The sequence below is a fragment of the Bacillus sp. J14TS2 genome (assembly GCF_018333015.1).
Taxonomy (GTDB): Bacteria; Bacillota; Bacilli; order Bacillales; family Bacillaceae_C; genus Lederbergia.
This window is the reverse complement of record NZ_BORE01000001.1, coordinates 346,030-576,715: the sequence shown is the minus strand read 5'-3', so window position 1 is coordinate 576,715 and position 230,686 is coordinate 346,030. Positions and strand designations below refer to the sequence as shown.

Sequence of the window (230,686 nt, the reverse complement as noted above, 5' to 3'; positions counted from 1 at the left end):
CGCCATAGGTATATCGTTTGTCAGGATTAATATCCTGATCAATGAAAGTTGCTGTACCTTCTTGATCATAGATGATTCCTACGATATTTTTTGGATTATGATAATCTCCCGTCTTATTACCTTCAAATCGATAGATAACATATTTTTTAGCATCTGTCCGCTTTTTATTATTGATCATTATTTTAACAGAGTTTCCTTGCTTGTCCACATCAACATTTATCGGCTTTTTCGGTTGGTTGCTTCCATTCCAAGGAGTAGCAGGTGTCAAAGCTTTTGCTGTATAGATTTCTTCCTCGACAATATCAAAATAGCCAAGTGGATTTTTTAAAATATCTCTTAATGTAAAATGCATTTGTCCCTTTGCTATCCCATTCGCACGATTATCGATAATTTGCTCTGGAAGTTCGCGTGGATTATCCCAAGCAGTATCAAAATTATTATTGACTTTATAATCGGCCATTCCAATATAGAGATGCACAGGATGGACTTTGGCTTGTGTTTCTACCTGTTTACTCCACCAATCTAATAGAACTGAATAGCTGGCAACAGCTAACTGTCGGGACCAGTAGATTTGCGGAGTGATATAATCAATCGAACCATCTTGAATCCATTGTCGTGAATCAGCAAATAATTGATCGTAATGGGCATTCCCGTTGGTCGCGCTACCTGTCGGGTCATCGGCTTGATTCCGCCAAATCCCAGTTGGAGAAACCCCGAACTGAACCCAAGGTTTGATCGCTTTAATAATTTGATTGATGTCCTCTACAAGCTGACTCACATTATGTCTACGCCAATCTCCAATATCGGCAAAGTCACTCCCATATTCCTCATACGTTTTTTGATCGGGGAAATCTACTCCTGGATAAAAATAATCATCCATATGCACAGCATCCACATCATAGTTTGTCACTAATTCCCTTACCGTATCGATTAAATAAGCTTGAACATCAGGGAGGCCAGGATCTAAATAATATTGCTCGCCATGTTTCACAACCCATTCAGGATTCTGGCTCGCAATATTATCAGTGGCCAAATCTTCCAAACTTTGACTTGCCATTGTTACACGATAAGGATTGATCCATGCGTGTAACTCCATCCCATGTTCATGGGCAATATCTAGCATAATCTGTAAGGGGTCATACCCTGGGTCTGTTCCCTGCTTATTTCCAGTAATATAGCTAGACCAAGGTGCTAGTTTTGAAGGATATAAAGCATCTGAGGTCGGCTTTACTTGAAAAATAACCGTATTAAAATTTTTCTGTTCTAGCGTTTGGATCGTTGATTTTGCCCATGCCGTATACTCTGCCTTTGACATTCCTGGCTTCATATCAATATTGGTTACGGTTGAAATCCAGGAGGCCCGCATCTCTTTCTTTGGAGTCTGATTGGTGGCCTGAACAACGGGATTAAAACTAGTGAACAATAAAACACCTAAAGGAATTCCTACTAACATAAATTTCAAGTACGTCATTTTCTCCCTACCCTTCTGAAATGTTTGCTCATCATAATAGAATGCTTGTCCTATCGAGCCTCTTCTATATCTATGACTCTTGTAAAACAAATAGTAGTATGAATATGATTTTTATAAGGAGTTTCGCAAAGTAGAGAGTCGCTTTGTTTAAGAATGGCTTACTGTGGAGAAAAGAATTCCTGAAAAGATTCTACGCACCCAAAATCAAGTCGAAAAGCGTAAAAATGGTTCGTAGGAGGTTCTACGCGCCCAAAATCAAGTCAAAAAGCAGAAAAAGTGTGCGTAGGAGGTTCTACGCACCTAAAATTAAGTCGAAAAGCGTAAAAATGGTTCGTAGAGGGGTCTACGCACCTAAAATCAAGTCAAAAAGCAGAAAAACGGCTCGTAGGAGGTTCTACGCGCCCAAAATCAAGTCAAAAAGCAGAAAAACGGTTCGTAGGGGGTTCTACGCACCAAAAATCAAGTCAAAAAGCAGAAAAACGGCATGTAGGAGGTTCTACGCACCTAAAATCAAGTCAAAAAGCAGAAAAAGTATACATAGGAAGGTGTGTAACGAATTGTTTACGCTATACTATCCGCTAAACAGGCGCTAGTGCTTTTTTTCTGCAAACAGAGATGGTAATATAAAGGGATGTTCGAATAAGGCTTTTTTTCTATTAAAATAGGATTTACCCTACAGCAAGGAGAATATAGATGAAACGATTTATGATAATGATAGGTGTATTGATTATTGGGGGAACTGGGTTTTTCTTTTTTCAGCAGAATAGCTCAGCAGAAGGCAGAATCTCAACTCCATTTTCAATCGTAGAAAGAAGTGATTTAAGTAAAACACTGCCCGAAGGAATCACACTACCAGAGTTAGCGATCCAAGCAAAGGCCGTGATGTTGCTTGATGCGGATACAGGGCATGTATTATATGAAAAAAATAAGGATCTGGCCTTACCTCCAGCAAGCATGTCGAAAATCATGACAGAACTCCTTGTACTCGAAGCAATTGAGCGTCAGGAAATAAGCTGGGACCAATCTGTTACCCCAAGTGAGTATGTATGGATGATTTCGACATCACCAGGCCTGGCTTCGGTTTCTTTACAAAAAGGGCAAACCTATTCAGTTCGTGAATTATTTGATGCTATGGCCATTCATTCCGCCAATGATGCAGCAATTGCTTTGGCTGAAACGGTAGCGGGAAGTGAAGGGGCATTTGTAAAACTTATGAACGAAAGGGCTGAGCAACTCGGATTGGAACAAAGCCATTTTGTGAATAGTTCAGGCTTAAACAACCGTGACTTAGGGAAATACCGGTCAACAGGAGAAGCGAATGAGGACAATCAGATGTCTGCTCAAGATCTCGCCCGTTTGGCTCAACGCTTGCTTATTAACTATCCAGAAATCCTACAAACAGCAGAAAAGCCTACATTGACCTTTGGCTCAGATTCTTATGGAAATACGAATTTGTTGCTCCCTGGAGGAGGATCTAGTCTTGAGTATGCTGGAGTGGATGGATTAAAAACAGGCTTTACTGATGAAGCGGGTTATTGTTTTATTGGCACAGTGGAAAGAGAGGGTACAAGACTCATCTCAGTTGTAATGGGAACCGATTCATTGACTGCTCGTTTTACGGAAACAACGAAACTGTATGATGCAGCATTTTCTTTAATGGGAATATAAGCATTTTTTTGTACGTGAACAATATGAGACTTTAAAGGGTTTGACAATCTTGCCTATGGCTATTAGACTAGATAAAGATAATCATATACGAATTCCTCGCTAGGTGAGGCTCCTATGTGGAGAAACGCTGCTGCCCAGAAATGTCGAAAGACTCCAATGGGTCAACAGGAACCATCGACTTAAGGTGGTTTTTAATGTAGCTGGATAAATAATCCTATGCCACATAGTGCTAAAGCTCTGCGAAGGAGGTTTATTCACTATAAGTGAACTCAGGCTAAATATGCTGCTTTTTGCGGCGGATTCAGGCACGACGTCGCCTTCACTAGTACGTCCTGTCGCTTCACCTGAGTGATCTGCATCGCGCATGCTAGAATGTTGAACATCCTTCTTTGTAGAGGGGTGTTTTTTTCGTTTTTTGAGAAGTTTTAGCTTTAGGGAAAAAAGCGCTTGTGAGGATTTTGTTTCTAAGATGAAAGGAGGTGGTGGGGATGACTGAGCCCCCCGGGAGTAGGTGCATAAAAAATAAAAACAACATCCCCTCACCTTGGGGAAAGCATCTTTAGAAGGAGGTTCTCAATATGGACCACAGCATTTATGAGCACGAAACAACGGGCACATTAATGAAACAAGGATACGTTGCTTTACAAGAATCCTGTACAGTAGAGCAAGCTATCCTTCATTTAAGAGAACAAGTACAAGGAAAAAGAAATATTCATTATGTCTATATGATTGATGCCGATCAACAGTTAACAGGAGTATTATCGGTACGTGAATTATTAGCCGCAAACAATACAGAAGGGCTTGCGGATATTATGAAAAAGAATCTTGTTTATTTTTCAGCAGATTTGGACCAAGAAGAAGCAGCCAAAGTTTTTCGAGATAAAGATCTTGTTTCGATTCCCGTTGTTAATAAATGGAAACAATTGATGGGGATTATCCATGTAGAAGATATTATTGATGTTATTCATCAGGAGGCAGATGAAGATATTGGGAAGCTTACGGCATCTGGCAAGGAAATTGATTTTCAAACCCGTCCGATCGTAGCAGCTGGTAAAAGGTTACCGTGGCTCATCTTATTATTATTCATTGGACTAATTTCTGGGGGAATCATTGAAAGTTTTGAAGAAACATTAGAAAAAGTGGTCGCCCTTGCCTTTTTCATGCCAATGATTGCGGGAATGACCGGAAATACTGGCACACAATCACTTGCCGTTGTCGTTCGTGGACTTGTATCAGAAAAACTCGATTTGAAAAAGGCTACTAAGCTTTTATGGAGAGAATTACTTGTCGGAATTATTATTGGACTTACTTGCGCGATTATTATTGCGATTGTCGCCTATGTATGGAGAGGAAGCTTGATGCTTGGATTTGTTGTGGGTATCTCGCTCTTGGCTACGCTGATTATCGGGACACTTGCTGGAACGATTATTCCGCTTATCCTTTATAAGTGTAAAGCAGATCCAGCTGTTGCCTCTGGTCCGCTAATTACGACGATTAATGACATTCTATCCTTGCTTATTTACTTTGGCATTGCCACGATGTTTATTACAAGGATTATGTGAAAAGTCTATTCATTTTAGCGGTTTTGCTGTAATTCAAACCTAAAAAAGACATTGGGGTTGGTATTTATGCTTTTCTGGATTTTTATTTTAGGTGTTATCGCCATACCGGTCTATGCATGTACCAAAATGGTTTATAGTTTTTTCCCGAGATCATTCGCTAAGATGAGTGAGAACAAGAAGACTAGAGCCAGGAGAATCGAAGGATTAAGTTTTCTGGGCATCTTTTGCATTTTGGCCTTAGGTCTTTTCTTCGATAGTCACGGTATGCCTGGTGGAGAACCCTTAAAGGTATATGAACAAAATGGCATGTTCTTGAACGGATATGCCTCCCTTTCAGGGCATCATGTCTTTACCTTGTTTATCTTCCTATGTTTGAGCATGATCGCTTATTGGCTGTTAAATACTAAGAAGGTTAATCTTTCTCCTATTTTATATATGATTCAATGTGTTTTGTTACTTATATTGATCTTATTTACGATTGTATATTTGCTGCATACTGGATTTTTATATACAGATCTAATTGATTCACTAGGGATTATTTTGCTGCAAATTGGCTTGGGATCACTTAGTTTCCTCTATATTGCAAAACTGAATGAGTCAATGCAATCTTTCATAATGGTTCAAGCAGAGCAAGGGACTGAACATCCCAATGCTTTTATAGCTTTTCTTTTGCGTGTTACTAATCATTACCAAAAAATCCCTCGAGTATGGGCTCTTTTTCTCTTCCCGGTATTTTTGGTGATTCAACTTGTTTTAGTACTATTGGGACAACGTCCAGATAGTTCTATCCAAGCCTTTTTGGAGACAAGCAGTTTTCGGCTTTCTCAGATCCCGGCTCCCCCTCCGGAGATGGTACCAGGAGATGGCCATTATTTATGTACTGTCTCCGCTACGGGGCATGCAAGCTTGGTGAAGCCCATTCGTATGGGGATTCGTCATGGATCAAGAATAGTAGTGAACCGCCAGTTGTTAATTGCAAATGCATTTGAACATTTGCTAGAGGAATATATTCCAAAAGTCCATAAGCCTATTCGCCGTATGTATGATCATTACGGCTACCCTATTAGTAAACATATCCGGGCAAAATGGTCGGCTGATCTCGTTTATTTGTTGATGAAGCCACTTGAATGGTTTTTCTTAATTATTCTCTATATAGTGGATGTTAAGCCTGAAAATCGCATTCATGTCCAATATAGTGGCGCTCGGGAGCGTATATTTCCCAAAAAATAATGAGGAGTTTTTTTCGTGAATGAACAAGAGTATGATCACTTGCTTGGTGTTGAGACGACGGGCATACAGGATTGGTCTCTTCATTTAGCGCAATATCATCCCTATGAAGCAACACCTTACCAGGCACTTGACACGCTTTTTCGTGAATATGAATCAAGCAGGATGATTCATCTTGTTGATTATGGTTGTGGGAAGGGGCGCCTTTTATTTTATCTCCATCATCGTTTTGGGCTGTCGGGGACGGGGATAGAGGTGAGTAAGAAGCGCTGTGATGAAGCGGAGGCCAATCTAGGTCGTTATCGAGAGAGAACTGAAGGGGCACTTGATCATATTCAATTTACATGTTGCCCCGCGGAGACGTATCAGGTGCACTCCCGGGATCATTGCTTTTACTTTTTTAATCCATTTGCTGTTCATATTTTTAAAAAAGTTGTTGGTCAGATCCTAACGTCAGTGAAACAACATCCGCGTTCTGTTGATCTCATTCTATATTATCCGTCCTTAGATTATCTTGAATTTTTGGAGACTCATACTTCCTTTGAAATGTTGAAAGAAATACAAGTGGTAGATTGGTATGAACAGAATAAGAACGAGCGATTTCTAATTTATCGGATCTAATATTAAAAGAAGAGAAGGGTCTTATCCAGTAAGATTAGGACCTTTTTCTTTTGCTTTTTTAAGAGGAAACTTGGTTGCTTCTACGCATCTGAACTTTCCTTTTAAAAATTCTGGATCTTTACATTTAGCCCCCTTTCCCGCTATGCTAAAATAGGAAGAATCAGATGTAGGAAATAGGTGTTTTTTTGGATATATTTCTCTTTGTAATCATTATTGTATTTGCTTCTATTTTACAAACAAGTACGGGTTTCGGATTTTCCATTTTGGCTACACCATTCTTACTTTTGCTCTATTCTCCTATGGAAGCTATCCAAATTAATTTAATTTTATCGCTTATCATTTCTTGTGCATTAATTAGAAAGATTCGAAAGGATATCGACTTTCAAATTATAAAAAGATTTGTAATCGGCAGTATTGTAGGGCTCCCTGTAGGATTACTTATCTTTTTATTTGTGGATATTCCCCGGCTAAAATTGGGAGTAAGTGTCATTATTTTGCTTTTAACTTTGCTTTTGGTTATGAATCTTCGCATTGCACGGACAAAACCGAGAGATTTTATAGCAGGCGGTTTATCAGGAACGTTAACAACGAGTATTGGCATGCCTGGTCCGCCTCTTTTACTTTATTTCTCGGGAACGGATACAGAGAAGGAAAAATTAAGAGGGACAACCTTAGCTTTTTATCTCTTTATCTATCTCATTAGTTTACTAATTCAGGTGATATTTGTTGGGACAAATCAAACGGTCTGGATTTCGAGTGTTGGAGCTTTACCGCTTGTATTTATAGGCCTGTTTTTTGGGCAAATTTTATACCGTTGGATCAACCAACGCTATTTTCGGATTTTCACCTATATTATTTTGTTATTTACAGGGGTTTATTTGCTTATTGCTCGTTAAGACTTATTACAAAGTTAGGGGAGATTATAAATGAATATTGTAAATTTAACATCTGAGCATTATGATGAAGTCGCTCATTTATCCATGTATGCTTTTCAATATGAACTTTCGGCTGAAGAAATGGAGAAGAAAAATGAAAAAATGGCGAATCAGCATATTCTCGGTATTTTTGAGGGAGGGAAATTAGCATCTAAATTGCAAATTCTTCCGCTTGAGGTGTATCAGCAAGGCAAACAGATTCCGATGGGAGGGATTGCAGGTGTAGCTTCCTATCCTGAATATCGCAGAAAAGGGCATATTCGAGGATTGATGACAGCTGCTTTGGAAGTGATGAAGGAAAAAGGGCAGTTATTATCCTATCTCCATCCTTTTTCGATTGATTTTTACCGGAAATTTGGTTGGGAGATTTTCTCGGATGTGCGTAATCTGACCATAGCAACAGCGGATTTATCTATCCCTGAAAGCCAAGGGAGGATCGCTCGTCTCCCAAAAAAAACCTACCATCCTGATCTGCAGAATGTTTATGAAGCGTATAGTGAACGCTATTCTGGGATGCTTGTTCGTGAGCAAACCTGGTGGCTCGATCACTTACAATCTTGGACTCCAGCTATCCACTATTCATCAAATGGAAAACCGGAAGGATATCTTCTTTATTCCGTCAAGGAAAGTAAAATGAAGGTGGCTGAATTTATTGCTCTTAGTCATGAAGCTAGAAAGGGGTTATGGGCGTTTATTGGCCAGCATGATTCGATGATAGAAAAAGTGGAAATCTCGACCTCCCTTTCTGAGCCATTACCTTATATTATGAAAAATCCACGTGTGCAGATGGAGGTATCTCCTTATTTTATGGCGAGGATTGTTGATGTCGAGCAGTATTTACAGCAGTTTACTTGGTCATCTAAAGATCATACATCACTAACATTAAGGGTAAAGGACCCTGTTGCCCCGTGGAATGACGGTGTCTTTGCATTATCTGCATCTGGAGTAAGGAAGATAGATGGAAGTGATAAGGAAAAGGCGATCGAATTGACAATTAATCAATTATCCGCCCTTATGCTGGGGTATAAAACAGTCACAGAGCTGGTTGAAGTGGAGGCTATACAAGGTAGTCAGACTCAACTTGCACAGCTAGAAACCATGATTCCAAACCAAAGTACTTATTTCCCAGACTTTTTCTAATCATATTCAACGGGGCATTCAACAGGTAAATAGAGCGGCGTTTTGCTGCCCTACCTGTAGTCCTGCAATGTACAGTAAGAGTTCATTCTAATTGACACAGCATAGTCACATTATATAGAACGGTTTCATGTTAATATGGATAATAATATTGAACTTTATAAAGGATGTTCAAAAAGTCTGGTAAAAATGACACTTCGAATTTCTTTGTTGGCTTGCCTCACCGTTGCTCATGTATCAGGATAAGGATCTTCTACTAAAACTGCCCACGTCCTGTGGGCAACATAGAAGTCAGCACATCCTGTGCATGTCCGCAGCTCAAGGCTGCGCCGCATCGAACTTTTGACGTACAGGATGTACTAGTGTCGGTGTTGCTGACAGGACGTCAGCGTAGTCGCCGACTTGGTCCTTTTTATCCTCTTTTTTGAACACGCACTATATAGGTGAAAGTAAAAGGGACGGAGAGTGTCATTTAAGGTGGAATCAATTACAGTTGAACATTTGGTACGAAGGTTTTCGTTAGCTGTTTTAGCGGGAGCGAGTCAACTGAATCGGCCAGTTACAAAGCCAAAAACGCATTGTCCAGGCCTAGAGTTTATCGGGTTTTTTGACTTTTTCCCAATGGAACAAGTACAAATATTAAGTGAAAAAGAAGTAACCTATCTACATAGTCTGACCCAAGAGGAAAGAAAGCTGCGAATTGGCAATGTGGTGAAATATCATCCACCTTGTTTTATCGTGACAGATCAATTGGATGGCTTAAAATATTTAAAGCGCTTTTGTGATCAGGAAGGTATTCCGTTATTGCGTACTCCTGAGAGCGCACCAGAGTTTGTCGCCAAAATAGATAGTTTCTTAACCAAAACGCTTGCGGAAGAAATTGCAATCCATGGTGTTTGCCTTAATGTTTCGGGTATGGGGATTTTATTGCGCGGGAAATCTGGAGTTGGGAAAAGCGAAACGGCACACACGCTGATTGGCAGGGGCCATCGCTTGATTGCAGATGATATAGTCGTGTTGAAAAAGCTAAGCCCGCAGACTCTATTAGGTACTCATAATGAAACGAATCGAGAATTTTTGGCGTTGCGCAGTATTGGTTTATTAAATGTTGTGCGCTTATATGGGCGAAGAGCTTTTCAAGACGAAACAAGAATTTCCTTGGATATAGAATTAACAAAATGGGAAGGTAATGCTTTAAACAATGAGCTAGAAGTCGATCAGAAATTTAAGGAATATATGGGCGTTCGTGTACCCCATGTGGAAATCCAACTTCAGCCTGGTCGAGATGTAGCCGGGTTAATTGAAGCGGCTGCGAATAATTGGTACTTAATGCAACAAGGATATAGTGCAGCAGAAGAATTCATTCAAAGAATTGATCCAGAAACACAAGACACAGGAAAACAATAGCTATGTAATGAAGGCTGACCAAAGTGTCTACTACCGTCAACAAGGAGTAAATAGGCTGAGTCATAATTAAAATGGTAAGCCTCAAAGACGAACCGCGAATTACCTTAGCAGAGGAAATATACGTAGACTCCTGTTGACAAGACGAAGTATATTTCCGTAGCGGGGTAATGCCCCCTAGTAGTTCGCTTTTTTTGTGAAAACACTTTTTGGCCCAGCCTTATTGGATCTCCATTACTCTTTTTTACTATTTTGTTCATCTTCCTCTACATCATTGAGCTCTTCAGAGGCCTCTGTTTGGTATTGCATATTTCTCGGAGGGGTGTTTAGACGGTTTTCCTCTTCCTCTATTATTTCAGAGTCCATAAGTTTATGGAAAAAATATTCAATGATGGTTATGCCTACAGCAGCAATAAAAGACATCATGAATAAATTTGCTCCAGTAGTTAAGGCCATGCTCATCACCCAGATGACAAACAAGGAAAGGCCGAAATCTGCCGCTGTCGCGATACTGTTATTGGTTCTGGGTAAAATGAACAAATCCCCAATTAAATAAGAAACAACCCCTAGTGTTAAGGTAATAAGAAATACATTGCCAAATGACATTCCATAAAACATCCCTAAAATCATATATAAGAGGGCCAAGCTTGCTAAAAATTTAATAGTAATCGCTTTTAAATGGTCCATATAGCCTCAACTCCTTCAGCGTTATCTTTACAAGGGAGTCCCTTTTCTATTCACCAAATTTAAAAACGGTGACGCTCATCTAGTCGCATATATAATCTCTCTTTTAAAAAATAGTGGAAAATAGATCAGAATAAGGCTTAAAATAGTCTAGAGGTTTCGTCTTCGACATTTGGAACAAAATAAGGAGTGAAGGGTTGTTGGTTGAAAAGTCAAAAATACTGGATGACTTTGATCATGGGGATAGAACACGTTATTTAACGAACCATCAATTTGTTTCAAGTTACGGCCTATCCTTAAGTAGGGAGAAAGCTAAATTTGGGCAATATAGTTTAAAGCTTGATTACCATTTTGGCGGCTGGCAATCTGGAAATGGGGCAATGTATATTCGCTTTAAAGAAAGCCTTATAACGGAAAGAAAATCTGAAAAACTTAGCGTATGGGTTTATGGAGATGGCTATTCACCATGGTTACGAGCGACGTTGCTGGATGGGAATGGTGAGCGAAAATGGCTGAATTTAACGAATGGGAATATCGATTGGACGGGCTGGAAATACGTTGATGCGGCGATTGATCCTCAATGGGCTTTCCCATTACGGCTTGAACAAATTTATGCTGTAGAGCTGAATAAGGAACTTCAAGGCCAGAAAGAATATACAGGTTATCTATATTTGGATCATATTCGTTTTGTTTATGACGATTCAGAAGATCTAGTAGGTCCCGAATTCTATGATATTCATCCAAGTTCACCAGTAATTTACAAAGATCGTTTTACTTTTTCAACTAAAGTAGTGGATTTGCAAACGGGGGTAGATCCGAATTCGATCCGAATGAACGTGAATGGCGAACGAGTAGATGCTATTTATGATCGGAATAACCAATACATTGAATACTCGTTTCAAGAAGTCGAGAAGGGCGATTACCATATTCATGTAGAAGCAATGGACTATGCAGGAAATCATTCTCTACCATGTGTGGACCGAACTTATAAAATTGATTTAAGTCCTGATTTAGATCCCCCGATTCTTTCACAAGTTACACCCGTGGGTACAGTGGTGGAAAGAACTGAAACACCACGTATCACTTTTCATTTAAGCGATCAAAAGTCAGGAGTGGATCCAGACTCCATTGAAGTGTTGGTCGATGAGGAAAGGCTAGAAGTTTATTTTGATATGGAGACAGGTTGGGGGTACGGCTTGCCTGTAAATAAATTGGTGAATGGTGAGCATATGCTGCAGATAACGGCAAAAGACTGTGCAGGAAATCATGCCGAACCCCTGTTGCGGAAGTTTCACATTCAAACATTACCAAAACCAAAAGGGAAGCAGGAAGTAGTGGTTATCCCTGATACTCATTCTTTTGATTGTGGGATGAAGGCTTTTCATTTGGCTGCAAGTAGAGAACCTGCCTTTATTATTCACATGGGCGATATCGTGGACCAGGCATCAGAAGCTGAATATCAAAACCTGCCACTCATTTTCGCAAACATGGAGAAGAAGATCTCGGTTTTCATGACACCTGGTAATCATGAAGCATTTCAGGGAAATTTAGATTTATATAGGGAAAAGTTTGGTTCACCAACTTATCATATGGAATATGGAAACACTCTATTTGTGTTTTTACATTCTGCCTTTGATCAAAGTATCACGGTATCGGATTCTACTCAATTTCATTATTTACAAAAATTATTGAATAATAATCAGAAGCCGAATGTGATTATTGTGACTCATGTTCCAACAAGAGATGATTTTGGCACAGCCCATCAAATGGATTCACAAGACGCTAGGAAACTAGAGGGAATGTTAAGCCAATATAAGGAAAAAAGGCCATCAATTTCTATTCTAGTTTTATTCGGACATCTTCATGTGCTTCGGCAATGGACACTTAATGGTGTGGAGTATATGATTACTGGAAACGGGGCTTCGAAGGGATATGTTGGACCTGAACAAGGCAATATTTTAGGACAAGGGCTTTTAACACTTCATAAGGGTACAATGAATTATCGGTTTATTCCCTATGAAGATTAATCGAACGTTAGAGAAGGGAAGTCTTTATTTTCGTGATATATAACTATATATACGAATAATATTTTATATTTTAATTTGTTCATTCGTGTTTTTGGTGTATAATGAAAAAGTCATCAAGGAGGTCATCTAGATGTTTAATACACAGTATGAGGAAATTAAACAAATAGCTGAGAAAATTTTCGATAATCCTGAATTGGGTTATAAAGAATTCAAAACAAAAGAAACAATCGTAAGCTTTTTAAAAAAGATTAATTCTGAGCTAACTTTAGAAGAGTTTAGCACAACAGGATTCCGTACTAGTCTAGGGGAAGGCAAGGAGCTAAAAATTGCTTTTATAGCAGAATTAGATGCCGTCTACGCGCCGACTCACCGAAACGCGGATCCTAATACAGGTGCTGCTCATAATTGTGGTCATTATACGCAAGTAGCAATAGCATTAGCCCTTTATAAGTATTTATATCAGTCAAAGGTTTATGAGGACTTTGATTATCAGCTTGTGTTTGTTTTTGTGCCGGCAGAGGAATATTTGGATCTTCGTTATCGGGACGAGCTTTTGAAAAATGGAACTATCTCTTATTACGGCGGGAAACCGGAAGCGATGCGACTTGGTGTGTTTGATGATATTGATTGTGCGGTTTGTGTTCATGCTATCGGGGGAGAGTTTGATAAAAGAACGATCGATATTAATACGGCTTTAGCAGGTTTCCTCTATAAATATTATGAATTTAAAGGAAAGGCAACCCATGCAGGCTTTGACCCATTCTCTTCGAAAAATGCTTATAGCATGTCAACCCTGTTTAATGTAGCGGTTGGCTTAGCGAGACAGCAGATGAATGAACGAGAAATGGTGCGGATTAATCCGATCGTGATGGAATCGGATATGTCGACAAATGTGATTCCTAATCAAATCGTCGTCGGGACTGATTTACGGGCGCAATCTGTTGATTATATCAAAGAAGCGGCTATAAAATTAGACGATGCAGCAAAGGGAAGTGCGATCGCCCTTCAGGGGGAAGTTGATATCCAAACACAAATGGGTTATCTCCCTTTCAAACAGCATCGTTATCTTTCAGAGTTCGTAAGAGAAACGTTTGAACAAAATGAGAAAATTGATGTTCTCCTTGACAATAATGCAATTAGTGCAGGGGGAGATATTGGTGATTTATCCTTTATGATTCCTTGTATTCAAATCGGTCATAGCGGTTTTACGGGTACGATCCATGGGGATGACTTTATCGATATTGATCAAGAGTTTCTATTTGAAATTTTCCCTGAATTTTTATCCCAAGTTTTTAAGTATATGAATGGGAAAATAGACAAAAATCAGTTATATAGGCGTTCATTTGCCGAATATGAAGCACTAATTCAGACAATTGTAGACTAACAGGGGAGTGGCATCATGAAAAGGAATTTTCTGTTTTTACTGATTTTTGTAATGGTCGTAATTGCGATTGCGGAAGGTATTGGCTTTCAATCTATCCCAATTGGTAAGTTTACTATCGGCTTTTTGCCACTTGTTTTTGCTATTATTATTACCATGATTTTGGGAATTCAAATTTTCAGAAAAGGCATTCTAAAGAAAATATATAGTAAAGAAAATGTGAACTTTGCGAGTAAGTATTTAATTTTTATTATGTTGCCTTTGATGGCAAGGTATGGCGCAGATGTTGCACCAAAATTAAAAGAAATTTTGAGTATCGGCTGGGTATTCCTAATTCAGGAAGTCGGAAATCTGGGTACTGTTGTTTTAGGTCTCCCGATTGCCCTTTTAATTGGTTTGAGAAGAGAGGCGATTGGTGCAACACTTGGAATCGGACGAGAAGGGGAACTTGCTTATATCTCTGAAAAATATACATTGGAATCACCTGAAGGAAGAGGGGTACTTTCTCTTTATATTATTGGTACATTGTTCGGTGCGATCTTCTTTAGTATCTTTGCACCCTTTCTATTAGATGTGGGCTTCCGGGTCGAAGCGCTCGCTATGGCGTCAGGGGTTGGTTCAGGAAGTATGATGACGGCCGCTTCCTCAACATTAGTAGCGCGCATGCCGGAACTAGGGGAGACCATTCGAGCCTATGCCTCTGCTAGTCAACTATTAACAAGTTTCTTAGGAACCTTCACAATGGTGTTTCTAGCTGCCCCACTGCAAAAGTTCATGTATGGACTCTTTATCAGGGGGGATAAATAATGGAGAAATTATCAAATAAATATATAAAGCTTAGTCTTGTCCTTCTGCTTAGTGTTGCATTGATTCTTTTTACTCAAGAAATTAAGCTCCTAAAAGATCCAGAATCGACACCAATCACGATGATGACCATTACCGGATTGGTGGTGCTTTGGGCCTTTTCGATGATTGGTATTCTGATCTCAGACATTATGCAAAAGGTACCTGTAAAAATCATTCGTGACTTCCCAATTCTTGGTTGGGTATCAATCGTTTCCTTAGTTCTATGTTTGGTTTCAGACTTCTTTGTACAAGCAATCGCCGCTGTCGACTTTCTATCCATCACCACACCGATCTTAACCTTTGCAGGGATTTCGGTTGCCGATCGCCTAGTCGACCTGCGAAAAACCTCCTGGAAAGTTGCGATTGTCGCCGTATTTGTTTTCACAGGAACTTATTTAGGCAGCGCCCTACTTGCTCAGTTCGGCTTATTTATATCAGGAAAATAAACCCGGGGCCTGACCCCCGTCGCGTTAATACTTTATCACAGCGGGGGTCAGGCCCTATATAGTTCTGGCCGTCTATCTTCATAGACGGGAATTCGTTCTCTGATTTCATCTACAATTGAAAAATCGACATCAATTACCGCAAGCTCTTCATCTTCTGCTCCTGTCCAAAGTACATTACCCCATGGTTCAATAATCATTGAATGGCCGTTAAATTCATTATTAGGGTCATTTCCTCGCCGGTTGACGGCAATCACAAAACATTGATTTTCAATCGCCCGTGCTTGTAATAACACTTTCCAATGATCGACGCGTTGTTTTGGCCATTGAGCGGGGACGAATAAGACACTGGCGCCAGCAAGAGCATGGGCTCGCAGCCATTCGGGGAAACGAATGTCATAGCAAATCACGCCGCCCGCTTCGATTTCATCTAAGGAAAATCGATTCAAGCTATCTCCAGCATGCAAATATAAATGTTCATCCATTAATTGGAAAAGGTGAGCTTTATCATATTCGCTGACTAATTCACCCCGATTGGAGTAGACATACATCGTATTATAAAAATGCTCATTTTTTTTCGTAGCGACCGATCCGCCAACAATGTGAACGTTTAATTCCTTAGAAAGTTTGGATAGGAGGCTCTTTGTTTGTATTCCATCTTGGTCCGCTAATTCCTCAAGATGAGGCAAATCAAAGCCTGTATTCCAGAATTCAGGCAGGACGACAAGTTCAGCTCCTTGTGCAACGGCTGCTCGAACTAACTTTTCCACTTCAGTAAAATTCCTTTTCGGATCAGAAAAGGCGACATCCAGTTGAATGCATCCAATTTTCATCATACATCACACCCCTAGACAAGTTGACTTAAAGACTATAAGATTTGGCTTAGAATTGCAACTATTTGAGAATATTCAAAAAGTCTGGTAAAAATGACTTATCAACGTTTCTTGTTGTTGAAGGCAGACTTCCCATCGAAATCCAAATGACTCCGATGTTTCAATGGTAAAAAGTGAGTGACGGCGTTAGCAGATCCGCAGCGCTGCTTTTTTGAACACTATTATAAGTATAAGAGGAGGAAACAATGAAACTTTCACGCAAAATGCAAAATCTCCCTAAACAGTTCTTCGCTGCACTTGTGCAAAAGGTAGAAAAAGCCAAGGCAGAGGGAAGGGATATTATTAATTTGGGACAAGGGAACCCGGATCAGCCGACACCTCCCCATATTGTCAAAGCTTTACAAAGATCTGTAGAAGATCCAGTGACTCATAGATATTCGCCTTTTAGAGGGTTAAAGGAATTAAAAGAGGTGGCTGCAGATTTTTATAAGCGAGAACACAATGTGGACATTGATCCTGAGTCAGAAGTGGCCATCCTCTTTGGAGCAAAGAGTGGTTTAGTCGAATTGCCACTAGCTATTTTGGATCCGGGAGATCTGATGTTATTACCTGATCCTGGTTATCCAGATTATCTATCTGGAGTGAAGTTGGCAGATGTTCAATTTGAAACAATACCATTATTAACGGAAAATCAGTTTCTGCCTGATTATGCTGTACTTCCAGATCATCTCAAAGAGCAAGCAAAGCTTCTGTATATCAATTATCCGAATAACCCAACAGGAGCGGTAGCCGACTTAGCCTTTTTTGAAAAAACTGTAGCGTTTGCCAAGGAACACAATATCGCTGTCTCTCACGATTTTGCTTATGGGGCAATTGGCTTTGACGATCAAAAACCAATTAGTTTCTTGCAGGCTGAAGGGGCAAAGGATGTAGGCATTGAAATGTATACCTTATCGAAGACGTACAATATGGCAGGGTGGCGTATCGGCTTTGCGGTTGGAAATGCGGAAATGATTGAGGCGATCAATTTGATTCAAGATCATCTCTTTGTTAGTTTGTTCCCAGCTGTTCAGCATGCGGCAGTGGCCGCTCTATCGGGATCACAAGACTGTGTATCAGAGTTAGTTGCTCTGTATGAAGGCCGCCGTAACGCTCTAATAGAAGAATGCCAGCGTATTGGATGGGACGTAACGGCACCACAAGGTTCCTTTTTTGCCTGGCTCCCTATAGCTGATGGTTATACGAGTGAAGGATTTGCCGACTTATTATTGGAACAAGCCGACGTAGCGGTTGCTCCCGGTAATGGCTTTGGTGCATTCGGTGAAGGATATGTACGTGTTGGTTTACTAGTCGAGGAAGAACGGCTAAGAGAGGCTATTCGCCGAATTGAGGAATTGAATATATTTTAATGGAAAACTCTTTGCCAAGGCAAAGGGTTTTTTACGACTGCCTAGAAATAAGGTAAAAGCAGTGTGATGACTAATAGAAACTTCCTAACGGCTAATAGAGTCTTCGTAACGGCAAATAGCCTGCACATAACGGCTAATAGAGTCTTCGTAACGGCAAATAGCCTGCACATAACGGCTAATAGAGTCTTCGTAACGGCAAATAGCCTGCACATAACGGCTAATAGAGTCTTCGTAACGGCAAATAGCCTGCACATAACGGCTAATAGAGTCTTATAACGGCAAATAGCCTGCACATAACGGCTAATAGAGTCTCGTAACGGCAAATAGCCTGCACATAATGGCTAATAGAGTCTTCGTAACGGCAAATAGCCTGCACATAATGGCTAATAAAGTGCTTCTAACGGCTAATAGGTATTTTTCCAATTCCAAAGGAAGACGAGCAACATCTGCTGACAGTTCCTGAAAAATGAACCATTCAGAGCGCCCACTCCACTCTATAGAGCGGCCAAAAGGGGGATGGACTTGTATTAACGGAAAGGGAAGACGTCGATATTGAAAAAGCCATAATAATATTATGGAATAATAACTAATGAAATGGTTCTTTCTCTATCATTTTTATGTTGTCCTTCATTGTAATATTTCGTTAACAGCTGGTTAAGATCTGATTGAAAGTTCTCAAATTCAGCTTCTCCTAAATTTAATTTGGAGATGGAGAAAGTGGAATGGTCGTTTTTATTTTCAAGCGTTTTGTGATAATTTTGATAGGTGTTTAGTACATACATATAATAATAAGTTATGAAATTGACCTTTTCATCATAAGTAGCTTGATTCCATTCTTCCTCACTTATTTTATAACCCGTTGTTTTTAAGGCATAGAAATTCTCTTCTCCTGAACGTGTTTTCTTTTTTCTCACAATTGTTAATAACCCGTCTTCAAACATACCATTTACTTGTCTATATAACGTTGCCTGGGAAATATCTTCTAATAATTGATTTAATTGCATAATCGATAAACCTTCTTTTTTATCGATTAATTCTAATGCTATTTTAAAACGTGTCTGATTTTTAAATAAACCAAACTCCATATCTTTCACCTCTTTCTTATAATAATAATTGATTTTCAGTAAAATGTACACTATAATTATCATTATCAACAATGATAATTATAGGGAGGTTACCTTTATGAACACAGATATTAGTGTTTTATATGATTTGGATTGGAGTGCTATTTTACCATTAATCATTCCGATTTTGATTTTACACATGTTACTTTTAGCTGTTGCACTAGTTGATTTATATCGTCGAAGAAACATAGTTAATCAGCCAATCATTTGGCTGATCGTCATATTGCTGCTCAATACCGTTGGCCCGATTATTTATCTAATTATTGGAAGGAGAATGTTAAAGAATGATCGCCATTCATAATGTGAATAAATCTTTTAGAGGTAAAAAAATATTAAAGGATATTACTTTTGATATCGAAGAGGGTGAGTGTATTGGATTATTAGGGCCGAATGGCGCGGGTAAAACCACATTGATTAAATGTATTACTGGCATCATCAGGTATACGGACGGTGACATCACCTTTTATGGAAAAGACATTTTAAATTATAAGAACGATATTGGGTACTTGTCACAGAACACAGATTTTAAACAATGGATGACTTGTGAAGAATCTTTGCAATTTTTCGGGAGCTTATCTGGTCTAAGTAAAGCATATCTTGATCAAAGTATCAGTAATGTTCTCACAGAAGTAGGCTTAAAAGGCAAAAATAAATATAAGGTGGAGGAATTATCTGGGGGAATGAAGCAGAGATTAGGGATTGCTCAAGCCATTCTTCACCGTCCAAAGCTTTTAATCTTAGATGAGCCAGTTTCTGCGCTTGACCCAGTTGGTAGAAATGAAATCAAGAACTTAATTAAAAAGCTTAAAGCATACACGACGATTCTAATATCGACTCATATTTTAGATGATGCAAGTGAATTTTGTGATCGCTACATCATCATCAAAAATGGAGAAATCATTGGCAATATAACGAATCATGATGAAACAGTAAATAAGAAACAAGTATATTTCCAAATTAATATAGACGAATCAATAGACTCATCCATGCAACTAAATGAACCATATGTATTGCAAGAAATAAAAGCTGGAGAATTTTTAGTCACGAGTAATGAACCGATCGTTTTCTCTCATCTCATGAAAGAGCTTGATCAACATAATATCCAGATACATTCTCTGGCATATGAAAAAAAGGATGTAGAAAAAATATTTTTAGAGTTGGTGTCAGAAGTATGAGAAATATATCCATTATGTTAAAAGTTGAACTGTTAGAAGCTGTTAGAAATATTAAATTTATCTGGTTAACAATATTTTTTACCATTCTTGGCGTGACACAGCCTTTAATTGATAAATATATGGAGGTTATCCTCAAACAATTTGGAGGTGTCGAGGGAATTATGATCGACCCTAATGCCCCAAAACCTCAGGCCAATGAAGTCTTACTTGCTACTTTTTCAGGACAATTTAATCAAATCGGATTAATCGTGCTGATCATTAGTTTTATGGGTATGATGGCCAATGAAAAAAACAGTGGTGTTCAAGGCTTTATCTTCACAAGACCTGTATCAAGTTTAGAATATATTAGCGCCAAACTTTGTGGGAACTGGTTTATTAGTATGGTATGTATCTCAATTGGTGCATTTGTTTCATATTTTTACACGATTTACCTTTTCGGCTATTATTCTATCGCTAATTTCTTATTATTCCTTGTATTTTATAGCTTATGGATTTTTTTCATCGTAAGCATAGCAGCGTTATTTAGTACGCTCATTAAAAATCCGTTGTTTATTGGTGTGGCAACGATTTTATTATCGATTGTTTTGCTATTGTTAGGGGGCATCAATGAAACATTTTCATTATTCTTGCCAAGCGGTGTACTTACATTAGCGGAAAGTCTGCTTCTCCAAATGGAAAGTCCAAATTTCCTGCTAATTATTGCACCAATCGTTTACATTACTATCAATGTTTATGCAGCTAAACTTTTCATCAACCAGGTATAGGGGGAGTGGGAATGTTATCGATTAAAAACGTCAGCAAAACATATAAAGCTTCTAGTAAAGGGGTGAGAAACTTATCATTAGAATTACATCCAGGAGACATATGTGCATTTATTGGAGCAAATGGTGCTGGAAAAACGACAACGATTAAAGCGATTGTTGGCATACACATGTTTGACAAAGGTGAAATATCATTGTTTGATACAAAGCTAAAAGATAATCCAGAACAGTATAAGGCTATGATAGGCTACTCTCCTGACACACCTGCTTTATATAATAATATGACAGGAAAAGCCTATATTGAATTGATTGCTGCTCTCTATAAAATGGATGAAATTGAGCTAGATAGAAACTTAGCGTACTTACTAAAAGAATTAAAATTCGAAGATGCTGTCCACGAATTGATTTCAAGTTACTCACATGGAATGAAACAAAGGCTGGTTCTTATTTCATTACTTATGCATCATCCGAAACTAATTATCTTAGATGAACCATTTGTCGGACTAGATCCAAATGCAACCGACTTTTTGATAAATGAAATGAAAAGTAGAGCAAAGGAAGGTGTGATTATTTTATATTCTACACATGTCTTGGAAGTAGCTGAAAAGGTTTGTAATAAATTAGTCATCTTGAACAAAGGAGAGGTCATTGTCAATGATACAATGCAAAACATTATCAAACAGGCATCATTGAATGAGATATTTAGGGATGTGACATCAGGTGACTAATCTTAAGTTATTATTTTTATTTCGCTTAAAAAATCAAATGAAGCTTGCTAACTTAAATAGCTCTAACAAAGAAGTGCAAAAACATGCTATTTACACCATTTCGGGTTATATCACAGCATTCTTAATGTTTTTAGGCTACGTACTATTTATTTCCATAGATTTAAATGAAAGTAATAACATACAAGCTTTTTTTGTATTACTATCATCGATGTTGTTTTGGACTTTAGGAATATGGAATAATCTTAGCGGATTTGATGACATTATAGATGGAAAAGACAGTGATTTCATTTTTAGTCTGCCCCTAAAAAGTTGGCAAGCTAGGCTGCTCTCGTTATTTAGCAAGTATGTGATTCACACCATTCTAACCTTTATTGTGTTGGCTTTTGGATATATTTTAACTATTTCCTTTATAAGCCATTATTTCTTAGTCCTGCTTTTGATTGTATTGTTGAGTATCATCATTCCGCTATTAGCAACAAATTTGCCTTTTTTAATCTCATTGTTCGTACGAAACCTTCTAACACTTATTAAGTTTCGTAACAATGTAACAGAATCCGTCATTACTTTAGGACTTTTTGTGACACCGTTCATTTATTTTATATTCAACTCAGAATCAATCGATTACAAAGACTGGTTTATAAATGCGTCTATTTTACAGTATTCACTTGATGAAATAACAGAATTTCATTTCCTGCTGAATCTTATTTTGTTAAGTGTTTTCGCAGTTGTTAGCAGCTTGATCGTAATATTTGTATTAGATTATTTTCATCATTTTCTTAAAAACCAAAAAGGTAAACAGCTAAAGAGAAAGAATAAGAATTCAACCTGGACTGTAAATACACCTATCATTGCGTTTTTGGTGAAGGAATTTAAATTATACTTTTCTTCCCTCACATATGTAAGTAATACGATGTTAACTCCTATTGGCATGGTCGCATTGAATATATGTGTTCTAATTGGTATCATCCCGAATATTCAATCCTATTCTTATGATTTAGTAGGGTATACCATCACAGCACAGCATATATTTACCATGATCATTTTCATATTTCTAATTCTGACAACCACAACCTCTTGTAGTCTTTCATTTGAAGGAAGAAGTATTTGGATAATGTTAGTAGCTCCTATTCGTATCACCACAATCGCATTAGCAAAAATTTTATTAAATATACTTTTATTTTTACCTGGTATAGCGTTAACTGTGATCGTGTTTTATGCAGTATTTAATGTAAGCATGCCGTATTTACTAACGATGATTGTATTCATGTTCACCACATTGCTCCTAATTAGTACTGCTGGCCTTTTAGTCAATTTACGCTTTCCATCCTATACGTGGAGTAATGATATGGAAGTAGTCAAACAAAGTAAAGCAACCATCATTACGGCCATTATAAGTATGCTGACGATCCCGGTGATCATTTCCGCTGTATTTTTAGATCATCCATTTTTAATAGTATTGATCATTATCATAGAGATTGTTGCAATTATGCTAATGTTACTAAAAGTATCAACTAGTAATATGATGTTAAACTAAACCGGCAAGCCCTAGGAATGACATAATAAATAGGCACAACGAATCGGTCGAATTCGTTGTGCCTTGCTTTGATTCTCGTATTTCGATAAATTTCAGGGCGATCCCGGGCGTGTCAGGCACCTTGTCTCCTCAAAATAGCGACTTTATAGGATTGATACAAAACTAGGGCGATGATGGATAAAATGAATCCAGAGATATATGGTAATCCAGTCGCTGTTTTAAAGAGCCAACCGCCTAAGGGGGGGCCTACGATTCGACCGATGGAATCGAAGGAGGATAATAAGCCTGTTGTATTGCCATGACCTGTAGTTGAGGTTTTGGTTAACAGGGCTGATACACTTGGGCGAATGACGCCATTCCCAATTCCAAAGATGGTTAAATAAATAGCGGCGGTTGCAAAGCTATCAATTAGTAAGATCAGTCCGAAGCCAATTGCAGAGATGATGATGCCAAGTTGGATTACGGCTCCTTCCCCATATTTCTTTGTTAATCTCCCTACTAGCCCGCCTTGAACAAGCGCGCCAGCAAATCCCATAATCATAAACAGATAACCAAGTTGAACAGTTCCTAGTCCTGCTCTTTTTGCGGCAAAATAGGCAAACGTCGCTTCAAGGCCAGCCATGGATAAAGACACGAACAATTGCAGAATAAAAAGAATTGAAATCGGACCTTGTAAGGCTTTGAACATTGATTCTTTCTTTCCAGTTCCTGTTCCCCTTTTATCAGCTGGAAGTGATTCCCGCAAGATAAACAAAACAAGGAGGAAGGTAATCAAGGAGGAAATTCCTGAGAGTAAAAAAGGTGTACTCAGGTTAGATTCCGAAAAAATTCCGCCAATCGCAGGGCCAAGAATAAAGCCAAGACCAACAGAGGCCCCCACAACGCCCATTCCTTTTCCACGATCCTCAGGAGATGTTATATCAGCGACATAGGCTGTGACAGTAGGCATATTAGCTGATGAAAGTAATCCGCCGATAATTCTTGCGGCAAACAGCATCCCCAGGCTAGAGGCAGAAGCCATTAAAAAGAAAGAAATGGCAAGTCCAAAAATACCAATCAGCATCACAGGTTTACGACCAATCCGATCAGAGACTCTTCCCCAGATCGGCGAAAATAACAATTGCATTAGAGAATAGACAGCCATTAATAACCCTAATTGTGTAGGGGTAGCCCCCAATTCTTCTGCATAGAAAGGAAGGACAGGGATGATAATTCCAAATCCAACCATGACGAAAAACATAACAGCAAACAGAATAGGCAAAGCTTTCTTCGTTTCCATAATCATGCTCACTCCAAATCTTCATAAATGACTAGCTAGACGAAACTCTATCCAAAATGTTGATAATGTATGTAAAAGAGGGGAAAATCGAATTATTTCTCAATTCCTTTAAAAGTTTACCACTTTGCTTCAGATTATCCTATAAAAAGAAGTAGGGAAGATGTGAAGATTAAATGAACAGTTATTTTAACGAACATTCTCACTCGAAAACATGTATAATATTCGTTAAAATCTATTGACGCTTTTGGGGCTTTTATGCTATTAATAGAGATGTACTAATTTTAATTAAATTATCATCATTTATTGAATGTATATGTTTGGGAATAGGGCCCAAGCGTTTCTACCAGGTAACCGTAAATTACCAGACTACATGTATAAAGATAGAGATAGATCATGGACCATTAGCCAATTGGGATTGATCTAGATACGGGGGAAGTGCCCCATTTCTATCTATAAATGTAGGCGGGCCTGGGTCGATGAGAACCTAGGCTTTTTGCATTCAATGGAGCATGAGTATTGTACTCTGCTTTATGAAAGTCATTAGTGCTTTACTCAAAGGAATAATAGGGGGAATATAAAGAATGCAACGCTATTTTAATTTTAAGGAATTAAATACCAATTATCGGCAAGAGTCTGTTGCTGGTTTAACAACATTCTTGGCAATGGCCTACATTTTATTTGTTAATCCATCTGTGCTAAGTGATGCGGGAATGGACCAAGGGGCAGTTTATGTTGCAACTGCTTTAGCGTCAGCGATTGCCTGCTTAATTATGGGACTATGGGCAAAATATCCTGTGGCCCTTGCGCCGGGTATGGGGATTAATGCCTTCTTTGCTTACACGGTTGTGCTTGGAATGGGGATTCCATGGCAAACGGCTTTAGCTGGAACATTTATTTCCGGTTTGATCTTTTTTATTCTTACCTTAACAAAAATACGTGAAACGATTATTAATGCGATTCCTGAACAGCTTAAGTTAGCTGTTGCTGCAGGAATTGGTTTATTCATTACGTTTATTGGTTTTCAAAATGCTGGCATTGTTGTTGACGCTGATCCTGGGACAACAGTTGTTGCTTTAGGCGATATTACAGCACCAGGTACCTTGTTAACCATTTTTGGGATCGTCATTACAGCATTCTTCATGATCCGCAGATTTAAAGGGGCAATTTTTTATGGTATGATCGTCACAGCTATTGTGGGGGTTATATTTAAACAAATTCCATTACCAGATGGCATCGTTTCTTCGATCCCGCCTTTGACACCAACCTTTGGTGTTATGTTCGGCCATTTAGGTGATTTGTTTACGCCTCATATGCTTGTTGTGATCTTCACTTTATTATTTGTGGATTTCTTTGATACAGCAGGTACATTGATGGCAGTTGCAAGGCAAGCAGGGTTGCTGCAGGATGGGAAACTACCGCGGGCAGGAAAAGCTTTGTCAGCTGACTCCATTGCTACGATGCTTGGGGCAGTGCTCGGTACTTCAACAACAACCTCATTTGTAGAATCGACTTCAGGAGTGGCTGCTGGTGGTCGTACCGGCTTCACATCGATTGTAACTGCAGGATTCTTTATTTTAGCGTTGTTCTTTTCGCCATTACTTAGCGTTGTAACCTCAGAAGTTACGGCACCAGCTCTAATCATTGTAGGTATCCTGATGGCCGCCTCCTTAGCTGAAATTAAGTGGAAAGATTTTGAATTTGCGATTCCAGCGTTTATGACCGTTGTGACGATGCCACTAACTTATAGTATCTCTACTGGAATTGCCCTAGGATTTATTTTTTATCCATTAACAATGGTATTCAAAGGGAAGTATAAAGAGGTTCATCCGATTATGTATGTGTTATTCGTCGTATTCGTTATTTATCTAGGATGGGCAGCTTAATAAAGTAATCGGTACAGACCGTTAGCGGGAATGCGCGTATTATTTGCATTCTCCGCTTTTTATTTTATAAAAATTAAAAAGAAGGTAGCTCTCGGATTTGAACAAAAAGAGAAAGGGGATTTCATCATGAGAAAGAAAATATATGAAGTGAGTCAGCAACTATCAAAAGTAGCCAGAGGCGAAGAGAAAGCAGAACTTGTCATTACTAATGGTGTATTAGTCAATGTGTTTACAGGAGAGCTTTTGGAAAATATGGATGTTTCGGTTATTGAAGGAAGAGTGGCATACATTGGTAAGGCTGATCACACCATTGGTGAAAACACAAAGGTCATCGATGCTAATGGAAAATACTTAGTTCCTGGTTTTATTGATGGCCATATGCATGTGGAAAGTACGATGCTTTCTGTGACGGAATTTGCGAAGGCAGGACTAGCCAAAGGTACAACTTCTATCTTTATGGATCCGCATGAAATCGCCAATGTTTTTGGTACAGAGGGTGTGCGCTTGATGCACGAAGAGGGACAGCAGCTTCCTTTGAAGGTATTTACAACCTTCCCTTCATGCGTGCCCGCTACAACTGATTTCGAAGATGCAGGTGCTTCCTTAAGTGTAGAGGATGTTCACGAAGGAATGCAGTGGGAAAATGTTGCAGGCCTTGGAGAAGTCATGAATTTTCCTGGGGTTGTTTATGGGGATCCACTAATGAGTGGTGAGATTGCCGAAACGATTAAAGCGAATAAAACAGTAACAGGGCATTTTCCTGCAGAAGATCCGAGGATGTTGCAGGCCTACATTGGTTCGGGTGTGGATTCATGTCACGAAACAGTAACAAAAGAGCAAGGATTAGAAAAGTTACGTCTTGGCATGCATTTGATGATTCGAGAGGGATCGGCTTGGCAAGATGTGAAAGAAGTAATCAAGGTTGTTACAGAGGACCACGTGCAAACACATAATATTAGTTTAGTGACAGATGATGTTTATCCTCAAACGCTTGTTGAAAAAGGCCATCTTAACCATGTGGTTCGTCGAGCAATCGAAGAAGGGGTAGACCCTGTTACAGCGATTCAAATGGGAACAATTAACGTAGCTCGTTATTATAATATGGAGCGCGACTTAGGCTCGATTGCACCTGGAAAGGTGGCAGATATTTTAATAATCGAGGATATTCGAGAATTGGAGCCATTTACGGTGATTGCGGATGGAGAAGTGATCTATCAAGATCAGCAAATGGTAAAAGACTTTCCAACCTTTGTCTATCCAGAGCATATTCGGAATTCCATTCATTTGAAAAGCGACCTAACAGCTGGCGATTTTCAATTAACTAGCAAAGGGAATACAGTCCAAACAAAAGTAAATGTAATTAATGTCATTGAAAATAGTGCTCGTACTGAGAAGATGACCACTACATTAGAGGTTAAAAATGGGATAATCCAGCCTGATCTTGAGCAGGATGTTTTGCAATTAGCATGTATTGAACGTCATCATCAAACAGGGCAAATATCACTTGGCTTCGCGCATGGATTTAAGCTGAAAAAGGGAGCTGTTGCTTCAACGGTTGCTCATGATAGTCATAATTTACTGGTTATGGGGACAAATCCTGAGGACATGGCCTTTGCTGCAAATGAGCTAGCCAAAATCGGTGGTGGAATGATCGTAGTGGAAAACGGCAAGGTATTGGCACAAGTACGTATGCCGATAGCTGGCTTAATGTCTGATCAACCATTAGAGACGGTTGTAAAAGAAGTGAAACAGCTAGAAGCAGCTTGGGAGACATTAGGTTGCCCAATTCATGCTCCATTTATGACCTTTTCTCTCATTGCTTTACCCGTCATACCTGATGTCCGAATTTCTAATCGAGGGCTAGTGGATGTTGCTGAATTTAAAATGATCGATGTAGAAATATTGCATTAAAGTAGAGACGCTTATGAGGATACGTTAAAAGGGCGTGCAAAAGGTTAGTACGTTAACCTCTTGCACGCCCTTTGTTTTGGTCGAGGAAATTATAAAATTCCTGGATCATGGATAAATAACTTACGTTGCGGTTTGGCGGCCAGCCACTATTGTTTACTGAATTGCGGTTTCCCACAGAAAACCGGCAACAAGTTGATCAACCGCATCTATTTCATGTAGACCAGAGTGAGTGGCGTTTATGTTTGTCACAACCTTTTCTGTAAAAAGTTTATGAGGAACCATATTTTGACTAGCAAGAGCGCTGTCTAAAGAAACAACACCATCACCAACCAATGGATCCGCCACAACGCCTGCAATAGAGAGCACTCTCAGATCTTCCGGAAGTAACAAGCTATTCTCCATAAGATTTTGCAAAGCTTCAGAATTTGGCTTTAAATCAATTAAGGCATCCCCATAGTTCTCTTCAAAGTAATTTTCTTTATCAATTCCTAGAAAAGGACTTCCGATCGTAACAAGATTTGAGATTTTCGGGTAAAATTCTTGATCACCCGTTGTTTGCACGTAATTTGTTAAAGCAAGCCCACCCATTGAATGACCGACAACATTGATTTCTTCAATATAATAGCGTTCTTTTAGTTGCTTCATGACTTTTTGAAGCCATTTCGTTTGATCGCTTAATTGTGCTCGATTATTCTCAAAAATCACTTGAATAAAAGGATTTTCGACATTTTTGGGGATGGTCCCTTTAATGGAAACTCGACCATTTTTGTGGACAAAGCATACAAGCGCTCTTGACCCCCACTGTTGTTCTTCCATTCTTTCTAACATCGTTGAAAAGGAGCGCTCACTCCCTTTATACCCATGAAGAAAAAGAGTGGGTACAACAGCAGGAGAGGCGGAAACCTGAATTTGTTCATTTATTAATTTTGGACGTGAAATAAAAAGCCCAATTATTAGTACAATAATAAAAAATAGACTGATACCTGAATACTTTTTTTTCATAAAAATTCCCCCTAAAGCCTATATTCCCATTTTACCATATTTTGTAATAAATTTGGTTTAATTGTTAAAAAATATTTAAAAATATTTCATTTTGGTTACAAATGATACAAACTGTCTTAAGAATAAGGATACCCCAAAAAGGTGATAACTGTTGTAGGGAGGTATTGCCAAATGGTTTACGTAGAGGTTGCGATTGCAGTCCTTTTATTGGTTGCATATATTCACTTTCAGCGTGCTAAGCGGAGAAATCGTTATGAATTAGATTTAATAAATCGTCAACTACATTCAAGTGAAGAGGTAAAATGGACATTAGCTATGGGACTTTATTTAAGATTTAGGCTTGAGGAAGAAAACTCTTCTGGAGAAGAGGAACAGGACGAGGAAGCTGCTCCTCATGACACAAAGCAATTTATTAAGGAGGACCCCCTAATATTTGAAGATTTTGTGGCGGATATTTTTGAAAGAGCAAAAGGGGGAGAAACCGATGTCCTCCCATCTAAACAAGATTTTGGGGTTGATTTTAAGCATAAAACGGATGATGGATTATTTCTTGGCCAGGTGAAATGTTGGAAAGAGGATGTTGATTTTGAACCGATTGCTTTGATCCATTCGAATATGGTAAAAAAGCAAGCAGTAGGCGGATATGTCATCACAACCTCTGCCTTTACGGAAGCAGCCAAAGAATATGCTGAACCGTTGGATATTGAATTAATTAATGGAAGTAAGCTAGTCGAGCTTTGGATGGAAGCTTTACAAAGTAATGAAGAGGAAATTAAAAAGGTCCTTCCGGATGTATATCAAACAGAACCAGAGCAATAATCGTTGTTAAGGAGGAGGCGGGGAAAAGTACTTTTACCAAAGAAGGGTGCAAATACCCCCGCTCCGGAAATATACTTCGCGGCACTCACCTTCCCGCAGAAAGTCTTTGTATATTTCCCCGCTAAGGTAATGTATTGTTCGTCCTTAGCGCTCCTTTTCTAATCCTCTTCAGGTGTGTTTAGCTCTACAGTCATAATGATCATGACTGTAGATACTAATAATAAACCTAATATTGTGACAAACATTTTTATCAACTCCTACCATGTGATTTGTCCTTTTGATCCAGGAGGTGAATGATGGATCATATCCGCAAGCGGGAAGGCATAAGCCATCACAATTAATAACACAGCGATGCCAATCCAAAGCCACCAGTTTTCCAAGAATTTCGGTGTATGGGAAGTGTCACTTTCCGCCAAAGGAAATTCAGTCATATCTGCAGGCTTTTGGGCGGTTGGAGCAAAAAATAACAGGTTACACACAATATAAATAAGCAACATAGCAGATAAAAATAATATGGTGCCCCCAATAGCCATTGTCACATGATTCGATAGAATGCCATCAAACCACTGCATGGCTGTTTGGTGACCGTTGTAACCGGCATAGGCTGTTCTTCTAGGCGCGCCAAGGAGTCCGAGAATATGCTGAGCAGTAGACATCAATAACATGCCAACCGCCCAAGAAATAATTTGGATAAAGGCGAGCTTTTGAATAGACTTTGTTAATTTTCGGCCTGTTAAATGGGGGACCAACCAAAATGTTATTCCCATAAAGGTCATAGCGACGGGCGCCCCAACAGTAATATGGAAGTGTCCAACAATCCAAAGCGTATTATGAACAAGCTCATTTAGTTGAAAGCTTGCATTAATAATTCCCCCGGCACCCCCAGGGATAAAGAATAGCATAGCGATAAAGATCGATGTAAAACGCACATCTTTCCATGGTAACTTCGTGAACCATCCGAAAAGCCCAGAGCCCCCCTTCTTCCTTCCCGAGATCTCAAAGGTGGCAAACATTGAAAATGCAGTCATAAGCGATGGAATAATCACCATAAATGTCAAAATAACTTGAAGAAATTTCCAAAAGCTAGAGATTCCCGGCTCTGTTAATTGGTGATGAAATCCAACTGGAAAGGAAAATAGAATAAAAAGTACAAACGCCAAACGAGCTAAGGAATCACTAAATACTTTCGTTCCTACTAATTTTGGTATCACAACATACCAAGCCATATAAGCAGGCAAAAGCCAAAAGTAAACAAGCGGATGTCCAAAATACCAAAACAGTGAGCGACTTAATTCGACATTGATCGTATCGACCCAACCAAAAGCCCATGGGATGTATTGGAACACAACAGTTGCTACAACACCTAGACAAGCAATAATCCAAAGAATAATCGTTGTAATTGTCATAAAAGCAAAAAGTGGACTTACTTCACCCTTGTGGCTTTTTTTCCAGGCAATGTAGTGGCCAACCAATGCAAAACAACTAATCCAAGTTCCAATGACCCAAAGCGCAAGCCCAATATAAAACCAACCACTTGCTTTTAAAGGTGCATAGAATGTATAGAGCACAGAGGCTTTGCCAGAAATAATCAATAGGGTCGCAAGGATTGTGCCAATCGTGGTGACAATAAATCCTATCCATAAAGTGCGACAAACCTTTGGCCCGAAGTTCCCCAATGACTTGCTCATACCAGAAATAAGAAAAGCGAAAATAAAAAAGGTTGTATAGATAAGTGCTAATAATACACCGTGCGCTGTGAGGATTTGATAATAATCGAGCCAAGATGGTAAGTCCAATGCATCATTACGAACAAAAACTTGTAAAAGACCGCAAAATGTTCCAATAATAAAAGCGATATAAGCAACAATAATATTAGAAATGGCCAGTCTTCGATCTTGAATTCCTATCATGGTTCATACACCTCAATCTCTGTCTGCATAAAATGGTGACCCGTGCCGCAATATTCGTTACAGATCACTAAATAGTTTCCAGGTTCGTCAAAAGTATAACTTTTATGTGTAATGCGTCCAGGCACCACCATCATATTGACCTTTGTTTCTTCAATCGTAAAACTATGAACGACATCCTTACTTGTGGATGTAAAAATAATTTCTTTGTTTACAGGAACACGTATCTTCGCGGGGCTATAGCTAAAAGCTTGAGCGACAATCGCGACTTCATACGTATCCTTATCAATCTGCTTCACACCTGGTTCATCAAATGGAGCTGTTTCATCGACTTTTTCAGGATCAATAATGTCCATTCCACCCGCAGGCGTATGTCCGTGTGCAAAAGCAGTGACACCGACAATGCTTAAAAAAACAATAAGTGATACAATCCCAAAAACAAGCCATATTTTCTCATATTTATGCAAATGCATGATCCCACCTACTTTCTTAATATTTTTAAGACGTTCATTTTCAACAAGCTTATGTCTGGAGGCTAGATTTTGGCTTACCTGGAAACATATAACCCATAAACAGCGATCCACATCACACAAATAATAATGCCGACAACAAATACACTTATAAGTGTTCCTTTTAAATTAGGTCCCGAATGACTCTTTTTTTTGTCCATTTCAATACCTCCATCCATGATCGTTTAGTCTAAATGTAGTTGTAATCGCTATATCCAGTCTGTGATAAAAGTCACAACTTCCTGCCGAGAAGAGAGATTTCATGAAATAGACAAAAAAGCCGACAATCAGGATTTGCTGATTGTCGGACTAGAACATAAGGCACCAATGGCCAATAATGATGAACAGTATCTTAATTAAAAAATATTACAAATCTCAATAGGGCAGTTTTCACAATGAATTTCCTGTTTTAAAAATGAAAGATCATAAATCACAATATGCCCATCAACGATTGCCAACTTTTTCTCCTTTTTTAACTCGTTTAACAGCCGATTGACAACTTCACGCGTCATACCGCAAAAGTTAGCAAGTTCTTGATTTGTCAGGGAGAGGTCAATCATAATTCCATCTTTTTGTTCAATTCCATAGCTATTTGTTAAGCGAATAAGCGTAGAATATAGTGCCCCTTTTTTTCCATGTAAAACCAAGTCGCGAAATTTAGATTGATTTTGCTGGTTTTGTATATTCATTAATTTAAGCATTTCAATACTTAAATGAGGCTGAAGAATCAGTTGTTCTTCCAAATCTTTTTTAGAAATTATTTGGATGGTCCCAGTTTCCAGCATCTTTGCATAGACCGTAAAGGGAGCAGGATCACTGAAGAGAGGGAGCTCACAAATGAAATCTTCAGGTTTACAAATTCGAAAGGTAATTTCACGTCCATCTGGAGTAATTTTGCCGATCTGAACTTTGCCTGATTGGATCATAAAAAGAAAGTCAGCTTGATCACCTTCTTGAAAAGCATATTCTCCCTTCATCAATTTCTTTTCTTGGAGGGCGACAGACTGAAGCATATGAAGTAATGACGGAGAGCAAAGTTGTACTGAACTTAACATGGTGAACACCACCTTTGAATATTCGAAGCGAGTCATCCTTTCTTAATTATACACCTAGGATAAGCGATTTTATAGGAGTTTTCGAAAGTAGGAATGGAGAAGGTCACAATTAGCTGCATGATCTAAAGAGATATAAATTGGTCGAAATTCTTGACTAAATGGTTGAAACTTATGAGTAACGGTCAATGGGTTTGGGAGTTTCTCCTGCTAGAAGTGGGGGATTGTACACAAAAAACTCTCTCCCTGCAAAAACAAGGAAGAGAGTGTGAACAGCACTTAAGGAACGATATGGCCAGCTGCTTTATAAAGGTCATACCATTCTTTTCTTGTTAAATCGATTTCTGAACCAGCGCAGGCATCTTTTATCCGTTGAGGTGTAGTTGTTCCGAGTACAACTTGAATATTAGCTGGATGGCGTGTAATCCAAGCAGCTGCAATGGCGGTATTGGTAACACTATATTTTTCAGCTAATTCATCGATTACCTGATTTAATTTCGGAAACTTTTCTAAATCACCTAGAAATGGCCCTGCAAAGAATCCACTTTGGTATGGAGACCATGCTTGGATTGTGATATCTTTTAAACGACAATACTCTAATGTACTGCTATCACGATTGATCGATTGATCTACAGGCATGTTTAAAGCAATGCCAGAATCAATTAATGCAGACTGAGCAACACTAAGCTGCAATTGGTTTACCACTAATTTATGGGATACATAATTTTGAAGTAACTCAATTTGCGCAGGATTGTGGTTCGACACTCCAAAATAGCGTACTTTACCACTATTATGCAATTGGTCAAAGGCGTCTGCTACTTCCTCGGGTTCCATTAAGGGATCAGGGCGATGTAAGAGTAAAAGATCTAAATAATCGGTTTTTAGTCTTTTTAAAATGCCATTGACGGATTCGAGAATATGTTCTTTGGAAAAGTCAAAATAATTATCCTTACTATTAATTCCACACTTGCTTTGCAAAATCATCTTTTCTCTTATACTTGAATTCATTTGGATGGCATCAGCAAATAAAGTCTCACATTCCCCTCCACCATAAATATCCGCGTGGTCAAAGAAATTAATACCTTCCTCCATAGCTGTGCGAATCAAATGTTCAATCTCAGCTTTTGTTCGTTGGTTGATACGCATATTTCCCATCACAATATTGGAAACGTTTAGACTTGTGCTTTTTATTGGAAAGTATTTCAATTCCTTCTCCTCCTCTACTTTTTCCCGCTTTAACGGGTAGTAATATCCCCACTGATTGAAGTTTCCCCTTTTCCATAATCATACAATACCGATTAGGATGCAAGCGGTCAATGTTTATGTTTTTAAATATCGGGTATTATAAAAAATAGCGTTCAAGTATTTGTTCGTATTATGAAGGATATGGTCGAACTTATGAGGAACCTAACTAATGATATCGGCTCAATCCAAGTATTGGAGTATAATAGAGCGATAAGCCGTATTAAGGGAATTGTAGATCATTTCGTAAAACTATATAATAAAAGACGGTACTTCCATTAGATGTATCTTTATTTGCGCCTGCTAAAGATATGAGGATAACTTGAGCTAAAATAAATATCTTTAATATGTGAGGGAAGCAAGATTATGTAAACGTTTAGGATTTTTAGAACGCTATACTCCGTTCGTCCACTTCTATTAATGAAAATCCTTCAAGCCATCCAACGCTCGGGATAATGGGCTGAAATTCTGTTGAATTCCTTAAACAGTAGTAAAAAATCAAAGAAAGAATGGCTTAATAATGCTTGTGATTTATTTCACAATAGATTGTTTGCTTGCAGAAAACCGATATTTCGCCTCTAAGCAGGGATGCAATATAACCATCGTAGAAAAATACTGAAAAATGAGATAATATCACAAAAAGATGATTAATGCAGTTTTTTAAGAGATAAAAAATATTATGGAGGTTTTATGGTATGAAAAGGTTAGTATCAATTTCTATGTTCAGCATTTTGTTACTTGTTTTGGCTGCTTGTGGCAATGGTGGTGGTGACAAAGCGGAAGCAGGGAAGATTGTTGTATCTGGGAAGGAATATACGGAGCAAATCATTATGACTCATATGTATGCTGAATTCCTTAAAGCAAATACTGATTTAGATGTTGAAATAAAAGATGCCCTTGGAGGAGTCTTTGTCATTCAAGAAGCAATGAAAAAAGGCGATCTTGATCTATACGTTGAATATACTGGGACTGGTTATTTAAATGTTTTGGATGAGGAGTATAAGGCAGGCATGAGTCCAGATGAAGTGTATGATGAAACGAAAAAAGGGTATGAAGAAGAATTTAATGCAACCTGGTTAGAACCACTTGGGTTTAATAACACATACGCCTTGGCTGTAAGAGCGGAGTTAGCTGAAGAGTTGGGACTTGAAACCTACTCTGATTTACAGGAACACGCCTCTGAATTAACTTTTGGTTCAGATCCAGAGTTTTTTGAAAGAGGAGATGGCTATGATGCACTGGTGGAAGAGTATGATTTAGAATTTGCGAAGCAAGTTAATATTGATCCCGATTTAATGTATGTGGCAGCGAAAGACGCCGAGATTGATGTCATTACAGCCTTTTCAACAGATGCGAGAATTACTCAATATAATTTAGTGATTTTAGAGGACGATAAGAGTTTCTTCCCGCCTTATTATGCTGCGCCGGTTATTCGCCAAGCAGTGTTGGATGCTAATCCTGATCTAGAAGAGACATTAAATAAATTAGCGGATACCTTGGATGATGAGCGTATGCAGGAACTAAATGGTCAAGTTAATCTAGAGAATAAAGAACCAGAGGATGTAGCTGTTGAGTTTTTAAAAGAAGAAGGACTGATCGATTAATTAAATAGTGTGGAGGTTGGGACAACAGTGTTTTTACTAAAGAAAAAACGAACTACTTGGTGCGTATCTGTGCTTCAAAAATGTACTTTGCTTTAGTTAATATATTATTCGTTTTTAGTTATGTCCCAACCTCTTTTCAAAATGGAGAAAGTTGGAGGATTTTATGATATGAAAAAGTTTGCAGCGATTGCGCTGATCAGTATTTTATTATTTATTTTGACCGCTTGTGGTAATAATGGGGGCGATCAGGCTAAATCTGGAAAGATTGTTGTTACTGGGAAAGAATTTACTGAACAGCTTATTATGACCCATGTAATGGCAGAATATCTTAAGGCCAATACAGACCTAGATGTAGAAGTAAAGGACGCTCTGGGAGGGGTCTTTGTCATCCATGAAGCGATGAAAAAGGGTGAAGTGGACCTATATGTGGAATATACAGGAACTGGTTATTTGAATGTCTTGAATGAAGAATATGAGCCAGGTATGAGTCCGGATCAAATCTATGATGAAACGAAAAAGGGTTATGAGGACGAATTTAATATTACTTGGTTAGATTCACTTGGTTTTAATAATACGTATGCATTAGCCGTACGAGAGGAATTGGCAGAAGAATTAGGGATCAAGACGTTTTCTGATCTAGCGGAACACGCCTCTGGACTATCTTTTGGGGCGGATCCAGAATTCTTTGAAAGAGATGATGGCTATGACGCGTTCGTGGAGGAGTACGGTACTGATTTCGCGAAACAAGTAAATATTGATGCCGATTTAATGTATGAGCCAGCTAGGGATGGCGAAATTGATGTAATTGCCGGCACTTCTACAGATCCAAGGAATAAGCAATATGATTTAATAATCCTAGAAGATGATAAAAACTTTTTCCCGCCTTATTATGCGGCTCCTGTTATTCGCCAAGCGGTTCTGGATGCCAATCCAGGATTAGAAGATACATTAAACGAATTGAGTGATGTTTTAGATGATGAGCGGATGCAGGAATTAAATGTTCAAGTTAATATCGAGAATAAAGAGCCAGAAGATGTAGCTCTTGAATTTTTAGAAGAGGAAGGCTTGATCGATTAATTAAATAGTTCGAGTTAAATACCATATGGAATAGTGAAAATCGGTAGAACAGAAGAGGAGGACTCCTATGATAAAATTTGAAAATGTAAAAAAGCAATATAAAGATGGCTTTGTTGCAATAAAAAATATTAATTTAGAGGTTGAAAAGGGAGAACTAGTTACATTAATTGGACCGAGTGGTTGTGGAAAAACGACTACAATGAGAATGATCAATCGGTTAACGGAGCCTTCTGCAGGTAGAATATTAATTAATGGAGAAGATACAGCGAAAGCAGATCCAGTTGAATTACGCAGAAATATTGGCTACGTGATTCAGCAGATTGGCTTGTTTCCACATATGACAATTGAGCAAAATATCTCCCTTGTGCCGAAGTTGAAAAAGGCAGATGTGGAAAAAACAAAGAAACGAGTCGATGAATTATTAGATCTTGTTGGCTTAGACCCCTCTACCTTTAAAAAGCGCTATCCATCCGAATTAAGTGGTGGACAGCAGCAGAGAATTGGTGTTATTCGGGCTTTAGCAGCGGAACCCGATATCATCTTGATGGATGAGCCATTTAGTGCATTGGATCCGATTAGTCGTGAGCAGCTTCAAGATGATATTATCAATCTTCAAGAAGAAATTAAGAAGACGATTGTCTTCGTAACACATGATATGGATGAAGCAATTAAAATTGCCAATCGAATTGTCATTATGAAAGATGGAGAAGTTGTTCAAGTAGATACTCCGGAGAGAATACTGAGACGTCCAGCCAATGACTTTGTCAAAGGATTTATTGGAGAAGAACGCCTAAACCAAGGAATCACGTTGCCGACAGCAAGCGATATGATGTATACAGAAGTCGTAACAGCTTCACCAAACCGAGGCCTTGCTTCCGCTCTTCATATAATGAGAGAAAAACGTGTAGATAATTTATTTATAACAGATAAAGCGAAACAATTTTACGGGGTTGCGACTCTTGAATCCTTAAAAGAGAATTATCAAAATGAAGATTTAATTGTCTCCGATATTATGAAGCCAAATGTCAGAACATTAACGCCTGATGCGATTCTAACAGACGTAGCAGAAATATTTACCGAGAGTCATTCGAGTGCTATTCCGGTAGTAGATGATGGGAAGTTGGTTGGACTTGTCACAAGATCAAGTATGATTCGTGGTCTAGCTGATATGAACGGAAATGGAGGGAATGACTGATGGAACTAATCGAAACATTTATTAAAAGGAAAGATGCCATCTGGGTCGCCTTTCAAGAACATCTATTTTTGGCTGGGGTTGCGATGATTATTGCCATCGCCATCGCCGTGCCACTCGGCATTGTTTTGACGAGAAATAAAAAGGTGGCTGAGTTTGTGATTGGGATAGCGGCCGTTATTCAAACCGTTCCCAGCTTAGCGTTGCTAGGCTTTATGCTCCCATTATTAGGGATCGGAAAAGTCCCTGCTATTATTGCCCTAACGTTATATGCCCTTCTACCAATCCTCAGAAACACCTATACTGGGATTATCGGTGTTGATAAGTCCCTGGTTGATGCCGGAAAGGGAATGGGAATGACCTCCAGACAGATTTTATTTATGGTAGAGCTGCCTTTGACCTTGCCCATTTTAATGGCAGGGATTCGGACAGCGACAGTATTAACCATTGGTGTGGCTGCCTTAGCGACCTTCATCGGTGCAGGTGGTCTAGGTGATTTAATCATCCGCGGATTGAATGTAATGGATAAAAACCTAATTTTATCCGGAGCCATCCCAGCAGCCATTCTAGCGATTGTCTTTGATTTCCTATTGAAAAAGCTGGAAGACAAGGTAACACCAAAAGGATTAAAATCGTAACAGAGTTGAGCAGGATCTCAGTGAAGAGATCCTGCTTTACTTTTGCCTAAACAGAAAGAGCGCCCTCTCATCAGCTAAGCTATTCGCTCAAGATTTCCTGGAAAACGGGTGTCAGTTTTTCTGCCATGCTTATAAAGCCTAAATCTGTCGCATGGGAGCCATCTACCGTTTTTTCATGAGCATTTTCCCCAAGAATGTCAGTCCCGTCATAAAAATAAAGGTGCTGATCGCCCGCTCTTTGTAAGTCTTGAACAAGTTGTTGCTGGAAAGAACGGCGCTCCAATCGATCTTTTCGTAAGGTGGAGTTCACAATTTCGTGGGCATATGGATATTTAGAGATGACCAAAATAGGAATTTCCGAATGAGCTTCCCGATACAACTGAATAAATCTTGGCAAGGTTTCTTTATATAAGGCAGTGCTCACACAATTTGGCTCATAGTCTAATACAAGGCAGGCAGGATCTTCGATTTCCCGAATAAGCTTGGCCATATTGGCTTCTCCTTTTCCATTCCCTGAGAAACCAAGATTAATAAACTCTCGATTAAACTTTCTACTTAATATATTCGTGTATGCCATACCTGGACGAGAAGCACAACCTCCTTGAAGAATAGATGTTCCATAGAAAATCAATCTCTTCCTGCTTTTATATGCTGGAGGAGATTGGATGGTTGCCCCAGGTTGAAGGCCGATCGATAATTCCTTCACCCCTTGATAAAGTGGAAAATTGAGGGTGATTAGGACTGAATCCTCTTCCTGCCTCTCGAATAAGGTTACTTCATATTGCTCTTGAGTATGATCATATTTTGTCACTCCTGCAAAACGCTGTTCCCCTGGTTCTCCTATATAGCAGTCAAATCCACATTGTCCAGTGGCCGGCATATGAAACATGTTGGCTTTTCCTTGTAACGTAACCTTTACAGCTAACTTTTGAGAATTGGTTCGAAAGCGTAACTGACCCCCTGCGGTACAATTAGCTAAAATATCAACCGCCTCGGTTACTTCATATCTAGGTTGCTTAGGTAGTCTCCGAAATCCTTGCTCCTCCTTAAGCCAAGCGAAACCACTAATTTTAAACGGAGACTGTTTCGGATCATGCCATTGGAGGGAGCCACCATTTATTGAATTGGCTTTCATATGGTTATCTAATTTTTCGACTTGAATTGTTTGTTTATTCCCGCTCATTTGCCACCCTCTCTTCCTCTGAAAATGATGTTATTAAACAGTATTCTGGGTGGATTGGAAAATTCCTGCTTTTCCTATTGAAGGTACAGCGAAAAATAGGGACATTGTTCACACCTATTGGAGTCCCGTAAATTCAAGGTATATTTTGAAAATAGGCACTTTACAAAAAACAGAAAGATGATAGAATGGAGATTAATTCCACGAAAATACACAAAAAAGGAGGAATGTTCCGGTTTTGTTGCAAAATAGTGATAATTACTTGTATATACCTCCCCAGCGCCTAGAGAATGGTATTGCCACACGATGGTGAACTTAACCTTTCAAATGGGCGCTTGTATTTTTCTTATAATGATAATGGATAATAACTGACAGCTGGGAGAGAAATAACTCCTGATGAAGCAGCAAAGGTTCCCCAATTAGGTGCACATGCTGTTGTGGTTAGTTCTGCTATTGCAAGACCACAACTGATTACTCAAGATTTTGCACGAGCAGTTGAAGCTGCAAAAACTGGTTTGTTAAAGTAAGAGAATAAGATCGTAAAAAACATATAGAAAGAGAGATTACCTTGATGAAAACACCCCAAACTATTCACCCAGAAGTCATGATTTCAAGTATCTATCATTCCCTAACAAAATCAGAGCAGAAAGTGGCAGATCTGCTAAAAACACGCATGAATGATTCGGTATATTGGTCTGTGTCCGATTTAGCCGAATACGCGAATGTGGGGGAGACAACCGTCATTCGATTTTGTAGGAAATTGGGATACAAGGGATACCAAGATTTTAAACTCGCAGTTGCCCAAAACAAAGTAGAAACCAATAGCCAGGAATTCGGTGAAATTACGGAATCAGATAGTTTAGAGGTATTAGCTCAAAAGATAACCGCTGAAAATATTGCAACCATCCAGAATACATTGAAAACGATTCAGCAGAGCGAGTTTGAGCAAGCAGGAAAGGAAATTATTCAATCTAATAAGCTCTATCTCTTCGGAGTAGGGGCATCTGGCTTGATGGCCCAACAAGCACAATACCGATTTATGAGAATTGGATTTAATGCAGAATCAGCAACAGACTCCCATATTATCGCCATGAATAGTGCATTGGCAAAAAAAGGAGAGGTGATTATTGGAATCTCCACATCAGGGAGTACAAAGGATCTTGTTGACGCTTTAAAAATTGCTAAAGAGAACGGTGCTTTTATTATTTGTATTACGAAGCATTTCAAATCGCCTATTACAAAATTCGGGGATATCGTATTGCTCACCTCGACAAAGGAAAGTCCATTGCACGGCGGGGCCTTTTCATCTTCAATTTCACAAATGCATGTCTTGGATATATTGACAAGATACATCGAAATACAAGAAAAGGATCGAGCTATAAAGGCTTTAAAGAAAACAGCTAAGGCGGTATCAAATAAATTATATTGATCAGGAATTTTGCCTACTATGACCGTTATATCGACCTTATGGAAATTAGATTTCAAGCTGGAAAGGAGCCCTTTTAATGGCTAAACAAGAATTATCAGCGGATATCGTTATAGTCGGTGGCAGTTTAGGTGGTTGTGCAGCCGCTTTAGCGGCGTGCAAATGGGGATGTAGAGTTATCATGACAGAGGAGACGAAATGGATTGGCGGTCAGCTGACAAACCAAGCTGTACCACCAGATGAACATCGTTGGATTGAACAGTTTGGGTGTACACGTAGTTATCGCAGCTTTCGAGAAAATGTGCGCCAGTATTATCGCCATCATTTTCCGTTAAGTGAAGAGGCAAGAAAAATATCCATTTTGAATCCTGGAAATGCGAGCGTGAGCCGCGTTTCACATGAACCACGGGTAGCGCTAGCTGTTCTAAGGGATATGCTAGCACCCTATCTTCATAGTGGGAAACTGACGATTATGGAAGAAACCAAGATAAAGTCTGCGGAAACAGATGGAGATACTGTGTCGGCAATTGAGGTTGAGAACACTTACACTAGTAAGAACTTTGTACTTACCGCTGATTATTTTTTAGATGCAACAGATATGGGGGATGTTTTACCGTTGGCTGAGGTTGAGTATGTGACAGGTGCTGAATCTCAAAAGGAAACTGGTGAACCCCATGCCTTAGTGGGAGAGGCTGATCCAATGGATATGCAAGCTATTACTCACTGCTTTTCTATCGATTATGTGGAGGGAGAAAATTTCACGATTCCCAAGCCAAAAGCTTATGATTTTTGGGAGCAATATCAGGCTCCGTTTTGGCCGAATAAACAACTTAATTGGACAGGTGTGAGTCCCATTACTTTAGATCCGATTACATATGGATTTTTTAAAGAAGAGAATAAGTTTTCTCTCTGGGAATACAGAAGATTAATTGATCATTCTAATTTTTCGGAAGGTCTGTATGACAGTGATATCTCCCTTATTAATTGGCCGCAAAATGATTATTGGCTAGGTTCGATTATTGATGTAAGTGAGGAAGAAAGGAAAAAGCATATGGAAGGTGCTAAACAACTGAGCCTCTCACTACTATATTGGATGCAAACGGAGGCACCTCGCCCTGATGGGAAACAAGGTTATCCAGGGTTACGTTTACGACCAGATGTAGTGGGAACTGAAGATGGATTGGCGATGTTTCCTTATATACGAGAATCACGAAGAATCAAGGCTGAGTTTACCGTTCTTGAACAGCATGTTAGCACAGCTGTAAGGGATGAAGACGTTGCAGATGTTTTTAAGGATAGTGTCGGAATTGGCAGTTATCGTATCGATCTCCATCCGAGCACAGCACTTCGTTCCTTTATTGATATTTCCAGTCTTCCATTTCAAATCCCACTAGGAAGCCTTATTCCTGTTAGAATCAACAATTTGTTACCGGCCTGTAAGAATTTAGGCGTCACTCATATTACCAATGGATGTTATCGCTTGCATCCCGTTGAGTGGAATATTGGAGAAGTGAGTGGATATTTGGCTGCTTATTGTTTGAAAAATGATCTAATCCCCCGTCAAGTACGAAATGACAAAAAGTTATTAAATGACTTTCAGCTGTTCCTCGTACGTGAGGGGATTGAACTTGAATGGCCAACCATTGGTTCTGTATGACGTTTGATTTGCCACTACTTAAAACATACTAAGCCTCTCACCTCGTACCTATTGACGTGTGGGAGGCTAAAGGGAGAGGGGAAGCTTGCAAAAGGAGGATTTTGAAACAATTTCTAAAAATAAGACCAACTTTCATTTTGACCATGATTATTTTATTAATCCACAGCCATTTGAGTCAATTGTCTTATATCAAATTGGTGATTTAAGTTGCAAAGGGGGATATGTTATTCGAGAGCATAAGCAACTTTGTTATGAAATTAGCTATATTGTTTCTGGAACAGGAGTTTTTACAGTGAATAACAAGAGTTATCCGGTCCGAGAGGGAGATATTATTTTAAATGTACCGGAACAGCTTCATAGTGGCAAAGCGGATGAAATGGATCCATTCCGCTTTTTTTATATGGGATTTGGTTTTTCGAAAGGGATGGATGAAAATGATCCGCTTTTTCTTATTAAAAAGATGTTTGATAAGGAACAACAATCTATAGTACGAGACCATCTTAGTATTGACCTTCCTTTTATTCATATTTTTAAAGAATTGATTAGTTTAGATCAATATTCTACCCATATGATGGGGATGTATTTGCGGCAAATTATCGTCATGATCTATCGGAATTTCCAGAAGAGCTTTTCTATTGATTATGATCCTCATATGATCAGCAATAAGACGGAACAAATTATCTACCGAATGATCAATTATATCGATTCTAATCTCCTCCAAATTGGCGATCTTAAAGAAATTGCAAGTCAGCTACACTATAATTATTCGTATCTTTCCAGAATATTTGCTAAGGAAATAGGGGTAACGATTCAAGAGTATTATAACCGTAAACGATTTGATAAGGCTGTTGAATGGCTGAAAAGTGGAGAGTGGAATGTGACACAGGTAGCAGAAAAACTTCAATATCAATCCATCCATTCATTTAGCAAGGCTTTTCGAAAAAACTTTGGTGTATCTCCAACCGAATACCAAACTTTATTAGGAAGTGCAAAAAAGGAACAATACAACATCAAAAAGGGATAAACCCTCCATGACTGAGCTTTGCTATGATAGAAATACCATACAGCATACAGATAGATGTAAGGATAATATTGTATACAAATAAGGTGGTGCGTAAAGAATTATCTGATTAATTTTTTAATTCAGTTTACTGGTGATACTTGGGTTGTCAGTGATGCCTAGAAAATGTTATGGGGGATGAAGCTGGTGAATACGGAAATAAGGAATTGGTATTTATTAGGAATGATATTTGTTCTTAGTATAATAATGATTTTCGGTTGTTCGTCGGATAAAGGTAGGGAAAAAGTCAATTCAGAAGAAGCACAAGGAGAAAAGATGGGAGATACTGAAAGTGGACTTGATCCATGGACTTATAATGGAGCCCCTGTGACACTAAAAATGATGATTTGGATAGACGATGAGACTTTTAGAATAAGATATAAAGAAAAGATAGAGGAGATATTTCCTGAAATCACTTTAGAACTAATTAGCGGAGGTGATAGTGAGGAACAATTACAGGAACTATTTGCTAAACGGATAATGCCTGATATTCATATTGGAAAACCAAGGGCAGATTTAGTGAAAACGCTTGATTTTTTAGAACCGATTGATGACTATATTGAAAAATCCGGATTTGACTTAGGCATTTTTCAGAAAGGGATCATTGAAAACTTACGTGCAGGTGACCCTACTGGTGAAGGGCATTTATATGGATTACCTGTAGAAAATAATGTTCGAACAATGTTCTATAACAAAGATATCTTTGATTTATTCGGTGAACCTTATCCTGAAGATGGGTTGACTTGGAATGAAGTATTGGAAATAGCGGGTCGGTTAACGCAGGAGAGAAATGGTATTCAATATCGTGGACTAGCGATTGACCCAGGAGCAATGCCTTTTATGCAATTAAGTGTTGGTGGAACAGATGCAGAGACAGGTGAGATTTTATTTGCTAATGATCCAAATACGAAGAAGTTTTTTGACCTGTTAGATAAGTACCGTAATATTCCGAATATCGTTAACACAAATGATACGCTGGATGGATTTCATGATGGTCCACGTAATATTGCTATGAGTATTTTGAACGCTCCTTGGTTTGAATTGTTGACAAGAGAAGAAGGCTTTAATTTTGATATGGTCACTGTCCCGACATGGGAGGAACTTCCTGATATCGCTCCGACGTGGGGAGCATTACCCTTAAATATCACAAAACATAGTGAACATAAGGATGCAGCTTGGTCGGTTGTTGCTTTTTTGGCATCAGAGGAGGGGCAAATACACTTATCAAAAGCAGGAAGTCCTCCTGTTATTGAAAATCAAACTGCATTCGAACAATTTACAGCAAATAGCACAAAGGATTTGGATCAGACATTCAATTCAACGGCACCTTTTACACAAACATTAGCAGAGTTACCACCTTATTCAAGATATGATGAGCCATTTTTCGATTTTATGAACAATAAAGGGGAAGAGTTTTTGACATCTGATCAAGATGTTGTTACATATATTCGTGAAATGGGGGAGGAGTATGCAGGGATTGTGGAAGAGATAAAAGCTCAACAATAGAGTATTAAAAAAGTGAAGTGCTCGTTTTTCACATTTAGTTATGGGGAACTCTAGCTGAATGTATTAGCAAAAGATGGGGGTTTTCAGTAATGAAGAAAATGAAAGTAGCAGTGATTGGCTGTGGAACAATAGCACCAAACCATATAAAGGCTTACGTTGAAAATGAGCGGACAGAAATTAAATATCTTGTAGATATTCGGCTTGAGCGTGCCGAAAGGTTGGCAGAGAGATTCAACGTACCTCATACGGCGGAAAATTTCAGGGACATTCTAAATGATGAGGAAATCGAGGCGATATCGGTTTGCACACCAAATGATACACATGCAGAAATTGCCATCGCGTGCCTGGATGCAGGGAAGCATGTGTTATGTGAAAAACCTGCTGCTATAAACATGGATCAAGTGAATGAAATGAAATCGGCTGCTGACCGAAATAACCTGATTTTGAATATTGGTGTTGTCAACCGTTATAACACGGCGGTCAATAAGATTAAGGATATGATTGATAATAGGGAACTCGGTAAAGTGTATCATGTTTATTGTTCTTTTCGAGCCCATCGCTCTATCCCGGGGCTTGGCGGACCGTTTACAACAAAGGCCAAGTCGGGTGGCGGCGTCTTAATTGATTGGGGGGTACATTATCTTGATTTGATTTTTTATAGTTTAGGCCAACCAGAAATACGTACCGTATCTGGAACTGCCCACAGTGAATTGGCGAAGAATATGAAGGATTACACCTATATCAATATGTGGGCGGGTCCGCCTGATTATAATGGAACCTATAATGTCGACGATTTTGTCACAGGTTTGATACGGACATCTGGACCCACTATCAGTTTAAATGGAGCATGGGCACAAAATATCGGAGAATCAGCAACGTTTGTTGAATTTCTTGGTGATAAGGCCGGTATCAAATGGCAATACGGCGGAGATTTTAGCGTGTATTCTGCCAAAGATGGTGTCTTGTATGAAACGAATCCCTCTTATTCCAAAGCGGATATGTTCTATGAAGAGATTGATGGGTTTATTCAATCGGCTATGAGCAACGTGAAAAGCCGATCAAATATAGACAATGTACTTGTCACCTCAGAAGTGATGGAGGCTTTATATACATCATCAGAAAAAGGGAGAGAGATTTTTTTATGAAAAAGGTTGGCTTTATCGACTTTTATCTTGATGAATGGCATGCGAACAATTATCCAACTTGGATCAGGGAAAATGCGAAAGAAACAGGGCGAGATATAGAAGTTGCGTATGCATGGGCAGCGATGGATCTTGAAGGTGGATTGGATACAGAAAGCTGGTGTGAAAAGCAGCAGGTACAAGCACTAAATTCGATTGAGGAGGTCGTGGCGAAATCGGATTACCTCATTATTCTGTCACCAGATCATCCAGAACACCATGAACAATTGGGACAAATTCCGCTAATGTCCGGAAAGCCTGTTTATATGGATAAAACCTTTTCTCCGGATTTAGAAACAGGGAAGCGGATGTTTGAACTCGCTAGGCAATATGGTACACCTTTATTTTCTAGCTCAGCCTTGCGGTTCTCCACGGAATTATTCGATTATAAAAATACCAAAAAGGAACTAGAATACGTGGCGACTATTGGACCGGGTATTTTTAAAAACTATGCCGTGCATCAATTTGAAATGATTGTTTCATTGCTGGGAATCGGGGCCAAACGTTTGAAAAGCTTGTCAACGAAACATGCCAATTTGCTTCATATTGAATACAAAAATGGTAGACAGGCTTCGCTCTCACAAATGCAACATGCAGATTTTCAAACCCATTTACAATTCGGTGATGGCAAGGGCGTATGGATTTCCCAATGTTCTGATATGTTTCCTAAATTAGTAGATTCCATCCTCACTTTCTTTGAGACAAGGGATTCTCCTGTTACGTCCGAGGAGACATTGGAAGTGATGGCCTTGTTGGATGCTGGAAAAACTGCACTGGGAAAAAGAGATACTTGGATTGGTGTTCAATCGACGGATGAAGAATTTTAGCTTTGGCATACATCATCAAGAGGGGTTGAACTGTCGTGAACCCTCGCATTAGAAAGAATTTAAAAATCGAGTGATGTGAAGAGGTGGGGTCATTACATGAAAATATTTAGGTTTAGAAAAAGTGGGATCGTATTGTTTATCTTCATATTCTTTACAGCGTTTATTACAGCCTGTTCTAATCAATCAGGGACCAATTCCAAAGAAAAAACAGTTAAATCAGATACGTCTGACGTATCTGCAGAGGATAAGGACCCTGTAACAATCAAAATTGCTTATGCCTTTGGAGAAGAATCCTTTCATGACAGGTTTGATCATATTGATAAAAAATTAAAAAATATTGAGATTGAATATGTAGCTTATGAAAATACTTTGGAGTCTCTTCAAGAAATTTATGCCAATAATGTAAAACCTGATATTATTATTCAGTACAATGATATGGCGCCAGTCAAAGAATTAGATGTGATTGAACCGATTGATGATTTAGCTGCTAAACACGGATTAAATATAGATACGCTGCGTCCCTCACTTGTAGCTTATATCCGTTCACTAGATGAAGAGGGGAGAATGATTGGTTTGCCAGATGGTTCTTCACATGTTGCTCTTTATTATAATAAAGAAATATTTGATTTATTTGGAGTAGAATATCCTGACCCAAATAAAAATATGACTTGGGAAGAAGTATTTACAATAGCAAAACAAATGACAGGTGAAAGAAATGGTGTAAGTTATGTCGGCTTTGAGTTTGCTTGGGGTAATACAGCAGCCGCTGCTCAAATGCCGTTAAAGGAGTTTGCGATCAATATGACTGATCCTAAAACAGGGGAGTTTCTATTTGATGAACGACCAGAATTCAGGGAATATTTTAATATGATGGATACCTTCTATAATATTCCTGATATTTATGATCCAGAAACAGAAGGCTCGTGTCTCTTTTGTGAAAAGAGAGCAGCAATGTCGCTTGCTTCCAATTTGTTCCTGAATGAGGGAATGGGTGACCTTGAAACCCAAGAGAATATGGATCTCTTACCAGCGCCTATCTGGCCAGAGGCCCCAAATATAACTCCATATTTAGGGTCATCGCCGATGATCATCGCGAATTACAGTGAACATAAGGATGAGGCCTTTCAAGTTTTATTAGAGTATATTTCTCCAGAAAACCAATTAGAGATGGTGCAAAATGGATCATCAGCCAGTGTGCTTAGTGATCCGGCTATCCTTGAACAATATGCGGCAAATAATCAGTATTATAATAATAAAAATCGGAATGCATGGTTTACAGGGGAACCGGCTCTATATGAAGAGATGCAAAGTAGGTGGGATATTTTCGTCGATATTGGTGGAGCTTTAAAAAAGCTAGCAGAGACTGATATTGATGTAAATACACTTATGCGTGAGCTTGAAGAAGAATCCACTGGAAAGATACAGGAGGCTATGTCACAAAAGTAATTTAGTAATCCCCTTATCTCAAGGTTCTTGAGATAGGGGGATTTCCATTTATATTATCATGTTGTTTAATTTTCCTGACATATTCTATAGGGGATTTTCACAATCAAAATGGCCTATCGTTTTGCGGCTGGGAAATGATACAATAATATTTATGATCTAGAAAAAAACGGAGTTGGTCTTTGGTCAAATTATTGATTTGAAAAGATAGGAAGTGTAATAAATGGTTTATGGAATCGGTCTAGATATTGGTGGTACGAAAGTGGCTGCAGGAATTGTTGGCAGCGAGGGAGAAGTTCTTTTTAAAAAAACAGTCCCGACCCCAGAGATGGGAAAAGAGGAAATCCTCATTTTATTAAAGACAATTATTTTGGAATTAATAGAGTGGGCTGATTCTCACAAAATCAAACTTGATGGAATAGGAATTGGGACGGCTGGACAAGTTCATTTTTATGAAGGAAAGGTGATCTCAGGAACACCGAATATTAAAGATTGGAATGGAGTCAATCTCCGGAAGGACATTGCCGCATATACAGATTTACCTGTGTTTGTAGACAATGATGTAAATGTACTGGCTTTAGCTGAATCCGTTTTCGGTGCAGCAAAAGGTCACAGAGAGGTGATATGCCTTGCCCTTGGTACAGGAATTGGCGGGGGCATTCTCTCAAACGGCGAGCTACTTAGAGGCGTGTGGGGTGGAGGTGCCGAGCTTGGCCATATGTCAATTGATATAAATGGGGAAACCTGTAATTGCGGACTGAAGGGGTGTTTAGAAACATACGCTTCAGGAACATGGATAGGTAAAAGAATGCAGAAGGCCCGGCAAGAGCGGGGGCTCTCTACTGATGTAACAAGTCGTGATGTGTTTACGCTTTATCGACAAAAGGACCCGCTTGCTAAGCAGGTGATTCAGACCATGATTCATGGACTTAGCTATGGCATAGTTAATCTTATTCACTTATTCAATCCTCAAGTAGTCGTATTAGGTGGAGGCGTAATGAATGAGGGACAATGGATCATTGATTTGGTCCAAGAGGAAATCAACACGATGGGAATGCGATCATTGGTAGATAATGTGGAAATTAAAATTTCCGAGCTTGAGAATGAGTCAGGTTTGATTGGTGCTGCCATGCAAGCATGGTTATATAACGAAAAAGCATAATGATTGGGATTATGACCTTGAAAAATCCTTGATTCTCTTTTAACTTTTACTTGACTAATCGTGGGAAAGAGGTTGGGACATAACTAAAAACGCCAAGTTCCAAAAACGAACTATGCACTATCTTTTTTGTCCCATCCTCTTTCAAAGAGCTTGCTACATACCCTTCCCTGCATGATTTTGACGGGAATGGTTTTTATTTTTCACTTTTTTAGAGCCGTTTAAAGGTTCAGGCTGTCCTGAACGATTGGCATTGTCTTTACGTTGACTTTTCGCCATTATGCTTACCTCCAATCGAATTTCATTGAAATCCTAACATTATAATTTCCATATGAGGCTTAAATTATCAAAAATAAGCATTCTCTCTTAAAATTCAGTAAAGAATGATGAAGAGCGTAGAAACGTGTATAATTTAGTCAGCAAATCGTTGCATAAGGGAGGAAGTCATCATGATGAGTTCATTAATAGAAGAAACAAGAGCTGGATTACTTGAAAATATTCATGACGGGTTGATCTGTGGAGTTAGTGATCAATTTGAAACGCTGTATCAAGTGGGCGATATAGAACAATATGTCTACTATCGTTCTGCTGCTAAACCGATTCAGGCTATTCCAGCTTTTATGACAGGTGTGAAGGAAAAATATCAGCTAACAGACGAAGAAGCTACCTTGTTTACAGCATCTCAGCGTGGAGAGTCTTACCATATAGCAGCTTTGGAGTCATTGCTGGGGAAAATACCAGTAGCAGAAAGGGATTTGTATTGTGCAGCATCGCTTGCTCTAAATTCAGAGCCAAGAGATGAAATGATTCGAAATGGACAAGAAAAGAGAAGACTATACCATAATTGTGCTGGGAAACATTTAGGTTTTCTTGCAGTATGTCGAGTGCTCGGTTACCCCCTTGAAGGTTATTGGCAAATGGATCACCCGCTTCAGCAAAAAATTGTGGCCATTCTTTCAAGTCTGGCTGAGATTTCCCAAGACAAAATAAAAACAGGTGTAGACGGCTGTGGTGTTCCAGTCTTTGCTATTCCACTTAAGAACATGGCAATTACATATTTAAAGCTTGCCTGTCCAGATTTAATTGGAGGCAAAGAAATCAGAGATGCCGTGATCCAAATGACGAAATTAATGAATGAAAACCCCGATATTGTCGCTTCTGAGCATTTTGTCTGTTCTGTTTTGTTAAGAGACTCTAATATCGTAGCAAAAGGTGGAGCACAAGGTGTCTACTGTTTTGGTTTAAAAAAGGAAAGAATAGCTTTTTCATTAAAGGTATTAAGTGGTTCAGAAGAAGTATGGCCGAATATTCTGGCCTCCATCTTGGAGCAAATCGGCTACAGAAATAAAAATACAATTGCATCTTTGAAGGCATTACGACCAGCTGTGGTCAAAAATGATGCAGGCGAAGAAGTGGGAAAAGTAGAAACAGTGTTTTCACTGTAAAATAAATGCAGGAGGTAATATTCGTGCAAATTGAAGTGATTGTGCAAAATTTTGTCGATGCAATAAAGGCCGAGGAACTGGCTGTTGACCGACTGGAGCTTGTTTCTGGAATAGAAGAGGGTGGTTTAACTCCAAGTTACGGTGTGGTAAAAAGTGTACTCGATCATGTTTCCATTCCAGTTCAAGTTATGGTTCGTCCTCATGGCTATAGCCATATATATTCGGATAATGAATTAAAAGTGATGCTGGAGGATATAAAGTACTTGTATGATGTGGGGGTAAAGGGAATCGTGATCGGAGCTATTCAACCTGATCATACGCTGAATTTGCCGTTTATTGAGTCTATCATTCATGCACACCCAGACTTAGATATCACTTTTCATCGGGCCTTTGACGAAGTTAACTCATTGACAGAGGCGTATGAAGCATTAGTTCCATATAAAGAACATGTAAAACGGATCTTAACATCTGGCGGAAAGTCTTCGTGTTCGGAAGGGATTAAAGCATTACAATCATTAGTTCAGCTTTCAAAGAAACAAAATGGGCCTGATATTTTATTAGGTGGAGGCCTGCATCCTGATAATATTGAAGAAATACACGCACAAGTTGATGCTTCCCAATTCCACTTTGGCAAGGGTGTAAGAGTGGATGACTCCTTCGTAAACACCTTTGATAGAGAAAAAATGAGCATACTCCACAAGGTATTAAAATAATACCTTTGAGCGGATTTTAATTTTGTTTATGTCTGGGAAATTAAAGCCAGCTTGCTGTTCCCGAAGCCGGAATTCAAAGCAAAAGCAGTTGCAGCGATCAGATGGCTACATCCGAAAATGATGCTACACACTCGAAAAGGCAGAAAATCAATGAGAAAAGGTTCGTAGGGTGTGCTACGCACCCAAAAGAGTAGAAAATCAGTGAGAAAAGGTTCGTAGAGCGGCGCTACGCAAAAAGCAATAAATCAGGTAAAAGGAGTTCGTAGCGCCCCTCTTAATAAAGCCAAAATAGAAAAATCCCTACTCCAGCTAGTAAAATGTCCTTTACAAAGGGCGGATTTACGGATGGATAGGGATTTTTCCGACTGTAATAAAGTGACTCTCCTAGTTCTCGCCATCAATAAGAGAAAGACAATACTTTCCAATATCATAGCCTGTTTTAGCGATTTGATCCCGTAGATGATCTGGTAGTCGAATGGTTTCTTTATGGGTTTCATAGGTGAAATCCCCTTCATAACCAATTTCTCTTAAAACAGGTAAGAGTCGATGCCAATCGACTGTTCCATGAAAGGGAAACAGATGATCATCACCTGCTCCATCATTATCATTGACATGGGTGGCTTTTAAACGTTTCCCAAGAGTTCGAAGTGCCGGTCTTTGATCCTGATAAAGAAAATTAGCATGCCCAAAATCCCAGCAAGCTCCAATGCGAGAATCCTGATAGGCGTCAACTAAAGTGGCTAATTCCCCTGCTTCGCTGCAAAAACGACGTTTTGTTTTTGGTCCTTCAATCATATTTTCATAGGCAATCCCGACATTATGCCTCATTGCAAGTTCTATAGCAAAATCATGCATCTCCATATTTGCCTGAATGTTGGCTTCCACATCAAATGGGGATTTTTCTCGATCCTCTAAAGGATGCAATACTGCCCATTTAACACCAAGAATCGAACTGGCGATAATCGAACGTCTCATCATTTCCTGGTAATGTGCTTGGAAATCCTCTTTATAATTCTTAATATGCCCTTTGATAAACACAGGATGTGACTGGGTAAATTCGACACCTATTTTATCAGCTTCATTTCGTACATCCTCGATGACCTCTTGCCAATTTTCCTTCACTAATTCTGTTCTCCCATTGATTGCTTGGCAAAAGTGGATATCTAACACGTTGAAACCAATATCCACACATCTTTTAAATGAATCCTTATAAGAAGGATAGCTTCCATCAAGTCTGGTTCCAAAAATATGGGTTGTTGTTGATAATCTCATAAATTTATCATCCTACCTTTATTGTAAATATAGTGTTACGCATGATTCTTCCAACGGCAAATTTACTTATAATTTTTTTATCCAGTCGTGGAATAGGTATCCATGTTGGGAACAGAATAAAAACAACTTAGGATGCGCCTTCATTCTACTGCAAACATTGGGAGATGTCTAATGGGTTGGTGGAAAGTAATTCCATTGAAAAATTAAAAAGTGATTGACAGGGAAAGGCTGTATCTATATAATATATTGAAAGCGCAACCAGATTGTGGAGTGTGCAAATCATCTTTTGTTAATATTTCGGGTAGAGAAGAAGAGAACCCTTAAAAAAGTTTAATGGACTCCATTTCAGCATTAAAGTCTATTAAGTTTTTTTAAGGGTTTTTTCTTTTCTTTAATCGTCCTACTGCACTTCTTTCCATACAAACTGATTGTCAGGCCATCTGCAAAATCCATTTAGAACGCCCTGTTTTTCATGGGCTTTCTATCTAGTGGATCAACATTAGCCTTTTTTAAAACCTCAAGGATGAATGAGTGGACCATGTCGGTTTTAAATGAACATTCTCCCTCTTGCATGGCAGGTATTTTAATTTGATTAGGAACACTGACTAGACAATGGGAGGAATAGTATGTCATTTTTACATTATTTATTTGAAGAATACATTCAGGGTCATCAAGAGATGTTTGTGCGTGTTGTAATTAGTGCTGTTCTTGGCTTTTTAATTGGCTTAGATCGATCATTTAAAAGCAAACCTGCTGGGATCAAGACGTATACATATGTCTGTGTAGCTTGCACATTGATTACGATTATTTCTATCCAAAGTGCTGATATGCTAAGTGAACATAATAGTGGGAAAATGATGGATCCGATGCGTTTGGCCGCTCAAATTGTTTCTGGCCTAGGGTTTTTGGGCGCAGGAATGATCTTGAAGGATGGGCTTAAAGTGATTGGACTCACCTCAGCAGCTATGATTTTATTTGCTGGAGGTGTTGGCATAGGAATAGGGGCAGGCTTTTATGCAATTGTCATTTGTGCTGTTGTCGTTTCCTTTTTGATTACAAATGTGGGGCTTTTATTAGAAAAGAATAAACTAGAAAGTCATAAGGAAGGAGAAATTGATATTGAATCATAGTCAAAGAGAGTTAAGTCATATAAGATAAAAATGGAATATTCTCAAATAAGTGCGTGTTCAAAAAGGAGGATAAAAAGGACCGAGTCGGTTAAAAACGCTGACGTCCTGTAGCAACACCGACACTAGTACATCCTGTACGTCGAAAGTTCGAGGCGGCGAAGCTTTGAGCACCGGAATGTACGTCAGTAGGTACATGAGGAGCGGAAAAGCGAGCCAACGAACTTCCACAGGATGTGGTGACTTCGACGTTCGACACAGGATGTGTCGGTACTTAGTCGAAGATCCTTTATCTCGAAGTGTCATGTTTACCGGACTTTTTGAACATCCTCAATAAAGGAGTTTATATTGATGACAAAAATATTTGCACACCGCGGTAGTTCTGGAACACATCCTGAGAATACGATCGCTGCTTTTAAAGAGGCAGTTAGACTTGGAGTCGATGGAATTGAATTGGATATTCAACTTACGAAGGATGATGAATTAGTTGTTATTCATGACTATACATTGGACCGCACTACAAATGGAACAGGAAAAGTTAGAGATTATACAGTCGAAGAAGTGAAAGCATTTGATGCTGGTTCAAAGTTCTCATCTGAATTTACAGGTGAAACCATCCCCACCTTTCGAGAAGTATTGGCGTTACTTCAAGATACTGATATAGAATTAAATATTGAAATTAAGAACCCTGTTAAAGAAGATACGGGAATCGAGAAAAAAATGATCCAAGAACTCGAAGAATATCAGTCTATTCATCGTTCCATTGTCTCCTCCTTTAATCATGATTCTCTAAAAAGAGTCATCTCGATGAACAATGAGCTTGAATGCGCCATTTTATATACGAAAAAGTTCGAAAATCCTTGGGAGTATGCAACGGAAATTGGAGCAAAAGCCCTGCACACGTATCGTCCTGAGACAGAGCGTGAACAGGTCACAGAGGCACAACAAAGGGGATTTCCAGTGAGGGTATTTACTATTAACAAAGAAGAAGATATGTCAAATTTCTTCACAGCAAAAGTGGCCGCTATTTTTACTGATTACCCTGAAAAGGCAATAAAAATATTGAGAGAAGTAGAGAAGAAAGAGTGGAAATACTTATAACGTTATAGCTATTGTAAGGATGGATATTAGCTTCTCATTCTATTTTAAAATAAAATGGGAAGCAGAAATTCCATAAAATTGTAAAAGGGGTCTTGAAATTGTTTTATTTTTACTTTATGATTTAATCAATCAAATTGATTTATATTGTTTGTAAGAGAGTGAAAATGATAGCGGGCTGGAAAAAATGTAAGGAGTGTTAATTTTAAATGGCTAATTATAAACTGTTAGCGCTTGATTTAGATGGAACCGTTTTAACAGATGATAAGAAAATAACGGAAGCAACAAGAAAATGGATTCGAAAAGCAGTGGATGAAGGTGTAACGGTTATCTTTTCAACCGGGCGGGGTATTCAAACTGCTGGAGCCATTTGGGACGATTTAGCCCTTGATGCACCGATGGTTATGGTGAATGGTGCGGAAATATGGAAAGGTCCTGGTCAGTTATGGGAACGCCATTTTATCAGTAGGGATGATATTCGTTGGCTTCATGAACAAGCGATGGGGGCAGGAGCAAAGTTCTGGGGGTATAGTGTAGAAAGCCTTACACATAAAAAAGATTGGACGGATGAAATGTTTGAGAGAGATTGGTTAAAGTTTGGTATGCATCATGCCGATCTTGATGAGATTCAGAAATTAAGAGAATTATTACAAAGTAGAGAGAGCATAGAAATAACACGCTCCGCTCCTATTAATATAGAAATATCGTTAAAGGGAATTTCTAAAGAAACGGGAGTACGAAGAGTTTGCGAACTTCTAGGTATCACGATAGATCAAGTGATGGCTGTTGGAGATAATCTGAATGATCAACGTTTGATTCGCGCAGCAGGCCTGGGGGTTGCCATGGAAAATGGGGATGAAGAGCTAAAGCAAATTGCAGATGTGGTGACGGAGTCGAATGAAGAAGATGGTGTAGCCAAAGCTATTGAGCGTTATTTATTAGGATCATACTCTCCGGTAAAGGCATAACATTTTAGATAATTTAGTACGAAGTGGGGATGAGAAATTGCTCAAGTCAAACAAAACAAATAATACACCAGAGCAGATTAGTGTATTGGAAAGTTCAAGATCTGGAAGTGAAAATGATAATAGTCAAAGAGAAGTGCTGAATGAGTCACCCTGGTGTATACAGAAGGAAGAGACTTTTCAAGTAGCACCTGGTATGACTCATTCTCATCAAATTTTACAAAACAAGAAGTACCAGCAATCTATCCATGTTCTTCAAGTGGATCCACACAATCAGTATATTAATCCAATTGTATTTTCATCTAAAGGAAAAGTTGAATTTTTAGAAACAGTTGGGAATATGCAGCAGGAGCTTATTGAAAAGGGAAAAAATGTCGTGGCAGGGGTAAATGGTGACTTCTTTAGTTGGATAGGAGTGCCAACGGGATTGCAAATGTGCAATGGTGAGATATTTACCTCACCCTCCATGATCAAAGTTTTATTAGCAATTATGACAAATGGGCAAGTTTTATTAAAGGACCAAGTAAGGATGAATGCATATCTCGAGTTTGAATGCGGTTACAAACAGGAAATAGAATCCATTAATCGTGCAAAGTACTTGAAGCATACAAATCATGCTTTTCTCTATAATCATCGGTTCGGTTCTTCAACCCGCACTCCCGAAGGTGTAATGGAACTTGTTATTCAAGTCCCAGATGAACGTATCTTTTCTAATAAACAAATGGTAGGAGTAGTGGAATCCATTCATCAATCTGCTAATACTTCGATAGAAAAGGGAAAACTTGTACTATCTGTGAGTGGATCGGGAGCAGACTGGATCAAAAAGCAGGTGAAAATCGGTGATAAAGTTACAATTGATGTTTCATTGAATCAAGGTCTAAATGAAGCACGTCATGTCATTTCAGGTAACTCCACTTTGGGCTTTGTACTTTTAAAGAATAAGGAAATATCTCAAGAAATACTTGATCCAGAAATTCCACTTAATCGTGATCGACATCCGCGTACCATGCTCGCAATGAAGCAGGAAAGTTTATATATCGTTGTTGTAGATGGTCGGCAACCAGGCCATTCGAGAGGGATCACATTGGCGGAAGGAGCCGAGTATTTGCAAAGTATTGGGATGGAAGCAGCCATTAATATTGATGGAGGTGGCTCAACGACCTGTTATATCAGGCAACCAGGAGATGTGCAACCAACAGTGATCAATCGTCCTTCTGATGGATTTGAAAGAGCAGTAGGGAATGGCTTGTTTTTCGAAACAATCGCACCTGTATCTCCGTTAAATACTTTAGTTGTTAAACCAAAGTCTCCAATCCGAGTGTTGGCAGGGAGTAAAGTCCAAATGGATGTAAAAGGACAAGATCGTTTTTGCAACGCTGTTATGGTTCGCCCATCCACACTCACTTGGTCTGTGGTTGGTGATATTGGATATATGGAAGGAAAGGAGACGTTTAGAGCATATACAACGGAGGGAATTGGCGAGCTTAACGTTCGTTCAGGAGCGGTTTCCCACCAAAGTTCGATTCAAGTAGTGGAAGAAATTACTCGATTAGAAGTAACTCCAACTACAATTGTTGTAGAACCAAGTGGTGAAGTCGAAATAGATGTTTATGGCTTTGACGAAGAAGGCAACAAGGTTTGGGTTTCCCATGATCAAATAGAATGGTTAATGCAAGGAGGAATTGGGGCTGTCTCGGAAACGGGTGTTTTACAAGCTAGCCAAGAAATCAACCAAGGGAAGATCATTGCAAAATATAAAAATTTAGAAGTAAGCATTCAAGTCAGTGTAGGAAAGCCACCAGTCACTTTAGCCAAATTTGATTCGTTGCAAGGACTCACTGTATACGGGGAGAAGGCAGTGGACGATTCTGTTACATTGACGTTAGCACCTAGACCAGAACCAGTTCGTTTTGGAACTTTTTCAGGAAAATTAACCTATGACTTTACAGATATATCGGGTGCTTCGAAAGCAGTAATCCAATTTCTAGATGATGGTGGAGAAAAGGGATTAGAAATTGAGGGAGAACCTTATCGAGTTGGATTATGGGTATATGGCGATTCTAATTGTCATTGGCTACGCTTAGGTATTGCGGATGCAAATGGGGAGAGCCGGTCTTTAAGTTTTACAGAACCAGGTGGTTTGGATTGGACTGGATGGAAATATGTCTATGCTGATATCGGGGAAAATACGGCTTTTCCTATTACAGTTCGCTATGTATTTATTACGGAAACGAATGACGCTAATAAAAATGCGGGCGTGCTCTATTTTGATCATCTAAGAGCCGAGTATGTCAAAGTTGAAGAAGATTTGGAAGGACCTATGTATAGTCATCCTACACCAGCTCCCAATCAAACAGTAAAAGACGATCATCCACTAGTTAGTCTCATCCTTAAGGATGAAGAAAGTGGGGTGGATCCTTCTTCGATTCAGGTATGGATCAATGAGCAACTGGTCGATCATATATATAATCCCGCAACAGGGCAAGTATCTGTCCAGCTTTCTCCTAGCAAAAAAAAGGTTACTCACCAAGTGGTCATTGAGGCGGCGGATATGCATGGAAATCCAATGGTACCAAAGGCTAGTTGGGAATTTGTGAGTACACCTTTACAAAATCTTAACGAAAGCTGAATTAAAAAATCAAATTGATTTATTATAATGAGGTTACATTGAGTTCTGTAAGGGGGTCACTAAGGCAAAAGCACTTAGATATAATTCCAAACTGGAATAAGGGGTGAATGACAATGAAGAGTACTTACATTGATAAACAACAAAATACAGATGTGAAAATAAAAAAGAAATTTAACATACGGAGGAGAATTTTCAATAATTGGGATATTTATCTACTCCTTGTGCCAGTCTTAGCCTATTTTATTATTTTTAAATATATCCCTATGTACGGTGTTCAAATCGGATTTAAGGATTTTATTGCGACAAAAGGTATTACTGGCAGTGAATGGGTAGGCATGAAACACTTCACACGTTTCTTCGATAGTTATTATTTCTGGCGGTTAATCAAAAATACATTGGGCATTGGGTTATATGAATTAGCGGTTGCCTTTCCAATTCCGATTATTCTTGCCTTGATGATTAATGAGGTGCGTCTGAATCGATTCAAAAAGCTTGTGCAAAATGTGACCTACGCTCCTCACTTTTTATCAACCGTTGTGATTGTGGGCATGTTGTTTTTATTTCTAAACCCGCAATATGGAATGGTCAATAATTTATTATCTGCTATTGGTCTAAAACCAATTTCATTTATGACAGAACCTGCTTGGTTTAAGACTGTGTATGTTCTTTCCCATGTGTGGCAGCAAATGGGATGGAGTTCAATCATTTATTTAGCAGCATTGGCGGGTGTGCCTCCAGAATTGCATGAAGCAGCAAGAATGGATGGTGCCAGTCGACTTCAGCGAATTAGACATGTTAATATCCCGGCCATTGTTCCAGTCATTATCATACTTCTTATCCTAAATGTCGGAAATATTATTAGCGTAGGGTTTGAGAAGGTGTTCCTCATGCAAAACGCATTAAATGTAGAGGCTTCCGATGTTATTGCTACACATGTTTATAAAACAGGGATTATGGGTGCGCAGTATAGTTATTCGACCGCGGTTGGCTTGTTTAATTCAATCATTAGTTTTATTTTACTTGTTGTTGTAAATCAAATATCGCGTAAAGTCAGCGAAACAAGTCTGTGGTAAGGGGGGAATGAGAGAATGGAAAAACAATCAATCGGAGACCGCACCTTTGGGATTGTGAACTTTTTATTACTTTGTCTTATCTTAGTGATTGTCATTTATCCGTTAATTTTTGTCCTTAGCGCCTCTATTAGTAACCCAGAATTATTGCTTAAAGGGGAGATTCGCTTATTACCTAAGGAAATTACTTTTGACGGTTATGCCAAGGTGTTCAAAAACAATGATGTTATGCGTGGATATTTAAATACTTTTATTTATACAGGGGTAGGAACGGTTATTAATCTGATGATGACAACCGCTGGAGCATACGCTCTGTCAAGGAAAAACTTATTTGGACGGAATGTGATAACAGCCTTGCTGATCTTCACGATGTTTTTCAGCGGCGGGATGATCCCAACTTATCTAGTCATAAAAGATCTTCATATGTTAAATACAATTTGGGCTATGGTTATTCCTGGTGCTATCTCAGTATATAACTTGATTATTATGAGAACCTTTTTTCAGACAAGCATTCCCAATGAAATTGAAGAAGCCGCTCATATTGATGGGTGTTCGAATCTACAGACGCTGTTTAGAATTGTCTTGCCGCTTTCGACCCCGATTATCGCCGTTATGACGTTGTTTTATGCAGTTACTCATTGGAATTCATTCTTTGATGGTTTGATCTATTTAACAGATCGCAGCAAATTCCCATTGCAACTGATTTTACGGGAAATTCTGATTCAAGAAGATGTCGCAGATATGGATGCCACAATGGTAGAGTCGGTGGTTCAACAAGCGATGTCTGTAGAGGGAATGAAATATGCACTTGTTGTCGTAGCTAATATTCCCGTCTTGATTATGTACCCATTTGTCCAAAAATACTTCGTTAAAGGGGTTATGATTGGCTCGCTTAAGGGCTAAGTACCTTTATATAAAAATTCTAGGAGGGTTATGTCTTGAAGATTAAAAGAGTTTCGATCTTTGCGGTTGGATTGTTGTTGATCTTTTCCTTGTTAGCGGCATGTAGCAACGATTCAGCAGGAAAGGAAGCAGAAAAAGAGAAAGATGAAGAGGCAAAGGCGAATTTTAATGAAGAGGGATTGCCGATTGTAAACGATCCAATTAAGCTTACATTTGTTGCACCTTCATCAGACTCCCCTGATTGGAATGATATTCTGATATACAACAAATATGAAGAAATGACCAACGTAGATATTGAATGGGAAATGATTTCAAATGAGGGCTTGAAAGAAAAAACTAATTTAATGCTTGCTGGTGGCGATTACCCTGATGCTTTTCATAGTGTTGGTTTGTCTACACAGGATTTAATCACATATGGCGGGCAGGGGGTCCTGCTTCCACTCAATGATTTAATTGATAAGTATGCCCCTAATTTTAAGAAAATCTTGGATGAAAACCCGGATGTGAAACGTGGAATCACGATGCCAGATGGAAATATCTACTCGTTTCCAAGACTTTATGACCCCGACTTTCACTCGGTTCTCGCGAACTGGAAATTGTGGATCAATGGAGATTACCTAAAAGCTTTGGGAATGGAAGAGCCAACAACCTTAGACGAATTCTATGAATATCTTAAAGCAGCAAAAGAAGAGGATCCTAATGGGAACGGAGAGGCTGACGAAATTGGCATAAGCGCAAGTGGTGATGGCAACCTTATCAATATATTTAAAGGATCATTTGGATTAGGTAACAAAGGAATAGCACATGAATATGTCGATATCGATCCTGAAACCAATGAGTTAAGATTTATGCCTATTGATGATCGATATAAAGAAACGCTTCAATATTTAAATAAATTATATTCAGAAGGACTTATTATTGAGGATCTATACACGGTCAAATCAGAAGAAACCCATGCACGGGGAGCAGATGGGTTGTTTGCGGCGACCATCACGACAAACCCTGGAACGGGATATGGCCGTGATGAATACATCGGTGCTCTGACACTGGAAGGTCCCTATGGTGATAAGATTCATTCAAATTATGGCTCACCACTTAACAATTTAGGCGGCTTTGTAATAACAGATAAAAATCAATACCCTGAAGAAACGGTGCGTTGGATCGATTATTTTTATAGTGATGAAGGAAGTAAGCTCTTTTTCATGGGGATTGAAGGAGAAACCTATGAAGAAAATGCGGACGGAACAGTTGAGTACACAGATATTATTGAGAAAAATCCCGATGGACTTACTCGAACTGAAGCGATATCTCAGTATTTGACTTGGCGAGCAGGTCCATATCCAGCATTTGTAAAGCAAGATTATTTTGGGGTAGAGACTTCCAACGAGGCAGCTGAAAAGTTTAAAGAAAATCAACCAGAAGAAATCTGGCCACCATTTAACTATACGAATGAAGAAAGTGAAATCATGTCTTCTGTTGGAACGGATATCGAAGATTATGTGACTGAATCCCAAGCTAAATTTATAACAGGGAAAGCTTCATTTGATGAATGGGATAAGTATGTAGAGACAGTGAAAAAGATTGGCTTGGAGCAATATATGGACATTTATCAAGAAGCCTATAATCGCTATCAAGAACAAGCTGAATAATTTTCTAAGAATATTTCGTTAGAGAGGTTATGGGGTTGAGACAAAATTATTTTCACCAAAGAATGAACTACCATGGTGTATATAATGCACTTTGGAAATACACTTCGCTAAGGTAATGCATTGTTCGGCTTTGGAGCTCAGCATTTTAGTTATGTCTCAGCCTCACCTTTATATAAATAATTAGTATATAGGAGGGGTTTATCTTGAAGCTTAAAAAGTTTTCAATCTTTGCGGTTGGATTATTGTTGATCTTTTCCTTGTTAGCAGCTTGTAGCAGCGACTCTGCAGGAGGAGAAAAAGAGAAAGATGATGAAGCAAAAGCTGATAATTTTAACGAAGAAGGCTTTCCGATCGTGAATGATACGATCGAGCTTACATTTGTTGCGCCAGCAGACGCAGCGCCAGACTGGAATGATATCCTTGTGTATAACAAATATGAAGAAATGACGAACATGGATATTAAATGGGAAATGATCTCAAAAGATGGGTTGAAAGAAAAGACCAACTTAATGCTTGCGGGTGGAGACTATCCAGATGCTTTTCATAGTGTTGGTTTGTCTACACAAGATTTAATTACGTACGGAGGACAAGGAGTTCTGATTCCGTTAAATGATTTAATTGATAAGTATGCCCCAAATTTAACGAAAATCTTGGATGAAAACCCTGATATCAAACAAGGAATTACGATGCCGGACGGAAATATTTACTCATTTCCTCGGATATTTGATCCAGAGTTTACCTCTGTTATGGCGGGTTGGAAATTATGGATCAATGAAGACTTCCTAAAAGCATTGGATATGGAAGAGCCGACGACCTTAGATGAATTCTATGAATATCTCAAAGCAGCAAAAGAACAGGACCCTAATGGTAACGGTGAGGCCGATGAAATCGGTCTAAGTGCAAGTGGTGATTCGAATCTAATTAATCACTTTAAAGGTTCATTTGGATTAGGAAATAGAGGGGTAGCACATGAATATGTTGATGTCGATCCAGAAACCGACGAGTTACGATTTATCCCTACTGATGATGGTTACAAAGAAATGCTTCAATATTTGAACAAACTTTATTCAGAAGGCTTGATCATTGAAGACTTATACACAGTTAAATCGGAACAAACAAATGCTCGTGGAACAGATGGTTTATTTGCGGCAACATTGACGACAAATCCAGAATCGGGGTATGGTCGTGACGAATATATTGGTGCAAATACTTTAGAGGGTCCACACGGCGATAAGCTATATTCGAACTATCGTGCTCCGCTTGTTCATTCTGGTGCCTTCTCAATTACAGATAAAAATCAGTATCCAGAAGAAACAGTGCGTTGGTTAGATTATTTTTATGGAGATGAAGGGAGTAAGTTCTATTTCATGGGTATCGAAGGTGAAACCTATGTTGAAAATGAAGATGGTTCTGTAGAATATTCAGATCTTATTAATGAAAACCCGGATGGTCTATCTTATGTAGAAGCGATCTCCAAGTATTTGACCTGGCGCGGTGTTACGTATCCGGGTATTGTAAAGGAAGCATATTTTAAAGGATCAGAAGGTTTGGAGTCCTCTAAAGCTGCAGCTGAGAAGTTTGTCGATGATCAGCCTGAGGAAATTTGGCCACCATTTAACTATACAAATGAAGAAAGTGAAATCATGTCTTCTGTTGGAACAGATCTTGAAGATTTTGTAATTGAAGCTCAAGCTAAATTTATTACCGGAAAAACATCATTTGATGAGTGGGATAAGTATGTCGAAACAGTGAAAAAGGTTGGACTGGAACAATATATGGACATTTATCAACAAGCATATGATCGTTACCAAGAACAAGCTGAGTAAGCTAGCTAAAGGGGGATGGGAGGCAGCTTCCATCCCTGGTTTTGTTACTGAAAGTGGTATCCTACTAATAGTTTAAGGAGATGTCATAGGAATCTTTTAGTGACTGGGTAAAACGGTAAAAATTTGGAGTGTATAGAGATAGAAGGGGATGTGGACAGTGAAAATCGTACAATACAATGTTTTGGATGGTTGTCGAACAGATGAAAGATATGCCATGCTTTTTAACTGGTTGAAGGAGCGAGACTACGATATTGCTGGCTTCAATGAAATGAATGATTGGACGGAAGCAGAATTTCAAAGGGAAATGGAGAAACTGGGGATGCCTTACACGGTACTTTATCGAATGGAATCCAGCCGCTTCTCCATTGGTATAGCTTCTAAATGGCCAATTGAAAACATATATATGACCGATGAAGCGCCGTTCCATCATGGACTTTTACATGTGAAAATCCAAGAGATTCATTTTCTCGTTACTCACCTTTCACCATTTGAATCTACGATTAGAGAGAAGGAAGCAACAGAAATTGCCGATTATATACAATCCATTCATGAGCCTCTTATGCTGATGGGGGATTTAAATACTTTATCACCACTTGATCAGGATTACTATAAAAACAGTGGTAGCAAAGAAAAGATGCTGCAGCGGAAATTTTCAAAACGCCAACATATTATAGATGGAGAGATTAATTATCAACCGATGCAAACTTTACTGGATGCAGGATTACATGACATTGGGAAGGGTGAATCCTTGGACTATTCCTTGCCGACGAAAATTAAAGGAGAGTTACAAGATCCCATTTATGTAAGGATCGACTATATGCTGGCCAATCAGGCGATGTTAAAACTGAATCCGTCATCGACAGTTATCCGGGATGATCAGGGAAATAGGATTTCTGATCATTATCCTGTACAAGGCCAATTCGAGGATGAATAGATTTTGGGTATCGGATTATATGTGGAAATTATGAAGTGAAAAGCCAGCTTAGCAGAAAATGCGAGACTCTTGTGGGAGGTCGGCTAGTGACAGTCACTCCTGTGAATATCGCCGACATTAGAACATCTTGTTCGTAGCAAAGGCCTCTGTGAGACCCCGGCAGTGCATATAAGCACGTGGAGGCTCATTAGCTGCCGCGGCGTGGAGCATATTCCATTTGCGACATGGAAGAATGATTTTTTTCGATGCCCATAGATTTTAAAAGTGAATGGAAAGAAGGAAAAAACGATGAATAAATACATTACGTTCGATCTCGATGAGACCCTCCTGCAAAATCCATTTAGTAAATGGGTTTTCCCTGAGATTGAAAGTATAGTAGCCTCTCATCTCACACTAGAAGCTGGCATATTCCCTGAGATTAGAAAAGAGCATAAAAAGCGATTAGCAGAGAAGCGGGATGCTGCTGCTTATAACTGGGATGATATTTTAGAACAGATTCTCGTTGAGCAAAATATTCCACTGAAAATCAATATCGCTGAATTAGTGGAAAAGCATGCGGAGGATCCCAAGGTATATTTACTAGAAAACAACGCCTTAACAGTTTTGGCTGCATTAAAGAAAAAGGGCTATTCACTGGGAGTGGTAACAAATGGCTATTACAAATACCAGTATCCAGTTATGAAAGCCATTCAGCTGGCTGAACAAATCGATAGAATCATCACACCTTGTAAGGTGGGATGCTCCAAGCCGGCAATCAGTATGGCAAATCCGTTATTAACAGATGGAGAATTAATTGCCCATGTTGGCGATCGCTTAGACCACGATGTTTATTTTGCGAATCAGCTAGGTGCGTTATCCATCTTAATCGATCATCGGATGCCAGATGCGCTAAAGCAACTTACTCCAGAGCAACGAGCGGAACAACAAGACTATCTAACAGGAATTTTTCAGAGAAAGATTTATGAGGAACTTACTCCGAAGGAGCATTATCAGCCCAAATTGATTATTCATTCCATTCATGAACTGCTTGAAATAGAGCTGGAAAGACCAAATCTAACCACAAAGTTGTAATATTATTGTACCAATAATTCTAAAAGGGTGATCCCATGCGAAAAGGATTGAAGCTATTTATAAGTATGTTGCTCTTTACTTCTATCATGATCGGACATCATGCTGTAACGATACACGCGGAAGAAGATACTGAAATTACCACGAAAGCAGAGTACCAAGTTTCCCCTGGTGTGTATCACGAAAGTGTTGAGTTGAAAGACGGGGATTCCGTCAATTCTCTCCATATGATGGAAGTGGATCCGCAAGATTCATTTGTCCATTTCACACCGTACTCATCCAATGGAAACGTCTATGGGTTAGAAACAGTAGGCAATACGATTGATGAAATGCGAGAGCAAGGTGAGCAGGTTGTTGGGGGCGTGAATGGTGACTTCTTTAGCTCTGTTGGGATTCCATCAGGATTACAGATTGTAGACGGGGAAATTTATACATCCCCTCGTAGTATAAAAGCGCTTATTGCTACTTTTCCTGATCAATCTATTAAAATGGAGCATTCTGTTGAAATGACTGCGGAATTAAAGGCAACGAACGGAGAGGTATTGGAGCTGGATATGCTCAATCGTTCTCGAGTGGCCACACATAATGATCGTGCCTTTTTATTCAATGATCGTTTTGGTGAAACTGCGAAAACTCCAGAAGGCGGAGTAGAAGTAGTGGTGGATACGGGAAAAGGGAATGATCGTTTTGTAGCGGGAAAAACACTACAAGGGATTGTGTCGTCTGTTGCGGAAACAGCGGATACACAATTAGAGGAAGGAAAGATTGTTGTATCAGTGGTAGGGACGAAGGCAGATTGGGTCACAAGTCATGTAGCCGTAGGTGATGAGATTCGTATTGATGTAAACTTCACGAAAAATATCAATCAAGCGCAAAATGTTGTCTCAGGAAATTCAACTTTAGGAACGGTTTTATTAGAGGATGGAGAGATTTGGGAAGAATTATTAGAGGATGATAAAAAGAATACAGACAAGCATCCACGTACAATGCTTGCTATCAAAGCTGGAAAGTTATATCTATTTGCAGTTGATGGCAGACAGGAAGGACATTCGGATGGCATGACATTACCAGGTGCCGCTGCGTATTTACAATCACTAGGGATGGAAGACGCGATTAATATTGATGGAGGTGGATCCACCACTTATTATGTTAGACAGCCTGGTGATGAAAAGCCGACATTGCAAAATCGGCCATCCGATGGACCTGAAAGACCTGTTGGTAGTTCCTTATTAGTCATCTCTAAGGCGCCACAACAATCAGAATTGGCAGGTATTCGTTTATCCCCTGCTACTAATCTCAAAATCGTTTCGGGAAGCAAAGTGAGGATAGAAGCGAAAGGGTACGACGAATATAGTAATCCGCTAGCTATAGAGCCTAATTCATTACAGTGGTCTGTTGATAAAGACATCGGAGAAATTGACCGTTCCGGTTTGTTTGTAGCAGGAGAAGGAAAGAAACAAGGACAAATTGTTGTGAGTAAAGATGGCGTTTCCGCCACGAAAGATGTGACGGTCACGGATGAGGTTACGGAGTTAAGGATTTCACCGACTTCTTTTGTCATAGAGCCCGAAAAGTCACAGTCGTTCTCTGTAAATGCGTATGATAAAGCTGGTGAAAAAATAATGATTTCTCCAGATGTACTTGAATGGTCTGTAGAAGGAGACATTGGAGAGATCACGGAAGAGGGAGTATTGCAAACCGGCAACAATGTAACAACTGGGAAAGTTGTGGCAACATATCAAGATATCCGTGTCGAGACGGCTGTTGAAGTAGGCCCGTCCCCGATCATAGAGGATTTTGAAGATGAATCTCATATTCGTTCGAATGAAGTACGGACCGTCCCTGGTTCAGTCAATATGACGCTTGTTTCAGATCCTGAATATGTATTGTATGGAGAGAAAGCAGCACAATTAACCTATGATTTTACGGGAACAGAAGGCACATCTGCCGCATATATTCAATTTTTAGATGATGAAGGCGAACTTGGCCAAGAGGTGAGGGGAGAGCCGACACGATTCGGAGTTTGGGTGTATGGAGATCAACAATATCATCATCTGCGATTGGGAATTACAGATGGAAATGGTCAGGATGCCTTGTGGAATATGACAACCGTTGGCGGAGTGAACTGGACAGGCTGGAAATATGTCTATGCAACTGTTCCAGAGGGAACCGTATTCCCGCTGAAAGTACGCTACTTTGCTTTAGAAGAAAAGAATCAAAATAATAAAACAGCAGGACTGCTTTACTTCGATCAATTTGAAGCGATTTATACGGATTCTGAGCAAAAGCCCGATATCGAGTTATTATTGCAAGATATGATGCAATCGGGTGATATTCAACACCCGCTGGGGAAACAATTAACTAATAAATTAAGACAAGCCACTCATCATTTAAATAACGGTTCACAGAAGCAGGCACAAAAGTTCATCGATGATTTTCTAGAACGTGTGAATGACCCTAAGAACAAGCAAATGATCACAAAAGAAGCAAAAAGAGATTTAAACCGAAAGACAGTGGAAGCATTCAACGGCTAATAGAAAGATGTTAATAGCTAATAAAATGCGTGCAACGACTAATAGCAGGATGTTAATGGCTAATAGATACTTGCAAAAGCTAATAGAACACTTCCACTGGCTAATAGAAATTTTAAAGAAAGCTAGCGGACTCGCTAACGGCGGCGGTCTGCTAGCCATTTTTTTCGTATGCTAGGGAAAAAATGGAGAAAAAATGCGAGTAACAAATACCCTATGCATAATCCCGCAACGACATCTGTAGGATAATGCACTCCGAGATAAAGCCTACTGAGTACAATAAGCAAAATAATGATTCCGGTTATTAAAAACCAACTGCTTCGCCACGTCTTATTGATTACGAAATTGCTTGTCAGCAAATAACAAAGAAAGCCAAGTACCACGATGGCATTCATAGAATGGCCGCTCGGAAAACTATACTCCCCTATTTGGATTAATGGATGAAAAGAAGGACGCTCCCGCTCAATCCATTCCTTCAAAATAAAATTGAGACTCCTTGAACTCCAGAACAAAATCCATAGACAGATGACTTCAGCATAATACTTTTTGAAAACTAAATAAATGGACACCCCGATACACAAAGGAAAGAGAACCTTAATCGAGCCAATTGTCGTTATTATCGTAAATAACCCATTAAGAAAGGGTGTACGCATGTCTTCAAAAAAAAGTAGAATTTTTACATCAAAATAGGCTAGAAAAGGGGATTGATAGGTAAATACTAGGCCTAAGAAAATGACAAGACATAAGAACACGAAAACCCGTTTCATGATCGAAATCCCTATTGATCCATCATACCGGCGATAATTTCATATGAACGGAGCCGCGCTGTTTGGTCAAAAATTTGTGAGTTAATAATGATTTCATCAGCTTTTGTTTCATCTATAAACACTTTGAGCTTTTGTTGCACCGTTTCTGGGCTTCCGACAATCGTCGACCGGGAATCAAGTGTTTTTTCGATATGAGCCTTTTCAAGTGGTGATAAAATGTCTTCCATATTCTCAATAGGCGGCCTCAATTGTGTCGGTTCATTTCGAGCTAAGCTTAAAAATTGCTGCTGCTGAGATGTTGATAACCATTGTGCTTGTTCATCTGTTTCAGCTGCAATGATATTCACACCAAGCATAGCATAGGGTTTGTCCAATGCCTCTGAGGGTTGAAAGTTTTCTCTGTAGATTTGTAAAGCTGGCAAAGTATAGTCTGGAGAAAAATGGCTGGCAAAGGAAAAGGGTAATCCCTTTTGAGCGGCAAGTCGAGCACTAAAGCCGCTTGAACCAAGTAACCATATGGGAATAGTCAAGCCCTCTCCAGGAATAGCTCGAACTCGAGCATGAGGGCTACCCGAAAAATAGTCCTCCAACCCTTCTACTTGCATTGGAAACTCTTCCGCCCCATTTTGCAAGGTTCTTCTTAGAGCGTAGGCTGTTGCTTGATCACTTCCAGGGGCACGCCCAAGTCCTAGATCAATCCGCCCAGGGTATAAAGATTCCAAAGTACCAAATTGTTCGGCAATGACCAGAGTCGCATGGTTTGGCAACATAATTCCTCCAGCGCCTACACGTATTTGCTTCGTTGCTCCAGCGATATGACCAATTAAGACAGATGTAGCGGAGCTTGCAATCCCTGGCATATTATGATGCTCAGCCAACCAATACCGATGAAAACCAAGTTCTTCTGTGAGCTGGGCTAACTGAACACTATTTTTGAAAGATTGCGTCGCATTGCTTCCTTCGGTAATAGGGGCAAGATCTAAAACAGATAAAGGAACACCTTGAAAATATTTTATGTAACCCATATGCATCCTCCTAATAAGAGATTAAATAAAGCATAAGGCGAATGAAAACATTCGTCCAATGATTGCACTTATACCCAATTGTTAAGCGATTCCAGAAAAATCTTTACAAAATCTTTACATTCCTTCATATTTACTTTTCCAATGTTCTTCATTAAGATGGGGGAGGAATGAGCAAGGTCGAATACACTACGTAATTAGGAGAGAAGATATGGACTTGCAAACAATGCTCTTTACGTTTTTTGGGGGACTAGGGATCTTCCTATATGGAATTAAATCCATGGGAGATGGTCTTCAAAAGGCTGCTGGTGATGGATTAAGAGATCTGCTTGATCGTTTTACCACAAAGCCAATTATGGGTATTTTAACGGGGATCGTTGTAACAGTATTAATTCAATCTAGCTCGGGAACCACTGTCCTTACGGTAGGTCTTGTAACAGCAGGTTTTATGACCCTAAGACAAGCAATTGGCGTCATTATGGGAGCCAATATCGGGACAACTGTAACTGCCTTTATTATCGGTATCGATATAGGTTCATATGCATTACCGATTCTTGCCTTAGGTGCATTTTTAATATTCTTCTTTAAAAATCATAAAGTCAATAACTTCGGTCAAGTATTTTTTGGATTTGGTGCTTTGTTTTTTGGGCTTAATTTAATGGGAGATGCGATGGAGCCGCTCCAGGACGCGCAAGCTTTCATTGATTTAATGGTGAATTTAGGAAAAAATCCACTCCTAGGAGTTGGGACCGGCGCCTTCTTTACGATGATTATTCAAAGTTCCACCGCTTCTGTTGCGCTTTTACAAACTTTATATGATCAAGGCGTTATTCAATTACAGACAGCCTTACCTATTCTTTTTGGAGAAAATATTGGAACAACTATAACGGCAGTTTTAGCGGCCATTGGTGCTTCTGTTTCAGCGAGAAGAGCGGCATTTACACATGTTCTCTTTAACCTGATTGGTGTCACTTTAGTGCTTATATTTATGGGTCCATTTACTCATTTAATTGAGTTTTTCCAAGGCTCGTTTGATTTAAATAATAAAATGACGATTGCATTTGCACACGGAACATTTAATGTAATAAATACTATCATTCAATTTCCATTTATTGCTGGACTTGCCTGGATCGTGACAAAGCTTGTGCCAGGTAAAGATAAAGCTATTGAGCATAAGGCCATTCATTTGGGTGAGCAATTTATTCGCCAATCCCCATCGGTTGCCTTGGGACAAGGGAAAAAGGAAGTATTACGTATGGCAGAATTATCCGAAAAAGGGATGGTAGAGGTAGGTCACTACTTCAGAGAACATGGGAAAGAACAGCGTACAGTACTTCCACAAATTGAGGATGCTTTGAACAATTTGGACAAGACGATTACGGAGTATTTAATGCAAATATCCTATCACTCTTTATCAGATCAAAACTTAAAAGCGCACCATGTTTTAATGGATACAGTGATCAATCTCGAAAGAATTGGAGATCATATTGAAAATATTATGGAATTAGTGGACAACCAAATTCATAATAAGGTGAAATTTTCTGAATCAGCATTAAAGGATTTGGAAGAAATGTTTGAGCTGACGATCTCCACATTGAGACAAGCAATTCATGCGTTAGAACATGATGATATTGAGCAAGCAAGAGCTGTGTTAGAGAAAGAAATTCAAATTGATCAAATGGAAAGAGACCTACGGAAGCAACATATCCGTCGTCTGAACGAAAATCAATGTACCGGAACAGCAGGGATCGTGTACGTAGATATTGTCAGTAACCTGGAGAGAATCGGCGACCACGCTGTGAATATCGCAGACGGGGTCATTGGAGAAGAGGAATAAATAGATGAATTGAAGAGCTCCCTTTTGCAAGGGGGCTTTTATTATGAATATTGTTCTGTTATGATAAATATAATGATTATTTAGATTTTACTGTCAATAAATTAATCTGTGGAAGGGAGGGGTAGAAGTGAATAAGAACAAGTGGATGGTTGGTTTCCTTACGTTGTTTATTTTCTTTCTAAATATCCTAGTTCCACGAACACCAACAAGCCAACCCAATTCATATTTTGACGTGAGTGAGTTTGGTCTTTTGGGTTCTGTTCTTACTTTGTACACGAAGGATCGAAGTGCAAATCTCTTTGCTGCGATCAGTGAAGCAAACAGTTATTTTGTCCCATTAGGAACGTTACTCCTCTCACTTTTGTTATGCTTTTTAATCGCAACTTTGATCGTAAAAAAACTTATAGTACGTGTTCAAAAAGAGGCTCATAGCGGACAATGAATTCAAATTTCCCACTAGGCCTGTTTACTTTCTTGGCCGCTGCAAATGTTTCTCCAGTGTGGTCAGTGCTTGATTAAGCTTTCCTGTTTTTAAAGCTTGAAGGATTACAGCATGCTCTTTTACAGTTACATTCTTTTCTTCTTGGGTAAAGGGGATAGCAGGTGCTTCAGCAAAATATTTCACAATGGTATCTGCTAATTGTATGAACAAGCTGTTTTGTGTTGCCTCAATTAACCCAGTATGAAAGGCTGCATCGTATTGTTGAAAATCATTGGGATCTTCGGTCTGCTCCATTTTTTGTATGAGCGTTTCTAATTGCTCAAATTGCTCAGCATTGGGATACTGACAAATTTGTTCAATGGCTGCCTTTTCTAATAGAAAGCGAAGTTCAAGCAATTCCTCTGTCTTTTCATTGTTCATTTTCCAAAAATGAAGGAGATGTTGGAAAATAACCTGTGGATCGTCGGTATTAACAAAGGCTCCTTCGCCTTGTTTAATGGTGACCAAGCCAGTTGCTTCCAATGATCGTAATGCCTCACGTATAATGACACGGCTTACATCCATATTCGCTGCAAGCTCTCTTTCCGAAGGGAGACGATCTCCTGTAGTGAGTTTATTTTGAATGATATATTCCTTAAGATCGTCACTAATAATTTTGCTTAAAGTAAATCGTTCAGTATCTTGGATTGGTTTCATTGTTATCCTCGCTTACTTAAAAAAAGTGGTAATACCATATGATCTTTTTGCACCATTATATCATATAGATAGAGAATATAAAATCATTAAAAGGAAAACGTATTCTTTGTTTTTTACGGTAAGTGGACCACTTGTCTTAGGAGAAATCATGGTCTTTGTCATAGAAGAGCGCTTTTGCTATTCTATTCTGTTCCATGCAACAAATTATAAAGATGACTCAAATGGTTTCTCATCGCCTGTTGAGCTGTTTCTTTATCTTTTTGTTGAATCGCATCAATCACTTGTTTATGTTCTTCATAGGAATGTTTGTATTCCTCCATGTCAACAACCTCTTCTAATTGGTTGGCTTGGAAATATTCGTTGATAATATAAGAAAGTTGGATATAGGTTTCATTGCCAGTGGCATTAAATAGTGTTTTGTGGAATAGGCGATCCTCTTCTTTTGGCTTTTCTCCCTTTTGGGCTTTTTCTAAAATCAAGTTATTCCATTTCTCCATTTGATTAATCTCATCGATGTGATAATGGTCTATCGCTAGTTCAATAGCTCCCAATTCAAGAATAATTCGTGCATCAATCAGATCTTTGAATTTGATTTGATCAAAAGCTAAAAATGGAGAGATATTTTTTAAATAACTTTGCAGATGAACCTTTGTTACAAAAATACCTACACCAGGTTTAATTTCAATGATACCCTGCGATTGAAGTGATTTTAATGCTTCTCTAACAGCTGTTCTACTCACACCCAACATTTGGATGATTTCCTTCTCAGATGGCAGCTGATCACCTGATTGGTATTGATTTTCTGCAATATGAGTTTTAATTCGTTCAATGACAATTTCTGATAAAGTTTGTTTTCGTTGCGCCATGTTTTTCTTCCTCACTAAAAATATATTTATAAGCGTAGTCTTGTCACCAGTATATAACTAAAAGGACCGTTTTTTCTATTTAAAGACGATTATACACTAACTAAGTGGATCGTCCCGAAAAGACAAAGAAAAAATACTTAAAACAGCTTGACATTTAATTTGAAAGCGTTTAGGTTTGAGAGAGAATAAATGGTATGACCATATTATAACATCATAGATAAAGAAATGGGATGAAAAAGAAAAATGACTTGGGATCTTGATCAATTTAAGGGTGTTTTTGTAGCCATGTATTCTGCTTATGATGCAACAGGAGAAGTGGATAAAGAAAGGGTTAAGAAACTAGCTAACTATTATGCTGACTCGGGGATTAAAGGCCTGTATGTTGGTGGAAGTTCAGGAGAAGGAATTCTGCAAACAATGGATGAGCGTAAAGAAGTTTTAGAGGCGGTGATGAGCGCAGTTGGGGAGAAGCTGACGATCATTGCTCATATCGGAGCCAACTCGACAAGAGAAAGTGTTGAATTGGCTCAACATGCTGAAAAATGTCATGTAGCGGCAGTTTCATCTGTCCCATCTATTTATTATCGCTTGCCAGAAGAATCAGTTGAAAGACATTGGAAGGAAATGATTGAGGCAACCTCTTTGCCATTTATCATTTACCATATTCCACAAACGACAGGATTTAATCTGACGTCAGCGTTATATAAAAAAATGGTTGCTGAACAAAAGGTTATTGGCATTAAGATGTCAGCTGAAAGTGTATATGAACTCCAGCAATTAAAGGCCAACGCTGATAAAGAATTTTTGGTGCTGAATGGCCCGGATGAGCAATATTTAGGCGGGCGAATTATGGGGGCAGATGGAGGGATCGGTGGAACCTATGGGGTTATGCCACAACTATATTGCGAATTGGAAAAGAGTTTTTTTGAAGGGCAAATTAAAAAAGCTCAGTTTATTCAAGCAGAAATCAACCGATTTATCTCTAGATTACTAACCTTTCCCTCTTTATATGGTGCTTGTAAAGCAATCCTGAGCATAAGGGGAATAGAAACAGGGCAACCTCGTCTGCCACTTTTACCGATCGAAAAAAATGAGGATTGGCTTGAATTGGAAGCCCTTAATCAAGAAATCGAAAAAACGATTGAACTTGTAACGAAAAAGAAAGATGAGCTGGGGGTATAAACATTGGCAAATATTGATACACAAGTAGTGTTTTATCCAGACTTGGCTGATTCAAAGGCTTATCGAATCCCGTCTATGATTACAACGAAAAAGGGAACAGTCATTGCGGGGATTGATGCAAGAATTGCCGATCATACGGACAATCCAAATCAAATTGATGCAAGTATTAGACGGAGTGAAGACCGTGGTAAGACTTGGGGACCGGTTCAAAAGTTAGTCAGTTTTGCAGGGGAAGGCCTAGACGGTGCAGCTGCAATTGACACCGCTTTACTAGAAGACGAAGAAACTGGCTCTATCTTTATGATCTATTGCCATACACCTGGTGGTATTGGGTTGCGAAATAGTGATCCTGGCATTGGATTTGATACAGAGGGACGAAGAAAACTATATGACCGTGACAGGAATTTATTTTTGCTAGAGACAGATGGAAGAGTTGTGGATGATAAAGGACAAAAAACTGATCATTCCGTAGATGAAGAGGGATATGTGTTCAAGGGGCAGGAGGCGATGGGCAATATTTATTTCAAACAGGGAATTGACCCAAATGAAAGTTTACTGGAGGCAAGAACATCCTTTTTACACATTATTCAAAGCGATGATGATGGTTTAACGTGGTCCAAGCCAAGGGAGTTAAATCTTATGGTAAAGGAAGAATGGATGCGTTTTATCGGCTCAGGTCCAGGTTGTGGTATTCAGTTAAAGCATGGCACAAAGAAAGGACGCTTGGTGTTTCCTATTTATTTTTCCAATGAAGCAGGCTGTTTGTCCTGTGCTTGTATTTATAGTGATAATCATGGTGCTACATGGACAAGGGGCGAATCACCAAATGATGGAAGAGTATTAGATGGAGAGGAATTAACAGCAAAAACAATCTCGCATGAAAAACAGTACTTAACAGAATCGCAGGTGATTCAATTACCGACAGGCGAATTAAGATATTATTTACGAAATCATTATGGAAAGCAAAGAACGGCTGTCACGACAAGTATAGACGGGGGAGAAACTTGGGGAGAAGTCCAATTTGATGAGGCATTACTTGATCCAATTTGTCAATCAAGTGTGACTCTTTACCCTGATCTCGGTGATGGCAAAGTTCGTATTCTATTTTCAAATCCTGCTAATGAAAAGCAAAGAATCACAGGCACAATTCGTTTAAGCGAAGACGGCGGAAAAACATGGCCCTACAGCAAGGTGATTGAGGAAGGCTATTTTGGCTACTCCTGCTTAACTGTTATGAAAAACGGAGAAATCGGCATTTTATATGAGCGTCACTATGATTATCATGATTGGAATAAGATGGATATCCCGTTTGCTTCCTTTTCATTAGAGTGGTTAAAGGGATAAGAATATTGTAGTATATTTATACTTTATTTAGTAGAACAGTGGCTAGACATTGGCTCTAAACCGATGTCTAACCACAATCATCTCGAAGTTTTTACCTATAATTCTTCTATAAGATTCCCGAATTTTGTAAAAATATGTTGACAGATGATGTGAAAGCGATTAATCTCTTGATAAGAGAGTATGGTACTACCATAATACTACACTAAATCGGATGTACTCTCGTTGAGACAATTGAAGTGGTACTACCATAATATGTTAGAGATAAAATGGTTAATCTTCTGGTTTATATCAAGAAAAGATTATCTTAGCGGGAGGGAGTGGTTAAGTATGGCGAAGGTCGAAACAGCCAAAACATCTTTACAATTTAATAAAAAAGCCTCCACATGGGCACAGATGAAAAAGATGAAGTTACTATATGCCATGCTATTATTTCCAATAATAATGTTGTTCATCTTTAATTATCTTCCGATGTATGGAGTCATCATTTCGTTTAAGGATTTTTCACCAGGTCTTGGAATTTGGGACAGTCCTTGGAACAATTTTGACCATTTTAAACGTTTATTTACAGATTTTATGTTTATAAGAGCATTAAAAAATACGATTATCATTAGTTTACTAAAGATTCTTATTTCTTTCCCGGCACCAATTATTTTTGCATTACTGTTAAATGAAATTCGCAATCAAAAGTTTTTAAAAGTGACACAATCAATCTCATATTTACCACATTTTATGTCTTGGGTTATCTTATCAGCCATGATCATTGAAGTCTTTTCTCCACAACGTGGAATAATTAATTATGTAATTACGATGTTTGGTGGCGATCCAATAAACTTCTTGTCTAGTAAGGTTTTCTTTGTACCAGTCCTTCTTATCACGGATATTTGGAAAGAAATCGGATATGGAGCAATCATCTATATCGCTTCTATAGCCTCAATTGATCCGGCATTATATGAAGCAGCTGAAATGGATGGAGCTGGAAGGTTCAAGAAAATGATCCATGTTACATTGCCCTCTATTATGCCAATGGTAATTATTATGTTTATTCTTCGTTTAGGTGGAATTTTGAATGCAGGGTTTGATCAAATCTTGAATTTGTATAATCCGCTTGTTTATGAAGTGGCAGATATTATTGATACATATGTTTACAGAAGCGGTTTAGAGCAATTTCAATTCGATTACGCTACTGCGGTGGGGTTATTTAAAAATGTGATAGGGGTTCTCTTTATTTTGGGAGCAAATGCTATTATCCGCAGAAAAAGTGAACATGGAATTTGGTAAAAAAGGAGTTGTGCACTCATGGGTATCAAAAAAGGGAAATTTTCCTTGTTCGAAATTTGTTTAGTCATTGGATTTTTCTTTTTTTCTTTTCTTGTTTTATATCCGTTCTGGCAAACATTTGTTTTATCCTTTTCAGATCCTAATCAAGCTTCAAGCTTGGGCGCAAATTTATGGCCAGAAAAATGGATTTCTGATGCTTACCAGTTCGTGTTTGGATATGGTCATATTATGAAAGCGTATATGAATACGATAGTTCGAACTGTAGCTGGTACTTTTTTAATCGTCGCTTTCACGACATTAGCGGCCTACCCACTTTCTAAAAGGGAATTGCCATTTAGAAATACGATTACAATTTTTTTTCTAATTGCAATGTTTTTTTCCGGAGGGATTATTCCTGACTACTTACTGGTGAAAAACTTGGGCCTAATAGATACTAGATGGGCTTTGATCTTACCAACCGCTGTCAATGTTTTCTACATCATTATTATGAGAAATTACTTCATGACCATTGATAAAGGGATTGAAGAATCTGCAATGATGGATGGAGCAAGTTATTTTACGATTTTAACCAAAATTATCCTGCCGCTTTCCAAGCCAGTTATAGCAACGATCGCTTTATGGGCGGCTGTATTTCATTGGAATGAATGGTTCCATGCGTTGGTTTATATTCAAGATGATGCAAAATCAGTCTTACAAATTATTGTAAGAGATATGCTGACGGCGATGGATTTATCGCAATCTACTGATGCCGCAGCTCTTGGAGGAGGTGGGGGCTCCAGCAGAAACCTTCTGTTAAGTAATGTCAGGGCTGCGACCGTTATCATTTCTATTGGACCAATTGTTTTAGTTTATCCATTTGTACAAAAATACTTCATTAAAGGTATTATGATTGGATCATTAAAAGGTTGATAGATACAAGGGGGAGAAACGATGAAAAATTTAAAAGGCATATTTTTTGTTGTGTTTTTGATTATGGTTCTTATCATATCTGGTTGTAGCTCAAATGCGAGTAAAGAAACCGAGAAAGAAGTCGATATCTCGTCTCTACCCGAACCGGGGGATTTCAATGAGGAGTTAACACTAGAGTTATCTGGTTCTATTACGAGAGGAAAAGTAGAAGAAGGAAACTATGTACAAAAACGTTTAGAAGAGATGTTTAATATCAAGATTAAAAATGTGAAAATTGACACCTGGAACGAAGACCAAGTGAATCTATTAGTAGCATCGGGTGACTTGCCTGATACCTTTTCTTTTACGGCGGGAGGACAAACTCCACAGGAAATGTATGATTCTGGTCTAACGAGAACAATTCCGAAAGAAATGCTAGAAAAATATGCTCCACGATACATGAAGATGCTAGAGGAACATCAACCTGGACCGATTATGAATTTAAAAGATGGAACTGATAATGAATATTTATCATTAATTGGCCAATATGCTCATGTAGAAGGTCTAGCTTGGGGGCCAACTCTTCGCCTAGACTGGTTAGAAAAGCTCGGATTTGAACCGCCGGGAGATTTAAAATCTGTAGGCCCAGGTAAACGAGAAAATATCCTATATACAGAAGAAGCTTATACGATTGAGGAATTAGAGGAAATTTTACTAGCCTTTGTGAACGATGATCCTGATGGAAATGGGAAGAAAGATACGTACGGAATTTTACCTGCTAATAATAATCTGAATTGGGCGACCACTTTAATGGGGGCATTTGGAGTAGCAAACGGATATAATTTAATGGAAGATGGAGAGTTAGTTGTAACCGAAATCTCAAACCAATATAAAGAGTGGTTGAAGCTCATGGCTAAATGGTATGATATGGGAATCATTGATCCAGAGTTTACAACTTTAGATGAGCAAAAAGGGTGGGAAAAATATAAGCAAGGAAAGGTTGGTTATTATATTGCGCAACCTGCTTATCTTGCTATGGATGACTGGGCAAGAGGACGCGCCCCACAAAATGTTGTCGAAGATCCAGATTCCACTGCAAAAGTGTTAGCTCTCGCTCCTGAAATTGGCCCAGATGGGTATCAAGGGGAAGGAGCTTATCTACCAGTTGTTGACCTAGCAGATAATTTTTATGTATCTAAAGATGTTACAGATGAAGAACTGGCTAGGATTTTACAAATTTTTGATTATATTAATCTGGATGATGATGCAAGATGGACTTTATACGGTGAAGTGGACGAACACTCTGAATGGGAGGGAGAACCTGAAAAGTCGGCTTTGAAGGTAAAGCCAGAATGGGATTTAGAAGAAGGTAATTCCGGATTTTGGGCTTATAATTTTCGAACATATACTAAAGAGAGAGTAACTTGGTTTACTTCGGAGTATACATTAAAGTTAAAAGAAGATTTTTATGCTCGAGATGATATTCAGGAAAAAATGTTAATACGTCCGTATAAATATGATCTTTTAAATGAAACAAATGGAAGAGAAATTGATAAACGCTATGGTGCTCAATTAACGACAATCGTTGATGAATTTAGAATGAAGTCGATTGTTGGAGAGGTAGATATTGATAAAGAGTGGGATAATTATGTGCAAAATTGGATGAGCAATGGCGGGAAAGAGAAACTTGAGGAACTAGAAAAGGCGGCAACTGTGGACGACCTTCTTAATCCAGAAGATTAATAAGTAGAACAATGGCCCCAAGGTTATAAACTAAGGGGCTTTTTCTAGTAATAAGCATTGCGCATGATAAGACGGTTAAAGGAGGAAGTGATCGATGCCTATTCAACATACATTACCTATTCATAAAATAGATCCCCAACAACAAATCATTATTGATCGTGAACCAGACCAATATTTAGGTCAACCGGATTCAGTTTTACTTAATGATGATCAGACGATCTTTACTGTCTATCCGAAAGGGCATGGAATTGGGGAGGCTTTGCTCAATAAAAGTGTGGATGGTGGATTAACTTGGCAAGGGAGAATCGTTCCAAATGAAACATGGAGGGATTCCCGCGAAACGCCGACAATTTATCAACTCAATTGTAAGCATGGTCAACAAAAGCTCATTTCTATTTCAGGTGGACCTGGTTGGGGAGAGGATCAATTTAAAGGATGGAAAACATCGATCTCGACCGATTTAGGGAAAACTTGGAGTGACTATAAAGAATGGTTTATAGGACACCAAACAATTGTGGCGATGTCTAGTCTCGTTCGTCTGAAGGATGAAAAGGGTCAATGGTTGGATCAATGGATGGGAGTCTATCATGATTCCCAATTTATCAATTATAAAACGTACTTAACTTTTTCAGAGACTGGGGAAGAACGATGGAGTAAACCTGAACCTTATTTACAGCCCTATCGCAAAATAGAGCAGACTGTTCAATTATGTGAAGCGTGTATTTTTCGTTCCCCGGATAGTCATCAACTTGCCTTATTAGCGAGAAGCCAATCACATATGCATACATCAACGATTTCTTTTTCAAATGACGAAGGAAAAAGCTGGACAACACCAAGAGAAGTCCCGGGTTCTATAAATGGGGAACGACATAAAGCTGCCTATGATCCAATCAGTGGTCGACTTGTTATTTCTTTTCGGGAAATTATCCTAGATTACAATAATGATGGGAAGATTGAAGAGGATGATTGGATGGCAGGGGATTGGGTAGCTTGGGTTGGGACTTATGATGATTTAATAAATGGAGAAGAAGGGGAGTATCGTATTCTTTTAGGCCAAGACTTCACTCCATCGAAAAAATCGGGTGATTGTGGTTATGCTGGAAATGTTGTAATGAGAGACGGTACTTTTTTTCTGAATTCTTATGGGTATTTTGATAAAGAAGAAGTTATACAAAAGGGGAAGGAAGCTAGACCGTATGTCATAGGTGTCCGTTTTCAGTTAACCGATTTTTCCTAAGATTATCAGCTAGAAAGCTTGTTGGTATATAAGGATAATACCTTCATAGATATAAGTTATCCAACAGTGCCGTTGTTTCAAGATAGATATCGAAGAAAATAAAAACAAGGAATGATAATATTGCGAAATAAAGAATTCTTTCAAACCATTCATAAAAATTTAATTGTCTCTTGTCAGGCATTGGAAGATGAACCGTTACATGGTTCGGAATTGATGGCCAAAATGGCGGTGGCTGCCAAAGAAGGTGGAGCTGTTGCAATCCGGAGCAATTCAGCTATTGATGTCGAAGCAATCAAGAAGGCGACGAATCTCCCTGTTATTGGCTTAGTGAAAAGAAATTATCCTGACAGTGAAGTATTTATTACAGCTACTTTGAAAGAGGTTAAGGAATTATTGGAGGTCAAACCAGATGTAATCGCCTTGGATGCGACTATTCGCCAACGGCCAAATGGAGAGGAATTGGTAGAGTTGGTTCAGTTTATTCATGATCATAGTGATACTTTGGTTATGGCCGATATTGCGACGATTGAGGATGCTACTTATGCAAGTGAATGTGGGGTGGACATGCTTTCAACTACTCTGTCTGGTTATACGGAAGATAGCCCAAAACAGAAAGGGCCTGACTTCGAACTTGTTCAGAAATTATGTGAACGGATGTCTATACCAGTTGTGGCTGAGGGAAGAATTCAAACTCCTGAGCAAGCGAAAAAAATGCAGGAACTTGGTGCATGGTCAGTCGTGGTTGGCAGTGCTATTACGAGACCGCAATTGATTACGAAGGCTTTTGCTGAATGTCTAGGGGAAACCCTCAAGGTTTAAAGCGGATGAATAAGAGGCTGGGACATAACTAAAGTGCTAAGCTCCAATGATGAACAATGCATCCCCTTAGAGAAGTATATTTCCAGGAGCATAGGATATATACCATAGTAGTTCGGTTTTTTATTTGGTGAAACCACTTTTGTCCCAGCCTCTGTGTAAGATTCCTAATTGTTTGTTCTAACAGATTCTCGTTCTAATAAACAAACAGGTATGGTATGTGGCTGCGTTGTTTTTCCGTTTAATAATTGAATTAATTGCTCTGCTGCCATTGATCCCCACTCATCTTTAGAATAATTAATTGTTGTAAGAGGGGGCTGGAGATACTGAGCAACCTCTGTATTATCAAAACCAATAATTTGTATATCTTGGCCGATTTTATACGAGGTTTTTTGAAATCCTTGATAGAGACCAACGGCCATCGTATCATTGAAAGAAAAGATGGCCGTTGGTGTCATCGAATTCTCGACAATCTCGTTCACAATGTCTTTTCCAAATGATTGGCTAAAATCCCCAGAGTAGATTGTATAGTTGATCGAAGGGTGCCTTTGTAAAATATCTACGGCGGCTTGAAGTCTTTGCTGTGAGTCGAAATTTCCACTAGGTCCTGTAAGTAGAATAAGATTTAGCTGTTTGTTCTCGATTAAGTAGTTTATTGCTAATTCAGTTCCGGTTTGATTGTCAAGAAGGACAAGTTCGATATTGGGATGATGTAACTCCCGGTCAAGTACGACAATTTTATTCCCTAATTCTGCATAGCGTAAAATTTCCTCATCTGGAAAATTCCAGTCTAATATGACGGCTCCATCAATAATCCCTTCAGGAAGAAAACGATGAGATTCTTTTCCTGTACAGGCAATGAGATCGTAGCCATGTTGATTAAATGTTTTTCGCATACCTCTTAGTAAATCTCCGAAGAAAGGGCCGCCATAATCAGGCATAAATGCGCCAATAATGTTGGATGCGCGGTTTTTTAAAGTTCGAGCAGCAGCATTAGGAACATAATTTAGTTCTTTGGCAATCTCAAGTATTTTCTTACTTGTCTTTTCTGTTACCTTCGGACTTCCATTTAAAGCATAGGAGACCGTTGAAATAGATACGCCAGCCTTTTTAGCGATATCTTTAATACTTACCATACCGTTTTTCCTCCAACTCCAATGTATTCCTTGATTATACTCTATAATTTGTTTGAATATTTTACAAGTAATTTTTCGAAACGTTTCTATTCCGAAATGATAATATGTGTGGTAAAATAATCATGAAAGAGAACGGCCTGAGTTGAAAAGACTATCTCTGTAAATGATAGGGTTTTCACGAATTGGAGGTGAAGAGACGGAGTGTTAAGTGAGCATTTATTCCAAAAGGAGATTGCGGTTACAAAAGAGGTAAACTTGGCGTATATCCTCTCCCTCCCAGCGAGTTATAACGAAGAGGATCAAAAGGAATTACCACTTGTTTTATTTTTACATGGGATGGGGGAAAGAGGAAATGATTTAGAGTTGGTCAAACGTCATGGACCACTTAAGTCGACTGAAAAGCAATCATTTCCATTCATTCTTCTTGCCCCACAATGCCCATTAAAACTAAGGTATTCGACATGGGACTTGTATTTGGATGATTTGATCGCCTTAATCGATCATATTTCTACTGTTTACCGGGTAGATGCACAAAGAATCTATGTCACTGGTTTAAGTATGGGAGGATATGGAACATGGGAATTAGCGAAAAAATGTCCTGATCGTTTTGCTGCCGCCGCGCCGATATGTGGAGGCGGTTCTATAGAAGGGATTGAACGTTTGAAGGATGTACCAGTTTGGGCTTTTCATGGGGCAAAAGATGATGTAGTCCCGTTAGAAGAAAGTGAAAAAATGGTCCATGCTCTTCAGGATGTGGGGGGAAATGCAAAACTAACCGTTTATCCAGATGCGACACATGATTCTTGGACAGAGACTTATAATAATCCACATTTATATTCTTGGTTGTTAAAACAGCATAAATGATGAGGTACATCAAATATATACATAGAAAAGGAGAGTAGCTATGACCAAATTGAAGGTTGGGGTTGTTGGTTGTGGAAGTATCGCGAAATTCCGTCATCTACCAGAATACGCAATGAATGATCAAGTTGAGATTGTCGCTGTCTGTGATATCGTAGAAGAAAGAGCTAATAAGATGGCAGGGGAATATGGCGGTCAAGCTTTCACTAATTATGAAGAGATGCTTAGTGAGGTTGAACTAGATATTGTGTCCGTTTGTACGCCCAATTATTTGCATGCGCCTGTCAGTATTGCTGCATTAGAAGCGGGAAATCATGTTCTATGCGAAAAGCCAATGGCTACATCTGAACAGGAAGCTTTGGATATGATTCAAGCAGCAGAAAAGAATGGTAAGAAGCTAATGATCGGCCATAACCAACGCTTTGTGGCTTCCCATGAAAAGGCGAGAGAACTTATTGCCAACGGAGAGGTAGGGAAAATTTATAGCTTCCGCACAGCTTTTGGCCATCCAGGCCCAGAAGGATGGAGTATTGATGGGAAAGATAGTTGGTTTTTTAGAAAGGAAGAAGCATTTATTGGCGCGATGGGAGATCTCGGTGTCCATAAAACAGACCTTATGCGTTATGTATTAGGAGAAGAGTTTGTTGAAGTGGGATCTTTTGTGGAATCAGGGGCGAAAGAAGATAGTACAGTCGATGATAATGCTGTGTGTATTTTAAAATCAGAGACTGGTATTATTGGGACATTAGCTGCAAGCTGGGCTTATGGGAAAGAAGATAATGCGACGATTATCTATGGAGAAAAGGCTGTATTGCGATTAGAGGATGATCCTGAACATTCGCTAATTGTTCATCATGTTGGTGGGGAAACAGAAAATTTTGATCTCGGAAAAATCCAATCCAATGAAGAAGGCGGCCAATCTAGTACAAAGGTTATTGATCATTTTGTTAATAGTATTGTAAAGGATACGGAACCACCAGTTAATGGAGAAGAAGGCATGAAATCCTTAAAAGTTGTATTAGCAGCATTAGAATCTAGTGAAACTAAGAAAATTGTGCAAATATAGGAAGAAGCGTTAAAATGAAACTATGTTCAAACAATTAATAAAGTGTTGTTCAACAAAGAGGATACAAAGGGCGAAATTGGCATTTGTACCGCACTTTTTGAACAGCCCAATAAAGAAAGGATAGGTGACTGTAGGTATGAAACTAGGAGTGTTTACAGTACTTTTTGCAGAAAAATCTTTTGAAGAAATGCTTGATCATGTCAAGGCATCTGGTCTAGATGCGGTGGAAATTGGGACAGGTGGGTATCCTGGAAATGCGCACTGTGACATGGATGCCTTACTTGAAAGTGAGGAAAAACGGAAAGATTATTTGCATCAGGTGGAATCACGTGGTTTAACGATCAGTGCGTTCAGCTGCCATAATAACCCAATTCATCCGGATAAAGAGGTTGCAAAAGTAGCAGATGAAACGTTGAGAAAAACAATTAAATTGGCATCGTTAATGAATGTACCTGTTGTGAATACTTTTTCAGGGACAGCTGGTGATCATGAAGGGGCAAAACAACCGAATTGGCCTACAGTTGCATGGCCACCAGAACATTTGGATGTCTATAACTGGCAGTGGGAAGAAAAGCTTATTCCATATTGGAAAGAAATTGGTACTTATGCGGAAGAACATAACGTGAAAATCGGTATAGAGCTTCATGGTGGTTTCCTTGTTCACTCCCCATATACCTTATTGAAATTGAGAGAAAATACTTCTGACGCAATTGGCGCAAACCTTGATCCAAGTCATATGTGGTGGCAAGGGATTGATTCAGTGGCTGCCATCAAAATTCTTGGCGAGAAAAACGCCATTCATCATTTCCATGCAAAAGATACTTACATTGATCCAGATAATCTGAATATGCATGGTTATTTAGATATGCAACCCTATGACAAACTGCAAACAAGAGCATGGACATTCCGCTCGGTTGGCTGTGGTCATGATGTGAAAGAATGGTCTGACATGATGAGTGCTCTTCGTTTATATGGTTATGACTATGTTGTTTCAATTGAACACGAAGATCCACTTATGTCTATTGAAGAGGGATTCCAACGCGCAGTTAGCAATCTGCAATCCGTCTTAATTAGAGAACAACCTGCTGAGATGTGGTGGGCGTAATAGTAGTATAGAAAAAAGGGCGAGTAATCCCTTCTTAAAATGAAAAGCGGGCCAGACTCTTAATAAGAAAAGAGTCCGGCCCATTTTTGCGTTCGACAGTACTTGACAAAATTCGGGGCGTGCTAGGAACCTGTTATTCAGATCCCATCTGTGTTTGGACATTCGTCTCAGCTTCTTCTTGTAGAATCCTCAGGAATTCATTTATATCTTTTCCGGAATCAACAAATTCAAGTGGTGCTTCCCATAATACGTCATCAGTGTATTTTGCCTTTTTCGCAGGGCCAACAGCGTATTCATTTATAAAGAGAGATTCTAAATGTTTGCCTTGTAAATCAGGGTTGTCTACTGCAAAGTCCTCATGGATTTTCGGATCAGCTAAGATGGATTCTCCACCTTGTCTTGATCTTTCCATTTGCACTTCATCTGAAAGTAAATATTCGATCACTTCTAGCGCTTCTTTTTTATGCTCACTTGGCTCCGTAATGGCCCAAGCACGTCCATCCGGAACAGGATTTAGGCCTTCGTACCCTTCCCATACGGGGTAAGTAACAATGTCGACGTTCGGCATACCAGTCATCCATGGTCCATTTGTTTTTGCTGGTGCCATCGCAATGCTTCCTTCTTCCATTAAACTGCCCCAGTTATGCATTAAACTGCTGGGTTCTTCACTAGGGTAATTTCCAGGGATGGAAACGACATCTTGAATATACTCTAAATATCTTTTTACCGCTTCATTATTGGCAATCTCTACTTCATTTGTTTCGGGATCTACTGTATTCACACTAAACTGGGTAAAGGCATCATGTGGAAGATCTAGGTCAAGGCCTCGATATTGTACGCCACCTACTTCTCTTGTTAAGTCAATAGCAAGTTCGTATACTTCCTCCCACGTCATTCCATCTTCTGGATAGTTAACGCCAAGAATATCAAATACATCTTTATTGTAATGTAAAACCCAAGTGGGACGGTTTTCAGGAATGGCGTAAAGACCGCCTTCCAAATTAGGATCTTGATTTCTTGTATATTCTACAACAGAAGGCTCTAAGCGCTCTAATTCAAAGTTAGCTTCTTCAATTACATTGTCCATATTATAGGCCAATCCAAGATCATTTAAAGCACTAAGATGAGAGATAGATATCAAAGAAACGATATCTGGAATGTTACCTGCTACCATTTGGTTCTCTAGTGATTCTGGGTTCCCAACATCCCCCTCCATAAATTCGACTGTAATATGGGGAAATTGATCATTTACTTTATCGGCAATCGTTTCCTGAAAATACTCTTCTCCCCAAGGATGTGCCCATTTAATCGTTATTTTTTCTGATTGATTTTCTGCTTCATTCGAACTAGTATCTCCAGAATCGGATTTTTCCGTTTCGGAGCATCCAGCGATAAATAGCGACAACCCGAGAAACGCTAAAATGAATGAAAATAGCAATGTTTTCTTCAACTAGAATAACCTCCATTTATAGTAGTATTATGGTAGGACCAATAAAATTCAGCTTTAAAAGGTGGAAACGGTTTGTATACTTGATCGACAATCCCTTCCTAAAAAACGCTTTACCCGGGATAGGGTTGCCTAATCATATTCTCCATTTCTGTTGTATACATTTGGGAACAAAGGTATTATGGTAGGACCAAAAATTGTAAAAATTCCCATTGTAATCGCATGCATTCTAGAAGTCCAACTGCAGATTTCATTATTATCATATATGATTTTATGTGAATTCTGTGTGAAGGTTTTGCTCTTTTGTATAGCTCTTTTAGCTTTTCCATCCTTGTCTTTTTTCTAAAAGATCAGTCTAGTGGTATTTCATTCAAAAATAACTTAAAATAAATCCGACAAAGGGGATGTTTTTATGGCAAGGTATATGGTCATCGGTGCTGGAATTCTCGGGGCCTCTACAGCGTACCATTTAGCTAAATCGGGGGCAGACGTAACAGTCATTGATCGGAATGACAAAGGACAAGCGACACAGGCAGCAGCTGGAATTGTTTGTCCATGGTTATCCCAGCGTCGCAATCAAGCATGGTATCAGTTGGCTAAGTCTGGAGCAGCTTATTATCCTAAGCTAATGACAGAACTCGAAAATGCAGGAGAAACGAATACGGGTTATGCCCGAGTTGGCGCTCTTAGTATACATACAGATCAAAAAAAATTACAGGCAATGGAAAGAAGGACTATTGAGCGACGAAAGGATGCGCCAGAAATTGGAGATATACAGCTCTTAACATCGGAAGACGCAAAAGAGTTATTTCCCCCGCTTGCTGATGGATATGGAGCTGTGTATGTAAGTGGAGCGGCACGAGTTGATGGTGGGGCTATTCGTGATGCGTTATTACGGGCAGCGGAGAGAAATGGGGCTGCGATTGTACGAGGAGATGCCTGTTTACAGGTGAGTGGAAAGAAAATAGTTGGGGTTCGTGTAGATGAGAGGGAATTTTCGTGTAATACAGCGTTGGTGACAAATGGTGCATGGGCGAAGGAGCTATTTGAACCGCTGAACATTCAAATGAATGTTGATTTTCAAAAAGGGCAAATTATTCATATGCAGGTGAAGGATCAAAGTACAAGTGATTGGCCAGTGATTATGCCTCCGGGCGTTCATTACATCGTTCCTTTTTCCGATGGCAGAATCGCTGTAGGGGTTACGCATGAAAACAATACAGGCTTTGATGTAGCTCCTACTGTTTCGGGAATGTATGAAATTTTTGAAAAGGCTATGGACGTAGCACCTGGTCTGTCTAAAACTGACTTCCTTGATGTGAAGGTCGGATTTCGTCCTTTCACGCCCGGATTTTTACCTATCATCGGAGCGCTTCCTGATTATGAAGGGATCTATCTTGCAAACGGTCTTGGTTCAAGCGGTTTAACAGTGGGACCATATCTTGGTGCTCAGTTAGCAAAACTGGCACTAAACGAAGAGGTAGATATCTTATTAGAACAATATGCTGTGTTGAATGCACTAAACTAAGCGGATCTGGGGATGCCTCCCTAGGTTCCTATTTAAGTTCAGCTCGTGATATTACTATAGGAAAATAGGCTTGGCCGCAAGGAAATTTATTGAAGAAGTGGAGCATTTTGGCGAAAAATGTGCTATAATATAATTAGCAAACGCTTACAAAGAAGTTGTAGAACAGGGGGAGTTTTATTGAGAATGACATCAAGAGCACTTAAGGCATACATTCTTGCAATCATTGGAATTGCAAGTCTTACTCTCCTAATCGGTTTTACAGAAAAACCAAATACCAGTTTTGAATTGCAAGGAACGATAAGTGTTGCTCACCGTGGAGCTTCTGGTTATGCTCCCGAGAATACTATGGCCGCTTTTCAGAAGGCTGTTGATCATGGAATGGATTATATCGAGCTTGACATTCATTTATCAAAAGATGATCAGCTTGTCATTATTCATGATGATAAAGTAAATCGAACAACCAATGGTACTGGATATGTTCGGAATTTTACATTAGAAGAATTAAAGGAACTTGATGCGGGAAGTAAATTCAATGCTTCTTTTAAAGGGGAAAGAATTATTACGCTTGAGGAGTTATTGGATACCATGCTCCATCAAATAGGGATTATTATTGAAATTAAGGAACCAGAGGCGAATACAGGAATTGAGCAAATTCTAGCTGAACTTATTGAACAATATAATAATACGAATAATGTTATCATTCAATCTGTGAATTTCGAATCAATGAAAAAAATGCATGAATTACTTCCAAAAATTCCAGTGGCTGTCCTTGTGTCAAGAACGGAACATCCACTTTCAAGTCAACAGTTAGATGACATTGCCGATTATGCAACCTATGTGAATTATAACATTCGCTACTTGCGACAAAGAGATGTCGAGGAAATCCATAAAAGAGATAAAAAGGTGATGGCTTGGACCATTCGTGATCCAAGGAAAATGCAAAAAGCTCTGAACCTTGGGGTAGATGGAATTATAACCGATTATACAAAATGGATTGTGAATTCCCGTACGGCAGGAGAGGAAATGAATTAATTATAATCAAATAAAAAATAGAATGCACCTCCGGAGATGCATTCTATTTTTTATTTCTATCATTTTTCCAAAGGGATATACATATAATCCTAATTAGAAAGAGGAAAAACCTTAATTAAAATAATTATAATTAAGTATTGATTTTTAATTACTATCTGTTATTATATTAAATAGAGTATAATGAAAATGAATTAAAGGCGGGATAATATGAGTAATGAACGTAAAAACTTAACGACTAGTTGGGGTTCTCCCGTAGGAGATAATCAGAATTCAATGACAGCTGGGGCACGCGGTCCAGTACTAATACAAGATGTTCATTTGTTAGAAAAACTAGCACATTTTAATCGGGAAAGGATCCCTGAACGAGTGGTTCATGCGAAAGGGGCAGGGGCTCATGGTTATTTTCAAGTAACCAATGATATTTCTCAATACACAAAGGCTGATTTTCTATCAGAAGTGGGAAAAAGGACACCCATGTTTATTCGGTTCTCAACTGTAGCGGGTGAGTTGGGATCAGCTGATACTGTTCGCGATCCACGTGGTTTCGCTGTAAAATTCTATACAGAAGAAGGAAATTATGATTTAGTTGGAAATAATACACCTGTTTTTTTCATTCGTGATGCGATTAAATTTCCTGATTTTATTCATACACAAAAAAGAGATCCACAAACTCATTTGAAGAATCCAACAGCGGTTTGGGATTTCTGGTCATTATCGCCAGAGTCATTGCATCAAGTGTCAATACTTATGTCTGACCGTGGCATACCTGCAACATTCCGCCATATGAATGGCTATGGCAGCCATACTTTTAAATGGGTTAATGCGGAAGGCGAAGCCGTTTGGGTGAAATACCACTTTAAAACAGAGCAAGGTGTTAAAAACCTTGATGTGAAGTTAGCTGGAAAGTTAGCAGGGGAAAATCCGGATTATCATACCGAAGATCTGTTCAATGCCATTGAGAAAGGTGATTTTCCAAAATGGAAGCTATATGTGCAAATCATGCCAATGGAGGATGCAAACACGTATCGCTTTGATCCGTTTGATGTGACGAAGGTTTGGTCACAAAAGGATTATCCATTAATTGAAGTAGGGGAAATGGTATTAGACCGGAATCCGGAAAACTACTTTGCAGAAGTGGAGCAAGCCACCTTCTCACCAGGTACATTTGTTCCAGGAATTGAAGCGTCACCAGATAAAATGCTGCAAGGACGCTTATTTGCCTATCATGATGCTCATCGTTATCGTGTCGGGACCAACCATCAGATGTTGCCGATTAATCGAGCGAAAAATGAAGTGAATAACTATCAACGTGATGGAGCTATGAGATTTGATGCAAATGGTGGAGGATCTGTCTACTATGAACCTAATAGTCAATCAGGCCCTGCCGAAACAGCAGCCAATAAACAATCTGGATTTGCCGTATCCGGTGTCGCGGAAAGTGTTGCTTATGACCACCATGATCATTACACACAAGCTGGTGATCTTTATCGCTTGCTTACAGAGGAAGAGCGTACACGATTAGTAGATAATGTCGTAAATGCAATGAAGCCAGTGGAAAAAGAGGAGATTAAACTTCGCCAGATCCGTCATTTCTACAAAGCTGACCCAGAATATGGTACACGTGTTGCAGAAGGACTTGGTTTAGAGGTTCCGAGAGAAGAAGCATTATCTTAATGAATTGACCCTCCCATATGTATTGTCATAAAAAAGGCAAATAGAGATCGCTGATCCTCTCGTGATTCCAACAGAGAGATAATTTTGAACTAATGGTAATCTCGCATCTGATCTTGGGTGCGAGATTATTTGCTTGAATGAAAGGTAAACGATAAAATAATAAAATGTACACGTGAGAGTCTCTCACCTTGCATGTTATAGCTGAAAAATTTCGGATTTCCCCGAAATCTATGATAAAATTAGGTTAAAGTTGTATGGAAGTATATTATACATAAGGCTTAGGAGGAAAATACATTGTCAAAACAGCAAATTGGTGTCATTGGTTTGGCCGTAATGGGCAAAAACTTAGCTCTAAATATTGAAAGTCGTGGTTATTCTGTGGCTGTTTTTAATCGTAGCCCTGAAAAAACAGAGGACTTTTTGAAAAAAGAGGCTGAAGGAAAAAATGTGGTGGGTACATTTTCGGTTGAAGAGTTTGTCAATTCTTTAGAAAAGCCGAGAAAAATTTTATTGATGGTCAAAGCGGGGCCAGGAACAGACGCTACGATCGACTCATTAAAGCCTCATTTAGAAAAAGGCGATATTTTGATTGATGGCGGAAACACAAATTTTAAAGACACAATCCGTCGTAATAAAGAATTAAGTGAAGCGGGGCTGCATTTCATTGGTACAGGCGTTTCTGGAGGAGAAGAAGGAGCGTTAACTGGCCCTTCAATTATGCCAGGTGGACAAAAAGAAGCGTATGAGCTTGTGGCACCAATCCTAAAAGCCATTGCGGCGAAAGTAGATGGGGAGCCTTGTACAACCTATATTGGTGCTGACGGTGCAGGACATTATGTGAAAATGGTCCATAATGGAATCGAATATGGCGATATGCAATTAATTAGTGAAGCTTACTTTATGTTGAAGCATGTCCTTGGTTTAACCGCTGAAGAACTCCATGAGGTATTTTCTGAATGGAATAAAGGTGAGCTAGATAGTTATTTAATTGAAATTACGGCTGATATTTTTACAAAGAAAGATGAAGAAACAGGAAAACCGCTTGTCGATGTGATCTTAGATACAGCAGGGCAAAAGGGAACAGGAAAATGGACAAGCCAAGATGCGCTTGATTTAGGTGTACCTCTTCCACTGATCACCGAATCTGTCTTTGCTCGTTGTATTTCAGCTATGAAGGAAGAACGTGTAGCTGCAAGTAAAGTGCTATCCGGCCCAGATACCGTAGGATACGATGGGGATAAAGATGAACTAATTGAAGCGATTCGCAAAGCGCTTTATATGAGCAAAATCTGTTCTTATGCACAAGGATTTGCGCAAATGAGAGCAGCGGCAGAAGAATATGGCTGGGATCTGAAGTATGGGGATATTGCGATGATCTTTAGAGGCGGATGCATTATCCGCGCGCAATTCCTGCAAAAAATTAAAGAAGCATATGACCGTGATCCAGAACTTGCCAACCTGATGCTGGATCCATACTTCAAAGAGATTGTCGAAAACTATCAAGGAGCATTGAGAAAAGTGATCGCAGTTGCCGTTGAGCGTGGAATCGCGGTACCAACCTTCTCAAGTGCCATTGCCTATTATGATAGCTATCGCACAGAATCACTACCAGCTAACCTTCTACAAGCTCAACGTGATTATTTCGGTGCACACACATACCAACGTATCGATAAAGAAGGCGTCTTCCATACAGAATGGATGAGCGAGTAACAACCAAAACTATAAACAAAAGCTTAGCGCAATCGCTGGGCTTTTGTTTTTTGCCCTTTCAGGTGCTTAGCACATCTTGGAAATTCTGGAGTAATCGTTAGTGATCTAAAATATGATACACTAGAGATGTAAAATAATAACTGCATGTTTGCAGAAGAGGTTCGTAATTCCATCCCTCTATAAAAAACTAAGGAGACGAGACGATACGTTTACTTGGTGTTGTCTTTTTTTTGATGGTAATATCCGAATCTCTTCTCTAATAGTGAGGAGAATGAAAATGGATAATCGTAAGGCAGTTGTTGTATTTAGTGGTGGACAAGACAGCACGACTTGTCTATTTTGGGCATTGAAAAAATTTGAACATGTTGAGGCTGTTACGTTTCACTATGGACAACGCCATATTGAAGAGCTGGATTGTGCTAGGGAAATTTGTAAGAAACTCAATGTCCACCAACATGAACTAGATATGACGTTATTGAATCAGTTAGCGCCAAATGCATTAACAAGAGATGATATGGAAATTAAGGAAGGAGACAATGAACTTCCTTCGACCTTTGTGCCTGGGAGAAACTTGCTTTTTCTTTCCTTTGCAGCTGTTTTGGCTAAGCAAATTAATGCAAAACATATTATTACAGGAGTAAGTGAGACAGACTTTAGTGGATATCCGGATTGCCGGGATGGATTTATTAAATCGCTAAATGTGACGCTTAATTTGTCAATGGATGAGACATTCGTGATCCATACTCCACTCATGTGGAGAGATAAATCAGAGGTTTGGGAATTAAGCGACCAGTTAGAAGCTTTCGATTTTGTTAAGGAACATACGCTCACTTGTTACAATGGAATCAAAGCAAGTGGTTGTGGAGAGTGCCCTGCATGTCGGTTACGCAATCAAGGATTAGAGCAGTATGAAAAACGGAGACAAGGTGGTGCAACAACATGATACAACAAATTTATCCAGTTGTCCCGCATGCTTATGCCTATGAATTAAATAAGGATTTTCATTTTGCAGCAGCTCATTATATCCCACACGAGGATGCGGGCAAATGCCAACAGGTACACGGGCACACGTATTTTGCCAATATTACGATCGTAGGAGATGAATTAGATCATACAGGTTTTCTAGTAAATTTTAAGTTAATCAAGGATCTTATTCATAAACGATTTGATCATGAAACTCTTAATAAAGATCAGGCATTTTCCGATCAGAATGCCCTGCAATTTCCGACAACAGAAGTCGTGGCCCGCACGATCTATGAAATCGTGCAACAATATTTAGATTCACTTCCTAATCGTCCGAATTGTCTGCAAGTTTTTTTAAGGGAAACGCCCACAAGTTATTGTATTTATCGTCCTAAAAAGGAGGAGATCTAATGAAGATACCTGTTCTCGAAATTTTTGGACCGACGATTCAAGGGGAAGGAATGGTCATTGGACAAAAAACAATGTTTATCAGGACTGCAGGATGTGATTATTCGTGTTCATGGTGCGATTCAGCTTTTACATGGGATGGTTCTGAAAAGGAAAAGATTCAGATGATGGAGCCAGAGGAGATTTGGCAGGCCTTGAAAAAGCAGGGGAGTGATACCTTCAGCCATGTGACCATTTCTGGTGGAAATCCTGCATTACTGAAGCAAATGGACGAGGTAGTGGACTTACTACATGGACAAGGGATGCAAATTGCCTTAGAAACACAGGGGAGCAGATGGCAATCATGGTTTACAAAGATTGATGAACTCACCTTATCACCAAAACCGCCGAGTTCAGGAATGAAAACGAATTTTAAAACATTGGATCAAATTATTCATTCTCTGAAAAATGAGCAAAAAGGCAGTTTTAGTTTGAAAATTGTGGTGTTTGATCAACAAGATTTGGAATATGCCAGTGATCTGTATAAACGTTATCCAGATGTAACCTTCTTTTTACAGGTTGGAAATAATGATCTTTCCACCCTCGATGATCGGCAATTACTTTCCCATTTATTAGAACGCTATGAATGGCTGATAGATGAAGTGATGAAAAGCAGAGAATTAAAGAATATACGTGTATTACCCCAATTACATACGTATTTATGGGGAAATAAACGCGGTGTATAGCTTATGCAGCATGTCAATGGCTAATAGAACAAGGTCAATAGCTAATAGGAAGGTTTTAACAGCTAATAAATTGGCCTCACAGCTAATAGAGTGTGCACAAGAGCTAATAGACTTCTTCTAACGGCTAATAGCAAAAAGAAGGCGTTAAATTAGGCAAAACAGCTATCTTAGGTGCGAAATCGCCTTTGAAAAAGGCAACAGCTAATGGGTGCCGAGGTAGCTAATAGAAAGCATATAATGACGAATAGAATAACTCTAATGGCTAATAAAAATCATTCACATATTTGTAAAACAAAAACACAGAAAGAACCTAGATAGGTCCTTTCTGTGTTATCGGAGTTAATCATTTGAAAGCTTAAGCTTTTCAAGTATTTTAAAGAAGAGACTTAGGATGATGGCGACAATGGTAGCCAGCCCCATCCCTGCTAATTCAACGGTTCCTATTTTAATGGCTGCTCCACTGATTCCAATAGCAAGAACGACACAAGTTAGAATAAGGTTTTGTGAAATACTATAATCCACCTTTGATTCAACCAGCATTCTTAAACCACTCACAGCAATGATTCCGAATAGTAGTAAGGAAATCCCTCCCATAACAGGTGTTGGGATCGACATGATTAAGGCTGCTAGTTTTCCACAGAAAGAGAGAATAACAGCCAGTACTGCTGCCCCACCAATGATCCAAGTGGAATACACTTTTGTGATGGCTAAGACCCCGATATTTTCTCCATACGTCGTATTAGGAGTAGCTCCGACAAAACTGGATAGGATGGTGGAAACCCCGTTCCCGATAAAAGATCGATCAAGCCCTGGGTCTTTAATCATATCTTTTTTGACAATATTCCCTGTGACAATTAGATGTCCAATATGCTCTGGTAGCAAAACTAAGGCAGCAGGTAAAATGATCAACATATCTGCCCAGTTTATTTTCATTGAGTAAACTTCTGGTAAAGCAAACCATTTAGCTTCCCTAACAAGGGAAAAATCGACTAATCCGTAGAAAGCTGCGATCACATATCCAGATACAATGCCGAGTAAGATCGGAATAATCTTTAGAAATCCTCTTAAGGTCACCCAGTAAATAACGGTTAACCCCAAGGTTAAGAGAGAGACAGCAATCACTTTCGAATCAGGGGTGACATCTGGAGCTGTGATGAGTCCGGCCATATCAGCAGCAGTTGGAACAAGCTCCAATCCAATAACAGCAACGATGGCACCCATTGCTGCAGGTGGGAAAATGATATCGATCCATTTTGTTCCGATGAATTTAACGATAACCCCAACAATCAATAACACAATCCCAACAAGCAGGAAGCCACCAAGGGCATGGGCGTAACCATCCAACCCACTATATTTAGCTAGTACCGCACCTACTGGTGAGATAAAGGCAAAGCTTGATCCTAAGTATGCGGGAATCTTTCCTTTTGTTATAAAAATATAGATAAGCGTTCCGATTCCGTTCATTAATAAAATGATAGCTGGGTTGACTCCAAATAATAATGGTACTAATACAGTAGAACCAAACATAGCGAATAAATGCTGGAAACTTAATGGCAAGCTCTGTAAAAGCGGTAAACGTTCATCTACTTGAATTTCTCGTTGTTTCATCCGACATCTCTCCTCTTTATTATCTTGATCAAATAGCTGATAAATTATCAGTTGTCTTTTGGTTTTAGTCAAAAGAACCCCTATTTTATCCCGCATTAACGGGCAGTAATCCCCCCACTGATTGAAGGTTCACTTTACGAATACAGACTTGGCCATTAGGCTAGGGGGCTTGTACAATAAAAAGCACCTCGTCCAATGACTGGCAAGGTGCATAATAGTCGGATGATCGTCCAGTTAAATATGCAAAAATCTACACTTATGGTAAGTGTGTTCACCTTGTCAGCCTCACAGGACTGTTTTAAAGGGTCTGATTCATTTGTCATAAGTATTATTACAGGCAGGAAGGAAAAAGTCAATCATTATTCATCCCGAATGAACGGGCAGTAAGCTTCCGCTGGACGAAGTCTCGCTTTATCCCGCATTAACGTGCAGGAATCCCCCCACCTCAAGGCTTTAGAGAATATGGACAAGTTTAGGTGGGGGATACACTGTCCTAATCTAGCTTCAGCGACTAGTAAATTTACGATTTCTGTTTGCGTAAATCAACGCCTTTGGGCTCATCGTGTTGCCTTTATCTCGTCAGAACCCTTTAAATTTGTTCGTCGCTGGACAGGCACTTCCGCCTTTTTGAGTAAAGCCCGATTGGTTCAAGCCAACAAGATGTTGGTCACAAGGGCGTAGACGTATAGGATGTACTAGTGCAGGCGAAACAACAGGATGTCGCGATTTTAGCCTTTAATCCTCTGAAATTCAGTGGGAATGAAAGAAAACCCCCACTGATTGGAGGTTCACTTTATTGAAAGTGTCCATAAGGTTTTACACTGCCCAATTCCACATTCATAAGCAATAATATAATTTACTCCGCCCTTTGTTCATAAAGTCTAGCCATCTCAACAATCACATGAACGGCTTTTTCCATATTGTCGACAGAAATAAATTCATATGGACCATGGAAGTTTTCGCCACCTGTAAAGATATTAGGTGTAGGCAAGCCCATATAAGAAAGCTGAGAACCATCTGTGCCACCACGAATCGGCGCAATAATCGGTTCGATATCTAGGTTTTTCATCGCATCTGAGGCAATTTCGACGATTTCAATCACAGGCTCAATTTTGTCTCTCATATTGTAATATTGATCGTTGATTTCATATTCAATCCGATCGTTTCCATATTTTTCAGTAAGCATAATAACGATTTTTTCAATTCTAGATTTTTTGGCCTCAAATTGTTTTTTATCAAAGTCGCGAATAATATAATCTAATTTGGCTGATTCTACATCACCGTTGAAAGAGAGGAGATGATAAAAGCCTTCATAGTCTTCTGTATATTCCGGGGCCTGCCCAGCAGGTAATGCTTGATGGAATTCCATAGCTATTTTACTAGCATTCACCATCGTCCCTTTTGCAGTTCCAGGATGGATATTAGTCCCTTTAAATGAAATTTTTAAGGCTGCGGCATTAAAACTCTCAAATTGTAATTCCCCAAGTGGGCCGCCATCCATCGTGTAGGCATAGTCAGCGCCGAATGCTTTTACATCAAACTTATGCGGACCTCGGCCAATTTCTTCGTCTGGAGTAAAGGCCACACGAATTTTTCCATGTTTGATCTCAGGATGTTCAATTAAATAACACATAGCCGTCATAATTTCGGCAATCCCTGCCTTGTTATCAGCACCTAACAGCGTGTGCCCGTCTGTTGTCACCATCGTATGCCCAATATAATTCTTTAGAGCGGGGAAGTGGTCTGGTGATAGTACCATATTGTCATTTAGAGGGATATCTTTCCCATCATAATCAATAATCACTTGCGGGTTTACTCCAGCACCCGTAAAATCTGTTGCTGTATCAACATGGGCTAAGAATCCGATCACAGGGACGTTTTTATCCGTATTTGCAGGAAGTGTGGCCATAACATATCCATTCGTATTTATGGTCACATCCTCCATCCCGATTTCCTTCAATTCCTCGACTAATAACTCGGCTAATTCAAGTTGTCCAGGAGTGGATGGGCAATTGCTGTTGTTTTCATTTGATTGTGTGTCTATTCTAACGTAGGTTGAAAAACGTTCAATGATCTTACTTTTCATCCATTTTCTCTCCTTTATTTGAAACTCATCATGTAAATGCTACCATGCTTCTTAGTCTACAGTAAATCTTCAAGAAAAAGAACAAAAGTGCAATGAGTCTGTTGTAAAAAATAAAAAAGCCGTCTGTTTTGCAATAAACAGCCGACTTTTAACAAGTTTGATTTGGATCTATTTCTTGCCAATTCTCTGCCCAACGTTGGATCTCTGCCATTAAAGGCTGTAGGGCCTTACCTTTATCTGTCAAAGAATATTCGATTCTAACCGGGGTCTCAGGATAGACCTTTCTCTTCACAATTCCTTCGTGCTCTAAATCCTTTAATCTTTCTGATAACACTCTGGCACTAATCGGCATAGAAGATTCAATTGTACAAAAACGTTGAGGACCATTTAGTAGTTGGAAAATAATAAGACCTGTCCAGCGTTGTCCCAATAATCCCATTGCCTTTTCAAATCTAGGGCATAAATTATTGTTCATTATGTTCACCTCATATTATTATTATATATCATGATCTGTATTTCTGATATAACTTTCTTTTTTCATAACGGAAGTCTCATCTCGTCCTTATTATTGACATTATAACATATTTATTCTATAGTTACTTACGGAAAGTAACTAATGAGGTTTCATTAGTAAATTGCATATAACGTTCAGTAAGGAGAGGTCAACATGATTGAAACAAAACAGGATTTTTTTAAAGCGGTAGAGGATAGACGCTCTGCATATAGCATTAGCAAGCAATCGCCTATTTCTGATGAGAGAATTGAAGAAATTGTCGCTTATGCTATCAAACATGCCCCTTCTGCGTTTAACTCACAAAGTGGAAGAGCTGTTGTACTTCTAGGTGAAAATCACGATAAACTTTGGAATTTAACAGAAGCGGCACTAAAAGAAATCGTCCCAGCTGAAAGTTTCCAACCAACAGCTGATAAAATGGCTTCCTTCCGTAATGGATATGGAACAGTTTTATTCTTTGAAGATCAATCAGTGGTCAAGGATTTACAAGAGAGATTTCCTTTGTATCAAGATAAAATGCCTGATTATTCCTTGCAATCTTCAGGAATGCTACAATATATTGTTTGGACTTCTTTACAAGTAGAGGGATTAGGTGCCTCTCTTCAACACTATAATCCAATTATTGACGATGCTGTGCAAAAAGTCTGGGACATCCCAAGCAACTGGAGCCTAGTGTCTCAAATGCCATTTGGACAACCAACAGCTGCAGCTGGAGAAAAGCAATTTAATAGTCTTGAAGAAAGAATGAAAGTTTTTAAATAAGAAATAATGTAGAGGGGCGTCTTAATAGGCGTGCCTCTTTTTAGATAAGAAATCAGTATTGGTCAACGTTCTGCTATTTTGTTTTCTTCTTCCAATGGTATAATGGAGTCAGTTAAAGTGTGTATTCAAAAAGGACGATAAAAAGGGCGCAGTTTCGAGTAACGGACTTCCACAGGATGTGGTGACTTCGGCGTTCGACACAGGACGTTTCGAAGGCCGAAGACCTTCATCCTAAAGTGTCACTTTTACCGTACTTTTTGAACATCCTCTTAAAGAAGATTTGAAGGGAGCGATCATATTGGGAAAACAATACATAGGCTATGTTGGTACGTATACACGACAAAGCAGTAAAGGCATTTACCGATTTACGCTTGACACAACAGCTGGAAAACTAGGTGTAGCAGAAGTAGCTGCTGAGGTGGGAAGTCCTACTTATCTTACCATCAGTGAAGATCAGCAATATTTGTATTCTGTTGCACAGCAGGAGAAGCTCGGTGGGGTTGCAGCTTTTAAAATTACAAATGATGCTGGTGAGTTAAAATATATAAACACGGAAGTAGAGGAAGGCGCGCCACCTTGCCATTTAGATGTGTATGGTGAACACCTTTTCACTGGTAATTATCATGAAGGAAAAGTGAACCTGTATGATCTTAATCATGAAGGTGGCGTAGACCCTGTATTGGCTGTATACACCCATCAAGGAAACGGCCCGCATGAACGTCAGGAAACACCACATGTACATTTTACAGGGCTCACCCCTGACCGAAAGTATGTGGTTGTAGCCGATCTTGGGACAGATGAGGTCGTAACGTATAAGATAGAAAATAGCGCACTGAAAAGAGTCCAAACACTTCATGTGAAACCGGGAAGTGGTCCGCGCCACCTTACTTTTCATCCAAATGGAAAATGGGCTTATCTTTTAACAGAGCTAACTACTGAAGTGATTGTTCTTGATTATGATCAACAGACAGGAAGCTTTACTGAAAAACAAACGATTTTGGCCAAACCAGAAGACTTTGAAGGGCAAAATGATGCGAGTGCGATCCATATTTCACCTGACGGCCGTTTTATTTATGCTGGAAATCGTGGTCATGATAGTATTGCTGCTTTCCGAGTGGATGAGACAAGTGGAAAAGTAGAATTTATTGAATGTACACCGACTGGTGGAGAATGGCCACGCGACTTTTGCTTGGATCCAAGCGGCGCTTACCTAGTTGCAGCTAACCAGCATACAGGCAATCTTGTCCTCTTTGCTCGTGACCAAGAGACAGGGAAATTGACCCAACTTGATTCTGAAATAGAAGTTCCAGAAGGGGTTTGTGTGAAGTTTTTATAACGATATAATTAAGGAGACCATCGGCGAATGTTGATGGTCTTTTGCTTTGATGCTTATGAACGTATAAAAACTTAGCTTGTGGATAGGTCACATGGTGTTGCGACATACAGGATGTACTAGTGCAGACGAAGCGACAGGAAGTCGTGGTTTGAGTCTGCTACCAGGACGCCGCGAACTTAGTCTTTCTTCTTACATCAAGGCGCTTGCGCTTTTGTCCTCATTCATCATATTCCTCGATATCCCGCAAAGAAATCTTTTGTTCCTCAGTAAAAGAGCTTGCGTATTTGACATAGCCCTGATCATCCTTTAAATCCTCATCGAACAGATTAGCATTGATATTGACTACATCGTATGTGTACCCTGCAGATTCTAAATCACGCTGCATCTTTTTCATTTCTTCCACAAGCTCTGTTTTAGATAGCTGACCAGCATCCATTAAGACATGAATATACATGGGTTTTTCAAGCTGTAAATCCTTATCCCAGTCAGTTTGAAGAGCGTAGGAGCCCTTCAGAACTTCAAGTTGGACATCGATGTAGACAATCGCTTGAATGTCCTTGAAGATGTCTTGTAACTCAACTGCTGCTTCCTCTTGCCATTTTTCAATTAATGGTTCATCTAAATTAGCATAATAGATTTCATCATAAGTGACAGTTGGTTGAAAGAATCCAGTCACATTAAATTCATAGTTCTCTTGGTCTTCGCCTCCAATTTTGTTTACATCGAAGGAATACCCGCCAATTTTAAAATTGTAAAAGCCTTTATCTGTATTGAATTCCTGGTTTGGATAGGATTCTTGTAAATATTTATTAAGAGTGGAAGCAGCGATCCATTTTGAAAGAGGATTGCCATTAAAAGCGTTATAAAGAATTAATATAGGGAGAACAAGAATCAAAATCAAACTAATGTATATCCATTTTCTCTTCTTTTTCATTTCCATCACCACTTTCTTTTAATTTTAAAGCAAGCAATCCAATTACGCCTCCAATGACCGCAAAAATTAAATGCAGACAGGCTAGGAAGAAAGAGCCAGCCATAGCGTATAAAAAGGTGGATTCATTGGATAAACTATCAACCATCGCCCAAATAAAATTGGGTAAAAAAGCAATCACCCCGACGATCGTCATCCTTCTATAAAATAGGTACGTTATCAATCCGAGAATCGTATAGGTTAAAATAAACCCGAAACTCTCATTTAGTAATGAAGTCTTCATTGCCAAGATAAAAGAAATAGCAATAAAAATAATCTGATAGAAGGATAGCCTAAGATTGATTTTTTTGAGCATTTTCTCATTATCAATGGAAGAATAGATCGGTTCTTGTTCAATTGGCTCTTGTGAAAGGGAGGCAAGCTTTTGGCAATGCTCACAAGACTGTATATGTGATTCCAACCAACGCGCAGTTTCCTCATGTAACAATCCTTCGTTGTATAGGGGGAGCAAATCCTCGACAATATAGCAATCTCTATCCATCAAGTTCCCTCATTTCGTTTTTTAGTTTAATTTTGGCTCGATGAAAGGCAAGGCGCACGTAATTTTCACTTTGACTCACTAACTCACCAATTTCTTTAAAAGATAATTCACCATATAACCGTAAAATCATAATTTCTCTTATGGTAGGAGATAATTCTTTTAAATAGGTTTGAAAACGCTGATGCTCTTCTTTATGAATCATCCATTCTTCCGGAGAAATCTGGTGTTGCTCTGTCTGATTGGTGATTTTATCATTTAGAGAACGTGCATACTTTTTAGAACGGTAATAGGTTTTTAAACGATTATTGGCAATGGAGAAAATCCAGGTTTTTAGCGTCGATTTGCCAGAAAAAGAATGAAACCCTTTGACAGCTTGGTAAAATACATCTTGAGTTAATTCCTCTGCAATGGATTGATTCTGTACTTTTATATAAAAGAAGGCAAAAATCTTAGGCTGAATCTCTGTATATTGCTTTTCGAGCTCTTGCATAATGCCCCCTCCCAATTTCCCTTTTCAATAGTGTAGTAGCATGAGTGAGGATTTCGTTTCAAAGAAATATATGTTAACCATTTTAATATTTTGGTTGACATATAAACTCCATTTCCTTTATTCTTATCTTATATTAAAGGAGAATGAGGTGGAAAGAGTGAATACAGTCACCACGAGGACTCATAATAAGTTAACCGCACTAGATATCACATATGTAGGGATGTTTGCTGCACTGATGATGATTGGTACAAATATTACTTCTTTTGTTCCATTTCTTGTGATAGGAGGAGTTCCTATTACGTTGCAACCTTTTTTTGCCGTATTAGCAGGTGCCTTTATAGGTAGTCGCCTTGGTGCTTTATCGATGGCAGTCTATGCATTTATCGGCTTAATGGGAGCTCCGGTATTTGCTAAGTTTCAGGGAGGATTTGCACAAATTCTCAGTCCGACATTCGGTTTTATTTTAACTTTTATTTTAATGGCCTATATCACCGGGAAGGTCATTGAAAATAGGCAAAGTCTGATTAGCTACATTCTAGCCCCTTTAATCGGTACACTGATTAGTTACATAATTGGAACGAACTGGATGTACATAGCTTATAAAGTATGGGCTCATGCGCCAGAGGCGTTTTCCTATAAACTCGTCTGGATTTGGATGGCCTTTCCATTCCCAAAAGATATTCTTTTAGCGGTGCTTGCCGGTATGTTCGCTCATAGAATGCAAAAGATCGTGAGAAGGAGGTAGGGGGAATGGAAATGCGAAGCTTTGAAGAAATAGCTGCGAGAATTTTGAGTGGGGAAGAGTTATTGGAAGCAGAGGCAATGGCAATATTGCAATGTTCTGATGAGGAACTTCTACCCTTATTGCAAGCGGCATATCAAATTCGAAAGCATTATTTTGGAAAAAAAGTAAAATTAAATATGATTATGAATACGAAGTCAGGTTTATGTCCGGAGAATTGCGGCTATTGTGCTCAATCTATTGTATCGAAAGCGCCAGTAGAAAAATATTCAATGATGAAAAAAGAGGAAATTGTAGCAGGAGCAAGAAGAGCCTATGGATTAAAGGCAGGAACCTATTGTATTGTGGCAAGTGGGCGAGGACCGGCCAACAGAGAGTTGGATATCGTTGTGGAGGCAGTAAAGGAGATCAAGCAGACATACCACCAGATGACAGTTTGTGCATGTTTAGGCCTTTTAAAGCCAGAACAAGCGGAAAGATTAAAAGAAGCCGGGGTTGATCGTTATAACCATAATATCAATACATCCAGCTTTCATCATTCCAATATCACGACTTCCCATACATATGAAGATCGAGTAGATACAGTAGAAACCATTAAACAAGCGGGTATTTCTCCGTGCTCAGGTGTTATTATTGGGATGAAAGAAACGATGGAAGATATAATCGATATGGCACGTAGCTTAAAACAACTTGATGCAGACTCTATTCCTGTTAATTTCTTACATGCGATAGAGGGCACTCCATTAGAAGGAACAGACGAATTGAATCCTCGTTTTTGTTTGAAGGTACTTTGTCTCTTTCGTTTTATCAATCCGCGTAAGGAAATTCGGATTTCCGGGGGAAGAGAAGTAAATTTAAGAAGCCTGCAGCCTCTTGGTCTGTATCCAGCTAATTCGATCTTCGTCGGCGATTATTTGACAACAACAGGCAATGCTGGGTTAACTGATCAACAAATGTTGGAGGATATGGGCTTCGAAATTGAGCTTGTTGAAATGGCCCAGATTTAACAATGATAAAAGGCAACTGAGCAAGCCGCTAAAATGGTTTGCACGGTTGCCTTTTTAATAGAATGGAAATTTCACTTTATAGTTTAAAGGAATTTCCAAAGGTTCCTTCAGACACAGTCTCTTTAAGAGGTCGTCGATCAGATGGCTTTTCGCGTAGTTGGTGCTCTTCTGATAATTCGCTTATTTCTCCTAAATAACCAGCAGCGACAACAGCGTGGAGCTGATAATCAGTAGATATTCCCAGTTCCTCACGAGCTTTATCTCGATTGAAGCCCCCCATGGCATGGGTGATAACTCCCTTTTTGGCTGCTTCTAATGAGAGGAAGCCCCAAGCTGTGCCTGCATCAAAAGCATGGGAAACGCTTGGTCCGCGATCTGTTGAAGTTTTAGACATCACTAAAATAAGGACAGGCGCTTTTTTGCACCAAGTAAGATTGCCTTCATTAATAAATGAGTAGAAGCGGTTACGATCTTCATTTTTTCGTGCAATGATAAATCGCCATGGTTGTATATTAGCTGCAGAAGGTGCCCAGCTTGCTGCTTCTAGTACTCCATTCAGTATCTCTTCAGGAATTTCTTTCTGACTAAATGCCCGTGGTGACCAGCGTTCTAAAAAATTGGATCTATATTATAAATCGCTTTTCGATGATCCTTTGCATTCATATTTGTGTATCCTCCTATAATGTTTCTCAATGAAGCCATCTTCCGTAAGGACGGAAGGAATAGGTTAACCGAACATGCCTATTTTAAAAGGGAAATGTATATTTCATCCGAGTAACGAATCTCTTCGACCATCACAATGGAAGCCTGACCAATCAAAGACTATTCTATCATAAAATTATGGGGTATTTGCTGAAGGCCTTTATATATAGGCGCATTTTCAAGGTTTTAACTTGAATTCACTACTATTTTACTACTTTCTTTGATATGCCTTTGGAGGCCAATGCCGCTATACGAGTACAAAAAGATATTAAGAGGGTATAGCTGAACGTGCCAAGTAGTTGGTATAATGGACACGCAGTATGTATTTACTCTTACATATGTAGCAAGAGCGCCAATGCGGTGCCTTGAACGATGCAGCAAATAAGGAGAAGTCAAATACCGCAGTATAGGAAACGAAGAAACAAATCAACTATTTTGTGAGGTGTCAAAAATGACAGAAAAAGAAAAATCACATGCGGGCATGTTATACCAACCGGGTGACCCTGAACTTGTGGCAGACCGTGATGTAACTGTGAAAAAACTGTACGATTACAATAATATACACCCTTTGGATCACGATGCGCGGCAGGCAGCGATACGCGAATTGTTGGGCAAGACTGGAGACAACTGCGTTGTGGAGCAGCCACTATTCTGTACTTATGGGTATAATACCTCTGTAGGCGATAATTTTTTCCTGAACGTCAACTGTAAACTTATGGATAGCGGAAAAATTACGATCGGAGACAATGTATTTATTGCTCCTAATGTTTGTATCGTAACGGAAAAACACGCAATGGATGTAGAACAACGTCTGGCAGGATTGGAATATGCATCCCCTGTAACGATTGGCGATAATGTGTGGATTTGTACAGGGGCCATAATACTGCCAGGCGTGACGATCGGTGCGAACAGTGTAATTGGCGCGGGAAGTGTTGTTACAAAGGATATCCCGCCGAAGAGCTTAGCTGTTGGGAATCCCTGCAAGGTAATCCGCACATTATAATCTGATTATTTGCATTGCAGCATTTATTATACCGCGTAGATTGGGTTGTATGTTTTTTCTACGCGGAGGCTCAGGCCTTTCCCCGCGGAAAGCATGCCCCGGAACCGCACACCAACTTTTACATGCCTAGAAGAAGGGCTGTCACAGAAAAGCGCAGTTTTCCCTGACTTTCTGGACAGTCCCTTTTTTTCGCCACAGCATGATCCCGAGAGCTGTTTATATTTGCCTTCGTGTTACTGAATACTCTTTTATCCACTCCGCAATATCCTCAATAGGTGGCTTCTCTCCCACTAAAAAAACAGTGTAGTTTTCTGCTTCTTTTTGGGGCACAAGAAATTGATACCCATTTAACCACAAAAACTGTTTCAAACAAGCGAAACCAGTTCTTTTATTAGCATTATGGAAAGCATGGTTTTGAGAAATACTGGCATATAACGCCGCAGCTTTTTCGAATATTGTTAGGTAGGCGTCATCGCCAAAAGCCGATTGTTGAGGTCTTCCCAATGCACTTAGCAATAAATGTCTATCCTTGACCCCTACTTGCTCTTTAGGCGTATATTTCTTAATAACGGCCGCATTTATGATGATGGCCTCTTTTTCAGTTAAATATCGAGGATTAAATTGATCTTTTGCCATCATCTATTCGCAAGATTTCTTAACGTATCATCATAATTTTCAAATAGGTCTTGTAAGCCGTCTAAAAAATCTTGATCGATGTCGGTTAGAACATCTACATTCAAATCTTTGGATTTTTTAACGGATACGCTGCCATCTTCCTCAAATTCAAATTTTATGCCATCGCCTTGTTGTGCCTTTAAGTGTTTCAACACTTCAGGCGGAAGTGTTACTCCAAGACTATTACCGATTTTTGTTATTTTTCTTTCCACTTGTTTCACCGCCATTTCGTCTCCTCCTATCTTATCCAAAACGGCAAAAATTATAATGTACTAACCGTTATAACTATTTGCATTTATTATAACGAAAAAAGATCTGGTAAGTCAATAAATTAAAAACCCATACTGGTTAGTGTGGGTTTAGGTTATGTTATAAGTATTATATACAAAGTCTGGCTGTTCTGTCTTTAGATGAATTCCTTTCCTTCAGGTTTGGCGTTGCACTCTTTTGTGATTGTCTGGTAATCGTTGTTTTTCGGCCCTACTTCATTTGTTCCAATCGTCTCAGATCATTTTTATACGCATTTATGGCTCATCTTGACCTGGAAAAAAACAGTTTAAAGGACTAAAAAAATCCCTATCAGGACCGATAGGGATCTTTTTAGTACAAGTTTAGATAACACCTTGCATAATCATAGCATCTGCAACTTTTACAAAGCCTGCAATATTAGAGCCGACAACTAGGTTGCCAGAATAGCCATATTCTTCTGAAGCGCGCATGCTGTTTTGGTAAATATCAACCATAATTTCTTTTAATTGTGCATCCACCTTTTCAAATGACCATGGAATACGTGAGCTATTTTGAGCCATTTCAAGTGCAGAAACAGCAACGCCACCAGCATTCGCAGCCTTTCCTGGAGCAAATAAAATCTTGTTTTCCAAAAATACATCAACGGCCCCAAGATCAGATGGCATATTCGCACCTTCTCCAACAGCTTTTACGCCATTAGAGACAAGGATCTTTGCAGATTCCTCATTAATCTCATTTTGTGTCGCACATGGAAGAGCTATATCACAAGGAATAGTCCAGATATTTTCACTACCTTCATGGTATTCCGCATGAGGATGTTCTTTCACATATTCACAAATTCGGCATCTTTCAACCTCTTTTAGTCTCTTTAAAGTATCAAGGCAGATGCCATTTTCATCATAAATATACCCATTAGAATCACTGCATGCGACAACCTTCGCACCGTATTCTTGCGCTTTTTCAATCGCATAGATCGAAACATTCCCTGAGCCGGAAACAACTACCGTGCTGCCAGAAAAGCCTAGATCCTGATCGCGTAGCATTTCTTCAACAAAATAAACCGTACCATAGCCGGTTGCTTCTGTACGACCAAGGCTACCACCATAATCTACACTTTTTCCTGTTAGTACTCCTGCATCAAAATGTCCACGTAATCGTTTATACTGACCAAACATATAGCCAATTTCACGAGCGCCTACACCGATATCACCAGCAGGAACGTCCACATCAGATCCGATGTATCGTGAAAGTTCTGTCATAAAGCTTTGTGTAAAGCGCATGACTTCAGCATCTGACTTTCCTTTAGGATCGAAGTCCGAGCCGCCTTTTCCTCCTCCAATCGCTTGGTTCGTTAATGCGTTTTTAAAGATTTGTTCAAAACCTAAAAATTTTATAATACTGGCATTAACAGATGGATGAAAGCGTAGACCGCCTTTGTAAGGACCAATTGCGCTATTAAACTGAACACGAAAACCACGATTGACTTGCACCTTGCCTTGATCATCTACCCATGGCACTCGAAATGAAATTAATCTTTCGGGTTCCACTACTCTTTCTAGAATATTGTGCTCGATATATTTGGGATTTTTCGCAAACACTGGGGTTAGTGATTGAAAGATTTCCTTAACTGCTTGAAGAAACTCTTCTTCGTGAGGGCCGCGTTTAACTACCGTTTCGTATACGTTATCGATATAGCTTTTTGCCGATTGCATATTTTGATTTGTTCCATTCATATTTGTCACCATCGCCATTTTTTCCACTCCTTTACTACATTCATTAATATAGAGGTTGTTCAAAAAGTCCGGTAAAAATAACACTTCGTGATAAAGGGTCTTCTACTAAGTAACGCCATATTTGTGACAAAACGTCAAATTCACTACACACGTATAAGTTCGTTAGCTTTTCCACTGCTTGCCTCGAACTTTCGATGTGCAGGACGTCAGCGCTTTTCATGACATGATCCTTTTATCTGTCTTTCTGAACAAGAATTACTAACAAAAGTAAGCAAACTCGAACTAGAAATGTTGTTAAGAGATATTTTATCTTTTATAATTAATCTAAACAATATAGATATTAGATAATATCAATATCGTATTGATATTAATCGCGGAAAGGGGTGGTATTTTGGAATTAAGACAGATTCAATATTTTATTGAAGTTGCTAAGCGCGAACATATGACTGATGCGGCTGATGCCTTGCATGTCGCACAATCTGCAGTCAGTCGGCAAATTGTAAACTTGGAGACTGAGCTGGGTGTAAACCTTTTTATTCGAGAAGGTAGAAATATCCGTCTGACACATATTGGACAAATGTTTTTGAAAAAAATGGAACAGGCAATGGATGTAATCGAACAAGCAAAACGGGAAATTGAAGAAAATCTCGATCCAAAAAAGGGAACGGTCCGTATTGGTTTTCCGAGTAGCCTTTCTGCCTATCTATTGCCTTCTGTTGTTTCTGCTTTCAGAAAAGATTCTCCAGATGTTAATTTTCAACTTCACCAAGGTGCCTATTATAATTTAATCGACAGTGTGATCAGAGGTGACATTGACATGGCTCTTTTAGGTCCTGTTCCCAAGGAAGAGCCTCGTGTAAAAAGCGAAATTCTTTTTCTAGAAAATCTTGTCGCATTATTACCATCTAACCATCCTTTAGCGAAAAAAAAATCGATTTCCTTAGACGATTTAAGAAACGATGCTTTTATTTTATCACCTCAAGGCTATATTTTACGCGATTTGGTTGTAAATGCCTGTAAACAGCATGGATTTGAACCTCAGGTCGGATTTGAAGGCATGGATATTGATGCCATTAAAGGACTTGTCTCTGCTGGCCTAGGTGTAACATTACTTCCAGAAATTACGTTAATTGATAGCTTGCCAAGAGCGACCGCCAAAGTAGAAATTGATGAACCGAGAGTGACCCGGACAGTCGGGGTTATTATTCCCAAGGACCGAGCGCTCATGCCTACGGAGTTGCTTTTTTACCAATTTATTAGAGCTTTCTTTGATCGTTTAAGTGGTTATCAATAACTATATAACTATTCGTAGTGACTTTTTACCCTTTTATGGCAAAGTTAAACAAACTTTTTTAATATGATTTAAAAAGACAAAGAATAATGCTTTTGCTATACTTAGAACAAACTTTATATGGAAAGGAAAACGGGAATGAACTTAAAATATCGTGGGAAAACAAAAGATGTGTATGAATTAGAAAATGGCCATTATCTGTTGAAATTTAAGGACGATGTAACAGGGGAAGACGGTGTATTTGATCCGGGAGCCAATACGGTGGGTCTGCAAATTGAGGGAGCCGGTAAAGCAGGTTTAAAGCTAACAAAGCACTTTTTTGAGATCCTTCGAGAGCAGGAAATTCCCACTCATTATGTGGATGCTCATCTTGATGAGGCGGAAATGATCGTAAAGCCCGCTGCGATTTTTGGAGCGGGATTAGAAGTCATTTGCCGTTATAAAGCAACGGGAAGTTTTATGAAACGATATGGAAAATATGCGACGGAAGGCCAAAATCTTGGTGGTTTTGTCGAAGTTACATTAAAGGATGATGAACGTCAGGATCCACCGATTAGCGCGGATGCGCTTGAGTTATTAGGTATTCTGTCATTAAATGAATATGCTCAGTTAAAAGCACTCACGAAGCAAATTGGTGCTGTAGTGAAAAAGGAGCTTTTGAATAAAGGAATCGAATTGTATGATATTAAATTTGAGTTCGGTAAGACCGAAGCAGGCGAGATGATGTTAATTGACGAGATTTCTGGTGGCAACATGCGTGCCTATAAAGATGGAGTGTATATTGAACCATTAGCATTGGAAAAATTAATGAATGAAGCTTAATATTTGATTTGCTACTTTCTTCGATAGGTTATGAAGAAGTGGGAAAGGAGCATGTATGAATTCAGCTTTTACAAAGCGGATAAAAAAGAGAAGTCTTACGATTATCTTAGTTTTGGTGATCATTTCACTCTTTATCCCGACTCCATATTATCTTTACCAACCTGGCTCAGTAGAAGAATTGAGCTCAAAAGTTACTGTGGAAGGTGGAGAGAAAGACCTTACAGGAAATTTACACCTGACGACAGTATTATCTATGAGGGCGAGTAATATTTATTATTTAGCCTATGGATGGTTAGCCCCCAATACAGATATGCGGAAGGTGAAAGAAGTAAGAGGAGATATGACGGATGATGAATATAATCGTTTGTTAAAGCATATGATGGAAAGTTCGCAAAATCACGCTTTTGCGGCTGGTTTACGTGCTGCTGGAGAAAAGGTGGAAATAAAGCCAACAGGTGTGTTTGTGCGGGATATTCGAGAAGATACCGATGCAAAAGGAAAGCTCGAAATTGGTGATGTGATTCAGCAAATAGATGACCAAAAAGTAGAGGATGCACAAACCTTTCTTGATTATTTATCACATAAAAAAGCAGGGGAAATTGTTGAATTACAATTTCACCGAGAAGGGGCAATCAAAAAGGAAAAAATTAAGCTTGTGCCACTAACTAATAGTACAAATCAGGCCGGACTTGGAATCGTTTCTGAGAATGAATTTAATATTACCCCGTCAAGACAAATTAGCATTGATGCTGGAGATATCGGGGGGCCATCTGCAGGATTGATGTTTTCCTTAGAGATCTATAATCAGATATCTCAAAAACATCTTACCAAAGGATATGAGATAGCCGGGACAGGCGAAATTGATATGGACGGGCATGTCGGACAAATTGGCGGCATTCGTGAGAAAATTACAGCTGTTGAAAAAGCTGGTATGGATATTTTCTTCTGTCCAGCCGATATTCATCCCTATGATTCAAACGAAAGGGATGTATTGGATAAAGCAGAAAAAGAAGGATATAAAGTAAAGATCGTTCCAGTTAAAACCTTGCAAGAGGCGATTGATTATTTGGAGAAACTACCAGCTAAGAAATAAGTTCATCCCCAACTTCTAATGAAATCATGAATGGGAACGAAAGCGAGGGAATAAGATGAAATTCAAAATGAAAAAATTCCTTGTTTTATTATTAACAGTTGGCTGTTTGCTATATGCAGCAAGTCCAGCGCTAGCCGCCAATGATGATGATGTAATTGATGAGAAACTTGGACTTCCAATTGTTGTTTATGGTGAAACACTGACAGATTCTCAAAAGGAGGAAGTCAGAAAGATCTTGAAAGTGAAAAACCCTGATAATGTAGAGGAAATCATTGTGACAGCGGACGACTTGGCACGCCTAATTGACGGCAATCCGAATTCGAGAATGTATTCCTCTGCAAAAATTACTTTACAAGATAAAGGAAAAGGGCTCGTTATTAAAAGAGTTACACCAGAAAACATTACAGAAGTAACAGAAGAGATGTATGCTAATGCAATGCTAACAGCGGGTGTGGAAAATGCGGTTGTGGAAGTCGCCTCCCCTGTAGCCGTTACGGGGCATTCTGCACTAGTTGGGATTTATAAGGCTTATGAATCTCGCGGCCAAGAGTTAGACAAGGGAAGAATGGAAGTAGCCAATGAAGAGCTTGATATCGCTACTGAACTTGCGGACAAAGAAGGCATGAATGATGAAAAAGTCGGCGAGCTTTTAACAGAAATTAAAAAACAAATTGCTGATCAAAACCCGGTCACAAGAGAAGAAGTAGAGCAAATTGTTGAAGAGCAATTAAGTAAAATGGAAATTCAATTAAGTGATAAAGATCGGCAATTACTTATTGATCTTTTTGAAAAAATGCGTTCTTTAGACATTGACTTCGACAATGTGAAACAACAACTAGAAGATATTTCAAAGGATATTAAGAACAAGCTTCAAGATGTTGTTGGAGATGAAGGTTTCTGGGATAGTGTTAGCAATTTCTTCAAAAATTTATTTGAATCTATTGCTAGTTTTTTTAAGGGATGATCTTTAAACAGTGAGAGTAGAGACAGAAAAAGAGGCTGGAACAAAAGTGTTTTCACTGAAGATAAAACCGAACTACTAGGTGCATATACCCCGCTCTGGAAATATATTTCACTTTCTGCGGGCGGCTGATGAGCCTCCTCAGGCCTACAGAGTTTAGGTCACGAAGGCGTTGAGAACTAGTTCTGGTTCAGCGGCGTTGGTCACAGGATGTGACCGTTATAGCCTGCCTACCGCTGGAAGCTCCCCTGCTAAAATGCATTGTTTGTTTTGGAATTTAGCATTTTAGTCATGTTCCAGCTTCTTTTTTTGAAAGTAAGAAAAGAGTCAGTTTGTTTACGTATATATTTTAAACAAATGTATTCGATATCAAGCTTAAGGCGTCATCGACACAGTAAGGTTTGTTTTTTATAACAGTATAAGCAAGAAAACAGCAACGACAATATAAAAGCATGGTACTTGATATCCTTGAGTAAGAATGTACACGATTACAGAAGGCTTTTTAGAGGGTGTTGAATTATATTCAGTTTCTAGAGGATTCAAACAAAACTACATTCATGAGGCTTGACTTTAGTATTGATGAGAGGGACAAACTCTAAAATAAAGGGTTTTTTATACTAAATATAGTATATAATTAATAAGCCGTTTTTCTTACAATAAAAATGAATGCGCTTACTAAATGAGAATAATCTATTATGCAAACGTTATCATACTGCTGTATAAAAGACAGAAAGGGAGGGGATTGATCAGAAATTTATATTACTAAAAAGTCATATGTCTTTGTTAAAGTGTGGTCAAGGAGTTAGCAAAAAAGCGATTAGGACTAATGCCTAAATTGCATGTTTACACTAAGTCTTTTTTTATCACCATCTATTGCGTGTTTTGTAAAATACTTGTTTGTTTCTTTTACCGCACAGCTATTGAAATGATTATGAAGAGGGAGATATGTCAATGAGAAAATCTTGGTGCATTATTATTCTATTGATCGTTTCAGTTACCATGTTCGTTGGTTGCTCAATTAATAGTAATCCTCAAAAAACAGATAGTGAAGAAGGAAATAATGAAACTGACCGTAACATTGGAGAACTTTTTGAAATAATTCCAGATATTGAGGGAGAGATCAATTTTTGGACATGGACGCCTGATATATATGAGAAGGTAGTAGAAGCTTTTAATAAAGATTATCCAGATATCAAAGTGAATGTGATTGAAGTGGAATTTGGAGAACTACACGATAAGTTACAAACAACTTTGGCTGCAGGGAAAGGTTCTCCAGATGTATCACAAGTAGAACAAGGGCAATTTGCCAGATACTCAACTGGAGATTTATTAGAGGACTTGTTACAAGCTCCATATGATGCAGGGCAATATCAAGAACTTGTCTCTGATTATAATTGGGAACGCTGGAAATCAGTGGATGGGAAAAGGCTTGTCGGAATGCCTTGGGATATTACGCCTGGGATTTTTTATTATCGAGAAGATATTTATGAACAAATGGGACTGCCAAGTGACCCCGAAGAGTTGGGGGAATATTTACGAGATAAGGACAATTTATTAAATGCAGCGCAAACTTTAGCAGCAAATGATATTTATATGTATGATTGGCAAGACTTACCAGCAGTTCAATATGGCGATTCAATCGGATATTTTGATTCTGATTATAACTGGGTTCGAAATAATGACAAGATGGTTGAACTATTCGATATTGTCAAACAAGGAATTCAAATTGGTTGGGCGCCACAGCTATCAGGACTTTTTTCAGATGAGGGAAAACAATTAATGAAACAAGGGAAAATTGCTTCCATTGCTATGGGCAGTTTTGGTGCTCGTGATTTGGAAGCAATTTTGCCTGAACAAGCTGGAAAGTGGCGAGCAGCAAGAATGCCATTGGATGTGAATGTGGGACTTGGCGGATCTTCATTTGTGATTCCTTCCCAAGGCGAAAATAAAGATGCAGCATGGGCGTTTGTAGAATGGATCACGCTCTCAGAAGAATCGTGGAAGGAATTTGTTGAACACTCGGTACAACCCTCTTTTTCACATATCATATCCTTGCCATGGTATCAGGAACATACAAATGAGTTTCTAGGTGATCAGGAAGATTATAAACTTTATAGTTCCATTGATGAAAATATCCCTGTTAGACGATTAACGCCTCTTGATGGGGCCGCATGGGGTCATTATATTGACGGTCTTAATGAATCCATTGAAAATAACATTGACTCGAAAACGAGTTTAGACCAAATCGAAGAAAATGCCATGAAAGAGTTAGCAAGTGAGATTGATAAATTAAAAGAGGAAATGGAGAAGGCAGAATAATATAAATAATACGGAGATGGAGGGCTCTCACTTTCACGGAGACCTCCATTTTATCGTTGAACTATAATCCATTTCCAAGAGAATCTGAAGCTGTTTTAATAGAACCTATTCATTAATACTTAATCCGAAAGAAGTCAGACCCTTCAAATAATCCGCAAGAGGGATAAGTAGCCCACGCCATTCATAAATGTTCCTCTTAACTTCACTTCCTCTCGTTATCTAATGTTTGATTTCTGTGTTTCTCTATTCCAGCTTATTTATTGTAAACGTTATCCTTCATCATCAACATAAAAAACTTGAATAGGAATGGAGAATTGAATAAAATGGATTAGATAGATTGCAATCAATTGAGGAATCACTAGTTCATCATATATATTATTTGAATATGTAACCGATAACATATATTTTGCGAAATTAAGAGGAGACGATGGTATGCATAAAGTAACAATCAAAGATATAGCACGAGAATCGGGAGTTTCGACAGCAACTGTCTCTAGAGTGCTCAGCAATAGAGGATATGCAAGCGAAGAAATAAAAGAAAAAGTACGTTCTGTAGCCGATCAATTAAATTATCAGCCTAATGCTATTGCAAGAAGTTTAAAGATGGATCGAACTAATACCATTGGAATAGTCATTCCAGATATATCAAACTCGTATTTTATGAAGATTTCCCGTGGAATCGAGGATACCTTAGCTGAAATTGGTTATAGCTTATTATTTGTTAGTGGTGATGAAAACTCGAATAAAGAGCAGAAAGTGATGAAAGTTTTACTGGAAAAACGCGTTGATGCTATTGTTCTAGCAACTTCCGGTGAAAACGAAGAAATTATTAAAAAAATTAACCATTCAGGTGTGCCGGTTATTCTTATCGATAGGAAGTTAGAAAGTGATGAATTGGAATTGGATTTAATTGAAGAGGATAATATTGAAGGTGCATACCAGCTAACAAAATATTTAATCGACCAAGGACATAAGAAAATAGGTATTGTCAACGGTTCTTTGGGTGTTAGCACTGGCCGAGAAAGATATGCGGGATACAAAAGGGCACTGACGGAATATAATTTGGAATTAGACGAAAATATGGTATTCAATGGCAGTTTTACTGAAGAAGATGGTTCTAATGCCGTTTCCCATTTCCTTCATAAATTGGAAAAACCGACAGCGATCCTATCGGTTAATAACACGATGACTTTTGGCGTGCTCTTGCAGTTAACAAAAATGGGATATACAATCCCAAATGATATGGTTGTTGCTTCATATGGTGAAGTGGAGGCAGCCCAGTTGTTAAGACCATCAGGGATAATTTATGTAAAACAACAACCTTATGAAATGGGTGTTCGAACGGGGGAAATTCTGATCGAACGATTATTAAATAAAAGACAAATTCCAACTCATAAAAAATTTAATCCAAAATTAATTATCACATAATTGGTAATGTATAATACTGGTTCCTTTTTTCATAGTAACGAGACGGAAAAGGGAACAAATCTTGAAAAAAGAAGAGCTTGATTTAAGATGTGGGGAACTTATTATGTGGTGGAGTTTCAAAAGAAGATTTCCAGTTCTGGAACAAGCATTGGCCCAAACCTCTTCTATTCGTAAAGAAAACAGGCGTTTTATCGTAACAGCGTGAACTTATTTTAGAGGATTGACGGTGGAGGTAAGAAAGTTTACCATTCGTGTAAACGACTACCATGCAAGGAGAGGGGACATATACTTGAATATAATCTATTAATTTGCCATATTCATAATGAATAGAGGACCGATTTTTTCAATTAGAGGCAGTAAAAAATATCATAGATAACAGAAATTGTAAAAAGTAAATAAATGACTTGAAAAGGAGGATGATGTATAATATGATGGTGTAAACGATTACATAAATATTTGTTTTTGAAAATGTTGAATGCTATTGATACAGAATTCTATGACTGGATTGTTTTCTAAATGATTTTTTTAAAAAGAATCAAATTGAGAAATAGAATCGTAGTATGTTGACTTGATCGTTTAGATAAAATATGACAGTTGAAACATTTTCTTGTAAATGTAATCGCTCTTTTAAAGACTATAATAAGATAATGGAGGAATGAAACCATGAGTGAATTTAATGGATTAGGGATGGGACTTGGTAATCTATCAAGAGTGTCAAAAGCGAAAACACGCTCTATCAGTGCAGAGAACTTTACAGGCGAAAAAGGGAAGGGAGCGATGGCCACAGAAGGAACAGGTGCTGGGCCGGCGCGAGAGCTTGGGAAAGGTTGGAAGGTATCCCCCTCAATAATGCTTCAACCAGGTAACACCGTGACATTAGCAGAAATTGAAGGACCTGGCGTGATTCAAAGCATGTGGATGACCTGCTTTCCCGCGCACTGGCGAAATACGATCATTCGTATGTATTGGGATGGAGAAGAAACGCCTTCAGTCGAGGTACCATATGGGGACTTTTTCTGTAATGGCTGGTGTGAGCGAATCAATATCAATTCCTTACCTATTTCCGTCAATCCAGCAGGTGGAATGAACTCCTATTGGGAGATGCCTTTTAGAAAATCGGCAAAAATCACCATTGAAAATAGAGATCACGTTGAATATCCGTTATATTACCAAATTAACTACGCTTTAACTGAAATTCCTGAAGATATGGCTTATTTTCATGCTCAATGGAGAAGAAGTAATCCTGTTCAATATAAAGATGTTCATACATTAGTAGATGGTATTAAGGGGATAGGCCATTATGTTGGAACTTATCTTGCTTGGCAAGTAAATAGTAATGGTTGGTGGGGAGAGGGAGAAATCAAGTTTTATATGGACGGAGATAAAGAGTATCCGACCATAGTCAGCACTGGAACAGAGGATTATTTTGGAGGTGCTTGGAACTTTGAGCATCCCCAAGGTGAATACGGGACATTTTCAACGCCATTCCTTGGTTTACCGCAAGTCATCAAACCTGATGGCCTGTATCGTAGTCAACAGCGATTTGGAATGTACAGATGGCATATTATGGACCCAATTCGTTTTGAAGAAGAGTTGAAAGTGACAATTCAAGCTTTAGGGTGGCGCTCTGAAGGAAGATACCTTCCATTGCAGGATGATATTGCCTCAACCACCTTTTGGTATCAATTAGAGCCTCACGTGGAGTTTCCTAAACTTCCAAGTAAGGATGAACTGGAAGTGATTTAAGTATGGATACAAAATAGAAATAATGAAGATACCTAATATCTGGTTCACTCATCAAAAAGAAAGCAATGGGGGCGGAACATTCCCATTCGCCCTCACGAAGAATTCATTATCAAGCAACCTAAAAAATAGGTAAGATACTTGCAAAAATAAGGTGTGGAATATGATAAAAATAAGGATGGTGAGCCCCTTCAAAAACTTTACCTGAAGTGTAAACGATTGCACATGTTGTTTGCATGTATTAAATAATAAACAAAGGACGTAGATGAATTGGATATACTTGTAATCGGTAGTTTTATGATGGATTTAGTTGTTCGCACTCCAAGAGCTCCAGAAAACGGTGAAACGATAATAGGAAAATCATTTTCTAGGTTTCCGGGAGGAAAAGGTGCCAATCAAGCTGTTTCCGCTGCTAGACTTGGTGGGAAAGTGACAATGGCTGGAAAACTAGGGGCCGATTTATTTGGAGATGAAGCGATCAAGACATTGAAAAAAGAAGATATCGATACGTCCTATATTCTTCGTGATGATGAACATCCTACAGGAGTCGGCTCAGTCACATTGGAGGAAAACGGACATAACCGAATTATTGTTGTTCCAGGGGCGAATTTAGCTTATGGAATCGAAGATTTGAACAAAATTCGCGAGCTTATTCGCAGATCAAAAGTTTTGGTTGTTCAATTGGAAATGGAACTAGAAATGATTCATAGAGCTATTTCCTACGCATATGAATATGAAATTCCGGTTATTTTAAATCCGGCACCTGCACAAAAACTAAGTGATGAATTGCTGAAAAAAGTCACCTATCTTACACCAAATGAAACAGAGATCGAGATTCTTACAGACATTAAAGTAACTACAAAAGAGGATGCCGAAAAAGCTGGAAAAGCTCTCTTAGAAAAAGGGGTTCAAACCACTGTTATTACATTAGGTGAGCGTGGGGCTTTTATTGTAAGTCAAGATGGTTCATTTCATGTTTCAGGATTTCCAATGAAAGCATATGATACAGTTGCAGCAGGAGATGCTTTTAATGGAGCTCTTGCAGTTGGAGTGGCGCAGGGAAAGCCAATCCTTGAAGTTGTGAAACAGGCGAATGCAGCTGGTGCGTTAACAGTGACACGAGCAGGAGCGATACCTTCCTTACCTACTTTAAAAGAAATTGAGGCTTTTTCTAAGGAATTTCAATCGAGTACTTCCTAACTTTCTTTTAAAGGAAATAAATTAATGTAGAAAAAGAGTCGTTATTCTATAAGATAAAATTGTAAACATAAATCTTGCTAGTGGGTTAGTTGAATTTCAGATCTTGGGACTAATTTTGCAGACAGTGAAAAAACAGTTACAAACTGGTGGAATAAAGGAGGAGGTTAAATTGAAATATCCCAAGTGGCTTCAAAATTGGGTTGATTTCAATGAGGTACCATGCACTGTATGTATCACGGAAGAAGAAAGGGCTGGCCAACAAATTGTTTTAGTGGAAGCAAAATGGGAACAGCCTTCACAAGAAGTTCAACACATACAAATCGATATGGTCGTAAACGACCCTAGAATAAACTGTGTTTGGAAGCCTCATTTATCCCCAGAAAAAAATATGGTGATTGGTGACTATGTGTTTCGCTCCCCTGCGATTATTTTTGAAAAGCTAGATAAACGGTTTGCTTTAATTCCAGATATTGATTTTTTGGATACACAACGCGGAACTCCACATATAATGGACTTTGTTCAATCAGATAGAATGTTAACATATGGATTGGGACATTATGAAAAAACAAAGCATGTTTATCATACACGCATTGATCAGCCGATTAAGGTGGAAGAAGATCAGCTCTTGTTCCGTTTTTATTTGATAGAGTGGGAGGAGGAAGAGGAAGGAAAGAGAAATGTTCAACCGGTTGTTGATTTTATCTGGGAAAAGTTCGGGGAAAAAAGGATGCGTCAAAAGGACGGGGAATTTGATCGTTTACAAGAGCTGGAGGTTTTCGTAAAGCATACCTATGATTGGGCGTTTAAACGATGGGAAAAGATTGTTTGGCAGGAGTTTACAATTAATCAAACAAAGGTTGGCGGCTGTGTTTTTATCGTACGAGCTACTCAATCGCCCGGTCTTGGACAAGAAGAAAATTGGCGTGAAAGAAAGAGTTTGTGGAATCAAGCTTGGTTTTCAAGCTTAAGAAGTGCATATGGTTATAGGATTTGGGGTGAAAAGTGGCATAATCAGGAGATGATTCAGAAAGCAGAAAAAGCGAAGAACTTTGCGCTTGCAGCTCCACAGACCGATGGACTGTTTCCATCTGTTTATTGGGCAGATGAGAATGGTAGTTTTGTACATGGGGTATGGGGACATTCTGATCGGAAACCTGAAAGTCATGATCACTATGGGCATTTATTGGATATGTCTTGGACATGTTTATGGATGTTAAAATGGTATTCTGATATTGAAAAAGATCCAAAACTCCTGATCTATACAAAACGTTATGTTGAAAGATTATTGACATTGCAAAATCCGGATGGTAGTTTTCCAGCATGGGTTCATGAAGAAACAGGATCAATCTCCCCGTACTTGATCGACAGTCCAGAAACCTCTATGCATGTATGGCTTTTGACGAATTTGTATCGCATTTCGAGGGAGGACAAGTATTTACGGGCGGCTAAAAAAGGAATGACTTTTGTAGTTGAACAGGTACTTCCAGAAGGCCGATGGGAAGATTTCGAGTTGTATTGGTCATGTGCCAGACAGTGGGATGGAAAAAGATATGGTGAAAAGGATCCACGTAGCGGTATATACAACCAATGTAGCTTTTCGATATACTGGACAGCTGAAGCATTGAAAGAATTATATAAAGTAACGAATGAACAACGATATTTACAAGTAGGAGAGAACGTTTTAGCTGAACTTTCTCTTTATCAGGCGATTTGGAATCCGAAATATTTGGATATACCAATGCTCGGTGGATTTGGTGTGATGACTTCTGATGATGAATGGAATGATGCCCGCCAAAGTTTATTTGCCCTTACGTATTTGGATTATTATGAGCTGACCGGAAAGCGAGCATACCAACTTAGGGGAATCTGGGCAATGCGAGCGTCGTTCTATTTAATGTATTGTCCGGAAAATCCACACGTTATGAAGCAATATGAACAGACATTTCCTCATTTCGGTGAACAGGACTACGGTTTTGAAATGGAAAATGCTCATCATGGTGAAAATGATCAATTTCAACCAGGGGAATTTACGATATTTGATTGGGGAAATGGATCTGCCTCCGCCTCATTGGCCGAAATATTAAGGTAGTTTTCCATTTTAGCAGGAAAGTTTAGCTATGCGTTGATTATGAATCTTTGAAAGAGGGAGATGTTCAAGTGTTATGAACAACAGTGCCAATGTAGCTGAAACAAGAGAAGAGATTGCAGAGAAATTTTTCCGCTTTATCTATAAAGGGATGCCTTATCGTTTGTATATACCTGAAAATTACAGAGAAGGCCAATCCTACCCATTAGTATTATTTTTGCATGGCGGTGGAGAGAGAGGCAATGATAATGAATCCCATATTCTCTCGTCTGATGGAGCAGTGGTATGGGCAACAGCAGAAAATCAAGCGAAGTACAGCTCATTTGTCTTAGCCCCGCAAGCCCGTAATCTGCCGCATGGTGGTTTTGGTATAACGCGCGATCATCACAATCAGATAGATTTGAGCCGGCTTTTTGAACCAAGTGATGACTTGCTGATGGCGCATGAAATTTTACAGTCTATTCGAGGGGAATTTTCAATTGATCCCAATCGTTTATATTGTACAGGTCTTTCTCAAGGCGGTTTCGGAACATATAATTTAAATATTCTTTTTCCGGAGTTATTTGCTGCTATGGTGCCCATTGCTGGTGGAGGGGATCCGGAAAAGGCAAATGTGCTAGCTAAAAAGCCCCTATGGAATTTCCATGCGGAAGATGATGAGATTATCCCCGTCCCTTATTCTAGGGAAATCATCGCAAGTATAAAAAGAGCGGGTGGAAATCCTCGTTACACCGAATATCCCGCACAACTGGGATATGGACACGGATCCTGGGTACCGACTTACGCTAATAAAAAGATGGTGGAATGGATGTTTCAACAAGTGAAGATTGATGGATAGATGATAGAATATAAATTATTCATTGACTATCATACCTCTTTGTAAGGGATTACACAAGTAGAGGATAGTGAATAAAATGAGAATGATTAGACACAGAAGGAGATGAATCAAAATGGTCCATCATAATCAAAAATCTGTATTAATGTATACAAAACCAGTAGGTGGAATGACTAATATTGGAGACCCTTTTATTTTGAAGACAGATGATATGTATTATATGTATGCGACTTCCCAACCTGATGTTGGATTTAAGGTGTGGCAATCACCTAATTTAGTTGATTGGGAGGAAAAAGGGTTAGCCTATTCAATTGATGAGCAATCAGAAAAATGGGCAACTGGTGATTTTTGGGCGCCAGAAGTTATTCATTATGATAACCAGTATTATATGACGTATAGTGCGCGTACTGTTGAGGGATCCTTGCAAATTTCCATTGCTCGAAGTCTCCATCCTTTAGGGCCTTTTATTGATATTAAGACAAATCTCATAGAGTGGGCAGGTTCCTATATCGATGGACATTTATTTATTGAAGAGGATGGAACACCCTATTTTTATTATGTGAAAGACTGTTCAGAAAATATTATAAACGGAAAGCATATAAGCCAAATTTATGTTCAGCAGTTGAGCCGATCTTTAACTGAGTGTTCAGGGGATGCAAAGTTAATACTTGAACCAGATAACGAGTGGGAAGGGATCGATGGCCATTTCCAGTGGAATGAAGGTCCCTTTCTATTAAAACATCAAGGCAAATATTATTTAATGTATTCAGCCCAATGTTTTGCCAGTCCTAATTATGCTATTGGCTATGCTGTGGCAGAGCATCCAATGGGACCATTCTATAAGGCTGATGAGAATCCTATTCTGGCAAAAGATTTAGCGAAGGGCGTTTCAGGACCGGGGCATAATAGTGTTACAATCGGTCCAGACGGTAAGACACTTTATATTGTATATCATATTCACACGGATGTTAAAAAACCGAGTGGAAATCGGCAAATGTGTATTGATCGCTTATTTTTTGTAGACGGAAAATTAAAAATAGACGGGCCAACAGTTGATCAGCAACAGATTCAACTATAATAAGTCAAACACGATAATAAGAAAAAGCTGATCTTATCGATAAGAGTATCCTCGACCACTTCTGAACGGAGAATTCATGCTCCTTTTATTTTCAATCAGATTTAAGTAGTATTTATGACTAATCTTTTTTTACTCATGTTTGGTATCAAAGAGTATTTTTCGTTCATGAAAATTGAGCACAAGGCAAATATTCTTTACTATGGTCTGTTGATCGGCAATCTTGGGTCTAACATAAACGGTCATTTTGTCGGGGGATACACTTGCTGATTATTTCCGTTTTACGAAAGCAGTATATGGATCTAATATTTTTTCATGGATAGCTGCCGAAGTCAATGAATTATGGAATTTGACAGAGTTAATTGAGTCATCATGAGAAGCTTTTCAAAGTTATTAAAGGCAAGAATTTGGAAAAGAACTAGTACTCAAGCTATGATTATGCAAAACACAAGTAAGAAAATAAAAAATAATCAAAAAAGCATTGCTTTGGATATTCATATACGCTAATATAATAATAAATATATGTGTAAACGATTACATTGATAAGTAAATTTAAAAATGTATTTGATTTTTTTTTATATAAGGGAGGTTAGTTTACTGTTTGTATTTTTAAGAATCAGTGTATTTGAAGAATTCCTAATTCCAGCAAGTTGATAAGGTAAAAGAAATCTATAATCTCGTAATTCAAGATGGAAATGGGGGGATTACGTGTTACAGCTACTTCGTAAGTATGCCATTAGCTTAACAGTCATTGTTTTACTTACAGCTACGGTCATCTATTGGATACAAACAAAAGGTTACAACGATACTGTGATGGAGGCAGTTGCTGAATATAATGATATTGAGGAACGATCAATTTTAGCTGAAGAGGATATTTCAGAATTATTAGAACCATCCGTATATGAATATTATAAAGCGGCTGAAATAGAAGGGATCACAGATACGGAAGGTTTTGACTTGCAGATTCCCTCCAAAGAGTATTCTGATATGAGCAACGAAGGAGTCGAGATGATGAATGATCTCGGAGAACCATTTGATAAAGCTGTTGCGATTATGGATGAAGAGGGATGGGTGGAGTATCGTTTTAGTGTTCCAGAAGATGGTTACTATCAAATGGGCATGGATTATTATGCATTGCCGGGAAAGCGCTCCAATGTAGTAAGAAGTTTACAAGTAGATGGAGAATATCCTACCTTTCAAGCGAAGAAGTTGACATTTCAACGCATGTGGCAAGAAGAAGGTGAATCCTGGTATGACAATCAGGGCAATGAATTTAACCCTGCCCGAAAAGAACGATCAGGCTGGCAATATAAAGAGTTTAGGGATTCGGAAGCAAAAGTTGCGGAACCACTTCGGTTTTACCTTACAAAGGGTGAGCATGTGATTCGGATTGAAGGGGTGCGTGAACCCGCCGCTATGGGAAACATTCATATTTTCTCACCTATTCATTACCCTACATATGAGAATGTCAAAGAAGAGTATGTAAAAAAAGGCTATCAAGAAACTAAAGGTGTTCAAATCAAATTGCAAGCGGAGGATTCAACGTTACGATCTGATCCGACTTTAAAACGTGTTGAAGATCGGGAACCATCAACGGAGCCATTTATTCAACATGCAATTGCTTTAAATACCTTTGGGGGAGATGGCTGGAGAAATGGAGAGCAATGGGCTGAGTGGAATTTCGAAATTATTGAAAGCGGTTTATATAATATTGGAACTCGGTTTGGCCAACATTTTTTAAATGGTATGCCGACAGAAAGGAAAATAACGATTGATGGTCAGTTACCATTTCAAGAGATGAACAGTGTTCTATTTCCATATAAAGCTGGCTGGCAAATGGAAGGCATAGGGACAGAAGAGGAAGACTACCTTTATTATCTCGAAGAGGGGTCACACACGCTTCGCATGGAAGTACAGGTAGGGAGTATCGGTCCAATGCTTGAAGATATTCGTGTAGTGACGAACAAACTCTCTTTGTTGTACCGGGAAGTAATTCGGGTAACAGGTACAAGTCCAGATCCAAATATTGATTGGAATTTAGAGGACAGTGTCCCTAATTTAGTTCCACGTTTACACATTATGGCTCGAAATATCCATGATGTTGTGCAATCGTTTTATGATTTGGGAGTAGAAGAAGGCAGCTCCGATATTAGTACATTATTAGAAGTGCGTGACACGCTGATTGCGATGGCAGATAAACCTTCATCTATTCCAGGAAAACTAGAATCTATTAATGACATGCAATCACAATTAGGAACTTGGATTAATGGCTTGAGCTCCCAGAGTTTACTGCTTGATTATATTTTAATACAGTCACCGGATCAGGAGTGGCCAAAGGCCACCGCACCGTGGTATACAAAGATGAAAACGAGTACATTCGATTTAGCTGATTCATTTGTTCGGGACTACAACGGTGTAGGAAATGTATATGAGGATGAAAAAGTTTTAGATGTGTGGATTGCTCGTGGTCGAGATTGGGTGCAAATTATTAAACAAATGATTGATGAAGATTTTACAACTGAAACCGGGATTAAAGTAAATGTAAACATAGTTCCATCGGGACAAATGGAAGTCTTGTTGCTTGCTAATACTTCGGGACTGACCCCTGACGTTGCATTAGGTGTAGAAGGGGAAACACCTATTGATTTTGCTGTGAGGAATGCGCTAGTGAATTTAAATGAATTTCCAGACTATGAGGAAGTCGCTGATCGATTTAGGCCTGGAGCACTGATTCCTTATAAATATAATGGTGGAGACTACGCCGTTCCGGAAAATCAAAACTTTAATATGCTTTTTTACCGCAAAGATATCATGATGGAATTAGGCATTTCGGAGGATGAAATACCAGATACATGGGAAGAGGTGATGGAATTAATCCCGCTTTTACAGCAAAACGGAATGGATTTCTATTATCCACACGCTCCTAATGATCCGAATGTGGCGGTTAATGAATTTGCGCCATTTTTATTTCAACATAATGGAGATCTCTATGATGAAGAAGGAATGAAGTCGAAACTTGATTCTCCAGAAGCGTTAAAGGCCATGGAGATGTGGACAGAACTATTCACAAACTACAAGATTGAAAAGCAAGCTGATTTTTATAATCGTTTTCGTTCTGGAGAAATGCCGATTGGGGTAGCGGATTATTCCACTTATATTTTGCTTTCAACAGCCGCGCCTGAATTGACGGGCTGGTGGGATATGAAACCGCATCCAGGGATCGAGCAACCAGATGGTCAAATTAATCGTTCCACTGGAGGGTTAGGTCAAACTGGTATCATCTTTAAAGATTCTGAGATGAAAGAAGAGGCATGGGAATTTTTAAAATGGTGGACAAGTGCTGATGCCCAAGAAAGATTTGGGTCTGAACTAGAAGCATTACTTGGTGTGGAAGCACGCTGGAACACGGCGAATGTAGAGGCTTTAAGAAGACTTCCATGGGAACAAACTGATTTAGACGCGATTTTGGAGCAGTGGGAATGGTTTAGAGAAAGAGAAGTAGTGGTTGGTGGATATTTTACAACTCGTCATATCGCTAATATGTGGAATGAGATTGTCTTAAATGGAAAAATGGCGCGAGAATCAGTAGAAGAAGGAGTGAGAGAAATCAATAAAGAACTCCGGAAAAAACGTGAAGAATTTGGATTGGAAACACCTCAATCTAAAAGTCACGATGAATAGGAGGGAAAGGAAAAATGCCTATGGATTCAGCGACAGCTAAAACAAATGGTGTTTCGATTGTAAAAGAACGATCGAATCAGCAGCTTCCAATGGGAAAATGGCGAAAAACATGGCTAGAGATGAAAAGAAATAAAATTTCGTATTTTCTTTTAGCGCCTTTCCTTATATTCTTTACAACTTTTACAATTGTTCCAATTTTCACTTCGATTGGTCTTAGCTTTTCTTACTATAATATTGTGGAAAGCCCTAACTTTGTAGGATTGTCTAATTATCGCCTTCTCTTTGTAGATGATGACATATTTTTAAAAGCGATCGGAGTGACCTTTACTTTAGCTTTTGTAACAGGGCCAGTTGGATATATTATGTCCTTCTTTTTGGCTTGGCTGATTTCGCAAGTGAAGCAAAAGTTTCGGTTCTTCTATACATTATGTTTCTATACACCCTCGGTCACCAGTGCAGTTGCGATGTCTGTTGTTTGGTTATATTTCTTTGCCGGAGATCGAAAGGGGTTACTAAATCATACTTTAATCAAACTGGGAATTTTGAATGAACCGTATTTATTTTTACAAAACGTGGAATCGATTATTCCGGTGATTATCTTTGTGTCTTTGTGGATGAGTATGGGAATTGGTTTTCTTGCTTTTCTGGCTGGTTTGCAAAATGTTCCAAAAGAGTTATATGAGGCTGGGAAAATGGACGGAGTAAAATACCGTTGGCAAGAATTGTGGTATATTACCCTCCCGTCTATCAAACCACAATTACTATTTGGTGCTGTGATGCAAGTGGTTAGCTCGCTGCAAATATTTGATGTGAGCACACAATTGGTTGGTTTTCCTAGTCCATTGTATGCCGGGCATACAATTTTATCTCACTTACATGATTACGCCTTCATACGTTTTGAAATGGGATATGCTTCAGCGATAGCAGTTGTGTTATTCCTGATCATGCTTGGTCTAAATCGATTAATTTTTAGAATTCTAGGTGGGGAGGATTAAACGGATGAAAACAAGCATTAAGCGAAAGCGAATAGACTGGGGCGGAATTTTTTTATATACATTTCTGACGATAGGCGGTTTGTTGTTTCTTTCGCCACTTGTCTATATGGCATCGACATCAGTAAAGCCGATTAGTGAATTATTTTTATTTCCGCCTAGATTTTTCCCGATTAATCCCACTTTAGTGAATTTCAGAGACCTATTTTTTATTACTGGGACTACGACTGTTCCTTTTTCCCGTTATATTTTCAATAGTGTACTGGTGACATCCGCTGTTGTGTTCTTCGGGGTTATTATTTCGGCCATGGCAGCCTATCCATTGGCGAAACACACGATGCCTTTTAAGAGCATGGTATTCAGCTTAATTGTTACGGCGTTAATGTTCTCTCCCGTAGTATTGCAGATTCCACAATATTTAATTATCAGCCGGTCTGGCATGATGAATACGTATTGGGCAATGATTTTACCAGGTTTAGCTGCTCCAGTAGGAATATTTCTAATGATTCAGTTTTTAAAGCAGATTCCCGATTCCCTTTTGGAGGCTGCTCGAATGGAGGGGGCGTCGGAATGGCGGATTCTTTGGACCATTGTTTTTCCTTTATTAAAACCAGCTGTAGCGACATTTGCGTTATTTAGTTTTATTCAGGCATGGAATGATCCCTATGCTTCGACGATGTATGCAACAAAAGACCAGCTTAAGACCATTCCATTTGCAATTACCTCCATTAGCGGGGGGGCTGGAGTCATTGCCCGTGTAGGGACATTAGCTGCTGCAAGCTTCTTAATGATTATTCCAACCATCTTCGTATTTATTATCACCCAGCGAATGGTTTTGCAAACGATGGCTCATTCAGGGATGAAAGAGTAGGGGGGTGGAGTTATTGAAAATTTCTTTATCCAAATGGATTTGCATCATTCCAGCACTTGTTGTCATGTTTCTTTTTCCACTTGAAGGCTGGGCTCAAGAGGCATATGAAGGGTATATTTGGGATACTGAGGAGAGGGATGTCAGATCTATAAATGGTTATTTGCATGATGGATCGATTGATGGAGCCTATCTGCCTACAGGTTCATTCAATAGTCCTGAGGATATATTCATTGCTCCGGATGACTCCATTTATATAACCGATACTGGCAATAATCGCATTATCCACCTTGATGAGGATAATGAATTGATCAAGGTGATTGGCGATATTGAGGGAGAAGGAATGTTAAATGGACCGAAAGGAGTTTTTGTGAAAGAAGATGGAATGGTATATGTAGCAGATACGAAAAATCAGCGGATTGCCATTTTTGACAAAAATGGAGAATTCCTAAAAGAACTAACAGCTCCAAGCAGCCCGCTACTCGGTGCAAAATTTTCCTATTCTCCTTCAAAATTGATCGTTGATAAAAGAGAGTATCTCTATGTTGTAAGTGAGGGGAATACCAAAGGACTTATGCAGATCGATAGTATGGGGGAATTTAAAGGGTTTTTTGGTTCCAATGATGTTCCATTTAGTTTGAAGAATTTAATTGTGAGGCTGATTGCCACGGATGAACAAAAAGCAAAGTTACCTTCCGTTCGAGCGCTAGCTTATTCAAATTTAGCACAAGATAGTGAGGGATTCATTTATACAACAACTCTGGGGACTGATATTAATCAAATTAAAAGGCTATCTCCAGTTGGTGTTGATACACTAAATCAGGCAAATAATACTTATGGAGACTTAACAAGTTATGAAGGACCATTTAAAGTATCTTCCTTTGTTGATGTGTCTATTAATGAAGATGGCCTTATAACGGCATTGAACTTAACATCAAGTCGAGTCTATCAATATGATAAGCTAGGGAATCTTTTATTCGTTTTTGGAGGGAATGGTGCACAGAATGGTGTGTTTACGACACCATCTAGTTTAGCGGAAAATTCAGAAGGAATTATTTACGTTGTTGATAAGGGACGCAATCGTGTCGATTTGTTTCGAACAACTCCTTTTGCCGATCGTGTTCATAAAGCGTCAAAATTATATGTCGATGGTCATTATGAAGAGGCAAAGGATATTTGGGAAGAAGTTATCCAATTAAATGGTAATTTTGATATTGCTTATCATGCTATTGGCAAAGCATTGTATAAGAATGAAGATTACAAGGATGCGATGTATTATTTTAAGATGGCGAACGCAAGAGAAGATTATTCTGAAGCATTCCGACTTTATCGGATTGAATTTGTTCGGGAACATTTTGCTTGGTTTTTCTCAGGTCTGATTATCTTATTTATAGTTCTTCGTTATGGTATTCCAGCGATGATCCGACTGGTTAAGAAAAAAAGTAACCCCAAAAGTAGAACAGAATCAGCGATGAAAGGGGAGGGGAGAGTATCATGACGACAGTAAATATGATGAAGCAGATTTTAATCCATCCATTAGACTTTTTTCATGATATTCAAGAGCCCAATCGTCTAAAGTGGTCCCAAGGCATTCTATTGATCTTTCTAACATTCCTAGCTAGGATGGGGTCTCTTTTATTAATAGGTTATCATTTCGAAACACGGGAAGCGTATGAAATCTCTTATGGGCATGAATTGATCTGGATCGTTGTCCCTTGGCTCACATGGTGTATTGCGAATTGGAGTGTGAGTACGATTCTGGATGGGGAAGGGAAGTTCAAAGAACTTTTAATTGGGAGTGCATTTTGTCTGTCACCCTATATTCTCTTCATTATTCCTGTCACCCTTTTGACTAATATGTTAGCTCTAAGCGAGGATAATGTTTATATTGTCATGACAATATTGATTTTTGCTTGGAGCGGCCTACTCATTTTAATCAAACTTAAGGTTCTTCATGACTTTGAAGTTGGTAAACTCATCTTTATTACATTCATTACCATATTAGCTGTTGGGATTATTTGGTTCCTAGGCATTCTACTATATGGATTACTAAGCCAGTTCGTGATCTTTTTCTTTGATATATTCAAAGAAATTCGCTTCAGAGTATAGGAGGTTGACATTTTGATTAAGAAACAGTTTGTAAGAGCATATCGAAAAAACATTATTTTGTTCATTGGTTGCGTCATCATGATCAGCTTCTATCCTTTGAGCAGTTTAGCTGAAGTAGGGATCAAAGAAGAGGAGGAGAACGAAGCAAGTACTGATCTTACGGAAGAAACGCAATCAAACGAGGAGAGCGATTTGAATGCCGAAATGGAAGATTCTGAAGAGATGGTCAGTGAAGAAGAAGATTTTGATAAAATCGAGTGGCTTCCCACCACTGCGAAGAAACAAGTGGCGGAAAATGAAAAATGGAAAATGTATATTGATGAAGAGAGTGGAAATATTCGTATTGTAAATAAAGCTTCAGGCTATGAATGGTTTGGCGGACCACGAATGTCAAAAAAGACTTTGCCGAACAATATCGCGTATATGGATTCGCCTGTCTATATCTCGTATACAGAAGGTTCAAGTATAACGAACACATATACGTTGAAAGAAAGTTCTACAACAATGGATATTACCACGATAGAGGATGGAGCGCGCGTTGACTTTGGACTTCAAGACATTGATATATCTTTTTCCGTTGAATACAAACTGACAGTTGATGGATTTGAAGCCTCTATTCCAGATGATTCAGTTAGAGAAGAAGGCGTGATTCGCCTGATAAGCTTAGAGCTTTTACCTTTTTTCGGTGCGGCTTATGAAGGGTTAGATGAGGGCGCTGTTTTTCTTCCAGATGGATCTGGTGGGCTAATGAAGGTAAGAAAAGAACATCCTCAATACTTTAGTGGCTATTCGGAACCGGTATATGGTCCAGACCAAGCTTTTAATGAAGATAGTGGCGAAGTGCTAGCAAGCGGGTTAATCATTGCAGATGCACCAAAGGAGAAAGTAGCTCTACCTGTTTACGGCATTTATCAAGCAGACAAAGGGTTTTTAGCGATAATTACGGAAGGGGAAGAAACAGCCAATATTAATGCAACGCCCGCTGGTATTCGAAATATTAATATGTATCACGCTGGAGCAGAATTCTTTTATCGTAATCAAGATACAGTATTCATTGGTTCTTCAGGAGGTATCCCTCTATTCCAAGGAGAAAGAAACAAAGCAGATAGAACGATAAAATATGTTTTATTAGAAGACGAAGAAGCTGATTATGTTGGAATGGCAAAGGCTTACCGTAATCATTTAATTGAAGAAGATGTACTGCAAAAACAGGAAGAAGATCAAATGCAGCCTCTCTCGATTACCCTTGTAGGGGGAATTATGCGAGATGAGATTGTAGGATCCACTTTTATTGATATGACCACTTTTGAGCAGGTGAAAGAGATCATCGGTACATATGTTGATCAAGGGATTGATTCATTGAAGATTACATTGAAAGGCTGGTCTCAAAAAGGTATTTATGGAAATCAACCCAAACATTTTCCGGTTGAACGTAAGTTAGGGGGAAAGAAAAAATTAACTGATTTAGTTCAGTATGCTGAGAGTGTAGGCATTGATCTCTATCTCGATACAAACTATATAAGGCCCTTTGCTAAAAGTAAAGGAGTATCTGCCTCGAAAGATGCAATCAGGGGGATTGACCGTGAAATAATGGAGAATTCAAATTACCATGTATCGAGTAGGGTGAGTAATTCTGATGAAATCTTTTATTTAATGAACCCTGATAAAGCTATGGAAAATGCTAAAGGAGAAATAAAAAAATATCAAGATATAGGTATAAAAGGAATTCACTTAGACCATATAGGAGAGCTATTATATTCCGATCAAGACCGAATCAAATTGACCAGTAGAAAAGACACGAAAGAAGCTTGGACCAATCTTTTGGATCAATTTGCGGATTCGATCGGAAAGGTTTCTGTTGATTATGGGTTTGCCTATGTGCTAGGACATGTAGATGGGATTCAGAAAATTCCGATGGACTCAAGTCATTTTGTTAATCTGGATGAAACGGTCCCTTTTTACCAAATGGTTGTTCATGGCTATATTCCTTATACTGGGAAGCCATCAAATTTGCGAAATGATGAGCGTATTGATTTATTACGAGCGATCGAATATGGGGCTAGTCCCAATTTTGAATTAACCTATAAATCTACAGATCATTTAAAAAGAACAATGGAAGACCGGTTATTTAGTTCGAGCTTTCACTTCTGGTTTGACCGCTCTATGGAAGAATATGATCGTTTTTTACAAGTAACTCAAGAAACAGCCGGACAAACCATGGTTGGACATGAAGAATTGTCTCGAAACGTCTATAAAACAACCTATGAAAATGGAACCGAAGTAATAGTGAATTATAATCGCAAGGCGAAAGAAATAGACGGGATATTAATAGAGGGGCTTGACTATTTGGTACAAAAAGGAAGGAGAAGTGAATCATGAAACTCTCAATGAAGACTAGACATATACTTGAAGGTTATTCCTTTGTCTCTTTATGGATTGTTGGATTCTTTCTCTTCATGGCTGTCCCACTAGGACGATCCCTTTTTTATACATTTAATGATTTAAAACCGACAAAAGAAGGACTAGTAGCTACTTTTGTTGGCTTAAAAAATTATCGCCAAGCCTTTACAACCGATGTGCATTTTGTTCCCTTATTAACGGAAACAATGCAAGATCTTGTGACACATGTACCGTTGATTCTTATATTTTCTATGTTTAGTGCAGTCTTATTGAATCGCCAAACATTTGGCAGAACTTTTTTTAGAGGAGTTTTCTTTCTTCCAGTCATTATTGCTTCAGGGGAAGCCCTTCGAAAGTTGTTACAACAAGGTTCGGCTAACCTCCCAATCTTTACAAATTGGTCATTGTATCGCCAGCTGAATCATTTTATCCCGGAAGGCATCTTGGAACCACTTCTCAAGTATGCCGATTCCCTAACGCTTGTGATGTGGGATTCCGGCGTACAAATTTTAATTTTCCTAGCCGCATTACAAACCGTGTCTCCAGCTTTGTATGAAGCAGCAAAGATGGATGGGGCGACAAGTTGGGAAACCTTTTGGAAAATCACCTTTCCCATGTTAATCCCGATGATTTTTGTGAATACATTGTTCACAATTGTGAATTCCTTTACCAATCCTGATAACGGAATTATGAATCATTTGTTGCATACTGTCTTTGTATCAAATGATTATGCGTATGGATCTACCATTGGTTGGTTGTATTTTATCTTTATTTTTATCATATTGGGGGTCGTGTTTCTGATATTCCGTAAAGGTTTGGCTGATAATTAAGGGGAGGGAGTGTCGTCTAATGAATATTCCGATTGTGGGTTCCATCCAACAATCTATACATGGGAAAATAACAGATGATAAAAAAGCTCTATATCTAAGAAGAACGAGAACATTTATAGGAAATACATTTTATTATTTATTGCTATTCAGTTTATCGTTTGTTTTTATCTATCCACTTATCTATATGATTTCTCAATCATTAATGCGGCCATCAGATGTCGCAGATGCAACTGTACAGTGGATACCTAAGACTCTTGAATGGAATAATTATGTAGAAGCCTTTAAAGCAATCAATTATTGGAATGGTTTGCTAAATAGTACTTTAATTTCACTAGGCAGTGCGATCCTACAGATTATAAGCTGTTCTTTTATTGGTTATGGGTTTGCTCGGTACAAATTTCCGTTAAAAGGTTTGTGGATGGGCTTACTGATCTTCACATTTCTAGTTCCTCCTACAACGCTTGTAGTGCCCCTCTATATTTTTTATAGTGATTTGGGCTGGATTGATACATTAATGCCATTTATTTTTCCTTCCGCGATGGGATTTGGATTAAAAGGCTCATTATTTGTGCTAATTTTTATTCAGTTTTATCGTGGATTGCCAAAAGTTATGGAGGAAGCGGCTAGGATTGATGGTGCAGGGGCATTTCGTACATACTGGACGATTATGTTTCCTTTGGCCAAACCAGCCATGATTGTTGTATTTCTATTCTCGGTTGTCTGGCATTGGAATGATGTATTTCAACCGAATATGTATCTGTTGCTGCCAGATTTCTTTAATTTAGCACAGAACCTGGCGACATTTAATGGGAACGCAAACGCAGATGGCTTAGATGCTGTTGCTAGTCAAATTCAACAAAGCGAGGCGATAGGACTTGCTCCGACCCTTATGAATCAGATAATGGCGGCAGTAATGCTGACAATCCTGCCAATCCTGATTTTGTATTTATTTGTTCAACGTGCCTTTGTTCATGGGATAGAAAGATCAGGGATTGCTGGAGAGTAAACTTGCTGGATTTTAAAAGTAAAAAATGTTTGGTCTAATGAGAAGGATGAACGAGAATTCTGCTACATTCATTCTTCTCCAATTGAAATATTTGAAGAGGTGGGGGAGAATCTTAACTTTTCAATTTTTTGAAATAACCGGTCGCAAAGTAAAAAGTTCATATAGGCACCACAACTAAAAATAATTAAAGCGAATGGTGGAATAAAGAATAGCACAGTTAATAATATAGCTCCCATTCCTATTAATACAAATGTAGTCGGAAAATAGACAAGTGAGACAATAAAGGAATTCTTTAATATATCTCTGATTCTTACTTGATAATGTACCATAATTGGAAATAGATATACCGACATGAAGAGGTAGATTAATGAGATAAGAAATATTGGAATTAATGTGAATAAGGCCATTCCCTTTTGGGTTTGCACAATGAGCAAATAATTAAAATAAAGTAATACACCAAAGGGGAGCCAAAGCAATCCGACGATAAAGCTATCTTTAAAATTTCTTTTAAAATGAATAAAAAATGGTCGTATCACGGTTGTTTCATCCTTACGTTTCCATTGCCGAATGACACTGAACATCGCAGCGGTTGCTGGAAAAAAGGTAATAATAGGAATGCAAGTAATCACCCACAGGCTATTAAGAATAAACAAATTAGAGACTCGATCTAAAAAAAGATATATTTTATTATTGAATAACTTCAATGTTCATCACCTGACCTTATAGTGCTATCATCATATGAATAGGGTATTCCCTTTTATCGAGAATAATAATGTACTGAGGAGAAGGGAAAAACCGAGAAGGCATGATATATGTGTAAACGATATCACAGTAATGTAAGCGGCGTCAATAGGATGGAGGGAGACTTTTATATAGAGTTTTCATGTTTGTGTTAGTCAGGGAGGTTCTTAAGGAGGTGTAGCCTGTCAATCGGTATTTCATTTATCTTGGTGTAACCCGTCATAAAACTATCATTTCAAGACTATGAATCTTCAAAGAAGTATGGATGGGGATAGTGGGTGCTAGCACTCCGATAAGTCTCATTAACTATCAGTTGGGGGTGAAAAACCTTTCACTCGCTTCAAAGGCTATTTATAAAAACAAAGGGGGAAATAGGTGTGAAAAAGAAGATTGGTATATTGATGTTTCTATTGTCTCTAATCTTGATTATTGCGGGTTGCTCGATCGGGAGCGGCTTGCCAACAGAAGAGGAAAATGAAAATAATGTAGATAATAGAGAAGAAGAAGCTGATACATCAGAAATTACGTATACTCATGACACAGATTTGGAAGGAGAAATCGAATTTTGGTCATGGGATGAAATGTTTGAAGAAGTGATTGAAGAGTTTAATAAAGTGTATCCCAATATCAAGGTGAATTTAACTAATCTTGAATTGGGGGAATTACATGATAAATTGCATACAACCATTTCAGCCGGACGAGGTGCTCCTGATGCTGTGCATGTTGAACAAGGACAATTCCCAAGATTTCAATCTGAAGGACTATTTGAAGATTTCTTACAACCGGAATACAATATTCAACGTTATCAGGATCTACAATCTGAATATAATTGGGAAAGATGGAAGTCTCCGGATGGAGAACGTCTATTAGGATTTCCTTGGGATCTGACAGCTGGTGTATTTTATTATCGAGAGGATATATATGAACAGATGGGACTACCGACTGATCCCGAGGAGTTAGGAGAATGGCTTCAAGATCCTGAAAATGTATTGAACGCGGCTCAAACATTAAAGGCAAATGATATTTATATGTATGAATTTAGAGATTCTCCAGCGATTCAATATGGAGATGAGACAGGATATTTTGATAGTGAATTGAATTATATGCGGAATGATGAAAGAATGATTGAACTTTTAGATTTTGTGAAACAAGGTGTTCAAATTGGCTGGGCCCCACAAATGTCTTTAATATTCAGTGATGAAGGACAACAACTTGTGAAACAAGGAAAGGCAGCTTCCTTTCCAGCAGGTACAAATGGTTCTCGTCATTTAGAAGATGCGTTTCCAGAACAAGCAGGAAAGTGGAGAGTAACGAGAATGCCAGTGGGTGTAAATGTAGGATTAGGCGGCTCTACGTTCTCGATCCCTTCACAAAGTGAAAACAAAGAAGCCGCTTGGGCATTCTTGGAATTTGCAAACTTCTCTGAAGAGGCATGGAAGGTTTATGTGGAGCATGCTGTGCAACCAGGTTGGAAACATATTACCGCCCTTCCATGGTATATAGAGCATACGAATGAATATTTAGGTGGACAACAAGACTATGCATTTTATGAGACCATTGTGGATGATATTCCTGTTCGTCGCTTAACACCTTTAGATGCTCCTGCCTGGCCATTATATATTGATGATATTAATGAATCGATTGATAAGAATATTGATTCCAGAACAATTTTGGAACAGATTGAAGAAAATACCTTAAAACAACTTGCCCCAGAAATTAAGAAATTAAAAGAAGAATATGGGATAGAGTAAACCGTTTTTGAAACGACAATCCCTGATGTTGAAAATCGCCAAAAAGGCTCCCTCGCCGCTTGGGCCTACTGGATGTAAACCATGCAGGTATTGCACCAGGACGGCGCTAACGAAGCCATTGCTCCTTCCTGTTTAGAGGCTTCGGTTGATGCTATTCGTGTTACCGGTTTTGGCGATTTTCACAGCGCTTATAGGACAACACCTTTTTTAGATTCTTTTATCTAAAGATAAGGAAATCAAACAGGCAAAGTAACATAGATTTTTAAAAGGTTATTGAGCTTAGTAGAAAAATTGGTATAATGCATATAAGTAAACGATTACACAAAAACATATTACAGGTTGAATGAGAGAATGCTCTGGTTCTAAGCTTCATTCTCTTGTATATCATTTAGTTAAAGGAGATAGGCTTATGTCTGCTTTATATGAAATTAAGAAAACGATTGCAGTAGAGGCGTTAGCTCTTAAGGAACTATCAGAAAAGCTGGATAGTAATGTTGATAAAGCTTTCCATCTCATTCAAAATTGTGGAGGAAAGGTAGTTGTAACTGGTGTCGGTAAATCTGGGCATATTGGCAAGAAAGTTGCTGCAACTCTTGCAAGTACAGGAACGCCCGCCTTTTTTGTCCACAGTACGGAAGGAGTGCATGGCGATCTAGGAATGGTAGAGAGAAGTGATATCGTTCTTATGATTTCAAATAGCGGGGAAACAGAAGAAGTGCTAAACTTGCTGCCTTCACTAGAAAAAATGCAAGTAAAAAAAATAGCGATTACTAAAAACAAAGAATCTACATTATCGAAGGCTTGTGATGTTGCATTGACTTATCAGTACGAAGCCGAAGCCGACCACCTCGGTTTAGCTCCGACGATCAGTACAACCCTTGTCCTCGTCATGATGGATGCGCTAGCGGTTTCGCTCTGTAAAAATCGTAATTTTAAAGAAGAAGATTTTCATTTATACCATCCAGGGGGAAGTTTAGGCAAACAATTAAGCAAATGAACAATTGGTTTGACTTGATGAATATTATATTTATTTGCTTCTAATGGTATCTGTTGTAATGGCAAAGATAGTTCATATAATGTTGGTGTTGGCAGGTCAAGTTCATTATTTGGCCCCCTATCTAAACAGACAGGGGCAGGATTTACAACATCATCCTGGAGAAGTCATTTTATTAGGCTATATCCCATTTGAAGAAGGAAAGGGGCAAATCGCTGGTCCAGGGCATAATGCAGTTTTTACCGATGATGGTGGAATAGATTGGGTCATATACCATGGGATCACCCGATTTTAAGTAGTGGAGCAACAAGACGGCCCCTATTTATCCCGCATTAACGGGCAGTAATACCCCCACCTCAAGGCTTTAGAGAATACGGAGTAGCATAGGTGGGGGATAACTGCCCGTAAAAGCCCGATTGGTTCAGGCCAACAAGATGTTGGTCACAAAGGCGTAGCGACGTATAGGATGTACTAGTGCAGACGAGGCGACAGGACGTCGCGTTTGAGTCTGCCGACAGGATGTCGCGAATTTAGCCTTTGATCTTCTGAAATCAGTGGGGGATGAAAGAAAACCCCCACTGATTGAAGGTTCACTTTATTGACAAAATCGAGTGGATAGATGATTGGCCGACAATTCCCGATCTGTTTCCAAGTATCACACTACAGGAAGCACCGGAAATGAAGGAATAAGGAGAAAGCACGGTCCAAGTCCCAAATCTGGGCCGTGCTTCTTGTCTATTGTCCGCATTAGCCAAGAATTAAAATGATCAAAAAATAGAGAACCATTGCGGCTAGTCCAATTGGAACACCAAATCGTGCCCATTCACGGCTTGTAATATTTAGCTTTCCCGCAGAAATAATATTCGGGATGTTTCCAGGAATAAGCATACCGCCACTAATCATAAGTCCAAGCAAAATTGCTTTAATGGTCGGCGGCTCCATAAGCGGGCTAATTTCTGCCGCGGCTAATGTCGCATTATCGAGGACAGCCGAAATCATATTAATCCAATAAAGCAGTAACGGGCTAAGGCCAAGTAAATATTTTTCGATAAAAGGTTCGAATCCAGCCCCAAGCAGGGTCAGACCCATAACAAAAAGGTAAATTTTAATTGCGCGGATAATGATTTCTCCATAGCTTTCTACCTCAAGATAAGTGGAAAGGCCTGTTTGATCTTTGGGCGGCTTGACTAACACAGCAGCAAGAACACCGAAGATCAATACTGCCGGAATGACATCGGATCCAATCAAACGCATCAAGAAAAAGAAATCCTCTCCAAGCTTGTTTGTCGCAATTGTGGATAAAGGTTCCCCTAATGGAGTTAAGGCGGACCCTAATCCGATGGAGAAGCAGGCTAACACAACAAGGCGTATTTCTGATTTGCGATCAAGTCGGAGTACACTCACGATTACAACGAGTACGATAGCGGCAATAATTGCTGTAATGATACTTGAAACCAAGCCAAGAATAATAACAATGATGGCCAAAAATAATCGGCTTGGTATCGCCCGACTTAATCCCAAAATTCCCTTCTCAATGGGTGACTGCAGCCAACGAAATAATAAGCCTGCGATGAAAACTGCTAATGTAATATGGATGGGATCTTCTAAAGCTTTGAAAAACAATGGTCCATCAAGAACTTTACTAATAAATGCTGCAGCTAGTCCCATTAGAAATAGAAAGGCTTCAAGATTTTCTTCCACGGTTTTCACAGTAAACGGCAAGAATAAAACAAGCATTAATACAACGGTTAAACCAATAATAGTCACATTCAAAACTTTTCAACCTTCTTTCAACAAATTCCGGAGTGTGCCAGGTACCTATACAAACAGATGATGTAAAAGCCTTTCCTTGTCATCAAAGAATTGCTTGAATAGAAGATAGTGATTAGTATCCTCTAAGGTGCTTTCTTTGATTCCATCCTCTGAAAACTCGTAAATTGTAGAGTGAGGATAGGCCATGAGTAAGGGAGAATGAGTGGCAATGATAAATTGGGAATCTTGTTCCACTAATTCATGCATGCGGGATAACATCGATAATTGCCGTAAGGGAGATAAGGCTGCCTCAGGCTCGTCTAAAAGATAAATGCCTTGTCCTCTAAAACGGTTTAAAAAAGTAGCAAAAAATGATTCTCCATGAGATTGTTCATGCAGAGACACGCCGCCAAACTGATTGATCACCTTAGGACCCGCAGTTGGGTCGAGGTCCAACTCTTCGATATTAGAGGCTACATTATAATAGCTTTCAGCTCTTAAGAAAAATCCATCCCTTGGTTTATGAACGCCCTTGATTAAACGTAAGTACTGTTCAAGTGGTGAATGAGAGTCATAAGTGGAAAAGTTGAAATTAAGGCTTCCACCTTCAGGATTAAACCCATAGGCAATCGCAATCGCCTCTATTAAAGTTGATTTTCCCATCCCGTTTTCACCAATTAGATAAGTGACCTGCGGATGTAAAGGAAGCTCATCCAGGGCTTGAACAATAGGCAAATCAAAAGGGTATTTAGAATAAGATGGAATTTGCTCTTTCAGAATCTTAATTCTTTTTATGTACTGCGTAGATTCACTTAATAGCATCTTACCCACTCCCAATTTAAAAAATTTCTCTTTTCTCTATTTTAACGAAAGGAAGGGGGAATTGTCATCTTTGCGATAATAAAAAGGGTATCGGCCCGATTATCGGCATTCTGCGCCCGATCTTTGAAAATTTCCGCCCATTCATGATAATAATTTTATTTCTAAAATAAAGGACTTTTCCTTCTTTTGGCGAAATTTGTATTGAAATAAGTATCTTAAGAGGGTGATGTTTTGAGTATTATTAAAAAGAAAAGAGGAGATTCGATTGAAAAAGAGAAGCTTACGGCTTTATTGCGGCGATTGCTAAAAAGTCATCCTAGTTGGTATCAAGTGGAAGCCAAGTTGGCTCGTTGCAATGCCGGCATTTATGGTGAACAGTCACTTGATTATTACATCTCTCATATCCTTCATAAAGACCTCTTTATTTTTCAAAGTCTTCGTTTACCACTGCCAGACGGTTCCTACTATCAAATTGATTTTTTGCTCGTATCTCCTGAAACATTTATTCTTCTAGAAGCTAAAAATTTAAAAGGTCGCATTTTAATTGAAGAAAATCAATTGATAAGGAAGCTGCCGGACCTTACTGAATCATTTTCTAATCCCATTCAACAAGTTAATAACCAGCTCTTTCATTTAATGGGATTGCTTCGAAGTTTTTCGTTTCCGATTCCCCCAACCGCTTCATTCGTAGTATTCACCCACCAATCATCCATTATTTTACCTAATCCCAGTTACCCTGCTGTCGCAAAACAAGTTATTCGCCCGGATGCCATTAGACAAAGGGTTGATAATTTTTATCGACAGCATCTGAAAATATTTTTTACTAAGAGAGAAATGCTGCAACTATCGCAGGTGCTGATAAAGCTCCATACACCCGACAATCCAGACGTTATGAAGAAATATAAGGTGGATAAAGCTGAGCTTTTACCAGGGGTTTATTGTGAAGGATGCAAGAGCTTTTCTATTGTGAAAAAAAGGGTATGGATTTGTCAAAGGTGTCAAAAAATTGATGATACCGCTCCTATTCACGCATTAATTGATTATTATTACTTAGTTGGACCCGAAATTACAAATAGGGAATGTCGAAGATTTTTACAGATACCATCCAGCTCCATTGTTAAAAAATTTCTCTCCAAACTGAGCCTCAAAGTCTTAGATAAAGGGAGAAATGCAAGATATCGACTTTGTATTAAAACTTTAAAAAGACGAATATGAAAAGATGTTATCATGGCCCGATTATCAGAATTCTTCGCCCGATAATCACCAAATTCCGCCCAATTACCTTCAACATTGGCCCGATTAACATTGCGCTAAAGACAAAGTTAGGGCATGGATAAGTCAAACAGGAATACGATGAAGAGAGAAGCAAACAATGAAAGGGGTGCACAGTGTGGATATAAGAAATCCATTGAAAGCGGGAGATAAAATTGGACTCACTGCTCCCGCGGGTCCGACAGATGAGGAAAAGTTAAACGAGGGGATTTCTATTCTAAAAAAACTCGGTTTTAGAGTAAGCGTTGGTTTGACGTGTTATCAAAATGAGGGGGGATATTTAGCGGGTCCCGCCGCCATGCGTGCAAATGAATTAAATCAAATGTTTGCTGACCCTGATATCGATGCGATATTTTGCCTGCGAGGTGGGTATGGAGCCATGCAAATTCTTCCCTTTCTTAATTTTGATATGATTGCCGATCATCCAAAGCTGCTGATTGGTTACAGTGATATCACGGCTCTACATATTGCCTTACAACAGAAAAGTAATCTTGTAACCGTCCATGGCCCAATGCCAGCATCTGACCTGATTTCGGCATCCGAGTTTACGATTGAATCCTTGCTTGCTGTTTTAACTAGTTCCCAATCTGTCAGTCGACTTGAAAATCCTCCCGGAGAAAAAGTCGAATGCCTTGTATCTGGAAACGCAGCGGGAGTGTTAACAGGAGGAAATTTAGCCCTAATTGCCAGTTTACTTGGGACTCCATTTGAAATCAACACAAGGGGAAAGATATTGTTTTTAGAAGATGTAGGGGAGGAGTCTTATCGAATTGATCGCATGCTCACACAATTAGCTCTAGCAGGAAAATTTGCTGAAGCAGAAGGGATTATATTAGGAAGCTGGACCGATTGCCAATCAAGCAATCCCGACAGTTTTCAAGTAGAAGATTTATTTCGAAAAATAATCGCTCCATTTGGAAAACCAACTGTAATGAATGTAAGGGCAGGACATTGCGAACCAACGGTTACGCTGCCATTTGGGATACCAGTTATTTTACACGCACAGGAAGGAAAGCTTTCTTATTACCAATGATAAACTTGGTTATGAATTGAAGATTGTGGGAATATACTATGGAGGATCAAACCCTACTTAGGAAAGGAGGCATCTCATGAATACCTTGTGGGTGATAGTAAATATTATCGTATTCCTACTTTTAATCGGGCTTTTATTTTATATGCAAAAAAGGCATTTCTCTTTTTCAAAGCGCGTTTTTTCTGCATTAGGTTTAGGTATTGTTCTTGGACTTTATATTCACCTTGTATTTGGAACGGTTTCAAGTGTGACAGAACATTCGGTTGAGTGGTTTGATGTTGTTGGGAGTGGATATATCTCCTTTTTAAAAATGATTGTTATGCCGCTTGTGTTTATTTCGATTGTGTCTGCTTTTACAAAATTAAAGCTGACAAGCAATTTAGGGAAAATTAGTGCCCTAGTGATCGGAATTTTGATCGGGACAACGGCCATTGCGGCAGCGATTGGGATTGCAACATCTTTAGGCTTCCAATTGGAAGGCATCGAGCTTGAAGCTGGAGAAGCAGAAGCGCAAAGAAATACACAGCTAGAACAAACGGTGGGGGATGTAGAAGGTATGACGATCCCACAACAAATTGTTAGCTTGTTCCCGCAAAATCCCTTTATGGAGTTAACAGGAGCAAGGCCAACCTCGACTATCGCGGTGGTAATTTTTGCGGCTATTATTGGGATAGCCTATTTAGGTGTAAAAAGAAAAGAACCAGAGCATGCTGATTTTTTCGCTAAAATTGTTGAAACGATCTATACGATTGTCATGAGAGTGGTCACATTAATCCTTCGTTTAACGCCTTATGGTGTTTTGGCGCTGATGGCAAAAGTAACCGCAACAAGTGATTATTCAGCAATTGTAAAGCTAGGGAAATTTGTAGTGGCTTCGTATGTGGCGATTATTGTTATGTTTATCGTCCACTTACTTTTACTCCTATTGGCCGGTAAAAACCCGATCACCTATATTAAAAAGGTGATCCCTGTGTTAACCTTTGCTTTTACTTCTCGTTCCAGTGCAGGTGCATTGCCACTAAATATTAAAACACAGCATCAGGAGTTGGGGGTTTCGGAGGGAATATCTAACTTTGCCGGTTCCTTCGGATTATCGATAGGACAAAATGGTTGTGCAGGTATTTATCCTGCTATGTTAGCAATTATGGTAGCCCCCACAGCAGGCGTCAATCCTCTTGATCCAGTGTTTCTTGGTACAGTGGTGTTAATTGTGGCAATTAGCTCATTTGGAGTAGCAGGTGTCGGAGGAGGAGCGACTTTTGCCGCATTACTCGTCCTTTCGGCTTTAGATTTACCAATTGGCATTGTCGGCCTGTTAATTTCGGTTGAGCCACTAATTGATATGGGAAGAACAGCATTAAATGTAAGTGGAAGTATGACAGCGGGAGTATTGACAGGTAAAATAACCGGTGAATTAGATGATGATGTCTATAATCAACCAAAACAAAGCTTGCAAATATAAAGAAAAGCGCAAGATGGTAGGAGCTAGATTCAAAATTCCCTGGATTCTCACGATTGAGAGATCCAGGGATCTTTTATTTCAGTTGCTTATCCATCCAAGAAGCATTGATGAGTCCCCCTATTAATAACACTGCGGCGGTAAAATAAAACCAAATCATCAACACAATCATATTGGCCATATAGCCATAAAGCTTTGTATAGCTGGCAAAATAGCTGACATAATAGGAGAAGCCAATCGTGACTGTTTGCCATCCCACTGTGGAGAAAATGGCCCCAGGCAGAGCATGTACAAAACGAATTTTAGAACTTGGAACTGCTTTGTATAAAAGAAGAAAAAAGAAAAATAAATAGATAGAGCCTGTTCCCCATTTTACGACTGTCCACCAATGATAAAAAGACGTTGGGAGATAGATATGGGCGACTAAGAAAACTCGACCAATTTCTTCTCCAATCGGAATCAATAGAGATACGGTCAAGGTAACCATCAGCCCCGCCGTTAAAATAAGATCCTTTCCTAAGGCGAGGAAAAAGGATTCTTCACGAACGACTCGATAGGCCTCATTCATTGATCGGACAAGCGCTTGAACAGCCATAGAAGCGATCCAAAAAGCTGCTAGTAAGCTAAAAGAAGCAAGTCTTGTCTGATTTCTACCGATAATCCCCATAATGTTATCTTCGATTAAAGTAAAGCTACCTTTTGGAATATAAGGCTCTAATATGGTGAGTACATCTTCCGACTGAACAGGAAGCAGGCTTATAATCGCAAAGGAAAAGACCAAAAAAGGAAAAATGGCCAGCATAAAGTAGTATGCCATTAATGCAGATTGATCATGGAATCGTTCGATAAAGAACCGCTTAAATACAGATAAAACTACTTTCATTTCTCATCATTCCTCTGTTCATATCTCCTATTAGCTTTTGCTATTGAAGATTCTTCAAAACATAGGAGGCCTAAAAAGACGTCGCCGAAGCCGATGAAAATGAGTCTAACTATAAATTATGCAAGTCGGCTAAGCGTTCACTCGCAAAACAATCTTTCCCGCATTTTTATTCTGTTCCATATGCGCATGCGCTTTATTGGCGTCTGCCCAGTCCCAAGTAGAATCGAGAATAGGTTTAATATCTCCAGAGGCAATTTTGGCGAAAGCGAAGTTGGATAAGTCTTGTGTTAGTTGGCTTTTCTTTTCCGGTGGTTGAGTTCGTAAGGCTGTACCGATGACTTGAAGTCTTTTTGCCAAGAGTTTTCCGAGATCGACTTCTTTCACCTTCGATCCTCCCATTGTTCCGATAATAATCAGTTTTCCATCGAATCGCAAAGAGCGAATATTTTCATCCCAATAATCTGCCCCAATAAAATCAAAGATAAGATCAACACCTTTATCCTCCGTAGCGGTTTTTATCTTTTCGGAGAAGGGACCTTCCTTATAATCAATCGCATAATCAGCACCTAGTGAAAGGCATAACTCTCTTTTTTCAGGTGTCCCAGCTGTTACGATAATGTTTGCACCTTTCTCTTTTGCAAGTTGAATGGCAGCTGTTCCTACTCCGCTCGCCCCAGCATGAATTAGAATCGTTTGCCCTTTCTGCAAGTTACCAAGCCAAAACATATTTAAATAAGCAGTAAGAAAGACCTCTGGGATAGCGGCTGCCTGTTCGAAGGAAAGCTGTTCAGGAACTCGCATGCTCATGTCTGCAGGGATAGAAACGTACTCTGCATAGCCCCCGCCAGGAAGTAAAGCGCAAACTCTATCTCCCTTTTTCCAACCAGTTACTTCAGCACCAAGTTCCTCGACAATCCCGCTCATTTCAAGGCCTAAAATAGGGGAAGCACCATGTGGAGGCGGATATAATCCGCGTTTTTGTAATAGATCTGCTCGATTCAAGGCAGTTGCTTTTACTTTGACAAGTATTTCATTGGGGCCAATTTTAGGCTTCTCAAAATCCCCAATATATAATGATTGATCTTTCTCTTCGACTAAAATAGCCTTCATCATGATCACCTCAATCAATTATTTTCTCTCCATTATTCAAAAATAAACCTCGTCTATCATTCCAGTCAAGAGGACTCCCTCCTCATGTTGCAATTTTAGGTGGGAGGTGAGTGGGTTTCGTTTTTCTACAAGGATTTTCATCGCCATTTTAGTAAAATAAACATATGGTAGTGAAAGATCATAAGTTCTTGAAGTTTCCTAAAACAAAGGAACGTTTGAACATTGGAAAACTGGGTTTTACGGAAGGTAAACTCAAATAGTTTCGTGTTAACCCAAGGTATGGTCAGAATAAGTTTCTTTCATTCAAGTCATGTTTGCGTTTCAGAAGGATATACCTCTCACGCATCAAAATACGCCTTTCTTTGGCAGTCATATTGGCTTTAAGAGACTTCCTAACATCGTCTAAGGCAGTACAAGACGGGTTTACGGATAATGTGTATTTCATCTATTCCAAGCCATTTAGGAGTCTCAAATTGGTATTCTTCTTTGAATGCCACATAGTCCTTAAAGACGTTTCTAACGGTCTTTTCGTCTACACCAACGCTTTCGGTTACTTCTACAAAAGTTTTAGACATGGACTGATCTTCAATAGATTTTAAATATTTTTCGTGACCACAATCGCTCTTAGAACATCCCATAAACCATTTATATATAAGTGATCGGAAAATAGTGTGGAAATGCCCTCGTTTGTTTAAGTATATATCCTCACAAAATAACTAATTTATATATTTACGCAAAATGTTAATCATATTAATGTGAGGGCTTACTATAACAACATTAAAAAATATTTATTTATTTAATATCATTCTTTTCCTGACAAATAAAATAACAAGCAATAAAAATAATAAAGCTAATACTACATACACCACATTTGAGTATATATCCATATACCCTACAATTGTTTCCCATGATCCTCCGACTGCAGCACCAATATTAATAAGAACAACATTCCAAAATAACGTCCCTAAAGTTGTTAACACTAGAAATATTCCAAAATTCATATGTCCCATTCCAGCTGGCAAGGAGATTAAACTTCTAATTAAAGGGATAAAACGACAGAAAAATACAGTCCATACTCCGTACTTAGAAAACCATTCATTCGCTTTATGAACATCTTTTTTTGATAGTCTAAGAACATGCCCCCACTTCTCAACTACCTTTTCTATTCTGTTTATATCAATAAGTAATCCGATACCGTAAAGAACGATCGCCCCAGCAACTGATCCAATTGTGGAAGCTACAACCACCCCAAAGACATTTAAGTTAGTATGGGTAGTCATAAATCCTCCAAATGTTAAGATAACCTCTGATGGAATTGGGGGAAACAGATTCTCTAAAGTTATTAATAAGAAAATGCCTATATATCCAAATTGCTCCATTATACTTGTAATCCAGCTTTCCATTTTATACTACTCTCCTTCTACTATTTTATATTGTTTAGAATAACTCTTTGAACTTTCGATAAATTACAGCATCAATCATTTTATACATGACAAACGTTCCAAAAATACCGATAGCATATGCAATAAAAATGCTTTCTATTGTAAGCGTAATGGAGCGATAAGGAAATATTGTAATCCCCAATAGCCAGACTATAATAAAAGCAATAATCGATACTATTGTCCAACCAATTAAATAGTAATGACCATGCAAATTAAAGAACATTGTATTTTTAGATAAGGATAAAAACTCCTTGACCTTGAATTGATTAATTGCTTCCCTCGTTGCATCTGCTTCAGTATTTCCTTGTTTCATCAAATCCTCGACAAAATCCTCCAAGTATGTTCGTAATTCTAGTTTGTCTTCATCACTCATAGCTAATTGGTTGACATATAATTGTAAGTCATCTTGCTTTTTGTACATACTATTCATACGAATATGGCTAATATAATTTAATGCTGTCCAGAGAACTGCAATTGCAATTGAAATCCAATAGCCAACAAGTATCCAAACGGGATCATTTGAGTATAATCGATCCGTATAATTGAAAATACCGAAAATTAATGTTGAAAATAATAATATCCACCTATATTTCATATCGCCGATGCTAAATATTTTTTTTGACATTTTTTGTTCACTCCTTAAATAAATCGTATAACCATTTCCGTGACTTTCTTCCAATCCTTAACAAGCTTATCTAACAATTGAACACCTTCAGCTGTAGTGGCATAGTACTTACGTCTTCCGCCATGACTTTCCTTCCCCCATGAAGATGAGAGTGCACCTTGTTTTTCTAATCTTTTTAAAGATATATATAGTGTTCCTTCTTGAATTTCAAATTCTCCTTCTGTCTTCTCCTTTATTGTTTTTGAAATTTCATAACCATAGCTTTCTTTTTCTTTCACTACAGAAAGAATAAGAAGATCGATGTTTCCTTTTAGTAATTCTTTGTTCAATACTACACACCTCCAGGTAATACTTAGTATTATTAAGTACACTGTGATTATATGTTATATTACTTAAAATAGCAAGGTACTTTCTGAAAATAAAAACCAGCAAATTAATGTTGGCTTAGGGCATGCTAAATTAATCCATAATTCGAATTCACCAATATACTGTGCAGTCTATTTTCTCCGCACTTGTTCGTTAGACTATTTTATTTTCTCACAACTAATCACCTGTATTTGATTTGATACTTTTATGAAACTCTTGTTTGTATTTCACCAGATAATCCGATTTAGACACCAGTTGTTTTTAAACTATTAAAAAAATAATTCCACTATAAATTCCGAAGACCCGAAAAAATAAGTCATAAACGCTTTAACCAAATCAAAGACTTGTTCCATAAAGCGAGTGTTCAAATTGAGAAAATGGCTATTGAAGATGAAATTGATACGATTATTATCGGTCGAAATAAAGATTGAAACGCTGGGATAGCGGGGTTGGGTGTTTTTAGCACACCGATGTGTCAACTCCACTGTTGGTTAATCGGCGCTTGAAGTCGATACCACAGAAACCCTCACTTCAAATTTTGTAGAAATTAAGTGTGGGAGTATTCATGTTATCGTATAAGAATGAATCTTGCCTTACAACCATTTAATCTTTCCTAAAATGGTTTTATGAATGTGGATGGCAAGTGAGAATTTGCATGATGTTGAGGTTGACACCCAGCTCCAATGCCTAGTGCCAGCCATTACATGGTAGGATCCGTTTTGACAAAGCAGGACGCATCAGAGTAAATAAAGGGAGATGCCATCAGCGGAGATTGCATGGGGATAAAAATATATAGTTATGTTAAAATGCCTCTAAGAGGAGAAGGTGATCATGTGAATAAAAAAGAAATTCTTTATAAAATTGAGGATTTAAAGGCAGATTATGTTCGGTTGCAGCATGATTTAGAAAAACTTGAGTATGTGAAAGGGAACCTACACCCTTTAGAAAAGCAACTCGCTGAAATAGAAGTAGCGTTGCAGGAGTGGAATAAAAAATTGGATGAAGTGGAATAGGTACCATAAGAAGCTGGCCTAAATAGTAATTCACAACAATAATCACAAACGCTGTTGAGGTTAACCTCCAACAGCGTTTTCTAATGGTTTCCAATTAGGATCTTTTATATCGAATTTATTTGGCTTCCTAACAAATTCAATACATCTTTCCTCGCAAGCTCCAAACTCAAGAAAGTTCTTTTGTGCTTTCCTTAATGAAGGGATATTTGCACCTCCATCGTCTTCCCAAAAGCAAATACTGCAAATCTCATATGATCCTGGGGGTTCTTCCTCTAGAGTTTTATAACCGCAACAAGGACAAGTATATTTCATATTATCAACCCAATCATTTTTTTCTCTGGAAAGTACACGAAATAATGAAAGTATTGTATGTATCATTAAACCAATCCTTCAGGGATATTACAACACTAGCCATTTTCCAAAGCCATATTTAGAGGGATTTAATAGAAAGTGTCGAATAGTATTCCTATCTTGAAATTGAGGGGGTAATGTCCATGAAAAGTAGAATGAGTTTATTTGGGCACATATATATGGGGATAACACGTAATTAACAGATTAAAACGTGTTCCCCCATAAAAAGTGCAGGGTTAAGCATTTAAAAGGGAGCACGGGATGATAATAGAAATAACGATCATCTTCCGTGTTAATAAATCGATTACACGGAGTGAAAAAAGAAAAAATGGATAAAAATATATCTAGTGTCTTTGACTATAATGGTGATTATTATAAAGAAATTGGTGATTTTCTACGGGAAAACTATTTGAATTATGGCTATACTCAAGGGACAAAACAGGAAGTCGACTTTTTAGTTGAAATACTGGAGGTTTCGAGAAAAGCTAGTATTCTGGATATTGGTTGTGGTCCGGGGCGCCATTGCTTAGAATTCGCCCGTCGGGGATACAATACAGTTGGAGTTGATATTTCTTCAGGATTTATCAATTATGCGAATAAAGTTGCAACAGAACAAAATTTAAATTCAAAGTTTTTTGTTGCGGATGCTCGTGATTTACACTTCAATCAGCAATTTGAAGGAGCTATATGTCTTTGTGAAGGTGCTTTCGGATTAGCCGGTAATGAAGAAAATCATCGTAAAATACTCAAGGGTGTTTATAATGCGTTAACTCCGAATGGGATTTTCGTATTAACTGTTATTAATGCATTGAGTGCTGCTAGAAATCTAACTGATAACTGTGAATTTGATACGTATACTTGTACTAAAATTGATAAGGAAAAACTAATTAGTCCTGAAGGTGAAACGAAAGAGGTCCCAGTTTACACAACAGCTTTTACTTTCCGCGAATTAAAATATTTATTGGAAAGTGAAGGGTTTGAGGTAGATGCTGCATACGGTTGTTCAGCAGGGAATTTCAGCAAAAAGCCTTTAACAATCAATGATATAGAGATAATGATAATAGCACATCGGAAATAATGCGAAACTTACCGAGGTGTTAGCTCCGTAATCCCCACTTCGAACTCTTTGGAGGCTCATAGTCTTCGAAGTGGGGCATACAGACGATTGTATCAAAGTATGAGGATTTCTCATTTCGTTTTTTTTATAAAAAGGCTCTTTTCTGAAATATTGTTGTTTTAAATGATTGGTATATTTATCACCTAAATTTCCCAATAAAAAAGGATATATTAAATATAGAATGAATAACATACAGTAGAGTTTTAATTTCGAGAGGAGTGATGTGGTATGAAGAATATCCATGTTGCAGTTTTTTTAAGAAAGGTTACGAAATAATCGTAGAGGATAATTCCTCTGCGAAGTAAAAATTGGGAGGAATTCCATATAGCAATTGTATTAAAGCCAGTGTCTATTGAGAATTGGTATGAATGTCCCCAACTTAACGTTAAGCCAGAGCAGCTTAGTGTCTTTCCTGCGCCTGTGGTTTATTGGATTGCAGAATCAAAATATATTGATGATTTTGGATTGCGTGCTATTTACTCAGAAGAAGTCCTCGTCGGATTTCTCGTATTTTGTACGAATCCAGACAAGGATGATAACTATTGGATTCCTGCCATAATGATTGATGAAAAGCATCAAGGCAAAGGTTATGGTAAGGCAGCAATGAAAGCTTTGATTCAGCTTATGAGTATTTCACATTGTAAGAGAATAATGATTGGACATCGACCAGACAATCAAATTGCGGGAAAGTTGTATGAATCTTTAGGCTTTAAAAAAGTTAGTGAAGAAGTAATAGATGGTGAAATAATACGTCTACTTCAAACTGTTTAACAAATTGCGTTGACTGTCGGCAACTGTCGGCAGTCTTTATTTGTGATAGTAAGAATTAATTGTTGTAAATTTTGGCTTCTGACATGATGCTAAGAGCATAGACTTGTAAGCCACCCTTTCTCCGATATGTTTATTCAATTCCAAAAAACGAAACCAAAATAAGTAGTTATCCAAATATCGAGTTGCGACACCATTAAATCGTTCCATCCAAGCCTTAAGACGCTTATGATAAGAATTCACATGTTTGATATGATAAATGCCTTTTTTAACATATAAGCCCTTACGAGCATTTGTTACTTTGTAATTGATGCCTATTTGGTTCGCAAAAGCTTTACAATTAGTTGCGGAATCAGTACATGCAAAGCATCGTTCATTTGAGTAGAAGTAAACCGTCCACAACCTGCCAATTTTGAAACAATGCCATCGCTTCGGTCATTAGCTACGACAATACACATCTGCTCATTGCTGATACCTTGTTTTTTTGCTGAACCACTACGTTTTCGAGATTTACGATTTTCGATCCCGCCTTTTTTACCTTTTTCGCTTTCCAAGACATAGGTTTCATCACTTTCTACAATTCCTTGAAGTAGTTGATGACCAATAGAACGGATAGCATTCAGTATTTTATGTCTCCAATAGAAAGTTGTAGATATATGAATTTCTAATTCCAGTGCGATTTTGGGCAAGGATTTACCCTTCCCTTCGATCATCATTTCAAAATAGGAGAGCCATTTATGAGGATAGTGTGTACCAGAGATTGGACTTCCGCTCAGGTTGAAGGTTTTTCTACAATCTTTGCCCAAATAGCGCTGACGCGACCGATATTTCCCGTTTCTCTTCAAACTCAACCTGCCACAATGAATACAAGCTAATCTTTTGCTGAAACGAACTTCACGAATACCTTCAATCATACTTATGAGATTGTTGTTGGGTTCTGGGTATAGCGCTTCTTTTATAGCATCATACAATGGGCATATCATAAAATTTTTCATAAAGTGCTGTCCACTCCAGGGAAATCAACTCCCACTATATATTGTTACTATTATTATAACAATTTTTGGATGATTTCTCTTCAATAGCAACAATATTCTAGAAAAAAGCCTTATAAAAGGCTTTTGTAATTAAAGACTTTTTAAACTTGAAACGACTAAATTTCCGAAACTTTGAATATCTTTTATATGGTCAAAATCTTTATTTCCATATGGATATAAGCTATTGTACATCCTGACAGCGACTGCATTTAATTTAGGAATAACGGTGCAAGAACAACCCGACGCTCCTAAGATTTGGTACGATCCCTCTGGTAAATCTGAACCTAATTCATCAAATTCACAGGAGACTGCGCTATCTTTTATCCACCAAAGAAAACCAAACTTTGGAAGTTGCTTGGGTAAAGTTTTAGGACTTTGAATGGATGTAGCAAGATCAAAAACTTCTTCCGCCAAAATTTGCCTTCCATCACTTAGCCCTTTGTTTAAATGCAAATTCCCCCACAAAGCTAAATCTCTAGCACTTACGTATAAATTTCTTTCATCTCCAATATTTGAGCCAATTCTTAATACTGGATAGCTGTCGGGTGAATTTATATCGCAGACTAAATTACTTTTACCTTCAGTAATCCATTCCGTATTTGTCCAATTTAAAGGTTTAAACACTCGATCTGTCAGTATTTCATTAACTGTTTTACCAGTAGCTTTGTGCAATATTTCTGCTAATAAATCTGGTCTTTTTCCCTCAATATTAGTTCCTAACACAAACTCACGTTGCATGTTATCATTTTTAATTGTTAAACCCGTACAACGTGTCAATAGATGCCTAATAGTTGTTTCTCCAAGTATTTTTTTATCAAGTTTATCAAAATAGTCGCCTACTTTATCTTCAAGATGTAAGTAGCCTTCGTACATAGCTATCGCCACTGCTAAGCCAACATAAGTAACTCTTGTCGAATAAACATTAAACTGTGAAGAATAGTTTACATTTTTTGCTCCTTTTTCAAAATGATGAGTGCCTGAATACCATTCGTGGACAATCCTATTATCTTTCATAATTATCAATGCAGACCCCGATGCGTATATGTCTTGTTTTACTTTCTCGGTATAGGCTGTTATATTTTTAAAAATATCTTTGTTTTGAACTAGCTCCATCGCTTATCGTCCCTTTCTTTATCCGAAAAACCTATAGTATAACTTCGTGAAATACTCAAAATGACCTTCAATATTATTTACTAAATGCTCGTATACTCGTAATATTCGGTTGATATATTAAGACAATCATATTAAAATAGAATTAAAATTAAATTTCGGTAATGATATTAAATTAATAAAATTATAATTCGTTCCTGAAGGGGGATGTGCATGACCTACATAATTGGCATTGATGCAGGCGGGACAAAAACAAGCGCGGTAATTTTGGATAAACAAAAGAATATTGTGTATACAATAGAAACAGGCTTTGGCAATCCACAAGTTGAATATGAGCGGGCCTCCACCCATATATGGGAAGCTGTTTCTGCTTGTCTGCAAAGTGAATTTGGGCACAAATGTAAGCAGATTGTAGCAGGTATTGCAGGAATTGAAGCGAAGCATCATCGTGCTAATCTTGAAAAGTTTTTTAAAAAAAGAACGGCATTACCGGTCATTCTTGTCAACGATGCTATTTTGGCCTACCATGCCATGTTAGGAGAGGAAGATGGCATCTTAACAATTGCAGGTACTGGTTCAATTTCTTATGGACGGAACAGAGACAAGGAAGGCTATACGGGTGGGTGGGGACATCTTCTTGGTGATGGTGGAAGCGCCTATAACGTCGTTATTCAAGCCTTACACAGGATAACCTTGGAGGTGGATCAAGGATTGTCACATTCATCATTATCACAGACATTATTGCAGGAGATTGGCGTACAAAAGGCGGAAGGGATAAAAGAATTCATCTATCAGGCCGCGAAAGGAGACATCGCCGCATTGGCCTTGCCAATTTTTAATCAAGCGGTGAATGGAGACAATGAGGCTAAACAATATTTTTATCAGGCTGGCCAGCAATTGGCAGAACAAACTGCGTATTTGTATAAACGATTAGCATTAAGCCGCCCATTAAAAATAGCTTGTAAAGGCTCATTACTAGAAAAAAATCACTATGTACAAACCGAATTTAAGGCCGGTCTTTCAACAATTGTAGGGGATATAGAGTGGATCAGAAATGAGAGCCCCTCTGCTACTGGTGCCGTGTCAGTTGCTTCTAAATACGGAGATGAGAGGAAGTGAAATATGGTGACTCGATTAGCTGTAGGATTAATGTCAGGCACATCCATTGATGGGATTGATGCCGCGCTTGTAGAAATCAATGGCTCAGGACATGAAACTGAAATTGAATTACTGGATTTTATTACGATGTCTTATTCTGACAAAGATAGGGAGGATATTTTTCGCTGTATGGATCTCGAACATTCAGATGTTGCGTTAGTTTGCCATTTGAATTTTAGGCTAGGCTATTTATTCGCACAAGCTGTAAAAGAAGTCTGTACTCAAGCGGATGTTTCATTAACAGAAATAAATTTTATTGCTTCACATGGTCAGACTGTTTATCATCTTCCTCATAAAGATGGGGCTTATGAGCGATCGACATTGCAAATTGGCGAGCCAGCAGTGATCGCTTATGAAACAGGAGTAACGGTGATCTCCAATTTTCGCTCCATGGATATGGCAGCAGGTGGAGAAGGAGCCCCGCTTGTTCCCTATACGGATTATCTTCTATATCAAAGTGATCAAAAGGGAGTTGCCTTACAAAATATTGGTGGGATAGGAAATGTGACGGCCATTCCAAAAGGAGGAGGGGTGGAAGATTTATTAGCATTTGATACAGGTCCTGGGAACATGGTTATTGATCAGATTTGCCAAATTGTAAAGGCTCAACCATTTGACGAAGGAGGAAAGTGGGCTGCTTCTGGCCAAGTAGATCATTCACTTGTGAATACTTGGATGGAGATGGATTTCTTTATGAAGACACCTCCTAAGTCGACAGGACGGGAGCTATTTGGACACACCTTTGTTGAAAAAATAATTCAAGAACACCAGCAGATGGAAGCAAATGATCTGATTGCAACGGCAACCTATTTTACAGCCAAATCGATTGCAGCTGCTTATCAAAAATTTATTCTTCCACAGTTTGCCATTAATGAAATGATTGTTGGCGGTGGAGGCAGTTTCAATAAAACTTTGCTTGCTTTTCTTCAGGGGCTTTTACCAGGAATCGCCATTCGTACCCAGGAAGAGATTGGCTTTTCATCAGTAGCAAAAGAAGCAATTGCTTTTGCTATTCTTGGCAATGAAACGCTGAATCGTCAGCCTGCAAATGTACCTAAAGCCACAGGGGCTTCTCAATCTGTTGTTCTAGGCTCCATCACTTGGGGGTAAATGAGAGAATTGAAATAAATATACATTATATATAAAAATATATTGAATTATGATTTCATTAATGATATCGTAAGATTCATAGAATTCAATCGATTGAACGGAACTAGTCGATCTTTAGTCGCAATAAGGTTACAACATTAAGCATTACAGGAAGGCATTAACAACCTGATGACATAGGAGAGGCGTGTTGAAATGGAAATAAAGCTTTCGGAATTAATAACAGAACAGGTAAATGAAAATTCAAAAGATATTGACCAAATGTCTACTTTGCAAATGATACAACTTATGAATGATGAAGACAGGAAAATCATTACAGCAATCCAATCTGTAATGCCTGCAATCGCTGAAGCCACAGATCAGATTTACAATGCCTTGCAAAACGATGGGCGACTGTTCTATATAGGAGCAGGTAGTAGTGGAAGGTTGGGAGTTTTGGATGCAGCAGAGTGTCCGCCAACGTTTTATACCCAACCAGAAATGGTGCAAGGTATTATCGCGGGCGGCAATCAGGCAATGTTTGTAGCGGTTGAGGGAGCAGAAGATGATCTAGAAGGAGGAGCGCGAGATTTAAAGCAAAAAGGTCTAACTTCTAAGGATATTGTAGTGGGCATTGCAGCAAGTGGCAGGACGCCTTATGTTATTGGCGCTCTCGAATATGCTCGATCTATTGGTGCCAAGACAATCGGCCTTACTTGTAACCATGGTGCACCCATCGGCGCAATAGCTGACTATTCTATCGAAGTCATTGTCGGTCCTGAAGTATTGACAGGTTCCACAAGATTGAAAGCCGCTACTGCCCATAAAATGGTCTTGAATATGTTCACCACCATTTCCATGATTAAAATGGGAAAAGCTTATGAGAACCTAATGATTGATGTTCAGCCAACAAACAGTAAATTAGTGGATAGAGCCAGGACGATCTTGATGACTATTACTGGGAAACCGTTTGAGGAAGCGAAAAAGGCTTTGGAAGAAACAAATTTAAAAGTGAAACCAGCCATTGTCATGCTAGAGGCCGACGTTTCTAGTGAAGAAGCATTTCAATATATTGAGAAAGCAAATGGTTTTGTCAGGGAGGCGATTCAACTTGCTAAACGAAAACAAGCATTATGATAGAAATGACTTATTAAGAGAAAAGGTGATCGATTTTCTCGAAGGAGAAATTGAAAGTGAACATATCCCGGGGGCTGCGGTGTATATTGCAAAAGAAGGTCAAATGCTGGTCCAGGAAAGAGTAGGTGCAAGAACCTTACATCCTTCTCCAAAACCGGTGGAAGAGGCAACGATTTATGATCTTGCTTCTTTAACAAAGATTTTGACAACGCTTCCATTAATGTTGAAACTTTTAGAAGAAGGAGCATTTCATTTACATGATCGGGTCTCACGTTTCATCCCCAACTTCGAAAAAAGGGGAAAGGAGGATGTCACGATTCAACATTTATTGACACATACCTCTGGATTACCAGCCCATCGCCCCTTTTATTTAGAATCACTTGATCCTAGAGGAGTGATCGAACGAATCTGTAACGAAAGCTTAGTTGAAGAAACTGGAAAAAAAGTTATTTATAGTGATTTAGGATTTATTTTACTATCGGGAATTACTGAAACCATCACAGAACAATCATTTGTAAGTTTTGCCGAGCAATCGTTATTTCACCCGTTAGAAATGCACGAAACGGGTTTTAATCTGCCCTTTGAAAAAGAGAGATTTGCGGCGACTGAGTATTCAGATAAATGTGGGGATTATAAATATGGGGTTGTCCATGATGAGAATGCAGAAGCGATGGGAGGAGTGAGTGGTCATGCCGGCCTATTCTCTACTCTCAATGATTTGATTAAATGGGCTACGATGATTGAAAACGATGGTGTATACAAGAAAAAGAGAATCATAACAAGTTCTGTCTTACGTTTAGCGAGGAAGAATTTTACCCCATTTGATCTGGAAGCGAGAGGGCTTGGATGGCAAATACAGAGTGCAGGAACATTAGCCAGTGGCGACCTCTTATCCGACTATTCCTATGGACATACAGGCTATACTGGAACGAGTATTTGGTTTGACCCTGAAATAAAGCTAACAGTCATTTTATTAACAAATCGAGTCCATGCGAAAAATAAAAACGGAATTCTCCGGCTTAGACCAAGGCTGCATAATTTAATTGTATCCCATTTAGACAAGGAATTCGCTTAAGGTATGAGAGCATTATCGACTACTAAGCTTGGTTTAAATCTTATTTAAACAATAGAATCATTCAATATTTGAGGAGGGAAGTACATGTTTCGAAAGAAGTGGTGGGGGTTAGGGCTCGTTTTTCTACTTTTCGGCCTACTTATGGCTTGTAGCAACAAGGAAAGCGGGACGGGAGAAAAAGATAATGGGAAAGGTGATGAGCAAGCTCAGGCGCAGGAACCAGAAGAGGTGACGCTGACATTTGCTTATGGTTGGGGAGAAGATGCTTTTATTGAGCATTATAAGGACCCGGTAGAAAAGGCTTTGCCCCATATTAAGTTGGAGTGGGTAGATGCGAATGTTGGGCTTGTGGAACAAGTGGAGGAATTGCTGGCAAAAGGCACTGTCCCTGATATGTGGGTTGGTTCAGGTGCAGCGCAATTAAGGATTATGCAGAAATATGAGATGGATTATCCACTCGATGAATTATTTGCAAGTCATGACTATGATTGGGGACGGATAGATCCGAAAATTGAACAATTTGTTCGAAATCAAGTACAGGATAAACAAATGTATATGATTCCTCTCTATCAAGGGGCTGACAGTCTCTATTACAATAAAGATATTTTTGATTTATTTGGAGTGAACTATCCGACAGACAATATGACATGGGATGAGGTACGGGAACTAGCAGCAAAGGTTACGGGAGAAAAAAATGGAAAAATGTACCGTGGTTTTGATATTAATTCACCACAAATGATGCTAGACCAACGACAGGTGACCCATGTTGATCCGGAAACAAATGAAGTGTTGTTTTTAGAAGAACCGATTTACGCTGAATATGTAAAGTACTTGGAAAGTTTGTGGTCCATTCCAGATATATTACCTGAAGAAGATCCTGGTGATTATTTATATCAATGGGGAGCGAATTTCTTCGGTGATCATGATGTGGCAATGACGATTGCTTGGGATCGTTTTCCAAATGCGAAAGCTTATGAAGAACAAGGGTTAAATTGGGATATGGTGACAATGCCAGTTTGGGAGGATCAACCAACTATTATTACACCTCCTGATGCCTATTACGTCTTCCCTTCTGAAACAACGGAACATCAAGAGGCTGTCTATGAAGTGTTAGAGTATTTCTTGTCTGATGATTACCAAGAGTGGGCATCACGAAACCTAGGACGGACAACAGTGTTAGACAATCCGGATATTCAAGCAACACTTGCTTCTGAAATCGAAGGATTAGAGGATAAAAACTTGGAATCGATCTTTATTATGGATCGAAATCCTGGTCTTCCAGTAGAGGAAATAAGTCCATACGCTGGTTTAGACTATAATGCTTTGTATCGCGGTGTGCAAGATTTTGCTTCATTGGATACAGATGTTAACACCTTTTTAAGAGAAATGACAGAAAAAACGGAGGAAAATATTAGAAAAGCAATGGAGACTGAATAAATCTATGATTTCCCCCGAATTGCGATCAATTTGCAAGCGGGGGATCCATTTTTAAACTAAACGAGGGATCAGATAGATTTAAGAAACCAAGCTTAATTAAGGCAAGGAGGAATAAGGAATTGAAATTGGGCGTTGAAGTACTCTTAACAGATGAACGAAAGCGGCTGGAGGGAAAACGGATTGGCTTAGTGACTAATCCAACTGGTGTTGATCAACAGCTTCGATCAACAATTGACCGTTTGCATGAGGAATTTGAATTAAGAGCACTATTTGCTCCTGAGCATGGCATACGGGGAGATGAAGATGAAGGGAAGCCGATTGATACGTTTATTGATGAGCGGACTGGTCTCTCTGTATATAGTTTATACGGAAAGGAGAGAAAGCCATCATCCGAAATCCTCAACGAACTTGATATTATGGTTCTAGATCTGCAAGATATTGGGTCGCGATATTATACGTATATCTATACAATGGCTCATGTGATGGAAGCATGTGGAGAAGCCGGCATTCCCATGCTTGTTTTGGATCGCCCCAACCCGATTGGAGGCAAGCAGGTAGAAGGAAATTACCTCAATTTAAAGGGATCTTCGACGTTTGTCGATCAATTTCGAATTCCCAATCGCCATGGACTAACAATTGGAGAACTTGCGCTTCTTTTTGCACATGAGTGTGGTCTAATATGTGATGTTGAAGTAGTGCCCATGGAGGGGTGGAAGCGAGATATGTATTTTGATGATACAGGTCGTATTTGGGTTCCACCATCTCCAAACACAACAGGCCAAAATATGTGTTTGTTATACCCAGGGACATGTTTGATCGAGGGGTTAAATCTGTCAGAGGGAAGAGGAACGGCATTTCCATTCGAATACATTGGTGCTCCTTTTCTAGATGCAGCACAATTAGCGAACGAATTTAATGCTCGTTCATTACCAGGAGTGATTGCCCGCCCAACGACATTTATCCCTGCCAAACAGAAGCATGCTGGGAAATTATGTTCAGGTGTGCAATTACATGTGATCGATCGGCATATTTTTGAACCTCTTCACGCCGGACTTGTCCTGATTGAGCAAATTGTGAAGCTAGCTTCAAAGGATGTGCAATTTTTACAAAATGTAAACAGGTATGCACTCGATAATCTATCCCGGACAGATCAAGTACGGAAACATGTGCTAAATGAAAGCGTTCATAGCCTTTGGGGAGAATTTCAGCAGGAAGCAGAAGCGTTTCAAAAACTAAGTACCCGTTATCATTTGTATTCCTAAGTGATTTTCCATCGAATTAACTCGTAGTCAGACCCCCACTTCTAGAATTGTAAGTGGGGGATGAAAGCTCCTCTATTGAAGTTACACCTTCTTTTGCTGATTTTCAGTTGAGGAAACTAGAGGGAACGTTAATTTTAATATCCAAAGCCTATTCAACAATCCTCTTTTTATTCTCACTATCTCCCTTACTTTTCATGCATATCCACTCCCCTATTTGGCAAAGCGACTCCTTCTCTAAAATTATTAACGAAACCGAAACATACATTCGATATTTTAATTTGTGTTTTCTAAAGCTGTCGGAAGAATCAAGTGTTGCAAATTTTTATTGAACAAATGTTCCGAATAATGATATATAAAAACATTTAAATATATTAAATCATAAAATTATATTTCAATTCCTTCCTAATTATGCTATTCTTTAATCAAAGTTGTAATGGACTAGCACAGTTAGTTCCTTTTTGTTTCTTTATGTAAGCGTGTAATCGCCTGAAATAAGAAGGAGATGATTTCTAAATTTTATCGGCGATAGGCTATTTGGAGAATAGGTGTTAGTTAGCTTGTTATTTAAATATGAAGTTAGTCTTTACAGTATCAAGGAGGTTTCTCATGAAAACCAAAATCTTTTTATTTGGATGGGTCGTTTTGCTGGTGTTGCTAGCTTCATGCAGCAACAACGTTGAAAAGGACAATGGGGGAGTGGATGAAGAAGCGCTCAAAAATGTGAACGAAACAGGTTTTCCAATTGTGGAGGAACCGATCACTTTAAAAATGTTTACAGGTAAATCTGCGCAAAATGCTAACTCAGATTGGAATGATATTTTAATTTGGAACAAGTATTCCGAAATGACCAATATTGAGCTTAATTGGGAACAACAGATTCAAACCGATTCTCTGGAAGAAAAGCGTAATCTTGCACTAGCCGGAGGTAATTTGCCGGATGTATTCTTCCTTTCCTCCATGCCGACATTGGATCTTTATAAATATGGAAAACAAGGGACTTTTGTAAAACTGAATGATTTAATTGATCAATATGCCCCAAATCTGAACAAGCTTATGGAAGAGAATCCTGAAATTAAAAAAGGGATCACATTCCCTGACGGCAATATCTACTCGCTTCCATCCTTGGTTTCACCAGACTTTTTATCTGTTCGTGTCGCAAGCAGACCTTGGTTTAGCAAAGAGGTCCTTAATGCCGTAGGAATGGAGATTCCGGAAACGACAGATGAATTCTATCAATTCTTAAAAGCTGCTAAAGAAAAAACTGATAAAGTTCCTTACGGTGGAACAAGTATGGACGAATTGGTTGGGTGGCTAGAAGGCTCATTTGGAGTAGCGAATAGAGGAGTTAGAAATGAAAATATTGATGTAGACCCAAATGATCCCGATAAAGTCAGGTTTTACACGACATCTGATGATTACAAAGCGTTGCTTGAATATATGCATACATTGTACAGCGAAAAATTGATCGAACAAAATATCTATTCTATCGAATGGGGGCAATATTTGGGGAATGCAGCAGAGAAGAAATATGCTAGCACGGTATTCTACGATCCTGTAGAACTTTTCGGCAAGGAAGTTGGCAGTGATTACGACAGTGCATCGGCCTTAAAAGGTCCTGATGGAAATCAGTTGTTTACTAAAGTGGCACCAATGGTCTCCAGTATTGGAAGTTTTGTTATTACTAAAGAAAATCCAAATCCTGCCGCTACTGTGAGATGGATGGATTATTTCTACAGTGATGAAGGAGCAAGACTTTATTATATGGGAGTAGAAGATGAAACGTACGAAAAAACAGCGGATGGCAAGTATGAATACGTCGATGAAATAAAAAATCCAGCTGAAGGTTTAACGATGGAACAAGAAATTGCTAAACACCTCACCTGGTTGGGCGGTGTACAAGGGATCATTAAGGAAGATTACTTTCAAGGATCAGAGAACGCACCAGCCTCCATTGAAGCAGCCAAGAAAATTGAACCATATGTTGCAGACGAAATCTGGCCAGCATTTTTGTATACCGAGGAAGAAAATAAATTTCTAGCATCTACCGGAACAGATATTAGCAAATATGTTAAGGAAATGACGGACAAATTTATCTCTGGTGATGAACCACTTTCAAAATGGGATGAGTATGTCAAAACGATTGAAACCATGGGGCTGGATAAATATATGGAGATTCAACAAGCAGCCTATGATCGATATAAGAAAGAATAATGTAGTCCTTATTCAAATGTAAAAAAGGTAATCCAAAGAGGGGCATTCTCGGATAAAGCGAGATTACCTTAATAGGTGCTTTCGGGCTGTTGCACCTAAAGCATGAATATAAAAAGAAAGGAGTTGTCAATAATCAGATGAATCAACAGCACCGTTTGCATGGAAATGACATGACAGCTATAGGTCCAAATCAAAAGAAAAGCGGGTTAAAGCGAAGAAAAATTAAAAGAAATTGGCAATTGTACGTTTTATTAGCTCCAGCTTTAGTATATTTCCTTGTTTTTAAGTATTATCCGATGTATGGATTGCAAATAGCTTTTAAAAAATTTGTCGCATCAAAAGGGATCTTAGGTAGTGAATGGATTGGATTGGAGCATTTTACGAGGTTTTTCCAGTCACATTATTTTTGGGATCTTATTAAGAACACATTAGGTATTAGTCTATACCAATTATTGTTATTTCCAATTTCGATCATTGTCGCCTTATCTTTAAATGAACTTCGAGATGGTAGATTTAAAAAAATAGCACAAACGGTTACGTATGCACCACATTTCATCTCAGTCGTCGTTTTTGTTGGCATGATTATTGCCTTTCTCAACCCGATTACTGGAATTGTAAACAATATTATCCAGTTTCTCGGATTTGCACCGATTAATTTTATGACAGAACCATCATGGTTTAAAACCATTTTCGTCTTTTCTAATGAATGGCAAAATCTTGGGTGGGGAGCAATCATTTATTTGGCAGCGCTCGCAGGCGTGGATACTGAACTACATGAAGCAGCGAAGGTAGATGGTGCGTCTAGGCTGCAACGAATATGGCATATTAATATTCCGTGGATTTTACCAACGATTATTATTCTACTAATTTTAAATATGGGTAACTTTATGTCCGTTGGTTTTGAAAAAATCCTATTAATGCAAAATCCACTAAATCTGGAATCTTCCCAAGTGATTCAAACCTATGTGTATGAAGCGGGTTTGTTAAACGGACAGTATAGTTATTCAACAGCAGTTGGTTTATTCAATTCAGTCATTAATTTTGCTATTCTTATAACCTTTAATAGGCTGGCGAGAAGAACGGGGACAAGCCTATGGTAAAGGAGCATCGATATGGAAATTAAACAGGCAAAGACGGATCGGATTTTTGATATTTGTAATAAAATCCTAGTTTGGTTTTTCATTATCATTATAATGTATCCGCTTATATACATTGTAAGTGCCTCTATTAGTGATCCTTCTTTTGTAAACTCAGGACAAATGTGGTTATGGCCAAAAGGGATTACTTTTGAAGGCTTTCAGCGAGTGTTTCAAAATACCGACATTTGGATCGGGTATCGCAACACCATTTTCTATACATTGCTAGGTACCTTTATTAATTTAGCTGTTACATTACCTGCAGCATATGCACTTTCTAGACAAGAATTGATTGGAAAAAAGGTCATCATGGCATTGTTTGTGTTTACGATGTTTTTTGAAGGCGGATTGATTCCTACTTACTTACTTGTTAGAGATTTAAGCATGGTCAACACGATTTGGGCGTTAGTCATTCCAAGTGCAGCCGCGATGTGGAATATTATCGTTACTATGACTTTCTTTAAGATGACAATTCCAAAAGGATTGGAAGAAGCGGCTGAAATGGATGGGGCTTCCCAATTCAGAACATTTTTTCAAATTGTTTTACCATTATCAGCACCAATTATTGCTGTAATGGCACTATTTTATGGGGTGGGGCATTGGAATCAGTATTTTGGTGCAATGATCTACCTTTCTGATGAAAAGTTATTTCCATTGCAATTATTTTTAAGGAAGATTTTGATTCAACAACAAATGACAGCAGATATGATGATGCAAAGTGGGAGTGCAGAAGCCTTAAGTGAGCATGCAAGGATTGCAGATATTATTAAATACGCTGTCATGATTGTATCAGCTGCTCCATTATTAATCGTGTATCCTTTCCTACAACGTTTTTTCTTGAAAGGTGTTCTAATAGGTTCCATAAAAGGATAGCGAAGGAGGTGATCGGGAGCATTTCAAAACGCGAAACTGTCATCAGTGTGGGGGTTACGGAGGATAAATTATTACGGGGGGAATTTGGATGAAGAAAAAGGCATTATTTTGTCTGACGGTACTTTTAATTAGTATGGTCTTCATAGTAGGGTGTGCTAAAAATGAAACAAAAAAGGATGCGGATAACGATGAAAATTTCAATGAAACAGGTTATCCCATTGTTAAGGAACCTATCGCACTAACGATGATGGGACAAAGTTCACCTGTTCAACCTGACTGGAAAGACATGGGTTTCTTTAAAGAAATGAATGAAATGACGAATATTGATTTTGAATTTAAAACCTCGCCTGTAGATGATTATAAGCAAAAGAAGCAGTTGGCCTTTGCTAGTATGGAACTACCAGATGTATTTTATGGAGCGGAGCTGACTTCAGCGGAAGAAGTGAGTTATGGAACTCAAGAAATGTTAATTCCGTTAGAGGATTTGATTGATCAATACGCCCCAAACTTAAAAAAGGTAATGGAGGAGCATCCAGATATTAAGCCATCGATTACGGCTCCTGATGGACATATTTATGCGTTGCCTGGATTGGACACAACAACCCAATCGAAAACTCCGATTATGTGGATGAATCAACCATGGATGGAGAAGATTGGCGCAAAAACTCCAGAGACAGTCGATGATTTATATAAGCTGTTAAAGGATCTTAAAGAAAAAGATCCTGGGGATGTAGGAGAAGTTATTCCATTAACGGCCAACTCGCCAGAAGATCTGCGGGTTGGAATTCTTCCTAACTTTGCTGTTATCCAAACAGATGGGATTTTTCAAAAAGATGGAAAGGTCGATTATGCATTTACACAAGAAGGGTTTAAAGAATATATAAGCTTTATGAATAAGCTGTATAACGAAAAATTATTAGATAATGATATGTTTTCCCATACGTGGGAGCAATTTGTCGCAAAAGGCCCTAAGGTGGGCATCTACTCGACATGGCCGATTGTGATGCTGGGATTTGAGGATCCTTCGGAAGCATTAAAGTATCCGCCATTACCCCCTTTGACAAGTGCAGTCAATGATAAAAAGCTTACGATTGAAATGCCGGAGGTTCGCAGGGGAAGAGCAGCGATTACAAGTGAGAACAAATATCCTGAGGCTACAATGCGCTGGTTGGATTATGCATACTCAGAGGAAGGTTCCATTCTTTCAAGACTTGGGATTGAGGGCGAATCTTATGAATGGAATGAGGATAAAACAAAATGGACGTTATTATCAAGGGACGGTTTAAGTACAACGGAAACAAACTCTCAATATGCTCCTGGGGTAGGAACAAATGTCCCAATGGTGTTAAGCGAAGAAATCTTTGGCAAGGAAGACAATCCAACGATTCACGAAATTAATAAAAATCTAGCAAATGAACTTTTGCCTCATGCTGAAATGCCATATCCGCTCGTATATTTTACGGAAGACGAGCAGGACAGGATCAATACCTTAAAACCAGATATTGATACGTATTTTGAACAGATGGAGGCAAAATTCATTACAGGTGCAGAATCGATTGAAACGGGTTGGGATAAATATATCGAGACACTTGAGGGACTAGGCATCGAAGAGTATGTAGAAATTCATCAAGATGCATATGATCGGTGGGCAGAAGAGAAATAAGGACCACCTAATTATGTTCTATGGGACTGACAAGGAGGAAATGAACAATGTTTTCATATCGGCATTATCAATCAGGTGATGAAAAGCAAATTGTAAGATTATGGAATGAATGTTTATGGAAAGATCCTATTACCTCTAAACGTTTTCGCAATCTTGTACTGTTGGATGCAAATTTTGATCCAAAAGGAATGTTGCTAGCATTTGAGAATGAGCAATTAATTGGATGCGTATATGCTGTAAGGAGATTACTGCCAATGTTTGGTACTGATTTGGAAGCAGATAATGGCTGGATCCCATTCTTTTTTGTAGATAAGGATTTTCGTAGATCCAGTGTAGGGACAAAACTGATGGAAGAGGCTTTTACCTTTTTGAAAAGAAACGAGCGGAAAACTGTATTTTTCGCTTCTTATGCACCGAACTACATTATGCCTGGTATTGACGAAAAGGCTTACCCAGAAGCATATCAGTTTTTGCAAGCAGAAGGATTTTCAAAACTGTATTCCCCGGTTGCGATGGATCGTAATCTCGTTGATTTTAAACTATCAGAAAATGTCAAAGATCTTATTAAACAAAGAAAGGATGAAGGCTATACCTTTTTGCTTGCTGAAGATAAGGACTTGTATGAAGTCATTCAGTTTGCAAACCTGAAGTTCAATCCAGACTGGGGACGGGCAATCAGAGAAGGGATCTTGCAAGGTCTGCCAATGGAACATATTCTTGTTGCTAGAAATGGAGAAAAAGTAGTCGGATTTTGCATTTTTGGTGGGTATGAAGGTGTGCCAGATCGGTTTGGTCCATTTGGAGTAGACCCAGATGAACAAGGAAAAGGGCTTGGGAAAATACTCTTGAACCTGTGCTTAAAACAGATGAAAGCACAAAGCTTGCATGGTGCTTGGTTCCTTTGGACAGGAGAGAAAAGTGCTGCCGGTTATCTTTATAAAAAAACCGGATTCGAAATTACTCGTACCTTTCATGTTATGAAAAAGGATATTAATTAAACTTTCATTTTTAGGAGGAATCATTTATGAAACTAGCGTTAGTAGGAGCTCATTGTGGAGATGTAGAACTGCAGGCAGGTGCAATTGCCCATAAGTATGCAAAGGCGGGTCATGAAGTTACTTTTGTTCATTTAACAGCAGGAGAAAAGGGAAATCCACCTCATATTTCAGTTGAAGAATACCGTAAACAAAAAATAAAAGAATCTGAAGAGGTTGCAGAAATTCTTGGGGTGCAGACGATTACACTGGATTATAAGGATGCAGAGCTTACCTTTAATGACGAGATCGTGACACATGTGGCGACCTTGTTAAGAAAGATCAAACCGAATGTAGTGATTACCCATTGGGAAAATAGCATTCATTCCGATCATTCTCTTTGTTATAAAATTGTCCAAGCAGCACAATTAAAAGCTGGACTTCCCGGCTTTGACCTTGACGGATTAGCACCTCATTATTACGGAATTTATCATAGTGAGAATTGGGAAGATATGGAGGGATATGTACCTGATATCTATGTCGATGTTTCGGAGGAATTCGACACCTATTTAGAAGCGCTGACTCACTATTGGTTTGTTATGAATTCTTCCTCTTTCCGCTATCATGATTATTACAAAGCATTAGGAACAGTACGAGGGTGTGTAAATCGGACACAGTACGCGCAAACGCTAAAGTTTCCTGCTGGAGCTAACGTTCGAAAAGGTGGTAGCATCCCGGGATATGACCTTTAAGGCTAGGATTAAGTAAAAGAGGATGGTGTGAGAATGAAAATCGGCTTAGATTTATTTTTAGAAAAAGGTTATCAAGTTTTTAAAGGTAAGCGAATTGGTTTATTAACAAATTTAACGGGGGTAAATGAAAAACTTATTCCTGCCATTGACTTGTTTCATGACCACCAAGACATTCATTTGACGGCTTTGTATGGCCCAGAGCATGGAATTCGTGGAGATGCAAAAGAAGGGGAAGAAGTGGAATCTTCCATCGACCCTTACACGGGTCTACCTGTCTACAGTTTATACGGGGCATCGAAAAAGCCAAGTAAAGAGATGCTTGATCCTGTCGATGTCATTGTGTTTGATTTACAAGACATTGGATCAAGGTATTACACGTATATTTACTCAATGGCCTATGTAATGGAAGCATGTGCCGAATATGGTAAAGAATTTGTTGTTCTCGATCGCCCAAATCCTATTTCGGGTGTTTCCATCGAGGGAAATTTAGTTGAGGAAGATGTGCGCTCGTTTGTTGGACTTTATCCTATACCGAATCGTCATGGGCTAACAGTCGGTGAAATCGCACAATTTTATAAGCATGAAATGGGGATTGACTGTGAAGTAACTGTTATAGAAATGGAAGGATGGAAGAGGCAATTTTATTATGATGAAACTGACTTATTTTGGGTGCCGTCTTCACCAAATACAACTGGCCTTGATATGACCATTCTTTATCCTGGTACATGCTTAATTGAGGGAACCAATATATCGGAAGGAAGAGGCACAACAAAGCCGTTTGAATATATAGGCGCCCCTTATATTGACGGCTATCAATTGGCAAAAGCCTTCAATCAGAAACAACTTCCAGGTGTTTTAGCCCGTCCAGTTTCATATGTACCGAATGTACAAAAATATCAAGGCGAAGTTTGTGAAGGGGTACAAATGCATATCGTTGATCGTAAATCCCTATTCTCTTTGCAAGCAGGCTTAACGATTATAGAGCTGATTGCGGAAATGTATCCACATGATTTTCAATTCAGACATCAAAATGGTAAATATTTTTTCGATCTACTAGCTGGAACCAAAAAGCTGCGTGATATTATTATGCAGGGGCAAACAAAGGAGTTTCTAGAAGGGTGCCAAGTTCAAGTAGAACAGTTCCAAAAGCAAAGACAACCATATCTACTGTATAAATAAGAATCTTATCCCGGTCCAACCGTCCATAAGACCCCCCATTTCAAGACTAGGAGATTCCAAAGAAGTCTAAGTGGGGGATAACGGACGCTAACACCCCGATAAGTCTCGCTACCATCAGTGGGGATGAAGAAAACCTCAACTGATGGCAGTCTTGGTTTATCTGGTCGAGCAAATCGTAGTTGCCAGAAAAGGAGAGAAAATGGTAGGATCTTGTATATACAGTCTTTGTGAGGAAAAAAATTGAGTTAGGGTTGAATGCCATGTCATATGCAACAGGTGGATTAGTAATGCTTTCTGAAATGCTTGCAAAATTGCCCCCTTCAGAAAGAAAAATTGCTTCATATATGTTGGAAAATCCTAGAGAGTCCATTTCTTTGACAGCAAGTGAATTAGGGAAGAGGAGTTCTACTAGTAGTGCAGCGGTGATTCGGTTATGTAAATCCCTCGATTTAACAGGCTTACAAGAATTAAAGTTACGCATAGCCGGAGATTTACAGAAAGAACCAACTTCAGAATTCCGAGACATCGAACCGAATGAATCTATGTACTCCATTATTGAAAAAATGACATCAAATAGTATCCAAACACTAAAAGAAACAGCTGAACTGTTAAGTCCAGAAGAACTATCTAAAGCGATCAAAGCCATTGAGGGTGCATCAACGATTCATCTCTTTGGGGTAGGTGCTTCCTTTATCAGTGCAGAGGATGCTCAACAGAAATTTCTAAGAATTAATAAAAATGCTCTTGCTTTTAATGATCTGCATATGGCCGCTACCGTTGTAGCCAATGCGGGAAAAAACGATGTTGTCATAGGTATTTCTTTTTCAGGTGGTACCCATGAAGTGGCAAAAATTCTGGAATTGGCAAATAAACAAGGGGCAACAACCATTAGTTTGACAAAATATGGTTCATCGATTGTCTCAGAACAGGCAGATATACGCCTGTACATTTCAGCAACAAAGGAGCCTACTTTCCGAAGTGGCGCTACCTCATCTCGAATTGCCCAACTTCATGCAATCGATATCTTATTTATGTGTGTCGCCTCCCAGCAATATAAAGAAGCGATCGCCTCTATTGATGAAACAAGGGAAGCAATTGATTTTATAAAAAAAGGTCAACCTTCCCGCACACGGAAGAGAGAAGAATAAAGACATCACTGGAAAGCACAAAGTCAAAACGGATGTTGGTGTTGGGTCTAACCTCTCGAGACCAAATAACCCCAAATCTGCGAAGGGCGATCTATTCCTTCTCAGATTTGGGGTTATTTGACTTGTTGGAGTATATCAAGAAAGGAGAAAAGTGGTTTGTAGAAGGTTCTATGAACACAAAAGCAGGATGGAACGCGGAAAAGTGGTTTGTAGAAGGTTCTATGAACACAAAAGCAGGATGGAACGCGGAAAAGTGGTTTGTAGAAGGTTCTATGAACACAAAAACAGGATGGAACGCGGAAAAGTGGTACGTAGAAGGTTCTATGAACACAAAAGCAGGATGGAACGCGGAAAAGTGGTACGTAGAAGGTTCTATGGACCCAAAAGCAGGATAAAACGCAGAAAAGTGGTTTGTAGAAGGTTCTATGGATCCAAAAGCAGGATAAAACGCAGAAAAATGGTACGTAGAAGGTTCTATGCGCACAAAATCAGGATAAAACGCGGAAAAGTGGTACGTAGAAGGCGCTATGCGCACAAAATCAGGTTGAAATGCAGAAAAGTGGTTTGTAGAAGGTTCTATGCGCACAAAATCAGGTTGAAATGCAGAAAAGTGGTACGTAGAAGGTTCTATGCGCGCAAAATCAGGATAAAACGCAGGAAAAGGAGTTCATAGATCAAATTTCAGTACCTAGCAAACTTTGCTTACTCAAATTACGTAACTCATTATTTATTCGTTTTCCAAGTCTCTAACTAAGGACAGCGGAGAATGGGGCACGCAGTAGTGAAATCCAATGGCGTGTTTTACAAGGTTGTGTCCTTTAAACTGTTGACCCTCCTGTTTTTTACCTATGACCTATCACTAATTTGCCGGCTGATGAGAAAAAGTTCTAAGGTGAATGTCAGAATTACATTTTATTGCATAGGCTAGAGTGGAGGAAGCTCATCAGAAGGAGATGATGAAATGAGCGGAAATATTTTGCACTATTTTGCAGGGGGGAATACGGCCAAGGGTTTCTACAGTCTATACGATTCAAATTTGGCGAATGTCGAGAGGGTTTTATTATTGACTGGGAAATCACAAAATGAAAAATCGGCGATCATGGAACAGCTTGTAAATAAATGGAAAGATCAAGCAAGTTTGATTGAGATCATTCACCGAGCAAACCATCCTGATCAGGTCGAAGGTTTTATTATTCGTGAGGAAGGCTTTGCGATGATTGATGCAGATCCGCCTCGTATAATAGGTGAAGAGTGTGTTGGACCTCAATGGGAAACCATTGATCTTGAGCAAGAAGAGAGTACAGTAAAATTAGAAGAAAATAAAGAAATAATAGATTCCTTACATGGAAAAATAAGTGAACATTATGCAAAAACATATGCGGCATATGAAAAAGCTCTTCGTATACATGATGATTGGGAAGACATTTATATTGGAAAAATGGACTTCACTAAAGCTAATCAAGTAACAAAAGATCTTCTGACCACTCTATTTCAAGATGCGAAAAATATAACCACTAAAAAACCGACGATATTACGGCGTTTCTTAGGAGCAGCAACACCAGTAGGAGCTGTTGATTTTGTAGATAATATTACCGCAGGTTTGCAAAAACGCTATTTTCTGAAAGGAAGAGCGGGAACAGGAAAATCAACTTTACTAAAAAAAGTTGTCGCAGAAGCCGAAAAACGCGGGTATGATATAGAGATTTATCATTGTGGGTTTGATCCAGAAAGTCTTGATATGGTTCTAATCCGGGAACTAGGTTGGGCGGTTTTTGATAGTACGGCCCCGCATGAATATTTTCCTGATCGTCTTGGAGACTCGATCATTGATATGTATGAACTTGCTATCACACCGGGAACAGATGAGGCTTTTGCAGAGGAAATTGCCCATATTGAAGGAAAGTATCGGGAACAGATGCAGCGAGGGAAACAGCATTTGGCAGAGGCAAAGGAATTACAAGATCAGTTAGAAGATTTATATGCCAAATGCATCGATCGTTCACGCAGCAATAATATTTACCACGAATTAGAGCAAACTTTATCATTATAGTGAAATGGAAAAGGGGCGTTTTGACTAAGCAAAAGAGTCAAAACGCCCCAACTTGTATTACTGTATTAATAATAATAAGTCTTCAGCTGGATCAGCAATTTGCTCCTCTTTTAAATCATGTAAATCAACACTGACAATATAATGAACGTCATCGATTGTCGCAATATGCAAGCTGATATCTTGAAAGTGAGAACCAAAATAAAGGGAAATCTTCTCCTCTATCTCTATTGTCCACTTGATAAATGGAGTAGGGATTATAATAAATGCCTTACCATACCTGTTTTTCAAAAAGGAATGTTTTCTAATTAGCTGGTTTAGAAATAAGCTTGACTTGAATGGGACACTCTTTGTTGTGTTTATTTTTTTAGGTTGGAGATATCCAGATTTTGGCTTTTTTATTATTAGAATTTCTTGTTGTTCCAAGGAATCAATAATATGGATATATGAATCATCTAAAAGTTTATTCCTATAACTATAATCAAATTCTTGCAAAATTGTCTTCTTCAGATCGAATAATTTTAAAAAGAACTCTCTATTTTCCTGCTTTGTTAAGTGGACTTCTTCAAATAGTTGCTCAAAATAGCCGAAATCAAATTGAGCAGCTTCTTTTTCATTCATATGATAGCTTATATTGAAATGATAAACATAGTCACTTCTGTTAATATTGCATTTTTGCTGTAAGTACAATTGAAACATATCGTTTAACAGCAATGGTTTATAGCTTTTTATCATTATATCTCTCCTCGTGCAATGTTTTAGAGGCTAGGATATCTCATTTTCAGTGTGTGAATGTGTTTTCCGATATTGACTGGGTGTTAAGCCCGTATGCTTTTTAAACATCCTGTTAAATGAATTTAAGTTTTGGTAGCCTACTTTACTAGCAATTTCATTGATCCTTAAATTGGTTTCAGTTAAGTGCATTATCGCCTTTTCGATCCGAACTTGATTGACATAATCCAAAAAATTAATTGCCGTTTTTTCTTTAAAGTAGGTGGATAAATATCCGCCGGAGATATTCATTTGCTTTGCTACGGTGTCTAAGGTTAACTCACTAGCATAATTCATTTGAATATAGTTTTTGACACTAGCGATTACATCATGTTGTTCATTCTTAGATTGTTTTATTTGATCGCAGGCCTCATGGATAAGCTGATGAAAATAGACTTGTAATTTCTGTGCAGAATAGATAAATGAATCCTCTATTGTACGTAAAGCATCTGCATGAAGATGAAGACTTTGTATAATTTGAAGAGTTTCTTGAAAAACTGCTTCTTTTAATTTCATGTAACTAACCGTTGGGGCTGCTTTTTTCTCCATCTTTTCAATCATCTGATCTAGTAAACGCGTGACCTCCTCAGCATTCCCTTCCTTCAAATGGGTATGAAGTTGCTTTCTATAGGAAGTTGATAGGGAATATTCCTTCGGAAGTTGCCCCGTTTCATAGCAAAGAGTGGTTTCACTATGGAATGGGCGATATTTGGAAACCTCTTGAACTTTTTCATAGGCAGTGGTAAGCTCTGCTGCTTGAGTATGAAGTGAGCTCACTGTCATCGTAAGGAAATAATAATCTTTGTCTCCTTGAGCAGCCTGCTGAATAGTTTCCAATATCTCACTTAGCTTATTTTCATGATTATAAAAATAAATAATTGAAAGAATCTCATTTCTTTCAATTTGAAAGGTGTAGACAGATTTTTGAAAAACATTCGTCATCATGATCTTTACATATTCCATTAAAGATTGAATCGTCTTCCCTTCATCTAGCTCCTCATAAAAAAACTGTTCCTTAAAGGTTGGCTGTATAAGGACAATGCGATAAGGTTGTTTCTTTTCTTCGAGTTCTTTCAACTCTTGAAAATCCGCGTGCATTTTTTTCATCATATTAATATAGGCATAATACCGAAGGAGTGTTCTTTTTTCTGTTAAATCCTCGTGTATTTCTTTATTCGTTTCCAATAGTAACTGGACATGCTCCTGAATGAGCTCAAATTCATTTATATGTTTTAAAGATAAACTGCTTTCATTGGATGGCTTCATTAATTCAAAGATTCGTCTTACTGGATTATTAAACTTTTTGGTAAAGAAATAAGAGACACTAATCGCGATCAGTAAAGTCACAAATAAAATGATTGATAATGTAATATTCATCCTCGAGATATGAGATAGAATTTTAGCTGCTGGTATAACGTTTACATAGGTGAATTCATGATCTAAACCTTTCGAATAAAAATAATAGTTCTTGTTCCATTTGATCCAATCCTTGTCAGATGGAAGGGAGGGAATAGTTCCATCTTGAATGGATGAAGAGGTAAATAAGGGAGCCTCTTTATCATCAAGAATAAGGAAGTGATGATTGATCGATTGATGAAAGTCATCAATCATTCGATCAATGTCTAGGAAACCGATCATAATGATATCTGGCATCAGCTTGTTTTTTACAACGATTGGGATAACGGTTTTATTTTTTCGGAAAACGGGATCGTCCTTTTTCGTAAAAGTAGCGGTCTGGTAAAATTTAGTCCCATTTAAATCCTTGAACTGTGTTTTCCAGAAATCATAAGGATAAGCATCACTAGAATAGAAGTCAGTAAAGACTTTATTAGGTGAGGCTCCCCGGCCTTGTCCAAATACCATGTTATGGTTCCGGTCCCATAATAATAGATTGTCAAAGTATAATGAGTCATCTGTTTGGAGATTGAATAAATCCTTAATTATTTGGTTGGCCGCTGCGTAGTCTAATTCCTCGTTAGACAATGTCTTTAAATCATCTTGTAAATAAAAGCGGGTCATGCTGTTGTACGCTTTATTAAAATGATGTTCAAAGTCTTTTGTGGTGCGAATTAAATTATTCGTATTATAGACAATGATTTCCTGTTGAATCGCTCTCTTAAAATAACTAAAAGAGAGGAGAGTAAAGGAGATAAATAATAATATGACCACCATAAAACTCGAGAATAATTTAAAAAAGATCGACTTTCTATTAAACCTCTGCAAGTAACGTTGCAATAGCATATCCCCCTATACTAGTCAATTTTACATAAACTTCACTATTTTTCAGATATATAGAAATGCGTGAACCTTTCTAAAAAGAGCCGATTGACGAAAGCTTGTCCTAATCATTACTATTTGTGTAAATATTCGACAAGCTTTTGAAAATTGTCGAAATTGAAAGATCAAATGCTCAACCAATTAAAAAGGAAGTGACATAAGTAAATGGAGAGTATTGAAAAAACAAGCGCAGAATCAATCGCCAAGCCTGAATTTATAGGAAGGCCACCTCAGAAAAACATTTGGAAAAGAATCTGGAAAGAACGGTACCTCACCTTGCTCCTTCTTCCAGGCCTCATTTATTTTATCGTGTATAAGTATATACCGATGGCTGGAAATATCATAGCCTTTCAAGATTATAGCGCCTTTAAGGGTTTCTTGGAAAGTGAGTGGGTAGGTTTACAGCATTTTAAAACGATCTTTGCTGATAAAGAAGTGATACGGGTCCTATGGAATACAATCTATCTATCATTCTTACAAATTGTTTTTGCATTTCCCATCTCTATTGTTTTGGCTTTGATGCTGAATGAAGTTCGAAGTAGTGTTTTTAAAAGGGTTGTACAATCTATCGTCTATCTCCCTCATTTTTTATCCTGGGTTGTCGTGATCGGAATTGTAACCGTTGTATTAAAGTCAAATGGTATTGTGAATTCCTTTTTAGGAAGCGTTTTCGGTATGGAGCCGATCGGATTTTTGCAAGAACCAGTTTGGTTTATGCCGCTTATTGTATTAGAGGTGATTTGGAAGGAATCTGGATGGGGAACCATTATTTTCTTAGCTGCTTTATCAGGCATAAGCCCAACATTATATGAGGCCGCATCTGTTGATGGGGCAGGGCGATTGCGGAAAATCTGGCATATTACATTACCGGCACTAAAAAGTACGATCATTATTTTGCTTATTTTACGACTGGGCGGTGTGTTGGATGTTGGATTTGAACAAATCTATCTGATGCTTACTCCATTCACAATGGAAGTAGGGAATGTCTTGGATACGTTTGTGTATTATAAGGGAATTCAAAACTCTGACTTTAGCTTTGCTACAGCAGTTGGCCTATTTAAATCGGTTGTTGGCTTTATCCTTATCGTTGGTGCTAATCGTCTAGCGAAGCGATTTGGTGAAGAAGGCGTTTACTAGAAAGGAAGTGATTACATGGAAGATCGTACACTATTAAGCAGAATTGGCGATGGGATAAACATCTTTTTCCTTATTCTCATTGCAGCAGCCATGCTATTTCCGTTTTATTATATGTTTGTTGTGTCATTTGCCACTTATGAAGAGTTTGTCAATACAGATTTATTACTTTTTCCAAAAGAATGGGTGTTAGATGCCTACGAATATATTTTGAGCTCGAAGGAATTTATGCGTTCTTTGTGGGTGACCATTTATGTGACCGTCATTGGTACCTTTGTAAGTTTATTGATTACAGCCATGATGGCTTATGCCCTTTCTCGTAATATATTAGGGCAGAAAGTTTATTTGTTTCTAATTCTCTTTACTTTTGTGTTTAGTGCTGGAATGATTCCAAACTATATGATTGTTCAAGCCACAGGTTTAATGGATTCTTTATGGGCCTTAATTATCCCGACAGCGATCAATGCGTTTAATTTAATCGTGATGCGACAGTTTTTCCTTAACTTACCGAATGATCTAACAGAGGCAGCAATTATTGATGGTGCCAATGATCTGCAAATTTTTATCAAGCTCATGCTGCCATTATCGAAGCCTGCTTTAGCTGCATTTGGATTATTCTATGCTGTTGGTTTGTGGAACTCATATTTTACGGCCTTGCTTTATTTAAGTGAACCAGCTAAATGGACAGTACAGGTGGTATTAAGACAGATTGTGATTTTGAATCAAGCAAGTAATATTTTAGATCCTGCCATGAATGTAGGAGATGGAAAAAATCCTCCTCCAGCAGAAACTATTGGCATGGCAGCAATCTTAATTTCAACAATTCCAATATTATTAGTCTATCCATTTCTACAAAAACATTTTGCAAAAGGGGTGATGCTCGGCTCAGTCAAAGAATAGTGCAAGGAAATGGATGACAATGAAAACATAAGGAGGAAGATGTGCATGAAAAAATATCTATCTATTTTCATTTCAGTGTTGCTTTTAGTAGGTGTCTTAAGTGCTTGTTCATCAGGAAAAAAGAAATCTGGTTCTTCCGCAAGCAAAGATGGGGAAGTGGCGATTTCTTGGTTTGATGGTACTTGGGAAAGACCAGTACCTGAACCAAATAGTGAAGGTGTAAAGAAGTTAAATGAAAAGTTTGATGTGAATTTCAAACCACAATATATTCCTTGGGATACATATGAAGAAAAATTATCTGTTAAGATGGCTTCCGGTGATATCCCTGATGTAGTAGGAACAGAAGGACCAGATGTGAATTTTATGAAATGGGCAGGTCAAGGGGCGTTCCTTCCGTTAAATGATTATATTGATAAGTATGAAAGACTTTCTGTCATTCCTGAGCAGGTATGGGACGCGGTAAGTCTAGATGGAAATGTTTATGGTATTCCTGTTTGGTTTCCACCAAATGGAGGCAAGAAACCACTTATTCGTCAAGACTGGTTAGATAATCTCGGGCTTGAGATGCCGACTAATTATGAAGAGCTAAAAGAGGTCGCAATCGCCTTTGCAACGGAGGACCCAGATGGGAATGGAAAAGATGATACAGTCGGACTTGGATTGGCGAAGGATATCGTGTACGATCCAGCGATGGGCACATATTGGAGTTCAAGCAGCTGGTATCATAAAAATGACGAGGGCCAATTAATTCCTGGATGGATTTCTGAAGGGAATAAAGACAAAATTACCTTTTTACATGAGCTTTCTGAAGCAGGAGCGCTTGATAAGGATTGGGCAGTCAAACCTTATAGTGATGTTTTCAAAGATTTTAATGCCAATAAAGTAGGCATTTGGTATGAACAGCCTGGAATTGAAAAAGGGGCACAACCGATTAATTTAGATATTCCGACGCTGAGAAAGACCGCACCAGAAGCTGATGTTGTGCCGATTCCAGCCTTTGAGGCACCGGATGGAAGTCGGGGAATTTCCTCTGCGTCTCCATTTTATCGAATGTGGTCCATAAGTGCAGATTTAAAAGATGATCCAGAAAAGGTTGAAAAAATATTAGAAATGATCGATTATATGCAAATATATGTGGCAGCTGAAGACCAGACGCCTGATAACGAATACTTTGACTGGAGCTGGGGTGGAGAAGGAAAAGGCTATGAAATAGTCGATGGTGTCCCGCAGAAAACAGAAGAGTATCCTAAATATGCTCCACTCGCTTATATTCCAAAAGAAAGTGGATGGACAGAAGACAATAAATCAATGGAAGAATATGCTACACACTCGAAAGCTGAGGAAGCAAAGGAATTCAATAAAAAGTTGGTTGAGGTGTTAAACGAAACAGATCAATATGTAAGTCCAATGAATCGAATTCACTCCGAAGTCTACAATAATAAAATGTCTGAATTAAATGAGTTTGCAACAAATGAATTAACAAAAATGATCGTAGGGCAAAGACCGGTTGCTGATTGGGACCAATTCGTAGATGAGTATTTGGCACGTGGTGGACAAGAGGTCATTGATGATGTGAACACAATAATAGATGAAGCAGGTATCGAAGGAGAATGGGAAAAGGCAAATAAGGAATAAAAATACATCATTTAAGATACCCCTACCCAATAGGAAACCATCGAGGTAGGGGATCTTTGTTTCACAACTAAACTTAAAAAACAAATATATATATTCCCCTATTATTATTCTCCATAACATGTTAAAATGAACTAACTGGTAATGACCACGTGATGTGGTACAATGAAGGAGAATCATAATGCAGAAAGACAATCGATTGCCCTTATATTATCAATTAATGGATATCCTTGTAGGAAAGATTGAATCAGGTGATTTAAAAGAGCATGATCGCCTCCCGTCAGAGCGAGAGTTATGCGAGATGTATGATGTCAGTCGTACAACGGTTAGACAAGCTATGCAGGAGCTCGAGAAGGAACATTTCATTTATAAACAGCATGGGAAAGGGACGTTTGTCTCTCCGAAAATTATCGATCAAAGTCTGGTTAAGTTTTACAGCTTTACCGAAGAAATGAAAAAAATTAATAAAGTCCCCTCTACAAAAGTTTTGGCCTTTGAAAAGGTTGATTGTGAGGGAAAGTTGGCAATCAAGATGAGGTTGCCAGAAGGGGAGAAAATCTATAAAGTTACACGTCTTAGATTAGCAGATGGTATCCCCATGCTTTATGAAATCTCTTATCTCCCAGTAAGTAAGTTCCCAGATTTACAAGAAGAAACATTAAAGAAACAACCTATGTATACCATTTTCCGCGATTTATATCATGTTCAATTAACAAAAGCGAATGAACGCTTCCGAGCAGTACCTACGACAAAGGAGGAAGCAGAGCTTTTGCAAATTAGCCAGGATGAGCCTAGTTTATTAATTGAAAGGCTCACCTTTGAACATGAGATGGTTGTAGAGTATACATCTACGATCGCGAGAGGGGATAAATTTACCTACTCAGTAGAGCTAAACTAACACTGAGTAGTGTTAGCATTATCTGGTCATGACAACATTACATGAGAGGAAGGATATGAATTGAGTAATTATTCTAAAGAAATACCCCACACGAGAAGGGAAATTGAACAGCAGCCAGAGCTATGGGTAAAAACAGTCAAGCAATTGTCTGAGGAAAAGGAGAAAATGGAGCAATTTCTCCATGCCATTGAAAAAAAGCATTCACATGCACGTGTTATTTTTACAGGTGCAGGGACTAGCGCCTTTATTGGGGAAACTATTTATCCATATGTCAGAAGAGCGATCAGAAATAAGGGGTGGGAGTCTGAGGCTATTTCCACAACGAATTTAACTGCCAATCCGTATTTATTTTTAGATAAAGAGATTCCAACCATTATGGTTTCTTTTGCTCGTTCGGGCAACAGTCCAGAGAGTGTGGCTGCAGTGGAATTAGCAGAAAGGCTTGTCGATGAGTTCTATGAGATTACGATTACGTGTAATCAAGATGGAGCACTCGCGAAAAGGAAACAAGGGGAAGATCGCCAACTTGTTCTTATTCTTCCTGAAGAATCGAATGATAAGGGATTAGCGATGACAAGCAGTTATTCCACAATGGTTTTGACAGCTTTATACTTATTCAGTGAAGATAAAACGAGTTTTGCAGAGACGATATTGGCTGTTTCTTCTGCAGGAAAAGAAATGCTACAGGAATGTGCCGACCTTATTCCGAGATTGCTAGAAACAGAGTTTTCTCGAATTGTTTATCTTGGTTCAGGTGTATTCGAAGGATTATCAAGGGAGTCAGCATTGAAGTTTTTAGAGTTAACTGGAGGACGCTTCCCGACGATGTTTGATACATCCTTAGGTTTTCGTCATGGCCCCAAGTCGATTTTAAGTTCTGGTACAATGGTGGTTGTTTATGTATCTAACCATCCTTATACAAGAAAATATGACCTTGATATTTTGAAAGAAATCTATTCGATGGAAGAAAGAGGAAAGCTTGTCGTTATTTCTGGGAACCAAGATGCTGAAGTGGAAGAATATAGCGATTACCAAATCACAATTCCTCTAGCCGGTAAAGAAGATATTGCTCTTGCATTCCCGTATGTAATTTTCGCTCAGTTATTCGCTTATGAAACATCACTTCATAGTGGCATCTCACCAGATAATCCGTCCCCAACAGGTGTGATTAGTCGGGTTGTCCAAGGTGTTCAAATTTATCCTTTTGAGGGGGAAAACTAAGATGGTGAAATCAACAATGAATCTTTTTCAACGAGCTCAAGAAGGGAAATATGCCGTCCCTGCTTTCAATGTCCATAATTTGGAGATTACAAAGGCTGTTTTAGAAACGGCTCAGGAAATGCAATCCCCAGTCCTTTTGGCCGCGACACCTGGAACGGTTAAATATGTGGGAGAGGAATTTTTGATTGGCATAATGGAAGCAGCGAGAAAGAAGTATAGCATTCCGTTTGAGCTTCATTTAGACCATCATGAAAATGTAGATGATATTAAGAGAATGATTGATATGGGTGTAGGATCTGTGATGATTGATGCAAGTCATCATCCCTTTGAAGAGAACATTGCTATTGTCAAAGAGATTGTTGATTATGCTCAACCAAAGGGAGTACTTGTTGAAGCAGAGCTTGGTCGCTTAAGTGGAATCGAAGATGATATGAGTGTAGACGAGAAGGATGCAATCTATACAAATCCGGGCCAAGCGCAGGAATTTGTTGAGCGCACGGGTATTGATACTTTGGCAGTGGCGATTGGAACTGCACATGGTTTATATAAGGGTGAACCTAAATTAGACTTGGAGCGTTTGGGAGAAATTCGTGAGGTAGTAGATATTCCACTTGTTCTTCATGGCGCTTCTGGCATTCCGGACGCCTTGGTTCATGAAACGATTGGTTTGGGCATTTGCAAAGTGAATGTCGCGACAGAATTAAAGAACGCCTACGTTGCTGGATTAAGAAACTATTTATCCGCTCATACCACTGAAAATGATCCACGCAAATATTTTAGCAAAGCCATTGCTGATCTTAAAAAAGTGGTTGAAAGTAAAATTCGAATGTGCCAAAGTGCACAGAAGGCGTAGGGGAAGACCATGATTGTGACGGTCACCTTAAACCCGGCAGTCGATATCGCCTATAAGGTGAACCATTTCCAAACTGGTCATGGTCACCGTGTAGAGCCTGGAAGTAAAACAGCAGGTGGCAAGGGCCTCAATGTCTCTCGTGTCTTAAAGAAATTAGGTGAAAGCCCTGTTTGTACTGGATTTTTAGGCGGAGGTAGTGGAGAGTGGATTGTTGATCAGCTTGGACAAGAAGAGCTTGATCATACTTTTATCGAAATAAAAGGTGAGACAAGAACTTGTCTTGCGATACTAGATGAAGAATCGGGGACACAAACAGAGTTAATGGAAAAGGGCCCAATTGTGTCAGAAGAGGAACAGGAAGAATTTGAGGAAGTTTTAAAAGAGCTAATGAGTGAAGCGGGGATGATCATTGCTTCGGGAAGCCTGGCCTCTGGTATTCCAGCTTCTTATTATCAGGCAATATGTGAATGGTCCCATACGGCAAACATCCCTGTTTTATTAGATACAAGTGGGGATGCTCTCACAAAAGGAATTGAGGGGAGACCATTTCTGATTAAGCCAAATAAAGAAGAACTCTGTAAATATATGAATAAAGCAGATTTAACGGTGAATGAGATGGTCGCTGCGGCTAAAAAAATATGTACCCAAGGTGTACAGTATGTCCTTGTATCACTTGGGAAGGAAGGGGCCTTTCTAGTAGGCAAAGATCTTTTCCTAAGGGCTGAGATTCCGACTGTCCAGGCTGTTAACGCTGTTGGTTCCGGTGATAGCATGGTGGCTGGAATGGCTTATGCATTACAGAAAAAATATTCACTTGAAGAGTGTCTGAAATGGGCTTGTGCATGTGGTACAGCCAATGCGATGGAGCAAGGAACTGGAACCATCCAGCCTCATATTGTGCAAGAATTAATGGGAAAAATCCAAATTATTCAAGAGGAAAAAGCGTAAAATCTTTTTCCTTTATGAAATATGTAAGCCATTACTTGATTAAAGTAGGGTGAGTAAATAGATGCCAGGGAACAAAATAAGTTCAAGTATAGGGGGAAAAAACAGATGTTGCAATTTCAATTGACAGATTCATTGGAAAAGGTCTTTCCAAAAAAACAACCACGGGTGTGGGAGAAAAAAAGAATCAGCCTTTTCCAAAGGGAGCAATATTCTTTTCAGATGGCCTACCAATATGAGGATGCAGAAGCCAAGGTGGTTCAACTCCAAGTAGAAGCTGGCGGAGTGGATATAACGCTTAGTCAGGTGAAAAAGGTACCTTCTGAACTACCAGCCTATCCGGATCGACATGATGACAATTATTTATCAATAGAACCAGGGTTATATCCTGACCTGCTAGAGCCAATTACAGACAATCAAATAGACTTAGAGACGGATGGCTGGAATGCAATATGGGTTGATATTCAGCCTGAACAACAAACTTCGGGAAATCAATCAATCAAGCTCAAAGTGCTCGACGGTACTGACTTGCTTTATGAAGCAGAGGTGGATATTCTCGTTCATCCTTATGAACTTCCTAAGCAAACGTTGATCCACACGGAGTGGTTTCATGCGGACTGCTTGGCTGATTATTATCAGGTTGACGTTTTCTCCGAGAAGCATTGGGAAGCGATCGAGAAGTTTATTCAAACTGCTGGAGAAAATGGTACCAATATGATCCTAACTCCTATCTTTACACCTCCGTTAGATACAGAAGTAGGGGGAGAAAGAACAACGATTCAATTAGTACAAATGGAGTATGAAAATGGAACATATACATTTGACTTTTCTTTATTAAAAAGATGGATAGAAATATGTGATCGCCATCAAATTGAGTATCTGGAAATCGCCCATCTCTTTACACAATGGGGAGCTGAATTTACACCAAAGATTGTAGTAAAGGAAGATGGAACTTTAACGAAAAAATTTGGTTGGCATGTAAAAGCTGATAGTGAAGAATATCGGGAGTTCCTCCACGCCTTTTTACCAGAATTAACAGCATTTTTGAAAGAAAATTGGCAACAGGATAAAGTCTATTTTCATATTTCAGATGAGCCGGGAGAAGCCCATCTATCCATGTACGCAAAGGCTAAAGAGATCGTCACACCATATTTAAAAGATTTTCATGTGCTCGATGCCCTTAGTAATTATCAATTTTATGAACAAGGCGTTGTGGCTAGGCCCGTTGTCGCCTCTAATCATATCGAGCCCTTTATAGAGCATCAGGTTCCAGGACTCTGGACGTATTATTGTTGTTCGCAAAATATCGATGTAAGTAACCGATTTATGGCCATGCCATCTGCACGAAATCGTGTTATCGCGACACAATTATTTAAATATGATATCGAAGGATTTTTGCAATGGGGATATAACTTCTATAATAGTCAATTTTCTAAAAAGGCCATTAATCCTTATGAAGTGACGGATGCGGGAAAGGGATTTCCTTCAGGTGATGCCTTTCTTGTATACCCGGGAGAAAATGGGGAGGCGTATCCTTCAATTCGTTTAAGAGTATTTTATCAAGCTTTGCAGGATTTACGGGCGTTTAACTGGCTTGCAGAATTAGAAGGAAAAGAAGAAGTTCTTCGTAAAATAGAGAAGCAAGGTGAAATTAGTTTTAAAAAATATCCACAAGAGTCTAGCTATCTATTTGATTTACGTGAAGAAGTGAATCAAGCAATTGGAAAAGCCTTAAATCGAGTGGAAAATGGAAGCTAAGCAGTGGCGGCTACTTATCTGGGCGTAATATATTTGTGAACTGCTTCCAAGCAGGAAGTTTTCAATATAGTTTTAAGTGCAGTTTTTTAAAAAAAGGGGAGTGAAAGGTTTGAAACAGGTAAGAATGGGAATCATTGGAGCGGGGTTAAGAAGTGGAATTGCCAAAAATTGGCACAACCCTAATGGAGAGTCAATTGTTGTAGCAGCAGCTGATGTGTCAGAAGAGAGATTGGAAAAGTTCAAGCAAGAAATTAATCCGGATGCATTTGTAACGACGGACTACCGTGAATTACTTAAGCAAGAGGATATTGATGCTGTCGCCGTTTTATCGCCTGACTTCTTACATGAAGAGCATGCTGTCGCTGCCTTGAAAGCAGGCAAGCATGTGTATTGTGAAAAGCCGCTGGCGATTACAGTGGAAGGCTGTGACCGGATTATTGAAACAGCGAATGAAACAGGAAAACATTTGATGGTTGGCTTTAATATGCGTTATATGAGCATGTTTCAAACAATGAAGGGGATTGTCGACTCCGGGGTTATCGGTGATATTAAAGCGGTGTGGGTACGTCATTTTGTTGGGTTTGGCGGTTACTTCTATTATCATGATTGGCACGGTTTGAGCCGAAATACAACCTCCCTGCTCTTGCAAAAGGGCTCTCATGATTTGGATGTCATTCATTGGATTACAGGAAAATATACCAAAAGAGTTTCAGCATTCGGAAGCCTTGATTTCTTTGGGGGAGATAAGCCGAATACTCTTACCTGTCCAGAATGTGATATCAAGGACACTTGCACAGAATATAGTCCCCATACATTGACGGAATGTGCTTTCCGTGAAGAAATCGATGTAGAAGATAATAATATGTTAATCATGGAGTTAGAAGGCGGCATTAAAGCTTCGTATTTACAGTGTCATTTTACTCCTGATTATCAACGAAACTATGTCTTTATTGGCACAAAAGGGAGAATGGAAAATTCCGAATTAGAAGGAAAAGTCTATGTGAAAACAAGAAAGTCAAATTCTTGGAATGAACTTAGTGACCAGACTTATGACATTAAAAAAGAGCAAGGCAGTCATGGCGGGGCAGACCCGAAAATTACCAAAGACTTCATCAATTTAGTTTTACACGATCAACAACCATTAACCTCTCCTGTTGCAGGAAGAATGAGTGTGGCGGTAGGCTGCGCGGCAACGGAATCAATTCGCTCAGGTGGCAAGGTTATGGAAATTACAAAGAGTCCTGCTATTAACGAGCTATTAGAGGAAAGTAAATAACGTTAGACTTTTAGTGGAGGTGTATTATACCCTCCACTAGTTGCTTTGTTATTAGGGGTATGACGAAAGCGATCACTCTTGATTGCTAAGAAGAGCCTCCCTTTTTTTAAAATAGCTTGTGCAATCCAGAGCTAACCGTTAAAATACTCTGTATTCATTCAATCTGGGGAGAGATAAACCAACTATGCATGAAAAAGCCGTGAATAAGAGTCCTGTCATTATTATCGCAATCATTACGGCGATCAGTATTCTTGGAAATGAAATGCTGTTAATTGTTATGCCCATTTATTGGGAGTTTTTTGGGTTAACCGCATTATGGCAGGTAGGAATTATTTTATCTATTAATCGGATTATTCGGATACCGATTAATTCCGTTGTGGGCTGGTGTTACCAAAGAATTAGCAAAAGGACTGGGGTACTGATCGCAGTAGTTCTAGCGATTATATCAACCTATTCATATGGGACTCTTAAAGGTTTTTGGCTTTTACTAATTATGCGAATCCTTTGGGGGATTTCTTGGTCTTTACTCCGTTTAGGCGGCTATTTGACCGTTCTTTCCTCAAGCAATCGACAAACGAGGGGACAATTAATCGGTCTTTACAACGGACTTTGGGGATTGGGGACACTTATTGGCATGTTGATTGGTGGTCTATTCGCCGACTTGATTGGTATCAAATGGATTACGACAATTTTTGCTATACTGGGCGTCTTGACTCTCCCCTTTGCCGTTCGATTTGTTCCAAATAGTTTAAGTGAAGTAGATACCAAACGTCCCACAGATGGAAAAGTGTCGATCTTAAAAAATAAACAGCAACTAAAAATATTATTTAATGGGTTGCTAGTCGCTTTGATTGTTTACGGCATATTCTTTTCAACGATTAGCAAGCTAATGGAATATCAAATGAATCAGAACTTTATCATTTTAGGCTTTTCTTTAGGAGCAGCAGCAGTTGCCGGAATTGTCCAATCCGTTAAATTGGGAACAGATCCCTTTACTGCTCCTTTAATTGGAAGATTGTCAGACGGAAAAATGGGGCGCATACCTATGCTTTTATTCGCTTATATCCTAGGCGCAATCCTTTTTGTATTTATCCCGTTATCAATGCCGTTCCCGCTTTTTTTAATCCTAATCTTTGCTTTTCAATTAGTAGCAACTATTTTTATTACAACAAGTGATTCTCTCGCAGCAGACGCAGCGAACGGCCCAGCTTCCGTTAAAATGATGACTCACTATACATTGGTTGTTGATCTTGGTTCTGCTTTAGGCCCATTAATTAGTTTTATCGTGTTGGATTTTATTGGAATTAAATGGCTGTATTGGATAACCAGTCTGTTATTATTCATCACCTTTATTTATTGGTCTATAACCCTACATTATCAAAAAAGGTCGAAGGTGGCAGAAACGTTCTAATTGCCTATTTAGCTAAACACCATAACCGCTCCTTTTCATTTTTACCTATTGACATAAATGAAAAGGAGCGGTTATAGTGTAATGGCAGACGAGTTTTCAGTATTTTTAAAATGTAAGCGCTGTATAAAATGGATGAGAGGTTGTTAAGGAAACCACTCTACAAAAAAGGGGGGATTCAATGGAAGAATTTATGAATTATGTGGTAATGATATCATGTTAAGTTTAATTAAATAATTGTAATTCTAAATTGCTGTGAGAAAACTAGTAAGCAGAAGGTTTCATCCTTTAGTTGAAACATAAGATTTATTATTGTGTTTATTTCTTGGTCACAAATCATCTCGTTCCTAACTAAATATGTGGCGTTTCTCAGCAGTACAAGTGGTGAACAGAAAGGAATCAAAAAAAGAAATTGGCTTTCATTTCTACAAATAGTACAAGTACAGGACTGCAAGAATCGTTTCGGTTGCCGATGGTCCAGATATTATTGTTGCAGTATTGGCATCAACCTTTGATCAGTTGTTTTTGTGAATTTTAGGAAGCGCTCACAAAATATTTAATTTGAGAAAATGCTATTGAGTTCTTATTTTAAGGAAGGGTATAGAGGAAAAGGCTAACCAACTGGTCATGACGTCATGTTTAGTAGGAAGCTATTTATGTTCAGAATAACTTTAAAATGGATGACTTCATTTAGATATTTGGATAAATATAAGAAATAGGACCCCTTAAAGGATAAAGGGAAGTCTTTAAAAGAAGCATGACCGATCATTATCGTTATATCAAGCTATAAAAATAAACTGGTGATGTATGGGGGATAGAACAATGAGGAAGAAAAATTATAGCTTCTTGTTTGTCACTGTAATTAGTTTATTATTGATATTTACGGCATGTTCGAATGATACAAAGAGAGTTACAAGTACAAGCACAAAAGGTGACGACAAGGGTGATGCTGAAAAAGTTGAGGAAGTAACCATAAGAGTAGCGATACCATTAAGTGAAGAATACTTTGATGGAAGATTCGACGAAGTTGATAAAAAGTTGGAAAATATTAAACTTGAGTACGTTCCTTATGGAAATTCAGCAGAATCTTTACAAGAGTTATTTTCGAAAAAGCAAAGTCCTGACATTATTATTGGTGATTATCCACCCATCAAAGAGCTCGACATTGGATATCCCCTCGATGATTTAATTGAACAACAAAATTTTGACTTGAGTGTTCTCGATCCCTCGTTAGTTTCTTTTATGCGTTCATTGGATGATGAAGGCAGAATGGTGGGTTTTCCTGATGGAACGTCATTTTACGGACTTTACTACAATAAAGATGTTTTCGATAAATTTGGAAAGGAATATCCAGACCCTGATGTTCCGATGACCTGGGGTGAGCTGTTGGAATTAACGAAAGAAATGACTGGAGAATTGGGTGGCGATCAATATATTGGTCTTCAAGAGGGGCCTTCAGGTGCACTGGGTGAACTAGCTGCACGAAGTACTGACCCAGATACAGGAGAAGTTTTAGTAGAAAATGGCCCGGAGTTTAAGAAATACTTTGATTTACTGGAAGCCTATTACAACATTCCTGAGATAGATAGTCCTAATCTATCTGACAACCCATTTGTTGAAGAAAGGACAGCGGCGATGTATATCGGAACAAACAACTACTTTGCCTGGGGATGGGGAAATCCAGATCCAGAGGTAATTAAAAGCATTGATTTAGCACCAGTCCCAGTATGGGAAGATCAACCAAATACAACACCTGCTAAAAATGCATGGCCAATGGTCATTGCCAATTATAGTGAGTATAAAGAAGAAGCCTTTCAAGTGTTGACAACCTATTTAGATTCCGAAATTCAAATTGGAATGGCTAAAACAATGATGCTGCAAACGCCTTTAGTAGATCCTGAAGTACTCAAATATTATGGATCGGATGTCCCTGCATATGAAGGGAAAAATATCGAAGCATACTTTTTTGGTGAAGCAGCTCAGTATGAAGGTAGACAGAGTAATTGGGATGATTATGTTGATATTGACGAAGCGGAAAGAAAAATTAGGGAAGATAAAGTTGATGTTGTTACAGTTCTAAGAGAATTAGTTGAAGAGTCGGAAGGGAAAATTAAAAGCGCAATGGCAGAGAAATAAACTACCTATATAGCTTATGTGGTAGTGACATCATGTTAAGTAGAAAAGAGGATTGGACTTCTTTAAATTTAACCTTTTTATTGTTTCAGTCTTAATTCAGTGAGGGAAAGTGCTAGCATAAGAGGTCATTTGTATTTTGAATTTTGGTATTCCTAAGCATTTAGCATTTTCATTATATATGAAATGGAATGTTCCGTTGGTGTGAAAGAAGTTTGCTGTAGGGCACTGATCTATTAGGTCAGAAGATGAATAATATCCATTTATTAAAAAGGGGGCATCATTTGTCGTGTGGATAAAAATTTTTCGGATAAAAAAACTTTGGATGGTCAGTCTTTTATTCATATTGTTTTTCGGTACAGCTTGCAGTAAAGAAGGGAATGGATCTGCGGATGCATCTGAACCAAATACGAATAATGATACAGAGGCGGAAGAAGTTCCTGAAATTGATATGGATCAACCGATTACCTTAAAAATCAATGATTGGCGGGGAGAAGAGGTGTTCAACGAGGCTATTAAAGAGCCTGTTGAGGAAGCATTTCCAAATGTGACATTGGAACTTATCCCAATTATGCCTTATAAAAGTAGTTTTGAAGAGGAATTTGCGAGCAATAATATTCCTGATATTGTAATGGGACCTGATTTTCGTTACATTCCTGTTATAAAGGATGTTGAGCTTGCGTATGATATGACGGAGTTGATCGAAAAATACGGTTTTGAAAATATTGAGCGTTTTGATCAAAATTTCCTTGATCAAATCCGCGCTTTTTCAGAGAGTAAAGAGGAACTGTGGGGAATTCCTTATATGCACAATAAGGCTGCCTTGCACTATAATAAAGATATTTTTGATTTATTCAGTGTCGATTATCCAACTGATGATATGACTTATGATGAGATAATTGAGCTTGCTGCTAAAGTAACAGGAGAAAGAAATGGTACTTATTATACTGGAATGGTGATGCCGTCGGCGGATCGCTATTTATTTCCGCCTTTAGGTATTACATTAGTGAATCCTGATACAGATGAACCCCAATTCAGCACCATTCCGGAAATAAAAGATATTTTGGAGACTTATAAAAAAGTAAATGAATTCCAAGAAGGGGATCCACTTCATGGGGATGATGCGATTGATCAATTTATTGCAGAACAAACATTAGCCATGGTTCCAATGTATTTCCTTGGACTAGATTGGACAGGACTACTCGAAGCACAGGAACAGGGAATGAATTGGGATATTGTCACATTTCCCAAATGGAAGGAACAAGGCGATGTATCCGCATTTTCAGACGGTTATTGGGTAGGAGTTACTTCAGCAAGTGAACACAAAGAACAGGCTTTTAAAGTGATCGAATTTTTATTAAGCGATGAACAGGTGGCCCATAAGATACGTTATCCAGAGGAATCAGTCTATACGGATGAACAATTTTTCTCGATGTCTGAAGATCTTCGTAATCCTTTATTAGCAGACCAAAACATGGAATCCCTATATAAATATCCTGCACCCCCAGCGCCAGATGGCCGGTCTAAATATGAAGAAATTGCGAAGACGGTTTTAAGCGAACAATTGAATGAGTTTTTAATATCAGATAAAGATGTCAATACCTTTTTACGAGAACTTCAGGAAGAAACGGAAAATCGAATAAAAGATGCAAAAGCTCAACAATAAATATAAAAATAGACAGTTAGTTTATTGAACGAAGGAGATTTTTGATCCTTCTTTTTTTTGCTGAACATGTCCTTTATGTATGGACATTTTTTATTTAAGTGGTATATTATGTGTATAAGACAATATTCATTAGTGTTAATTGTGTTTTTGGAGAGTACACATGTATTTTTAGTAGGGTGGAAGAGAAATGAAAAATGAACAATAGGAGGGATTGGCATGACGAGTCAGAACCTAAATCAATTTTTAACAAAGAATTTGGAAGAATTGCATGAACAAGGTCTCTATAACGAAATCGATGTTGTTGAGAGTCCGAATGGACCGATAATCCAACTTAATGGTAAAAAGTTAATCAATTTGTCCTCTAATAACTATTTAGGGCTTGCTACAGATGAACGTTTAAAGGAAGCAGCAATTGAAGCGATTAAAGAGTGGGGTGTTGGCGCAGGGGCTGTTCGGACCATTAATGGAACTTTAATGATTCATACGAAGCTGGAGGAAAGATTAGCTGCATTTAAAGGAACAGAAGCAACGATTGCGTATCAATCTGGATTTAACTGTAATATGGCAGCGATTTCAGCAGTAATGGATAAGCATGATGCGATATTATCTGATGAATTAAATCACGCTTCCATTATTGATGGATGCCGCTTATCAAAGGCAAAAATTATTCGAGTCAACCATTCAGATATGGACGATTTACGTCAAAAGGCAAGGGAAGCAAAGGAATCTGGTCAATATAATAAGATCATGGTTATTACAGACGGGGTCTTTTCTATGGACGGAGATATTGCCAAACTACCAGAGATTGTGAAGATTGCGGAAGAATATGATCTTATTACCTATGTTGATGATGCCCATGGATCAGGTGTACTTGGCGCTGGAGCTGGAACTGTTAAGCATTTTGGCTTACAAGAACAGGTCGATTTTCAAATGGGTACACTTTCAAAAGCGATTGGGGTGGTCGGCGGCTATGTAGCTGGAAAAAAAGAATTGATTGATTGGTTAAAGGTTCGTTCACGTCCTTTCTTGTTTTCTACAGCTGTTACCCCTGCAGATGCTGTTGCTGCTACAAAGGCGATTGAGGTATTAATGGATAGCAAAGAGTTAAATGAACGGCTGTGGGCAAACGGCGATTACCTGAAAAAGGGACTGAAGGATTTAGGCTTTGATATTGGGCATAGCGAAACACCTATTACTCCTTGTGTGATCGGGGATGAAAAAAGGACTCAGCAATTCAGTAAAAGACTTTTCGAAGAAGGGGTATATGCGAAATCGATTGTTTTTCCTACCGTTCCAAAAGGAACAGGTCGTGTTCGAAATATGCCAACAGCAGCTCACACAAAGGAAATGCTTGATCAGGCAATTGCGATTTATAAGCAGGTTGGAAAGGAAATGGGCATCATCTAAACGAACTCGCTCAGGGGGAAGTTTGCAATGAAAAAAATATTAGTCACAGGGGCACTTGGCCAAATAGGAACAGAGTTAGTCTTTTTCTTAAGAAATCTTTATGGAAAAAATAACGTGATTGCGACCGATATCCGCTACAATGAAACAAATATCGTGACAAACTCAGGACCATTTGCGATCTTAGATGTTACCGACGGAGAAAAAATGTTGCAAATAGCAAAACGCGAAAAAGTAGATGCTATCATCCATCTAGCGGCTATGCTATCGGCTGTTGCGGAACAGAAGCCACTTGCCGCATGGCATTTAAATATGAATGGCTTACTAAATGCGCTTGAAATAGCAAGAGAACTTGGTATTCAATTATTTACACCAAGCTCTATTGGCGCTTTTGGTTCCTCGACTCCAAAGGAACAGACTCCACAGGTTACCATTCAGCGCCCTGGAACAATGTATGGAATGAACAAAGTGGCGGGAGAACTATTATGTGATTATTATCATACGAAGTATGGAGTGGATACACGAGGTGTCCGTTTTCCTGGACTTATCTCCTTTATGGCACCTCCTGGGGGCGGCACAACTGATTATGCAGTGGATATTTATCATGCGGCCATTGAGAGAGGGAGATACGAGTCATTTATTGCAAAAGGTACCTATATGGATATGATGTATATGCCTGATGCTCTCCAAGGTGTTGTCCAGCTAATGGAGGCGAATCCCGAAAAATTAAAACATCGTAATGCCTATAATATCGCGGCAATGAGCCTTGAACCAGAGGAAATTGCGGAAGAGATTCGTAAGCATATTCCCGCCTTTGTGCTGGATTATAAAGTAGATCCAATGCGGCAAGCGATTGCTGAGAGTTGGCCGAACTCTGTTGATGATTCCGCAGCACGTGAAGAATGGGGTTTCTCTGCGGAATATAATTTGGAGATCACGACAGCTGATATGTTGGAGAAACTTCGTGGCACAAAAGCAAAGGCAAGATAGATTACACTGAAGGCTATTTGATGAAAGTAGAAGCAAATAGCCTTTAGGTCATTTTGCATAAAAGCATTAGTATTCATAGTTATTTACTCCTGTTTTCCCCTAATGGGATTGCAATCATACAAATATTAAAATATATTCTATGTAAGCGTTTTATAATAATGGAAAGGAGGAGTGTGTAAGGATTTTATTTTACCTGGTCATGACATCACAACATCATGTGAGTCAAAGTGAATCAACATTATTGCTTCTCTGGTTATGACATCATGTTTATTTTTATAGGATAATAAATTATAAAAATTTTCTTGAAAATTATTTAAGGCTGGGCAGTTGTTGTCCAGCTCCAGGCACCATCGGCTCTAGGTCAAATAACCTGAGCAAATGAAAGGCAAAGAACGCCTTTCTCTATCTCAGAACATTTGCTTGTCGAAGGTAGCGGGTGCCTTGCGCTTTTCTTATAATCATTGGAGGGGTTTTTTTGAGGAAAAAATGGATGAACATGATTTTAGCTGGGAGTTTAGTTGGGTGTATATCCCCACTCGTGATGTTAGATGCGAATGCCTCTACTCAAACATCCGCGAAAAAAGGCTCGATATCAGCAATCGAGATAGAACAGCTCCAAAAGGATCTTGACATATTTTATGATGGTTTGGATGGCTTTCCTGTTTATTCGAGTTCACATTCAGGTGGAATCAGTGCGATCGGTAACAATGCTTTTGTTGTTGCTGTTAATCCAGATTCTGTTCCTTTTGTTGGAGCGGCAAGATATGGGCAGGGAAAAGTAGTCGCTGCAGGTTTGAGTGAATACTTTGATTTTTCAACCACTGATGAGATTAGTACAAAGGTATTAAGCAATATTTTGAAATGGGTTACAGACATTGAGCATGAAAACCCCACATATTCAACCTATGCCCAAGCTTTAAAGGGAGAGGAAGAAATCAAGATTGTGACGAATCGAGAGATACCCGTGAATGAGGATTTACCCATTCAGATGGAATATGTGGCAGATTTTCTATCGGTAGACCTTGATCCGTTGGAACATCAAGTTGCCTTCGTTAATAACTTTCATCAGCCTCTCTCGGACGAAGAAGTCCAGGCTTTGCTACACTATGTTAGGGAAGGTGGAGCCGTCATCTTTGGCGAAAAGGGTTGGGTGATGGAAGGGCATCCTAAAGAATGGATGGCAAAGGAAAATAGCACCCCCAGACTTACAGATTATGGCATACAAACATTTCTAAATGAAGTAGGTCTTTCTCTCACAAATATTATTGCAACCACTAAGACAGAGACTTATCCAAAAATGAAAATAGAAAAAATCCAAAATTATTTTGTCCCAACTCTGATTGAGAATGCAAAGGCGATTGAAGAGGGAACCATGGATCCTAGCACTCTTAATATTGGTTCGGATGAAGCAAGCCCCGATAAAAAGAAGGAAATTATTGCTCAAGTTGTGAGTGCAACAATTGGTAGTTTGATAGAGGAACATCCTCTTCTTGAACAGATGAAAAATGACTTAACAGAATTTGAGGTCACATGGCCATTTGTAAAAAGTGATTATCCCTATTCTAGTTCGCTATTGGCCTATCAGGTCAGTGCTGCTTCTTTGGATGTTAATGGGGAAAAATCACCTTATGCTAATCACTTCCCTGGAGCCGTACCTCAAGATGCAGATATGATTGATAATAAAGAAGTTGTCGTTGATTTTGATTATGCTGATTTAAGTTATTTACGGATGGGCTATCCACCAGGAACTTGGATGAGTACAGAGCTCTATGCCCCAGCTGGGGAAATCATCACGATTGACGTGCCGGAAGGAGTCGAAGATTTGTATGTCCAAGTTGGTTCACATACCGATGTTTTAACTGGAAAACCAACATGGAGCCGGATGCCAGTCGTTGCTTTGCAGCAGAAGCTTGAGCCAGGGGAAAATCAGATTAAAAGTCCTTACGGTGGATTAATTTATCTCATTCCGAAAACGGCCAAGTCAGGATTTACAGCCCCAATCGAAATTAGCGGAGGTGTTTCCACTCCAACCTTTGTTAAGGGGGAAACGACAAATGAGGAATGGCATCGTACAGTCAAGAATAATCCAGCTCCATGGGGAGAAATAATTGGCGAACACGTAATTTTTACATTACCTAAAGAAACGCTGCTGGAATTAGAAAACCCTGCAGAAATAATTGAGCATTGGGATCAAGTAACGGCGAGTTATGATGAATTTGTTGGGATTGATCCAGCATTGCCGTTACCACATAAAGGATTGGACAGGCCGCATCGTTATGTTGCAGATGTACAAATCAGTGCTGGATATATGCATGCTGGATATCCAATTATGATTCCGATTGATCCAGCCGCCGCTCACGTAGTGGACCCTGAGCTAGCCTTGGAACGGGGATGGGGCTTCTGGCATGAAATGGGTCATGAGTATCAACAAAATTCCTGGAAATGGGGAGACCTTACTGAAGTTTCTGTTAATATTTATACCCTTTATATTCAAGAGAAGTTTACCGATGTACAAAGATTGATTGAGAAAAGTGAGGATGGGAAATCCCATTACGATCGTGCCTTGGAATTTGTTGCCGATCCTTCCACAACTAAAAAATACACAGATCTTGAACTGATGGATCAACTTGTTTTCTTTAAACAACTTCAGCTTGCCTTTGGCTGGGATTTCTATACAGATCTGCATATTGCTTATCGTGAAATGGACGAAAAGGAACTGCCATCAACAGATCAGGAGAAGAAAGATCTGCTTCTTTATATGACATCGAAGCAATCAGGTTACAACTTAGTTTCCCTTTTTCAAAAATGGGGTTGGAGTATTACGGATAATGGGCAAGCAAAAGTAGATGCCTTGGATTTACCGGATCCTGAAGTAGCGATTTGGGAATTACGAGAATCAAATGTTGAGGATGCTTCGGCCTCACTCCTTCTGGACATACTTGATTCCTATCAAGCAAACTTGCCTGAAAGAGTGTACCATCCATTATTCGTTCATCTGAAATCTGTGGAGCATTTCGAAGACAAGGGTGAGTCAGAAAAGGTAGTCAAACATATGGATGGCTTTAAGCAGGTATTAGATGACCAAAAGGAAAAAGAAGTTATTCCCGACTATGCTTATAATATTTTAAAAAGCAATGCGAATTCCTTGATTAAGAAATGGCAATAACTTGAGACTTCTATCAGCGGTGCTTCATCTCACACTTAAAAGTTCTATGAAGTCCCGTAGTCTTGAGATGAGGATTTTCTGAATAAAAAGTTATTGAAAAGGAGAAGAGGAATGGTTGTAAAAAGAATTACACAAGTTTGTCTTGTTTTCCTAATAATCAGTTCTGTTGCATTTTCCGTCAGTGCAGAAAAGCGGGAGCATGTAACAAAAAAGGTAGATTCTACACCGGATTCTCCTATCAAACTAACAGAAAATCTACAAGGGGATTTAGCGATGTTTTATCAGGATTTACAAGGAATGCCCGTTTATTCAGGTGGTGGGGTGGCAGCGATTGGAACAGAATCTTTCCCAGTTTTATCACCAGAAGCTATTTCAGCGGTTGCGGCCGCCCGCTATGGTAAAGGTCGTGTAGCTGTTACTGGAAGTAACCAGTATTTTGATCTATCCCAGCCTCATGAAAATGACAACGGAATTTTTGCTCGAAATATTCTATTGTGGCTAACGGATGAAGGGAGCGCGAACAATGGAGGTGGAGAGGGTTACACAAATCGCTATGAGGAGGCTCTTCGTTCAGGAGATAAGAAGATTAGGTTAGTAACAAATTTAACTAATTTTTCAGTGAACTCAGCTCTGCCGATAGAGGTAATAAAGGTAGATAATTGGACTTCAGCAAGTTTGGATCCCGAGAATGAGACGGTTGCCCTTATTGATGGTTCCATGATGGATGAGGATATCTCTACTCTAAATCAATATATTGAAAATGGGGGAGCGGCCGTCGTAGTTGAAAATGGAAGTTCTTTAGTAGGGATCACGAGAGATACTCTGCTTGAAAGAAGATTACTTGTTGGAAATTATAGGGGAGCAAGATTAGGCGAACATTTTGCTGTTCAAAAATTACTGAACCAAGTGGGTCTATCTTTATTAAATTCAGGAGTATCTGCTTATAATACGCCTACAGTCATGACAGAGGAAGAGGCTTATAATCACCACTTGCTCAACCGACTTCATGAAGCACAAGCATTAGAAAATGGCAGCATCGCGCTTGATGAGATCGAAATAGGAGAAGCTGATGCAGATGATAATCAGAAACAGAAATTATTGTCAGATGTGGTGATTGAAGCATTAGAAAGCCTGTCTTCTGAATCAGATCTGTATACGTGGGCGGCCCAAGAATCGGAAGAACTGGAGCCGGCAGCATTTCCGATGAAAAGGCAAGAGAATCCATACAAAAATGCTTTGTACAATTTCCAATTTAGTCATTTTACGCTTGATGAAGATAATACAAAGTCGCTTTACGCCGATGATTTTCCTGGTAAAGTCGCAGAGGATGCGAAGGTTATTAATGGAAGGGAAATCGAGGTTGACTTTGATTTCCCAGACACAATGTATACTCGGGCCTTACCAAACAAAAATTGGATAAGTACTGGATTGTATGCAGCCCCTGGAAAGGTAGTTGAGTTAGAAGTTCCTTCTGGTACGGAAAATCTAACGGTTCAAATTGGCTCACATGATGATGATCTCAGTGGCCTTGGTGAATGGAAACGAGCTCCACTTGTAGTTCATCATAAAAAACTTGATCAAGGTATTAACCGGGTCAATAGTCCATACGGTGGCATGATCTATCTGATCCCAATGAAACCGAAAGAAGATACACAAGTAAAAGTAAAAATAAGCGGTGCTATCCAAGCACCTTATTATGAATTAGGGAAAACAACGAAGGAAGAATGGGACCAGATGCAAAAGACTTTGTCTACACCATTTGCGGAATTAAAATCGGATCGTATTAATCTAGTGGTCCCCTCGAAAGTGATAGAGGATTTGGAAAATCCCGAAGAATTAATGAAGACTTGGGATTCAATTGTTTTACATTATGATGAGTTGGCTGGTCTATCTCCTGATAAAGCGATGCCGAATAAGGCCCATCGACTTCCTTATTATTATGTAACAGACCGGCAAATTAAAGGTGGAGCCATGCATGCGGGTTATCCGATTATGTTAACAGACAATCTTGCAGAACAATTGGTCGATGTTGACTATCTTACAACGAAAGCTTGGGGATTCTGGCATGAGTTGGGTCATGAATATGAGCAAAGACCATGGCTGTTTGGAGATGCCAATGAAGTTCTTACCAATATCTATTCATTATATATACAGGAACAATTCGGAAACCCGTCTGAGCTGCTTACCAAAACGGACGGGAAGGACTATTTTGAACGCGCATTTGATTATTTAAACAGTGAAAATCCTGGTAAGAAATACGGCGATAATGGCCACTATGAACAACTCGTTTTATTTAGCCAACTTCAGCTTGCTTTTGGCTGGGATCTGTTTACAGATTTACACACTCATTATCGTGAAATGGCTGACGACCAATTACCAAATACGAATCAAGAGAAAATTGATGAATTTGTCGTAGCAGCATCAAAATATTCTGGTCGCAATCTGCTTGCGTTTTTCGATAGATGGGTAATTGGTCATTCTGATGTTGCGGAGCAAAGAGTAGGGGAAATGAATCTGCCTGAACCAGAGATCGATATTTGGACATTGAGAACTTGGAATCCGGGAGAGGTTGCACCTACTGAAATCATTCTTGATCTCGATGAATTGCACCTTAATCGAACTGATTTAGGAGCAACAGTTCAAGCGAAAGTATTGCCTGAAAACGCGGTGAAAGACATCAAATGGACAAGCAGTGATTCAACTATTGCAACAGTAAGCAGCAATGGATATGTTTCGGCTATATCCGAAGGATCTGCAGTCATAACGGCGGAAAGTGTAAGGGATCCTAATATTAGTGCGGAAATAACGGTAACAGTTGAAGATATGGAGGGGCTTAACATCCCGATTGCTGATGCGTATGTCAAAGATGGAGGTTCAGCTAATACCAATTTTGGCAGTGATCCTTTGTTATCGGTCAAAAGTGATATAGCCGGATTTGCACGAAGATCATATCTGAAATTCAACACGGGTCAGATCGATCATGATCATGTTGAATCTGTTGTACTAAGGCTCTATGCGGAATCTGTCAATAGTGAACCAGAAAGAACAATCGACGTCTATATTACGGATCATCAATGGAATGAGTCATCCATCACGTGGAATAACGCACCTGAAGGCTCGGAACTATTAGCTAGTACCAGTGTTACGGAAGAAGGAGAATGGTACGAATTTGATTTGACAGAGTACTTTAAGTCAAATGAATTAAGTGAAACCGCTTCTTTTCTTATTATGAATCCTGGACCTCATTCACAGAAGAATGATGTTGCTTTTACATCAAGAGAAGGAGAGGGAAACAGCCCTGAACTGCTAGTTAAATTGGATCAAGAATCTGATCCCGTAGTGAGTGCTAAAAATATAAAAGAACTGGTGAGAGAATTAGAGAAATCCGGAGATTTTTCAAATGCCGATGCTCCTCACTCTTTAAATCTACATTTAACAGCTGTGAATCAATTTGAAGATCAAGAGAAAGGTAAAAAAGTGGTAAAGCATATGGAAAGCTTTATACAATTACTTGATAAGCAGCAGGAAAATAATTTGCTTTCTGGCCATGCTTACGATCTTTTGAAGTCCAACTCCGAGTCTTTAATTCAAAAATGGAGGTAAGGTTTTAAATTGGAACCCTGTGATAGCAAACTGATTCTATCACAGGGAGTTCCATTTTACTTTTGAAAAATAGGGATATGGGGTGCTGAATTTGAGAAAAGCATTTATCTTTATTCTGACTGTGGGGTTGGTTATAAGTATGTTTTTGCCAATGGACAAAATCCATGCTGCTGAAGGAGAAGAGGCAGAAACGCAAAGCTATGAGAAAATGCGATTGAAATGGTTTAATCGTTTGACGGGAAATGATCAGTTTAATCCGGATGATCCACATATAGCTGCATATGTTGAGAATTTAGTTTTAAAAGTGACAAACGCTCAGCAAACAGGCTATTGGGACACGCTGAATCGTTCCAAAGATCGTGATCACCTGTGGAATGATCTAACAAGTACGAGTGATTCAGCTGATGTCTCAAACAATTATTATCGTTTAAGGGACATGGCCTACGCTTATGTCATGAAAGGTTCTGAACTATATCAAAATAAGGAACTTCGTGAGGATATTATCAATGGGTTAGATTGGATGTATGCGAACCTCTACAACGAAAACCAGCCGCAATATGGAAACTGGTGGAACTGGGAAATTGGCGCTCCTGCAGCACTGAAGGATTTGTTGGTCTTGATGTATGACGATCTGACTGAATCGCAACAGGCGGACTATATCAAGGCGATTGACAATTTTGTACCGAATTCCACTGATCGGGTTCGTTTTCCAGGAGTGATAGAAACAGGAGCGAATCGGACGGATAAAGCGCTGATTGTAAGTGTTAGAGGAATCGTTGGAAAAAATGCTGATAAGATTGCTGAAGCTCGCGATGCGCTAAGTCGAGAATTTAAGTATACAACAAGTGGTGATGGGTTTTATCAGGATGGTTCCTTTATTCAACATGATCATGTCCCCTATACAGGAAGCTATGGCTCTGTATTAGTAGATGGACTTTCTAATCTATTGTACCTTTTACGAGAAACCCCATGGGAAGTCACCGATCCGAATGCTAGTAATGTCTATCATTGGGCAAAGGATTCCTTTGTACCTTTAATGTATAAAGGGGCGATGATGGATATGGTAAGGGGACGGGCTATTTCCAGGCAAAATTCCAGCGATCATACGACAGGGCGGACGATTACGCTAAGTCTCCTTCGTTTATCGGAAGGTCTTCCACCTGAGCAAGCCATGGAAATAAAAGGCATGGCGAAGGAATGGATTCAAGCGGATACAACCTTTAGTGACTATTTCGAAGGTCTTAATATTTATGATGTCATCCTTGCTAAAAACCTCATGAACGATGGCAGTATCGAACCACGCGGCGAAATTTCGCAGAATCAGATATTTGCAGCAATGGATCGGGTTGTTCATCACAGACCGGAATTTGCCTTTGGGGTAAGTATGTCGTCTAAACGGATTTCCAGTATGGAGATGGGGACACATAGTGGAGCTGAAAATACAAAAGGTTGGCATACGGGTTACGGAATGACCTATTTGTATAATAACGATCTTAAACAATACAGTAATGATTATTGGCCAACAGTTGACATGTTTCGTCTCGCTGGAACAACGACAGACGGAGCAAAGGGAAGTCCACTTGAATCATGGTCACCTTATTTTAGCTCAAAGACATGGGTGGGCGGTTCCAACATGGATGGGGTATTTGGAGCTGCGGGAATGGAGTTTGATCTTGAGAATAGCACGCTAACAGGTAAAAAATCCTGGTTTATGTTTGATGATGAAATTATTGCAGTAGGTTCAGGGATTACGGGAAATGATGACCGAAAGGCAGAAACGATTATTGAAAATCGACAGTTGCAGGATAATGGTGAGAATCGCTTGATTGTAAATGGAGAAACAAAATCAAAAAAATCTGGATGGCAGGAAACAATGGATCAAGTCAAGTGGGCTCATTTACAAGGGAATGTAGCCAATTCAGACATTGGTTATTTCTTTCCTGAAAATTCCACAGTTTCCGCTTTACGTGAGGCGAGAACTGGTTCTTGGTCTGATATTAATGTTGATGGTTCCAAAGATCCGATAACGCGACATTATCTAAGTCTAGCTTTTGATCATGGAGTGAATCCTGATGGAGCTGATTATGAGTATGTCTTACTTCCGGGAAAAAGTTCAGAAGAAACAAAGCAATATGCGAAAAACGCGGATATTACGATTCTTGAAAACAGTGTAAAAGCGCATGCAGTAAAAAAAGACAAACTAGGTATTTTGGCAGCAAACTTTTTCGAATCTACTCCACATAATGTTGATTTTATCCGTTCATACGGGCTTGCTTCGGTCATAGTACAGGAAACGGGAGATGAATTAACCTTATCGGTATCAGATCCGACACAAACCCAAAGTAAAATCAAACTGGATCTAGGCAAAGTTAGTCGAGAGGTTATCAGTCAAGATGATACGATCAAGGTGTCGGATCAGGAAACGTATACGGAAGTGGAAGTAAATGTATCTGGTTCAATAGGGAAAACACATACGCTGAAATTAAAAATTGATGAAAATGCTGGAGAGCTTCCTGAAGAGATTTTACCTGCTGAAATTGTTCTTGATCAGGACGAATTACATCTTAACTCTAAAAACTTAGGTGTGGCGGTTCACGCACAAGTATTACCAGAAAATACGTGGATAAAAGAAATCAAATGGTCAAGCAGTGATCCCTCCATTGCTACGGTAAATGATAATGGATATGTATCGGCAGTATCAGAGGGGACCGCGATTATAACAGCAGAAAGCATTAGAGATTCCAATATAAGAGCACAATTATCGGTAAAAGTTGAAGAAATGGAAGGGTTTCATATTCCATTTGCAGATGCTTATGTACAAAGTGGAGGGTCTGCAAATACAAATTTTGGAAGCGCTCCTTCATTAGTTGTCAAAAGTGATGTATCTGGTTATGGACGCAAATCATATTTGAAATTCGATGTGGGTCAGATCGAGCGTGATAAGCTTGAATCTGTTGTTTTGAGATTATATGCAAACGGCGTCAATAGTGACCCAGAGAGGACAATCAACCTTTATGCAACGGATCATCAATGGGAGGAGTCCGGCATCACATGGAATAACGCTCCTGAGGAGTCAGAACTTCTATCTAGTGTTACCGTTACAAAGGCAGAGGAATGGTACGAATTTGATTTGACAGAGTATTTTAAGGTAAATGAAGTAGGTGAGATTATCTCCTTCCTTGCCATGAACCCGGGGCCAAATACACAGAAAAACGATGTTTCTTTTACCTCAAGGGAAGGAGATGAGAACAAGCCACAACTCATTGTCAGCTCGATTCAAGAACCTGTGGCAAGTGCTTCCAGTATAAAACGTTTAGTTGAGCAATTGGCAGAGAAAGGGGAATTTGCAGATGATCAAGTTCCTTATACGTTAAAGCAACATTTAACAGCAGTGGCTCATTTTGAAGAACAAGAGAAAGCAGCCAAAGTGGTCAAGCATATGACTAGCTTTAAGCTTTTGCTCGATCAATATAAAGAAGAAAAGCAGTTATCGGAAAATGCCAATCATCTTCTTATAAAAAATGCCAATCGTCTAATAGCTGAATGGCAATAAAGAAATTCACAACGACATGATGGAGGGAGGAAGAGGAATGAGGGACGGAAAGATAACAAGGAAGGAGCAAAATGGTCAGAAAACTGGAATGAGTTTTTTTATAAAGTTGCTCGCATTACTTTATTTGTTCTTTTTGAATGTTTCGCTCCTTACGACTCTGACGAAGGCCTCTTTTCATGACATTGTGAACATGGAAGGCAATCTCTCAGCTGATGTGTCATTTTCAGATCAAGAGGATGCAGAACATGAACAAGAAAGCAAAGAGGTAGACAGTCACGATTCATATACGGAAAAGAACAAGGAAATAGATGAAGATGAAAAAGAGGCTGATTCAAATTCTGTAGGTGATCGTGTTGATGAAGAGACGGAGTCTGAAAGTGGTGAGGGTAGCAATCAATCTACTAATCTTGAAAACATAGAGGAGCAGGAGTCACCGCCGAATGATCCGAAATCTTCCGATGAGGGTGCGAACCCGTCATCGACCGACTCGACGTCAAAACCCGAATCAACGTCAAAACTCGATTCGGAGGACTTGAACTCCACGTCCAACAGCGAAGATTCGCTGCCAAATGATTCGAAGTCAACACCGGATACTGAGGTAGACAATGAGGATTTAGAATTGGAGCTCAACAATAAATAGCATTGGAGTGATGGGGAAGAATGAAAAAAATCCTCAAATGGTTGAATCAAATTGTGAGTATTCTATTGATCGTGCTACTCATAAGCATGGTCTTTATCATCATCGCCTCTAGATCTGCCGGAGGAGAACCAAGCATGTTTGGCTATCAATTGAAAGCGGTGTTATCTGGTTCTATGGAGCCAGAATTAAAGACAGGATCAATTATTTTGGTTCAACAAACGGAAGATACGACAAATTTTGCAAAAAACGATGTCATTACATTTCGCACAAACGAGAACATCCTGATTACCCACAGAGTCATCGAAGTGGAAAATAATGGGGAACAATATCTTACCCAAGGTGATGCGAACAACGCACCGGATGTCGAACCTGTAATGGCCCAAAATGTGGTAGGGAAATATTCAGGATTCACCGTTCCGTATGTTGGTTATGTCTTGCAATTTATGAATACAAAACAAGGAGCGGTTTTACTCTTAATGATTCCGGGGCTCCTGTTCCTAGGACATGCCTTTTTCACAATCTGGCGTGCTCTTAAATCAATTGAAACAGTAAAAAAGCCATCTTTAGAAGAATAATCGTTACAGTATTTACTTAGTGGTAGGCACATCCCTTATTCAGGGGATGTTCATATAAATAAACAAGGGGAGGAAAATGGAGATGGATATTAAAAAACAGTTAGGTATGGGATTAATGTCAGCAGTACTTGGGGTTACATTATTAGCGGGGGGCACATACGCTTATTTTAGCGACAGTGTAGAGACGAATAATACATTTGCGGCGGGAACTTTGGATCTTGCAGTAGCTCCTACGGAAATTATTAATGTCGATGAGATGAAGCCTGGGGACTCCTTCATTCGTGACTTCGAATTGCAAAATAACGGTACACTTGATATTGGAAAAGTTTTGCTTGAAACCGACTATGCAGTTGATGATGCACAAGGAGATAACACGGAAGACTTTGGCGAACACATCCAGGTGGAGTTTTTATATAATGCGGACAAGCTAGACGAGGTCATTTATGAAACGACTTTAGCCGAGTTGAAGGATATGAAACCTGAAGCTGTGAATGAACATGTCTTTTACCCAATATTGGGTGAGAAAGGCTTGCCTGTTGGTGATATTGATGATCTTGTGGTGAAATTCAACTTTATAGATAATGGAGAAGACCAAAACCAATTCCAAGGGGACTCTATTAATCTGACTTGGACATTCAATGCTCAGCAATCAGAGGGAGAACAAAGATAATGTAAAGGATAAAGTGAAACTTCATTCAGTGTGGGTTTTTCCATCCCCACTGAATGTTAAGGACAAAGACTAAATTCGCAACATTCTGTTGGCAGACTCAAACGCGACGTTCTGACGCTTCGTCTGCACTAGTACAACCTATACGTCGCTACGCTCTTTGTGACCTGCGTTCTGCAGGCCTGAACCAAAAGTGCCTGGTTCCTCTAGTCAGTAGGAGGGACCAGGCGTTTTAAGTAATCTGTAAATATGGGAAAACGGGAGGACCTTGATGAATAAAATTTTCTCTATTTCTTTGGTATGTATATTATGTAGTTTGTTCTCATTTGTTATTCAGGAGGCGAATGCAGAAGAGACTCAAAAAGAAAACTTGCTTAAAAATAGTAGTTTTGAAAAAATAATTGAGACTGAAGAGAATATATGGAGAAACAATGTGGAGCCTGAGGACTGGGATGTATGGATTCCAAGTGGAAATCCTTCATTAATGGTTGATTCAGATATATATTATGATGGCAATCAGTCTATCCGAATAGAAGCTGAAGCAACTAGTCGAGCAGATGTTTTACAAGATGTGCCTATTAAGTCTGGAACGAATTACAAGTTCAATGTTTGGACTAGAACCAATCAAGTAAAGGCTTCTGGTGGAGGAGTATATGTTAGAACGCAATATCTAGATTTGAATGGGAAAAAGATCAGTGATGGGCCAAGTACAACTAGATTAACGGGTAACCATAACTGGACTTTATTAGGAATGAATATAGCGGCCCCTGAAAATGCAAAAACATTACGGATTGAGCTTTTTCTTGAAACAGCGACTGGAACTGTTTGGTTTGATCAGACAAGTCTTAAAGAGACTGATGAAATATTTCTAACAGGATTTGAATTAGAGCAAGATTTTATTTCTTTGAAAAAAGGGGATAAAGCGCAATTAACTCCCATTTTTAAACCAGAAGATGTTACAGATAAAACGGTACATTGGGAATCGTCCAATCCTAGTAACGTATCAGTCGATGAAAAAGGTGAGATACATGCAAAAGAATATGGCAATGCGACTATTAAGGCAACAACTCGTGACGGGGATCATAAAGCGGAAGCCTTTGTTAGTGTGGAGTCAGATTCTATGCTAGAAGCATATGACACTATTCGTTTGAATTGGTTGAATAAACTTACGGGGAACCTTCAATTTAACGCTAATGATCCCGATATGGTCGACCATATTACAGATTTGGAAGATCGTCTTACAAACTCCGAACAGACGGGCCGTTGGGATACAATGAATAAAACAGCGGATCGTACCTACTTATGGGAGCATTTACAAAGCGCAACAAACTCTAGTCAAATCTCAACAGCCTATGGGATTATCAGAGATATGGCTCGGGCTTATTCTACGGAAGCATCCAATTTGTATCAAAATGAGCAGCTAAAGGAAGACATTCTCGGGGCTTTAGAGTGGATGTATGATAATCGCTATAATGAACATAAAAATGAATACGACAACTGGTGGGATTGGGAAATTGGCACTCCTCAAATTTTAAATAATATTGTGGTGCTGATGTATAAGGACTTACCACAGGCTCATATTGATCAATATATGAGGACAATTGATCGTTTTGTCCCAGACCCAACGAAAAGAGAAGCGAACAAGAATGTGACTGAAACAGGTGCAAATTTATTAGATAAGGCTCTTGTTGTGACAGTGAGAGGGATCATTGGTAAAAATGGAGCGAAGGTGAGTCAGGGCAGCGAATCAATGGAAAATGAGTTTCTTTATGTAGAACAAGGAGAAGGCGTTTACGAAGACGGCTCCCTTGTGCAACATACGAATATTGCTTATACCGGAAGCTATGGTGCGGTTTGGATGAACCGAGCTGCGGATATGCTGTATTTACTCAACGATACGCCATGGGATTTGGCAGACTCTAATATTCATCATGTCTATGATTGGGTAGCAGATTCCTTTGAACCACTCATCTATCAAGGTGCAATGATGGATATGGTTCGCGGACGAGCTATTTCTAGAGAAAATGAGCGTGATTATCAAAGTGGCAAAGGAACTGTCCTTAGCATTCTTCGTTTATCTGCTTCAGCGCCAGCGGAAAAACAAAAAGCGATGAGGGGAATGGTCAAGGAATGGTTGGAGAATTCAATCAATGATAATCTTGTGCAAGGATTATCCGTTTATGAAATTGAGCTAGTCAAATCACTGATGGATGACTCTTCAATTCAACCAAGAGGAGAGTTAATTAAGAATCAAGTGTTTGCGGGAATGGCACGGGCTGCTCATCTTCGCGCCCAATTTGGTTTTGGTATAAGTATGTTTTCAGACCGAATCTCGGCATTTGAATACGGCAATGGCGAAAATAAAAAAGGGTGGTATACGGGTGCAGGGGTGACTTATTTATACAATGCTGACCTGACTCAGTATAATAATGATTATTGGCCAACAATTGATAGTGAGCGCTTGCCAGGTATAACAACAGATCATTCAAAAGGCACATTAGGTGCATGGAAATCCTATATGAACCCGAGAAAATGGGTTGGAGGCGCCTCATTAGATGACTTATATGGAACGGCCGGTATGGAATTTGCTATGTCAGGCTTAACAGGAAGTACATTACAAGGCAAAAAATCTTGGTTTATGTTTGATGATGAAATCGTTGCTATAGGGTCAGATATTAGCAGTTCGGATAACCGCCAAGTGGAAACAATTATTGAGAATCGGCTACTAAGAGATAGTGGGGACAATCAGGTACTCATGAACGGAGAAGAAAAATCAAAACAGTTAGGTTGGTCGGAGCAAGTCGACCAAGTGAAGTGGGCTCATTTAGAAGGCAATGTGACGAATTCGGATATTGGCTATTATTTTCCAGAAGCGTCTAAAGTGTCTGCTTTACGTGAAGCTAGAACAGGTTCGTGGAATGATATTAATGATAGTGGTTCAAAAAAATCAATTACGAGAAACTATCTCAGTCTATCATTTGAGCATGGGGTTAACCCTAAGAATGAAGCATATTCTTATGTTCTTTTGCCAAGTAAATCTGTAAAAGAAACAGAGGATTACAGCCAACAACCAGATATTATGATATTGAATCAAACATCAGCAGTGCATGCGGTAAAAGAACAACATCTCGGTATTACGGCAGCCAACTTCTGGGAAGGCAATGCAACTACCGACATTCTCCGTTCTCATCAACCCGCTTCTGTGCTGGTAAGGGAAGAAGGAGATGAATTGACTCTTTCGGTATCAGATCCAACCCACGGGCAGGATAAAATTGTGATAGATCTTGGAAAGATCGGCTTATCTGTCATTGACCAGGATAAGACAGTAACTGTTGCTCACATGTCACCCTATACAAAAGTAGAATTTGATGTATCAAACTCAATTGGGAAAACCCATACGGTGAAGTTTAAATATAAGCAAAATATTGAAGTGAAGGATCTGAAAAATCTGGTTGAACAGTTTGAGAAGGAAGGAGCATTTAAGAGTGACGATATTGTTCGTTCTTTACAATTGCATTTAACCGCAATTGGTCAATTTGAACAAAAGGAAGCAACCGAAAAAGTTGAGAAACATCTGGAAGGTCTCCAAACATTATTAAACCATCATAAAGAAAATAAAACGATCAGCGCCTATGCATACAACACACTTGATGCGGCCGCAAATTCATATTAAGTGCCTGGCACGCCCCGGAATATGTCGAATCTAACTTACCGACAAAAACGGGGAGGTGCCAGGTACTTCCTTTTTTTGATATACTGTTCTTATCATTCAATTGGGGGAATTTTTCATTGTTAACCAAAGGGAAAGAGATATTGCAAACTCATTTTGGGTATAGTCAATTCCGAGTAGGTCAGGAGGAGATTATTCAAAAGGTTTTAACGGGAAAGGATACGCTAGCGATTATGCCGACAGGTGGAGGGAAATCGATTTGTTATCAAGTCCCTGCCATGATGTTACCTGGGGTTACGATCGTTATTTCCCCGTTGATTTCCTTAATGAAAGATCAGGTCGATGCCCTAGAAAAGGCAGGGATTCCTTCAACCTATATTAATAGCACTGTTTCGAATGAAGAGATGAACCAGCGGCTTGCAGATATTTATAATGGTGAATACAAACTAGTCTATATTGCACCTGAGAGGTTAGAAGTAGCTTCCTTTAGAAGGATTATGGATGGAATCCATATCTCCTGTCTAGCGATTGATGAGGCACATTGTATTTCTCAATGGGGTCATGATTTTCGACCTAGCTACTTACAAATTAAAAACTTAATTCATGATATTCAGCCAAAGCCAACTGTGCTGGCTTTAACGGCAACTGCGACTCCACAAGTTCAGCAAGATATTTGTGCACTTCTTCGTATTGAACAAGAAAACGTGGTGATGACAGGCTTTGAACGTGAAAACCTCCATTTTCAAGTGGTAAAAGGTCAGGATCGCGATCGTTTTTTATTGGAGTATATAGAAAAGAACCGTGGACAATCAGGAATCATTTATGCGGCGACAAGAAAAGAAGTCGATCGCTTGTATCAGTTGTTAAATAAAAGGGGGATTACTGCAGGAAGATATCATGCAGGTTTATCAGAAGCAAACCGAAATGAGCAACAGGAGCGGTTTTTATATGATGATGTGACAGTAATGATTGCGACCAATGCTTTCGGAATGGGAATTAACAAATCCAATGTTCGTTTTGTCATCCACTACCATATCCCAAGAAATATGGAATCGTACTATCAAGAGGCAGGAAGAGCGGGAAGAGACGGAGAAGAAAGTGATTGTATTCTCTTATTTTCACCACAGGATACGCATATTCAATCTTTCTTGATTGAACAATCAGATATGGATGAATTACGAAAAGAGAATGAATATGGAAAGTTAAGGAAAATGGTCGCTTATGGGCATACGGAGTCTTGCTTACAGCAATACATACTTCATTATTTTGGGGAGGAAAACCCACCGGAATGTGGAAAATGTGGAAATTGTATTGATGAGCGTGAACACATTGATGTGACACGAGATGCTCAGATGGTTTTTTCCTGTATCCGTAGGATGAAGGAACGATTTGGCAAAACGATGGTTTCCCAAGTGTTAACAGGGTCAGCGAATCAAAAAGTGAAAAATTTTGGCTTTCAGAATCTATCTACCTACGGGATTATGAAAGAAAAATCACAAAAAGATGTGAATGAGTTTATTGACTTCTTAACAGCAGAGGGCTATTTAAAGCCAACGGATGGAACCTATCCCATCCTAATGCTGACTGAAAGAGCGGGTGAAATACTCAAAGGCAATGAGCTTGTTTACCAGAAGGAAAAGGTTCAAATCTCTAAGGTTGTGGAAGATAATGAATTGTTTGAACGGCTTCGTCAATTAAGAAGGGATATTGCGGAAGAGGAGAAAGTTCCTCCCTATATTATTTTCTCTGATGTGACATTAAAAGAGATGAGCGGGAAATTACCGTTAAATAATGAAGAACTGATGCAAATCAAAGGGGTCGGGGATCGAAAATTAGAAGCTTATGGCCCTCAATTCCTAGAGGTGATTCAACAATACTGTGACGAAAAAGGGATCGAAAGAAAAACGTTCTCCATGCCTATCATTGAAAAGAAAGTTACTTCACAATCCTCCAAAGAAGCAAGTCATCATACGACCTACCAATTATTACAAGGTGGGAAGGAAATTGCGGAGATTGCAGCAGAGCGGGGTCTTTCTGAAAGAACAGTAGAGGGACATATTATAAAATGTGATCAAGAAGGGATGGCCGTTTCATGGGACCAATTTATTCCGACAGCTTTTGAAACACTGATTAAACAAGCGGTTCAACAAGCCGAGACCACAAGGTTAACTCCGATTAAAGAACAATTACCTGAAGAAGTTAGCTTTTTTATGATTCGAGCTTATCTACAAAAAACTCAAAGCGTAAATGATTGAAAGAGACAGGGGACTGGGACATAAACGTTAAACTCAAAGAACGAACGATACTTTACCTTAGCGGAAGAAATATACGTAGACTCCTGCGGGAAGTGAGAGCTCGGCAAGACCCCAGAAGGCGAAGCCTGAGGAGACTTGCCACTCGCCCGCGGAAAGCGAAGTATATTTCCGAAGCGGGGGTTATGCGCCCTAGTCGTTCGTTTTTTCTTTGGTAAAAATATTTATGTCCCACCCTCATTCTTTTTCTAAAAAATAAGATGAGCGATCCCTGCAATGATAGGTAAAGTAATAATCGTCCTTAAAAGGAAGAGCACGATTAAATCCTTCATGTTAACAGGGATTTTGGAACCGATCAGCAGTCCTCCAACTTCAGACATATAAATAAGCTGTGTAACAGAAACACCAGCAATGACAAAGCGGGTCAAATCAGATTCAATCCCCTCTGCCAGGATGGATGGAAGAAACATATCGGCAAAACCAACAACAAAAGTTTGGGAAGCTGCCTGAGCTTCAGGAATGCCTAGTACTTGTAATATTGGAATAAATGGAAGTCCTAACCATTGGAAAATGGGTGTGTATTCCGCAATGATAAGTGCCAAGGTTCCGAGCGCCATCACGACCGGTGTGACTCCCATCCACATATCGATAATGTTTTTACAGCCATCTGAAAGAAACTGTTTCACGCTACTACTTTTCTTTGCCTGAATCTGTGCTTGTTCCAAACCATAGCCTAATCGGCTATACCCATCTGGGATAAGCTCGGACGTATGATCCTGTTCTTTTCCATTTGCATACGTATTTTCTTTCTTAGACAGTGGCCAGATGCGTGGTAAAATAATTGCTGCGACAATCCCTGACAAAGTAATTGCAAAATAATACGGAACAAAATAGTTCATTAATCCCACTTGTTTTAAGACGACAATACTAAAAGTGATTGAAACAACGGAGAAGGTTGTACCAATAATCGCTGCTTCCCGTTTTGTATAATGGCCTTCTTCATATTGTTTACTAGTCAATAATACGCCAATCGTCCCATCCCCTAGCCATGAGGCTAAAGCATCGATAGAAGAGCGACCAGGTAATTTAAAGACAGGACGCATAATTTTTGTCATTAAGGCCCCAAATAGCTCTAACAGACCAAAGTTTAATAATAGTGGTAATAATAAGCCAGCAAATAGAAATACTCCGAAAAGAACTGGCAATAAATCAAATAGCAAATTGGCCCCCGTAGCCTCAGACCAGACTGCCTCAAAACCGATCTGAAAATAGACCATAACAGAGAAGATAAAAGCTAATATTCTAACGATCACCCAGATAGGATGGACATCAAATAAATTTGTAAAGAAGGGAGAGTTTTTTATAAACCCTGGTTTAATTGTTTTTGCAAGGATGGTGCCAATGAAAGTAAATAAGAGAATCCAAACCATAATAGCTGGAATAATCGGCCCGATTAAATCCTGGATAAGATCCGATAAAACAGCAATTGGAATCGTCACACCTTCAGAAGAAGGAATGGGAATCATAAAAAGAAAGACCCCAATTAAAGATGGAATTAAAAATAATAAAAAATTGCCTAACGAAAAAGTTTTCTTAATCAAAACATTCACCTTTCATATCTATAAATTCACTTGTCTATTCTAATGTATGTTTATAATAAAAGCTACATAATCATACTAGCAGTATATGGAAACCCAGGAAGGTAGCGAGCCTTTCAGTTGAATTTTTGCATTGGGGCTATAAATTCGCTATGATTATTTTGACTAGAAGGTTTAAAGGAGCTTGAAACATGGTAAAGTGTATTGCATCAGATATGGATGGAACATTATTAAATTCACAAGGAATAATTAGTGAGAATAATAAGCAAGCGATCCAATTAGCAAAAGCAAAAGGAATTGAATTTTTAATTGCAACAGGCCGATCTTGGGAAGAAGCGCGCTATGTTTTAGATAAAGAAGACATCGATTGTGCGGTTATTTGTGTGAACGGGGCAGAGATCCGCTCAAGGAAGGGAGACATCCTCTACTCTATTGGGCTTGATGGGGAAACAGCTGAAAAGGTGGCCCAAGTATTTGACGAAGTTGGCATGTATTATGAATTGTATACACCTGAAGGAACGTTGTCAGCTGATGAAGCATTGGGTGTTCAATCCCTTGTCGATATATATCATACAGCGAATCCTTCAGAGGATATAGATAAAATTCGTGATTCTGTAAAAAGAAGATTTACACATAGTTCCCTGCGAATTGTCGATCAATATAAAAAAATCTTTCAAGCAAAGGACTGTCAAATATACAAATTCCTCGCTTTTTCTATGAATGAAGACTTATTACTCAAAGTGAGCGAGCGATTGAAAAACATTGAAGGAATTGAAGTAACTTCTTCCGGGCGCCATAACATTGAAGTAGGTCATCGCGAGGCACAAAAAGGAATTGCTCTGAAAAAGTGGACGGAAATATTAGGGATCTCCCTTCAAGATACAATGGCGATCGGGGATAATTATAATGATCTTTCCATGTTTGAAAGAGTTGGACATTCCTTTGCGATGGGAAATGCAGAACCAGCGATTAAAGAGGTTTGTCGGTATACGACAGATACAAACTTAGAAGATGGCGTAGCCAAGGCAATAAAAACGTTAATAGAGTGAATCTAGCTTCATACACAGGATACTAAAGGAATATAATTAGACATACATTTTTTAAACAAGGGTCTCCAAATGGAAGGGATCGGGAAATTGAAGTAAGGGAGCTCGAAGCTTTCAGCATACTCGTAGGGAGCGGCTCTTTAGCCGCTCCTTTGCAAAAAGAGCGCTTACCCTCTCTTGGCTAAGAATTGTATCCCATCCTTGAGTGAGACAAGTAGAAAGGTAAGGTGACTTATATGAATCTAGCAGAAATATTAGCTGTTAGTGTATTTGTCGTTTTTGCATTAATGTTAATTGTGGCTGTTTTAATGGTGGTGTGGATTTATTTTCTAGATGCACGTCAAAAAGAGCATTCGGTGTTACGGAATTATCCTGTTCTGGGAAATGTCCGCTATTTTTTCGAAAATATTGGACCTGAAATGCGCCAATATTTATTTGCAAACAATCGCGAAGGAATGCCTTTCTCGAGACATCAATATCAAAATGTTGTAAAGTCGGGAAAATATAAAGATCGTGTTCATGCTTTTGGGTCTGAGAGAGACTTTGAAAAACCAGGATTCTACATAAGAAATGCAATCTTTCCAAAATTGAAAGAGGAACTGCGCATCGATCAAGATCAAAAAATACAAACAAAAATGTATAAGATCGATCATGAAGGATTATTTAATCGCAAAGAACATCGGGAGGACGCTGTTGTTGAACCATATATGCTAGCAGAAAAGGATGCTGTATTCGTAGGTGAACATACATGTCGACAACCATTCAAAGCGAAAGGTTTAATCGGACAGTCTGCTATGAGCTATGGGTCACTGGGAAAAAATGCCATTACCACACTATCGAAGGGATTAGGGATGGCAGGAGGGACATGGATGAATACAGGTGAGGGCGGCCTCTCTCCGCATCATCTAGCTGGTGATACGGATATTATCATGCAAATCGGCCCTGCCTTTTTTGGAGTTCGAACGATGGAAGGAGTCTTTTCTTGGGAACAATTTAAAAGGAAAAGTGAAATCAAACAAGTAAAGGCTTTTGAGCTAAAATTAGCCCAAGGTGCCAAAACACGTGGGGGACATATTCTAGGCGAAAAAGTAACACCTGAAATCGCTGAAATACGAGGGGTTACACCTTGGAAAACCATTGATAGTCCCAATCGCTTTCCAGAATATGATTGTCCAGAGAGTTTATTGAAATTCGTTGAGGAGCTGCGAGAAGTGGGAGGAAAACCTGTTGGAATCAAGATTGTCATTGGGTCCAAAGAGGAAGCAGAAGAATTTGTTCGCGAGATGGCTAAACTAAGAACATTTCCTGATTTTATCACCATCGATGGTGCGGAAGGAGGAACAGGGGCAACCTTTCAAGAGCTGTCCGACGCAGCAGGATTACCGCTATTCTCTGCGTTGCCATTATTAGATTCGATGTTGAAGAAATACGGAGTTCGTGATCGTCTCAAAATTATCGCCTCTGGCAAACTAGTAACCCCGGATATGATTGCCTACGCTCTTTGCCTAGGTGCAGATCTCGTGAATACAGCTAGAGGGATGATGATTTCAGTCGGCTGTATTATGGCACAGGTTTGTCATAATAATACTTGTCCCGTTGGTGTTGCGACTACAGATCCAAAAAAAGAAAAGGCATTAGTGATTGAAGAAAAAATGTATCGAGTGACAAATTATATTGTTTCATTAAGAGAAGGTTTGTTTGATCTCGCTGCCGCAGCTGGTATTGCCTCGCCAACAGAGTTTTCAGAAGAACATCTGATGTATCGTAATTCATCTGGACAATTAATGTCAGGGGAAGAGTATAAGAAAAGTATGCTTGTCTTACCACCAGAATTAGTACAAGAAGGAGCCTCTTAAGAGAAAGCTGTCTCAGTATCACAGCATGCATGATCCATGAGACAGCTTCTTTTTTTAGTGTTCTTAGACAGCCACTGGTTCGGTTGCTTTCAGTTGGTGGTAGATCAACAAATCACGGTTATACTGTGCGGTATATGTTAATAGACTGTGAAATTCTACTTCTTCCATGATTGTCGGATCTACAATTTGATATGTTTGATTCAAGCGTCGCGCGTGAATCCAAGCTGTTTCTTCAAAAATATAATTCATTTCATGGTCTTCGATATCCCATTGAAAGAGCTCAATATTTTTACTTCTTTTCGAGTAGGAATGAGCTTTTTTTATTTGATAAATGTGATAGGATTTTGAGATAGAAGCATATAAAGAATCACGGTCAAGAGAGTGTCCTAATTCATGAAGTGTTAGAGCTTGAATAAAGGCTCTAAATGGAAGCGATTCGTCCATCTCTTTATGAGATTGAATGGAACGTGTGGGGTTAAAAGAAATAACATTGTCTAAGAAGTTATAACTCATATTTATCCCTGTAGATCGTTGTTTAATCGGCATGAATAAATGGACTCTTTCCATTACTTCTTGTATCCAGGCGTTTATTTGTTTACAAAGATTTGTATGATTCAATTTTTCCCCTCTTTTAAATAGTGTGCGGCTTTCACAATAATGAGCCACAATGGTTTTTTATATTCTACTCTTTATTATAATATAAAATGGTCTTTTTGCACTAAGTAAAATCAAAAATTACTGGGGAAATATGTCATAAATAATGAAGTGAGATGGGATATATGAATATTTTAATTGTTGAAGATGATAAAACCATTGCGTCAGGATTAGAATACTCACTTAAGCAGGAACAATTTACAACAACACTTTGCTATGATGCCACCTCTGCGAAAAGTATATTGGCAGAAAAACGTCATGACATTGATTTATGTCTGTTCGATTTGTCCTTGCCAGATGGGAGTGGCTATGAATTATGTGAGCTGGCTAAGCAAGGTGCTGATCTTCCCGTCATATTTTTAACGGCGATTGATGATGAAGTCAATGTCGTGATGGGGCTTGATATGGGCGCAGATGATTATATTACAAAACCATTCCGGATACGTGAATTACTATCTCGAATTAAGTCCGTATTACGGCGGTATCAGAAACAGCCAAAGTCAACTTCATTCGTAGATATTGAAAATATCCGTATTCATCTTCTTGAAGGAAAAGTATATAAAAACGGCGAGGAAGTTGTTCTAACGGCGTTGGAATACCGATTATTATTAATCTTTGCCAATCACCTTGGGCAAGTTTTATCGCGTAATCAGCTCTTAGAGCAAATCTGGGATGTGGCTGGTGATTTTGTGAATGATAATACGTTAACTGTTTATATCAAAAGACTGCGAGAAAAATTAGAAGATGACCCACAAAAACCAAAAATGATTAAAACCATTCGTGGTTTGGGATATAAGGTCGGGGATTAAAAATGCTTCGAAATCGTGAAATTCAAATTTTACTCAGTGTAATGGGCTGTATCAGTGTCATCGCGGTTATAATCGGGAGCTTTATTTCTCTGGGTTCAGCGCTCATCATCCTCGTAACAGCCCTTCTATTAATAGGATGCAGTTTTATTCATACGCGTTGGAGATATCGGGAACTAGAGAAATTATCACAGTATTTACGAAAAATTAGTGCAGGTGATTACACTTTAGATGTTCGCGATAATCGAGAAGGTGAATTAAGTATTTTAAAAAACGAAATATATAAAGTGACCCTGATGTTATCGGAACAAGGGTCGCTTTTACGAGGGGATAAAGTCCGCTTGACGAATGCCGTTTCAGATATCTCTCATCAACTAAAAACGCCAATCACTTCTATGACCGTAATGGCAGATTTATTAAGTGATGATGATTTGCCTTTAGAAAAACGAAAAGAATTTGTTCATAATATTCAAGTCCAGCTAGAGCGAATTGAATGGCTCGTATCTTCGTTATTGAAACTAGCGAAAATTGATGCGGGTACGGTGATCTTTAAGAAGGACCCAGTCGATGTAGAAGAATTGATTCAAAAGGCCTTAAAACCTTTGCTCATCCCATTGGACATTAAAGCCCAAACCGCTTCTGTTACAGGAGAATCACAGGTGACCTTTAAGGGCGATCTTAATTGGTCGGTGGAAGCACTAATTAATATTTTGAAAAATTGTGTGGAACATACGGGGATTGGGGGAGCCATTACAATTTCTTATGGAGAAAATGCACTTTTCACGGAAATAGTGATTGCCGACAATGGGAAAGGCATTATGAAAGAAGATTTGCCTTATATCTTTAAACGTTTCTACAAAGGTAAAACGGGAAATGAAGAGAGTGCTGGCATTGGCCTGGCCATGGCCCATAGCATTATTACCAGCCAAAATGGCTCCATTGATGTGCAGAGTAAGGTAGGAAAAGGGACTAAATTTCATATAAAAATGTACAAGCAGGTTATATAAAGAGGATTCCTGCAAAAAGAAATGTAGAGGAAGCCCATAAAAAGTGTGAGGAACCCATAAAGGAGTAGAGAGGCCCATAAAAGGTGTGAGGAACCCATAAAGGAGTAGAGAGGCCCATAAAAGGTTTGGGGGACCCATAAAGGAGTAGAGGAAACCCATAATGAAGTGAAGAGACCCATAAGAAGTAGAGAGGCCCATAAAAGGTGTGAGGAACCCATAAAGGAGTAGAGAAGCCCATAAAAGGTGTAAGGAACCCATAAAAAAGTAAAGAAGTCCATAAAAGGTGTGGGGGACCCATAAAGGAGTAGAGGAAACCCATAATGAAGTGAAGAGACCCATAAGAAGTAAGAGGCCCATAAAAGGTGTGAGGAACCCATAAAGGAGTAGAGAGGCCCATAAAAGGTGTGAGGAACCCATGAAGGAGTAGAGGAAACCCATAATGAAGTGAAGAGACTCATAAGGAGTAGAGAGGTCCATAAAAGGTGTGAGGAACCCATAAAAAAGTAGAGAAGCCCATAATGAAGTGTAGAACCCCATAATGAATCATAACTACCTCATTCTTACGTTTCAAACCGCAAACGAAAGTGACGAATTTGTCACTTACTAGTCACTTGAGAGTCATTTTAGATAGATAGACTAGACTTAACAGTTAAATTGATGGAGGTTTTACAATGGAAATTTTAAAAATCGAGCATCTATCTAAAAGGTATGGAAAAGGGGAAACAGCTGTGAAGGCGTTGGACGATGTTTCTTTTTCCATTAACAAGGGCGAGTTTGTGGCGATTATTGGACCATCGGGTTCTGGGAAGTCGACTCTTTTGCATCTGCTTGGGGGAGTGGATCGCCCATCAAGTGGGAAGGTTTTCGTTGACAATACCGATATTTATGATTTGAATGAAACGCAATTGGCGATTTTTAGACGTAGGCAGATTGGCCTCATTTATCAGTTTTATAATTTAATCCCAGTGCTTACTGTTGAAGAAAATATTACGTTGCCATTATTACTAGACGGTCATAAAGTAGATCCGAAAAAATTGGACGATGTTGTCAAAAGCCTAGGATTAGAACAACGATTAAAGCATTTACCTAATCAGCTTTCTGGTGGACAGCAGCAAAGGGTTTCGATTGGGAGAGCTTTAATTTGTAATCCCGCCCTTATGCTGGCGGATGAACCAACAGGGAACTTAGATAGTAAGAATAGCAGTGAAATCATCGATCTTTTAAAAATGTTTAATAAAACATATAAGCAAACGCTCGTTGTGATTACGCATGATGAACAGATTGCCCTACAGGCGGATCGGGTGATCGCGATTGAAGATGGCAGCATCACCAAAGATGAGGTGGTTCGTCCATGAATATTGTCAACAAACTGACAATCAGGCATTTAAAGCAGAATAAACGGCGAACCCTTGTAACTATTTTTGGTGTAATTATTTCAGTTGCCATGCTTACCGCTGTAGCGACGATCGGTGTTTCATTTATGGATTTGTTGAAGCGGCAATCGATAGCTGATGAAGGAAACTGGCACGTTTTTTATTCTGACTTGAATGAAAAACAGCTCGAAGCAGTGCAACAGGATCCGAACACAAAAGACGTTGTTTTATCAAAGGATCGTGGTTATGCTCTTTTGGAAGAAAGCGAGGATCCGTACAAGCCTTATTTATTTATAAAAGAATACAGTGAGAAAGGTTTTGAACAATTCCCGATTGAATTAAGTTCCGGGCGTTTCCCGCAAAAGGCGAATGAGATTGTGGTGTCGGATGAAATAAATCAGGAAGCTGGCTTGGACTATAAAATTGGGGATATTCTTAAGCTTGATATAGGAGAGCGATATGCTTTTGATGAAGAAATCGATGATCCAATGGATCAATCATTTTCCTTTATGACTGATGAAAACGGGGAGCCAGCAGAGGAATTTAAAAAGACAGGAACAATGGAATATACCGTGGTGGGTACAATGAAACGTCCTACATGGGAACGACCTTGGTCACCAGGATACACGGTCCTTTCCTATCTTGATAAAGAGAAAGTAAAGGAAGTCAATGCATTTATCGTATTAAAAAAACTAAAGGGTTCTCTTTTTGATGATACAAAGAAGTTCGCGGAAGCTAATAAAATTGATGATGAGCAATATGGATTCAATTATAATCTCCTACAATATTCAGGTGTTATTAAAAACGGAGGCATGCGTACGACGCTTTATTCTTTGTCAGCGATTATTATGGCGATTATTATCGTTGGATCTGTTTCCCTCATTTACAATGCTTTTGCCATTTCTGTATCGGAGCGTTCGAGACATTTGGGGATGCTGTCAAGTGTTGGAGCCACAAGACAACAGAAGAGAAATTCCGTCTTTTTTGAAGGAGCGGTAATTGGGCTGATCAGTATTCCCTTAGGGATTATCGCTGGGCTTATTGGGATGGGGATTACCTTTATGTTCATCAATAAGATGATTCAAGGTGCTCTTAGCATAAGTGAGAAACTAGAGGTGACGGTTACGGCTGGTTCCATTCTAGTTGCTGTGCTTGTCTCCATTTTAACGATTTTTATCTCTACTTTTATTCCGGCAAGAAGAGCGTCACGTGTTTCGGCCATCGATGCAATTCGCCAAACAGCGGATGTTAAATTAACGGGAAAAGCAGTTAAAACATCCAAGCTTGTTCGGAAGTTTTTCGGATTTGAGGCGGAAATTGGCTTGAAAAATTTGAAGCGCAATAAACGGAGATACCAAGCGACCGTCTTTTCTCTTGTCATTAGTATAGTTCTATTTTTAGCTGTCTCTTATTTTACAGATAATCTGAAGAAGTCTCTTGCACTTTCCCAAGATGGCTTGGATTACGACATATCGATTGACTTAGGCCATGAGGGGGATGAGCAGCTTGTCCAATCGATTATAGCGATGGATGAAGTGACGGAATATAATGTCATAAAGGATGCCGCTAGTAAGAGAATCACCTCTTGGATAGACAAAGATATGGCAGCCGAGCTTCTGAAGACAGAGGAAGAGTTTAAAGAGCAGTTTAAAGATGGTAAATTTCCATATTATGTTATCCTATATGCTCTAAATGATGAGAGCCTAAAAACTTATGCTGAGCAAGTAGGAGCGAATTATGAACAGCTGAAAAATAGCTTATCTGCGATTGCGATCGATACGATTCAATATGAGGATGCTGAAGCAGGGAAGTATGTTGAGACAAAAAACATTTACGCAAAGGCTGGGACCAAACTAAGTTTGAATATAGGAGATTGGGAGACAGAGAAAGAAGAAAAGTCAGACCAAATTACCATTGCAGCATTGACAAATCAACAACCAATGGGAGTATTCTCCGGTGCTGGTGGAATTGATAATCTGGTTTTGGTTATCTCAGAATCTACCTTGAATCAATTGGGCGATGGGATCCTAGTAGAGGGGGAAAATAATGAGTCTCTTCACTTAAGAAGTAATGATCCTGTGGACACCCAGAAAAAAATTGAAGAAATCGAAGAGGTACGACATGCTATCTATAATGTCTATCAAAATAGACAGGGAGAAGAGCAACTAATCATACTTATGTCCGTCTTTACGTATGGTTTTATTACCCTGATCACATTGATTTCCATTGCCAATATTTTAAATACCATTTCGACAAGCATTTCACTGAGAAAACGTGAATTTGCGATGCTGAAATCAATGGGAATGACGCCAAAAGGTTTTAATAAAATGATTAATTATGAAAGTATCTTTTACGGAATCAAAGCATTGTTATATGGACTTCCGATTAGTATTGCGATTATGTATCTCATGTATCGGGCATTGATGAATAGTTTTGATTATGTCTTTACGCTTCCATGGTTAAGTCTGCTATATGTAGTGATAGCTGTTTTCCTCATTGTAGGTATTTCGATGCTATATTCTAGTGGCAAAGTGAAAAAGGAAAATATTATCGATGCGTTAAAGCAGGAAAATATTTAAGGAAAAGACTCCTAGTCCAGTGACTAGGGGTCTTTTTAAAAGAGAATGAAACTAATTATATTACAGTACGTAATGATTAATAGGTGGTGATTGAATGAGTCATATCGTTAGAAAGTGGACAGAGAGAATAAGTAATGCCTGGGCATTACAAGATTTTCAATTAAAAAGTGCAACCATTCGAAGAGAGGTTTCACCTATTCAAACAACAGAATACCGACTTGAAATAGAATGGTTTCCTCCAGGAACAGCGATGATCGATGATCTGAATCCACCGGGAACCGTGTATGCTGAGGTGAATTTGACTCTGGATTTACTTACAAGCTTTATTGTTGTACAAAATGAGGATCTTCGAAAAAAACCTTTACCTCTATCTAGCACTAAACAAAGAGATGTTGTAGCTTGGATACAGGAAAATACAGGTCTACAACAAAAGGTGGATTATGAATTAGAACGAGAAGAACAAGGGGAAAATGGCTCTGAGTATTTCTTTACTTCAAGATTAGCTGGAAGGAAAATTTCTCCGGGAGGTTATTTGGAAGTTAAGATAAACAGTGAAGGCGTGATTGTTTTCTTTACATTGACTGGATTCTTTTCGAAGTTTTACCCGAAAATCCAGGTCGAGGCAGCAAGTGAAGAGGAACCAAGAAATATTGAAGAATGGAAAAATCAACAGGTCATTCTGTTTGGCACTTTAAAGGAAAGTGGTTATCAGCTCCTTTATGGAGTGGAGGAAGCCTTTCTGGATGATGTGGAAGAAAGATTCATACTTGAATGGTCGAATGAAAAATCGATACAAAAAATACCTAGATCAGAACATAAGCCTGGTAAACTTTGGGAGGATTTTAGAAAGTCACATATTATTTCGGAGGAGGAGATGGATAGTTCTGTTCCACATCCCGATGCCATTCCGATTTCACAAGGCGAGAGAGAAGCTTGTTTCCAGGTTATAACCGATTACATGAGGATGCACCGACCAAATGAAAGTGGGAAGTGGGTGATAGAAAGGCTTGAACGTCAGCATGGAATGATAGAAGCAAGCGTCAGTCCTATATCGACTCTTGATCGGATCATGGACAAATTCAAATTCGTTTACGACTCAAAGGATAAAAGTATAATCGAGATATTGAATAAACGTGAATTGTTTGAGGATCTGGTAGATTCCTCTATACCGAAGCCGCAGGTGACAAAAGAGGAGGCAACAGCTATCCTCAACCAAGATATCTTTTTTGAACCCTATTATTTATATGACCGAAAACAAAAGAGGCTAAAGTCAACTTGGATGATTGATTGTCACATGTTTGTGGATGCGCAAACTGGCAAAAAGATATGGGAATAGCATGACTTTACTATAGATAAAAGCTTGATTACTGCATAGACCGAAACGGGCTTTAACCTATAAAGTGGCAGGGACAAAAGTGTTTTCACCAAAGAAAAACGAACTAGTAGGGTGCATATACTCGCTCTCCAGAAATATATTTCGCTTTCCACGGGCGAGTGGCAAGCTCCCTCAGGCTTTGCCTGTCAGGGACTTGCCGAACTCTCACTTCCCGCAGGAGTCTACGTATATTTCTTCCGCTAAGATAATACTTCGTCTTTGGGGTTTAACACTTTAGTTATGTCCCAGCCTATTTTATAAAACCTTGTCCTGATCCCAAGAATATGTCCAAAAGCGTTCGGTTAGAAAGTGCTCTGGCAATCCTGTTTTTTCCTGAGCCATTTGCTTTTCTAGATCTGCCAACATCCATACCGTTTGTGAGAGATGAGCTTTTAGTGCCCCAAATTTCCGTTCAGACACGGCACTAATATCGTGTTTGATATCAGGTCCGCCGATTTCAGCTTCATGGTTTTTCGCAAAGGCAACACAGTGAAGCTTTGGCCGACTTTCTTTAGGTAGTCTACGCACTGCGCGAACGACTGCACGACCAGTTGCTTCATGATCCGGATGAACCGAATATCCAGGGTAGAAGGAGATTACTAAAGAAGGATTTAATTCCTCAATTAGATTAAAGACAAGATTAGACAACTCTTCATCTGGGATAAATTCTAATGTTTTATCACGATAGCCCATCATTCGTAAGTCGGTGACACCCATTGCGTCTGCAGAAGCCTGTAGTTCTTTTTTACGGATTTCAGGAAGAGATTCCCTTGTGGCAAAAGGAGGATTCCCTAAATTTCTCCCCATTTCCCCGAGAGTAAGGCAGGCATAAGTAACAGGTGTACCATTTTGTATATGACTGGCCATCGTTCCGGAGACACCAAAGGCTTCATCATCTGGATGCGGGAATACAACTAAAACGTGACGTTCTTTTTCCATATGGAGCAACCCTTTCTATCAAGATTTAAATGGTGTTTTACTAATTTCTAAAGCAACAGCTAGCTTCCCATCATATCCATGGCCTGCAAGCAGTAATCTTCCTTCATTATCTAACTCGAAATGGGTAAGACCTTCTGCATAAATCCAGCCAATCGCTAGCTTTAGACCGATCCGATAGGGACCATCTCCGACAATTTTGCCATATTCGTAACAAACCTCAGCATTGCGAATATACGCTCCAGCTGAAAAAAATGTTTCGTCATTATGTGAGGCATAGGCACCGTTGGTTGTTTCTAAATGTATGTAAACTTGTTCTGTCGCAAAAGTATTGATTAATTGTTGGACTTCATCGATACGAATCTTCTCCACAATATAACCTCCTTTCTAAATCATTATTTTACTACTTGGAAAGAAAAATTACGAAAAATAAGTGTTGGCACTTATTCTACCTAGAAAGCTTCTCCTCAATTGGCCAATTATTTTCTCGCGCTTTTTTCGCAATATGAAAGAATAAAATGAGTACAATCAGGGTTCCGATCAGACTACCAATCCAAGAGGTTGTCACCGGTAAATGGAAACCAATTTTTGCCTGCAAAATATAAGTGAAAACCATGATAAGCATAAACGTTCCAGGG

The 230,686-nt window shown here is 38.9% G+C and carries 191 protein-coding genes, 2 pseudogenes and 3 riboswitches (2 of these 196 running past the window's edge); of the genes and pseudogenes, 144 read left to right on the top strand and 49 right to left on the bottom strand.

Annotated elements, in window-relative coordinates:
• Positions 1–1,471, bottom strand: partial view of a glycoside hydrolase family 10-like protein gene (locus KI375_RS02390; protein ID WP_212971926.1) — the 5' portion only. Its footprint begins 65 nt before the window's first position; only the first 1,471 of its 1,536 coding nucleotides appear in the window; its start codon is at positions 1,469–1,471; the stop codon falls past the left edge of the window.
• Positions 1,472–2,164: 693 nt separating this feature from the next.
• Between KI375_RS02390 and KI375_RS02385 the strand changes: the two genes are divergently transcribed.
• From KI375_RS02385 to hprK, 7 genes are all read left to right on the top strand, one after another.
• On the top strand, positions 2,165–3,139 hold the full coding sequence (locus KI375_RS02385) for a D-alanyl-D-alanine carboxypeptidase family protein (RefSeq protein WP_212971925.1): 975 nt from the start codon (positions 2,165–2,167) through the stop codon (positions 3,137–3,139).
• Positions 3,140–3,227: 88 nt separating this feature from the next.
• Positions 3,228–3,394, top strand: a riboswitch (M-box (ykoK) riboswitch).
• A 323-nt stretch (positions 3,395–3,717) separates the two neighbouring features.
• Complete coding sequence (gene mgtE, locus KI375_RS02380; RefSeq protein ID WP_212971924.1) at positions 3,718–4,701, top strand: magnesium transporter; 984 nt, start codon at positions 3,718–3,720, stop codon at positions 4,699–4,701.
• A gap of 66 nt (positions 4,702–4,767) precedes the next feature.
• Entirely contained in the window at positions 4,768–5,931 is a 1,164-nt protein-coding gene (locus tag KI375_RS02375) for a DUF6688 domain-containing protein (RefSeq protein WP_212971923.1), read from the top strand.
• A 15-nt stretch (positions 5,932–5,946) separates the two neighbouring features.
• Positions 5,947–6,549: a class I SAM-dependent methyltransferase gene (locus tag KI375_RS02370; RefSeq protein WP_212971922.1), complete on the top strand. Its 603-nt coding sequence runs from the start codon at positions 5,947–5,949 to the stop codon at positions 6,547–6,549.
• Positions 6,550–6,734: 185 nt separating this feature from the next.
• Positions 6,735–7,445, top strand: a complete 711-nt coding sequence (locus KI375_RS02365) for a sulfite exporter TauE/SafE family protein (RefSeq protein WP_212971921.1) — start codon at positions 6,735–6,737, stop codon at positions 7,443–7,445.
• A 30-nt stretch (positions 7,446–7,475) separates the two neighbouring features.
• Complete coding sequence (locus KI375_RS02360; protein WP_212971920.1) at positions 7,476–8,624, top strand: GNAT family N-acetyltransferase; 1,149 nt, start codon at positions 7,476–7,478, stop codon at positions 8,622–8,624.
• Positions 8,625–9,098: 474 nt separating this feature from the next.
• Positions 9,099–10,028: an HPr(Ser) kinase/phosphatase gene (hprK, locus tag KI375_RS02355; RefSeq protein ID WP_212972017.1), complete on the top strand. Its 930-nt coding sequence runs from the start codon at positions 9,099–9,101 to the stop codon at positions 10,026–10,028.
• A 231-nt stretch (positions 10,029–10,259) separates the two neighbouring features.
• Here hprK and KI375_RS02350 read toward each other — a convergent pair whose 3' ends face one another.
• A complete protein-coding gene (locus KI375_RS02350; RefSeq protein WP_212971919.1) occupies positions 10,260–10,712 on the bottom strand; it encodes a YndM family protein in 453 nt (150 codons plus the stop codon).
• Between the two features lie 197 nt (positions 10,713–10,909).
• Here KI375_RS02350 and KI375_RS02345 point away from each other — a divergent pair, with 197 nt between their 5' ends.
• The 4 genes from KI375_RS02345 (at position 10,910) to KI375_RS02330 (ending at position 15,409) form a co-directional block, all read left to right on the top strand.
• Entirely contained in the window at positions 10,910–12,736 is a 1,827-nt protein-coding gene (locus KI375_RS02345) for a metallophosphoesterase family protein (RefSeq protein ID WP_212971918.1), read from the top strand.
• Positions 12,737–12,866: 130 nt separating this feature from the next.
• Positions 12,867–14,120, top strand: a complete 1,254-nt coding sequence (locus KI375_RS02340; protein WP_212971917.1) for a M20/M25/M40 family metallo-hydrolase — start codon at positions 12,867–12,869, stop codon at positions 14,118–14,120.
• 15 nt (positions 14,121–14,135) lie between these two features.
• Positions 14,136–14,924, top strand: a complete 789-nt coding sequence (locus KI375_RS02335; protein WP_212971916.1) for a DUF3100 domain-containing protein — start codon at positions 14,136–14,138, stop codon at positions 14,922–14,924.
• A complete protein-coding gene (locus tag KI375_RS02330; protein WP_212971915.1) occupies positions 14,924–15,409 on the top strand; it encodes a hypothetical protein in 486 nt (161 codons plus the stop codon). The genes KI375_RS02335 and KI375_RS02330 overlap by 1 nt, the downstream gene beginning before the upstream one ends.
• A 47-nt stretch (positions 15,410–15,456) precedes the next feature.
• On the opposite strand, the gene KI375_RS02325 is transcribed toward KI375_RS02330, so the two are convergent.
• Entirely contained in the window at positions 15,457–16,239 is a 783-nt protein-coding gene (locus tag KI375_RS02325; RefSeq protein ID WP_212972016.1) for a carbon-nitrogen family hydrolase, read from the bottom strand.
• Positions 16,240–16,484: 245 nt separating this feature from the next.
• On the opposite strand from KI375_RS02325, the gene KI375_RS02320 reads away from it, so the two are divergent.
• Entirely contained in the window at positions 16,485–17,648 is a 1,164-nt protein-coding gene (locus KI375_RS02320; RefSeq protein ID WP_212971914.1) for a pyridoxal phosphate-dependent aminotransferase, read from the top strand.
• 572 nt (positions 17,649–18,220) lie between these two features.
• Here the strand turns inward: KI375_RS02320 and KI375_RS02315 are convergent.
• Complete coding sequence (locus KI375_RS02315; protein WP_212971913.1) at positions 18,221–18,733, bottom strand: helix-turn-helix domain-containing protein; 513 nt, start codon at positions 18,731–18,733, stop codon at positions 18,221–18,223.
• Between the two features lie 97 nt (positions 18,734–18,830).
• On the opposite strand from KI375_RS02315, the gene KI375_RS02310 reads away from it, so the two are divergent.
• From KI375_RS02310 to KI375_RS02290, 5 genes are read left to right on the top strand one after another with little or no spacing between them, the layout of a single operon-like run.
• Complete coding sequence (locus KI375_RS02310) at positions 18,831–19,073, top strand: PLDc N-terminal domain-containing protein (protein ID WP_212971912.1); 243 nt, start codon at positions 18,831–18,833, stop codon at positions 19,071–19,073.
• Entirely contained in the window at positions 19,057–19,947 is an 891-nt protein-coding gene (locus KI375_RS02305) for an ABC transporter ATP-binding protein (protein WP_212971911.1), read from the top strand. The genes KI375_RS02310 and KI375_RS02305 overlap by 17 nt, the downstream gene beginning before the upstream one ends.
• Positions 19,944–20,711, top strand: coding sequence for an ABC transporter permease (locus KI375_RS02300; RefSeq protein WP_212971910.1), 768 nt, complete (start codon positions 19,944–19,946; stop codon positions 20,709–20,711). Before KI375_RS02305 ends, KI375_RS02300 begins: the two co-directional genes overlap by 4 nt.
• Positions 20,712–20,722: 11 nt before the next feature.
• Entirely contained in the window at positions 20,723–21,436 is a 714-nt protein-coding gene (locus tag KI375_RS02295; RefSeq protein ID WP_212971909.1) for an ABC transporter ATP-binding protein, read from the top strand.
• Positions 21,429–22,970 (top strand): hypothetical protein, encoded by a 1,542-nt coding sequence (locus KI375_RS02290; protein WP_212971908.1) that lies wholly within the window; start codon positions 21,429–21,431, stop codon positions 22,968–22,970. The genes KI375_RS02295 and KI375_RS02290 overlap by 8 nt, the downstream gene beginning before the upstream one ends.
• Positions 22,971–23,082: 112 nt before the next feature.
• Here the strand turns inward: KI375_RS02290 and KI375_RS02285 are convergent, their stop codons facing one another.
• Complete coding sequence (locus tag KI375_RS02285; RefSeq protein WP_212971907.1) at positions 23,083–24,249, bottom strand: MFS transporter; 1,167 nt, start codon at positions 24,247–24,249, stop codon at positions 23,083–23,085.
• Positions 24,250–24,536: 287 nt separating this feature from the next.
• A riboswitch (purine riboswitch) is annotated at positions 24,537–24,638 on the top strand.
• 192 nt (positions 24,639–24,830) lie between these two features.
• Here KI375_RS02285 and KI375_RS02280 point away from each other — a divergent pair.
• Together KI375_RS02280 and ade are read left to right on the top strand one after the other, a co-directional pair.
• Positions 24,831–26,132, top strand: a complete 1,302-nt coding sequence (locus KI375_RS02280) for an NCS2 family permease (RefSeq protein WP_212971906.1) — start codon at positions 24,831–24,833, stop codon at positions 26,130–26,132.
• A gap of 126 nt (positions 26,133–26,258) precedes the next feature.
• Positions 26,259–28,043: an adenine deaminase gene (ade, locus tag KI375_RS02275; protein ID WP_212971905.1), complete on the top strand. Its 1,785-nt coding sequence runs from the start codon at positions 26,259–26,261 to the stop codon at positions 28,041–28,043.
• A 153-nt stretch (positions 28,044–28,196) separates the two neighbouring features.
• On the opposite strand, the gene KI375_RS02270 is transcribed toward ade, so the two are convergent.
• Entirely contained in the window at positions 28,197–29,045 is an 849-nt protein-coding gene (locus KI375_RS02270) for an alpha/beta fold hydrolase (RefSeq protein ID WP_212971904.1), read from the bottom strand.
• A gap of 171 nt (positions 29,046–29,216) precedes the next feature.
• On the opposite strand from KI375_RS02270, the gene KI375_RS02265 reads away from it, so the two are divergent.
• Positions 29,217–29,864, top strand: a complete 648-nt coding sequence (locus KI375_RS02265) for a restriction endonuclease (RefSeq protein WP_212971903.1) — start codon at positions 29,217–29,219, stop codon at positions 29,862–29,864.
• Between the two features lie 257 nt (positions 29,865–30,121).
• On the opposite strand, the gene KI375_RS02260 is transcribed toward KI375_RS02265, so the two are convergent.
• The 5 genes from KI375_RS02260 to KI375_RS02240 form a co-directional block, all read right to left on the bottom strand.
• Positions 30,122–31,774, bottom strand: a complete 1,653-nt coding sequence (locus tag KI375_RS02260) for a b(o/a)3-type cytochrome-c oxidase subunit 1 (protein WP_212971902.1) — start codon at positions 31,772–31,774, stop codon at positions 30,122–30,124.
• Positions 31,771–32,244, bottom strand: a complete 474-nt coding sequence (locus KI375_RS02255; protein WP_212971901.1) for a cytochrome c oxidase subunit II — start codon at positions 32,242–32,244, stop codon at positions 31,771–31,773. Before KI375_RS02255 ends, KI375_RS02260 begins: the two co-directional genes overlap by 4 nt.
• A 74-nt stretch (positions 32,245–32,318) precedes the next feature.
• Positions 32,319–32,441, bottom strand: a complete 123-nt coding sequence (locus KI375_RS02250; protein WP_212971900.1) for a cytochrome C oxidase subunit II — start codon at positions 32,439–32,441, stop codon at positions 32,319–32,321.
• A 195-nt stretch (positions 32,442–32,636) separates the two neighbouring features.
• Positions 32,637–33,335 carry a Crp/Fnr family transcriptional regulator gene (locus KI375_RS02245; RefSeq protein WP_212971899.1) on the bottom strand — a complete coding sequence of 233 codons (699 nt, stop codon included), beginning with the start codon at positions 33,333–33,335 and terminating at the stop codon, positions 32,637–32,639.
• A 276-nt stretch (positions 33,336–33,611) separates the two neighbouring features.
• A complete protein-coding gene (locus KI375_RS02240; protein ID WP_212971898.1) occupies positions 33,612–34,538 on the bottom strand; it encodes an aldo/keto reductase in 927 nt (308 codons plus the stop codon).
• 731 nt (positions 34,539–35,269) lie between these two features.
• Between KI375_RS02240 and KI375_RS02235 the strand changes: the two genes are divergently transcribed.
• From KI375_RS02235 to KI375_RS02220, 4 genes are all read left to right on the top strand, one after another.
• Positions 35,270–36,178 (top strand): glycine betaine ABC transporter substrate-binding protein, encoded by a 909-nt coding sequence (locus tag KI375_RS02235; protein WP_212971897.1) that lies wholly within the window; start codon positions 35,270–35,272, stop codon positions 36,176–36,178.
• A gap of 168 nt (positions 36,179–36,346) precedes the next feature.
• Positions 36,347–37,255, top strand: coding sequence for an ABC transporter substrate-binding protein (locus KI375_RS02230; protein ID WP_212971896.1), 909 nt, complete (start codon positions 36,347–36,349; stop codon positions 37,253–37,255).
• 67 nt (positions 37,256–37,322) lie between these two features.
• Complete coding sequence (locus KI375_RS02225) at positions 37,323–38,450, top strand: ABC transporter ATP-binding protein (protein WP_212971895.1); 1,128 nt, start codon at positions 37,323–37,325, stop codon at positions 38,448–38,450.
• Positions 38,450–39,085, top strand: a complete 636-nt coding sequence (locus KI375_RS02220) for an ABC transporter permease (protein ID WP_207446822.1) — start codon at positions 38,450–38,452, stop codon at positions 39,083–39,085. The genes KI375_RS02225 and KI375_RS02220 overlap by 1 nt, the downstream gene beginning before the upstream one ends.
• Before the next feature lie 79 nt (positions 39,086–39,164).
• On the opposite strand, the gene KI375_RS02215 is transcribed toward KI375_RS02220, so the two are convergent.
• Positions 39,165–40,268, bottom strand: a complete 1,104-nt coding sequence (locus KI375_RS02215) for an SGNH/GDSL hydrolase family protein (protein WP_212971894.1) — start codon at positions 40,266–40,268, stop codon at positions 39,165–39,167.
• A 365-nt stretch (positions 40,269–40,633) separates the two neighbouring features.
• On the opposite strand from KI375_RS02215, the gene KI375_RS02210 reads away from it, so the two are divergent.
• The 9 genes from KI375_RS02210 (at position 40,634) to KI375_RS02170 (ending at position 50,527) form a co-directional block, all read left to right on the top strand.
• Entirely contained in the window at positions 40,634–40,792 is a 159-nt protein-coding gene (locus tag KI375_RS02210) for a hypothetical protein (RefSeq protein WP_212972015.1), read from the top strand.
• A 44-nt stretch (positions 40,793–40,836) separates the two neighbouring features.
• Positions 40,837–41,694 (top strand): MurR/RpiR family transcriptional regulator, encoded by an 858-nt coding sequence (locus tag KI375_RS02205; protein ID WP_212971893.1) that lies wholly within the window; start codon positions 40,837–40,839, stop codon positions 41,692–41,694.
• A gap of 76 nt (positions 41,695–41,770) precedes the next feature.
• Entirely contained in the window at positions 41,771–43,348 is a 1,578-nt protein-coding gene (locus KI375_RS02200; protein WP_212971892.1) for an FAD-dependent oxidoreductase, read from the top strand.
• Positions 43,349–43,433: 85 nt separating this feature from the next.
• Positions 43,434–44,372, top strand: a complete 939-nt coding sequence (locus tag KI375_RS02195; RefSeq protein ID WP_212971891.1) for an AraC family transcriptional regulator — start codon at positions 43,434–43,436, stop codon at positions 44,370–44,372.
• A 183-nt stretch (positions 44,373–44,555) separates the two neighbouring features.
• Positions 44,556–45,914 (top strand): extracellular solute-binding protein, encoded by a 1,359-nt coding sequence (locus KI375_RS02190; protein WP_212971890.1) that lies wholly within the window; start codon positions 44,556–44,558, stop codon positions 45,912–45,914.
• Positions 45,915–46,003: 89 nt separating this feature from the next.
• On the top strand, positions 46,004–47,059 hold the full coding sequence (locus KI375_RS02185) for a Gfo/Idh/MocA family protein (protein WP_212971889.1): 1,056 nt from the start codon (positions 46,004–46,006) through the stop codon (positions 47,057–47,059).
• Positions 47,056–47,922 carry a Gfo/Idh/MocA family oxidoreductase gene (locus KI375_RS02180; protein WP_212971888.1) on the top strand — a complete coding sequence of 289 codons (867 nt, stop codon included), beginning with the start codon at positions 47,056–47,058 and terminating at the stop codon, positions 47,920–47,922. Before KI375_RS02185 ends, KI375_RS02180 begins: the two co-directional genes overlap by 4 nt.
• 96 nt (positions 47,923–48,018) lie before the next feature.
• On the top strand, positions 48,019–49,368 hold the full coding sequence (locus KI375_RS02175; protein ID WP_212971887.1) for an ABC transporter substrate-binding protein: 1,350 nt from the start codon (positions 48,019–48,021) through the stop codon (positions 49,366–49,368).
• A 220-nt stretch (positions 49,369–49,588) separates the two neighbouring features.
• Entirely contained in the window at positions 49,589–50,527 is a 939-nt protein-coding gene (locus tag KI375_RS02170) for an ROK family protein (RefSeq protein WP_212971886.1), read from the top strand.
• 153 nt (positions 50,528–50,680) lie between these two features.
• Here KI375_RS02170 and KI375_RS02165 read toward each other — a convergent pair whose 3' ends face one another.
• Positions 50,681–50,803, bottom strand: coding sequence for a small acid-soluble spore protein P (locus tag KI375_RS02165; RefSeq protein WP_207446786.1), 123 nt, complete (start codon positions 50,801–50,803; stop codon positions 50,681–50,683).
• 167 nt (positions 50,804–50,970) lie between these two features.
• On the opposite strand from KI375_RS02165, the gene KI375_RS02160 reads away from it, so the two are divergent.
• Both KI375_RS02160 and KI375_RS02155 read left to right on the top strand, forming a co-directional pair.
• Positions 50,971–51,969: an asparaginase gene (locus tag KI375_RS02160; RefSeq protein WP_374706793.1), complete on the top strand. Its 999-nt coding sequence runs from the start codon at positions 50,971–50,973 to the stop codon at positions 51,967–51,969.
• Between the two features lie 23 nt (positions 51,970–51,992).
• On the top strand, positions 51,993–52,682 hold the full coding sequence (locus tag KI375_RS02155) for a copper homeostasis protein CutC (protein WP_212971885.1): 690 nt from the start codon (positions 51,993–51,995) through the stop codon (positions 52,680–52,682).
• A 384-nt stretch (positions 52,683–53,066) separates the two neighbouring features.
• Here KI375_RS02155 and KI375_RS02150 read toward each other — a convergent pair whose 3' ends face one another.
• Positions 53,067–53,954 carry a sugar phosphate isomerase/epimerase family protein gene (locus tag KI375_RS02150; protein ID WP_212971884.1) on the bottom strand — a complete coding sequence of 296 codons (888 nt, stop codon included), beginning with the start codon at positions 53,952–53,954 and terminating at the stop codon, positions 53,067–53,069.
• 626 nt (positions 53,955–54,580) lie between these two features.
• Here KI375_RS02150 and KI375_RS02145 point away from each other — a divergent pair.
• The 11 genes from KI375_RS02145 to KI375_RS02095 all read left to right on the top strand — a co-directional run bounded on the left by KI375_RS02145 (position 54,581) and on the right by KI375_RS02095 (position 69,757).
• On the top strand, positions 54,581–55,084 hold the full coding sequence (locus KI375_RS02145; protein WP_207446780.1) for an MgtC/SapB family protein: 504 nt from the start codon (positions 54,581–54,583) through the stop codon (positions 55,082–55,084).
• A gap of 348 nt (positions 55,085–55,432) precedes the next feature.
• Positions 55,433–56,182, top strand: a complete 750-nt coding sequence (locus KI375_RS02140) for a glycerophosphodiester phosphodiesterase (RefSeq protein WP_212971883.1) — start codon at positions 55,433–55,435, stop codon at positions 56,180–56,182.
• A gap of 206 nt (positions 56,183–56,388) precedes the next feature.
• Positions 56,389–57,147, top strand: coding sequence for a Cof-type HAD-IIB family hydrolase (locus KI375_RS02135; protein WP_212971882.1), 759 nt, complete (start codon positions 56,389–56,391; stop codon positions 57,145–57,147).
• 37 nt (positions 57,148–57,184) lie between these two features.
• Complete coding sequence (locus tag KI375_RS02130) at positions 57,185–59,773, top strand: phosphodiester glycosidase family protein (RefSeq protein WP_212971881.1); 2,589 nt, start codon at positions 57,185–57,187, stop codon at positions 59,771–59,773.
• A 113-nt stretch (positions 59,774–59,886) separates the two neighbouring features.
• Positions 59,887–60,846: an ABC transporter permease gene (locus KI375_RS02125; RefSeq protein WP_374706778.1), complete on the top strand. Its 960-nt coding sequence runs from the start codon at positions 59,887–59,889 to the stop codon at positions 60,844–60,846.
• Between the two features lie 15 nt (positions 60,847–60,861).
• Complete coding sequence (locus KI375_RS02120) at positions 60,862–61,746, top strand: carbohydrate ABC transporter permease (protein WP_207446770.1); 885 nt, start codon at positions 60,862–60,864, stop codon at positions 61,744–61,746.
• Positions 61,747–61,781: 35 nt separating this feature from the next.
• Positions 61,782–63,395 carry an extracellular solute-binding protein gene (locus tag KI375_RS02115; RefSeq protein WP_212971880.1) on the top strand — a complete coding sequence of 538 codons (1,614 nt, stop codon included), beginning with the start codon at positions 61,782–61,784 and terminating at the stop codon, positions 63,393–63,395.
• Between the two features lie 203 nt (positions 63,396–63,598).
• Positions 63,599–65,221 carry an extracellular solute-binding protein gene (locus KI375_RS02110; protein ID WP_212971879.1) on the top strand — a complete coding sequence of 541 codons (1,623 nt, stop codon included), beginning with the start codon at positions 63,599–63,601 and terminating at the stop codon, positions 65,219–65,221.
• Positions 65,222–65,378: 157 nt separating this feature from the next.
• The gene (locus tag KI375_RS02105) at positions 65,379–66,155 is read left to right on the top strand and encodes an endonuclease/exonuclease/phosphatase family protein (RefSeq protein ID WP_212971878.1); all 777 of its coding nucleotides are present in this window, start codon (positions 65,379–65,381) and stop codon (positions 66,153–66,155) included.
• Positions 66,156–66,443: 288 nt separating this feature from the next.
• The gene (locus KI375_RS02100; protein WP_212971877.1) at positions 66,444–67,226 is read left to right on the top strand and encodes an HAD family hydrolase; all 783 of its coding nucleotides are present in this window, start codon (positions 66,444–66,446) and stop codon (positions 67,224–67,226) included.
• 35 nt (positions 67,227–67,261) lie between these two features.
• On the top strand, positions 67,262–69,757 hold the full coding sequence (locus KI375_RS02095; protein ID WP_212971876.1) for a phosphodiester glycosidase family protein: 2,496 nt from the start codon (positions 67,262–67,264) through the stop codon (positions 69,755–69,757).
• A 134-nt stretch (positions 69,758–69,891) separates the two neighbouring features.
• Here the strand turns inward: KI375_RS02095 and KI375_RS27885 are convergent, their stop codons facing one another.
• A complete protein-coding gene (locus KI375_RS27885; RefSeq protein ID WP_374706792.1) occupies positions 69,892–70,407 on the bottom strand; it encodes a phosphatase PAP2 family protein in 516 nt (171 codons plus the stop codon).
• Between the two features lie 125 nt (positions 70,408–70,532).
• Positions 70,533–71,552 carry an LLM class flavin-dependent oxidoreductase gene (locus tag KI375_RS02085; protein ID WP_212971874.1) on the bottom strand — a complete coding sequence of 340 codons (1,020 nt, stop codon included), beginning with the start codon at positions 71,550–71,552 and terminating at the stop codon, positions 70,533–70,535.
• 202 nt (positions 71,553–71,754) lie between these two features.
• Here KI375_RS02085 and KI375_RS02080 point away from each other — a divergent pair, with 202 nt between their 5' ends.
• Together KI375_RS02080 and KI375_RS02075 are read left to right on the top strand one after the other, a co-directional pair.
• Positions 71,755–73,380 carry a Na/Pi cotransporter family protein gene (locus tag KI375_RS02080; RefSeq protein ID WP_212971873.1) on the top strand — a complete coding sequence of 542 codons (1,626 nt, stop codon included), beginning with the start codon at positions 71,755–71,757 and terminating at the stop codon, positions 73,378–73,380.
• A gap of 127 nt (positions 73,381–73,507) precedes the next feature.
• Positions 73,508–73,822 carry a hypothetical protein gene (locus tag KI375_RS02075; protein ID WP_212971872.1) on the top strand — a complete coding sequence of 105 codons (315 nt, stop codon included), beginning with the start codon at positions 73,508–73,510 and terminating at the stop codon, positions 73,820–73,822.
• Between the two features lie 24 nt (positions 73,823–73,846).
• Here KI375_RS02075 and KI375_RS02070 read toward each other — a convergent pair whose 3' ends face one another.
• Complete coding sequence (locus KI375_RS02070) at positions 73,847–74,518, bottom strand: FadR/GntR family transcriptional regulator (protein WP_212971871.1); 672 nt, start codon at positions 74,516–74,518, stop codon at positions 73,847–73,849.
• A 182-nt stretch (positions 74,519–74,700) separates the two neighbouring features.
• On the bottom strand, positions 74,701–75,384 hold the full coding sequence (locus KI375_RS02065; RefSeq protein ID WP_212971870.1) for a FadR/GntR family transcriptional regulator: 684 nt from the start codon (positions 75,382–75,384) through the stop codon (positions 74,701–74,703).
• A gap of 243 nt (positions 75,385–75,627) precedes the next feature.
• On the opposite strand from KI375_RS02065, the gene KI375_RS02060 reads away from it, so the two are divergent.
• The 7 genes from KI375_RS02060 (at position 75,628) to KI375_RS02030 (ending at position 83,875) form a co-directional block, all read left to right on the top strand.
• Positions 75,628–76,566, top strand: coding sequence for a dihydrodipicolinate synthase family protein (locus KI375_RS02060; protein ID WP_212971869.1), 939 nt, complete (start codon positions 75,628–75,630; stop codon positions 76,564–76,566).
• A 3-nt stretch (positions 76,567–76,569) separates the two neighbouring features.
• On the top strand, positions 76,570–77,910 hold the full coding sequence (locus KI375_RS02055) for a sialidase family protein (RefSeq protein ID WP_212971868.1): 1,341 nt from the start codon (positions 76,570–76,572) through the stop codon (positions 77,908–77,910).
• Positions 77,911–78,237: 327 nt separating this feature from the next.
• Positions 78,238–79,188, top strand: a complete 951-nt coding sequence (locus KI375_RS02050; protein ID WP_212971867.1) for an ABC transporter permease — start codon at positions 78,238–78,240, stop codon at positions 79,186–79,188.
• Positions 79,189–79,206: 18 nt separating this feature from the next.
• A complete protein-coding gene (locus KI375_RS02045) occupies positions 79,207–80,097 on the top strand; it encodes a carbohydrate ABC transporter permease (RefSeq protein WP_212971866.1) in 891 nt (296 codons plus the stop codon).
• A gap of 21 nt (positions 80,098–80,118) precedes the next feature.
• On the top strand, positions 80,119–81,819 hold the full coding sequence (locus KI375_RS02040; RefSeq protein WP_212971865.1) for a type 2 periplasmic-binding domain-containing protein: 1,701 nt from the start codon (positions 80,119–80,121) through the stop codon (positions 81,817–81,819).
• Positions 81,820–81,913: 94 nt separating this feature from the next.
• Positions 81,914–83,056, top strand: coding sequence for a sialidase family protein (locus KI375_RS02035; RefSeq protein WP_212971864.1), 1,143 nt, complete (start codon positions 81,914–81,916; stop codon positions 83,054–83,056).
• 111 nt (positions 83,057–83,167) lie between these two features.
• Entirely contained in the window at positions 83,168–83,875 is a 708-nt protein-coding gene (locus KI375_RS02030; RefSeq protein ID WP_212971863.1) for an N-acetylmannosamine-6-phosphate 2-epimerase, read from the top strand.
• A 164-nt stretch (positions 83,876–84,039) separates the two neighbouring features.
• Here KI375_RS02030 and KI375_RS02025 read toward each other — a convergent pair whose 3' ends face one another.
• Positions 84,040–85,035 carry a LacI family DNA-binding transcriptional regulator gene (locus tag KI375_RS02025; protein WP_280528619.1) on the bottom strand — a complete coding sequence of 332 codons (996 nt, stop codon included), beginning with the start codon at positions 85,033–85,035 and terminating at the stop codon, positions 84,040–84,042.
• Between the two features lie 174 nt (positions 85,036–85,209).
• On the opposite strand from KI375_RS02025, the gene KI375_RS02020 reads away from it, so the two are divergent.
• From KI375_RS02020 to KI375_RS02010, 3 genes are all read left to right on the top strand, one after another.
• A complete protein-coding gene (locus KI375_RS02020) occupies positions 85,210–85,872 on the top strand; it encodes a carboxylesterase family protein (protein ID WP_212971861.1) in 663 nt (220 codons plus the stop codon).
• Positions 85,873–85,912: 40 nt separating this feature from the next.
• The gene (locus tag KI375_RS02015) at positions 85,913–86,935 is read left to right on the top strand and encodes a Gfo/Idh/MocA family protein (RefSeq protein ID WP_212971860.1); all 1,023 of its coding nucleotides are present in this window, start codon (positions 85,913–85,915) and stop codon (positions 86,933–86,935) included.
• A 136-nt stretch (positions 86,936–87,071) separates the two neighbouring features.
• Complete coding sequence (locus KI375_RS02010) at positions 87,072–88,040, top strand: sugar phosphate isomerase/epimerase family protein (protein ID WP_212971859.1); 969 nt, start codon at positions 87,072–87,074, stop codon at positions 88,038–88,040.
• Positions 88,041–88,173: 133 nt separating this feature from the next.
• Here the strand turns inward: KI375_RS02010 and KI375_RS02005 are convergent, their stop codons facing one another.
• Positions 88,174–89,490, bottom strand: coding sequence for an ABC transporter substrate-binding protein (locus tag KI375_RS02005; protein ID WP_212971858.1), 1,317 nt, complete (start codon positions 89,488–89,490; stop codon positions 88,174–88,176).
• Positions 89,491–89,899: 409 nt separating this feature from the next.
• Here KI375_RS02005 and KI375_RS02000 point away from each other — a divergent pair, with 409 nt between their 5' ends.
• The 7 genes from KI375_RS02000 to queE all read left to right on the top strand — a co-directional run bounded on the left by KI375_RS02000 (position 89,900) and on the right by queE (position 97,527).
• Positions 89,900–91,015: an NAD(P)/FAD-dependent oxidoreductase gene (locus tag KI375_RS02000; RefSeq protein ID WP_212971857.1), complete on the top strand. Its 1,116-nt coding sequence runs from the start codon at positions 89,900–89,902 to the stop codon at positions 91,013–91,015.
• A gap of 183 nt (positions 91,016–91,198) precedes the next feature.
• Positions 91,199–92,047 (top strand): glycerophosphodiester phosphodiesterase, encoded by an 849-nt coding sequence (locus KI375_RS01995; RefSeq protein ID WP_244852203.1) that lies wholly within the window; start codon positions 91,199–91,201, stop codon positions 92,045–92,047.
• Positions 92,048–92,254: 207 nt separating this feature from the next.
• Complete coding sequence (gene katA / locus KI375_RS01990; protein ID WP_212971855.1) at positions 92,255–93,721, top strand: catalase KatA; 1,467 nt, start codon at positions 92,255–92,257, stop codon at positions 93,719–93,721.
• Positions 93,722–94,015: 294 nt separating this feature from the next.
• Positions 94,016–95,431 (top strand): NADP-dependent phosphogluconate dehydrogenase, encoded by a 1,416-nt coding sequence (gene gndA, locus KI375_RS01985; RefSeq protein ID WP_212971854.1) that lies wholly within the window; start codon positions 94,016–94,018, stop codon positions 95,429–95,431.
• Between the two features lie 150 nt (positions 95,432–95,581).
• Positions 95,582–95,628, top strand: a riboswitch (PreQ1 riboswitch).
• A gap of 80 nt (positions 95,629–95,708) precedes the next feature.
• A complete protein-coding gene (queC, locus tag KI375_RS01980) occupies positions 95,709–96,374 on the top strand; it encodes a 7-cyano-7-deazaguanine synthase QueC (RefSeq protein WP_212971853.1) in 666 nt (221 codons plus the stop codon).
• The gene (queD, locus tag KI375_RS01975) at positions 96,371–96,805 is read left to right on the top strand and encodes a 6-carboxytetrahydropterin synthase QueD (protein WP_212971852.1); all 435 of its coding nucleotides are present in this window, start codon (positions 96,371–96,373) and stop codon (positions 96,803–96,805) included. The genes queC and queD overlap by 4 nt, the downstream gene beginning before the upstream one ends.
• Positions 96,805–97,527 carry a 7-carboxy-7-deazaguanine synthase QueE gene (gene queE, locus KI375_RS01970; protein WP_212971851.1) on the top strand — a complete coding sequence of 241 codons (723 nt, stop codon included), beginning with the start codon at positions 96,805–96,807 and terminating at the stop codon, positions 97,525–97,527. Before queD ends, queE begins: the two co-directional genes overlap by 1 nt.
• A gap of 339 nt (positions 97,528–97,866) precedes the next feature.
• Here the strand turns inward: queE and uraA are convergent, their stop codons facing one another.
• The 3 genes from uraA to KI375_RS01955 form a co-directional block, all read right to left on the bottom strand.
• A complete protein-coding gene (uraA, locus tag KI375_RS01965; RefSeq protein ID WP_212971850.1) occupies positions 97,867–99,135 on the bottom strand; it encodes a uracil permease in 1,269 nt (422 codons plus the stop codon).
• Between the two features lie 856 nt (positions 99,136–99,991).
• Positions 99,992–101,221, bottom strand: a complete 1,230-nt coding sequence (gene pepT, locus KI375_RS01960; protein ID WP_212971849.1) for a peptidase T — start codon at positions 101,219–101,221, stop codon at positions 99,992–99,994.
• Positions 101,222–101,369: 148 nt separating this feature from the next.
• A complete protein-coding gene (locus KI375_RS01955) occupies positions 101,370–101,696 on the bottom strand; it encodes a winged helix-turn-helix transcriptional regulator (RefSeq protein ID WP_212971848.1) in 327 nt (108 codons plus the stop codon).
• Between the two features lie 192 nt (positions 101,697–101,888).
• Between KI375_RS01955 and KI375_RS01950 the strand changes: the two genes are divergently transcribed.
• Together KI375_RS01950 and KI375_RS01945 are read left to right on the top strand one after the other, a co-directional pair.
• Positions 101,889–102,497 carry a nitroreductase family protein gene (locus KI375_RS01950; protein ID WP_212971847.1) on the top strand — a complete coding sequence of 203 codons (609 nt, stop codon included), beginning with the start codon at positions 101,889–101,891 and terminating at the stop codon, positions 102,495–102,497.
• Positions 102,498–102,795: 298 nt separating this feature from the next.
• On the top strand, positions 102,796–103,833 hold the full coding sequence (locus KI375_RS01945) for a lactonase family protein (RefSeq protein ID WP_374706777.1): 1,038 nt from the start codon (positions 102,796–102,798) through the stop codon (positions 103,831–103,833).
• A 217-nt stretch (positions 103,834–104,050) separates the two neighbouring features.
• On the opposite strand, the gene KI375_RS01940 is transcribed toward KI375_RS01945, so the two are convergent.
• From KI375_RS01940 to KI375_RS01930, 3 genes are read right to left on the bottom strand one after another with little or no spacing between them, the layout of a single operon-like run.
• Positions 104,051–104,767: a YfjL-like protein gene (locus tag KI375_RS01940; RefSeq protein ID WP_212971846.1), complete on the bottom strand. Its 717-nt coding sequence runs from the start codon at positions 104,765–104,767 to the stop codon at positions 104,051–104,053.
• Complete coding sequence (locus tag KI375_RS01935) at positions 104,736–105,305, bottom strand: zf-HC2 domain-containing protein (RefSeq protein WP_244852174.1); 570 nt, start codon at positions 105,303–105,305, stop codon at positions 104,736–104,738. The genes KI375_RS01940 and KI375_RS01935 overlap by 32 nt, the downstream gene beginning before the upstream one ends.
• Positions 105,298–105,795: an RNA polymerase sigma factor gene (locus KI375_RS01930; protein ID WP_212971844.1), complete on the bottom strand. Its 498-nt coding sequence runs from the start codon at positions 105,793–105,795 to the stop codon at positions 105,298–105,300. The genes KI375_RS01935 and KI375_RS01930 overlap by 8 nt, the downstream gene beginning before the upstream one ends.
• A gap of 157 nt (positions 105,796–105,952) precedes the next feature.
• On the opposite strand from KI375_RS01930, the gene KI375_RS01925 reads away from it, so the two are divergent.
• The gene (locus KI375_RS01925) at positions 105,953–106,540 is read left to right on the top strand and encodes a biotin transporter BioY (protein WP_374706776.1); all 588 of its coding nucleotides are present in this window, start codon (positions 105,953–105,955) and stop codon (positions 106,538–106,540) included.
• A gap of 11 nt (positions 106,541–106,551) precedes the next feature.
• The gene (gene bioB / locus KI375_RS01920) at positions 106,552–107,544 is read left to right on the top strand and encodes a biotin synthase BioB (RefSeq protein ID WP_212972011.1); all 993 of its coding nucleotides are present in this window, start codon (positions 106,552–106,554) and stop codon (positions 107,542–107,544) included.
• Positions 107,545–107,620: 76 nt separating this feature from the next.
• Here the strand turns inward: bioB and KI375_RS01915 are convergent, their stop codons facing one another.
• Entirely contained in the window at positions 107,621–108,103 is a 483-nt protein-coding gene (locus tag KI375_RS01915) for a nitroreductase family protein (RefSeq protein ID WP_306419762.1), read from the bottom strand.
• A 594-nt stretch (positions 108,104–108,697) separates the two neighbouring features.
• Here KI375_RS01915 and KI375_RS01910 point away from each other — a divergent pair.
• On the top strand, positions 108,698–109,249 hold the full coding sequence (locus KI375_RS01910; protein ID WP_212971843.1) for a sugar O-acetyltransferase: 552 nt from the start codon (positions 108,698–108,700) through the stop codon (positions 109,247–109,249).
• Positions 109,250–109,465: 216 nt separating this feature from the next.
• Here the strand turns inward: KI375_RS01910 and KI375_RS01905 are convergent, their stop codons facing one another.
• The 3 genes from KI375_RS01905 to gdhA form a co-directional block, all read right to left on the bottom strand.
• Complete coding sequence (locus KI375_RS01905; protein ID WP_212971842.1) at positions 109,466–109,885, bottom strand: type II toxin-antitoxin system death-on-curing family toxin; 420 nt, start codon at positions 109,883–109,885, stop codon at positions 109,466–109,468.
• Positions 109,885–110,151: an AbrB/MazE/SpoVT family DNA-binding domain-containing protein gene (locus tag KI375_RS01900; protein WP_212971841.1), complete on the bottom strand. Its 267-nt coding sequence runs from the start codon at positions 110,149–110,151 to the stop codon at positions 109,885–109,887. The genes KI375_RS01905 and KI375_RS01900 overlap by 1 nt, the downstream gene beginning before the upstream one ends.
• 384 nt (positions 110,152–110,535) lie before the next feature.
• Entirely contained in the window at positions 110,536–111,906 is a 1,371-nt protein-coding gene (gene gdhA / locus KI375_RS01895; RefSeq protein WP_374706791.1) for an NADP-specific glutamate dehydrogenase, read from the bottom strand.
• Positions 111,907–112,297: 391 nt separating this feature from the next.
• Between gdhA and gltC the strand changes: the two genes are divergently transcribed.
• From gltC to KI375_RS01795, 20 genes are all read left to right on the top strand, one after another.
• Positions 112,298–113,200 carry a glutamate biosynthesis transcriptional regulator GltC gene (gltC, locus tag KI375_RS01890; RefSeq protein ID WP_212971840.1) on the top strand — a complete coding sequence of 301 codons (903 nt, stop codon included), beginning with the start codon at positions 112,298–112,300 and terminating at the stop codon, positions 113,198–113,200.
• A gap of 135 nt (positions 113,201–113,335) precedes the next feature.
• On the top strand, positions 113,336–114,019 hold the full coding sequence (locus KI375_RS01885) for a phosphoribosylaminoimidazolesuccinocarboxamide synthase (RefSeq protein WP_212971839.1): 684 nt from the start codon (positions 113,336–113,338) through the stop codon (positions 114,017–114,019).
• A gap of 55 nt (positions 114,020–114,074) precedes the next feature.
• Entirely contained in the window at positions 114,075–115,112 is a 1,038-nt protein-coding gene (locus tag KI375_RS01880; protein ID WP_212971838.1) for a SepM family pheromone-processing serine protease, read from the top strand.
• Positions 115,113–115,167: 55 nt separating this feature from the next.
• The gene (locus KI375_RS01875) at positions 115,168–116,076 is read left to right on the top strand and encodes a DUF1002 domain-containing protein (RefSeq protein ID WP_212971837.1); all 909 of its coding nucleotides are present in this window, start codon (positions 115,168–115,170) and stop codon (positions 116,074–116,076) included.
• 948 nt (positions 116,077–117,024) lie between these two features.
• Entirely contained in the window at positions 117,025–118,392 is a 1,368-nt protein-coding gene (locus tag KI375_RS01870; RefSeq protein ID WP_212971836.1) for an ABC transporter substrate-binding protein, read from the top strand.
• A gap of 432 nt (positions 118,393–118,824) precedes the next feature.
• Positions 118,825–119,820 carry a LacI family DNA-binding transcriptional regulator gene (locus KI375_RS01865; protein WP_212971835.1) on the top strand — a complete coding sequence of 332 codons (996 nt, stop codon included), beginning with the start codon at positions 118,825–118,827 and terminating at the stop codon, positions 119,818–119,820.
• Between the two features lie 61 nt (positions 119,821–119,881).
• Complete coding sequence (locus KI375_RS01860; protein WP_212971834.1) at positions 119,882–120,025, top strand: hypothetical protein; 144 nt, start codon at positions 119,882–119,884, stop codon at positions 120,023–120,025.
• A gap of 458 nt (positions 120,026–120,483) precedes the next feature.
• A complete protein-coding gene (locus KI375_RS01855; RefSeq protein WP_212971833.1) occupies positions 120,484–121,566 on the top strand; it encodes a glycoside hydrolase family 172 protein in 1,083 nt (360 codons plus the stop codon).
• Between the two features lie 267 nt (positions 121,567–121,833).
• On the top strand, positions 121,834–122,763 hold the full coding sequence (rbsK, locus tag KI375_RS01850) for a ribokinase (protein WP_212971832.1): 930 nt from the start codon (positions 121,834–121,836) through the stop codon (positions 122,761–122,763).
• A gap of 169 nt (positions 122,764–122,932) precedes the next feature.
• Positions 122,933–124,852 (top strand): prenyltransferase/squalene oxidase repeat-containing protein, encoded by a 1,920-nt coding sequence (locus KI375_RS01845; protein WP_212971831.1) that lies wholly within the window; start codon positions 122,933–122,935, stop codon positions 124,850–124,852.
• Positions 124,853–124,925: 73 nt separating this feature from the next.
• The gene (locus tag KI375_RS01840; protein ID WP_212971830.1) at positions 124,926–125,687 is read left to right on the top strand and encodes a carboxylesterase family protein; all 762 of its coding nucleotides are present in this window, start codon (positions 124,926–124,928) and stop codon (positions 125,685–125,687) included.
• 112 nt (positions 125,688–125,799) lie between these two features.
• On the top strand, positions 125,800–126,762 hold the full coding sequence (locus tag KI375_RS01835) for a glycoside hydrolase family 43 protein (protein WP_212971829.1): 963 nt from the start codon (positions 125,800–125,802) through the stop codon (positions 126,760–126,762).
• Between the two features lie 705 nt (positions 126,763–127,467).
• The gene (locus KI375_RS01830; RefSeq protein ID WP_212971828.1) at positions 127,468–130,440 is read left to right on the top strand and encodes an extracellular solute-binding protein; all 2,973 of its coding nucleotides are present in this window, start codon (positions 127,468–127,470) and stop codon (positions 130,438–130,440) included.
• Between the two features lie 14 nt (positions 130,441–130,454).
• Positions 130,455–131,435 carry a carbohydrate ABC transporter permease gene (locus tag KI375_RS01825; protein WP_244852172.1) on the top strand — a complete coding sequence of 327 codons (981 nt, stop codon included), beginning with the start codon at positions 130,455–130,457 and terminating at the stop codon, positions 131,433–131,435.
• 4 nt (positions 131,436–131,439) lie between these two features.
• Positions 131,440–132,303, top strand: coding sequence for a carbohydrate ABC transporter permease (locus tag KI375_RS01820; protein ID WP_212971827.1), 864 nt, complete (start codon positions 131,440–131,442; stop codon positions 132,301–132,303).
• A 13-nt stretch (positions 132,304–132,316) separates the two neighbouring features.
• Positions 132,317–133,798, top strand: a complete 1,482-nt coding sequence (locus KI375_RS01815) for a hypothetical protein (protein ID WP_212971826.1) — start codon at positions 132,317–132,319, stop codon at positions 133,796–133,798.
• Positions 133,795–134,409, top strand: a complete 615-nt coding sequence (locus tag KI375_RS01810; RefSeq protein WP_212971825.1) for a YIP1 family protein — start codon at positions 133,795–133,797, stop codon at positions 134,407–134,409. The genes KI375_RS01815 and KI375_RS01810 overlap by 4 nt, the downstream gene beginning before the upstream one ends.
• A 12-nt stretch (positions 134,410–134,421) precedes the next feature.
• The gene (locus KI375_RS01805) at positions 134,422–136,788 is read left to right on the top strand and encodes a DUF5696 domain-containing protein (RefSeq protein WP_212971824.1); all 2,367 of its coding nucleotides are present in this window, start codon (positions 134,422–134,424) and stop codon (positions 136,786–136,788) included.
• Positions 136,785–137,639, top strand: a complete 855-nt coding sequence (locus tag KI375_RS01800; RefSeq protein ID WP_212971823.1) for a carbohydrate ABC transporter permease — start codon at positions 136,785–136,787, stop codon at positions 137,637–137,639. Before KI375_RS01805 ends, KI375_RS01800 begins: the two co-directional genes overlap by 4 nt.
• 19 nt (positions 137,640–137,658) lie before the next feature.
• Positions 137,659–138,645, top strand: a complete 987-nt coding sequence (locus tag KI375_RS01795) for a carbohydrate ABC transporter permease (protein WP_212971822.1) — start codon at positions 137,659–137,661, stop codon at positions 138,643–138,645.
• Between the two features lie 68 nt (positions 138,646–138,713).
• Here KI375_RS01795 and KI375_RS01790 read toward each other — a convergent pair whose 3' ends face one another.
• Positions 138,714–139,349, bottom strand: a complete 636-nt coding sequence (locus KI375_RS01790) for a YesL family protein (RefSeq protein ID WP_212971821.1) — start codon at positions 139,347–139,349, stop codon at positions 138,714–138,716.
• Positions 139,350–139,763: 414 nt separating this feature from the next.
• On the opposite strand from KI375_RS01790, the gene KI375_RS01785 reads away from it, so the two are divergent.
• The 3 genes from KI375_RS01785 (at position 139,764) to KI375_RS01775 (ending at position 142,426) form a co-directional block, all read left to right on the top strand.
• Positions 139,764–141,137, top strand: a complete 1,374-nt coding sequence (locus tag KI375_RS01785) for an ABC transporter substrate-binding protein (protein WP_212971820.1) — start codon at positions 139,764–139,766, stop codon at positions 141,135–141,137.
• Between the two features lie 409 nt (positions 141,138–141,546).
• Positions 141,547–142,134: a KpsF/GutQ family sugar-phosphate isomerase gene (locus KI375_RS01780; RefSeq protein WP_212971819.1), complete on the top strand. Its 588-nt coding sequence runs from the start codon at positions 141,547–141,549 to the stop codon at positions 142,132–142,134.
• Between the two features lie 58 nt (positions 142,135–142,192).
• Complete coding sequence (locus tag KI375_RS01775) at positions 142,193–142,426, top strand: hypothetical protein (protein WP_212971818.1); 234 nt, start codon at positions 142,193–142,195, stop codon at positions 142,424–142,426.
• Positions 142,427–142,878: 452 nt separating this feature from the next.
• On the opposite strand, the gene KI375_RS01770 is transcribed toward KI375_RS01775, so the two are convergent.
• Positions 142,879–143,904 (bottom strand): DUF1646 family protein, encoded by a 1,026-nt coding sequence (locus tag KI375_RS01770; RefSeq protein WP_280528616.1) that lies wholly within the window; start codon positions 143,902–143,904, stop codon positions 142,879–142,881.
• A 45-nt stretch (positions 143,905–143,949) separates the two neighbouring features.
• Complete coding sequence (locus KI375_RS01765) at positions 143,950–144,705, bottom strand: AAA family ATPase (RefSeq protein WP_212971817.1); 756 nt, start codon at positions 144,703–144,705, stop codon at positions 143,950–143,952.
• Between the two features lie 231 nt (positions 144,706–144,936).
• Between KI375_RS01765 and KI375_RS01760 the strand changes: the two genes are divergently transcribed.
• From KI375_RS01760 to KI375_RS01750, 3 genes are all read left to right on the top strand, one after another.
• Entirely contained in the window at positions 144,937–145,920 is a 984-nt protein-coding gene (locus KI375_RS01760) for a nuclease-related domain-containing protein (RefSeq protein ID WP_212971816.1), read from the top strand.
• 175 nt (positions 145,921–146,095) lie between these two features.
• Positions 146,096–147,010, top strand: a complete 915-nt coding sequence (locus KI375_RS01755; RefSeq protein WP_244852169.1) for a S66 peptidase family protein — start codon at positions 146,096–146,098, stop codon at positions 147,008–147,010.
• 76 nt (positions 147,011–147,086) lie between these two features.
• Positions 147,087–148,472 carry an L-cystine transporter gene (locus KI375_RS01750; protein WP_212971814.1) on the top strand — a complete coding sequence of 462 codons (1,386 nt, stop codon included), beginning with the start codon at positions 147,087–147,089 and terminating at the stop codon, positions 148,470–148,472.
• A gap of 73 nt (positions 148,473–148,545) precedes the next feature.
• On the opposite strand, the gene KI375_RS01745 is transcribed toward KI375_RS01750, so the two are convergent.
• From KI375_RS01745 to KI375_RS01720, 6 genes and pseudogenes are all read right to left on the bottom strand, one after another.
• Positions 148,546–149,352 (bottom strand): YihY/virulence factor BrkB family protein, encoded by an 807-nt coding sequence (locus tag KI375_RS01745; RefSeq protein WP_212971813.1) that lies wholly within the window; start codon positions 149,350–149,352, stop codon positions 148,546–148,548.
• Between the two features lie 129 nt (positions 149,353–149,481).
• Entirely contained in the window at positions 149,482–150,471 is a 990-nt protein-coding gene (locus tag KI375_RS01740; RefSeq protein WP_306419760.1) for an NAD(P)H-quinone oxidoreductase, read from the bottom strand.
• 277 nt (positions 150,472–150,748) lie between these two features.
• Positions 150,749–151,070: pseudogene (locus KI375_RS27765) on the bottom strand (transposase); the annotation flags it as partial.
• Positions 151,071–151,250: 180 nt separating this feature from the next.
• On the bottom strand, positions 151,251–151,865 hold the full coding sequence (locus KI375_RS01730) for a DedA family protein (protein WP_212971812.1): 615 nt from the start codon (positions 151,863–151,865) through the stop codon (positions 151,251–151,253).
• A gap of 34 nt (positions 151,866–151,899) precedes the next feature.
• Positions 151,900–152,529: a hypothetical protein gene (locus KI375_RS01725; RefSeq protein ID WP_212971811.1), complete on the bottom strand. Its 630-nt coding sequence runs from the start codon at positions 152,527–152,529 to the stop codon at positions 151,900–151,902.
• Between the two features lie 14 nt (positions 152,530–152,543).
• Positions 152,544–152,858 (bottom strand): PadR family transcriptional regulator, encoded by a 315-nt coding sequence (locus tag KI375_RS01720; protein ID WP_212971810.1) that lies wholly within the window; start codon positions 152,856–152,858, stop codon positions 152,544–152,546.
• A gap of 870 nt (positions 152,859–153,728) precedes the next feature.
• Here KI375_RS01720 and KI375_RS01715 point away from each other — a divergent pair.
• Positions 153,729–153,908, top strand: coding sequence for an SE1832 family protein (locus KI375_RS01715; protein WP_212971809.1), 180 nt, complete (start codon positions 153,729–153,731; stop codon positions 153,906–153,908).
• A gap of 60 nt (positions 153,909–153,968) precedes the next feature.
• Here KI375_RS01715 and KI375_RS01710 read toward each other — a convergent pair whose 3' ends face one another.
• The gene (locus tag KI375_RS01710; protein WP_212972005.1) at positions 153,969–154,220 is read right to left on the bottom strand and encodes a CPCC family cysteine-rich protein; all 252 of its coding nucleotides are present in this window, start codon (positions 154,218–154,220) and stop codon (positions 153,969–153,971) included.
• Positions 154,221–154,572: 352 nt separating this feature from the next.
• Here KI375_RS01710 and KI375_RS01705 point away from each other — a divergent pair, with 352 nt between their 5' ends.
• Complete coding sequence (locus KI375_RS01705) at positions 154,573–155,337, top strand: class I SAM-dependent methyltransferase (protein ID WP_212971808.1); 765 nt, start codon at positions 154,573–154,575, stop codon at positions 155,335–155,337.
• Between the two features lie 324 nt (positions 155,338–155,661).
• Positions 155,662–156,147, top strand: a complete 486-nt coding sequence (locus KI375_RS01700; RefSeq protein ID WP_374706790.1) for a GNAT family N-acetyltransferase — start codon at positions 155,662–155,664, stop codon at positions 156,145–156,147.
• Between the two features lie 36 nt (positions 156,148–156,183).
• On the opposite strand, the pseudogene KI375_RS01695 reads toward KI375_RS01700, so the two are convergent.
• Both KI375_RS01695 and KI375_RS01690 read right to left on the bottom strand, forming a co-directional pair.
• Positions 156,184–157,122, bottom strand: a pseudogene (locus KI375_RS01695) (IS1595 family transposase).
• A gap of 146 nt (positions 157,123–157,268) precedes the next feature.
• The gene (locus tag KI375_RS01690) at positions 157,269–158,291 is read right to left on the bottom strand and encodes a serine hydrolase domain-containing protein (protein WP_212971807.1); all 1,023 of its coding nucleotides are present in this window, start codon (positions 158,289–158,291) and stop codon (positions 157,269–157,271) included.
• 210 nt (positions 158,292–158,501) lie between these two features.
• Between KI375_RS01690 and KI375_RS01685 the strand changes: the two genes are divergently transcribed.
• From KI375_RS01685 to KI375_RS01610, 16 genes are all read left to right on the top strand, one after another.
• Entirely contained in the window at positions 158,502–159,407 is a 906-nt protein-coding gene (locus KI375_RS01685; protein ID WP_212971806.1) for a BadF/BadG/BcrA/BcrD ATPase family protein, read from the top strand.
• A 3-nt stretch (positions 159,408–159,410) separates the two neighbouring features.
• Positions 159,411–160,556: an anhydro-N-acetylmuramic acid kinase AnmK gene (gene anmK / locus KI375_RS01680; protein ID WP_212971805.1), complete on the top strand. Its 1,146-nt coding sequence runs from the start codon at positions 159,411–159,413 to the stop codon at positions 160,554–160,556.
• Between the two features lie 192 nt (positions 160,557–160,748).
• Positions 160,749–161,669, top strand: coding sequence for an N-acetylmuramic acid 6-phosphate etherase (gene murQ, locus KI375_RS01675; RefSeq protein WP_212971804.1), 921 nt, complete (start codon positions 160,749–160,751; stop codon positions 161,667–161,669).
• Positions 161,644–162,744: a serine hydrolase domain-containing protein gene (locus KI375_RS01670; RefSeq protein WP_244852165.1), complete on the top strand. Its 1,101-nt coding sequence runs from the start codon at positions 161,644–161,646 to the stop codon at positions 162,742–162,744. Before murQ ends, KI375_RS01670 begins: the two co-directional genes overlap by 26 nt.
• Before the next feature lie 84 nt (positions 162,745–162,828).
• Entirely contained in the window at positions 162,829–164,181 is a 1,353-nt protein-coding gene (locus tag KI375_RS01665) for an ABC transporter substrate-binding protein (protein ID WP_212971803.1), read from the top strand.
• Between the two features lie 119 nt (positions 164,182–164,300).
• Positions 164,301–165,443, top strand: coding sequence for an exo-beta-N-acetylmuramidase NamZ family protein (locus tag KI375_RS01660; RefSeq protein ID WP_212971802.1), 1,143 nt, complete (start codon positions 164,301–164,303; stop codon positions 165,441–165,443).
• A 606-nt stretch (positions 165,444–166,049) separates the two neighbouring features.
• Entirely contained in the window at positions 166,050–167,654 is a 1,605-nt protein-coding gene (locus tag KI375_RS01655) for a type 2 periplasmic-binding domain-containing protein (protein WP_212971801.1), read from the top strand.
• Positions 167,655–167,824: 170 nt separating this feature from the next.
• Positions 167,825–168,754, top strand: a complete 930-nt coding sequence (locus tag KI375_RS01650; RefSeq protein WP_212972002.1) for an ABC transporter permease — start codon at positions 167,825–167,827, stop codon at positions 168,752–168,754.
• Between the two features lie 12 nt (positions 168,755–168,766).
• Positions 168,767–169,663, top strand: coding sequence for a carbohydrate ABC transporter permease (locus KI375_RS01645; RefSeq protein ID WP_374706775.1), 897 nt, complete (start codon positions 168,767–168,769; stop codon positions 169,661–169,663).
• An 88-nt stretch (positions 169,664–169,751) separates the two neighbouring features.
• Positions 169,752–171,326: an extracellular solute-binding protein gene (locus KI375_RS01640; RefSeq protein WP_212971800.1), complete on the top strand. Its 1,575-nt coding sequence runs from the start codon at positions 169,752–169,754 to the stop codon at positions 171,324–171,326.
• A gap of 47 nt (positions 171,327–171,373) precedes the next feature.
• On the top strand, positions 171,374–172,324 hold the full coding sequence (locus tag KI375_RS01635) for a GNAT family N-acetyltransferase (RefSeq protein ID WP_212971799.1): 951 nt from the start codon (positions 171,374–171,376) through the stop codon (positions 172,322–172,324).
• Between the two features lie 26 nt (positions 172,325–172,350).
• Entirely contained in the window at positions 172,351–173,052 is a 702-nt protein-coding gene (locus KI375_RS01630; RefSeq protein ID WP_212971798.1) for a PIG-L deacetylase family protein, read from the top strand.
• Positions 173,053–173,085: 33 nt separating this feature from the next.
• Entirely contained in the window at positions 173,086–174,231 is a 1,146-nt protein-coding gene (locus KI375_RS01625; RefSeq protein ID WP_212971797.1) for an exo-beta-N-acetylmuramidase NamZ family protein, read from the top strand.
• A 260-nt stretch (positions 174,232–174,491) separates the two neighbouring features.
• Entirely contained in the window at positions 174,492–175,379 is an 888-nt protein-coding gene (locus KI375_RS01620) for a MurR/RpiR family transcriptional regulator (RefSeq protein WP_212971796.1), read from the top strand.
• 122 nt (positions 175,380–175,501) lie between these two features.
• On the top strand, positions 175,502–175,774 hold the full coding sequence (locus KI375_RS01615; RefSeq protein ID WP_212971795.1) for a hypothetical protein: 273 nt from the start codon (positions 175,502–175,504) through the stop codon (positions 175,772–175,774).
• A gap of 566 nt (positions 175,775–176,340) precedes the next feature.
• A complete protein-coding gene (locus tag KI375_RS01610) occupies positions 176,341–177,429 on the top strand; it encodes a PRK06851 family protein (protein WP_212971794.1) in 1,089 nt (362 codons plus the stop codon).
• Between the two features lie 57 nt (positions 177,430–177,486).
• On the opposite strand, the gene KI375_RS01605 is transcribed toward KI375_RS01610, so the two are convergent.
• Both KI375_RS01605 and KI375_RS01600 read right to left on the bottom strand, forming a co-directional pair.
• Positions 177,487–178,161, bottom strand: coding sequence for a hypothetical protein (locus KI375_RS01605; protein ID WP_212971793.1), 675 nt, complete (start codon positions 178,159–178,161; stop codon positions 177,487–177,489).
• A gap of 30 nt (positions 178,162–178,191) precedes the next feature.
• Complete coding sequence (locus KI375_RS01600; RefSeq protein ID WP_212971792.1) at positions 178,192–180,432, bottom strand: helix-turn-helix domain-containing protein; 2,241 nt, start codon at positions 180,430–180,432, stop codon at positions 178,192–178,194.
• Between the two features lie 207 nt (positions 180,433–180,639).
• Between KI375_RS01600 and KI375_RS01595 the strand changes: the two genes are divergently transcribed.
• The 22 genes from KI375_RS01595 to recQ all read left to right on the top strand — a co-directional run bounded on the left by KI375_RS01595 (position 180,640) and on the right by recQ (position 216,821).
• Complete coding sequence (locus KI375_RS01595) at positions 180,640–181,611, top strand: ABC transporter permease (RefSeq protein ID WP_212971791.1); 972 nt, start codon at positions 180,640–180,642, stop codon at positions 181,609–181,611.
• 15 nt (positions 181,612–181,626) lie between these two features.
• Positions 181,627–182,508 carry a carbohydrate ABC transporter permease gene (locus KI375_RS01590; protein ID WP_207446567.1) on the top strand — a complete coding sequence of 294 codons (882 nt, stop codon included), beginning with the start codon at positions 181,627–181,629 and terminating at the stop codon, positions 182,506–182,508.
• Positions 182,509–182,553: 45 nt separating this feature from the next.
• Positions 182,554–184,143: an extracellular solute-binding protein gene (locus KI375_RS01585; protein ID WP_212971790.1), complete on the top strand. Its 1,590-nt coding sequence runs from the start codon at positions 182,554–182,556 to the stop codon at positions 184,141–184,143.
• 178 nt (positions 184,144–184,321) lie between these two features.
• Complete coding sequence (locus KI375_RS01580) at positions 184,322–185,038, top strand: GntR family transcriptional regulator (RefSeq protein WP_244852163.1); 717 nt, start codon at positions 184,322–184,324, stop codon at positions 185,036–185,038.
• Positions 185,039–185,098: 60 nt separating this feature from the next.
• Positions 185,099–186,259: an SIS domain-containing protein gene (locus KI375_RS01575; RefSeq protein ID WP_212971789.1), complete on the top strand. Its 1,161-nt coding sequence runs from the start codon at positions 185,099–185,101 to the stop codon at positions 186,257–186,259.
• Between the two features lies 1 nt (position 186,260).
• The gene (gatY, locus tag KI375_RS01570; protein WP_212971788.1) at positions 186,261–187,112 is read left to right on the top strand and encodes a tagatose-bisphosphate aldolase subunit GatY; all 852 of its coding nucleotides are present in this window, start codon (positions 186,261–186,263) and stop codon (positions 187,110–187,112) included.
• A 9-nt stretch (positions 187,113–187,121) separates the two neighbouring features.
• Positions 187,122–188,060 carry a 1-phosphofructokinase gene (gene pfkB, locus KI375_RS01565; protein ID WP_212971787.1) on the top strand — a complete coding sequence of 313 codons (939 nt, stop codon included), beginning with the start codon at positions 187,122–187,124 and terminating at the stop codon, positions 188,058–188,060.
• Positions 188,061–188,165: 105 nt separating this feature from the next.
• Positions 188,166–189,815 (top strand): DUF4091 domain-containing protein, encoded by a 1,650-nt coding sequence (locus tag KI375_RS01560; RefSeq protein WP_212971786.1) that lies wholly within the window; start codon positions 188,166–188,168, stop codon positions 189,813–189,815.
• Positions 189,816–189,924: 109 nt separating this feature from the next.
• Positions 189,925–191,091: a Gfo/Idh/MocA family protein gene (locus KI375_RS01555; RefSeq protein WP_212971785.1), complete on the top strand. Its 1,167-nt coding sequence runs from the start codon at positions 189,925–189,927 to the stop codon at positions 191,089–191,091.
• A 184-nt stretch (positions 191,092–191,275) separates the two neighbouring features.
• On the top strand, positions 191,276–192,502 hold the full coding sequence (locus KI375_RS01550; protein ID WP_212971784.1) for an MFS transporter: 1,227 nt from the start codon (positions 191,276–191,278) through the stop codon (positions 192,500–192,502).
• Positions 192,503–193,321: 819 nt separating this feature from the next.
• Positions 193,322–194,635 carry an ABC transporter substrate-binding protein gene (locus tag KI375_RS01545; RefSeq protein ID WP_212971783.1) on the top strand — a complete coding sequence of 438 codons (1,314 nt, stop codon included), beginning with the start codon at positions 193,322–193,324 and terminating at the stop codon, positions 194,633–194,635.
• 286 nt (positions 194,636–194,921) lie between these two features.
• Entirely contained in the window at positions 194,922–196,298 is a 1,377-nt protein-coding gene (locus KI375_RS01540; protein WP_212971782.1) for an ABC transporter substrate-binding protein, read from the top strand.
• Between the two features lie 216 nt (positions 196,299–196,514).
• Positions 196,515–197,705: a glycine C-acetyltransferase gene (locus KI375_RS01535; protein ID WP_212971781.1), complete on the top strand. Its 1,191-nt coding sequence runs from the start codon at positions 196,515–196,517 to the stop codon at positions 197,703–197,705.
• A 27-nt stretch (positions 197,706–197,732) separates the two neighbouring features.
• Positions 197,733–198,692 (top strand): L-threonine 3-dehydrogenase, encoded by a 960-nt coding sequence (locus KI375_RS01530; RefSeq protein ID WP_212971780.1) that lies wholly within the window; start codon positions 197,733–197,735, stop codon positions 198,690–198,692.
• Between the two features lie 475 nt (positions 198,693–199,167).
• Positions 199,168–201,858 carry a M60 family metallopeptidase gene (locus tag KI375_RS01525; protein ID WP_212971779.1) on the top strand — a complete coding sequence of 897 codons (2,691 nt, stop codon included), beginning with the start codon at positions 199,168–199,170 and terminating at the stop codon, positions 201,856–201,858.
• Positions 201,859–201,969: 111 nt separating this feature from the next.
• Positions 201,970–205,461, top strand: coding sequence for a M60 family metallopeptidase (locus tag KI375_RS01520; protein WP_212971778.1), 3,492 nt, complete (start codon positions 201,970–201,972; stop codon positions 205,459–205,461).
• A 91-nt stretch (positions 205,462–205,552) separates the two neighbouring features.
• Positions 205,553–209,014, top strand: a complete 3,462-nt coding sequence (locus KI375_RS01515) for a polysaccharide lyase family 8 super-sandwich domain-containing protein (protein WP_212971777.1) — start codon at positions 205,553–205,555, stop codon at positions 209,012–209,014.
• Positions 209,015–209,051: 37 nt separating this feature from the next.
• Positions 209,052–209,654, top strand: a complete 603-nt coding sequence (locus tag KI375_RS01510) for a hypothetical protein (protein WP_212971776.1) — start codon at positions 209,052–209,054, stop codon at positions 209,652–209,654.
• A 20-nt stretch (positions 209,655–209,674) separates the two neighbouring features.
• The gene (sipW, locus tag KI375_RS01505) at positions 209,675–210,229 is read left to right on the top strand and encodes a signal peptidase I SipW (protein ID WP_212971775.1); all 555 of its coding nucleotides are present in this window, start codon (positions 209,675–209,677) and stop codon (positions 210,227–210,229) included.
• Positions 210,230–210,311: 82 nt separating this feature from the next.
• A complete protein-coding gene (locus KI375_RS01500) occupies positions 210,312–210,899 on the top strand; it encodes a CalY family protein (protein WP_207446505.1) in 588 nt (195 codons plus the stop codon).
• Between the two features lie 268 nt (positions 210,900–211,167).
• Entirely contained in the window at positions 211,168–214,569 is a 3,402-nt protein-coding gene (locus KI375_RS01495; protein ID WP_212971774.1) for a polysaccharide lyase family 8 super-sandwich domain-containing protein, read from the top strand.
• Between the two features lie 116 nt (positions 214,570–214,685).
• Entirely contained in the window at positions 214,686–216,821 is a 2,136-nt protein-coding gene (recQ, locus tag KI375_RS01490; RefSeq protein WP_212971773.1) for a DNA helicase RecQ, read from the top strand.
• A gap of 245 nt (positions 216,822–217,066) precedes the next feature.
• Here the strand turns inward: recQ and KI375_RS01485 are convergent, their stop codons facing one another.
• Complete coding sequence (locus KI375_RS01485; protein ID WP_374706789.1) at positions 217,067–218,416, bottom strand: YjiH family protein; 1,350 nt, start codon at positions 218,414–218,416, stop codon at positions 217,067–217,069.
• A 191-nt stretch (positions 218,417–218,607) separates the two neighbouring features.
• Between KI375_RS01485 and KI375_RS01480 the strand changes: the two genes are divergently transcribed.
• Positions 218,608–219,465 (top strand): Cof-type HAD-IIB family hydrolase, encoded by an 858-nt coding sequence (locus KI375_RS01480; RefSeq protein WP_212971771.1) that lies wholly within the window; start codon positions 218,608–218,610, stop codon positions 219,463–219,465.
• Positions 219,466–219,698: 233 nt separating this feature from the next.
• Positions 219,699–221,318 carry an FMN-binding glutamate synthase family protein gene (locus tag KI375_RS01475; RefSeq protein WP_212971770.1) on the top strand — a complete coding sequence of 540 codons (1,620 nt, stop codon included), beginning with the start codon at positions 219,699–219,701 and terminating at the stop codon, positions 221,316–221,318.
• Between the two features lie 63 nt (positions 221,319–221,381).
• Here the strand turns inward: KI375_RS01475 and KI375_RS01470 are convergent, their stop codons facing one another.
• Positions 221,382–221,936 carry a hypothetical protein gene (locus KI375_RS01470; RefSeq protein ID WP_212971769.1) on the bottom strand — a complete coding sequence of 185 codons (555 nt, stop codon included), beginning with the start codon at positions 221,934–221,936 and terminating at the stop codon, positions 221,382–221,384.
• Positions 221,937–222,097: 161 nt separating this feature from the next.
• Between KI375_RS01470 and KI375_RS01465 the strand changes: the two genes are divergently transcribed.
• The 5 genes from KI375_RS01465 to KI375_RS01445 all read left to right on the top strand — a co-directional run bounded on the left by KI375_RS01465 (position 222,098) and on the right by KI375_RS01445 (position 229,073).
• Complete coding sequence (locus KI375_RS01465; RefSeq protein ID WP_212971768.1) at positions 222,098–222,781, top strand: response regulator transcription factor; 684 nt, start codon at positions 222,098–222,100, stop codon at positions 222,779–222,781.
• 2 nt (positions 222,782–222,783) lie between these two features.
• Complete coding sequence (locus KI375_RS01460; RefSeq protein ID WP_212971767.1) at positions 222,784–223,785, top strand: sensor histidine kinase; 1,002 nt, start codon at positions 222,784–222,786, stop codon at positions 223,783–223,785.
• Between the two features lie 671 nt (positions 223,786–224,456).
• Positions 224,457–225,140, top strand: a complete 684-nt coding sequence (locus tag KI375_RS01455) for an ABC transporter ATP-binding protein (protein WP_212971766.1) — start codon at positions 224,457–224,459, stop codon at positions 225,138–225,140.
• A complete protein-coding gene (locus tag KI375_RS01450; RefSeq protein WP_212971765.1) occupies positions 225,137–227,737 on the top strand; it encodes an ABC transporter permease in 2,601 nt (866 codons plus the stop codon). Before KI375_RS01455 ends, KI375_RS01450 begins: the two co-directional genes overlap by 4 nt.
• 94 nt (positions 227,738–227,831) lie before the next feature.
• On the top strand, positions 227,832–229,073 hold the full coding sequence (locus KI375_RS01445; RefSeq protein WP_212971764.1) for a hypothetical protein: 1,242 nt from the start codon (positions 227,832–227,834) through the stop codon (positions 229,071–229,073).
• Between the two features lie 294 nt (positions 229,074–229,367).
• Here the strand turns inward: KI375_RS01445 and bshB2 are convergent, their stop codons facing one another.
• The 3 genes from bshB2 to KI375_RS01430 all read right to left on the bottom strand — a co-directional run.
• Entirely contained in the window at positions 229,368–230,051 is a 684-nt protein-coding gene (gene bshB2 / locus KI375_RS01440) for a bacillithiol biosynthesis deacetylase BshB2 (protein ID WP_212971763.1), read from the bottom strand.
• An 18-nt stretch (positions 230,052–230,069) separates the two neighbouring features.
• Entirely contained in the window at positions 230,070–230,420 is a 351-nt protein-coding gene (locus tag KI375_RS01435) for a YojF family protein (RefSeq protein WP_207446489.1), read from the bottom strand.
• Positions 230,421–230,496: 76 nt separating this feature from the next.
• A protein-coding gene (locus tag KI375_RS01430) for a carbon starvation CstA family protein (RefSeq protein WP_212971762.1) crosses the window boundary here: on the bottom strand, positions 230,497–230,686 show its final stretch. The gene runs 1,244 nt beyond the window's last position; the window shows 190 of its 1,434 coding nt (coding positions 1,245–1,434); the start codon falls outside the window, past its right edge — the gene reads right to left on this strand; the stop codon is at positions 230,497–230,499.

Excerpts from the sequence above, each read along its gene's own strand:
- KI375_RS02385 (WP_212971925.1), top strand. The coding sequence starts at position 2,165 with ATGAAACGATTTATGATAATGATAGGTGTATTGATTATTGGGGGAACT.
- mgtE (WP_212971924.1), top strand. The coding sequence starts at position 3,718 with ATGGACCACAGCATTTATGAGCACGAAACAACGGGCACATTAATGAAA.
- KI375_RS02375 (WP_212971923.1), top strand. The coding sequence starts at position 4,768 with ATGCTTTTCTGGATTTTTATTTTAGGTGTTATCGCCATACCGGTCTAT.
- KI375_RS02360 (WP_212971920.1), top strand. The coding sequence starts at position 7,476 with ATGAATATTGTAAATTTAACATCTGAGCATTATGATGAAGTCGCTCAT.
- KI375_RS02350 (WP_212971919.1), bottom strand. The coding sequence starts at position 10,712 with ATGGACCATTTAAAAGCGATTACTATTAAATTTTTAGCAAGCTTGGCC.
- KI375_RS02340 (WP_212971917.1), top strand. The coding sequence starts at position 12,867 with ATGTTTAATACACAGTATGAGGAAATTAAACAAATAGCTGAGAAAATT.
- KI375_RS02335 (WP_212971916.1), top strand. The coding sequence starts at position 14,136 with ATGAAAAGGAATTTTCTGTTTTTACTGATTTTTGTAATGGTCGTAATT.
- KI375_RS02330 (WP_212971915.1), top strand. The coding sequence starts at position 14,924 with ATGGAGAAATTATCAAATAAATATATAAAGCTTAGTCTTGTCCTTCTG.
- KI375_RS02325 (WP_212972016.1), bottom strand. The coding sequence starts at position 16,239 with ATGAAAATTGGATGCATTCAACTGGATGTCGCCTTTTCTGATCCGAAA.
- KI375_RS02320 (WP_212971914.1), top strand. The coding sequence starts at position 16,485 with ATGAAACTTTCACGCAAAATGCAAAATCTCCCTAAACAGTTCTTCGCT.
- KI375_RS02315 (WP_212971913.1), bottom strand. The coding sequence starts at position 18,733 with ATGGAGTTTGGTTTATTTAAAAATCAGACACGTTTTAAAATAGCATTA.
- KI375_RS02310 (WP_212971912.1), top strand. The coding sequence starts at position 18,831 with ATGAACACAGATATTAGTGTTTTATATGATTTGGATTGGAGTGCTATT.
- KI375_RS02305 (WP_212971911.1), top strand. The coding sequence starts at position 19,057 with ATGATCGCCATTCATAATGTGAATAAATCTTTTAGAGGTAAAAAAATA.
- KI375_RS02300 (WP_212971910.1), top strand. The coding sequence starts at position 19,944 with ATGAGAAATATATCCATTATGTTAAAAGTTGAACTGTTAGAAGCTGTT.
- KI375_RS02295 (WP_212971909.1), top strand. The coding sequence starts at position 20,723 with ATGTTATCGATTAAAAACGTCAGCAAAACATATAAAGCTTCTAGTAAA.
- KI375_RS02285 (WP_212971907.1), bottom strand. The coding sequence starts at position 24,249 with ATGGAAACGAAGAAAGCTTTGCCTATTCTGTTTGCTGTTATGTTTTTC.
- KI375_RS02280 (WP_212971906.1), top strand. The coding sequence starts at position 24,831 with ATGCAACGCTATTTTAATTTTAAGGAATTAAATACCAATTATCGGCAA.
- ade (WP_212971905.1), top strand. The coding sequence starts at position 26,259 with ATGAGAAAGAAAATATATGAAGTGAGTCAGCAACTATCAAAAGTAGCC.
- KI375_RS02270 (WP_212971904.1), bottom strand. The coding sequence starts at position 29,045 with ATGAAAAAAAAGTATTCAGGTATCAGTCTATTTTTTATTATTGTACTA.
- KI375_RS02265 (WP_212971903.1), top strand. The coding sequence starts at position 29,217 with ATGGTTTACGTAGAGGTTGCGATTGCAGTCCTTTTATTGGTTGCATAT.
- KI375_RS02260 (WP_212971902.1), bottom strand. The coding sequence starts at position 31,774 with ATGATAGGAATTCAAGATCGAAGACTGGCCATTTCTAATATTATTGTT.
- KI375_RS02255 (WP_212971901.1), bottom strand. The coding sequence starts at position 32,244 with ATGCATTTGCATAAATATGAGAAAATATGGCTTGTTTTTGGGATTGTA.
- KI375_RS02250 (WP_212971900.1), bottom strand. The coding sequence starts at position 32,441 with ATGGACAAAAAAAAGAGTCATTCGGGACCTAATTTAAAAGGAACACTT.
- KI375_RS02245 (WP_212971899.1), bottom strand. The coding sequence starts at position 33,335 with ATGTTAAGTTCAGTACAACTTTGCTCTCCGTCATTACTTCATATGCTT.
- KI375_RS02235 (WP_212971897.1), top strand. The coding sequence starts at position 35,270 with ATGAAAAGGTTAGTATCAATTTCTATGTTCAGCATTTTGTTACTTGTT.
- KI375_RS02230 (WP_212971896.1), top strand. The coding sequence starts at position 36,347 with ATGAAAAAGTTTGCAGCGATTGCGCTGATCAGTATTTTATTATTTATT.
- KI375_RS02225 (WP_212971895.1), top strand. The coding sequence starts at position 37,323 with ATGATAAAATTTGAAAATGTAAAAAAGCAATATAAAGATGGCTTTGTT.
- KI375_RS02220 (WP_207446822.1), top strand. The coding sequence starts at position 38,450 with ATGGAACTAATCGAAACATTTATTAAAAGGAAAGATGCCATCTGGGTC.
- KI375_RS02215 (WP_212971894.1), bottom strand. The coding sequence starts at position 40,268 with ATGAGCGGGAATAAACAAACAATTCAAGTCGAAAAATTAGATAACCAT.
- KI375_RS02205 (WP_212971893.1), top strand. The coding sequence starts at position 40,837 with ATGAAAACACCCCAAACTATTCACCCAGAAGTCATGATTTCAAGTATC.
- KI375_RS02200 (WP_212971892.1), top strand. The coding sequence starts at position 41,771 with ATGGCTAAACAAGAATTATCAGCGGATATCGTTATAGTCGGTGGCAGT.
- KI375_RS02185 (WP_212971889.1), top strand. The coding sequence starts at position 46,004 with ATGAAGAAAATGAAAGTAGCAGTGATTGGCTGTGGAACAATAGCACCA.
- KI375_RS02180 (WP_212971888.1), top strand. The coding sequence starts at position 47,056 with ATGAAAAAGGTTGGCTTTATCGACTTTTATCTTGATGAATGGCATGCG.
- KI375_RS02175 (WP_212971887.1), top strand. The coding sequence starts at position 48,019 with ATGAAAATATTTAGGTTTAGAAAAAGTGGGATCGTATTGTTTATCTTC.
- KI375_RS02170 (WP_212971886.1), top strand. The coding sequence starts at position 49,589 with ATGGTTTATGGAATCGGTCTAGATATTGGTGGTACGAAAGTGGCTGCA.
- KI375_RS02165 (WP_207446786.1), bottom strand. The coding sequence starts at position 50,803 with ATGGCGAAAAGTCAACGTAAAGACAATGCCAATCGTTCAGGACAGCCT.
- KI375_RS02150 (WP_212971884.1), bottom strand. The coding sequence starts at position 53,954 with ATGAGATTATCAACAACAACCCATATTTTTGGAACCAGACTTGATGGA.
- KI375_RS02145 (WP_207446780.1), top strand. The coding sequence starts at position 54,581 with ATGTCATTTTTACATTATTTATTTGAAGAATACATTCAGGGTCATCAA.
- KI375_RS02140 (WP_212971883.1), top strand. The coding sequence starts at position 55,433 with ATGACAAAAATATTTGCACACCGCGGTAGTTCTGGAACACATCCTGAG.
- KI375_RS02135 (WP_212971882.1), top strand. The coding sequence starts at position 56,389 with ATGGCTAATTATAAACTGTTAGCGCTTGATTTAGATGGAACCGTTTTA.
- KI375_RS02125 (WP_374706778.1), top strand. The coding sequence starts at position 59,887 with ATGAAGAGTACTTACATTGATAAACAACAAAATACAGATGTGAAAATA.
- KI375_RS02120 (WP_207446770.1), top strand. The coding sequence starts at position 60,862 with ATGGAAAAACAATCAATCGGAGACCGCACCTTTGGGATTGTGAACTTT.
- KI375_RS02100 (WP_212971877.1), top strand. The coding sequence starts at position 66,444 with ATGAATAAATACATTACGTTCGATCTCGATGAGACCCTCCTGCAAAAT.
- KI375_RS02095 (WP_212971876.1), top strand. The coding sequence starts at position 67,262 with ATGCGAAAAGGATTGAAGCTATTTATAAGTATGTTGCTCTTTACTTCT.
- KI375_RS27885 (WP_374706792.1), bottom strand. The coding sequence starts at position 70,407 with ATGCGTACACCCTTTCTTAATGGGTTATTTACGATAATAACGACAATT.
- KI375_RS02085 (WP_212971874.1), bottom strand. The coding sequence starts at position 71,552 with ATGCATATGGGTTACATAAAATATTTTCAAGGTGTTCCTTTATCTGTT.
- KI375_RS02080 (WP_212971873.1), top strand. The coding sequence starts at position 71,755 with ATGGACTTGCAAACAATGCTCTTTACGTTTTTTGGGGGACTAGGGATC.
- KI375_RS02070 (WP_212971871.1), bottom strand. The coding sequence starts at position 74,518 with ATGAAACCAATCCAAGATACTGAACGATTTACTTTAAGCAAAATTATT.
- KI375_RS02065 (WP_212971870.1), bottom strand. The coding sequence starts at position 75,384 with ATGGCGCAACGAAAACAAACTTTATCAGAAATTGTCATTGAACGAATT.
- KI375_RS02060 (WP_212971869.1), top strand. The coding sequence starts at position 75,628 with ATGACTTGGGATCTTGATCAATTTAAGGGTGTTTTTGTAGCCATGTAT.
- KI375_RS02050 (WP_212971867.1), top strand. The coding sequence starts at position 78,238 with ATGGCGAAGGTCGAAACAGCCAAAACATCTTTACAATTTAATAAAAAA.
- KI375_RS02045 (WP_212971866.1), top strand. The coding sequence starts at position 79,207 with ATGGGTATCAAAAAAGGGAAATTTTCCTTGTTCGAAATTTGTTTAGTC.
- KI375_RS02040 (WP_212971865.1), top strand. The coding sequence starts at position 80,119 with ATGAAAAATTTAAAAGGCATATTTTTTGTTGTGTTTTTGATTATGGTT.
- KI375_RS02035 (WP_212971864.1), top strand. The coding sequence starts at position 81,914 with ATGCCTATTCAACATACATTACCTATTCATAAAATAGATCCCCAACAA.
- KI375_RS02030 (WP_212971863.1), top strand. The coding sequence starts at position 83,168 with ATGATAATATTGCGAAATAAAGAATTCTTTCAAACCATTCATAAAAAT.
- KI375_RS02015 (WP_212971860.1), top strand. The coding sequence starts at position 85,913 with ATGACCAAATTGAAGGTTGGGGTTGTTGGTTGTGGAAGTATCGCGAAA.
- KI375_RS02010 (WP_212971859.1), top strand. The coding sequence starts at position 87,072 with ATGAAACTAGGAGTGTTTACAGTACTTTTTGCAGAAAAATCTTTTGAA.
- KI375_RS02000 (WP_212971857.1), top strand. The coding sequence starts at position 89,900 with ATGGCAAGGTATATGGTCATCGGTGCTGGAATTCTCGGGGCCTCTACA.
- KI375_RS01995 (WP_244852203.1), top strand. The coding sequence starts at position 91,199 with ATGACATCAAGAGCACTTAAGGCATACATTCTTGCAATCATTGGAATT.
- katA (WP_212971855.1), top strand. The coding sequence starts at position 92,255 with ATGAGTAATGAACGTAAAAACTTAACGACTAGTTGGGGTTCTCCCGTA.
- queC (WP_212971853.1), top strand. The coding sequence starts at position 95,709 with ATGGATAATCGTAAGGCAGTTGTTGTATTTAGTGGTGGACAAGACAGC.
- queD (WP_212971852.1), top strand. The coding sequence starts at position 96,371 with ATGATACAACAAATTTATCCAGTTGTCCCGCATGCTTATGCCTATGAA.
- queE (WP_212971851.1), top strand. The coding sequence starts at position 96,805 with ATGAAGATACCTGTTCTCGAAATTTTTGGACCGACGATTCAAGGGGAA.
- uraA (WP_212971850.1), bottom strand. The coding sequence starts at position 99,135 with ATGAAACAACGAGAAATTCAAGTAGATGAACGTTTACCGCTTTTACAG.
- pepT (WP_212971849.1), bottom strand. The coding sequence starts at position 101,221 with ATGAAAAGTAAGATCATTGAACGTTTTTCAACCTACGTTAGAATAGAC.
- KI375_RS01955 (WP_212971848.1), bottom strand. The coding sequence starts at position 101,696 with ATGAACAATAATTTATGCCCTAGATTTGAAAAGGCAATGGGATTATTG.
- KI375_RS01950 (WP_212971847.1), top strand. The coding sequence starts at position 101,889 with ATGATTGAAACAAAACAGGATTTTTTTAAAGCGGTAGAGGATAGACGC.
- KI375_RS01940 (WP_212971846.1), bottom strand. The coding sequence starts at position 104,767 with ATGAAAAAGAAGAGAAAATGGATATACATTAGTTTGATTTTGATTCTT.
- KI375_RS01935 (WP_244852174.1), bottom strand. The coding sequence starts at position 105,305 with ATGGATAGAGATTGCTATATTGTCGAGGATTTGCTCCCCCTATACAAC.
- KI375_RS01930 (WP_212971844.1), bottom strand. The coding sequence starts at position 105,795 with ATGCAAGAGCTCGAAAAGCAATATACAGAGATTCAGCCTAAGATTTTT.
- bioB (WP_212972011.1), top strand. The coding sequence starts at position 106,552 with ATGCGAAGCTTTGAAGAAATAGCTGCGAGAATTTTGAGTGGGGAAGAG.
- KI375_RS01910 (WP_212971843.1), top strand. The coding sequence starts at position 108,698 with ATGACAGAAAAAGAAAAATCACATGCGGGCATGTTATACCAACCGGGT.
- KI375_RS01905 (WP_212971842.1), bottom strand. The coding sequence starts at position 109,885 with ATGGCAAAAGATCAATTTAATCCTCGATATTTAACTGAAAAAGAGGCC.
- KI375_RS01900 (WP_212971841.1), bottom strand. The coding sequence starts at position 110,151 with ATGGCGGTGAAACAAGTGGAAAGAAAAATAACAAAAATCGGTAATAGT.
- gdhA (WP_374706791.1), bottom strand. The coding sequence starts at position 111,906 with ATGAATGGAACAAATCAAAATATGCAATCGGCAAAAAGCTATATCGAT.
- KI375_RS01885 (WP_212971839.1), top strand. The coding sequence starts at position 113,336 with ATGAACTTAAAATATCGTGGGAAAACAAAAGATGTGTATGAATTAGAA.
- KI375_RS01880 (WP_212971838.1), top strand. The coding sequence starts at position 114,075 with ATGAATTCAGCTTTTACAAAGCGGATAAAAAAGAGAAGTCTTACGATT.
- KI375_RS01875 (WP_212971837.1), top strand. The coding sequence starts at position 115,168 with ATGAAATTCAAAATGAAAAAATTCCTTGTTTTATTATTAACAGTTGGC.
- KI375_RS01870 (WP_212971836.1), top strand. The coding sequence starts at position 117,025 with ATGAGAAAATCTTGGTGCATTATTATTCTATTGATCGTTTCAGTTACC.
- KI375_RS01865 (WP_212971835.1), top strand. The coding sequence starts at position 118,825 with ATGCATAAAGTAACAATCAAAGATATAGCACGAGAATCGGGAGTTTCG.
- KI375_RS01855 (WP_212971833.1), top strand. The coding sequence starts at position 120,484 with ATGAGTGAATTTAATGGATTAGGGATGGGACTTGGTAATCTATCAAGA.
- KI375_RS01840 (WP_212971830.1), top strand. The coding sequence starts at position 124,926 with ATGAACAACAGTGCCAATGTAGCTGAAACAAGAGAAGAGATTGCAGAG.
- KI375_RS01835 (WP_212971829.1), top strand. The coding sequence starts at position 125,800 with ATGGTCCATCATAATCAAAAATCTGTATTAATGTATACAAAACCAGTA.
- KI375_RS01825 (WP_244852172.1), top strand. The coding sequence starts at position 130,455 with ATGCCTATGGATTCAGCGACAGCTAAAACAAATGGTGTTTCGATTGTA.
- KI375_RS01820 (WP_212971827.1), top strand. The coding sequence starts at position 131,440 with ATGAAAACAAGCATTAAGCGAAAGCGAATAGACTGGGGCGGAATTTTT.
- KI375_RS01810 (WP_212971825.1), top strand. The coding sequence starts at position 133,795 with ATGACGACAGTAAATATGATGAAGCAGATTTTAATCCATCCATTAGAC.
- KI375_RS01800 (WP_212971823.1), top strand. The coding sequence starts at position 136,785 with ATGAAACTCTCAATGAAGACTAGACATATACTTGAAGGTTATTCCTTT.
- KI375_RS01795 (WP_212971822.1), top strand. The coding sequence starts at position 137,659 with ATGAATATTCCGATTGTGGGTTCCATCCAACAATCTATACATGGGAAA.
- KI375_RS01780 (WP_212971819.1), top strand. The coding sequence starts at position 141,547 with ATGTCTGCTTTATATGAAATTAAGAAAACGATTGCAGTAGAGGCGTTA.
- KI375_RS01775 (WP_212971818.1), top strand. The coding sequence starts at position 142,193 with ATGGCAAAGATAGTTCATATAATGTTGGTGTTGGCAGGTCAAGTTCAT.
- KI375_RS01765 (WP_212971817.1), bottom strand. The coding sequence starts at position 144,705 with ATGCTATTAAGTGAATCTACGCAGTACATAAAAAGAATTAAGATTCTG.
- KI375_RS01750 (WP_212971814.1), top strand. The coding sequence starts at position 147,087 with ATGAATACCTTGTGGGTGATAGTAAATATTATCGTATTCCTACTTTTA.
- KI375_RS01745 (WP_212971813.1), bottom strand. The coding sequence starts at position 149,352 with ATGAAAGTAGTTTTATCTGTATTTAAGCGGTTCTTTATCGAACGATTC.
- KI375_RS01730 (WP_212971812.1), bottom strand. The coding sequence starts at position 151,865 with ATGGAAAGCTGGATTACAAGTATAATGGAGCAATTTGGATATATAGGC.
- KI375_RS01725 (WP_212971811.1), bottom strand. The coding sequence starts at position 152,529 with ATGTCAAAAAAAATATTTAGCATCGGCGATATGAAATATAGGTGGATA.
- KI375_RS01710 (WP_212972005.1), bottom strand. The coding sequence starts at position 154,220 with ATGAAATATACTTGTCCTTGTTGCGGTTATAAAACTCTAGAGGAAGAA.
- KI375_RS01690 (WP_212971807.1), bottom strand. The coding sequence starts at position 158,291 with ATGGAGCTAGTTCAAAACAAAGATATTTTTAAAAATATAACAGCCTAT.
- KI375_RS01685 (WP_212971806.1), top strand. The coding sequence starts at position 158,502 with ATGACCTACATAATTGGCATTGATGCAGGCGGGACAAAAACAAGCGCG.
- anmK (WP_212971805.1), top strand. The coding sequence starts at position 159,411 with ATGGTGACTCGATTAGCTGTAGGATTAATGTCAGGCACATCCATTGAT.
- murQ (WP_212971804.1), top strand. The coding sequence starts at position 160,749 with ATGGAAATAAAGCTTTCGGAATTAATAACAGAACAGGTAAATGAAAAT.
- KI375_RS01665 (WP_212971803.1), top strand. The coding sequence starts at position 162,829 with ATGTTTCGAAAGAAGTGGTGGGGGTTAGGGCTCGTTTTTCTACTTTTC.
- KI375_RS01655 (WP_212971801.1), top strand. The coding sequence starts at position 166,050 with ATGAAAACCAAAATCTTTTTATTTGGATGGGTCGTTTTGCTGGTGTTG.
- KI375_RS01650 (WP_212972002.1), top strand. The coding sequence starts at position 167,825 with ATGACAGCTATAGGTCCAAATCAAAAGAAAAGCGGGTTAAAGCGAAGA.
- KI375_RS01645 (WP_374706775.1), top strand. The coding sequence starts at position 168,767 with ATGGAAATTAAACAGGCAAAGACGGATCGGATTTTTGATATTTGTAAT.
- KI375_RS01640 (WP_212971800.1), top strand. The coding sequence starts at position 169,752 with ATGAAGAAAAAGGCATTATTTTGTCTGACGGTACTTTTAATTAGTATG.
- KI375_RS01635 (WP_212971799.1), top strand. The coding sequence starts at position 171,374 with ATGTTTTCATATCGGCATTATCAATCAGGTGATGAAAAGCAAATTGTA.
- KI375_RS01630 (WP_212971798.1), top strand. The coding sequence starts at position 172,351 with ATGAAACTAGCGTTAGTAGGAGCTCATTGTGGAGATGTAGAACTGCAG.
- KI375_RS01625 (WP_212971797.1), top strand. The coding sequence starts at position 173,086 with ATGAAAATCGGCTTAGATTTATTTTTAGAAAAAGGTTATCAAGTTTTT.
- KI375_RS01620 (WP_212971796.1), top strand. The coding sequence starts at position 174,492 with ATGTCATATGCAACAGGTGGATTAGTAATGCTTTCTGAAATGCTTGCA.
- KI375_RS01610 (WP_212971794.1), top strand. The coding sequence starts at position 176,341 with ATGAGCGGAAATATTTTGCACTATTTTGCAGGGGGGAATACGGCCAAG.
- KI375_RS01605 (WP_212971793.1), bottom strand. The coding sequence starts at position 178,161 with ATGATAAAAAGCTATAAACCATTGCTGTTAAACGATATGTTTCAATTG.
- KI375_RS01595 (WP_212971791.1), top strand. The coding sequence starts at position 180,640 with ATGGAGAGTATTGAAAAAACAAGCGCAGAATCAATCGCCAAGCCTGAA.
- KI375_RS01590 (WP_207446567.1), top strand. The coding sequence starts at position 181,627 with ATGGAAGATCGTACACTATTAAGCAGAATTGGCGATGGGATAAACATC.
- KI375_RS01585 (WP_212971790.1), top strand. The coding sequence starts at position 182,554 with ATGAAAAAATATCTATCTATTTTCATTTCAGTGTTGCTTTTAGTAGGT.
- KI375_RS01580 (WP_244852163.1), top strand. The coding sequence starts at position 184,322 with ATGCAGAAAGACAATCGATTGCCCTTATATTATCAATTAATGGATATC.
- gatY (WP_212971788.1), top strand. The coding sequence starts at position 186,261 with ATGGTGAAATCAACAATGAATCTTTTTCAACGAGCTCAAGAAGGGAAA.
- pfkB (WP_212971787.1), top strand. The coding sequence starts at position 187,122 with ATGATTGTGACGGTCACCTTAAACCCGGCAGTCGATATCGCCTATAAG.
- KI375_RS01560 (WP_212971786.1), top strand. The coding sequence starts at position 188,166 with ATGTTGCAATTTCAATTGACAGATTCATTGGAAAAGGTCTTTCCAAAA.
- KI375_RS01550 (WP_212971784.1), top strand. The coding sequence starts at position 191,276 with ATGCATGAAAAAGCCGTGAATAAGAGTCCTGTCATTATTATCGCAATC.
- KI375_RS01545 (WP_212971783.1), top strand. The coding sequence starts at position 193,322 with ATGAGGAAGAAAAATTATAGCTTCTTGTTTGTCACTGTAATTAGTTTA.
- KI375_RS01535 (WP_212971781.1), top strand. The coding sequence starts at position 196,515 with ATGACGAGTCAGAACCTAAATCAATTTTTAACAAAGAATTTGGAAGAA.
- KI375_RS01530 (WP_212971780.1), top strand. The coding sequence starts at position 197,733 with ATGAAAAAAATATTAGTCACAGGGGCACTTGGCCAAATAGGAACAGAG.
- KI375_RS01520 (WP_212971778.1), top strand. The coding sequence starts at position 201,970 with ATGGTTGTAAAAAGAATTACACAAGTTTGTCTTGTTTTCCTAATAATC.
- KI375_RS01510 (WP_212971776.1), top strand. The coding sequence starts at position 209,052 with ATGAGGGACGGAAAGATAACAAGGAAGGAGCAAAATGGTCAGAAAACT.
- sipW (WP_212971775.1), top strand. The coding sequence starts at position 209,675 with ATGAAAAAAATCCTCAAATGGTTGAATCAAATTGTGAGTATTCTATTG.
- KI375_RS01500 (WP_207446505.1), top strand. The coding sequence starts at position 210,312 with ATGGATATTAAAAAACAGTTAGGTATGGGATTAATGTCAGCAGTACTT.
- KI375_RS01495 (WP_212971774.1), top strand. The coding sequence starts at position 211,168 with ATGAATAAAATTTTCTCTATTTCTTTGGTATGTATATTATGTAGTTTG.
- KI375_RS01480 (WP_212971771.1), top strand. The coding sequence starts at position 218,608 with ATGGTAAAGTGTATTGCATCAGATATGGATGGAACATTATTAAATTCA.
- KI375_RS01475 (WP_212971770.1), top strand. The coding sequence starts at position 219,699 with ATGAATCTAGCAGAAATATTAGCTGTTAGTGTATTTGTCGTTTTTGCA.
- KI375_RS01465 (WP_212971768.1), top strand. The coding sequence starts at position 222,098 with ATGAATATTTTAATTGTTGAAGATGATAAAACCATTGCGTCAGGATTA.
- KI375_RS01460 (WP_212971767.1), top strand. The coding sequence starts at position 222,784 with ATGCTTCGAAATCGTGAAATTCAAATTTTACTCAGTGTAATGGGCTGT.
- KI375_RS01455 (WP_212971766.1), top strand. The coding sequence starts at position 224,457 with ATGGAAATTTTAAAAATCGAGCATCTATCTAAAAGGTATGGAAAAGGG.
- KI375_RS01450 (WP_212971765.1), top strand. The coding sequence starts at position 225,137 with ATGAATATTGTCAACAAACTGACAATCAGGCATTTAAAGCAGAATAAA.
- KI375_RS01445 (WP_212971764.1), top strand. The coding sequence starts at position 227,832 with ATGAGTCATATCGTTAGAAAGTGGACAGAGAGAATAAGTAATGCCTGG.
- bshB2 (WP_212971763.1), bottom strand. The coding sequence starts at position 230,051 with ATGGAAAAAGAACGTCACGTTTTAGTTGTATTCCCGCATCCAGATGAT.